At 57.0% G+C, this 230,686-nt stretch carries 192 protein-coding genes, 3 tRNA genes and 9 pseudogenes (2 of these 204 running past the window's edge); 52 read left to right on the top strand and 152 right to left on the bottom strand.

The annotated features are described in order from the left end of the window. From secG to A6070_RS15310, 5 genes and pseudogenes are all read right to left on the bottom strand, one after another. Positions 1-102, bottom strand: partial view of a preprotein translocase subunit SecG gene (gene secG / locus A6070_RS05445; protein ID WP_072287397.1) — the 5' end (the start) only. 252 nt of this gene lie to the left of the window's left edge; 102 of the gene's 354 nt are visible here — the first part of the coding sequence; its start codon is at positions 100-102; its stop codon lies off the left edge, out of view. Between the two features lie 195 nt (positions 103-297). Then, positions 298-1,055: pseudogene (tpiA, locus tag A6070_RS05440) on the bottom strand (triose-phosphate isomerase). A 143-nt stretch (positions 1,056-1,198) separates the two neighbouring features. Then, complete coding sequence (locus tag A6070_RS05435; RefSeq protein ID WP_201257948.1) at positions 1,199-2,389, bottom strand: phosphoglycerate kinase; 1,191 nt, start codon at positions 2,387-2,389, stop codon at positions 1,199-1,201. Positions 2,390-2,485: 96 nt separating this feature from the next. Next, the gene (gene gap, locus A6070_RS05430; RefSeq protein ID WP_072287395.1) at positions 2,486-3,487 is read right to left on the bottom strand and encodes a type I glyceraldehyde-3-phosphate dehydrogenase; all 1,002 of its coding nucleotides are present in this window, start codon (positions 3,485-3,487) and stop codon (positions 2,486-2,488) included. 357 nt (positions 3,488-3,844) lie between these two features. After that, positions 3,845-4,072 (bottom strand): hypothetical protein, encoded by a 228-nt coding sequence (locus A6070_RS15310; RefSeq protein WP_145928194.1) that lies wholly within the window; start codon positions 4,070-4,072, stop codon positions 3,845-3,847. 137 nt (positions 4,073-4,209) lie between these two features. On the opposite strand from A6070_RS15310, the gene A6070_RS05425 reads away from it, so the two are divergent. The 10 genes and pseudogenes from A6070_RS05425 to A6070_RS05380 all read left to right on the top strand — a co-directional run bounded on the left by A6070_RS05425 (position 4,210) and on the right by A6070_RS05380 (position 17,148). Next, on the top strand, positions 4,210-4,980 hold the full coding sequence (locus A6070_RS05425; RefSeq protein ID WP_072287394.1) for an MBL fold metallo-hydrolase: 771 nt from the start codon (positions 4,210-4,212) through the stop codon (positions 4,978-4,980). A gap of 192 nt (positions 4,981-5,172) precedes the next feature. Continuing rightward, a pseudogene (locus tag A6070_RS16685) lies at positions 5,173-8,153 on the top strand (phosphoribosylformylglycinamidine synthase subunit PurS). A 3-nt stretch (positions 8,154-8,156) separates the two neighbouring features. Then, the gene (locus tag A6070_RS05415) at positions 8,157-8,984 is read left to right on the top strand and encodes a phosphoribosylformylglycinamidine synthase subunit PurQ (protein WP_072287393.1); all 828 of its coding nucleotides are present in this window, start codon (positions 8,157-8,159) and stop codon (positions 8,982-8,984) included. A gap of 178 nt (positions 8,985-9,162) precedes the next feature. Then, positions 9,163-10,569 (top strand): amidophosphoribosyltransferase, encoded by a 1,407-nt coding sequence (gene purF / locus A6070_RS05410; protein ID WP_072287392.1) that lies wholly within the window; start codon positions 9,163-9,165, stop codon positions 10,567-10,569. Between the two features lie 45 nt (positions 10,570-10,614). Next, positions 10,615-11,172 (top strand): orotate phosphoribosyltransferase, encoded by a 558-nt coding sequence (gene pyrE / locus A6070_RS05405; RefSeq protein ID WP_072287391.1) that lies wholly within the window; start codon positions 10,615-10,617, stop codon positions 11,170-11,172. Positions 11,173-11,915: 743 nt separating this feature from the next. Then, entirely contained in the window at positions 11,916-13,325 is a 1,410-nt protein-coding gene (locus A6070_RS05400; RefSeq protein ID WP_083558765.1) for an alginate export family protein, read from the top strand. Beyond that, positions 13,326-14,318, top strand: a complete 993-nt coding sequence (modA, locus tag A6070_RS05395; protein ID WP_083558763.1) for a molybdate ABC transporter substrate-binding protein — start codon at positions 13,326-13,328, stop codon at positions 14,316-14,318. 14 nt (positions 14,319-14,332) lie between these two features. After that, entirely contained in the window at positions 14,333-15,139 is an 807-nt protein-coding gene (locus tag A6070_RS05390) for an ABC transporter permease (RefSeq protein ID WP_072287388.1), read from the top strand. After that, the gene (locus A6070_RS05385) at positions 15,129-16,097 is read left to right on the top strand and encodes a molybdate ABC transporter permease subunit (protein ID WP_072502010.1); all 969 of its coding nucleotides are present in this window, start codon (positions 15,129-15,131) and stop codon (positions 16,095-16,097) included. The genes A6070_RS05390 and A6070_RS05385 overlap by 11 nt, the downstream gene beginning before the upstream one ends. Positions 16,098-16,113: 16 nt before the next feature. Next, positions 16,114-17,148: an ABC transporter ATP-binding protein gene (locus A6070_RS05380; RefSeq protein ID WP_072287386.1), complete on the top strand. Its 1,035-nt coding sequence runs from the start codon at positions 16,114-16,116 to the stop codon at positions 17,146-17,148. 92 nt (positions 17,149-17,240) lie between these two features. On the opposite strand, the gene A6070_RS05375 is transcribed toward A6070_RS05380, so the two are convergent. From A6070_RS05375 to nadB, 3 genes and pseudogenes are all read right to left on the bottom strand, one after another. Further along, complete coding sequence (locus A6070_RS05375) at positions 17,241-17,447, bottom strand: hypothetical protein (RefSeq protein ID WP_072287385.1); 207 nt, start codon at positions 17,445-17,447, stop codon at positions 17,241-17,243. 3 nt (positions 17,448-17,450) lie between these two features. Then, on the bottom strand, positions 17,451-17,723 hold the full coding sequence (gene pheA, locus A6070_RS05370) for a chorismate mutase (protein ID WP_072287384.1): 273 nt from the start codon (positions 17,721-17,723) through the stop codon (positions 17,451-17,453). A gap of 114 nt (positions 17,724-17,837) precedes the next feature. Beyond that, positions 17,838-19,435 (bottom strand): annotated as a pseudogene (gene nadB, locus A6070_RS05365) (L-aspartate oxidase). A gap of 246 nt (positions 19,436-19,681) precedes the next feature. On the opposite strand from nadB, the gene A6070_RS05360 reads away from it, so the two are divergent. The 7 genes from A6070_RS05360 to A6070_RS05330 all read left to right on the top strand — a co-directional run bounded on the left by A6070_RS05360 (position 19,682) and on the right by A6070_RS05330 (position 24,888). Beyond that, positions 19,682-20,260: a lytic transglycosylase domain-containing protein gene (locus tag A6070_RS05360; protein ID WP_072287382.1), complete on the top strand. Its 579-nt coding sequence runs from the start codon at positions 19,682-19,684 to the stop codon at positions 20,258-20,260. Between the two features lie 254 nt (positions 20,261-20,514). Further along, positions 20,515-20,589 (top strand) — tRNA-Gly (locus tag A6070_RS05355). Between the two features lie 83 nt (positions 20,590-20,672). Beyond that, a tRNA-Gly gene (locus A6070_RS05350) sits at positions 20,673-20,747 on the top strand. Between the two features lie 292 nt (positions 20,748-21,039). Continuing rightward, on the top strand, positions 21,040-22,338 hold the full coding sequence (locus A6070_RS05345) for a phenylacetate--CoA ligase family protein (RefSeq protein WP_072287381.1): 1,299 nt from the start codon (positions 21,040-21,042) through the stop codon (positions 22,336-22,338). A 9-nt stretch (positions 22,339-22,347) separates the two neighbouring features. Further along, entirely contained in the window at positions 22,348-22,782 is a 435-nt protein-coding gene (locus tag A6070_RS05340; protein ID WP_083558759.1) for an ACT domain-containing protein, read from the top strand. A gap of 58 nt (positions 22,783-22,840) precedes the next feature. Next, the gene (locus tag A6070_RS05335; RefSeq protein WP_072287380.1) at positions 22,841-23,998 is read left to right on the top strand and encodes a glycoside hydrolase family 3 protein; all 1,158 of its coding nucleotides are present in this window, start codon (positions 22,841-22,843) and stop codon (positions 23,996-23,998) included. Between the two features lie 2 nt (positions 23,999-24,000). After that, entirely contained in the window at positions 24,001-24,888 is an 888-nt protein-coding gene (locus A6070_RS05330) for a Rossmann-like and DUF2520 domain-containing protein (protein WP_083558757.1), read from the top strand. Between the two features lie 72 nt (positions 24,889-24,960). Here the strand turns inward: A6070_RS05330 and A6070_RS05325 are convergent, their stop codons facing one another. The 7 genes from A6070_RS05325 to A6070_RS05295 form a co-directional block, all read right to left on the bottom strand. Beyond that, positions 24,961-25,476: a ferritin-like domain-containing protein gene (locus A6070_RS05325; RefSeq protein WP_072287379.1), complete on the bottom strand. Its 516-nt coding sequence runs from the start codon at positions 25,474-25,476 to the stop codon at positions 24,961-24,963. 57 nt (positions 25,477-25,533) lie between these two features. After that, positions 25,534-26,034: a ferritin family protein gene (locus A6070_RS05320; protein WP_072287378.1), complete on the bottom strand. Its 501-nt coding sequence runs from the start codon at positions 26,032-26,034 to the stop codon at positions 25,534-25,536. A gap of 14 nt (positions 26,035-26,048) precedes the next feature. Then, the gene (locus tag A6070_RS05315; RefSeq protein WP_072502008.1) at positions 26,049-26,315 is read right to left on the bottom strand and encodes a hypothetical protein; all 267 of its coding nucleotides are present in this window, start codon (positions 26,313-26,315) and stop codon (positions 26,049-26,051) included. Beyond that, positions 26,300-28,447: an AsmA family protein gene (locus A6070_RS05310; protein WP_072502006.1), complete on the bottom strand. Its 2,148-nt coding sequence runs from the start codon at positions 28,445-28,447 to the stop codon at positions 26,300-26,302. The genes A6070_RS05315 and A6070_RS05310 overlap by 16 nt, the downstream gene beginning before the upstream one ends. Beyond that, complete coding sequence (locus tag A6070_RS05305) at positions 28,444-28,941, bottom strand: EVE domain-containing protein (protein ID WP_072287376.1); 498 nt, start codon at positions 28,939-28,941, stop codon at positions 28,444-28,446. The genes A6070_RS05310 and A6070_RS05305 overlap by 4 nt, the downstream gene beginning before the upstream one ends. A 28-nt stretch (positions 28,942-28,969) precedes the next feature. Further along, a complete protein-coding gene (locus tag A6070_RS05300) occupies positions 28,970-30,391 on the bottom strand; it encodes a phosphoglucomutase/phosphomannomutase family protein (RefSeq protein WP_072287375.1) in 1,422 nt (473 codons plus the stop codon). A 203-nt stretch (positions 30,392-30,594) separates the two neighbouring features. Further along, positions 30,595-30,873: a CxxCxxCC domain-containing protein gene (locus A6070_RS05295; RefSeq protein WP_072287374.1), complete on the bottom strand. Its 279-nt coding sequence runs from the start codon at positions 30,871-30,873 to the stop codon at positions 30,595-30,597. Positions 30,874-31,045: 172 nt separating this feature from the next. Between A6070_RS05295 and A6070_RS05290 the strand changes: the two genes are divergently transcribed. Further along, positions 31,046-31,336: a PxxKW family cysteine-rich protein gene (locus A6070_RS05290; protein WP_072287373.1), complete on the top strand. Its 291-nt coding sequence runs from the start codon at positions 31,046-31,048 to the stop codon at positions 31,334-31,336. Positions 31,337-31,388: 52 nt separating this feature from the next. Here A6070_RS05290 and A6070_RS05285 read toward each other — a convergent pair whose 3' ends face one another. From A6070_RS05285 to rimI, 14 genes and pseudogenes are all read right to left on the bottom strand, one after another. Further along, positions 31,389-32,222, bottom strand: coding sequence for a tetratricopeptide repeat protein (locus A6070_RS05285; protein WP_072287372.1), 834 nt, complete (start codon positions 32,220-32,222; stop codon positions 31,389-31,391). Between the two features lie 241 nt (positions 32,223-32,463). Next, positions 32,464-32,697 carry an RNA chaperone Hfq gene (gene hfq, locus A6070_RS05280; protein WP_072287371.1) on the bottom strand — a complete coding sequence of 78 codons (234 nt, stop codon included), beginning with the start codon at positions 32,695-32,697 and terminating at the stop codon, positions 32,464-32,466. Positions 32,698-32,708: 11 nt separating this feature from the next. Then, entirely contained in the window at positions 32,709-33,653 is a 945-nt protein-coding gene (gene miaA / locus A6070_RS05275; protein ID WP_072287370.1) for a tRNA (adenosine(37)-N6)-dimethylallyltransferase MiaA, read from the bottom strand. Continuing rightward, positions 33,653-35,560 carry a DNA mismatch repair endonuclease MutL gene (gene mutL, locus A6070_RS05270; protein ID WP_072502002.1) on the bottom strand — a complete coding sequence of 636 codons (1,908 nt, stop codon included), beginning with the start codon at positions 35,558-35,560 and terminating at the stop codon, positions 33,653-33,655. The genes miaA and mutL overlap by 1 nt, the downstream gene beginning before the upstream one ends. Before the next feature lie 89 nt (positions 35,561-35,649). Then, positions 35,650-36,570 (bottom strand): ExeA family protein, encoded by a 921-nt coding sequence (locus A6070_RS05265; protein WP_072287369.1) that lies wholly within the window; start codon positions 36,568-36,570, stop codon positions 35,650-35,652. A gap of 118 nt (positions 36,571-36,688) precedes the next feature. After that, the gene (locus A6070_RS05260; protein WP_158514027.1) at positions 36,689-39,115 is read right to left on the bottom strand and encodes a tetratricopeptide repeat protein; all 2,427 of its coding nucleotides are present in this window, start codon (positions 39,113-39,115) and stop codon (positions 36,689-36,691) included. Between the two features lie 191 nt (positions 39,116-39,306). Next, entirely contained in the window at positions 39,307-40,020 is a 714-nt protein-coding gene (locus tag A6070_RS05255; RefSeq protein ID WP_320360985.1) for a pseudouridine synthase, read from the bottom strand. Positions 40,021-40,061: 41 nt separating this feature from the next. Then, on the bottom strand, positions 40,062-40,646 hold the full coding sequence (scpB, locus tag A6070_RS05250; RefSeq protein WP_072287367.1) for an SMC-Scp complex subunit ScpB: 585 nt from the start codon (positions 40,644-40,646) through the stop codon (positions 40,062-40,064). After that, positions 40,633-41,397 (bottom strand): segregation and condensation protein A, encoded by a 765-nt coding sequence (locus A6070_RS05245; protein WP_072287366.1) that lies wholly within the window; start codon positions 41,395-41,397, stop codon positions 40,633-40,635. The genes scpB and A6070_RS05245 overlap by 14 nt, the downstream gene beginning before the upstream one ends. A gap of 3 nt (positions 41,398-41,400) precedes the next feature. Next, positions 41,401-42,084, bottom strand: coding sequence for a site-2 protease family protein (locus A6070_RS05240; protein ID WP_072287365.1), 684 nt, complete (start codon positions 42,082-42,084; stop codon positions 41,401-41,403). 69 nt (positions 42,085-42,153) lie between these two features. Continuing rightward, positions 42,154-44,793 (bottom strand): CBS domain-containing protein, encoded by a 2,640-nt coding sequence (locus A6070_RS05235; protein ID WP_072287364.1) that lies wholly within the window; start codon positions 44,791-44,793, stop codon positions 42,154-42,156. 92 nt (positions 44,794-44,885) lie between these two features. Further along, positions 44,886-45,829, bottom strand: a pseudogene (locus A6070_RS05230) (dihydroorotate dehydrogenase). Further along, positions 45,826-46,686: a dihydroorotate dehydrogenase electron transfer subunit gene (locus tag A6070_RS05225; protein ID WP_072287362.1), complete on the bottom strand. Its 861-nt coding sequence runs from the start codon at positions 46,684-46,686 to the stop codon at positions 45,826-45,828. Before A6070_RS05225 ends, A6070_RS05230 begins: the two are co-directional and overlap by 4 nt. Positions 46,687-46,766: 80 nt before the next feature. Beyond that, the gene (gene rimI / locus A6070_RS05220; protein WP_158514026.1) at positions 46,767-47,231 is read right to left on the bottom strand and encodes a ribosomal protein S18-alanine N-acetyltransferase; all 465 of its coding nucleotides are present in this window, start codon (positions 47,229-47,231) and stop codon (positions 46,767-46,769) included. A gap of 279 nt (positions 47,232-47,510) precedes the next feature. Between rimI and purM the strand changes: the two genes are divergently transcribed. The 4 genes from purM to rpmB all read left to right on the top strand — a co-directional run bounded on the left by purM (position 47,511) and on the right by rpmB (position 50,077). Then, positions 47,511-48,545: a phosphoribosylformylglycinamidine cyclo-ligase gene (gene purM / locus A6070_RS05215; protein ID WP_072288142.1), complete on the top strand. Its 1,035-nt coding sequence runs from the start codon at positions 47,511-47,513 to the stop codon at positions 48,543-48,545. 38 nt (positions 48,546-48,583) lie between these two features. Continuing rightward, complete coding sequence (gene purN, locus A6070_RS05210; protein WP_072287361.1) at positions 48,584-49,240, top strand: phosphoribosylglycinamide formyltransferase; 657 nt, start codon at positions 48,584-48,586, stop codon at positions 49,238-49,240. A 37-nt stretch (positions 49,241-49,277) separates the two neighbouring features. Continuing rightward, positions 49,278-49,730: a 2-thiouracil desulfurase family protein gene (locus A6070_RS05205; RefSeq protein WP_072287360.1), complete on the top strand. Its 453-nt coding sequence runs from the start codon at positions 49,278-49,280 to the stop codon at positions 49,728-49,730. Between the two features lie 155 nt (positions 49,731-49,885). Further along, complete coding sequence (gene rpmB / locus A6070_RS05200) at positions 49,886-50,077, top strand: 50S ribosomal protein L28 (RefSeq protein ID WP_072287359.1); 192 nt, start codon at positions 49,886-49,888, stop codon at positions 50,075-50,077. 94 nt (positions 50,078-50,171) lie between these two features. Here rpmB and A6070_RS05195 read toward each other — a convergent pair whose 3' ends face one another. From A6070_RS05195 to prfB, 41 genes are all read right to left on the bottom strand, one after another. Then, positions 50,172-50,558 (bottom strand): RidA family protein, encoded by a 387-nt coding sequence (locus A6070_RS05195; protein WP_072287358.1) that lies wholly within the window; start codon positions 50,556-50,558, stop codon positions 50,172-50,174. A gap of 23 nt (positions 50,559-50,581) precedes the next feature. After that, complete coding sequence (locus A6070_RS05190) at positions 50,582-52,738, bottom strand: RelA/SpoT family protein (RefSeq protein ID WP_072287357.1); 2,157 nt, start codon at positions 52,736-52,738, stop codon at positions 50,582-50,584. A 245-nt stretch (positions 52,739-52,983) separates the two neighbouring features. Beyond that, entirely contained in the window at positions 52,984-53,190 is a 207-nt protein-coding gene (rpoZ, locus tag A6070_RS05185; RefSeq protein ID WP_072287356.1) for a DNA-directed RNA polymerase subunit omega, read from the bottom strand. Between the two features lie 60 nt (positions 53,191-53,250). Beyond that, entirely contained in the window at positions 53,251-53,874 is a 624-nt protein-coding gene (gmk, locus tag A6070_RS05180; protein ID WP_072287355.1) for a guanylate kinase, read from the bottom strand. Positions 53,875-53,917: 43 nt separating this feature from the next. Then, the gene (locus A6070_RS05175) at positions 53,918-54,796 is read right to left on the bottom strand and encodes a YicC/YloC family endoribonuclease (protein ID WP_072287354.1); all 879 of its coding nucleotides are present in this window, start codon (positions 54,794-54,796) and stop codon (positions 53,918-53,920) included. 24 nt (positions 54,797-54,820) lie between these two features. Continuing rightward, positions 54,821-55,423: a D-glycero-beta-D-manno-heptose 1,7-bisphosphate 7-phosphatase gene (gmhB, locus tag A6070_RS05170; RefSeq protein WP_072287353.1), complete on the bottom strand. Its 603-nt coding sequence runs from the start codon at positions 55,421-55,423 to the stop codon at positions 54,821-54,823. Continuing rightward, positions 55,410-56,882 carry a D-glycero-beta-D-manno-heptose-7-phosphate kinase gene (rfaE1, locus tag A6070_RS05165; RefSeq protein WP_072288141.1) on the bottom strand — a complete coding sequence of 491 codons (1,473 nt, stop codon included), beginning with the start codon at positions 56,880-56,882 and terminating at the stop codon, positions 55,410-55,412. Before rfaE1 ends, gmhB begins: the two co-directional genes overlap by 14 nt. A 257-nt stretch (positions 56,883-57,139) precedes the next feature. Continuing rightward, a complete protein-coding gene (locus A6070_RS05160; protein ID WP_158514025.1) occupies positions 57,140-58,654 on the bottom strand; it encodes a lipopolysaccharide kinase InaA family protein in 1,515 nt (504 codons plus the stop codon). Between the two features lie 44 nt (positions 58,655-58,698). Continuing rightward, a complete protein-coding gene (locus A6070_RS05155; protein WP_158514024.1) occupies positions 58,699-59,772 on the bottom strand; it encodes a lipopolysaccharide kinase InaA family protein in 1,074 nt (357 codons plus the stop codon). 128 nt (positions 59,773-59,900) lie between these two features. Continuing rightward, complete coding sequence (locus tag A6070_RS05150) at positions 59,901-60,692, bottom strand: polysaccharide pyruvyl transferase family protein (protein WP_072287350.1); 792 nt, start codon at positions 60,690-60,692, stop codon at positions 59,901-59,903. A 40-nt stretch (positions 60,693-60,732) separates the two neighbouring features. Further along, entirely contained in the window at positions 60,733-61,554 is an 822-nt protein-coding gene (gene rfaP, locus A6070_RS05145; protein ID WP_072287349.1) for a lipopolysaccharide core heptose(I) kinase RfaP, read from the bottom strand. Further along, on the bottom strand, positions 61,551-62,684 hold the full coding sequence (locus A6070_RS05140; protein WP_072287348.1) for a glycosyltransferase family 4 protein: 1,134 nt from the start codon (positions 62,682-62,684) through the stop codon (positions 61,551-61,553). The genes rfaP and A6070_RS05140 overlap by 4 nt, the downstream gene beginning before the upstream one ends. Before the next feature lie 90 nt (positions 62,685-62,774). Continuing rightward, positions 62,775-63,620, bottom strand: a complete 846-nt coding sequence (locus tag A6070_RS05135) for a sulfotransferase family protein (protein ID WP_158514023.1) — start codon at positions 63,618-63,620, stop codon at positions 62,775-62,777. Positions 63,621-63,807: 187 nt separating this feature from the next. Continuing rightward, a complete protein-coding gene (locus tag A6070_RS05130) occupies positions 63,808-64,944 on the bottom strand; it encodes a glycosyltransferase family 4 protein (protein WP_072287346.1) in 1,137 nt (378 codons plus the stop codon). A 7-nt stretch (positions 64,945-64,951) separates the two neighbouring features. Further along, positions 64,952-65,560, bottom strand: coding sequence for a D-sedoheptulose 7-phosphate isomerase (locus A6070_RS05125; RefSeq protein ID WP_235605411.1), 609 nt, complete (start codon positions 65,558-65,560; stop codon positions 64,952-64,954). Beyond that, the gene (locus tag A6070_RS05120) at positions 65,560-66,294 is read right to left on the bottom strand and encodes a lipopolysaccharide kinase InaA family protein (protein WP_083558746.1); all 735 of its coding nucleotides are present in this window, start codon (positions 66,292-66,294) and stop codon (positions 65,560-65,562) included. Before A6070_RS05120 ends, A6070_RS05125 begins: the two co-directional genes overlap by 1 nt. After that, positions 66,284-67,237 (bottom strand): glycosyltransferase family 2 protein, encoded by a 954-nt coding sequence (locus A6070_RS05115; protein ID WP_072287344.1) that lies wholly within the window; start codon positions 67,235-67,237, stop codon positions 66,284-66,286. Before A6070_RS05115 ends, A6070_RS05120 begins: the two co-directional genes overlap by 11 nt. A gap of 42 nt (positions 67,238-67,279) precedes the next feature. Next, on the bottom strand, positions 67,280-68,542 hold the full coding sequence (locus A6070_RS05110; protein WP_072287343.1) for a polysaccharide pyruvyl transferase family protein: 1,263 nt from the start codon (positions 68,540-68,542) through the stop codon (positions 67,280-67,282). Between the two features lie 30 nt (positions 68,543-68,572). Further along, entirely contained in the window at positions 68,573-69,409 is an 837-nt protein-coding gene (locus tag A6070_RS05105) for a lipopolysaccharide kinase InaA family protein (protein WP_072287342.1), read from the bottom strand. Between the two features lie 260 nt (positions 69,410-69,669). Further along, positions 69,670-70,518 carry a glycosyltransferase family 4 protein gene (locus A6070_RS05100; protein WP_072501985.1) on the bottom strand — a complete coding sequence of 283 codons (849 nt, stop codon included), beginning with the start codon at positions 70,516-70,518 and terminating at the stop codon, positions 69,670-69,672. 292 nt (positions 70,519-70,810) lie between these two features. Next, positions 70,811-71,713 carry a glycosyltransferase gene (locus A6070_RS05095; protein ID WP_072287340.1) on the bottom strand — a complete coding sequence of 301 codons (903 nt, stop codon included), beginning with the start codon at positions 71,711-71,713 and terminating at the stop codon, positions 70,811-70,813. Positions 71,714-71,739: 26 nt separating this feature from the next. Then, positions 71,740-72,753, bottom strand: a complete 1,014-nt coding sequence (locus tag A6070_RS05090) for a glycosyltransferase (RefSeq protein ID WP_072287339.1) — start codon at positions 72,751-72,753, stop codon at positions 71,740-71,742. A gap of 4 nt (positions 72,754-72,757) precedes the next feature. Continuing rightward, positions 72,758-73,729 (bottom strand): glycosyltransferase family 2 protein, encoded by a 972-nt coding sequence (locus A6070_RS05085; RefSeq protein ID WP_158515868.1) that lies wholly within the window; start codon positions 73,727-73,729, stop codon positions 72,758-72,760. 271 nt (positions 73,730-74,000) lie between these two features. Continuing rightward, positions 74,001-75,050, bottom strand: a complete 1,050-nt coding sequence (gene waaC / locus A6070_RS05080) for a lipopolysaccharide heptosyltransferase I (RefSeq protein ID WP_072287337.1) — start codon at positions 75,048-75,050, stop codon at positions 74,001-74,003. Next, positions 75,047-76,078, bottom strand: coding sequence for a lipopolysaccharide heptosyltransferase II (gene waaF / locus A6070_RS05075; protein WP_145926422.1), 1,032 nt, complete (start codon positions 76,076-76,078; stop codon positions 75,047-75,049). Before waaF ends, waaC begins: the two co-directional genes overlap by 4 nt. Positions 76,079-76,140: 62 nt before the next feature. After that, positions 76,141-76,329: a Trm112 family protein gene (locus A6070_RS05070; protein ID WP_072287336.1), complete on the bottom strand. Its 189-nt coding sequence runs from the start codon at positions 76,327-76,329 to the stop codon at positions 76,141-76,143. A 5-nt stretch (positions 76,330-76,334) separates the two neighbouring features. Then, the gene (gene lpxK, locus A6070_RS05065) at positions 76,335-77,408 is read right to left on the bottom strand and encodes a tetraacyldisaccharide 4'-kinase (protein WP_072287335.1); all 1,074 of its coding nucleotides are present in this window, start codon (positions 77,406-77,408) and stop codon (positions 76,335-76,337) included. Position 77,409: 1 nt separating this feature from the next. After that, positions 77,410-78,699, bottom strand: a complete 1,290-nt coding sequence (locus tag A6070_RS05060) for a 3-deoxy-D-manno-octulosonic acid transferase (RefSeq protein WP_072287334.1) — start codon at positions 78,697-78,699, stop codon at positions 77,410-77,412. Positions 78,700-78,722: 23 nt separating this feature from the next. Beyond that, complete coding sequence (locus A6070_RS05055; RefSeq protein ID WP_072287333.1) at positions 78,723-80,462, bottom strand: ABC transporter ATP-binding protein; 1,740 nt, start codon at positions 80,460-80,462, stop codon at positions 78,723-78,725. Further along, positions 80,459-81,637 carry a lipid-A-disaccharide synthase gene (gene lpxB, locus A6070_RS05050; protein ID WP_072287332.1) on the bottom strand — a complete coding sequence of 393 codons (1,179 nt, stop codon included), beginning with the start codon at positions 81,635-81,637 and terminating at the stop codon, positions 80,459-80,461. The genes A6070_RS05055 and lpxB overlap by 4 nt, the downstream gene beginning before the upstream one ends. Positions 81,638-81,648: 11 nt before the next feature. Then, positions 81,649-82,743 (bottom strand): DegT/DnrJ/EryC1/StrS family aminotransferase, encoded by a 1,095-nt coding sequence (locus A6070_RS05045; protein WP_072287331.1) that lies wholly within the window; start codon positions 82,741-82,743, stop codon positions 81,649-81,651. Between the two features lie 106 nt (positions 82,744-82,849). Beyond that, positions 82,850-83,800, bottom strand: coding sequence for a Gfo/Idh/MocA family protein (locus tag A6070_RS05040; RefSeq protein WP_072287330.1), 951 nt, complete (start codon positions 83,798-83,800; stop codon positions 82,850-82,852). Then, on the bottom strand, positions 83,797-84,567 hold the full coding sequence (gene lpxA, locus A6070_RS05035) for an acyl-ACP--UDP-N-acetylglucosamine O-acyltransferase (RefSeq protein WP_072287329.1): 771 nt from the start codon (positions 84,565-84,567) through the stop codon (positions 83,797-83,799). The genes A6070_RS05040 and lpxA overlap by 4 nt, the downstream gene beginning before the upstream one ends. A gap of 4 nt (positions 84,568-84,571) precedes the next feature. Further along, positions 84,572-85,015 (bottom strand): 3-hydroxyacyl-ACP dehydratase FabZ, encoded by a 444-nt coding sequence (fabZ, locus tag A6070_RS05030; protein WP_072287328.1) that lies wholly within the window; start codon positions 85,013-85,015, stop codon positions 84,572-84,574. A gap of 4 nt (positions 85,016-85,019) precedes the next feature. Next, positions 85,020-86,051, bottom strand: a complete 1,032-nt coding sequence (gene lpxD, locus A6070_RS05025; protein WP_072287327.1) for a UDP-3-O-(3-hydroxymyristoyl)glucosamine N-acyltransferase — start codon at positions 86,049-86,051, stop codon at positions 85,020-85,022. A gap of 9 nt (positions 86,052-86,060) precedes the next feature. Further along, complete coding sequence (locus A6070_RS05020) at positions 86,061-86,573, bottom strand: OmpH/Skp family outer membrane protein (protein ID WP_072287326.1); 513 nt, start codon at positions 86,571-86,573, stop codon at positions 86,061-86,063. A gap of 98 nt (positions 86,574-86,671) precedes the next feature. After that, positions 86,672-88,915, bottom strand: coding sequence for an outer membrane protein assembly factor BamA (gene bamA, locus A6070_RS05015; RefSeq protein ID WP_072287325.1), 2,244 nt, complete (start codon positions 88,913-88,915; stop codon positions 86,672-86,674). Positions 88,916-89,059: 144 nt separating this feature from the next. Then, positions 89,060-89,788, bottom strand: coding sequence for an ABC transporter ATP-binding protein (locus tag A6070_RS05010; RefSeq protein WP_072287324.1), 729 nt, complete (start codon positions 89,786-89,788; stop codon positions 89,060-89,062). After that, positions 89,740-90,993 (bottom strand): lipoprotein-releasing ABC transporter permease subunit, encoded by a 1,254-nt coding sequence (locus A6070_RS05005; RefSeq protein WP_072287323.1) that lies wholly within the window; start codon positions 90,991-90,993, stop codon positions 89,740-89,742. Before A6070_RS05005 ends, A6070_RS05010 begins: the two co-directional genes overlap by 49 nt. Before the next feature lie 59 nt (positions 90,994-91,052). Further along, entirely contained in the window at positions 91,053-92,537 is a 1,485-nt protein-coding gene (gene lysS, locus A6070_RS05000; protein WP_072287322.1) for a lysine--tRNA ligase, read from the bottom strand. Positions 92,538-92,670: 133 nt separating this feature from the next. Then, positions 92,671-93,766, bottom strand: a protein-coding gene (gene prfB / locus A6070_RS04995) for a peptide chain release factor 2 (protein WP_145926421.1) whose coding sequence is annotated in 2 segments (ribosomal slippage) — positions 92,671-93,705 and positions 93,707-93,766 — 1,095 coding nt in all. Because the reading frame shifts where the segments join, the coding sequence is not laid out codon by codon here. A 696-nt stretch (positions 93,767-94,462) separates the two neighbouring features. Between prfB and A6070_RS04990 the strand changes: the two genes are divergently transcribed. The 5 genes from A6070_RS04990 to A6070_RS04970 all read left to right on the top strand — a co-directional run bounded on the left by A6070_RS04990 (position 94,463) and on the right by A6070_RS04970 (position 100,668). Then, entirely contained in the window at positions 94,463-95,803 is a 1,341-nt protein-coding gene (locus tag A6070_RS04990) for an aldehyde dehydrogenase family protein (RefSeq protein ID WP_072287321.1), read from the top strand. A 207-nt stretch (positions 95,804-96,010) separates the two neighbouring features. Next, positions 96,011-96,940: a DMT family transporter gene (locus A6070_RS04985; protein WP_072287320.1), complete on the top strand. Its 930-nt coding sequence runs from the start codon at positions 96,011-96,013 to the stop codon at positions 96,938-96,940. A gap of 136 nt (positions 96,941-97,076) precedes the next feature. Then, positions 97,077-98,297 carry a tryptophan synthase subunit beta gene (gene trpB / locus A6070_RS04980; RefSeq protein ID WP_072287319.1) on the top strand — a complete coding sequence of 407 codons (1,221 nt, stop codon included), beginning with the start codon at positions 97,077-97,079 and terminating at the stop codon, positions 98,295-98,297. Positions 98,298-98,382: 85 nt separating this feature from the next. Next, on the top strand, positions 98,383-98,937 hold the full coding sequence (locus A6070_RS04975; RefSeq protein WP_072287318.1) for a helix-turn-helix domain-containing protein: 555 nt from the start codon (positions 98,383-98,385) through the stop codon (positions 98,935-98,937). 57 nt (positions 98,938-98,994) lie between these two features. Beyond that, the gene (locus tag A6070_RS04970; RefSeq protein ID WP_072287317.1) at positions 98,995-100,668 is read left to right on the top strand and encodes an AMP-binding protein; all 1,674 of its coding nucleotides are present in this window, start codon (positions 98,995-98,997) and stop codon (positions 100,666-100,668) included. Between the two features lie 93 nt (positions 100,669-100,761). On the opposite strand, the gene A6070_RS04965 is transcribed toward A6070_RS04970, so the two are convergent. The 19 genes from A6070_RS04965 to wtpA (A6070_RS04870) all read right to left on the bottom strand — a co-directional run bounded on the left by A6070_RS04965 (position 100,762) and on the right by wtpA (A6070_RS04870) (position 123,064). After that, positions 100,762-102,462, bottom strand: coding sequence for a fatty acid CoA ligase family protein (locus tag A6070_RS04965; protein WP_072287316.1), 1,701 nt, complete (start codon positions 102,460-102,462; stop codon positions 100,762-100,764). A gap of 27 nt (positions 102,463-102,489) precedes the next feature. Further along, positions 102,490-103,398, bottom strand: a complete 909-nt coding sequence (locus tag A6070_RS04960; protein ID WP_072287315.1) for a thiamine pyrophosphate-dependent enzyme — start codon at positions 103,396-103,398, stop codon at positions 102,490-102,492. Further along, positions 103,395-104,624 (bottom strand): pyruvate synthase, encoded by a 1,230-nt coding sequence (locus A6070_RS04955; RefSeq protein ID WP_072287314.1) that lies wholly within the window; start codon positions 104,622-104,624, stop codon positions 103,395-103,397. The genes A6070_RS04960 and A6070_RS04955 overlap by 4 nt, the downstream gene beginning before the upstream one ends. Beyond that, complete coding sequence (locus A6070_RS04950) at positions 104,617-105,516, bottom strand: 2-oxoacid:acceptor oxidoreductase family protein (RefSeq protein WP_072287313.1); 900 nt, start codon at positions 105,514-105,516, stop codon at positions 104,617-104,619. Before A6070_RS04950 ends, A6070_RS04955 begins: the two co-directional genes overlap by 8 nt. A 29-nt stretch (positions 105,517-105,545) precedes the next feature. Further along, positions 105,546-106,658 carry a Glu/Leu/Phe/Val family dehydrogenase gene (locus tag A6070_RS04945; RefSeq protein WP_072287312.1) on the bottom strand — a complete coding sequence of 371 codons (1,113 nt, stop codon included), beginning with the start codon at positions 106,656-106,658 and terminating at the stop codon, positions 105,546-105,548. A 236-nt stretch (positions 106,659-106,894) separates the two neighbouring features. Continuing rightward, a complete protein-coding gene (locus tag A6070_RS04940) occupies positions 106,895-108,490 on the bottom strand; it encodes an SLC13 family permease (protein WP_072287311.1) in 1,596 nt (531 codons plus the stop codon). 369 nt (positions 108,491-108,859) lie between these two features. Beyond that, positions 108,860-109,366 carry an FKBP-type peptidyl-prolyl cis-trans isomerase gene (locus A6070_RS04935; protein ID WP_072287310.1) on the bottom strand — a complete coding sequence of 169 codons (507 nt, stop codon included), beginning with the start codon at positions 109,364-109,366 and terminating at the stop codon, positions 108,860-108,862. A gap of 123 nt (positions 109,367-109,489) precedes the next feature. Continuing rightward, complete coding sequence (locus A6070_RS04930; RefSeq protein WP_072287309.1) at positions 109,490-109,948, bottom strand: FKBP-type peptidyl-prolyl cis-trans isomerase; 459 nt, start codon at positions 109,946-109,948, stop codon at positions 109,490-109,492. Positions 109,949-109,954: 6 nt separating this feature from the next. Continuing rightward, the gene (locus A6070_RS04925) at positions 109,955-110,719 is read right to left on the bottom strand and encodes a phosphorylase family protein (protein WP_072287308.1); all 765 of its coding nucleotides are present in this window, start codon (positions 110,717-110,719) and stop codon (positions 109,955-109,957) included. A gap of 44 nt (positions 110,720-110,763) precedes the next feature. Further along, the gene (gene hpnH / locus A6070_RS04920) at positions 110,764-111,774 is read right to left on the bottom strand and encodes an adenosyl-hopene transferase HpnH (protein WP_072287307.1); all 1,011 of its coding nucleotides are present in this window, start codon (positions 111,772-111,774) and stop codon (positions 110,764-110,766) included. 188 nt (positions 111,775-111,962) lie between these two features. Further along, the gene (locus tag A6070_RS04915) at positions 111,963-112,481 is read right to left on the bottom strand and encodes a tetratricopeptide repeat protein (protein WP_236718924.1); all 519 of its coding nucleotides are present in this window, start codon (positions 112,479-112,481) and stop codon (positions 111,963-111,965) included. A 220-nt stretch (positions 112,482-112,701) separates the two neighbouring features. Then, on the bottom strand, positions 112,702-113,511 hold the full coding sequence (locus A6070_RS04905) for a substrate-binding domain-containing protein (RefSeq protein WP_072287305.1): 810 nt from the start codon (positions 113,509-113,511) through the stop codon (positions 112,702-112,704). A gap of 5 nt (positions 113,512-113,516) precedes the next feature. After that, complete coding sequence (locus tag A6070_RS04900) at positions 113,517-116,198, bottom strand: MMPL family transporter (RefSeq protein WP_072287304.1); 2,682 nt, start codon at positions 116,196-116,198, stop codon at positions 113,517-113,519. 2 nt (positions 116,199-116,200) lie between these two features. Beyond that, positions 116,201-117,577 (bottom strand): aspartate aminotransferase family protein, encoded by a 1,377-nt coding sequence (locus A6070_RS04895; RefSeq protein ID WP_072287303.1) that lies wholly within the window; start codon positions 117,575-117,577, stop codon positions 116,201-116,203. Between the two features lie 368 nt (positions 117,578-117,945). After that, positions 117,946-119,022 carry a hypothetical protein gene (locus tag A6070_RS04890; RefSeq protein ID WP_072287302.1) on the bottom strand — a complete coding sequence of 359 codons (1,077 nt, stop codon included), beginning with the start codon at positions 119,020-119,022 and terminating at the stop codon, positions 117,946-117,948. A gap of 109 nt (positions 119,023-119,131) precedes the next feature. Next, on the bottom strand, positions 119,132-120,115 hold the full coding sequence (gene wtpA / locus A6070_RS04885; protein WP_072288138.1) for a tungstate ABC transporter substrate-binding protein WtpA: 984 nt from the start codon (positions 120,113-120,115) through the stop codon (positions 119,132-119,134). A 76-nt stretch (positions 120,116-120,191) separates the two neighbouring features. Beyond that, positions 120,192-121,229, bottom strand: a complete 1,038-nt coding sequence (locus A6070_RS04880; protein ID WP_072287301.1) for an ABC transporter ATP-binding protein — start codon at positions 121,227-121,229, stop codon at positions 120,192-120,194. Further along, entirely contained in the window at positions 121,226-121,942 is a 717-nt protein-coding gene (locus tag A6070_RS04875; protein WP_407058553.1) for an ABC transporter permease, read from the bottom strand. The genes A6070_RS04880 and A6070_RS04875 overlap by 4 nt, the downstream gene beginning before the upstream one ends. A 138-nt stretch (positions 121,943-122,080) precedes the next feature. Continuing rightward, positions 122,081-123,064 (bottom strand): tungstate ABC transporter substrate-binding protein WtpA, encoded by a 984-nt coding sequence (gene wtpA, locus A6070_RS04870; protein WP_072501976.1) that lies wholly within the window; start codon positions 123,062-123,064, stop codon positions 122,081-122,083. Positions 123,065-123,356: 292 nt separating this feature from the next. Between wtpA (A6070_RS04870) and A6070_RS16000 the strand changes: the two genes are divergently transcribed. From A6070_RS16000 to A6070_RS04780, 19 genes and pseudogenes are all read left to right on the top strand, one after another. Continuing rightward, positions 123,357-123,593, top strand: a complete 237-nt coding sequence (locus tag A6070_RS16000) for a response regulator (RefSeq protein ID WP_236718910.1) — start codon at positions 123,357-123,359, stop codon at positions 123,591-123,593. After that, positions 123,569-123,919, top strand: coding sequence for an ANTAR domain-containing response regulator (locus A6070_RS15995; RefSeq protein WP_236718909.1), 351 nt, complete (start codon positions 123,569-123,571; stop codon positions 123,917-123,919). Before A6070_RS16000 ends, A6070_RS15995 begins: the two co-directional genes overlap by 25 nt. Positions 123,920-123,927: 8 nt before the next feature. Next, positions 123,928-124,728, top strand: coding sequence for an NAD(+)--dinitrogen-reductase ADP-D-ribosyltransferase (locus A6070_RS04860; RefSeq protein ID WP_072287298.1), 801 nt, complete (start codon positions 123,928-123,930; stop codon positions 124,726-124,728). Then, positions 124,725-125,639: an ADP-ribosyl-[dinitrogen reductase] hydrolase gene (gene draG / locus A6070_RS04855; protein WP_072287297.1), complete on the top strand. Its 915-nt coding sequence runs from the start codon at positions 124,725-124,727 to the stop codon at positions 125,637-125,639. Before A6070_RS04860 ends, draG begins: the two co-directional genes overlap by 4 nt. A gap of 294 nt (positions 125,640-125,933) precedes the next feature. Further along, positions 125,934-126,488, top strand: a complete 555-nt coding sequence (locus A6070_RS04850; protein ID WP_072287296.1) for a helix-turn-helix domain-containing protein — start codon at positions 125,934-125,936, stop codon at positions 126,486-126,488. A gap of 118 nt (positions 126,489-126,606) precedes the next feature. After that, positions 126,607-127,805 (top strand): annotated as a pseudogene (locus A6070_RS16680) (saccharopine dehydrogenase family protein). Between the two features lie 52 nt (positions 127,806-127,857). Further along, positions 127,858-129,012, top strand: coding sequence for a carboxynorspermidine decarboxylase (nspC, locus tag A6070_RS04840; protein WP_072287294.1), 1,155 nt, complete (start codon positions 127,858-127,860; stop codon positions 129,010-129,012). Positions 129,013-129,284: 272 nt separating this feature from the next. After that, positions 129,285-131,193, top strand: a pseudogene (speA, locus tag A6070_RS04835) (biosynthetic arginine decarboxylase). An 83-nt stretch (positions 131,194-131,276) separates the two neighbouring features. Then, positions 131,277-131,594 carry a hypothetical protein gene (locus tag A6070_RS04830; protein ID WP_145926420.1) on the top strand — a complete coding sequence of 106 codons (318 nt, stop codon included), beginning with the start codon at positions 131,277-131,279 and terminating at the stop codon, positions 131,592-131,594. 71 nt (positions 131,595-131,665) lie between these two features. Further along, positions 131,666-132,528 (top strand): annotated as a pseudogene (gene nifH, locus A6070_RS04825) (nitrogenase iron protein). Positions 132,529-132,606: 78 nt separating this feature from the next. Next, positions 132,607-134,067 carry a nitrogenase molybdenum-iron protein alpha chain gene (gene nifD, locus A6070_RS04820; protein WP_072287291.1) on the top strand — a complete coding sequence of 487 codons (1,461 nt, stop codon included), beginning with the start codon at positions 132,607-132,609 and terminating at the stop codon, positions 134,065-134,067. Positions 134,068-134,369: 302 nt separating this feature from the next. Next, entirely contained in the window at positions 134,370-135,833 is a 1,464-nt protein-coding gene (gene nifK / locus A6070_RS04815) for a nitrogenase molybdenum-iron protein subunit beta (RefSeq protein WP_072287290.1), read from the top strand. An 87-nt stretch (positions 135,834-135,920) separates the two neighbouring features. Then, complete coding sequence (gene nifX, locus A6070_RS04810) at positions 135,921-136,280, top strand: nitrogen fixation protein NifX (RefSeq protein ID WP_072287289.1); 360 nt, start codon at positions 135,921-135,923, stop codon at positions 136,278-136,280. A 70-nt stretch (positions 136,281-136,350) separates the two neighbouring features. Continuing rightward, entirely contained in the window at positions 136,351-136,614 is a 264-nt protein-coding gene (gene fdxB / locus A6070_RS04805) for a ferredoxin III, nif-specific (RefSeq protein WP_072287288.1), read from the top strand. Between the two features lie 220 nt (positions 136,615-136,834). Continuing rightward, positions 136,835-137,776, top strand: a complete 942-nt coding sequence (locus A6070_RS04800) for a radical SAM protein (RefSeq protein WP_083558739.1) — start codon at positions 136,835-136,837, stop codon at positions 137,774-137,776. 196 nt (positions 137,777-137,972) lie between these two features. Beyond that, positions 137,973-139,121, top strand: coding sequence for a homocitrate synthase (gene nifV / locus A6070_RS04795; RefSeq protein ID WP_072288135.1), 1,149 nt, complete (start codon positions 137,973-137,975; stop codon positions 139,119-139,121). 71 nt (positions 139,122-139,192) lie between these two features. After that, entirely contained in the window at positions 139,193-139,702 is a 510-nt protein-coding gene (locus A6070_RS04790; RefSeq protein ID WP_072287287.1) for a ferritin family protein, read from the top strand. 48 nt (positions 139,703-139,750) lie between these two features. Further along, complete coding sequence (locus A6070_RS04785; RefSeq protein ID WP_072287286.1) at positions 139,751-140,593, top strand: GNAT family N-acetyltransferase; 843 nt, start codon at positions 139,751-139,753, stop codon at positions 140,591-140,593. 70 nt (positions 140,594-140,663) lie between these two features. Next, positions 140,664-142,211 (top strand): phospholipase D family protein, encoded by a 1,548-nt coding sequence (locus A6070_RS04780; RefSeq protein WP_072287285.1) that lies wholly within the window; start codon positions 140,664-140,666, stop codon positions 142,209-142,211. A 59-nt stretch (positions 142,212-142,270) separates the two neighbouring features. Here A6070_RS04780 and A6070_RS04775 read toward each other — a convergent pair whose 3' ends face one another. The 3 genes from A6070_RS04775 to A6070_RS04765 form a co-directional block, all read right to left on the bottom strand. Further along, positions 142,271-143,578 (bottom strand): phenylacetate--CoA ligase family protein, encoded by a 1,308-nt coding sequence (locus tag A6070_RS04775; protein WP_072287284.1) that lies wholly within the window; start codon positions 143,576-143,578, stop codon positions 142,271-142,273. Between the two features lie 63 nt (positions 143,579-143,641). Beyond that, positions 143,642-144,154, bottom strand: coding sequence for an indolepyruvate oxidoreductase subunit beta (locus A6070_RS04770; protein WP_072287283.1), 513 nt, complete (start codon positions 144,152-144,154; stop codon positions 143,642-143,644). Next, entirely contained in the window at positions 144,145-145,986 is a 1,842-nt protein-coding gene (locus A6070_RS04765; protein WP_072287282.1) for a thiamine pyrophosphate-dependent enzyme, read from the bottom strand. The genes A6070_RS04770 and A6070_RS04765 overlap by 10 nt, the downstream gene beginning before the upstream one ends. Positions 145,987-146,278: 292 nt before the next feature. On the opposite strand from A6070_RS04765, the gene A6070_RS04755 reads away from it, so the two are divergent. The 3 genes from A6070_RS04755 to A6070_RS04745 all read left to right on the top strand — a co-directional run bounded on the left by A6070_RS04755 (position 146,279) and on the right by A6070_RS04745 (position 149,202). Beyond that, complete coding sequence (locus tag A6070_RS04755) at positions 146,279-146,557, top strand: ACT domain-containing protein (RefSeq protein ID WP_072287280.1); 279 nt, start codon at positions 146,279-146,281, stop codon at positions 146,555-146,557. A gap of 11 nt (positions 146,558-146,568) precedes the next feature. Continuing rightward, entirely contained in the window at positions 146,569-147,930 is a 1,362-nt protein-coding gene (locus A6070_RS04750) for a PFL family protein (protein WP_072287279.1), read from the top strand. 87 nt (positions 147,931-148,017) lie between these two features. Beyond that, positions 148,018-149,202 (top strand): MFS transporter, encoded by a 1,185-nt coding sequence (locus tag A6070_RS04745; RefSeq protein ID WP_072287278.1) that lies wholly within the window; start codon positions 148,018-148,020, stop codon positions 149,200-149,202. Here the strand turns inward: A6070_RS04745 and A6070_RS04740 are convergent. From A6070_RS04740 to A6070_RS04675, 14 genes are all read right to left on the bottom strand, one after another. Next, positions 149,186-152,440: an AAA family ATPase gene (locus tag A6070_RS04740; RefSeq protein WP_072287277.1), complete on the bottom strand. Its 3,255-nt coding sequence runs from the start codon at positions 152,438-152,440 to the stop codon at positions 149,186-149,188. The genes A6070_RS04745 and A6070_RS04740 overlap by 17 nt on opposite strands. Positions 152,441-152,452: 12 nt before the next feature. Continuing rightward, entirely contained in the window at positions 152,453-153,709 is a 1,257-nt protein-coding gene (locus A6070_RS04735; RefSeq protein WP_072287276.1) for an exonuclease SbcCD subunit D C-terminal domain-containing protein, read from the bottom strand. A gap of 343 nt (positions 153,710-154,052) precedes the next feature. Beyond that, entirely contained in the window at positions 154,053-154,970 is a 918-nt protein-coding gene (locus A6070_RS04730; RefSeq protein ID WP_072287275.1) for an NADH-quinone oxidoreductase subunit G, read from the bottom strand. Positions 154,971-155,064: 94 nt separating this feature from the next. After that, positions 155,065-156,918, bottom strand: a complete 1,854-nt coding sequence (gene nuoF / locus A6070_RS04725; RefSeq protein ID WP_072287274.1) for an NADH-quinone oxidoreductase subunit NuoF — start codon at positions 156,916-156,918, stop codon at positions 155,065-155,067. A gap of 16 nt (positions 156,919-156,934) precedes the next feature. Continuing rightward, positions 156,935-157,426: an NADH-quinone oxidoreductase subunit NuoE gene (gene nuoE, locus A6070_RS04720; protein WP_072287273.1), complete on the bottom strand. Its 492-nt coding sequence runs from the start codon at positions 157,424-157,426 to the stop codon at positions 156,935-156,937. A gap of 657 nt (positions 157,427-158,083) precedes the next feature. Next, entirely contained in the window at positions 158,084-158,386 is a 303-nt protein-coding gene (locus A6070_RS04715) for a hypothetical protein (RefSeq protein WP_072287272.1), read from the bottom strand. Between the two features lie 21 nt (positions 158,387-158,407). Next, positions 158,408-159,106, bottom strand: coding sequence for a sulfurtransferase TusA family protein (locus A6070_RS04710; protein ID WP_072287271.1), 699 nt, complete (start codon positions 159,104-159,106; stop codon positions 158,408-158,410). 690 nt (positions 159,107-159,796) lie between these two features. Next, positions 159,797-160,849 (bottom strand): acyl-CoA thioesterase, encoded by a 1,053-nt coding sequence (locus A6070_RS04705; protein WP_072282372.1) that lies wholly within the window; start codon positions 160,847-160,849, stop codon positions 159,797-159,799. A 303-nt stretch (positions 160,850-161,152) separates the two neighbouring features. Next, entirely contained in the window at positions 161,153-161,767 is a 615-nt protein-coding gene (locus tag A6070_RS04700; RefSeq protein ID WP_072282371.1) for a nitroreductase family protein, read from the bottom strand. 419 nt (positions 161,768-162,186) lie between these two features. Further along, positions 162,187-163,374, bottom strand: coding sequence for a M24 family metallopeptidase (locus tag A6070_RS04695; protein WP_083552455.1), 1,188 nt, complete (start codon positions 163,372-163,374; stop codon positions 162,187-162,189). A gap of 50 nt (positions 163,375-163,424) precedes the next feature. Beyond that, positions 163,425-163,871, bottom strand: coding sequence for a hypothetical protein (locus tag A6070_RS04690; protein WP_235605409.1), 447 nt, complete (start codon positions 163,869-163,871; stop codon positions 163,425-163,427). 56 nt (positions 163,872-163,927) lie between these two features. Next, on the bottom strand, positions 163,928-165,103 hold the full coding sequence (locus tag A6070_RS04685) for a SpoIIE family protein phosphatase (RefSeq protein WP_072282369.1): 1,176 nt from the start codon (positions 165,101-165,103) through the stop codon (positions 163,928-163,930). A 27-nt stretch (positions 165,104-165,130) separates the two neighbouring features. Next, positions 165,131-166,885 (bottom strand): [Fe-Fe] hydrogenase large subunit C-terminal domain-containing protein, encoded by a 1,755-nt coding sequence (locus A6070_RS04680; protein ID WP_072282368.1) that lies wholly within the window; start codon positions 166,883-166,885, stop codon positions 165,131-165,133. A 12-nt stretch (positions 166,886-166,897) separates the two neighbouring features. After that, positions 166,898-167,143: a (2Fe-2S) ferredoxin domain-containing protein gene (locus A6070_RS04675; protein ID WP_072282367.1), complete on the bottom strand. Its 246-nt coding sequence runs from the start codon at positions 167,141-167,143 to the stop codon at positions 166,898-166,900. Positions 167,144-168,457: 1,314 nt separating this feature from the next. On the opposite strand from A6070_RS04675, the pseudogene A6070_RS15105 reads away from it, so the two are divergent. Next, positions 168,458-169,527: pseudogene (locus A6070_RS15105) on the top strand (IS3 family transposase). Positions 169,528-170,140: 613 nt separating this feature from the next. Here A6070_RS15105 and A6070_RS04660 read toward each other — a convergent pair. The 4 genes and pseudogenes from A6070_RS04660 to A6070_RS15100 all read right to left on the bottom strand — a co-directional run bounded on the left by A6070_RS04660 (position 170,141) and on the right by A6070_RS15100 (position 177,625). Then, complete coding sequence (locus A6070_RS04660) at positions 170,141-172,333, bottom strand: molybdopterin-dependent oxidoreductase (protein WP_072287270.1); 2,193 nt, start codon at positions 172,331-172,333, stop codon at positions 170,141-170,143. Between the two features lie 166 nt (positions 172,334-172,499). Next, positions 172,500-173,372 (bottom strand): transporter, encoded by an 873-nt coding sequence (locus A6070_RS04655; protein ID WP_072284962.1) that lies wholly within the window; start codon positions 173,370-173,372, stop codon positions 172,500-172,502. A gap of 1,033 nt (positions 173,373-174,405) precedes the next feature. Continuing rightward, positions 174,406-175,641, bottom strand: a complete 1,236-nt coding sequence (ltrA, locus tag A6070_RS04650; protein ID WP_072284961.1) for a group II intron reverse transcriptase/maturase — start codon at positions 175,639-175,641, stop codon at positions 174,406-174,408. A 946-nt stretch (positions 175,642-176,587) separates the two neighbouring features. Continuing rightward, positions 176,588-177,625: pseudogene (locus A6070_RS15100) on the bottom strand (transposase). A gap of 548 nt (positions 177,626-178,173) precedes the next feature. Between A6070_RS15100 and A6070_RS04635 the strand changes: the two are divergent. Then, positions 178,174-178,770 carry a hypothetical protein gene (locus tag A6070_RS04635; protein WP_072284960.1) on the top strand — a complete coding sequence of 199 codons (597 nt, stop codon included), beginning with the start codon at positions 178,174-178,176 and terminating at the stop codon, positions 178,768-178,770. Positions 178,771-180,759: 1,989 nt separating this feature from the next. Further along, positions 180,760-181,872 carry a tyrosine-type recombinase/integrase gene (locus A6070_RS04625; protein ID WP_072287269.1) on the top strand — a complete coding sequence of 371 codons (1,113 nt, stop codon included), beginning with the start codon at positions 180,760-180,762 and terminating at the stop codon, positions 181,870-181,872. A 178-nt stretch (positions 181,873-182,050) separates the two neighbouring features. On the opposite strand, the gene A6070_RS04620 is transcribed toward A6070_RS04625, so the two are convergent. The 42 genes from A6070_RS04620 to A6070_RS04415 all read right to left on the bottom strand — a co-directional run. Then, positions 182,051-182,137 (bottom strand) — tRNA-Leu (locus tag A6070_RS04620). A 59-nt stretch (positions 182,138-182,196) separates the two neighbouring features. Then, complete coding sequence (locus tag A6070_RS04615) at positions 182,197-183,024, bottom strand: menaquinone biosynthesis protein (RefSeq protein WP_072287268.1); 828 nt, start codon at positions 183,022-183,024, stop codon at positions 182,197-182,199. Then, complete coding sequence (locus A6070_RS04610; protein ID WP_072287267.1) at positions 183,021-184,547, bottom strand: TolC family protein; 1,527 nt, start codon at positions 184,545-184,547, stop codon at positions 183,021-183,023. The genes A6070_RS04615 and A6070_RS04610 overlap by 4 nt, the downstream gene beginning before the upstream one ends. 108 nt (positions 184,548-184,655) lie before the next feature. Next, on the bottom strand, positions 184,656-185,993 hold the full coding sequence (gene accC, locus A6070_RS04605) for an acetyl-CoA carboxylase biotin carboxylase subunit (RefSeq protein ID WP_072287266.1): 1,338 nt from the start codon (positions 185,991-185,993) through the stop codon (positions 184,656-184,658). Between the two features lie 152 nt (positions 185,994-186,145). Further along, entirely contained in the window at positions 186,146-186,619 is a 474-nt protein-coding gene (gene accB / locus A6070_RS04600; protein ID WP_072287265.1) for an acetyl-CoA carboxylase biotin carboxyl carrier protein, read from the bottom strand. 59 nt (positions 186,620-186,678) lie between these two features. Beyond that, complete coding sequence (locus tag A6070_RS04595) at positions 186,679-187,770, bottom strand: M24 family metallopeptidase (protein WP_235605408.1); 1,092 nt, start codon at positions 187,768-187,770, stop codon at positions 186,679-186,681. A 218-nt stretch (positions 187,771-187,988) separates the two neighbouring features. Further along, positions 187,989-188,348, bottom strand: coding sequence for a roadblock/LC7 domain-containing protein (locus A6070_RS04590; RefSeq protein WP_072287264.1), 360 nt, complete (start codon positions 188,346-188,348; stop codon positions 187,989-187,991). Next, complete coding sequence (locus A6070_RS04585; RefSeq protein WP_072287263.1) at positions 188,317-189,117, bottom strand: tetratricopeptide repeat protein; 801 nt, start codon at positions 189,115-189,117, stop codon at positions 188,317-188,319. Before A6070_RS04585 ends, A6070_RS04590 begins: the two co-directional genes overlap by 32 nt. 4 nt (positions 189,118-189,121) lie before the next feature. Further along, positions 189,122-190,222: a 3-dehydroquinate synthase gene (aroB, locus tag A6070_RS04580; RefSeq protein ID WP_083558864.1), complete on the bottom strand. Its 1,101-nt coding sequence runs from the start codon at positions 190,220-190,222 to the stop codon at positions 189,122-189,124. Positions 190,223-190,250: 28 nt separating this feature from the next. Beyond that, on the bottom strand, positions 190,251-191,414 hold the full coding sequence (gene aroC / locus A6070_RS04575) for a chorismate synthase (protein ID WP_072287261.1): 1,164 nt from the start codon (positions 191,412-191,414) through the stop codon (positions 190,251-190,253). Between the two features lie 95 nt (positions 191,415-191,509). Next, entirely contained in the window at positions 191,510-194,107 is a 2,598-nt protein-coding gene (gene pilQ / locus A6070_RS04570) for a type IV pilus secretin family protein (RefSeq protein ID WP_072287260.1), read from the bottom strand. 1 nt (position 194,108) lies between these two features. Continuing rightward, complete coding sequence (locus tag A6070_RS04565; RefSeq protein ID WP_072287259.1) at positions 194,109-194,651, bottom strand: pilus assembly protein PilP; 543 nt, start codon at positions 194,649-194,651, stop codon at positions 194,109-194,111. After that, complete coding sequence (locus A6070_RS04560) at positions 194,648-195,256, bottom strand: type IV pilus inner membrane component PilO (protein WP_072287258.1); 609 nt, start codon at positions 195,254-195,256, stop codon at positions 194,648-194,650. The genes A6070_RS04565 and A6070_RS04560 overlap by 4 nt, the downstream gene beginning before the upstream one ends. Positions 195,257-195,268: 12 nt before the next feature. Further along, the gene (locus A6070_RS04555) at positions 195,269-195,829 is read right to left on the bottom strand and encodes a PilN domain-containing protein (protein WP_072287257.1); all 561 of its coding nucleotides are present in this window, start codon (positions 195,827-195,829) and stop codon (positions 195,269-195,271) included. After that, a complete protein-coding gene (gene pilM, locus A6070_RS04550; RefSeq protein WP_072287256.1) occupies positions 195,826-196,881 on the bottom strand; it encodes a type IV pilus assembly protein PilM in 1,056 nt (351 codons plus the stop codon). The genes A6070_RS04555 and pilM overlap by 4 nt, the downstream gene beginning before the upstream one ends. A gap of 752 nt (positions 196,882-197,633) precedes the next feature. Continuing rightward, positions 197,634-198,410 (bottom strand): prepilin peptidase, encoded by a 777-nt coding sequence (locus A6070_RS04545; RefSeq protein ID WP_072287255.1) that lies wholly within the window; start codon positions 198,408-198,410, stop codon positions 197,634-197,636. 218 nt (positions 198,411-198,628) lie between these two features. Continuing rightward, a complete protein-coding gene (locus A6070_RS04540; RefSeq protein ID WP_145926419.1) occupies positions 198,629-199,507 on the bottom strand; it encodes an ABC transporter ATP-binding protein in 879 nt (292 codons plus the stop codon). A 68-nt stretch (positions 199,508-199,575) separates the two neighbouring features. Next, positions 199,576-200,433, bottom strand: a complete 858-nt coding sequence (locus A6070_RS04535; protein ID WP_145926418.1) for a hypothetical protein — start codon at positions 200,431-200,433, stop codon at positions 199,576-199,578. After that, a complete protein-coding gene (locus A6070_RS04530; protein ID WP_072287253.1) occupies positions 200,430-201,221 on the bottom strand; it encodes an ABC transporter permease subunit in 792 nt (263 codons plus the stop codon). Before A6070_RS04530 ends, A6070_RS04535 begins: the two co-directional genes overlap by 4 nt. 95 nt (positions 201,222-201,316) lie before the next feature. Continuing rightward, positions 201,317-201,727, bottom strand: coding sequence for a hypothetical protein (locus tag A6070_RS04525; protein WP_072287252.1), 411 nt, complete (start codon positions 201,725-201,727; stop codon positions 201,317-201,319). Positions 201,728-201,776: 49 nt separating this feature from the next. Continuing rightward, positions 201,777-202,004 carry a type IV pilin protein gene (locus A6070_RS16310; protein WP_072287251.1) on the bottom strand — a complete coding sequence of 76 codons (228 nt, stop codon included), beginning with the start codon at positions 202,002-202,004 and terminating at the stop codon, positions 201,777-201,779. A gap of 211 nt (positions 202,005-202,215) precedes the next feature. After that, a complete protein-coding gene (locus A6070_RS04515; protein ID WP_235605407.1) occupies positions 202,216-203,637 on the bottom strand; it encodes a sigma-54-dependent transcriptional regulator in 1,422 nt (473 codons plus the stop codon). 142 nt (positions 203,638-203,779) lie between these two features. Continuing rightward, on the bottom strand, positions 203,780-205,399 hold the full coding sequence (locus A6070_RS04510; RefSeq protein ID WP_083558733.1) for a two-component system sensor histidine kinase NtrB: 1,620 nt from the start codon (positions 205,397-205,399) through the stop codon (positions 203,780-203,782). 18 nt (positions 205,400-205,417) lie between these two features. Next, positions 205,418-206,635 carry a type II secretion system F family protein gene (locus A6070_RS04505; protein WP_072287249.1) on the bottom strand — a complete coding sequence of 406 codons (1,218 nt, stop codon included), beginning with the start codon at positions 206,633-206,635 and terminating at the stop codon, positions 205,418-205,420. A 139-nt stretch (positions 206,636-206,774) separates the two neighbouring features. Continuing rightward, on the bottom strand, positions 206,775-207,899 hold the full coding sequence (locus A6070_RS04500; protein WP_072501973.1) for a type IV pilus twitching motility protein PilT: 1,125 nt from the start codon (positions 207,897-207,899) through the stop codon (positions 206,775-206,777). 87 nt (positions 207,900-207,986) lie between these two features. After that, positions 207,987-209,687, bottom strand: coding sequence for a type IV-A pilus assembly ATPase PilB (pilB, locus tag A6070_RS04495; protein WP_072287248.1), 1,701 nt, complete (start codon positions 209,685-209,687; stop codon positions 207,987-207,989). A 147-nt stretch (positions 209,688-209,834) separates the two neighbouring features. Further along, positions 209,835-210,683: a shikimate dehydrogenase gene (locus A6070_RS04490; RefSeq protein ID WP_072287247.1), complete on the bottom strand. Its 849-nt coding sequence runs from the start codon at positions 210,681-210,683 to the stop codon at positions 209,835-209,837. After that, on the bottom strand, positions 210,680-211,666 hold the full coding sequence (locus tag A6070_RS04485) for a bifunctional riboflavin kinase/FAD synthetase (protein ID WP_072287246.1): 987 nt from the start codon (positions 211,664-211,666) through the stop codon (positions 210,680-210,682). Before A6070_RS04485 ends, A6070_RS04490 begins: the two co-directional genes overlap by 4 nt. Before the next feature lie 10 nt (positions 211,667-211,676). Beyond that, a complete protein-coding gene (rnr, locus tag A6070_RS04480) occupies positions 211,677-213,839 on the bottom strand; it encodes a ribonuclease R (RefSeq protein WP_072287245.1) in 2,163 nt (720 codons plus the stop codon). Positions 213,840-213,914: 75 nt separating this feature from the next. Continuing rightward, positions 213,915-215,264, bottom strand: a complete 1,350-nt coding sequence (locus tag A6070_RS04475) for a DUF1015 domain-containing protein (RefSeq protein WP_072287244.1) — start codon at positions 215,262-215,264, stop codon at positions 213,915-213,917. A 581-nt stretch (positions 215,265-215,845) separates the two neighbouring features. Further along, entirely contained in the window at positions 215,846-219,745 is a 3,900-nt protein-coding gene (locus tag A6070_RS04470; protein ID WP_072287243.1) for a PilC/PilY family type IV pilus protein, read from the bottom strand. Continuing rightward, positions 219,742-220,383, bottom strand: coding sequence for a pilus assembly PilX family protein (locus tag A6070_RS04465; RefSeq protein ID WP_072501971.1), 642 nt, complete (start codon positions 220,381-220,383; stop codon positions 219,742-219,744). The genes A6070_RS04470 and A6070_RS04465 overlap by 4 nt, the downstream gene beginning before the upstream one ends. Before the next feature lie 27 nt (positions 220,384-220,410). Beyond that, positions 220,411-221,505 carry a PilW family protein gene (locus A6070_RS04460; protein WP_072287241.1) on the bottom strand — a complete coding sequence of 365 codons (1,095 nt, stop codon included), beginning with the start codon at positions 221,503-221,505 and terminating at the stop codon, positions 220,411-220,413. Positions 221,506-221,507: 2 nt separating this feature from the next. Next, the gene (gene pilV / locus A6070_RS04455) at positions 221,508-221,885 is read right to left on the bottom strand and encodes a type IV pilus modification protein PilV (RefSeq protein ID WP_158514021.1); all 378 of its coding nucleotides are present in this window, start codon (positions 221,883-221,885) and stop codon (positions 221,508-221,510) included. A gap of 11 nt (positions 221,886-221,896) precedes the next feature. Then, positions 221,897-222,448, bottom strand: a complete 552-nt coding sequence (locus tag A6070_RS04450; RefSeq protein ID WP_072287239.1) for a GspH/FimT family pseudopilin — start codon at positions 222,446-222,448, stop codon at positions 221,897-221,899. A gap of 419 nt (positions 222,449-222,867) precedes the next feature. Continuing rightward, on the bottom strand, positions 222,868-223,308 hold the full coding sequence (locus tag A6070_RS04445) for a GspH/FimT family pseudopilin (RefSeq protein ID WP_268807484.1): 441 nt from the start codon (positions 223,306-223,308) through the stop codon (positions 222,868-222,870). Next, positions 223,292-223,954, bottom strand: a complete 663-nt coding sequence (locus tag A6070_RS04440; RefSeq protein ID WP_145926417.1) for a hypothetical protein — start codon at positions 223,952-223,954, stop codon at positions 223,292-223,294. The genes A6070_RS04445 and A6070_RS04440 overlap by 17 nt, the downstream gene beginning before the upstream one ends. Beyond that, positions 223,954-227,592, bottom strand: coding sequence for a pilus assembly protein (locus A6070_RS04435; RefSeq protein ID WP_072287236.1), 3,639 nt, complete (start codon positions 227,590-227,592; stop codon positions 223,954-223,956). Before A6070_RS04435 ends, A6070_RS04440 begins: the two co-directional genes overlap by 1 nt. A gap of 1 nt (position 227,593) precedes the next feature. Next, positions 227,594-228,148 (bottom strand): hypothetical protein, encoded by a 555-nt coding sequence (locus A6070_RS04430; protein ID WP_145926416.1) that lies wholly within the window; start codon positions 228,146-228,148, stop codon positions 227,594-227,596. A 20-nt stretch (positions 228,149-228,168) separates the two neighbouring features. Beyond that, positions 228,169-229,104, bottom strand: a complete 936-nt coding sequence (locus A6070_RS04425; protein ID WP_072287234.1) for a PilW family protein — start codon at positions 229,102-229,104, stop codon at positions 228,169-228,171. An 8-nt stretch (positions 229,105-229,112) separates the two neighbouring features. Next, positions 229,113-229,508 (bottom strand): type IV pilus modification PilV family protein, encoded by a 396-nt coding sequence (locus tag A6070_RS04420; RefSeq protein ID WP_072287233.1) that lies wholly within the window; start codon positions 229,506-229,508, stop codon positions 229,113-229,115. A gap of 436 nt (positions 229,509-229,944) precedes the next feature. After that, on the bottom strand, positions 229,945-230,686 hold the 3' portion of the coding sequence (locus A6070_RS04415; protein ID WP_072287232.1) for a sigma-54-dependent transcriptional regulator. 617 nt of this gene lie beyond the right edge of the window; 742 of the gene's 1,359 nt are visible here — the last part of the coding sequence; the start codon falls outside the window, past its right edge — the gene reads right to left on this strand; it ends in the stop codon at positions 229,945-229,947.

Raw genomic sequence — 230,686 nt, 5'->3', positions numbered from 1 at the left:
GAAGGCCGCGCCGACCTCCGCACCTTTGCCACCCTGCAGCAGAACGATAGCGATGAGAGCTATACAAACCAGGACGTGTAAAACGATTAAAAGGGTCACCATCTTCATCAACTCCTGACGAGTAAGTTTTTCGGAAAGGCCGAACTTAGCACATAAACCGGCGAATGAAAAGCCCCTATGCCGGCTGGGTCTCACTTCTACAGGCGAGGCCGCTACGCGAGGCTTTCATGAAGGAAAAACCGGCTCCGGCAAAAAATCGGGGAAAAGCGCTGAGCCATCTGTGCATTTCGCTCTGCCTCAGGAAGGCAGGAAACGGACAATGCGGATAAAATCCTCAGCCTTGAGACTGGCGCCACCAACCAGGGCACCGTCAATATCCTGTTGACTCAGGAGCCCGTCAACATTGTCAGGTTTGACGCTTCCCCCATACACAATGCGGATCCTGCAAGCAAGATCGGCGTCGTACAGCCTGGATAGCAAATCCCGGATAAAGGCATGCGCCTGCTGCGCCTGCGCAGCGCTGGCGGTTTTTCCCGTACCGATCGCCCAGACAGGCTCATACGCCACCACAACCCTTGCCATGGCGTCTCTAAGGAGGTTTTCCAGGCCACCGCGCAACTGCTTTTCAAGAACCTCGAAAGTGCGCCCCTGCTCGCGCTCCTCCAGGGTTTCACCGACACAGAATATCGCTGTCAGCCCCGTATCGACCACCGCCTTGAGTTTGCGATTGATAAAACCGTCCGTCTCGCCAAACAGTTGCCGCCGCTCCGAATGACCGACAATAACATAACGGCACCCGGCATCTTTGAGGAGCAGGGGGAGACTTCCCCGGTATAGGCCCCTTGCATTTCCGGAAAACAGTTCTGGGCGGCTACAGCGATATTGCTATCGCCCAGAGCCGATGACACGGATGTCAGGACCGTAAAAACCGGCGCGACAACAATGTCGCGGTCGGTGACATCGGCCAGTCCGGCCTCGAGGGCTTTCACCAGGGTAACAGCTTCCGCGGTCGTCTTGTGCAGCTTCCAGTTTCCGGCAATAAAGGGTCTGCGCATCTTCTCCCTCTGAACAATGTATGCCATGCTTCGGCGCCGGCCCGGCGCGAAACACACGTTAAGTTTCTTTCACCCGAAAAAGCAGGATGGACGATTGCCATAAACGGGATTTTGAAAAATCCGGCCAGGCAGTGGCAGGCCGGTCACTTGTCGGTCAAGGCAACAATGCCCGGAAGCTCTTTCCCTTCAAGAAACTCCAGCGAAGCGCCGCCGCCCGTGGAAATATGCGTCATCCTGTCCGCCAGTCCGGATTTTTTGGCCGCCGCCGCCGAATCCCCGCCGCCGATGATGGAAACCGCCTTTGAATCGGCCAGAACCTGCGCCACGGCAAAGGTTCCTTTGGCAAAGGCGTCGAATTCGAATACCCCCATGGGGCCGTTCCATACCACGGTACCGGCTTTGCTCAACACCTCGCTGAACCGGGCGACGGTTTTCGGTCCGATATCCAGCCCCATCCAGCCGGCGGGGAAATCATCGTTGCCGCAGATTCTGCTTTCAGCATCGGCCTTGAACTCACTGGCAGCCACGTGATCTTCCGGTAAAAGCAGGGCAACCCCTTTGGTGGCGGCGCGCTGCATCAGCTCGGCGGCCATGCCGAGCCGTTCTTCTTCGATAAGGGAATGACCAAGATCATACCCCTTGGCCTTGAGGAAGGTATAAGCCATGCCGCCGCCAATTATCAGAACATCGACTTTTTCAAGAAGGCTTTCAATGGCCGGCAATTTATCGGACACCTTGGCGCCGCCGAGCACCGCCACCAGAGGACGAACCGGTTCGGCAATCGCCTGACCGAGATAGCGCAGTTCCTTTTCGATCAGGAAACCGGCTACCGCCGGCGATAAGATCCGCGCGACGCCTTCGGTGGAAGCATGGGCTCGGTGGGCGGTACCAAAGGCATCGTTGACATAAACGTCGGCGAGCGCCGCAAGCTGAGCGCTGAAAGCGGCATCGTTGTCGGTTTCCCCTTTATGGAAACGGACGTTTTCCAGCATCAACACCTCGCCTTCCGGCAGATCGGCGACCAGTTTTGCGACCTCGGCACCGACACAATCAGGTGCCATGCCTATCGTTTGACCGAGCAACTGGCCAAGGCGCTCCGCAGCCGGGGCCAGACTGAATTCGGGTTTCGGAGTTCCCTTGGGCCGTCCCAGATGAGAGGCGAGGATGAGCCGCCCTCCTTGTGCGATGATATGTTTGATCGTCGGCAAGGCCGCAACGATACGGGTGTCGTCGGTGATCCGCCCTTCCTTGTCGAGGGGCACATTGAAATCGACGCGGCAGAAAACGCGTTTGCCTTTGCAATCGATATCCCTGACTGTCATTTTATTGAGCATGATATCAACCCCCATCCATTGGTTATAAAAAGCTTTAAAATCAGCGAACAGCACCGCCAGTACGAAACAGCGCGTCCATAAAACTTTAGAACCTTGTCAGCAACTTGCAACATGCCGCACCAGATCGACGACCCGGTTGGAATACCCCCATTCGTTGTCGTACCAGGCGAGAACCTTGACCATGTTGCCACCGAGAACGTTGGTAGACATGGCATCGATCACCGAGGAGGCGGGGTTGCCGTTGAAGTCGACGGAAACCAGCGGTTCCTCGCAATAACCCATGATGCCCTTCAGAGCACCTTCGGCGGCGGTCTGCAACGCATGGTTGACAGCCGCGATATCGGTAGGCTGCCGCGTTTCCGTCACCAGGGATATGAGGGACACGTTTGGCGTGGGAACCCGCACCGCAATGCCGTCCAGACGGCCGGCGAGTTCCGGCAACACCTTGGCGACAGCGCGCGCCGCACCGGTTGTCGTGGGAATCATGGAAAGCGCCGCGGCCCGCGCCCGACGCAGGTCCCTGGCGGGATAGTCGAGGATCTGCTGCCCATTGGTATAGGCATGCACGGTGGTCATCATGCCTTTGACAATGCCGAAACTCTCCATCAGAACCTTGGCCACCGGCGCCAGACAATTGGTGGTACAGGAAGCATTGGATATCACCCGGTGCAACGCCGGATCATATTTTCGATGGTTGATTCCCATGCACAAAGTGATGTCCTCACCAATGCCCGGCGCCGTGATGATTACACGCCCCGCCCCCGCATCGAGATGTTGCGCCGCCTTGGCGCGCTCGGTGAATTTGCCCGTCGCTTCCAGAACGATATCGATGCCCATTTCCCGCCACGGCAGCTCGGCGGGTTGCTGAATTTCACAGACCCTGACCAGGCGACCTCCCACCATCAGCCCGCTGTCGGTAGCCTGCACGGGAGGAGAGAAAATCCCGCGCACGGAGTCATATTTGAGCAAGTGGGCCAGCACTTGCGCGGAATTCAGGTCATTGATCGCCACGATTTCGACATCCGGTGCCGCCCAGGCGGCGCGAAAAATACTGCGCCCGATGCGACCGAAGCCGTTTATTGCTATTTTTACCGCCATTTCTCTGGTGCTCCCGAACTTGGAATAAGGCCCCGAACATCCCTCGAAGCCGAAAACAACACGCAAAACCGAGTATTTGAATAAACAATTCAGAAACCCAGTGTTGATATTTCTGCAAAAAGCGGCAGATTGGACGGCCAGGCAAAAAGTGCCAAATGAAGCGCCTGTAATTGCCAGGCAGTGAGACGTACTCAGGCACGTCGAAACAGTGAGGAAATTACAGCGACGCGGAAGTTGGCGGGTTTTAGCGACGCCATCAAAGTTAGCGATTGATAATAGCCAATAGCCCTTTGGCCGTCAACCGCTTTCCCATCCCCGAGCCAGCGGAATCTTGTACCGGAAAGCGCAATATGTTATTTAGTATCCATCCGGAGTTTCCGGATGGATACCAGCTTCATTCCTTGCCAAACAGAATACAAGCAGAAAGAAAACTCGCTTTTTCTCTACTTCCGCTTCGGCAACTCCAAAACGCCAACATGCAACTGCAGACTTCCATGAAACTGACGCCAGAATAGCGTCCGCAACGACAATACCGTCCTCGATTTTAATCGCCCGCCCCTGCCACCCGGGCAGAAAAGCCGGCACAAAGACATCCCCGGAATTTTAAAATCCCGTGGAAAGATCCTGCAAAATCAACTCGGTGACGGCTTGTTTTATCTTGCGAATGCGGTTATTTTCCGGTATATAAACGGCGCTCCGCCGTTGGGGAACAGGGAGGCATCGTGCAAATCTGTCTGCTGGCCAGCGGCAGCAAAGGCAACGCTATTTATGTCGAAACCGCCGAGAGCCGGTTGCTGATCGACGCAGGCCTTTCAGCCCGCGAAATCGGTAACCGGCTGAACGCTATTGGGAAAAGCCCCGAGCAGCTTGACGCGCTCCTTGTGACGCATGAACATGGCGACCACTGTCGGGGGCTCGGTCCTGTTTCCCGCCGCTGGAAACTGCCCGTACACATTCATCACGCAACACGCGAAGCGCTGCCCCATGCGGGAAAACTGACACAGACCATCGCATTCGACTCCGGCGACACCTTTTGCCTCAGGGACCTGATAGTCCATACCGTTCCCGTTACCCATGATGCCGCGGCTCCAACCGGCTTCATCCTGGAAACGTCATCAGGCAAAATCGGCATCGCAACCGACCTGGGACTCGCTACCCGACTGGTCATCGATCGTTTTCAGGGGTGCCGGGTACTGGTTCTCGAATCGAACCATGACGAAGATCTGCTGCGCGACGGTCCGTATCCGTGGCATTTAAAGCAGCGTATCCGCAGCCGGCACGGACATCTGTCCAACCGGGAGTCCGCCGAACTTTTGCGCAGCCTCGCCTGGCCGGGGCTGGAGGCGGTTTTGCTCGCGCATCTGAGTGAAGCCAACAACACCCCTCAACTGGCGGAAGACTGTGCGCGCAAGGCGCTCAATGATATAAAAGCTTTTTCAACGCAACTGTTCGTCGGCTGCCAGGACAGGCCGAGCATCTGTTTTGGCTGTTAGGGCAGTCGCAGCGCCGGTTCCGGCGGCGGATCGCATTTTTGCCGGCCCGCAATGAATTTTGTTTGAATTTTTGAAAGACGATGTCCCGGAAGTCGGCCGTGCGCATCGCTGCACCGGTGAGTCATGCACGACACCGTGGCGCACCAGATGCCGGGCGACCGTTACCGGTTCACCCTTGCCAAGGAGAGCATAATGGCCTGGAGAATAGAAGTCGGACTGAAAGAAGGCATCCGCGATGCACGCGGCGAACGCGTCAAGCGTGAGATCCGCGAACATCTTGGAATCGAACTGGATCAGGTAAAAACCATCGATGTCTACACCGTCGATGCCGATCTGTCCCGCAAGGAAATCGAAGCTGCCGCGCAAGGCCCCTTTTCCGACCCGGTGATCCAGCACTATGCCATCAACCAGCCTGTGGCCGAAGGTTTCGATGTGCTTGTCGAGGTCGGCTTCCGGCCCGGTGTCACCGACAACGTCGGCCGCACATCGCGGGAAGCCATCCAGTATCTTGTCGGGCGCCGGTTTACCGCCGATGAAGGAGTCTACACCTCCGTACAGTACCTTCTGTCGGGAAAAATCGATGAAGCAGATGCCGAACGCATCGCCGCCGGATTTCTCGGTAACGGTCTGATTCAGCGCTGGACAATCATTCCGGCGGCGAAATTCGACCGGGAAAACGGGGTGCCGGTAACAGTTCCCAAGGTGGTTTCCACCGCCGAACCCAAAGTGCTGGAGATCGACCTGAACGTCTCCGACGAGGAGTTGATGCGCATCAGCCGCGAAGGCGTGCTGGCTCTCAACCTGGAGGAAATGAAAGCCATCCAGGCGTTTGCCAACGATCCGCAAAATCAGGCCGATCGAAAAAAAATGGGACTGACCGCCTGTCTGACCGATGTGGAGCTTGAAGCCCTGGCCCAGACCTGGAGCGAGCACTGCAAGCACAAGATCTTCTCGGCCCGTATCGACTACGAAGATGGCGAAGGCAAATCCGAAACCATCGACTCCCTGTTCAAAACCTTTATCGTCGGCGCCACCCGTGACGTGCGGGCCGCCAAAGGCAAAAGAGACTTCTGCCTGTCGGTGTTCAAGGACAACGCCGGAGTGATCCGTTTCAACGACGACTGGAGCCTGGTTTTCAAGGTCGAAACCCATAATAGCCCCAGCGCCCTCGATCCCTACGGCGGAGCGTTGACCGGCATTGTCGGCGTCAATCGCGACCCCTTCGGTACCGGCATGGGCGCCCGGCTTATCTTCAACACCGACGTCTTCTGCTTCGCCTCGCCTTTTTACAGCGAACCGCTTCCGCCGCGCCTGCTGCATCCGCGCCGCATTTTCGAAGGCGTCGTGGAAGGCGTCGAGCATGGCGGCAATAAAAGCGGCGTGCCAACGGTCAACGGATCCATCATCTTCGATGACCGCTTCGCCGGCAAGCCGCTGGTCTACTGCGGCACCGCCGCCCTGATGCCGGCCGAAATCCACGGCAAGCCGGGACACGTCAAGCAGGCCTTGCCCGGAGACCGCATCATGATGGTTGGCGGACGCATCGGCAAGGACGGCATTCATGGCGCCACCTTCTCTTCGGAGGAGTTGCATGAGGGCTCTCCGGCCACCGCGGTGCAGATCGGCGATCCCATTACCCAGAAGCGCATGTTCGACTTTTTGATCATCGCCCGCGACCGCGGTCTGTACAATTCCATCACCGACAACGGCGCCGGTGGCCTTTCCTCTTCCGTCGGCGAAATGGCTGAAGATACCGGCGGCTTCGAGATGCACCTCGATCGGGCGCCGCTCAAATACTCCGGGCTGCAACCCTGGGAGATTCTCATCTCGGAAGCCCAGGAACGCATGACCGTCGCGGTCCCCCCGACAAAACCGAGGCATTTATCGCCCTGGCCAGAGAAATGGACGTCGAAGCCACCGACCTTGGCAACTTCAACGACTCCGGTTACTACCACTGCCTGTATAACGGTAAAACCGTTACCTACCTGCCCATGGCGTTCCTCCATAGCGGTGTGCCCCAATTGCAACTGCAGGCCCGCTGGGAAAACCGCGACCATAAAGAACCGGAATTCGCCCAGCCCCTCGACGTGGAAGCAACCCTGCGGCACATGCTTGGACGCCTGAACATCTGCTCCAAGGAAAGTGTGGTACGGCGCTACGACCACGAAGTCCAGGCCGGCACCGTGCTCAAACCGCTGGTCGGTATCGCCAACGACGGTCCGGCCGATGCCGCCATGATCCGCCCTCTGCCCGACTCCTTCGAGGGGGTGGTGGTGGCCCATGGCATCACGCCGCGCTACAGCGACATCGATACCTACCACATGATGGCCTGCGCCATCGACGAAGGCCTGCGCAACTACGTGGCCGTCGGCGGCAATATCGAGCATGTCGCCGGTCTCGACAACTTCTGCTGGTGCGATCCCGTACAGAGTGACAAAACCCCGGACGGCACCTACAAGGCCGCCCAACTGGTGCGGGCCAACAAGGCCCTGTACGACTACTGCCTGGCTTTCGGCGTGCCGCTGATTTCCGGCAAGGACTCCATGAAAAACGACTACCAGATCGGCGACACCAAAATCTCCATTCCGCCGACGGTGCTCTTTTCGGTTATCGGCAAGGTCGATGACATCCGCAAAGGCGTGACCATGGATGCCAAACGCCCGGGCGACCTGGTCTATCTGCTCGGCGTCACCCGCAACGAGCTGGGCGGTTCGGAATATTACGACATGCTGGGCCACCTGGGCAAAAATGTCCCCACCGTCGATGCCAACACCGCATTGCGGCGTTACCGCACCCTGAACCGCGCCCAGCAACAGAGCCTGCTGGCCAGCTGCCATGACCTTTCCGATGGCGGACTCGGCGTGGCACTGGCCGAAACGGCTTTCGCCGGCGGCTTCGGCATACAGGTCGATCTGCGCAAGGTCAAGTGCGAGGGCGTGCTGCGGGAGGATGCGGTACTGTTCTCCGAAACGGCCAGCCGCCTGCTGGTCACCATCAAGCCGGATCATAAGGCCGCCTTCGAAAAACTGTTCGCCGGCCAGGACCTCTCCCTGCTCGGCACCGTTACCGAGGGCAGGGAACTGCGCATCGTTGGCCTCGGCGGCGAGATTCTGGTGCGGGCCGATATCAATGATCTCAAAGAGGCGTGGCAGGCGCCGTTAAGGGAGATGTAAATCATGTCGAAACAAGTACGTGCTATCGTCATTGCCGGCAACGGCACCAACTGCGAACGGGAAACGGCCCATGCCTGCCGCCTGGGCGGTGCCGATGTGGTCGATATCGTTCACATCTCCGAACTGCTGAGCGGCCGGGCCCTGCTGCAGGACTACCATTTCCTCAACCTGGCCGGCGGATTTCTCGACGGCGACGACCTCGGCAGCGCCAAGGCCGGCGCCAACCGCCTGCTGCATGCGCCGATCAAGGGCAGCACCGAGCATCTGAGTGAACACCTGCGCAAATTCATCGCCGACGGCAAACTCATCATGGGAGTCTGTAATGGCTTTCAGCTGATGGTCAAGATGGGGCTGCTCCCCGCCTTCGGCGGCGACTTTACCCAGACCGCGACCCTGACCTTCAACGACAACGGCCGTTTCGAAGACCGCTGGGTCTACCTGAAGGCCGATCCCGCATCCCCCTGCGTCTTCACCCGGGGGCTGGACGGCATTACCCTGCCGGTGCGTCATGGCGAAGGCAAACTCGTGGTTGACAGCGAAGCAAACCTGAAAAAGATCGAGGAAAAACATCTGGGCGTGCTCAAATATTGTCTGCCGGATTACAGCGCGACGACCATGGACTACCCGCTCAACCCCAACGGGTCGACAGCGGCAATCGCCGGGCTTTGCGATGAAACGGGGCGTCTGTTCGGCCTGATGCCGCACCCCGAGGCCTATGTGCACCGCACCCATCACCCCCGCTGGACCCGCGAAACGGATCTGCCGGAGGATGGGATGGGATTGTGGCTGTACAAAAATGCCGTTCGGTTCATTCGCGACGAACTGCTTTGACCCGCAGAGCCCATTCGCAAAGACCGAATGGGCTCTTTACCGACCTGCGGACACCACGCAGATGCCGCGTCAGCAGCGAGACACAACCTGCCTTGAGCGTGGTATAGTGAACATTTCGGGCCGTGATGCCATTCAGCGCAGCGGCCATACGGCATAAAACGGGGAGCGTTTCTGACTCATGTTTGACAAATACGAAGATGAATGCGGCGTTTTCGGGATCTTCAATCACCCCGAAGCCGCCAACATGACTTATCTCGGGCTTTACGCCCTGCAGCATCGCGGCCAGGAAAGCTGCGGCATATCGACGGCTGACGGCACGCGCCTGCGAACCCATCTCGGCAGCGGCCTGGTGGCGGACGTCTTCAAAGACGACGAAATTTTCAATAAACTTCCCGGCAAGGCCTCCATCGGTCATGTCCGCTACTCGACGGCGGGTGGCGACAGCATCCGCAACTGCCAGCCCATCGCCGTGGATTACGCCCGCGGCAGCGTGGCGGTGGCTCATAACGGCAATCTGGTCAACGCCCAGGAAATCCGCAACGAACTGGAGGAAAAAGGCTCCATCTTCTCCACCACCGCCGACACCGAGGTTATCATTCACCTGCTGGCGAGGTCCCAGAGCGATGCCCTGCCCGACCGTATTTCCGAAGCCCTGCGCCGGGTTCGGGGCGCCTACAGCCTGGTGTTTCTCACCGAAACACGCATGGTAGCGGTCCGCGACCCCCATGGATTCCGGCCCCTGGTGCTTGGCGAAGTGGACGGAGCCTATGTCGTGGCCTCCGAGACCTGTGCTCTGGATCTTATCGAAGCCAGGTTGCTGCGCGAAATCGAGCCCGGAGAAATGGTCGTGTTCGACAAGAACGGCATGACCTCCTATCATCCCTTCGAGGAACGCACCCCTTCGCCCTGCATCTTTGAATTCGTCTACTTCGCGCGCCCCGACAGCACCGTCTTCGGCCAGCAGGTCTACCGGGTGCGCAAAGGGTTCGGCCATCAGCTGGCGCGCGAGCATCAGGTCGACGCCGACATCGTCATCCCCATACCCGACTCCGGCGTTCCGGCGGCTATCGGGTATGCGGAGGAATCGGGCATTCCCTTTGAAATGGGGTTGATCCGCAACCATTACGTAGGCCGCACCTTCATCGAACCCCAGCAATCCATCCGCCATTTCGGCGTCAAGATCAAACTCAACGCCATCCGCGAGGTCCTGGAAGGCAAAAGGGTCGTGGTGATCGACGATTCGGTGGTACGCGGCACCACCTCCCGGAAAATCATCAAAATGCTCCGCCATGCCGGTGCCAAAGAGATCCACATGCGCGTTTCGTCACCGCCGACGGCCTATCCATGTTTTTACGGCATCGACACGCCGACCCGCAAGGAGCTGATCGCTTCCTCCCATACGACCGAGGAAATCTGCAAATACATTACGGCCGATTCTCTGGGCTACCTTTCCCTGCAGGGAATGCTGGAAATCGCCGGTGCCCCCAGGGGCGCCAACGGCTACTTTTGCGAGGCCTGCTTCAGCGGCAACTATCCGGTAAAATTCCCCCGGCTGAAATCGGACGACCAGCTCGGGCTGTTTTGATGGCCCCGTTGCAGCGCATTGAATATCACGACAGGAGATAAAGTTTTGACCAGCGATCGCGCAGAACTTAAGGAAATCATCCGCAAGCTATCCTACGAAGAACGGGAAGTCACCCTGGCTTCCGGCCGCAAAAGCAATTTCTATTTCGACGGCAAGCAGACCACCCTGCATCCCCGGGGAGCCATGCTGGTCGGCAAGGCCGTACTCGAAGAACTGGCACACTTTCCCGCCCCCATCGAGGGCGTCGGCGGGCTGACCCTGGGCGCCGATCCCATCGCCACCGCCGCCGCGCTGGTCAGCTCCATGGGCGACACGCCGATCCCGGCCTTTATCATCCGCAAGGAACCCAAGGGCCATGGCACCGGTCAATGGCTTGAAGGCCGCAAAAACCTGCGTCCCGGCGCCCGGGTGGTCATTGTGGAAGACGTTCTGACCACCGGCGGATCGGCGCTCAAAGCCGTCGAACGCGCCCGCCAGGAGGGGCTCGAAGTCCTCGGTATCATCACTTTGGTGGATCGTCAGGAAGGTGGCCGTGAAATCGTGGAAGCGGCCGGCTTGCAATTGCGCTCCATTTTCACCAAAAGCCAGATCGTGGCCGACTGACTTTTTGCCATAGATTTTCCTACTCATGAAGAAACAAAAAAGGGAGCCTGACAGGCTCCCTTTTTTGTTTCTTCATCGTAAATCTCCCTACTCCACGGTCTTGTTGCTCTTGCGCTCAACAATTTTTAAAAAAATCGGAAATTTCATTGACAATAGTTTTCGATTTCGTTATGTATCGTAGTACATATCTATTTTATTCAGATAGATGTTAGTTTTATCTATATTGCAATGTAACTACCAGGATTTACCCTACAAGCCCAATACAGCATTTCTTGTTGCTTCGATTTTGCATTCTTGCGGAAATCCGCATGAAATTATCGTGCTTTCAGGATTGGAAACACGAAATTTTGCGTCCTGCCAAAAATCAGGCAGACGTCAAAAAACTGCTTTGATGCCGTATCGAAAAAAGTGATTCGTTAAATAAATCATCAGGTTTTCGTTGAATATTGAGCGGCCACCCGGAAACGGCCCTTATCCGCCGTGGGGCCCTCAATCCGCGGGCTTGCTTGCGACTCAGGCTGTTTCTCCGGAGGCTGTCCACTTTGCTATCCTGCGCGCGATACACGTGTACCGATTTACGCCTCCGCGCAACCCCTTAATTTTTTTGCCACCACGGAAAATTGTGCGTTTTGCGTATGCAAACCACTCGGTATCCATCCAGAGTTTCCGGGTGCACACTATCTTATCTATGTCTATTTTAAATTTTAGCCGAGCTGATCCTGGAGGAAATTTTAATCCAAAACATGGAGGGAAAAATGTCAAAAGGAAAACTTCGTTTTTCAAAAATCTGCTTATTGGCTTTTGTCTTTAACTTCATCATACCCGCAGTTCTCACGTCGCGTAATTTTTGCGTACAGGCCCAGGAAGCCTCCAAACCAAAGCTTACTTTCAGCACTCATGTCAGGGCAAGATACGAATTCCAGAATAGTTTTAACCAGAAATTTTATGGAGACAATCCCGGAGCGGGCAAAGCCAATGACGGTTTTTTGCTGGGAAGGCTGAGAATGGGGCTGGATTGGTATCCTACAAAAAACATCCATGTCGCTCTTTGGGGACAACATGCGGAGGTCTGGGATTATGCCCTATCGGATAATGATTTTTACAACAAGACGTTTGAAAGGATCAACCATCCGCAGAAAGACCGCCTGGAGCTTTACGAGACCTACATCGATGTCAAGGATATCCTGGATTCCGGCCTTGGATTCAAGGCGGGGCGGCAGAAAATTGCCTATGGCGACAACCGGGTTTTTGGCCCTGGCGAATGGGGCAACTCCGGCAGATGGATCTGGGATGCCGCCAAATTGTCCTGGGTCTTCAACCGGGGCTTCGTGGATGTCTTCTACGGCCAGACCATGCTGCATGAAGTCAACAGCTTCAGCCTCAATCATCGGCATGGTTATGAGAGCCTGGCAGTGTATGGCCACTTCGAACTATTGGAAAAGCCGCTTAAACTTGTCTTTGAACCAATGGCATTCACCAAAAAGGACGATCACCCGAATTACGCCGGCGAGGTCAACAAAACGGCAGACAATCTCGATTCGTGGTATGTCGGCGCACACTTGAAAGCCTCGATGAAAGGATGGGATCTGGAGGGAACCTACCTCAAGGAGGAAGGGGATTTTGCCAAAGATGACATTGATGCCTACGGTTATCACGCCATGCTTGCCTACACCTTCCCCACCGCCTGGAAACCCCGCCTGGGCATTTCTTACAGCTATGCCTCGGGGGACAGCAACCCCAAGGACGGTAAAAATGAAACCTTCCATGAAGCTTTCGGAGCCAAGGATAAAATGTACGGGCGCATGAATCTTTTTTCCTGGAGCAACCTGGAAGACCTCGAAGCCAGCCTTACCGTCAAACCGCGCAACTGGCTGACAATCAAAGGGGAAGTGCATCAATTCAGTCTGGCGGATCGCCATGACGGCTGGTCCCTCAATAAAAAGCTGTACCGTGATCCAACAGGCGCCAGTGGCAGTGACGTGGGCAAGGAAATCGACATCCTCGCGACTTTAACTTATTTCAAAAACCACACGCTCATGGCGGGCTTCGGGCATTTCTGGCCTGACGAATTCGCTGAAAACGTTGCATCGCACAAACAGGCGACCTGGGCTTTTTTGCAGTGGGAGTACAAGTTTAAAAGCGTCATCTTTTAAATGCGTTTCAACAACACGGCATCTTGCCGGAAAGGATCAGCAATGAAACGAAATATTTACTGTCTTTTATTTTGTGCCCTTTTATTTACCCCGCTCCACGCCATGGGCGGCAATCAAAAAGAACTTCTGTTCCACGCCGGAGTTGGCCAGAGATCTTCGCTCAATGAAATCAAGCAGGAGTGGGAAAAGAAACACCCCGACCAGAAGGTCAACTTTTCCTACAAAGGTTCAGGCTATTTTATCGCTGACATTACACGTTCCCGCCAGGGCGATTTGTTTATGCCCGGGGAAGAGTTCTATCTGCTGCAGGCAGAGGAGCGAGGATTTGTCGAAAATTACAACCCGAAGACGGACATACCGGCCTACTTTGTAACCGTCATCATCACGCCCAAGGGCAACCCTGCCAATATCACCAAAATTGAGGATTTCGCGCGACCGGGTGTTCGGGTGGGATTGGGCAATCCTAAATCATGCGCCGTAGGTATCTGGCACGAAAAGACTTTTAAAAAAGCCGGTATCTGGAAAGAAGTGCAAAAAAACGCCGTGCTCAGTGCCAAATGTATTCCGGAACTTGGCAACGCGGCGCAGCATCGGGCCATCGACGCCACCATCGTGTGGTCAACAACTGCCGTGCTGTACCTGCGGGATGTGGAAATCATCCCCATCGAGCAAAAATACCGGGGCGTAATCCGCCTGCCTGTTGCCACCCTGAAATTTGCGCGATACAAACACGAAGCGGAGCAGCTCAAAAACTTCATTCTCTCCGATGAGGCCCGTCACATATTTCACAAACATGCCTATTCCGTAGACCCGAATATTGCCGTAGATAAACAGGGTTTCTGCCTGGACAACACAACGGACCAGGACATGAAGCACCTGGTCAATGCCGCCACGGCGGTCAAGGACGAACGGTATCCGGTCAATGCAAAAACCGTTGGAGACCTCATTGGCGAAGTCAAACGCCAGCGCAAAACTGTTCGCTCGGGTTCCTAGGAGGGTCGCCTGCCATGCCAAAAGTATCTGTCATCCGTGGACGATGGTGGCCGGCGCTCACGATTTCCATTACGCTTGTGGCGATAACGTTTTATCTTCTTCTGATCGCCAGCAACTGGATCTATCTGGGATGGAACGACACCATTCATTTCTTTACCCAGGCCAGAATGTGGCAGCGATTCTGGCTGACGGTCTGGACCTCGACGGTTTCGACCTCTGTTGCCCTGTTGATCGGCATCCCGGCCGGCTATGCCTTGTCGAGGTTCTCCTTTCCCTGCCGCAATATTTTTGCGAGCGTTATCGATCTGCCGATAGTCGTTTCGCCGGCCGTCATCGGGGCTTTTCTGTTTGGCATCACCACCAGGTTCCCCTTTGACATGATCAGCGAACATTACAACATCTACATCGGTCGTAATGTCTACGGTGTGCTGCTGGTGCAGTTTACGGTTACCTGCGCTTTCTGCACCAGGCTTATGAAGGCCAGCTTCGACATGATCCCGACCAAGTTCGAATCCGTATCCCGCTCGCTGGGAGCTTCCAACTTCCGTACCTTTTTCAAGGTCGTGATGCCCATGGCAAAAAACGGCATCCTTGCAAGCATGATTGTGGTTTGGGCCCGAGCCGCCGCGGAATGGGAAGGTCTCATGCTTTTTGTGGGCGCGTCGGAGGGAGAGACCGACATTATGCCCTTCGCCATCTACCTGGACTGGAACGGCGGCATGATGGGATGGGTAACATCCATGACCATAGTCTGCATCCTGATGGCGATAACCGCCATGTCCGCCATGAGGCTCATAGGAGGAAAAAGCAGTGTCTGGTGAACCGCAGTCCGCCACAACAACCGACAGCCTCGCGCGGCCTCAAAAAGCGGAGTCCCGTGATCGGCTGATTTTCAAGACATTTTTTTATAGCTTTGCCGGTTTTCTGTTTCTTTTTTCGGCGTATCTGTTTCTGACCAACGTTGATCAATTGTTTGTCACGGAAGCGGCTGTTCAAACCCGGAATCTGACCTCGTGGGGAGAGGATCGCGAGATCCTCAACATGTTTGCGGGGGGGTTCTGGAAAGACCCGTATTTCTGGAAATCGCTGAATCTCACACTGATGATCACCGTAATCACCACCATACTGTCCACCCTGATAGGCATTCCCACCGCTTACGCGCTGAGCCGCTACAAAATTCGGGGAAAAGTCATCATCGATGTGCTGTTTTCCTCGATGCTCGTCATTCCGGCTTCTTCCGTGGGCTTGTGCCTCATCGTCATGTTCAACTACGGACCGTTCTGGGATCTTCAGCAAAAACTGGGCTTTCGTTTTGCCCACAGCATATTCCCGGGCATGATCATCGCGAGTTTCATCTTGTCTTTTGCATTGGGGCTGAGTGCGTGGAAAGCCACCTTCGACAGCATCAATCCCCGCTTCGAACAGGTGGCCAGATCCCTGGGCAGCAGCCGATGGCGAGCTTTCCGGACGGTTACCCTGCCACTGGCCAAAAGTGGTCTGGTGGCCGGCATCATTCTGGCGTGGACCAGAGCGATGGCCGAATTCGGCGCAGTGCTGTTTTTCTGCGGTACCTTCCGGGAATTGCCCCCTGCACGATTCAGTGATCTGGAGCAGGCGTTGCACATCGACCAGGCCGACTGGCTTTCAGTGGCCATCTGGGCCCAGATCGAATATGGCAACGTAGAATACGGCTTTGCCCTGGCCTTTATTCTGGTCATCATCGGCGGCCTTTCCGTTTATGCCATGCATCGCATCGGCGCCAAAGGCTACATCTGGTAAGGAGACAAATTTTCTTATGATAGAAATTCGGAATTTAAGCGGCAATCTGGGAGGATTCTGTCTTAAAGACATCAATCTGACCATAAATGATGGCGAATACATGGTTCTTCTGGGGCCGACCGGAGCAGGAAAAACCGTGCTGATTGAATATCTGGTCGGCATGTACCGGCAAACCGAAGGCAGCATTCTGGTGGATGGCGAAGACATTACACCCCTGTACACGGAGGAACGCAATATCGCGTATGTACCACAGGACTATGCCTTGTTTCCAAACCTGACAGTTGAAAAAAACATCGCTTACGGGCTTGAGGCAAAAGGACTGCCGCAACATGAAATAGTCCAGATCCGCGATGAGATCATCTCATCGCTCGGGATAGAATATATCCGTCAGCGGATGCCGCTGAATCTCAGTGGGGGTGAAAAACAGCGCGTGGCCCTGGGGCGGGCATTGGCCACACAACCAAGCGTGGTGCTGCTGGATGAACCGCTCTCGGCGCTGGACGAAAACCTCAGAGCCACAATGAGCAAGGAACTGCAGGCCCTGCAAAGAAAAACCAACGCTACCTTTGTCCACGTTTGCCACAATTTCGAGGAAGCGGCCTCGGTCGCCGACCGCATCGCAATCATGAACAATGGGCACTTGATTCAGGTGGATACACTGGAAAATTTAAAAACCAGGCCCCTTAACGAGTTCATTGTGCGCTTTCTGAAAACGCAGAATATTTTCCCGGGCGTGTCGGATGGCCTTTCGATAGGGATCAATGAGGTTTCGCTGAAAAAGCCCAGTCCGTTCCAGGGGAATGTCAAAATTGCGATTCGTCCGGAACATGTTTACCTGGGGCCGCCCAACGATGGTGAAAAAGAGAATTCCTTTGCGGGGCGCATTGCGCAGGTATCGTACAAACCGCATCTGGTGGAATACGGCGTGGATATCGGCATGCCGCTGATCGCATTTCATATCGGCAGGGAAAAATACCGTGTTGGCGATCTTGTTACCGTGCACATCCCTCAGGAACACATCATTCTGGTGGAATTGGAATCATCCTGTTGATCAGCGAACAGGGTATTCAAACATGATTCTTTATCGGTTCATAAAACGCCGCCATATGGAACGGGGCCGATAACCGGCCCCGTTCCATGCTTTTACTCTTGCGGAATTTTAAAAACCGCCAGCACACCAGGCAGAGCCTTGAGGGCGTCTATATCAAGCCGGGCCGTATCGCCGATCACGCCGATGATCACCCGGTTGGCTCCGGTCGACTGGTGAAAATCGTAGTCACGCCGTACCAGATATTCCTTGAGTTCACTGAGATCATGCTCCGTAGCGGTTGATTTCATCACCACCAGCATCGTTTACTCTCCCTTCGTCCGGATACGCTCCAACCGCCTGGTCTCATCGATGACACGCTCGAACAACCGGACAATGGCACCATCGTCGAGCGGACCGGGATTGGTCGCCTTCATACGCTCAAAAATCATCTGTTCCCTTTTGGGGTCATAGACCGCCCGCCCTTCGGCTTTTTTGAGCTCGCCGATGGCGAGGGCCAGCCCCGCCCGGCAATTGAATATTTTGAGAAGTTCGTCATCGAGAGCGTCAATCCGCTGCCTGATTTCATCGATTGTCAAAACCGGCTCCCAGCATTTCGTTCGAGTTTACACAATGGATGCTGCCATGCTCCACAACCTCGTTTCCCATATGAAAACCACGCTGTATCCATCCGAAGTTGCGGAGGATACAGCCTATAGTTTCTTCCGTATCAGGGTGTCCTTTTTCCAGTTGACATCATCCCTGTCCGGGTAATCGAGGTTGTAGTGCAGGCCGCGGCTTTCCCGCCGCAATCGCGCGCAGCGCACGATCAACTCGGCAACCGTGGCGATGTTGCGCAGTTCAATAAGGTCGGAGGTTGGATAGAAATCCCAATAATATTCGGTGATTTCATCCTTGATCATCTGAATGCGGCGCAATGCGCGCTTGAGACGCTTGTTGGTGCGCACGATACCGACATAATTCCACATACTGCGCCGGATCTCATCCCAGTTATGGGCGACCACCACCTCCTCGTCGCTGTCGGTGGCTTTGCCGTAATCCCAGGGTTTCACAGCCGGGGCCTCCTCCCGCTTTTCCTTGATCCGCGCCAGGGCACGTTGCGCCACGAGTTCGGCAAACACCACGCCTTCCAGCAAGCTGTTGCTCGCCAGGCGATTCGCCCCATGCAATCCTGTACAGGCCACTTCGCCAATGGCGAACAGGTTGACAAGGTCTGACTCTCCCCACTGATCGACCTTGACTCCGCCACAGATATAGTGGGCCGCCGGTACCACCGGAATCGGTTCGACGGTCATGTCGATGCCGTAACTCAGACAGGTTTCGTAGATATGCGGGAAACGGTTGCGGATGTAATCCGGATCGCGGTGAGTTATATCGAGAAATACGCTCGAATCCCCGTGGATCTTCATCTCGTTATCGATGGCGCGGGCCGTAATGTCGCGTGGCGCAAGGTCGCGCAATTCATGATACTGGCTCATGAACGCCGTACCGTCGCGACGTCGCAGGATTGCGCCCTCCCCGCGAACCGATTCGGAAATCAGAAAGGATTTGGCCTTGGGATGAAAAAGCGTGGTGGGATGAAACTGCATGAACTCCATGTTCGCGATGGTGGCCCCGGCTCTGTAGGCCATGGCGATGCCGTCGCCGGTGGCGACATCGGGGTTGCAGGTATAAAGGTAAACCTTGCCTGCCCCCCGGTGGCAAGTACCGTCACCCGCGCCCCGAAGGTATGCACCCTGCCGCCGTTGATGTCGAGGACATGCGCCCCCAGACAGCGGTTGGGCTGCCGCGCACGATACCCGGCCTTGGCGTCGGTGATCAGATCGATAGCGATATGGTGCTCGTAAATGGTGATATTCGGATGCGCGTGCGCCGCTTCGACCAGCGCCCGTTCGATCTCCTGCCCGGTCATGTCCTTGGCGTGCAGGATGCGGCGGCGACTGTGTCCGCCCTCGCGGGTCAGATCGTAGGTGTCATCATCCTTCTTGCTGAAACGGACCCCCCAGTGGATAAGATCGGCAATGGCCTGGGGCCCCCGCTGCACAACCAGCCTGACAATATCTTCATGGGACAGGTAGGCACCCGCCACCATCGTGTCGCGCACATGGGCGGCAAAGGAATCTTCGGAGGAAAGCACCGAGGCGATGCCGCCCTGAGCGAGATTGGTCGCGGTTTCGGAAATCTCCCGCTTGGTCACAACCGCCACCTGGCCGAACTCGGCGACCTTCAGAGCATAGGACAGACCGGCTATCCCGCTGCCAATAACAAGAAAATCCGTGGTAATATTCACTGCAATGCCTCACTTCCAGAGAGAGCAACTCCGAAGGAAAATCGACCCCTGCCCGGTGGATGCTCCGAAGATGGTTGGCCCAAGACCCGCAATAACACGCAATAACAATGAAACAGCCGATAATTCACAAACTGGCGTCATTATCGGAACCGACCCCCGTATTGTCAAGGTTTTTGCATAAGCAAATGGCTTGAAATACTCGCTGTTTCAGGTTATATTCTGACAGTTTTTCGAAAAGTGGTGACGATGACACGTTTATGGCTGGTTTCAATATTGATGCATGCGGGGCTTCTTTGCCTCGTCACGCCTGCCGTGCAGGCCGATATCTACCGCTACGTCGACAGCAACGGCGTCATGCATTTCACCAACACGCCGACAACCTCCGAATACTCTTTTTATCTCAAGGAATCACCCCCCGCAGGTGTAAAAAAAGGTGCGTTTAACGGCTCTTTCGATGAGATCATCGAAAGGCACGCTAGTGCCAACCGGCTGGAAAAGGCCTTGGTAAAGGCCGTCATCAAGGCGGAAAGCAACTACAATCCCAAGGCCATATCCAATAAGGGCGCCCAGGGAATGATGCAACTGATCCCCGAAACGGCGCGCGAAATGCGTGTTGCCGACCCCTTCGATCCCGAAGACAATATTCGTGGCGGCACCCGCTATCTGCGGAAGCTTCTCGACCTGTTCAACGGCAATCTGGATCTGGCACTGGCGGCCTACAATGCCGGCCCGGGAGCAGTTCGACAGCACGGCGGCATCCCCCCATATACTGAAACCCGGAACTACGTTCAGCGTGTGAAGGGGTTTATCGATGTCTACCGTTAGCACCAGACTCCTCCCTGAAAGGGGATACCCTGATCCGTCATTTGACCATCCGTAAAACCCCTCTTTTGTCACCATGCGCCTGTCGGTCCCAAAATTGGTTTTGTTTTTGTTCCCCGATTCCCCTGCCCCTGCCGCCAGATCGGTGCCGTTGCATGCCTTTCGGGGAAAACAAAAATCCCGGAATTTTTTGTTGACTTGGAAAATGCCATTTGCTATTAATAACCCCGCTCGCAGCACGGAGCATCGAGACAAACGCGGGAATAACTCAGTGGTAGAGTGCAACCTTGCCAAGGTTGAAGTCGCGGGTTCGAATCCCGTTTCCCGCTCCAGCGAACAAAGCCCCGAGCTGTTCGGTTCGGGGCTTTTCAATCCGATGCCAAGCACCGTGCCGCACGACATGCAACTTCGAGTTGCGGGAATAACTCAGTGGTAGAGTGCAACCTTGCCAAGGTTGAAGTCGCGGGTTCGAATCCCGTTTCCCGCTCCAGATGAAAGGCCCCGGACCAATCGGTCCGGGGCCTTTGTCTATTTGACCTGGACAAGGCCAGCTCCTGTCCGTCCGGGTCCCCGCTCCCATCGCCGACTACCGGTTTTTCCGGAAAAAGTCCCTTCCGGGGCGTTGGCGTCTGCGCTTTTCTACCATTTCAGGATAAAATCTGCTATCTTCAGTGCCTGGTCCGAAAGCCCAGCCAAACGGTTTCCGGATGATTCTTGATTCAAAAAACGGCGAGCGAGCACTGCACAGACGCCTATCGTATAATTGAAAGGAATGATCCGCCATGTACTGGAAACCCGAGATTGAAATCCTCCCCCGAGCGCAGTTGCATACTCTGCAGATCCAACGTCTGCAGGAAAGTCTTGCCAGAGCCGCGCAATCCCCCTATTACGGCACGCTGTTCCGTAAACAGGGCATCCGCCCCGAGTCCATACGGACCATCGATGACGTCAGGCGCCTGCCATTCACCACCAAGGACGATCTGCGCAGCAACTTTCCCTACGGATTTTTGACGGTTCCCAAGCAGGGGGCCGTACGTCTGCATTGTTCGAGTGGCACCACCGGCAATCCCACCGTGATTTTTCACGACAATCACGATCTCGCTTCGTGGGCGGACCTGGTGGCACGCTCCCTGTACTGTGCCGGCCTGCGGGACACCGATGTGTTCCAGAATATCTGCGGATACGGCCTGTTTACCGGAGGGCTAGGTTTTCAATACGGCGCGGAGCGCCTCGGCGCGCTGGTCATCCCCGCCGCCGCCGGCAACACCCGACGTCAGATCAAGCTTATGCAGGATTTCGGCACTACCGCCATCCACACCATCCCGAGCTATCTCTTCCGTCTGCACAGCGCCTTTGTGGAACTGGGCCTGGACCCGCAGCGCGACACCAGCCTGCGATTGTTCGTTATCGGTGCCGAACCGCACACCGAGGCCCAGAGACAGCGCATCGAGGCGCTGTTCGGCGTCAGGGCTTTCAATTCCTATGGTCTGTCCGAAATGAACGGCCCGGGAGTGGCTTTTGAATGCGAACACCAGAACGGACTGCACGTATGGGAGGATGCTTTTCTTACCGAAATCATCGACCCCGACACGCTGCAGCCAGTACCGGACGGAGAAGAAGGGGAACTGGTGTTCACGACCCTCGACCGGCATGCCATGCCGCTGATCCGATACCGGACCCGGGACCTGACACGTTTCATTCCCGGGGAATGCCCCTGCGGGCGCACCCACCGCAGGCTGGATCGCATTTCCGGACGCACCGACGATATGTTCATCATCAAGGGATGCAATGTGTTCCCCATGCAGATTGAAAAGGTTCTCATGCGTTTTGCCGAGGTCGGCACGGACTATGTCATCGAACTGGAAACCATCGACGGCAACGACGAGATCACGGTCAAAATCGAACTGCAGAAGGCCTGGTTCACCGGGGATATCGAGGCTCTGGAAAAACTCTCCCGCCGCATCGCCAACGAGGTCCGGGACGAGATCCTGGTTACTCCCGGTGTGCGGCTGGTGGAGCCGGGAAGCCTCCCCAAGAGCGAAGGCAAGGCGGTTCGGGTCATCGATTGTCGAAAATCCTAGGAGGACGCCATGATAGCGCATCAGGTTTCAATTTTTCTGGAAAACAAACCGGGCCGGCTGGAAAAGGTCACCGCGGTGCTCAAATCCGCCGGCATCAACATCCGCGCCATGACCCTGTCGACCAGCTCGGCCGGCTGGGGTATCCTGAATCTGCTGGTGGACCGCCCGGACAGGGCCTGCGAGAAGCTTTCCGGCGCCGGACATCCGGCCGTACTGCGGGAAATCGTGGTGGTCAGCATGGAGGATTCTCCCGGGGCGCTGCATGACATGCTGAGCATTCTGGCCCGCGCCGGACTCAATGTCCAGAATGCCTACGGTACCGTGCTTGGCGACAACAAAACCGCCATCCTGATCATCGATGTGGAGGACACCGAACACGTTCAGCAGATTTTCGATTCAGCAGGGGTGCGAACCTTGTCCGCGCAGCAGGTGTACGGGCTGTAGTCGCCGTCCCCGGCCGCGCTGATCGACCATCGGTGCCCTGCTTATCCACGGAGTTTTTATGTTCAGATCGATACCGGCGAAGTTCAGATACCCGGTCGGCATCCTCATCGGACTGATTCTGCTGATCCTTTCCGTGCAGGCTGTTCCCGCGATTAAAAAACTCGCCGGTCCGGCAGCCGGCGCCGAGCTTCCTCTGGGGCAATTGCTGATGGTCGGATTCGCCGGTTCCGTCCTCGACGAGAACCATCCGATCCTTGAGGATATCCGCAGCCGCCACCTCGGCGGCGTGATCCTTTTCAATTATGGGCCAAGCGCCGATCATCCGGCCGGCAACATCGTTTCTCCGGAGCAGTTACGCTCCCTTACCGCACAACTGCAAAAAGCCGCCGGCACAGTGCCTGTGCTGATCGCCATCGATCAGGAAGGCGGCCGCATCGTGCGACTGAAGGAGGAATTCGGCTTCCCGGCTACCGTGTCAGCGGCAAGTCTCGGCAAAATAAACGATCCCGCCCTCACCCGCAAGCGGTCGGACGCCATCGCCCTCAGCCTGCAACAGGTGGGGATCAATCTCAACCTCGGGCCGGTGGTGGATCTCAACAGCAACCCCGACAACCCTGTCATCGGCAAACTGGAACGGAGTTTCTCCGCTGATCCGGCTGTCGTTGTCATCCATGCCCGCGAATATATCCGTGCCCACCATCGGCGTGGCATTCTGTGCAGCCTGAAACATTTCCCCGGTCATGGCAGCTCAACCGGCGATTCCCATCAGGGTTTCGTCGATGTTACCGCCAGCTGGAGCGCAAAAGAGCTAGATCCCTTCCGCACCCTGATCGATGAAAACCTGGCCGATACCGTGCTGACAGCCCACGTGTTCAACGCCACACTCGATGCCGGGGCACCAGCCACCTTGTCGAAAAAAACCGTGGATGGGTTGTTGCGAAAACACCTCGGGTTTTCGGGAGTGGTTCTTAGCGACGACCTGACGATGGGCGCCATCGCCGACCACTACAGCCTTGAAGAAACGGTGGAAAAAGCCCTCAACGCCGGGGTTGACATGCTGCTGCTCGCCGACAACCATCCGGACACAACCCGCCGCATGCTCTCCATTCTGCACAAGCTGATCGATTCGGGCCGGGTTTCCCGGCAGCGCATTGAACAGTCCCTGCAACGCATTGCCGCCCTCAAAGAGCGATTGCAGGCCCGTCCGACGGAGTGAACATGCCGCCGATTACCCTCAACATCATCGGCTGCGGACGGCTCGGCAAAACCCTGGCCCGACTCTGGCACACCCATGGACTGATAAAAATCCAGGGTATCGTCAACCGCGGCTTACCCAGTGCGCTGCGTGCAACCGACTTTATCGGTGCCGGACGCCCCTGCCGTCTGCAGGAACTGCCACCGGCCGACCTGACCATGATTGCAACGGGCGACGCCGTCATCGGCGACTGTGCCGTACAGCTTGCCGAAGCGGGCATCCTGCGTCCCGGCGATATCGTCTTTCATTGCAGTGGAGCCCTTGATGCGGACATTCTGTCCGTGGTGCGGCAAAACCACGCCCTGCTTGCCAGTTGCCATCCTGTCAAAAGCTTTGCCGATCCGGCGCATGCCGTCGCCAGCTTTGCAGGCACCTATTGCGGCATCGAGGGCGACCCCCAGGCTACCGAACGTCTGGCATCGCTGTTCGAAACGATTGGCGGCGTACCGCTGCCGCTGCGCCCGGGATGCAAGCCCTTGTATCATGCCTCCATGGTCATGGCCGCGAATTACCTCGTCACCTTGATGGCCTGCAGCCTGAGTTGCCTGGAACAATCCGGTCTGCCGTCGGCAACCGCACGCAAAGTGATGGAACCTCTAGTGCGCAGCACACTGGACAACATCTTTGCCCTCGGTCCTGCCGATGCCCTGACCGGGCCTATCGCACGGCGGGACGTTCAAACCGTCGAGCACCACCTCAGGGCCCTGCGCAACTGGCAACCTGACCAGGAGGTGCTCTATCGGCTGCTGGGTGAATTCACCCTGGATCTTGCCCGGAGCCGAACCTGCGCTCCCCCCTTGCAGGAAATGGCCATGGAACATCTGCTGAAAACCGGCAACCGCCTACCATAAAAGAGGGCATTGTCAGGATCACACCTTGTTTTTCGCCTCGCAACGGACCTGGCGCTGCCGCCGTTGCCCTGATCAAAGGTCAACATCTCTTCCGAATGCGTGAAATTCCTCCAGATTGCTGAATTCCGCCCAGGCCAGATATTCATTGGGCGCGTTGACGTAGCGATAGATGTTTTCAACGACGTTGAAATGCTTGCGTTCCTCCTCGGCGATGCGCAGCAGCAGATCCCTCACCCGTGCATCGTTCTCCCGCCGGGCGGCATCTTCGTAAAACCCGACACCATCCGCCTCGAGTTTCATGGCGTAGCGATAGCTTTCAAGATTGTCCTGCATCACGGACACATCGACGGGTTCACGCAACAGGCCGGCAAAAACATTTCTGGCTTCATCCAGCACCGAAGAGGCCTGAACGTCGAAAAAACTGCCGGACGCTTTCAGATCGTGAAAAATCCGGTAGTGCCTTCGCTCTTCTTCCGCCAGATTGGTAAAAATTTTCTTTATCCCGGCAACGGGACTTTTGCCCGCCAGTTTCCGATAAAATGCTTCTGCATCGACTTCCATCTGCATGGCGAAATCAAACACATTCATGGCCGTCTCCTTCCCTGAAAAGGTTTCTGCTTCCAGGCCCGGTTCGCCCCATGTTCCTCACCCGGCTTCCCTGCCAACGACAAGCCGCACCTGTCGTTCCCGCAATGCGCGCGCCTGCCGCTCTTTTGTTTGCGCGAGCCAGTCAAAAACTTCCCGGCCTTCCGCATGAGTCGATTCCCCCGCCGCCCGGGAAAAATAGGCAGCCAGGTAATCCTCGACCTCGATGGCGAGGGCCAGGGCCTGCTGGTCGCTGCTCAGGGTTCCCAACCGTTCCCTGACCGCGTTCGCGGCATGAAAAAGATCATCGGGCAGGCGTTGCAGATAGGGCAGAATCTCTTCTTCATCATCCCAGAAACCCTCGTCGGAAAATTCGCCAAGGCGTGCACGCAATGCGCGATACAACCGAATGGCTTCCTGGGCCATGCCGCTGAAAATTTCCCGCAACGGCTCGCTCCGGGTTTTGCGCGCCAACGTCGCGAAGAAACGATGCTCCCGCTGCGCAATTTCCATCCCCATGCGGATGGTTTCAAATCCGCTGAAATTCGCGGCCCCTCGCATTCATTTATTCCCTTCTATTTTCCGAAAAGCCCCTTCATCACCCCTTCGAGCAATTTTTCTTCCGTCCCGCTCTGGCCGTCTGGCGAGGCATCGTTTTCGTCCTGCGCCGCTGACGGTTCCGATGTTTGCCGTGAGGTGCCGTCATCCTTGAAAGGAAGCAGTTTTTCCTGCAGTTTCTTCTGCAGCTGTTCCCTCACCCCCTGCTGGATGCTGCCCCTGAGCGCCGCCGTATCCAGACCAAAACGCGGCGCCTTGATCGTTCCGGTCAGTCTGACGGGCAAGACCCCCACCCCCGGGAATCGGTGAGAAATCGGCTGAATTTATCTTTTCCGGCCAGATGCGCCGCCAGTTCGGGAGCCAACCGCACCGGCAGACTGACATCGAGGGACCCGTCCATGCCAACGGAGCCGGCTGGCGCAAGCCTTGCCTGCTCGCCCGCAAGATCGCCGTCGACCTGAATGCGGCCGTTTTTTATCACCAAATGCCCCGCAACCTGTGAAAAGCGCAATACCCGCAACTGCTCCAGATCGAGAAACCCGGCCAATCCGGACACCAGACCGGCACCGGTAATTTTGCCGTTGACAATCTTCAGATCCGTCTGCCCGGCAAGATGTTGTTTGAGATCCGCCAGCCTCGTTCCCCGTCCCTGCAAGGTGGCATCCAGACTCATGGCTCCGAAGACCGTCCCGGCCATTCTGGGGGCCAGCACGGATAGCAGGGGATCGGCCTGAATGGCGCTGGTTTTGATGTGCGTCCGGTAAGCCAACCCCGGTTGGCTCAGGTCGATGCGGGCGGTATCGGAGAAACTCCCTTCCGCCGTCTTTCCGGCAAGTTGCTCCAGCGTGAAGATGTTATCCTTGAGACGATAGCGGGCAATAAGCTCCTCGATCAGCAAGCCGCGCCATTGCGCCTGCACAGCGTGCAGGGTACCGACTGCCTCGACGGGAAGGTTGAAAGGTCCTAAAGGTTTTTTCACGGTTCCGCCTGCGGATTTCGTGACCGGGGCAGTTTTTGACCTGTTGCCCGACAAGGCGTCGAGCCGCAGCCGATCGGCTCTGATCGCCGAATTGATGTGTATCGGCTTTCCAAACAGGTTTTCCCCTTTCAGATCCAGCAATGCGCGATCGCCGCCCAGTTGCAGTTCCATTTTTTCACCCTGCAGCCCGTCACCGGACAGAGTGAGGAGACCGCTGAGCTGGGGACGCAGCCCCCCTGCGCTGGCGCTGACGCCTTCCAGGCGGATCTCACCCGATTTAAGCAGGGCTTTGGGCTTGTCAAGAGCACCCTCCAGTTGCAGGCGCAGGTGAGCGATGCCTGAGGGGTTCAATGCCGGAAGTTTTCCCAGCAAAGCTGCTGGCAGCTTTTTGGAGAGACCGGCCAGATCGAGCCTGGTAGCCGCAACACGACCCCTGATAAAAGGTTTTTTTCCAAGCTGCTCGATACGACCCTGCAGGGTAACCGGCAGGCCTCCCAGCATCAGGTCGCCTCGTGCCAGCTCCGCCACGGCGGCTGCCCGGTCCAGCCGCATATCATAATCCAGGCTGATGTCGAGACCGGCAATGTCTTTGCCCTCGGGTTTCGAAGCGCTCAGATGCAATCCCTTCAGCGCAATCCGTCCGGCGCTTTGCAGCTGTTCAAGGGTACCCTCCACCGCCAGATCGCTGTCAATTTTCAAGGCCTTGATCCGCCCGGGTCGCTGCTTTACATAATAGGGTTCAAAATCCGGGAGACTCAGGTCCTGCATCCGAAGCCTGGCTCGCACCCGCCCGGCGCTGGGATCAGCCTCACCTTCCATTGCCAATCGTGCCTGGTTGAGGGCAAGTTCAGCTTCAAAGGGGAACCGACGGGTCAGGGAGATTCCGTCGGCACGGAGGTTGAAATCGGTTAAATTCAGGGTGAAGGCGCTGTCAGGGTCGGGACGATAATCGACGAATTGCACCTGCCCGTCGGACAACCGGATTTTGGAAATCAGCAGGCTGAAAGATCCGTTGGAACGTTGTTTGCGATCCCCTTCCGACTTTTGCCTGTCCAGCAGGTCGCTGAAATTGAACCGCCCGTCCGCGAACCGTACCACCCTCAGCGAAGGCTGTTCGAGAAGAATTTCGTCCACCACCACCCTGAACCGGAGCAGAGGCCAGAAGCGGTAGCGCAACATCGCCCTGCCGGCCTGCAGGAAAGGAACATCTCCCTGCTGATCGCGAATCGTAAGATCATGCAGCACGATGCCGGAAAAAAGACGGATGTCGATATCGCCGAGGGAGATTTCCCTGTCCAGGGCCTTTTCGGCCAAAGGCAGTACGGCGCTTCGCACCTGTTCCGAAGTAATCAGAAACCTGGCCGCCGCCAGCATGACAAGCAGCAGCGCCACAAGTCCCCCGAGAACCAGGCCGGCATAACGTATTGCTTTCTTCATAGATCCTCCAACAGTTCAGGGCGCCCACCCAGGACAAGCACATCGCGCCATTGGGCAGCGCTGACGGGTTGAACAGAGAGGCGGCTGCCCTTTTTCAGCACTTCCATGGCGGAGAGTGCCGGGTGGCGCCTGAGATCCTCGCGAGACAGGGCGTGCGGCAAATGCGCCACATATTGCACATCGACCATGAACCATATGGGTGACGCTTCGGTGGAACGCGGGTCGAAATGCTCCGATCGGGGATCCCTCGCCGTATGATCCGGATAGCCGGATCGCACCACGCGCGCCACACCCACAATGGCCGGTTCCGGTATGTTGCTGTGATAGAATAAAATTCCGTCGCCTGTCCGGATTTCATCCCGCAGGAGATTGCGGGCCTGATAATTGCGCACGCCATCCCAGGAAGAAATGCCTTGCGGACTGTTTTGGAGGTCACTGATGGAGAAACAGCCCGGCTCGGACTTCAGTAACCAGTAACGACGTGTTTGAGACATTCCTTCGCCCCTTTCTTCAGCCGTGCCGCTATGCCGCTATAAAGTTTCGGGCGGCTGCGACCAGATGTTCCAGATCCTTTTCGCTGCGCGCTTCACAGTAGAGGCGCACGACCGGTTCGGTTCCCGATTTGCGCAGTAAAATCCAGGCCTCGTTTTCCAGCATGAATTTCCAGCCATCAACGGTGACCACTTCGGTGACCCGCCAGCCACCGATGGAATCAGGCAAAATCGCCATTTTGTCGGCAAAGGTTTCCTCGACCGCGGCGGACAGGCGGATGTCCTTGCGCCGGGTATGAAAACTGCCGACGCGCTTGTAAAGATCCTGCAGTTGCATACTCAAGGACTTGCCGGTCACGGCCACCATCTCGGCGGCGAGCAGGCAGGCAAGAATACCGTCTTTCTCGGGAACATGGCCGGCGATGGTGAGGCCGGCGCTCTCCTCCCCTCCCAACAGAATCTGCCCGGAACGGATCAGTTCTCCGATATACTTGAAACCTACCGGCGTTTCATGAACCCGGTAGCCATGATAGGCGGCGACAGCGTCGATGAAATGCGATGTGGCCACCGATCTTGCCGCCGCGCCCCGCATACCTCGCACCTGAATCAGGTAATCGTAGAGCAGCGCAAGGAAATAATTGGGCTCGATGAAGGTGCCGTCACCATCGAGAATGCCGAAGCGGTCGGCGTCGCCGTCGGTGGCGAGGCCGATCGTGATGGAATCGTCGCCCTTGACCAGATCGATGAAATCCCCGATATAATTACGCGCCGGTTCCGGAGGAAAACCTCCGAAGTAAGGATCGCGACAGGCATTGATGCACACTACCCGCGCGCCGGCCTCCCGCAGCATCCGGTCGAGGTACCCTCGGGATGTGCCATACAGAGGGTTGACGGCAAACCCCATTCCGGAGCGGCCTATAGCCTGCAGATCCGCCAGTTTGGCAACCGCCTGCTGGTAAGCCGGCCGGGCATCGATTTCCTCGATCAGCCCCTCGCGAAAAGCATCCTCGATCGGCATGGCCCGATAACAGATTTCCCCCAGCATGGCATTGGCGCGACGCTCGATCTCCTCTGTAACTTCGGGCAGAGCCGGCCCGCCCGACGCGGGAGAAAACTTCATGCCGTTGTAATCCGCGGGGTTATGGCTTGCGGTAAAGTTGATCCCTCCTGCCGCCCGGCGGCGTATGATTTCAAAAGCAATGGCGGGCGTTGGCGTATCGCGGTTGCACAAACAGGAGGGAATGCCGTCGCCTGCCAGCACGCACGCCGTTTCACGAGCGAATTTCTCCCCAAGAAAGCGGCTGTCGTGACCGACGACCAGACCTCGTGTCTGCAACCCCCGGGAACGCAGATAGTCGGCAATGGCCTGGGTGACCACCCGGACATTATCGAGGGTAAAATCCTCACAAAAAACTCCTCGCCACCCGGACGTACCGAACCTTATCTTGTGCATGATATCCCTCCTGGTTGCGGGCGCAGCCGACTCCGGAACCGTACCCGGCAGATAATCCCTGGCATCGCTCTTCTCACTTTATTGTAACCTGAATCCTCGCAGGTGACACCATCAGGCCACCAATGCCCGGCGCGGCCCAACGCAAAGCCCGCCTATCCGGCCAGAACACAAAAACACAGCAGGTTTCGCGCAGGTGGGGGTGGTCAATCGCGCGGTTTATCAAGCTTTGTTCCCGCTGAACGCAAAACATGAGCGATATACGGGCAATCGGCGGGCAGTAAACCTTGCCGGACCAGTTCCGGAGTCAGGGCAACACACCCCGGACGGACCATGCAACGCTGGGGGTAGACACGGCAGAGGTGCGTCTTGAGATCCAGGTACTGGCAAGGCTCGTCCGTATAATATATTTCACCTTCGAACTCGATTTTTTCGTAGCAGCAGCGCCCACAGCGCTGGCAGATTTTTTCCCAGTCACGGTCCATATACAAAACTTTCCTTCCGCCCCGCGGCAGACAAGCCATGTGCATCAATGCACACACAGGCATGCCCCGAGGAATTAATCGTTGACAAATTTTACCAAGCTGTTAAATAATGGGCGTCTTTAAGACCGAAATTTTCCTTCGGAAAACGACATAAAGGAGGCATCTGGATCCCATGAAATGTGAAACTATCCAACCCGGTACCGAGTGTACCTTCTGGACCAAAAACGGCTGCATCTTCGAAGGCAATTCCTGCCAGCCCATCGTTGAGGAATGTCAGGGTTGCGAACGCATCGTCGACAGCTCCATTGGCCAGGTCTGTTCGGCCTGCCCTTCCCCCGCGCGGAAGTGGGCACAGGGTTTGTGCAACATCGCCACCCATAAAAAAGTGGAAATTGTCACCGCCAACCAGAAGATCAACCCCCTCAAAGCTTCCAAAAAGGCTTCCGGCGGCAAAAAGAAATAAGCTGCGGTTGTTGAATATGAAGCCAAAGGGCAGCCCGATCGGGCTGCCCTTTTTATTTTCGAGGTTTTTTGCCGGATTTTTGGGAAGTTTGCGCCAGTTCCTCCTCCAGTCCTTCTGCCAATGCAGCGACTTCCTTGCGCAGATTCCCGGACTGCGGGGCTTTTTCCAACTCAAGAAAACGGCGATAATGGCCAAGGGCCTGCCGCGTTTGATCCTGATCGAGCATCAGGTTGCCCAGGGCAAGATGCAGCTCCGGAATGTCTTCCTCTATTTCCAGAGCGCGGCGATACAGTTTTTCGGCACCGCCGCTATCCCCCAGATCGTATCGCAGATCCGCCAGGTTCAACAAAATGTGCGGATCGTCCGGATCTAGACGCAAAGCTTCCTCGAACAAAGGCAATGCTTTGTCCGGTTGCCCGAGAGAAACGTACAGTTCCCCCAATCCGGCTGCGGCAAAGGCAGAGGCCGGATCGGCCTGCCGCGCCTGTTTCATATATTGAAGTGCCCGCTCAAAGTCCTGCCGAGCAGCGTAAACCAAGCCGATCCTCGTCAATGCCTCGGCGGATTCATCCGAACGGGACAGCAGTTTTTCATACCACGCAAGCGCCTGTTGTTCCTGCCCCAGCTCAAAATACAGGTCTCCGAGTGCAAAAAGACCATCTGCATTCTCAGGATCCAGTGCAAGCGCCTCCTGGTAAGCTGCCATCGCGTCTTCGATCCGGCCTCCTTCGGCATAGGCTTCGCCAAGTCCGGCATACAGATCGGCAACGGGTCCGGCGGCAGCAAGGGCTTGCCGGTACAAGCGGACGGCTTCCTGCCATTTTCCGCAGTCGAGCATCGCCGCAGCCTGCATGTCGATGAGCTTCCAGTCCTTATCGTATGTCATGAAGAATGGTCCACAAAAAAACCCTGAACCGATATCGTTTGGCCCGATATCGGCGGTGCCGTTGTGCCCGGAAGGCCCATGCCGTCAAAGACAGCCGCCACCGTCCAGCCATCAGCACCTGATCGCGGCAGACAGGGCGTAATCATACCCTGGGCAGACGGGACAAAAAAGGCCCCGACTGAAAAAAATCACGATATTCAGCAGGAGCCCCTGGAGCGGATCGGCGCCTTTTCAATTACGATTAATCGCGACCACCGTGCAATCGGAACGATCCATCCGCCGAAGTAATCGAGGAAATCGCATGCTTGTACAGCAGCAGATCCCCCTTGCTTTCGATCAGCACACAAAAACTGTCAAAGGACTTGATAAAGCCGTCCAGTTTGTCACCGGACATCATGATAATGTTTACCCGCACACGCTCCTTGCGGGCCTGGTTCAGATACTGATCTTGAATGTTAAACGGCGTCTTGGACATAGCCACTCCTTTTATGCAGCATAAAAAAAACTGTCAATTAACTTCAATACCTTAGCAAACTCTGCAGAGGAATCAAGACAAATTATCGATTTAACCTTTCGAAACCACGTCAGCTGGCGCTTGGCGTATCGTCGCGTATCGCGTTGCATAAGCCGAAGCGCTTCATCCAGAGGCAAAACCCCTTTGAGATACTGAACCATTTCCCGATACCCGATAGTCTGCATGGCCCTGGAATCCTCCGGCAGCCCCGATGCGAGCAGCAGCGCGACTTCCTGTTCCAGGCCAGCATCCAGCATCTGTATAACCCGCTGGTCGATGCGCGCGTACAGATCCTCGCGAGGCAGCGTCACGGCCAGTGTCAACACGCGAAATGGCGATACCTGACCGTCCTGCTCGGCCTGTACCTCTGAAAGCCGGCGGCCGCACAGTGCGTGAACCTCCAGACCCCGCACAATGCGCACCAGATCATGGGGGTCGAGACGCTGGGCCAGAACCGGATCGATGTTCTGCAGCCGCGCATGCAATGTCCCCTTGCCACCCTGCTCCTCCAACTGCAGATAGGACTCCCGCAGGGCGGAATTTCCGCCGGGGACATCGACCAGGCCGTGCAGCAAAGCCTGTATGTACAATCCGGTGCCGCCAACGACCAACGGCAGCCGGCCTCTTTGCAGAATATCGTTCAGCGCCCGGCGTCCCTGACAAACGAAATCGGCAGCGGTAAAACTCTCATCCGGATCCACGACATCTATCAGATGATGGCAAACGGCGGAACGTTCGGCAGCGGATGGCTTGGCCGTTCCAACATCCATCCGGCGGTAAACCTGCCGCGAATCGGCGGATATGATTTCCACCGGCAGATGATCGGCCAGTCGCACGCCCAGAGCCGTTTTACCCGCCGCCGTCGGTCCGCACACAACGACAACCGGCGGACGGGTATCCTGTGTATCCGTCTTCATCAGGCCCTCTTGAAAAGCCGCTCCACATCACTCAGGGACCAGCTTATACAGGTTGGGCGGCCATGAGGACAGTGACTGTTGAACGGGGTTTGATCCAGAAGTTCCAACAATGCCCGCATTTCTTCCTGAGCCAGTTTCTGATTCGCCCGGACCATGCCGTGACAGGCCATTCTGATCAAAACCGTCTCCATTTCGATTTCCACCAGCCGGCTTCGGCCCATAACAGCCAGATCCTCGGCCAGATCGCGCACCAGCTGCTCGATGTCGGACTCTCTCAACAGTTGCGGAATTTCCTTGAGCGCGTAGGCGTTGCCACCGAAATGGTCGAGACAGAAACCGAGACGGGCAAAAGTGTCCTGATGCTCCTTGACGGCCTGGGAGAGACGAAAATCGAATTCGAGCACCTTGGGAAACAGCAGCATTTGCCGTTCGACCCTGCCGCAAAGGTACTGCTGCTTCAGTTGCTCGAAGCCGATGCGCTCATGGGCGGCATGCTGATCGACAAGCACCAGATCCATGCCGGTCTGGCATACCAGATAACTGTTGTGGTACTGCCCGAGGATCCTGAGGCTGGAAAAAAAACCTTCGGATCCAGGGCCATCTACGCGCATCTGCCCTTCCGGCCCGTCAAACAAACCGGCGGCGTTACGGGGAGGATCCTTTGCCGGAGACACACGTTGCTCTGCTGCCACGGTGTAGCGGGGAGGGATCTCCTGCACGCGGGGCTTGTCCTGGGCGGGAAGGTCCGCGCGCTCCCTGTTTGTCCCGGCGGTCCTGCCTGTCGCAACGGGTGCGGGAGGCCGGCTGGCATCGGCAAACCCAGTCAGAACCGGGGCTGGCTGAGGCTCGTCCCCTTGACCAGCAGACCCGCGGGACAGGACGCCCTCGACAGGCAACACTGCTGCGGGTGGCGCCGGTCCGCGCAGACGGCTTCGCAGTGCCTGCACGATAAAGTCATGCACCGCGCTCTGTTCCCGAAAGCGGACTTCATGCTTGGTCGGATGCACATTGACATCAACCTGCGATGGCTCGATATCAAGAAACAGCACGACCACCGGATGCCGGCCCCGGGGCAACAGGTTGCGGTATGCGTCACCGAGGGCATGCTGAACCACCCGGTCGCGTATATATCGGCCGTTGATGAAAGTGTAGACGCCGCCGAGCCCCGCCCGGTTCAGGCCGGGCTGCGAGATAAGCCCGTGTAACCGCAGGCCTTCGGGAGTCTGTTGATCCATATGGATCATGCTGCGCACAGCTTCTCTACCCAGTAGTTCGGCGACCCTTTCAACAAGGGTTTTCTGCCGATTGACGTCCCAAAGCACGCGCCCGTTATGCACGAAACGCAGACACACCTCCGGGCAGGAAAGGGCCAACCGGGTCAGTGTTTCGCCGATGTGTCCCAGTTCCGTTTCATCGCGTCGGAGAAATTTGCGCCGTGCCGGCGTATTGAAAAACAGGTTGCGAATCTCGATACTGGTTCCCGGAGCCCCGCCTGCGGCGGCCGAGTGTTTAATCATCCCGGCCTCTGCCAGAATCTCCCAGCCCTCCATGGCCTCGGCAAGCCGGGTGCGCAGAACCAGCCTTGATACCGCCGCGATGGAAGGCAGCGCTTCGCCACGGAAACCGAGCGTCGTCAAGCGGAACAGGTCCTGTTCCATGCGCAGCTTGCTGGTCGCATGTCTTTCCAGACACAAAAAAGCGTCTTCGCGCGACATGCCACTGCCATTATCCGTTACCCGGATCAGACGCTTCCCGCCATTTTCCACTTCCACCTGGATGCGGTCGGCGCCGGCATCAAGTGAATTTTCCACCAATTCCTTGACCACCGAAGCCGGCCTTTCAACGACCTCTCCGGCGGCAATCTGGTTGCACAGGGATTCTGGCAGTATGTGAATCTTCTGGGACACCTGTCCTCGCTATTTCGGGAAGCAGTACGGATCACCGATTCTTCCACGGAGGGCCAGCCTCCGGATTGAAACGGATAAAAAGGCAGGATTCAGAATTTCCGTTCAAGGGAATCGAGCATCTCGTCAATATCCCCGATGTCGTCGATATCCTCGGAAGGTTCCGCCTGGAGGGTGGTCGAAAAGGATTCGGACCTCTGCCGCGACAAGCCGAGATCGCCGGCAACGGTTTCGACGATCGGCAGCGTAACCCGGTCGTGTTTCTGCAAAAAAGCCTCAAACAGACAATTGTCACAGATGGTGTTGATCAGCCGCGGCACTCCCCCCGCATAGCTGTGAATAAGAGGGATGGTCTCGGGTGCCATGATGTCATCGATGGCTCCGGCAACCTGCAGACGATGGCTGATATACGCCTCGGCGGTGGCATGGGTGTAGGACTGCAATCGGTATTTGACGGAAACCCGCTGGGCAAGGGGTTCATCCAGGCGCAGACAGTCCTCCACCTCCGGAAGACCGAAAAACAGGATGTTGAGCAGTTTCTTTGCAGGAATCTCCAGATTGAGCAAGCCGCGAAATTCTTCCATAAGCTCCCGTGTCTGCAGCATTTGTGCCTCGTCGATCAGCACTACCGCCTTACGTCCGGAAGCCTCGATTTCAATAAGTCGGTCATACAGCTGTTTGAGCAGGGCCATGCGATCCGGGGCCGGTGCGTCAACCCCCAACTGCAAGGCGATGCGGGTCAGAATCCATTCGGGAGTCACTCCGGAATGTACCATGACCAGCAGTGACGCCACGTAGTTTTCTTCATCAAGAAAATCGAGCATGCGTCGCGCCAGGGTCGTTTTCCCCGTACCCACACCCCCGATAACCACCGCCAGGCCCTTGTTTGAATCCACAACATGCATCAAGCGCAACATCGCCTGACGATGCTGCTCGCTGTTGTAGTAAAACCGTGCATCCGGCGCGTTGGAAAAAGGTTCCCGATCCAGCCCGAAATGCTCAAGATAACTCATCCACCCACCCTCAATCGTCCCGCCTGTCGACACTGTTTATCCGGATTTCCGGACAAAAACACCCGGCTGCCGGCAAAAATGCAAGCAACCCGCAAACGCGGCCGGACCCGGAGAACAACTACAAATAGGAAACCCTGCTGCTGCCGGACCCGCCGGAAGCTCCGCCAGACCCGCCGCCATCATCCAGCCCAAGCTCATCACGCAGCCTGCAGATGTGGTCCCCGACTTCGCGATAAGATATATCGGTGTCGGCCACTTGCTGGAAACTGTCCAGAGCATCCAGCGGACGGCCCCAGGCAAGATAAAGCTGTCCGAGTTCAAAATAGAGATTTAATCGATCGCTTTCGGCAAGCCCTTCCTGGTGCAAGCCTTGTTTGAATAGTTCGGCAGCCGCCTCGAACTCTTCCTTGCTGATCAGACAGACCCCTGTGAGTGTCAGCGCATCGATGAAACGGCGCGGATGCCCCATGGCCTTTTTGAATTCTTCCATGGCCTCGTCGAACAGCCCCATTTCCTTGTAAGCGATGCCAAGATCGAAATGGGTTTCGCAATCGTCCTGCGCCACAGCATCCTCGATCCCTTTTCTGAAAGCAGAGATGTTCCCTTGCAGTCTGCTGTGTTCCCTGTTTTCCTGAACCGTTCGCGAAGCCGAGGATGTGCCGCCTGCCTGCGAGCTGCCGGAGCCAGCAACGGGCATGGACGGCTTTTCGGCCAACCGCTGCTCGACTTGCCGCAACATTTCGTCCGCTTCCTTGCAGTGCGGGTGCGTTTCAAGCAAGGCCTGGCATTTTTGCCGGGCATCCTCCAGAAAATCCTGCTGCAGATAAAACTCGGCCTCCTCCAGATCGCTGGTCAGGTCCGGCTCGTCATCATCCTCCAGATCGAAGGAATCCATTTCAAATACGGCACCCAGTTCGCGCTGAAAATCGGCCAGTTCCCCGTCATCGCCGGAAGAGGCTGTTTCGACCTGGCTGTCATCAAACAGGTTGGCATCGGCATCAGCAGCTTCGATGGGGCCACTATCCTCGGCCCCCACCACATCAAACTCCGAACCGTCGCGCTCCGGGCCATCCTGGAGGTCTTGCTCTTGCCCGGATGCCGGAAGCAGCTCCTCTACCAGACTGGCCTCCGGCAAATCCTCTTCGGAAGCGTCATCCGCCGGCAGGTCCAGTTCAAGTTCGAGATCAAATGCGAGTTCGATCCCGGTTTCCTCCTCCCCATCGGGCGAAGCCGCTCCGGAAACATTGTCGGCCATCCCGTCAAGGTCAAGATCGAGGCTATCATCGGCATCCGCCGGCAACGAGGTCATGTCCCCGGTGGGCCAGGTGTCCTGCCCGGGAGCCTGGTCCGTGGAAGAATTCTGCTGCGCCGACTCCGGCACGACTGCCCCGTCGGCCAAAAAATCGTGGCTTTCCCCGGAATCGAGCAGATCGCTGCCAAACCACTCGCCAGGGGCATCCGACTCAGCGCCGTCAGCGTCTGACGGCTCGGACTGAAGCTGATCACCGGAAAGCAGATCGAACAGCTTGGACCCCTCTCCGGTATTTTCATAGATATCGTGCAGGGTCTGTCGCACCCGGTCGTCTTCGCCGCAGGTGCCCTGCAATTGCTCGTAGAACGCCTTCAGGGTGGCCAGGCGTTCCCCTTCAAGAAACCCCGCTTTCCACTCCTCCAGTCGATCGAGAGCCTGACGGTCGTCGCCTGTGGCCAGACAGGCCCTGACAAATCCTTCGCGGTAATCGAGATTCGCCTCCTCCTCTGTCAGCAACCCCTCGTAAATCTGGCGTTCAGCGGCATAATCCTCCAGCGCGCGATAAGCCCGGGCCCGCAACGCCAATACCGCTTTGTGCTGCGGGTGCCCCTCGGTGTTTCGGTCCAGCAACGCCAGCGTTTCTTCCGGCTGGCCACAGGTCAGAAGCACCTGACCCATCTCGATGGCCAGCGGCATATCATCGGGCAGACAGGACCGCACCAGATCCTTGAACCGGAGAGCTGCCGCGGCATTCCCGAGCTTATCAAGCAAAGCCAGTGCTTCCTGCAGTTCGCCCCGGGCCTTGTCCTGAGAACCGTACTGGAAGCAAGCCTGACAGATCCGCAACCGCAAGGCACTGTTTTCCGGATCGAGCTCCTTCATCTTTTCCAGAACTTCGATCAGCTCTTCGCCCTTGTCGGAGGATTCGAACAGTTCGGCCAGCTGCCGATACTCCCCCAGGGCATTTCCGATCAGGCCCTGTTTTTCATTCAACTCGCCAAGCCGACGATAGACCTTCGCCAGGGAGGGATCGATCTTCTGCATCTGCTTGTAAACGGCAATGGCCTTGAGATAAAAGCCATTATCCGCATAGGATTTGGCGACGGTTTCGTAGGCCTCCAGGGATTCATCCCGGCAGCCTGCGCGACCGAGCAATTCAGCGAGCCGCTGGCGGGTGCGGACATCCTTGGGATCGGTTTCCAACACCTTCTGGAAATCCCTGGCAGCCTTGAGCCACTGCCCTTTTTGAATGTTTTTTTGCGCTGCCTGAAGCAGCTTATCCTTTTTGGACAAAGCCATCCACCCGTTGTATGAAGGTTAATTGACAGAGGGTCAATTTAAACCAGTTTCATCCGACCTGTCAAGCACCACAGGAAATCGGAAAACTATGGAAAAATGCTTGTTTTTCAAGATTAAACAGTGGCCGGCAAAGTGGCCGGCAAAACAAGCGTCGAGGTCATGCACCGGTTGCGGCATGAGCCCTTTTACAAGGCCTTCAGACGCGCCACCTCGGCAGGGCTCAATTGCCGGCACTGTCCGGGACGCAACGTCCCAAGGTCGAGAAACGCATAGCGGATGCGCTTCAGCCGGCTCACCGGGCAGCCGACAGCCTCGCACATGCGCCGGACCTGACGGTTGCGCCCCTCGTGAATCGTCAACTCCAGCCAGGTGTGACTGCCCGCCTTGCGAACATTCGACACCTGCGCGGGAGCGGTCGGGCCATCTTCAAGCAAGACCCCCGCCTCCAGTTTTCGGCGCGATTCGTCGGACAGACTCCCCTGCATTCGCACCAGATAGGTTTTACCCACCTCGTGGCGCGGATGGCTGAGCCGCCAGGCCAGGTCTCCGTCATTGGTCAGCAGCAACAAACCTTCGGTATTGAGGTCCAGGCGGCCTACAGGGTACAGGCGAGCGTTGATTTTTCCCAGCAGGTCGGTGACCACCGGGCGCCCCTTGGGATCACGCCGGCTCGTAACGTACCCGATCGGCTTATACAACAACAGGCAGACCGGCGCCTCGGGCCGTGGCAGCGGGCGCCCGTCAACCAGGATGCGGTCCCTGTCCGGATCGGCCTGCTCACCGATTTTGGCAACCGTGCCGTTGACGGTTACGCGCCCCGCGGCAATCCATTCTTCGGCCTTGCGGCGCGAGGCCAGACCGGCAACGGCAATCAGTTTTTGCAATCGCTGTTTCATCATGAATGTTTTTTATCCGTTCTCCGCCAACCCGACGTTTTACGTCACGGTTCTGTCTGGGGTTCCGATGACTCGGCCTCGAAGTCGAGCAGCAGGGTTTCGCTTTCAGCGGTCAGCTCGGTGAACTCCTTCAGGCTGGGCAGATCCTCCAGCGAGCGCAAACCGAAAAACTCCAGAAATTCCCGGCTGGTGCCATACAGCAGGGGACGCCCGGGCATATCCTTTTTGCCCGCGATTCGTACCAGGCGTTTGTCCAGCAGGCTCTTGATCACGCCTCCGGAGTCGACACCGCGCAGGTACTCGATATCGGCCCGGGTCGCGGGTTGCCGGTAGGCAATGATGGCAAGCGTCTCCAGCGCGGCGCGGGAAATACGCGCCGGGCGGCTGACCTGCAGGCGGCGGATATATTCGGCATGCTCGGGACGGCTGCGCAGTTGATACCCATCGGCCAGCTCCGCCAGCACAAACCCTCTTCGGGCGCGGCGGTATTCTTCCCGCAGTTCATCCAGCGCTTTGGCTACCATGCGGGGCTCGACCTCGATCGCCAGCGCGAGCTGCTCGATGCGAACCGGGCCCGGCGCCGTGAAAAGCAAGGCTTCCAGAACAGCTCTGAGGTCAGCAGTATCCAAAGGATTCGTCCTGCAACGGCAACTCCCTTTGACCGTCAACCACACCGGGAAACAGCCAGATGGCGCCGCAACGGCAGTTCTGCATAATGCGCACCAGGCGCAGTTTCACCAATTCGAGCACGGCCAGAAAGGTTACCACCAGTTCTTCCCGGGTGAGTGGACCGGGCAACAGGGTTTCAAACGCCAGACTTTGACAATCCTTCAAAGCCTCAAGCACCATGGCAACCCGCTCGGCGACCGACAATCGTTCCCGCACCACTTGATGAACCGGTTCCGGCGAAACATCCTGCAGCAGCCGTTGTAAAGCCTCCGCCAGTTCAAAGACGCCGACGGGTTGCAGTTCCGCATCGCCGGCCTGCAGTTCGGACGGCACGACGCAGGCGCGGCCGAACACATCCCTGCCCAGCATCGGACTGGCATCGAGAACGGCAGCGGCATCCTTGTAGCGCTGATATTCCAGAAGCCTGCTGACAAGTTCGGCACGGGGATCGATGTCCTCTTCGTCGGGCTCCGGATCAGGCGCCAGAGGCAGCAACATGCGGGACTTGATATGCACCAGCGTCGACGCCATGACCAGAAACTCGCCCGCCACATCAAGATTGAGAGCCCGCATGGCGTCAAGCGCCTGCAGATACTGGGAGGTTATTTCGGCAATGGGGATATCGTAAATATCCATTTCGTGCTTCTTGATCAGATGCAGCAAAAGATCAAGCGGCCCCTTGAACATCTCGAGTTCGATTTCATACGGCATAGGCTAGGACCTGAACAAAATGGCAAAAACCTTCTGCACCAGCACCAGTTGAGGCCCGGTCAGCAGCGCCGTCAGAAAACCGACCGACGGCCACAGCACGCGTTCCGCCAAAGGTGAAAAAAAGAACAGAATGATCACCACGAAAAAACCGAACGGTTCGAGCCGTGCCATGGCCGCGGCAGCCCGTTCGGGCAACAGCCCGGCCAGAACGCGCCCGCCATCCAGCGGTGGCACCGGAACGAGGTTGATGATCATCAGCACCAGATTGATATACACGCTGAAAGCCACCATCAGGGTGAGCGGCTCCAGCAGCATGGCCAGCGCCGACATGCCGGTCCCGTTTGTCGGCATGCGTCCCAGCCCCCTGAGCAACAGTGCGGAAAACAGGGCCAACCCCAGATTGGCGGTCGGACCGCCTAGCGCAACCCAAAGCATGTTGCGTCGAGGATTTGGCAGATTGCCCGGATTGACCGGCACCGGGCGTGCCCATCCGAAGCCAATGAAAAACAGCAGCAAGGTGCCGACAGGATCAAGATGTTTGAAGGGGTTGAGGGTCAACCGGCCAAGCAGGCGGGCGGTCGGATCGCCCAACCGGTCGGCCACCCAGCCATGGGCGACCTCGTGCAGCGTAATAGCCAGCAGGCCAGGCACCAGTATGATTGACAATTTCTGAAAAATTATCTCCATCAATTCTCCGCACCGAACAATAACCCGCTTCGGTGTCTTTTAGCAAAAGGCCCGGGATGGGTCAACAAATTAGCCGGCAAGCAGCCTCCGCACCAACCGCAATTCGTCCTCGCGCGTGGACACCAGGCCATCCAGACGGGCCGCAACCAGCTTGTTGAGAATCTCCCCGTAGCACGGACCGGGCTTCAGTCCCATGGATTGAAGATCCCGCCCCCCTATCAGGCTGACCACCGAGCGCAGATGGGTGACAAAGTGTGACATCAGGCGTCGTGCTTCTTCATGTTCGGTCCGCGCCATGCCGTAGAGCAGGGCTTCGATAGGAAGCTCCCGCAGCATCCGGTAAACTTCGCTATTGGACAAGTTCCGACGTTGGGAGCAGCGCCATTCAAGCTGATGCACAATCCGGTGCACCGTCTCCCGTTCGGGACCGAAAAACTCCGCGTAGCGTGGCGGCATGCCGAGATGCCGCAGCACCTGATTCACTTCCGACTCGTCAAGCCCGGAAAACAGGCACAGGAAAAAAACCTGCCAGCGCTGGCAACCCTCACCGGTATAGAGCAGCTCATACCAGTCCACGGTCCGTTTCGCGGCAGCCAGCAGCCTGTTGATCTCCGACCGGCAGGACATGCGGGGATGGATATAGGCCAGCAGCCCCAACTCGTCAAGGCGGGCGATGGCCGGCAGAGGATCCGGCTCTCGAAGGATGAGCAGCATCTCATTGAACACCCGCGGGCCGCTGACTTTTTCCAGGAATCCCATGCGCACCGCACTTTTGAGCAGATGCTCGGTATGCCTGCCGAGCTGAAACGCCAGCCGCTGTTCGAAACGGATGGCGCGGAACATGCGTGTCGGATCTTCGACAAAGCTGAGGTTGTGCAGTACCCGGATGGCTTTTTCCCGCAGATCGCTCTGACCGCCGAAATAATCGAGCAGTTCCCCGAAATGGGCGCGATTCATGGCGATGGCAAGGGTATTGATGGTAAAATCCCGCCGGTAAAGGTCGAGTTTGATGGAGGCGGTTTCCACCGTCGGCAAGGCGCCCGGCTCCAGGTAGTATTCGGTGCGAGCCGAAGCGACATCGATCTTGAACCCGTCGGGAAAAACCAGCACGGCGGTGGCGAATTTCCGGTGTGCCCGCACCCGGCAGCCATGCCGTCGCCCAAACTCTTCGGCAAAGCCGATGCCGTCCCCTTCGACGACCACATCGATATCGAAATTCTCCTGGCGCAGCAGAAGGTCCCGCACAAAGCCGCCGACAACGAACACGTTTTGTCCCAGAAAATCACCAACCTCGCCGATATGGAACAGGAGTTTCTGCAGCGGTTCGCGCAATTGGTTGCGCAGCAGATGCGCCACCACGCGTCTTTTCAGCGTCAGACCGTTGCCAGGCTCGCCGATCCCCTGGCGCCGGCGCGCCACCGCTCCCGAAACCATATGGTGCAACAGGTCGGTACGCGTCAGGGCGCCGATCAGCTGGCCGTTTTCCACCACCGGCACAAAACGCTGATGCCGCCCGACGATCAGGTCCTGCAGCTCCCGCAGAGAGATTTCCGGCCTGACCGAAGCAAAATCGCTGTTCATGTACTCGGCGACCGGCACACTCTCCAGCAGGTGGTGCGCAGCCTTTTCGGCGACCTGTCGGGTAATGATGCCGACAACCCGTTCTCCGTCGAGAACCGGCAGGGCATTGATGTTGTAGCGGGTCAGAATCTCCCGCACCTGGGCGATGGTATCCGCGACCTGCACGGTTTTCACCGGCGAAAACATGATATGACGCGCTTCCCAGTGCGGATTGACATGGCGCCTCAGCACGGCCGGCAGTTTTTCCAGGACCTGCACCAGCGTCATGTCCCGGACCGTGGCCGAAGCGGCAAATCCGTGTCCGCCGCCGCCAAACTCCTCGAGAATATCCCCGGCCGGCACTTCGGGAATACGCGAACGGCCAACCATGAAGATGCGGTCCCCCATGCGCACCGCCACGAACAGCGCATCCAGGGTCTTCATATCCTTGATTTTGTGCGCCAGTATCGCCAGGTCGCCGACAAAATTATCGATGGAAGCGTGGGCGATATGGATATCCACACTGTTGACGTTGATGGCGGTCAGAGATTGCAGCAATTCGTGCAGCAGGGACACCTGGTCCGACGTCAACTCCTGAACCAGAAAATCGGACACCGTGTTGAGGTTGCCGCCGTGTTCGACCAGATAGGCGGCGGCCTGGTAATCGGCGGCGGAGGTGGCGTGAGAAAGCAGCTTGCTGGTATCCTCGTACAGGCCGAGCAGCATCATGGTGGCTTCATCGGGGGTGGGATGGATGCCGCGCTCCATGAACAGATGGGTCAGAACCGTCACCGTCGAACCGACCGGACGAATCACTTCGACACTGCCATGCAGGGCGTGAGGTTTGTTGGGATGATGATCGTAAATATGAACTTCGACACCTGGACGGGTGGCCACTTCGCCAAAAGGCCCGATGCGCTCGGCCTGACAGACATCGACCAGAATCAGCCGCGTGATGGCATCCAGATCGATATCCCGGATGCGCTTGAACTCGTAGGCATAAAAGGCGCTCTGCATGAAAAACTCGCGCAGACCGCGCTCCTGCGCTCCGGCGAACACCATCGCAGCATCGGGATAGAGGCGCCGGGCGGCAATCATGCCGCCCAGGCAATCGAAATCAGCGTTGATATGCGTGGTTATGACGTCCATACAGGATCACCGGTTGCTATGAAAAAACGATCGGGACAGACCCGCGGGCCCTTTGGACAACCGCAAACAACCGGCACCTGTGCGCGCCATTGTCAGGATACGCGCAGAGAACCGATAACCTCGTTGATATCGTCCACCCCTGGGTGCGGCAATAGTCCTCCAGTCCCGCGACAATTCCGGGCATTGCCCGGGGATCGACAAAATTGGCTGTCCCTACCTGAACGGCGCGAGCTCCGACAATCAGGAACTCGAGCGCATCCTCGGCGCAGGTGATGCCGCCGACGCCAATGACCGGCACCTTCACCGACTGTACCACCTGATAAACCATGCGCACCGCCACCGGACGAATGGCCGGCCCGGACAGCCCACCGGTCAGGTTGGCCAGCCGCGGTGATCGACGGCGGACATCGACCGCCATGCCGGTCAGGGTATTGATGCAGCAGATGGCATCCGCACCGGCCTCTTCGACCGCCCGCGCCATGATCGTGATATCGGTGACATTCGGCGTCAACTTGACGATCAGGGGCTTGTCCATATGGCGGCGGACCAGCGACACGACCTCCGCGGCAGCCAGCGGATCGGTACCGAACACGATACCGCCTTTTTTGACATTGGGGCAGGAGATGTTGAGTTCCGCCGCGGCGACTTCGGGCAAGTCCGACAGGCGCCGGGCCATTTCCCCGTATTCTTCCAGGCTGTTACCAAAGAAATTGACGATCACCGGTGTGCGAAACTGCCGCAGAAACGGCATTTTTTCCCTAATGAAAACATCAACGCCGACATTCTGCAAGCCGATGGCGTTCAGCATGCCGCTGGTCGTTTCAGCGATGCGCGGCGTGGGATTGCCGGCCTTGGGATGCAGGGAAAGCCCCTTGGTCACGATAGCGCCAAGTTCATCAAGGTCGAAAAACGGCGCGTATTCCTGACCATAGCCGAAGGTTCCGGAAGCGGGCATGACGGGGTTTTTAAGCCGCAGGCCGGCAATTTCCACTGCCAGACCGGGCTTCCTGCCGCATACGGGAGCGTTTTCGTTCATGCCCGTTCCTCCTCGCAGCCGCAATCCTCATGCCCCGCTTCGAGCTTGTCCCATTCAAGTTGCTCGGAACGGAATACCGGACCTTCCTTGCAGGTACACAGATAATGGGGATCGGCCTCGCTATGTCCGGCCCCCTTGACCACGCACCCGAGGCAGGCTCCGACGCCGCAGGCCATGAACGCCTCCAGCGAAACCTGCAGCGGAGCTCGATGCGCGCTGCACAGATCGTGCACGGCGCGCAGCATCGGCATCGGACCGCAGGCATAAATCGCGGCGCCGGGAAATTTTTCGAGTTTGCGCCGCAGCACGTCGGTCACCAGGCCTTCCTCGCCCAGCGAACCGTCATCTGTCGATACATAGGTCGCCACGCCCAGCCGTTCAAATTCGGTCACGGCGAGAATGTCGTCCCGGCAACGCCCCCCCATGAGCAGCCGCACCCGGCCGGTTTTGACCAGTTGCCGCGCCAGCATGTACAGGGGCACCAGGCCGATGCCGCCGCCGACCAGGATCTGTTCGGCGGCTGGCTGCATATCAAAACCGTTGCCCAGCGGCCCCAGCAGTTCGACCCTGTCGCCCCGATGCAGGTCCCGAAGCAGTGCCGTACCGCTGCCGACCACCTTGTAGAGGATCTCCACATATTCCTTGTCCGGCAGGCCCTGGCAATCAGCCGGCAAAAAACCGGTGCGGAAAATGCCGAAAGGCCGCCGCAACAGCGGCTCCAGACCGTTACCGATACGAACCATGACGAACTGGCCCGGTTTGGCGGTCGCCACAAAACCGGGAGCCAGAATCCGCATGCGAAAATAACCCGGCGACAACTCCAGGTTGGAAATGATGGATGTATGAAAATTTTGCATAAAACCGTTCCGTCGTTGGAAAAATTGGCTATATTTGTCTTTATTGTGCGGCCTGCGCGGAAGCCCTCGCCTCCAACCTCTCAATCGCCGCGCATCTTCCGTTCCATGAGTATGGCGTCTTCGCCATCGGCGTAATAATTCGCCCGCCGCCCGATAGTTTCGAAACCGCGGGTCCGATACATGTGAATGGCCCCGTGATTGCCGGCCCGCACTTCGAGAAAGGCGCGCTCGCACCCCTTCTGGCAAGCGCGGCGAACCGTGTATTCAAGCAGCATTCCACCCAGGCCGCGGCGGCGGCATGCGGGATCTACGGCAATGTTGAGAATATGCAGTTCATCGCAAACATGCCAGCAGCAGGCATAACCGACGATCCGCCCGGCCATGCACAACAGGTCGATAAAAGCGTGGGGCCTGCAAAGTTCTTCTTCGAAAAGCCGCGCGGACCACGGATTGACATGGCAGCGCCGTTCAAGCTCGACCACCGCCGCAAGATCGTCCACCGCCATGGAACGGATGGAATAGGTCTCCGATGCTGGGCCCGGCACACGACATCCTTTCAGACTTTCACGCGGTTTCGTCAAAAACAGACCGAACGGAAGCCACCCGGTCGGGAAAAACGGCCTGTTCGGCCGCACAGGGTCCGCCGATGGCAAAAGCGTACACATTTCGCAGATGATAAAGCACCGGCGCGGGTCTGTAAAGAGTCAAGCCTTCCCGCCACATGGGACTTTGGCGTTGACAACCTAAAAAGGTTGTTTTACAAATGGGCGTCACACTTTTTGCCATAGAGAAGAAGAGAGGTTCCTTTGAGCGACCCCAAGAAAATGACCTATAAAGACGCCGGCGTCGATATCGATGCCGGCAACCGTTTCGTCCAGCTGATCAAACCCCTGGTGAAAGCTACCTCGCGTCCCGAGGTGCTGACCGATATCGGCGGTTTTGGCGGCCTGTTTTCCCTGCATGCCGACAAATATCAGAAACCGACACTGGTCGCCTCCACCGACGGCGTCGGTACCAAGCTCAAGCTGGCGTTCATGATGGACAAGCATGATACCGTCGGCATCGACCTGGTGGCCATGTGCGTCAACGATATCGTGGTTCAGGGCGCCGAGCCGCTGTTTTTCCTCGACTACCTGGCGACCGGCAAACTCTCTCCGGAAAAAGCCCAGGATATCGTAAAGGGCATCGCCGAGGGCTGCATTCAGGCAGGCTGTGCCCTGATAGGCGGCGAAACGGCTGAAATGCCGGGTTTTTACAGTGAAGGCGAATACGATCTGGCCGGATTCACCGTCGGCATCGTGGACAATAGCAGCATTATCGACGGCTCTACCATTACCGTCGGCGACCGTCTCATCGGCCTGGCCTCCAGCGGCCTGCATTCCAACGGCTATTCCCTGGCGCGCAAGGTGCTGTTCGAACATCTCGGGCTGAGCGTTGACTCCAGGGTGGAAGAACTTGAACGACCGCTCGGCGAGGAACTGCTTACACCGACCCGCATCTACGTCAAAACCATCCTCAATCTGCTGCGCGACTTCCAGATCAAGGGCATGGCTCACATCACCGGCGGCGGCCTGGTGGAAAACGTGCCCCGCATGATGCCGAAAAACTGCCAGGCAATTATCCGCAAGGACAGCTGGCCCAAGCAGCCCATCTTCGAATTGCTGCGCAAAGCCGGCAATATCGACGAAGAGGAGATGTACCGCACCCTCAACTACGGCATCGGCATGGTGCTGGTCGTGCCCGAAGCGGAAGTCGAGGAAATCATGGTGCGCCTCACCGGTCTGAAGGAAAACGCTTTTGTGATCGGCGAGATCGCCAAGAGTGCCGAAGACGGCGAACCGACCGTTGTACTGGTTTGACATGCGGCGCCGGTGTCGATGCGGGACAGGAAAACAGCATGAATAAAAAGCTGCGCCTCGGGGTGCTCGCATCCGGCGGCGGCACCAACCTTCAGGCCATTATCGACCGTTGCCGGGAGGGCAAGCTGGCGGCTGAAGTCGTCCTGGTTCTGAGCAACAAACCGCAGGCCGGCGCTCTGCAGCGTGCACGTAGCTGCGGCATTCCGGCGGTGGTTGTCGACCACCGACACTGCCCTGACCGCGAAGCATTTGACCGGCGGATGGTGGATGCCCTGCGCCAGGCCGAGGTCGACCTGGTGATCCTGGCTGGCTTCATGCGCATCCTGACCCCGGTGTTTCTGAGCGCGTTCCCCCAACGCATCATGAATATCCACCCTGGCCTGCTGCCCGCTTTCCCCGGCATCGACGCGCAGCGGCAGGCGCTTGAATACGGCGTCAAACTCGCCGGATGCACCGTACATTTCGTCGATCCGGGCGTCGATACCGGTCCGATCATCATTCAGGCCGCCGTTCCCGTACTCGACGATGACGATGAATCGAGCCTGGCCCGACGCATTCTCGAGCAGGAACATCGCATCTACCCCCGCGCCATTCAGCTGTATGCCGAAGGGCGGTTGCGCATCGAAGGACGCCGCGTGCGCATCGACCAGAAGGTTGCTGATAAAACGGCGCTGGCCAGTCCAGCCATCCCGTAAGTTCCGCGTCGCCTTTCTATCCGGTCTGCGAGAAACCATGAAGCCACAAGCCATTCTGGTCAGCGCCTGCCTGCTCGGCCTTCCGACCCGCTATGACGGCAGAGCCAAGCATAACCAAAAGGCGCTGGATTACCTGAGACAGTGCGGCATGATTCCCGTGCCGGTGTGCCCGGAGCAACTGGCCGGACTGGCAACCCCGCGGCCCATGACGTTTTTTGCCTGCGGCGACGGCACGGATGTGCTCGACGGTTCGGGAAACCTGATAAACGAAAACCGGATTGAAATGAGCCGGTTGTTTATCCAGGGAGCGACCCGGACTCTGGAAATCGCCCGTCTGGCGGGCTGCCAGCAGGCGCTATTCAAGGACGGTAGCCCTTCCTGCGGCGTTCACCGTATCTGCCGGAACGGCGCTCGGGTCGCCGGCAAAGGGGTGACGAGCGCACTGCTGCAACGCAGCGGCCTGCGTGTTTTCAGCGAGGAAGACCTTTGAGATGAAGCGGCTCGAACCGCGAGCCGGATTACGCATGCAGACGCTGCCCTGCTCTGACCGCGCCTTGCTACGGCCGACGACAGCATAAAAAGAGGTTGCAATACGCGGCCCTACATGGTACATATAGCCGCTCTAAATTTCCAGGAGGTAAGAACATGTCCAGAGTATGCGATATCTGTGGTAAAAAACCGACCACTGGCAATAATGTCAGCCATGCGCAGAACAAGACCCGCAAGGTTTGGTATCCGAATCTCCAGAAAATCCGGGCCCTGCACAAAGGCAAAGTGCAGTCCATCAAGGTCTGCACGCGCTGTTTGCGTTCCGGTGCGGTGACCAAGGCCGTTTAATCCGGACCTTGCGATAATCGGATCTTGAAAGGGGAAGCCGTCCGGCTTCCCCTTTCGCATTCATGCTCAAATCAACATTGGCCTCCCCGGTGGCTTACAGCCCCGCGTAGGCGATCCCCTCGATTTCAATCCGCACCTTTTTCGGCAGAGCCGCCACCTGCACCGTGGACCGAGCCGGCGCCAGATCACCGAAATATCCCGCATAAACCCGATTTATGACTTCGAAATCCGCCATGTCAGCCAAAAACACGGTGGTCTTGACAACTTTGTCAAAACCAAGTCCCGCCGCGGACAATACCGCACCGATATTTTGCAGAACCTGACGGGCCTGCGCTTCCGCATCCTGCCCGACCACCCGTCCGGAGGCGGGGTCGAGGGGGATCTGGCCTGAAAAAAACAGGTAATCACCGGCGCGCACCGCCTGGGAATAGGGTCCTGCGGCGGCCGGTGCCTGGGATGTCGCGATGGCCTGGATGCTCATGGTCATATCTCCTCGCTGAAAGGTCAGTGCCGCAATCGCTCTACCTGATAAACCCCCTTGACCTGATGCAGAGCATTGATCACACGGTTGAGATGTTCGACGTCGACGACTTCAACCGCAAAAACGATCATACTTTTGTGGGTCCTGGTGCGCTGCACGGTGGCGCTGGCAATATTCGCTTCGCAAGCGCTGATGGCATTGCTGACGCTGGCCAGGACCCCCTTGCGGTCTTCGGTTGCAAGACGAATGCGGGCCGTGTGTGGCGCTTTTTTCTTGATATCCCATTCAACCTCGACCCGCCGTTCCGCATCGCTTTCCAGGACGCTGGGGCAATCGACCGTATGCACGGTAATTCCGCGACCACGGGTAATGAAACCGACCACCGGATCGCCGGGAAGCGGGTTGCAGCACTTCGCGAAACGCACCATGATATCGCCAATGCCCTGGATCTTGATGGCGCTCGATGGCTTTTTGGCCGGCGCCCCGGTCTCCGTGGCCGCCCTTGCCTTTTCTTCCGTTTCGGGATGCAGCTTTCCAACGGGAACGACCCGACTGACAATCTGCCCCAAGGGAACCTTGCCGTAGCCTATGCCCGCAAGCAGATCACTGGACGTATGATAGCCAAGATCCTGCAAGCACTGCGCGAACTCCCTGGAGGCCAGGATTTTCTTGAGACTGCAGCCGAATTTGCGCAGTCGTTTTTCCAGAAGCTCCTTGCCGAGCTCGATGCTCTTCTCCCGCTGCTGGGTCTTGACCCAGTGCCGGATCTTGCTGGCCGCCCGCGAGGTGACGACAAACTTAAGCCAATCCTTGCTCGGCGTCTGGTTCGGCGAGGTAACCACCTCCACCACATCGCCGTTGCTCAGCGGCGTCTTCAGCGGCACCAGCTTGCCGTTGACCCTGGCGCCCACGCAACGGTTGCCGACTTCGGTGTGCACGCTGTAGGCAAAATCGATGGGCGTCGCCCCCCGGGGAAACGCCTTGACCTCCCCCCTGGGGGTAAAAACATAGACCTCCTCGGAGAACAGATCGACCTTGACGGAGCCGACAAATTCATGGGAATCGGCGAATTCCTGCTGGGAATCCAGCATCTGCCGCAGCCAGCCGAACTGTCTCTCGTCCTTGGTCACGATACTTTGGCCGCCGCGGCCTTCCTTGTATTTCCAGTGGGCGGCGATACCTTCCTCGGCGACCCGGTGCATGTCCTCGGTGCGAATCTGCACCTCCATGCGCTCTCCGTAGGGACCGATGACCGTAGTGTGCAGGGACTGGTACAAATTCGCCTTGGGCATGGCGATATAGTCCTTGAAGCGGCTGGCGATCGGTTTCCAGGCAGCATGGATCACGCCGAGCATGGCATAGCAATCCCGCACATCCCCGACGATAACGCGAAAGGCGATAAGGTCATAAACCTGCTCGAACTCGATCCCCTGGCGCTGCATCTTGCGCCAGATGGAATACAGGTGCTTCTGGCGGCCGTAACATTCCCCTTCGATGCCATTCTCGCGCATCTTGTCACACAACTGCTTGCGCACTTCCTCGACGTAGCCGGCGCGATCCTTGCGCCGCTGCGTCACTTTGGAGTGCAGATCGCAATACACCTCCGGCAGAACGTAGCGCAGAGACAGGTCCTCGAGTTCGCACTTCATCCAGCTGATACCGAGGCGATTGGCCAGCGGCGCATAGATATCGAGGGTCTCCTGGGCGATACGCCGCTGCTCCTCGGCACTCCTGCCCTCAAGTGTGCGCATGTCGTGCAGACGCTCGGCAAGCTTGACCAGTATCACGCGGATGTCGCTGGCCATCGCCAGCAGCATCTTGCGAAAATTCTCCGCCTGCTGCTCTTCGCTGGTAATAAAAGAGATACGCCCGAGTTTGGTGAGGCTCTGCACCAGTTCTACGACATCCGCACCAAAAACAGCTTGCAGCTCATTGATATCCGCCAGCTCCTGCTGCAGAATATCGTGCAGCAGACCGGTGATAATGGTGGCGACGTCCATCTTGAGACGGGTCAGGATAAAGGCAATTTCGAGGCTGTGGCCCAGATAGGGTTCACCCGAAACGCGGGATTTACCCCGATGCACCTTGGCGCTGTACACATAGGCCTTGCGCAATGCATCGACATCGGCGCGGGGATTGTACGTCAGAACGTTTTCGATGATCTGGTCAAGACGAAGCATGGCGATTCCACCGGCGAAGGCGCCGGCACCCTGGTAAAGAAGGCGCGAGGAAGCTTGAAGAGTATGCGCGAGTAAAAAACAAGGCCGGGCACTGTGCGCCCGGCCTTGTGTCTTGCATGCCGTGGGGCCGGCATCTCACAATCGCAGCCTGCGGGTTTTATCCCTGCCAGGCCAGAAGATCCGGAACATAACCGACCACGGCCCCCAAAGGGTCGGTTCCGCAGTCGTGGCAATTCTGCGGGATGTCAGCCCTTCCGGGTAGGAATTTCGTAATCGACCTTGCCGGCGGCGATTTCGCGCAGGCAAAGAACGATTTTTTTGTTATTGGACTTGTTTTCGATAAGCGGTTGCCCCCCTTTGTATAGCTGCTTGGTGCGCTTGGAGGCAACCATAACCAGCAGAAAACGATTGGGGATCTGCTGGAGGCAATCTTCGACAGTTATTCTCGCCATAAAACTGTTTATCCTTCCATGGTAATATTTCGTGAAAAAACGCCGCCCGGCGGCGATCCGTCAGAATTCCTGCTTGTCGATCCCGAACTGCTGAACCACACTATCCCTGGTTCGCCCGGTGCGGCAGCCCTCGGCCAGAATGATGCCTTTCAGCTCTTCCGAGGCACGCGACAAATCGTCGTTGACGACAAGATAATCATACCAGACCAGTTCCCGCATTTCACGACGGGCATTGGCAAGACGCCTTCCTATCACTTCGGGGGTATCGGTATTGCGGCCGCGCAAGCGTCGCTCCAGCTCCTCGAAGGTCGGCGGCAGGATAAAAATAAAAACGCCGTCCGGGCAGCTGCGTTTCAACTGAGCGGCCCCCTGACAGTCAATATCCAGAAGAACGTCCCGCCCCTGGTCTCGCGCTTCCTGCAAGGTGGCCAGCGCCGTTCCGTAGCAGTTGCCGTGGACCCTGGCCCATTCGGCGAAAGCCCCGTCGGCCACCATGGTATCGAAGCAATCCTGGCTGACGAAATGGTAATCGATACCGTCCGTTTCACCGTCTCGTTTCGGACGGGTGGTGAAGGACACAGAGTGCCGCATATCAGGAAAAATGTCAACAATCCGCCGGCATAAAGAGGTTTTGCCGGCACCGGACGGCGCGGATATGACAAACAGAATGCCACTACGTTTCATGGAACGACTCCACAACCGGGCAAGCAGGGCATGCCCGGGAAGGTTATTCGATATTCTGAACCTGCTCACGGATTTTTTCCAGGTCGGCCTTCATGGCCACAACGACCCGCGTAAGCTGCAGATCATTGGATTTGGATCCCATGGTGTTGGTTTCCCGGTTCATTTCCTGGAGAATGAAATCCATCTGCCGCCCCACGGCCTCCTCGACACTGAACAACCCCCGAAACTGCTCGATATGGCTTGAAAAACGGGCCAGTTCCTCGCTGATATCGCAACGATCGGCAAATACCGCGACCTCCTGGGCAACCCGCTGGGGATCGACGTCAAAACCGTTCTCCAGTCGCGCCAGACGTTCCATAAGCTTTTCCCGCCATTCCAGCGGCACCTGGGGCGCCCGCTCGCGAGCTGTCGCGAGCAGCGCCTCGATATGCGCAAGATGCTCTTCCATATCGTGGCGGGTTGCGGTGCCCTCGGTCTGCCGCATCTGTTCCATGGCCGACAGGGCTTTTGCCAGGGCTTCGCCTACACAGCCGATAACCGCCTCTTCTCCGGGGTCAGCTTCGGCGATGGTAATGACGTCCTTTTGTCCGGCCAGCAGATCGACGGTGATATCCCCTTCGAGATCGAATTCCGCCCGCATCTGCCGGAACAATACCATATAAGCCGCCGCCAGTTCCTTGTTGAGCACGGGCATGCGGGCCGCACAGGCATTGTTATCGACATTGATGAAGACATCGATTTTCCCCCGTTTGAGACGCTCGCCAACCTGCTTTTTTATCTCCGACTCACAACCGAGAAGAAAACGTGGCGCCTTCACGGAAATATCGGCGTAACGATGGTTGACGGATTTGATCTCCACCGTCAGCGCGATACCGTCAGCGGTCGCCTGCCCTTTGCCGTACCCTGTCATGCTTTTTATCATGAACAGTCCTTTCCAAAGATCGAATCAGGCGGTGACCCTGCGCTCACCATCCTGCCGTAAAATGAAATCGACCGCTTCCACCAGACTCGGGAATCGCTGGATGGAAGGAGCCACAAGTTTGTCCGTTTCGGCACCGTAACCGGTCATCACCAGCAATGGAACGCAACCGGCGCGCGTTCCGGCCTCCATATCGGCGGGTTTGTCGCCAACCATGAACGACCCCTCAAGATCGATGTGCAACTGCGCCGCGGCCTTAAACAGCAGGCCGGGCTGCCCCTTGCGGCAATCGCAGTCCCGAGGCAGCGCGCCCTGCCCGTGTTCCGGATGGTGGGGGCAGACATAAAACCCGTCGATATGGGCCCGGACATCCGCCAGTTGCCGCTGCACATAAGCATGCAGGGCCTCGACATCGGATAAATCGAAATAGCCCCGCGCCACCCCCGACTGGTTGGTCACCACCACCACCAGATAGCCGACCTGGTTCAGGCGTGCGATGGCCTGCGGCACACCGGCGATGAAGGCGAAGTCTTCCGGCCGGTACAGGTAGTGCCGCTCTTCATTGATGGTGCCGTCGCGATCGAGGAATACCGCCCTGCGCAGGACCCGTTGACTCTCAGCCCTGCTCATAGCGGTCCAGGATCCGTTCGATGATGTTGGTGGTGGAACGCCCGTCGACCAGATCGATGAGTTCCACCCGCCCGCCGTAACTCTCCACAAGATCCCGGCCGACCACGGTTTCCGGCGTGTAATCTCCCCCCTTGACCAGAATATCGGGGCGCAGCATGCCGATCAGTGCCAGGGGCGTGTCCTCGTCGAATACCACCACATAATCGATGCAGCTCAACGCCGCCAGGATGTGTGCGCGCTCCTGTTCGCTGATAAGGGGGCGGTTGGGGCCTTTCAGTCGCCGGATGGAAGCATCGGAGTTCAGGCCCAGCACCAGCAGGTCACCGAGACGACGCGCCTGCTGCAGATATTTGACGTGGCCAACATGCAGCAGGTCGAAACAGCCATTGGTAAAGACGATGGTCTTGCCGCGCCGGCGTTCAGCCGCGAGGACATCGCGCAACGATTCCCGCAGCCGGATTTTGGTATCGTATTCCAGGGCATTGTGCGCCAGCGCTTCGCGGATTTCCTCGACGTTGACGGTGGAGGTGCCAACCTTGCCCACCACGATCCCCGCGCCGATATTGGCCAGCACCGCCGCTTCGCTGACCGGCAATCCCCCGGCCAGGCCAAGACCGACCAGGGACAGCACCGTATCGCCGGCCCCGGTCACATCATACACTTCCCGCGCCTGCGTCGGCAGGTGCACTTCCTCCTGATTGCGGAAAAAGATGGAGATCCCCTCCTCGCTGCGGGTGACCATCAACGTCTGCAGATCGATGCGTTCCATCAGGGTGCGGGCGGCAAGCCGCAGGCTATCTTCATCGACGATGGCGACACCTGACGCGACCTCGGTTTCCTTGCGATTGGGGGTCAGCAGGGTGGCACCGCGATATTTGCCGTAGTCGTTGCCCTTGGGATCGATGACCACCGGGATGCCTTTTTGCTTGCCGACGGCGATGACCGCCTGCAGCAGACCCTCGGTCAGAACCCCCTTGAGGTAATCGGACACCAGGATGACGTCGAAGCGATCGGCGTTGTCGCGCACGAAGGCCGCCAGAGACGCTTCCTGCTGCGCGTCGATGGGCGCGCGGCTCTCCCGGTCGAAACGCATCATCTGCTGCCCCGAGGCAAGAATTCGGGTCTTGCGGCTGGTGGTGCGCTTGCCGTCGAAAAGCAGCCCCTCGGTGCCGACCCGTTTTTCTTCCAGACGGCGGCGCAAAAGCAGCCCGTCATGCCCTTCCCCCAGCACGCTCGCGACATGTACCTGGCATCCCAGGGTGACAAGGTTGTTGATGACGTTGCCGGCCCCGCCGAGGCGCAGGTCTTCTCGCAGGATGTCCACCACCTGCACCGGCGCCTCGGGAGAAATCCGCTCGGTGCGTCCCCACAGGTACTCATCCAGCATCAGATCGCCGATCACCAGCGCGCGGATGCCGCTCAATCTGCCAAGCAGAGTTTCCATGGCCGATCTATTCATAAAATTATCCAATGTCCCCTGTATCTGTAAGGCAGTTCTCAATTCAGAAAAAATGAAACCGGCCAACGGGGCCGGTATCGTGTCTGCCAATATCCGCCACCAGGATGCAACGGCTGATTGCATCCGGAAACGTTTGTTTTCCGCTTCCGCAACAAACACGTGTCGCGCATCATATCCCAGATTTCTTTCGCGGGCAATATGCGGCTGAAAAACATCGCCTGGTCTGCGTTCCGTTGTGAAAAACCCTGGCCAGACCCTCAGATGCAATCGTCCACCCGGCGACCGGGATTGGCGCGGACAATGCGGGCATGCTCCTCACAGCTCACCCGGCTGCCTGCATCGAGCCAGTTCCGCCAGGTGGAGATGAGCAGGTCCAGATACCCCACCCCGTCGTTACGTTTACGCCGCAGATCCCGTATGAAATGCTCGAGATCGCGATAGGCGCGCGTGTAGTCAAAGGATCGTCTCTGCCTGAAACAGTCCAGATCCACCAGCAGCAATGCGCCATTGGGGCGCACCAGGATATTGTTCCAGTTGGTGTCCCCGTGGAGACATCGGGATCTGTGCACCCGGGCCAGCAATTGCGCACTGCGAATAATGATACGGCGTCTCTCGTGCGGCTTCAACTCCGGCCATACCGTCATCAGCGGCCGCCCGTCGCTGCAGAATTCAGACACCAGGTAGGATTCCTTTAAAATCCGGAAAGTGCGTTTTTCCATCACCATCAGGGGCTGGGCGGTCGGCAGGCTGCGTGCTGCGCACTGCCATCCGGCAAGCCAGGCAGCCAACGCCTTGGAGCGCAAAAACAGATATTTGACCTGGTACCTCAACCCCGGAAGGCGATAACGTTTGACAAAATACTGGTGCCCGCCGACTTCGATTCTGGCGGCCGAGCATCCGGAACCCCTGCCCGCCATGGCCAGGCCAGCCCGGAAAGTGGCGGCGGGTTCCGCAAGCATGCTTTGCTGAAGGCGCAATGCCTCGTCGCACCGCCGTCTCCAGATGCGCCAGTTTTCGTGGCGCAGGACGGCAAACCAAGCATTGTTGCCAAGACTCAAACGTGCCTTGCGACGCCAGTAGCGCCGGGCCGAACAAAGCGCGGCGGCTTCCAGATCCACAAGGAGGTTACGAAACTCGCGCAACCGGCCCTGATCGCCGCACACAGCCCGGAAAAAACGAAACCGCTGGCTGCGGCTGACATGCACCGGCAAGGTGCCAAGCAGATGCTGCAGACAGACAAATCTTTGCCGGTCGGTCAGTGGCTTGTTGTGCCAACGGAAACCATCGATCCCGGCAAGGCGAAACCCGACAGGATCCTGCCCCGCATCGACCCAGAAACGGGTCAGGGTCAGACGGGTCGGCTGAGCGCCCCGCTCGAACATGTCGCGGACAAAATGTCCGAAATCACGCACGATCGCCTGACGGTGTGTCGCCGGCAGAGACGGAAAGTCCTCGGCGAAAAAATCATCCAGATATTTGCCCGGTAGCCAGCCCCGCACTACAAGTACCTGCTGCGGTTTATGGCCGACAACCCTTTCCATGCCCCGCGCCAGAATCTCTGGGCCCGGCAGGCCACGAACGGACAGTTGCCGAAAGCCTTTTTTCCCGGCACCGGCCACAGGAAGCCAATGCAAAAAAGACAAGGCGTCCATCGGCCGGCGCCAGAGCCACAGGCCGGTTTGATCGATGGCGTGTGCATCCCCTGCCGTCGCCGGCAATGTTCGCAGCAAGCTGGCCAGATGCTCACCGCCAGCGGTCCATTGCACATTCACCAACAGCCTTTTGAGGGCGTCTGTGGTTGCTGCAACTGGGCTGATCAGATATTTGTTATCCATTTTTTCCAACTGCGGCGAAACATGCGACCCCACTGTCCGGTCGTGTCTACCTGCTCCAGATCCCGGAGAAACCGCCCGACATCCCGGATGGCCCTGTTCGCCGCCGGTCTTCGCAGAACACGGCTGCCGTCGAGATCGACCAGGGTAATCCGCCAACCTTTTCCGGTTGCGCAAACCAGAATATTGTCCCATTTAAGGTCGCCGTGAAGACAACCAAAGCGGTGCATGCGTCCCAGCAGTTGAGCCAGGACAATAAGAAGGCAACACCGCTGCGCGTCGGAAAGGCCCTGCCAGACGATCTTCAGCCGCTGCCCGCCTTCCGCAAAATCGGTCAATACATAGGACCTCTTCAATATCCGGAAAAAGCGTTCTTCCAGGCACAGCACCGGATCGGCGACGGGAATCCGCCGGTAGCGAAACGCCCACATAACCTTCCAGTTATGCACGGCACGGGACCGACGGAAAAGGTGCCTCACCCTGTACCACCAGCCCCGGTCATTGAACCTTTTCAAAAAACCTTCGCCGCAGCTTAAATAGATTCTGCCTGCATGAGTACGGCTGCCCGGCTTGAATATCTGCCCCTGTTCAAGAATTTTGTCCGGATCGGGCAGCAGTTCCCGCAGGGCAGTGCCGGCCCGCTGCTTGTCGCCGTGATAGCGAAATCCATCGCGGTGCCCGGCACAAAACGCTGCATTGTTACCGAAACAATACCTCCCCTGCCGATGCCAGGCAGCGTAGCTTTTTTCATAGGCACATTTTTCTATAAGTCCCCGGTGCAACTGGCCGATCTCCGGGCCGGATCGAACATAAGCCCGTAAAAAACGCTGCCGCTCGGAGCGGCTGGTGAAATCCCAGCAATCCGACAGCAGACCGCCGAGGGCCTTAATCCGGCGGCGCTTGGACAACGGCCGATGGCTGCCCGGCAAATGGCGGCCTCTTGGCAAAAAATCTGTGTTTGCGGGCATCCGATGCGTCACCACAATATCGTCTGCTTTACACACCTGCGTCCCGGCATCGTGCCATCGGCGAACTGCCTGGCCCAGTTTCACAGCCATTCTTCGCTTTTCCCCGGGGGACAGTCGGGCATAAAAGCGAGGCATAAAATCGGCCAGGGGCTGTCCATCTTGCGGCATCTGCCAAGTGCCCCCGCCATCCGTCAACGACCTTATGCTGTTATCGGGTTTCACGATGATTTCTTGTAAGGGAAAGCTTGATAGAGTCGCGTTTTGATATCTTGCAACCCGGGCCGGCCGTAACCGGCCAGACCCTGTTCGATATCCCGCAGCGAGGTGTGCCGTTCAAGGGGAAACGGCTGTACGTTTTCCAGCCCGAAAACACTAAAATAATCATGAAATTTGAAGTCCTCGCCCCAGACCTTGTCGGACAGGCGAATCCAGGCATTGGGCACGCCGAGTGCGTCGGCTGTTATAAGACCGTGCATGCTGGAGGACAGCACATATTCGCAGGCGGCCACCTGACGGATGAAATCCAGGGTTTCGGAAAAGATATCGATACATCTGGCCCGCGGGATTTGCTCAACGATGCTTCTGATCAGTGTATTTTCCCGGTCGACGTAGTGGGGAATCAGGCCGACGCTGTAATCTTTTCGGACCGCAATGTTCCCCGGCACCAGGATGTCACACAGCAAACCGGGGTCGCCCACCACGGCAATCTGTTGATTGGAAATCGCACGGGCAGTATGCCAACCCCTGACGGCATGAATGCGGTGAGGGCTTTTGAATGGCTTGCAACGGGCAATAAGACCCGATCCCCAGATGTCGATGCGGCGGTTCCAGAAATGATTTTTGGCCTTGCCGAGGATACTGCCAAGCGCCATGAGGTCGCATCGATTGGGCCTTGCATGCACGACCTTCATGCCGGACAGGGCCTCGCAGAGCCGCGGCGAAAGCCAATCGCCGAAATTCCGGTGGCCGTTCTGCAGGCTCGTCGACCAGTAAAGCTTTAAAATATCCATATTCCCATAACGGCAGAGAAGCCGGTTTGATGCGAGGGCATCATGCGTTTTCGCCGGAATTCGAAGGCCTGTGGCCAAAGGTTTTCACGTAAAGTCTGATCGCGCGGCGGACAACATCCTCCCAGAAGCGCGACTCGGTCCGCAGGACCTCACGCAACGAACTTCCGCGGTATATTTTCATGAACCGAAAAAGGTCACGCTGCGTCAGACCGATATCAAGGCTGGAGAAATACAGGCCGGCCACGTCTTTTACCGCCCATCGGCGGGGGATTTTGTCACGGATCTGCACCCGATGCAGATCGATGAGGTAAAGCCGCGGCCAGTCCGGATCGGGGCGAACCGAGGATTTATCCAACAGAAAATGACAGATATACAAATCCCGATGGTTGATGCCGTGATCGTGCAGGGTGCGGGTGATGGTGGCAACCTTCGCCAGCAGCGCCCGCTTGAACGCAACTGACGGCGGCTTTCGTTTCCAAGGCAAGCAGACATCTTCGAGGCTGATGGTGTTGTCCAGCTCCTCGGTGATCAGAAAGGACTGCCGCCTGGCAGGGTTGCGCCCACGGTACCCGAACCCCGCAACCTTCATGGTCGCGACACCGAGTTGTTCCAGGCGACGGATCGCCTCGCGTTCGTTGTCCGCGCCCAGAACCGGGCGTTTGCCCTGCAGCAGGTTCTTGAAAATCTCCTTCCAGCCGATCCCGAAGTGCAGCTTGGCGAAAAAGCCGCGCCCGTCAAGGGTGAAACGCAAGGTTCGACGACCGTCCATTTCGCGATAGACCTGTCCCTGCAATGCCAGAACCCGGTCAAAGCCGTCCGGACCGGAAAAGGCCTCCCGACAGGGGCCATACAATTCCATCATAGGTGGCCCCTTCGTCGTGCGACCTCTTCGATAACATCAGCGGCACGTTCCGGCAGGCTGGAGATATCGTTTCGGGCGACGTAATCCAGGCCATTGCGACGCCACTGAGACAGCTGATCGGAAAACAACATGTGGGCAAACAACTGGTTCATTCTTTCCTGCCGGAAGGGAGATGGAATCAGCAGCCCGGCGCTGGCCTGCTGGATATGAAACGCATAACCGCAAATATCCGTAGCCAGCACCGGCAACCCGGCAGCCATGGCCTCCAGCAAAACCATGCCTGCCGCTTCGGTGTAGGACGGATGCAACAGCATATCCGCCGCAAGCAGAAAATCGGGGACATCATCACGGGGCCCGAGCAGACGCACCCGATCGCCCACCCCCAACCTTTCGGCGAGTTTCAGGAAGGGCCTGGTGTCACCCGCGCCAATCACCACCAGGCGCACCTGGCTCCGAACCTTTTCCGGCAAGGATGCCAGGGCCCGCAAACTCCGGTCCAGCCCCTTGGTGCGAAAGCCGGAGCCGACCATCAGCACCAGTTTTTCGTCAGCGCCGATCCCGAACTCCTGGCGCATCCGGAGTCCTCGTTCAGAAGCGCCGGCAGAGATGATTCGATCGCGGGAAATTCCCGGAGGCAACAGCGTGAAGCGCTCGGCGGGTGTCCGATAATACTTGACATAGCGTTCCTGTTCAAGCCTGGTCAGCATGAGGATGCGCACATTGGCCTGCGGAGAAAACACGGAACGTTCAAGCTCGCGATAGATCCGGTTACGCCGGCTGAAGCGGCACAAAAAAGGTTTGTCCTCATGCAGGCGGGCCGCAAAACAGGGGTCTGCCGCAAAATAGACGTCGAGCCCAGGCATTTTGTTGAAACCGGTAACACAGGCAAAGTCTTCTTTTCCAAGCTTACGGGCGACCTGAGCGGCAAAGTCCCGGCAGCGGGCGGCATTTGTTATCCCCCGCGCGCAAACCACCTCAAGCTCGAGACCTTCCGGAACCTCTCCCTGCCAATCCATGACATACGCGAGGATGCGGTGTCCTCGACGCCGGCATTCCATGGCGACCTTGAGAAAATCACGCTGCAATCCTCCGTAAGGAAAATACCGGAACAGACAAAAACCCAATTTCACCCGCGCAACTCCTGCCCGCAATCCTTCTGCATTCTGCTTCTATCTGCTGTCGCAGAACATAAACACTTTTCGTAATATAAAAATATAAACTTAAATATCCAAGTATCCACAAACAGATTTATACATATCTTTTTCTATATTATTATTATTCTGATAATTAATTATTGTCGATTTCATAAGTTCAATATCTTCATTTGAAAGTTTATTTTTCTTGTATAAAGATTCCTTGGTCACAAAAGGCATAACAAACTTGTTTTTAACATTTAAAAATTCTGAGATTCTTCGCATTTGGTCTTCCCCGGCATTACATAAATCTTCATAATTAACGATTACAAGTCGATCTCCCAGAATCGGCTTCAATTCGCCGAGACGTTTTACATGAGAAATCCAGCGCAGGGCACTTTTTTCTGCAATGCTCATTGTTACATAACGTTCCCTGTCCGCGACACCTATCCCCAGAAACGGATTGGGCAGAGGAAAAGACTCCCACTTGTCAAACCATCCGCTCACCCCCGCATGCTGCGTGGTGGAATAGGCCACGGAAAAAGGATCTCTTATGATCCCGACAAACATTGACCCGGGAATGTTTTCTGCGATCTTGTCGGCCAACCACAGGTTGGGATGGCTTTGGTCAACAAAGATCTTCGGCGAGGCAACCTTCATGAGTTGCTTATACTTTTTCAGAACACGCTGTATCTTCTCCGCATCCCTGCAATTGTTCAATGCCAGGTCAACAACATCTCTGAAAACATAGGGGTTTTCCTTGCCGCCCATAAGGTCGGTAAATTCCGGATGGCTGATCAGGCATTGGGTTAGAAAATGGGTCCCCGACCGGCCGGTGCCTAAAATAAAAAGACCTCTTCCCGAGGAGTTTTTGGCAAGTTGCGCCTTTATATACCACGACAGTTCTCTTTTTAACCTGTTAATGCTTCTCACGTCATCCCCCACATGCTATGCCTTGCAGCCTTACGCGGAAATTGAATTTCGGTGCGCGACTCCTTCAGTGATCCGGCGCGTTTTTTTAAATGTCCCGGGTGGCCACAGAGTACCGCTTGACCCCGGAAAAATCCATTGGCGCATAGTGTTTCTTGGCTCCTGCCCCTTCCGTCAGGCAACCTGTGTTTCACCGGCGATGCCACGGTCTCTCGATTGGCGTCATGGCGGCAAGAACCTCCAACGTCCGGCAGGCATTGAGTTCAATGGTAAACCGCTCGGCGCACAACCTGGCCCGGCTTGCCATGTCGAGGCGCCGTTCCGGTGCCAGACGGCCGAACCGGGCGATGCCGGCCACGATCTGGGGCATCAGCGGACGGAGCGAATCCAGGATATAGCCGGTTTCTCCCTCGGTGAGAATTTCCGAGGCGCCGTTGTTGGTGGTTGTCATGACCGGCAGCCCGCAGGCCAGCGCTTCCAGGCAGACATTCGCAAAAGGGTCGCTCAGGGTAGGCAGCACCAGCAGATCGGCATCGGTGTAGCAGGCCCGGGGATCACTGAGCGCCCCGCAAAACTCCACATCACGCGACACGCCAAGTCTTTCGGCCTTTTTTCGAAAGGGACGCGGATCGTCCTTACCCACCACGCTCAGGTGGCAGCTAATTCCCAGTGTTTTCAGCTCGGCGAGAGCCTCGATCACAAACCCAAGTCCCTTGCGGGTAAAGTCGTGGGAGACGAACAGCAGCTTCAGCGGCGCATCGAACGATCCGTGCGACGGCAGCGGGCGGAACAGGCTGGTATCGACACCGTTGTACACGACCTGAATACGCTCGGCCGGATAATCGCCGCAGGCCAGCAATTCATTGCGCACCCATTGCGAATTGGTGATGATCACGCCGGTCTGCCGGGCATCTCGGATGGCGTTTTCCAGCGCCAATATGGTACGGTGGCGGGGATTGAGCCTTTCCAGTCGGTTGCGAAACCGTCCCGTGTAGCGCACATCCAGCCAGCTGTTGTGCAAAGGATCGCTGACCCGGAAGGCATCGGCGGGATAGGTGCGGCTCAAAGCGTAGACACGATCGACCTTCAGCCGCTCCAGGGCCCGCTGGCTGTTGTGATGAAAAGACAGATTGCGGGCAGCCGAGGTCCGGTTGCTCACCGGAATCGGCACATGGATCAGGTCGGGATGGATATCACGATCGCATTCATGCGCCAGCACCCACACCCGGTGCCCCATTTCAGCCAGACAGCGGCACAGGTTGGCGCAGTAGCGCTCCGCTCCGCCTTTTCTCAAACTGCATTCCTTGCGCACTACCGCAATGTTCATGTTGCCATCATCCCTTGCCCGGCGATGCGGGGCAGGAGGGATCGAAAGGAGCGAACAAGGCCTTTTCCAGCAGATCGCAAATCAGGTGCAGCACAGCGCCATGGGCTGTCTGGATATAGGGCGTGTGGTGTTCCTCAATGGTCAGGTTGAGATCCACGATGGAGGCGATACTGCCGCCGTCGCGCCCCAGAAGGCCGATGGTTTTGCACCCGATCCGGTTGGCGGCGGTCAGGGCATGAAAAACATTGTTGGATCGGCCGCTGGTGCTGATGCCGATCACAACATCCCGGGGCTCCGCGAGGGCCTCGACCTGCCGCTTGAAAATCTCGTCGAAACCGTAATCATTGCCCACCGCGGTCAGAATGGAAGTGTCCGTGGTCAGGGCGATGCAAGGCAAAGCCTTGCGTTCCATCAGAAACCGCCCCACCAGTTCCGCCGCAAAATGCTGGGCATCCGCCGCCGACCCGCCGTTGCCCATGATCAGGATCTTGCCGCCATCGCGCAGGGCTTCGCACAGCGCCTCGATGCTTAGCCAGATTTCCTCGGATTTATCGCGTCCGACCCGATCGATCACATCCCGCAATTGTTGAAAGTACTCCTGCATCGCGGTTATCATTACCGAATGTCTCCTTGGTTGTTGGTCAATGCAACCCGCCAATGGTGGCGAAACAGTTGCATGCATTCCGCGCCTGCCCCGCTGCGTGAAAGGTCGCGAAGAAAATGGCCGATATCCCGTTCCGCCCGGGCCGGCGCAAGGCGCGGGTAGCGCCGGGTGCAATCCAGGTCCACCAGCCAGAAGCGGAGTTCTCCCGGACGGTTTTCACCGACAAGGATATTTCGCCAGTTGCTGTCGCCGTGCACGATATGCGCCCGGTGCAAGCGTCCCATGATCCCGCCCAGGCGTCGCAGATAAAGCCAACGTCCCTCGGCATCGAGTTCGGGCCATACGGCCAGCAGCGGGCGAACGCCCTCCAGAAAGGGGCACAGCAGGTAACTGCGACCAAGCAGACCGGCTTGCCTTTCCTCCAGGCAGGCCAGCGGTTCCGGTGTCGACACGCCGACCGAATGCAGCCATTGGCCTGCCCGCAGCGAACGCAGAGCCCGGGAAGCTCGGAAAACATTCTTGATCCGGTAAAAAGCCCCCTGGCAATCGTAACGTTTGAGCAAATAGGCCCGGCCATTTATCGCCACTTTGGCAAGGTGGCGGGGATTGCCCTCGCGTCCCGAAGAAATGCACTCTCCCCTCTCAAGCAGACGGTCGGGATCCGGCAACAGCGCTGCCCTTAAATCCTTCTGGCTGGGGGCATCGGGAAAATAGCAACGATACGTCCCGTGCCGCTCAGACATCATGGGTTTCGGCAGCGTCCGGCGGATCGGACGCCCCCCCTTCTGATTTCCCGAAACAACGTAAAAACCTGAGAAGGTATCCCGCTTTGAACAGATAGCACGGCGCAGTTTTCAGCATCTGTCCATAATAAGATCGGGCCAGGGCGTAATTGCCATGCAGATAATGGGCGCGAAACAACCGCAGGCAGCGATCGGCCCGATACCGGCTGCGCAACTTCATCTGGGCGGATGTCAAACGCGCCGCATCAAACAGGGCATCGACGCTGCGCAAGCCGGTTTCCTCGATGCGCCCGAGGTTGCCGCGCAGGCTGGCGGGATGACGGATTTTTTCGACCAGGATCCGCGCCACGGGTACCACCTTGCAGCTTGCAACGAGGTGGCCGAAAAAGGCCACATCCTCGTTGATATGAATGCCCTCCGGAAACCTTATATCCCCCAGCGAAGATTTGCGCACCACCACCGCGCCGGTGGTAAGGCTCCTGAGTTCCTTGCGCAGAAACCGCCTGAAATTTTCTGTCCGGCAGACAGCCACCTTGCCGGGCAGCTTATCCGAACCGCGGCCATCCTCGGCCATTGAACGGTAGCCGCCGAAAAACAGCTCTCCCCGCGGATGTTGCCGCACCGTCTGCCGCATCTGCTCTAAAGCCCCGGCCGCCAGCCTGTCGTCGGAATCGAGAAACCAGACAAAATCCCCACGGCTGTCGGCGATACCATGATTGCGGGCCGCGGCCGGCCCCTGGTTGTGCTGGCAGAGGTAGCGCAGTCGCCCGGTGGGCAACTGCCGATAGCGTACGAATGCCTCGACCACGGCCCGGGTGTCGTCCGTGGATCCGTCATCCACAACCACAATCTCGTAATCGTCTCCCGGCTGATCCACAATGGAAGCCAGGCATCTTTCGATGAACCGACCGTAATTATAGGTAGGTATGACAATAGACCATTGCATGGCAGCTGTCCGTGGCAAGTGTTCGGTTCGATCAAGGACGCGTCATCGCGTCGCCGGCAGCAGCGCGCCAACCACCGCCTTCTCCATGGCGCGAGCGCCCGACAGGATGCGTTGATGCACGCTCTGCCGATATTGAGCGTTTTGCAGCAGGGATGTCAACTGTTCAAGACGCTGGCGGCGCAGACGCCGATCTTCGAGTTCTTCGGCGTACACATAATATTCCAACGCGTCATTCATGCCGTAGAACACCTGACGTTTATCACGCCAGGCAAACCTGCTGCCACTGTTGATGTTATCTGCATCCGCGACCAGGGCCTGACCGATGCAGACGGCCGGCACCCCCAGCCGCCAGGCGTTCACGCAGACATGATAGGTATCGGAAATGACCAGCTGGTAGCGTCCCAGCATCCGGTACAGATCGCCAGGGGTCGGCGGCGCGGTGTGGGACAGAACCTCCATGCCGGGAAACCAGAACCGGATTTTTTCACGCATGCGGCCAAACCCTTTAGTCAACCCCCAGGGCAGCCATTGGCCGCGCACTCCCAGCCGGTAGCACAGCTCCCGGGCAAAACGGGCCATAAGCGCCGGGCGGCATTTGTTGCGTCCGAAAAAAATGCCGGCCCGGCCAGCGCCGCTTGCAATGTCCGCGTGCCAGTCGCTGCACGGCAGCGCTTCCAGATCTTCGGGCAGCAGCAGCAGGGAACAGTCGCACCCCAAATAATTCGTGGAATAATCATCACGCAATTCGGATATTTTCGCCGCCGAATATACATCGCGCATGCGCACCGCCGCCGCCTGCCGGAAAAACCTCCGGACTTCGGCGCCATAACCGGCATCCAGATAATGCTCGGGACGGTTGAAAAGCAGATTGCCGCCAAAAGCCATGACTTTGGGCCAGATCTCCGCCGGAGCGTGCCGCAGGAAATAGTGATCCCTTACCCAATCCAGCGCTGCGCCGGCATTGGTGGTTACACCGATTTTGACCAGTCGCCGCGCGGCGGACTGATGATAATCGGCACTGTGCAGAAAATCCCCCCAGAAGACGATTTTGTCACTGTGGAAGATTTCCTGCAGATGTTGACGCAACCCCCTGTAGGCAAAGGGCAGGCTCTGGCGGGCATGGATTTCGGCCTGCAGCGCGCGATCGGCACGGGCGTGCAATTCGTCGGCGGTGTAGAGCTGATAATAAGCCACCCGGTCGGCAAATCCATGGCGGCGGCTCAGAGCATGAAAAGCAAAATCGACGCTCGCCATGCCGGGATTGGGCCGGGGAGCCGGTGCGCAGATGACACTGATTTTTGGCATGGTCCGTTTCCTTTGCCGACGCCTCCGGGATCAGGCTATCTCTCCGCGACGGCGCCGCCGGGCCAGAAGTTTGACATCGTGACGGGCGATGCGTGAAGTTTTGGCCAACACCGCCCGCACCAGTTGTTTTTCCTCGAAGCCCAGGGTAGAACACCCGAAATAGGCATGCAAAAAACGCATTCTGTCGGTGCGGCTGACACCCGGGACACGGCTGGCGGCGTAATTGAGCTGCGCCAGGTCCTTGATACAAAAATGCCGGGCACGCCAGGGACGATGCAGAACACGCTGCAGGTCGATCAGGTGCAAAACATCGCCGGGACCAAGGAAAACGTGGCTCAGATAAAAATCCTGATGATACAGCCCATGGCCATGCAGCCGCCCCGCAAAGGCCCCCAACTGGCGAAAAATGCCGCGTTTGCGAAACCGCGCGGCAGGCGACGGCAAATCAGGCAATTCCTTGCCCAGCACCTGGTCCAGCGGCTGGCACCGGTACAACTCCTCCGTCACGCTGAAAGAGCTGGTTTCAAATCCCCAGAAGGGCCGTTCCCCGAAAGCGATGGGCACCAGGGTCGACACGCCGGATTCCCTCACCCGCGCAATATTGCGCCACTCCCGAAGCGCGCCGCGAACCGGGAACCGCAATCGCACCAGCCCTTTGAGAAATTCAACCCAATGAAAACGGTTGCGCTTAAGATAGAAAGCCCGCTCTCCAATGGCAATGCGCACCGTGGACCGTCCCCTTTTATGGCAGACACGCCGGCCTCCGGCATAATCCATGAAGTCCCTGAAGCTGCGCAGTCCGGCTTGTTCGAGCACGGGGCGGGCGTCCGGGATGATCGTCACCCGTTCTGTTGCTGGCGGCGTCATTGTCCTGTCCTTTAAAAGTACCGGGCGCGACTTAAACGCCCCCGACACTGGTCTTGTACCGCCATGGCTGCCTGGCAGGGCATGGCAGATAAATTCACAAACGCAAAACCCGCGCTGGGTTTCCGAAAAAAATCACCCGTCTTGAAGGAGGGATTCGTACATCCGGACCACAGCGGCGGTATTGTTTGGCTGATTGTAACGCTCCAGAATCCTGGATCTCAGAACGAGGTCGATGTTTCTCCCGCATGCATAAACCCTGGTCATGGCTTCGCACAAAGCTCGGCAATTTTTTTCCTCGACAACAATGGCCGTTGCTTGATCCCCCCCAGAACAACCTCCTGCATACCCCCTGAATCGGTCACAATAACCGGCAGACCGACAGCCACGGCCTCAAGAATGGAAACGCCGAACGATTCCGCCTGCTTCGTTTTATGATCCGTTATGGACGGTTGCACATAAAGGTCATGTTCCTTCAATATCGCCGGTATCGATTCATGCGGCACACTCTCCAGGACGGTAACCTTGTCCTGCAGGCCCAGGTCGTTTATCAGTTGAAGGAGGGCCGGTTTTCTTTCCCCGTATCCGACAAGGGTCAGCGCAACATCACAGTCAACCCGGCCCGAAAATTCCCTGAAGGCTTTTATCAGGTAATCCTGCCCTTTCCATGCGGTAAAACGGGCGATATTTATGATCTTGAAGGAAGAATGCCCGTCATTTTTTCTGACACGGTAAAATCCGTTGAAATCGCACCGAAAACCATTGGGATTGACAACGATTTTATCGGGTTGAATGCCGAAATTCGAGACTGCAAGGTTTTTAAGAAATAAAGTAGGCGTAGTGAATGCGACTTTTTTCTTCAGGGAAGTTCTTTGTATTTGAGACTTATACGACGTGTCCTCAAAAGGTGTTTTTAAAACATCGGTCCCGTGAAAGGCAATGAGCAGCGGAAGGTCGATTTTTAATTTATCGAGAATCGAGGATACATAAAAGCCACTTTTTCCAAAATGGCAATGAATCACATCAGGGGCGAACTTTTGAAGGATTTCCTTCCAGACCTTTGTGGAAAGGGCATATTTGTAGTAGCCGTGCTTTCGAAGAAACCGCTGCATCTCACGATAAAAAAAGGATTTCTTTTCGGATAATTCGAATACGGGAGCAAAAGGCCGCCCTTCGGCATTAACCCTTTTATGTGTTACTACAAAATTCTCAATCCCCCGGATTGAAGATCAATGATCTGATTGTAAACAAAAGTCTCCGAAAGGGGAGAAAACTGCTTGACGTAATGCAGAACCCTCATGGTTTCCCCAGTGTTGTCAAACTCCAGTCAAAATGTGTGTGAATGCAGGATCGCACTATGAAAAACAGTGAGTTTGTTTAAACATTCATATTATTGAAAATAAACTAAACCTTGAGAAGACCAAAGACTTTCTTCCGGTTACGCCAGGTCAAAAGGACCAGAAGTTTTAAAAACCCGGGATTAAAATTATTGGCCTCCAAACATGCAACAATTGCATTTTTACGCTGATGGCACGTCATCAGGCGGGAATGCTTTTTGTAAAACTGTATCACTCCTATTCTTCGGGCTTTTGAGTTGGAAATCCTTTCTCGTTCCGAAGACTTGTCACAATAGTAGGTCTTGGCGGATATCTGCAGGGCTTTTCCGAATTCATCAAGGATTCTAACCCATAAATCATAATCCTGCCGGGCCCGCAATTTGATATCAAATCCGCCTACTGCCATTATTTTTTGTTTGGATACAAGAGCGGAACAGCCAATGTAATTTTTATTCAGAAGATTTGAAAGAGAAATTTTTTTTGTTGTAATCCTATGTTTCGAAACAGCGCCACCCAGCGGTGCACTACTGTATTTTGAACAGATCAGTGAATATTGGTCGTCATAGTGCGCAACAAGAATTTCCAATCTGTTTATAGATATTTGATCATCATCATCAACAAAAGAAATCAAGTCACCTTTTGCTGACATTATCCCAAGGTTTCTGGCGGCACAGGCTCCCTTTGATATATCGTTTCGAATATACTGAATACGATTATCGTTTTTCATCATGTTCATGACAATGACTTCAGTGTCATCCACCGAACCGTCATCAACAACGACCACTTCAAGGTTTTTATACGTCTGGTCAAGCACGGATTTTATAGCATATGGTAAAAGATCGGATCGATTCCGCGTAGGAATTATGATTGAAACAAACGGATTGTTTTTTTCTGAAGACATCATAATCTTGATACATCTGCCTATCGTTGGTGTTTCGGACTGGTTTTTTAAACCAAACAAGCCTTTCAAAAATCGATATTTTCATCAAAAGGGTATTACGTCCTTAACTGAAGAAACTGTTTCAGTTTTTTTTGGGCAGCAGATAAAAGCCCACGCGATTTCCGCGATTTCCCTCCCCGGCAAAACCCCCGATTCACAAGACACGCCAGGCCCGCGGGGTATTGCTCGGCCAGCAATCCGAGGGCGTCGGCAAGCAGTTCTTCGCAATCCCTCAACTGTTCGGCCGATGAAATCCGATAGGCTGAAAAATTCAGTTGCCGTGCATAAAGCTCGGTTATTCCCTCAAGCACTTCAACGCCCTTGTCTTTGTACATATCAACAGCGATGGCATAAGCCTGCATCATCCGACAAAAAGCACTGGATTTATCCAATATCTGGGTGGTACTTCGGGGATGCATGACATATTCGTAAAGAGACTTATCAATCAATCGGATACGTCTGGCGTCAAGAAAACAGCCAATGTTTACGATGGTATCTTCGCCAATATCCTGGCGCCATCGAAATGGCCTGGTAGCGTAGGTTTCAATCAGTTCCCTGCGGTAAAGCTTGTTCCACAGAGCTCCCGTCCCGAAATGTTTTCGGCAAAAACCTGAGAAGATCTGGCTTGTAACGTTTTTGTCTTTTTTAAATTTGACTTTATGGTGGATAAATTTTCCGGAATCGGAAACACAGTCCACCCCGCAAACAGCAATGTCGGCGTTGTGTTGCTTGCAGTTGGAAAACAAAATTTCGAACATATCGGGCTTGGCAAAGTCGTCAGCATCAAAAAATCCGACATACTCACCCCTTGAAATTTTAATGCCTTCCGCTCGGGCTCGATACACACCCGCATTCTTTTCCAGAGACAGCAAACGGACCCGCTGCTCTTTTCGCGCTATGCTTTCGACAACCGTCAGGGAATCATCTGCGGAGGCATCATTGACCACGATAATTTCCAGGTCTTTCAAGGTCTGGTTCAACAGGCATTGTAATGTGGCGGCGACAGTGGCCTGAGCGTTGAAAACAGGCAGGATCACGGACACCGGGGGAACGTGGGCATCGGTTTGCATTTTTTCAGGCCTTTTTCGGCTCGGAGGTCGATTTCAGCCGCGGCATAAGACAGCGCAGAGCGCGTCGACAGCATAAAAAACGCTTATGACCGGAGATTGCCGATGCAAAATAAAAACGGGAGGCGCAAAGGCGCCGGTCTCCACGGCGCAGCGCTTCGGCCATTTCATATTCATAGGCTCCCTTCACAAGCGGAGCCAGTCGCGGCAGAGCCGCCAGGGCGTTCACAAGCGACGCCAGCTCGGCATTGGTTGCCGGCAAGGATTTGCCCGCGGACAGCATTTGCGCTTTTTGCGCGAGATAGGCCTCCGCCAAAGCCGCAAATTCAGGCGTTTTGCGGCTTTCAGATCCCGGCAGGCGTCGATAATAAATCAAGGGTTCTCCCACGTTTACCAGACGTGCCACAGAGGCCATATTCAGGAACATGTCGCAATCCTCGGCACTTCGGAGCCGCGGGTTATAGCCACCTGTCTTTAATAGAAAATCGCGGCGATGAACGGATCCTGGATGCAATATGGCATACTTTCCAGCCATAACCTCAGCTGTGACATCACCTGCCTGCGAACAGTATTTGGCATGTCCCGTTACCAGCCCGTCATGGGTCATGATAACACCGCCCCCGCCTGCCGAACCAATATCCGGATTGCCATCGAGAACCGGAACCACCGATGCCAGCCAGTGCGGCATGGCAATGTCGTCACTGTCCAGGATCCCCACATACTCCGAGGCGGCTTCACGCAGGCCTGCATTCAACGCAGCGGGATAACCGCCGTTTGTTTCAAGGGATACAACGCGAACCAAAGGGAATTCCTTCTCAAGCTCGCGCGCCAGGTCCAGAGACCCGTCCGTGGAACAATCATCGACAAGCAGATGCTGAACCGGCAACAGCTGCTGTTTCGAAACCGATTCCACGGTTTCCCGAAGAAAACGCTCGGCATTATAGACGGCTGTTATGACGGTTACGGGAGCGGTCTTCAAGCAAGCAGACCCTTTCTTATATAAGCTGGTTTTCATCCGGAAACGGCCCTTTTGCGCCGTGGCGGCGTCAATCCGCAGGCTTTCCTGTGCGGCGTACCGATGTACGCCTCCGCGCAACCCCTTGATTTCCTTGCCACAACGAAAAATTGCTCGTTTCCCATATGAAAACTACGCTGTCTCCATCCGCAGTTTCCGGATGGAGACAAGCTGATTTTCACCGGACATTTCCGGATGGACACCAGATAACATTTTGTCGCGCCCGCCGCCGAGATCACATGCTGCGCCGGGACAACAGTGCGCGACTCGCTTCAAGCACCTGGTCGACGCCGATGCTGTGACCGCATTCTGAATCCCGCGGGCAGTCTTTTCGCAGACAGGGCGAGCACTCCAGGGGACTCTGCAAGCGGATGTGCAACGGGCCGCGGGGTCCGTTTCGGCTGGCGTCCGTGACCCGAAAAATCGAAACCGTGGGGGTTTCAAGGGCGGCGGCAATGTGAATCGGCCCGGTGTCCCCGCCCACAACCAGATCCGCCCGCTCCAGCAGGGCAGCCAGTTCCTGCAGGCTGCCTCGCGGCCAGACCAGGGCGCGACCGTCGGTGACGCGCGATATCGCTTCGGCGGCCCGGTGCTCCTCATCGTTGCCCCAGATCAGAACCGGCCGCAGCTGGTCCTCCCGACACATCCGCAGGGCCAGATCCTGCCACGAATCGAGGGGCCACAGCTTGGTTTGCCAGGTGGTGCCGTATTGCAGAACCACCAGGCTTTGGCCGTTCAGACCCAACGCGCAAAGCTGTTTCTCCACAGCGGTACGGGCTGCGGGGGAAACGGACATGGGGCCGGCGAGGGAGCGAACCGTACCAAGAGGAAAGGCGGCACGAGCCAAGGCAAGGGATCGGTCGCTGACGTGGTGATCCGCCGCGGTAAGCTGCACCTTGTGATTGGTCGCCAACAGGTTGGGCCATTCCCGCACGCCGCTGGAGGAGAATCCATAACGCCGGGGAGCTCCACAAAGCAAGGTGAACAGACCGCTTTTGCAGTTACCTTGCAAATCAAGCACCAGGTCGTAACGTTCGCTGCGCAATTCTTTCAGGGTATCCATGACCCCGGCCCAGACCGCGCCAGGACCTTGCCGGCGCCAGCGCTTGAGGCCAAGGCGATGGATCCGGCGCAGAGCCGGATGGCCATCGAGCAACGGCGCAAAGGCCTCTTCCACCAGCCAGTCGATGCTGGTTTCGGGATAGGCGCTTTTGATATGCGTCAATACCGGCAGGGCATGCACCACATCGCCAAGGGCGCTTATTTTGACGATCAGAACCCTCATGCGGTCCCTCCGAGCAAGGCACGGGCCGCTTGCATGACGTCTTCGGCGGTAATGGCACGCATGCAACGGTGATCGGTGGGGCACTGGCGCAGCAGGCAGGGCGCGCAGGCCGTTGCCTTGCGCACGATACGGCTGTTTTTTGACCAGGGCGAAGTGGTGCTGTGATCGGTCGGACCGAACACCGCCACGATCGGGATATCAAAAGCCGCGGCCACGTGCATCGGCCCCGAATCGTTGGTCACCACCAGCCGGCAGGATGCCAGCACGGCCATCATCTGCCGTATCGAAGTTTTGCCAATGAGGTTCAGAACCGGCGCCTGTATGGCCTGTTCGATATCCCTGCCGATTTCCTGCTCCGCGGGGCCGCCGGTCAACACCACGCGCAGGCCGAATTCCCGGTGCAGACTGTCGGCGACCTCGGCAAACCGCTCGGGCAGCCAACGCTTCGCCGAACCGTAGGCGGCGCCGGGATTGATGGCGACCCAGCCGCCGTCACCGAGGGTATGAAGCGCCCACGCGGTTTCTTCGGCATTGCAGGTCAGACGCAGGCGACCATCGCCCTGCGTCGCGATGAATTGCCGCAACATGAAACGATAATACTCCGTGTGATGCAATCGTTTCTGCTCGGGGCCGACCGCCACACCGTGGGTCAGCAGCCAGCCGCGGGCATCGGTCCGATAGCCGACGCGCCTCGGCACACCGGCCAGAAACGCCATGACGGCGGCTTCGATGGCATTCTGCAGCAGAATCGCCAGATCGAAGTTTTCCTCGCGCAACGCACGGGAGAACCGCCAAAGTCCGGCCATTCCGGCATGGGGACCCTTTTTGTCGTAGACCAGCACCCGGTCGCAATCGGGATGGCAGGTGAAAAGCTGTGCGACAAGGGGATTGGCGATGACCACTATTTCGGCTTCGGGAAAGGCGCGACGCACATCGGCCATGGCCGGCGTGGTCATCACCGCGTCCCCAACCCAGTTGGTGGAACGCACCATGATGCGGTGCACCGTTTTCGGATCAATCGGTTTCAATGGCTGTCACTCCGTCAATGCCCCGATTCGGAGCAAGAGGCCCGGATGGGAGAAAAGTGCCGTCATGTGCCGGGGTGTTCGGCGTGAAACGGCAGCGCTTCGTCGACAAGCATCACGGGGATGCCGTCCACTACGGGATAAAGCAGCCGGCAATGGTCGCAGGCCAGCGCTTCGGGCGGCCCTATCGGTCGCAAAGGCCCCTTGCATTGCGGACAGGCCAGTATTTCAAGCAGTTCTCGATCAACAGGCATGGTATTTACCCTTTCGCATCGATGACGGCAAACAGCCGCTTTTCCAATTCTCCCGTTTCGAAAAATTCCACATCCATCGTTACGACATAACAGGGCAGAGGCAGGCGCGCCGCCATCAGCTTGACAGCGTCTTTTTCGGTGGTGATCAGATAATCCGCCTGAACCGACGCGGCCACCAACCGGGAAAGATCCTGTCCATCATACTTTGTGTGGTCCGAAAAACAAAGGGTCTGATGCAGTTTCAGACCGCGCTGTTCAAGACCGTGAAAGAAATTCTGCGGCTCGGCAATGCCCGCGAAAGCCAGGCCACGCAGCTTCGCCAATTGGGCAAAGGACCAGGAATTGCCATTCGGACCGATGGCATGATCCGCCATGACGTGCCGGCAGCGCAGCACGGGTCCGGGCAGCAGTGGAGGATCCGCGCCGGGACCGGAGGCACGGGTCAATAAAAACAGGCTGCCGCGCTTCAAAGCAGAGATCGGTTCCCGCAGGATGCCGGCCGGAAGCACTCTGCCATTACCAAAGGGCCGCGATGCATCGAGCAGCACCAGATCGAAGTCCCTTGCAACCGCAAGATGCTGAAACCCGTCATCAAGCAGCACCAGGTCGGCTCCCAGGCAGTCAACAGCATAACGCACGCCATCGGCGCGGCGCGGCGCGACCACCACGCAGGCGCAAGGATTGCGGCGAGCCAGCAGCCAGGGCTCGTCACCGGCCTGCCGCACATCCAGAACCGGACCCTTGCCCGCCGACACCACGCGCAGTGCCGGTCCGTCCGCACTTCCATAACCACGGCTGACCACCGCCACGCGCCTGCCCCGGGACAAACAGCAACGGATAAGATAGTCGACAACCGGCGTCTTGCCGGTGCCTCCCACGCTCAGATTGCCGACGGATATGACCGGAACTGGCGCACGGTAGACATGCAACCAGCCAATGCGGTACAGAAAAGCCCGCAGACGCATGAGGGCCGCGTACAAAAAGCTTACCGGCAGCAACAGGACATACACCAGCCATTCCAAAAAAGCGTGCGGTCCCGCAACACCAAGGCGGCGGTAAAACAAAACCGGTCTGAACATGCTATGACCTCAACAGGCGCCGCATAACCTCCACCGTGCGCTGCGTGGCGCCGGCATGCTGCCGCAAGAACCGGAATCCGGCCTCGCCCATGGACTGCCTGAGCTGGCGATCGGCCAGCAATGCGCTCATGGCATCGCCCAGATCCTCGGCCTGAACCATCCGGCCGCCGCCGGCCTCGACCAGAAGGTGGGCGATTTCCCGGAAATTTTCCATGTGAGGTCCAAACAAAACCGGTTTTTTGAGTAACGCTGCTTCCAGCACGTTGTGCCCGCCCACAGGCACCAGACTGCCGCCGACAAAAACCACGTCGCCGGCCGCATAAAGATTCAGCAACTCGCCGACCGTATCGACCAGCAGCACCTCGCCGGTTTGCAAGGGAGTCTTGCGGCGGTCAAGGTCGGTGCGAGCCGTCCAGCCAAGCCCGCGGCTCGTCATTAACTGTCCCACCTCCGGACAGCGGCCCGGATGACGTGGCGCAAGCACCAGACAGACGCCGGTGTTTTGCCGCTGTATTTTCTCAAAGGTTTCAAGTATCTGCTCTTCTTCGCCGGGGTGCGTGCTCCCGGCCACCCAGACCAGGGCATCGGCGGGCAATTTGTAAACGGCGCGCATCTCCTGAGAGGAACGGTTGCCGATACCGTCACAGGACATGTCGAATTTGAGATTACCGGACACCTCGACCCGCTCCGGAGACGCGCCGAGCGCCAGGATGCGTTCCCTATCCTGGCGGGTCTGCATGCACAGGAATGCGAACCGGTTCAGTACAGGCCGCAGCAGGGAGCGAATTTTATGATACCGGGGGAAGGACCGGTCCGATATGCGCCCATTGACCAGCACCAGCGGAATCGAGGCGCGATGGGCGCACCGCACCAGATTCGGCCAGATTTCGGTTTCGACAATGACAACCATGGCGGGGCGCAACTGGCGCAAAACCCGCCGCACCGCCAGGGAAATATCAAAGGGAAAAAACAGACACAGGTCGATCTCGGCGATTTCCCGGGCGATGGCGTGGCCGGTTTCGGTAACATTGCTGAGAACCAGCGCGTATTCCGGAAAAGCTTTTTTGAGGGCCCGGATCAGGGAAATGGCGGCTCTGGTTTCTCCCACCGACACGGCATGCAGCCACAGCACCGGGCGATTTTCCAGCGGTGCCAGGCGCCCTCTGGCATACCAGCCCAAGCGCTCGCGCAACCCCTGCCGGTTCTTGCCGCCGCAGTGTCTGCGCAACAGATACCAGGGCACCAGCAACAGGCAACAAAACAGCCAGATCAGATCATACAGCAGGTACACGCCATCCTCCCCTCGCCTGCCGGTCAGACACGGTCGGCAAACTGCATTTCATATAAACGCCGATAAAGCCCCTCGCCGGACAACAGATCCTGGTGCCTGCCGGTTTCGCAGATGCGGCCATTTTCGAGCACGACGATTTTATCGGCATGCATGACCGTTGAAAGCCGGTGGGCGACAACGATGGTCGTGCGATTTTCCATCAGATTGACCAGGGCCTTCTGCACCATGGCTTCGCTCTCCGTATCCAGAGCGCTGGTAGCTTCGTCCAGCAGCAGGATCGGCGCGTCGCGCAGGATGGCGCGGGCGATGCAGATTCGCTGCCGCTGGCCTCCGGACAAACGCACGCCGCGATCGCCGATGACCGTCTCGTATCCCTCCGGCATGACGCTGAGGAACTCGTCCGCGTAGGCAAGAGAGGCCGCCTTTTCCACCTCGCCGTCCGTAGCTTCCGGACGACCGTAGCGGATGTTGTTGCGGATCGTATCGTTGAACAGAAATGTTTCCTGATCGACCAGGGCGATGCTCTGTTTGAGACTTTGCTGAGTGAGTTGCCGGATATCCTGGCCGTCGATCAGAATGCGGCCCTGCTGAGGGTCGTAAAACCGGTTGAGCAGCCCGATAATGGTCGATTTGCCGCTGCCACTCGGGCCTACCAGCGCGACGATCTCGCCGGCCTGGATAGCGAGATTGAAATCGTGCAGGACCGGCTCCTCCCCATAGGAAAAACCGACATGATCAAACCGTATGTGGCCGGCCGGACGGGCGGCCACCAGGGCGTCTTCCCGATCCACGATATCAAGTTTTTCATCCATCAGCTCAAACACACGCTCGGCCGAACCGAGGGCGCGCTGCACGGCGTTGCTGACCTTGGTCAGGCGCTTCAGGGGCGCGTACATCATCAACATGGCGGCCAGAAAGGAGGACAGGTCACCCTGGGTCATCGCGCCCTGGCTGACCCGTTGAATGCCGTACCAGAGCACCGCCCCGATTCCGATGGAAGAAAGGATTTCCACCACCGGCGTCGCCGCCGAATCGTATTTGAGCACCTTGCGAATAAAATAATAAAATCGCTGATTCTCTTTTCGAAAACGTTCGCTCTCGCGGGTTTCGGTACCAAAGGCCTTGATCACCTTGATCCCGGCAAGGCTTTCCTGCAGCACGCGGGTCAGGTTGCCGAGAGCCCCCTGCCCTCTGCGGGTATTGTCCTTGATGCGCCGGCCGATGACACTGGCGGGCACGATGGAGATCGGCATCACCACAAAAGCGATGCTGGCGAGGCGCCAGTCGCTCTGGAAAGCCACCACCGTGAGACCGACAAGGGTGAAACTCTCTCTCAGCCCCTCCACCACCACGTCCGCGGCAGTGCGCTGCAGCGACCCGACATCGTTCAGAATGCGGGACATCACATTGCCAGTGGAACTGCGTGAAAAATAGCCCATGGAAAGGTTCATGGAGTGCCGGTAAAGATCGTTGCGAATATCCTGCACCACCAACTGGCCGGCGGTTTTGATGAAATATTCCTGGATATAGCGGCCGGCGCCCTTGATCAGAGCCAGTCCCAGGACAATGATCGGCACCAGATTGACCAGACCGCTTTTGCTGGCGATCAGCACATCATCGACAAAAGGCTTGACGAGCTTGGCGGTAGCCACATCGGAACCGGACACCAGCAGCGATGCCGCCATCGCCAGCAGTATCCTGAAAAGGTAGGGCTTCGAATAGCGATACAGACGCCTGTAGAGTAGCCGTGGGTTGTATCTCACGCAGAACGCTCCTTGGCTGTGCTTTTGCGGCTCAGTTCCGATACCATGCGGGCTACCCGTGCGGCGCAGCCGCCCTCACCCATGCGATGCTGAATGGCGGCGAGGCCGGCACGCATGGCGTCGTTGTAATCCGGATTCGTGAGAATCGCTTCAATCTCCCGCGCGATTTGATCCGGGGTTGCCTGCTGCTGTATGAACTCCTTGACCACACCACGACCGGCCACGATATTGGCCAGTCCGATAAACGGCACGCGGATCAGGCGCTTGCCGATGGCATAGCTCAACGGCGCCATTTTGTAGACAATGGCCATCGGAGTGCCGACCAGCGCAATCTGCAGGGTAACGGTTCCGGACACGGTAATTATCGCGTCGCAGGCCTTTATGGTGTCGTAGATGCTGCCGTCGGTCAGGGTCACGGGCAGGCCAAAAGGCGCCACCAGATCCTGCATATCCTGCCTGCGGAAACTCGATGCCACCGGCAGAAGAAACTGGGCATCGGGAAAAGATCTGCGCAGAAGAACCGCGGATTGCAGAATCGTTGTCGCAATATATTTCAACTCGTTTTTGCGGCTGCCGGGGAAAAGCCCGATCACGGGCCTGTCGGGGTCAAGTCCCAATGCCCGCAGATAGCTGCAACGTTCGCTGGAAATTTCAAACGCGTCAAGCAGGGGATGTCCGACATATTCGACATCGATGTCCAGGCCCTTGTAAAGCTCGGGCTCAAACGGGAAAATGGCGGCCAGTCGATCGACCACCGCGGCAATACGGCGCACCCTGCCCCGCCGCCACGCCCAGACCTGCGGACTCACATAGTAGACCACGGGCACCCCGGCCTTCTTCGCCTGGGCTGCCAGCAACAGATTGAATTCGGCGAAATCGATCAGCACCAGCACATCGGGTCGCTGTGGTCCATGCAGGATTTTTTTCAGGCGCCGGAAAGCGCGCCAGAGGGCCGGCAGGTGGCCCAGAACCTCCACCAGCCCCATAACCGCCAGTTCCTCACCGGGGATGAGGATTTCGCACCCCGCCCTGGCCATGCAAGGGCCGCCAACGCCGAAAAACTGCAGGCCGGGATCAAGGTGACCCGCGGCTTCGATCAAATGGGCGCCATGCAGATCACCGGAGGCTTCGCCGGTGACGATCATGACACGACCGGTTGTTGGTAACGTGGGCATCTCTTCCGAACCTACAGGGCTGCGAGCAGAGTGCGGCAGACGAGATCGATCTGCGCCTCGGTCAGTTCCGGATACATGGGCAGGCTCAGCACCTCGGCGGCAATCCGTTCCGTAACCGGCAGGCAAACGCCGGCGCAGGCCCCGGCAAAGACCTCCTGCCGATGCAACGGCACAGGATAGTAGATGGCCGAAGCAATACCCTCGGCGGCCAGTGCCGCCTGCACTTTCGCACGATTTTTGAGGCGCACGGTATATTGATGAAAAACATGGGAACCGGCGCCCTCCGCACCAGGAATCAGAACATCGGCATGACGCAAGCGTTCGTTGTAGCGGGCGGCATTCTCGCGACGCAACCGGTTATAACGATCGATATGCTTGAGCTTGGTACGCAGAATGACCGCCTGCAGATCGTCCAGTCGGCTGTTATACCCGATAACCGCATGATGATAGCGCTCGCGACTGCCATGGTTGCGCAGCATGACGATATCCTGCGCCAGACCGTCATCGTCGGTGACAATCATGCCGCCATCGCCATAACATCCCAGATTTTTGCTCGGGAAAAACGAGAAACACCCCAAATCGCCCCAGGCACCGGTCATGCGCCCCTGGTAGACAGCGCCGAAGGACTGGGCACAGTCCTCCACCATACGCAGCCCGTGCTTTTCGCACAAAGCGGCAATCGGCCGCAGATCGGCCGGCAGTCCGAACAGGTGCACGGGAATCACCGCCCGGGTCCTCTCGGTGATGGCATTTTCGATCCCGGCCGGATCGATATTGAAGGTAGCGGGGTCGATATCGACAAACACCGGCGTGGCGCCGACATAGGCAATGGCCTCGGCGGTCGCAATGAAGGTAAACGCCGTGGTGATGACCTCATCGCCCGCGCCGATGCCGGCAGCGCGCAATGCCAGATGCAGGGCATCGGTTCCGGAGGCGACACCAAACGCGTGCCGCACGCCGCAGTAATCGGCGATTTCCCGTTCCAGAGCTTCACCCTGCGGGCCGAGCACAAAGCGGGTGGACTCGAGAACCTCGGACAACCCCCGGCTAATTTCCTCCTTGAGACTTTCGTATTGCCCTTTAAGGTCAACCATGGGAATGGACATATATGTAAGTATCCTTTGTGTTAAAGGTGCCTGCAGTGCCAATAATAAAAGGCGAGGACTGGCAAAGGGGCCTCGCCTTGCGCGCAATCTGTCGGACAGCCGCCTCTCAGCCCGGCAGGATACCCCCCAGACAGCTGCTGATCTGCAAGGCCACGGCAAGCGCGCGACGGCCATCTTCGCCAGCGACAACCGGCGATGTCCCCGTCCTGACGGCTGCGACGAAGGCCGCAATCTCGTCCCGCAGCGCATCGCTTTCCGCAAATCCCTTTTCCTTCATGGTAATACCCGGCAGCCCTGGCAGCGCCATGCCATCACCGCCCTTGCGGCACACGGCGATGCGCCGTTTCTGGTAGTCGATCGAGAAATATCCGTCGGACTGAAATACCCGTACCTTGCGCATTGCATCGCGACTGACGCGACTGGCGGTCACGTTGGCAACGCAGCCGCTGGCAAACTCGAGCCTGGCATTGGCAATGTCGACTTCATGGGACAGCACCGGGACACCGGAGGCGTGAACCGCAACCAGTTCCGATTGCACCATGTTCAGGATGATATCGATATCGTGGATCATCAGATCCAGCACCACATTGACATCGGTCCCTCGCCCTCGAAACGGCGTCAGTCGGTGGGATTCGATGAACATGGGTTTGTGCAACTCGCCGTTCAACGCCACAATCGCCGGATTGAAACGCTCAAGGTGTCCAACCTGCAGCAAGACGCCTTGCTGCCGCGCCACGGCAATCAGTTCATCCGCCTCGTCCACCGTCTCGGTAATCGGCTTTTCCACCAGGACGTGCCGCCCAGCGGCCAGAAACTCCCTGGCCACGGCAAAATGCAGACGGGTCGGCACCACGATGGAAACGACGTCGATCCTGTCGAGAAGTTCACGATAATCCGCATAAGCGGCACAGCCGACTTCGGCGGCGACGCGCTCGGCGGCTTCCCGGTTCACGTCGGCCACACCGACCAGCTCGACATCGGTCAGTGCCGCGTACTTCTGGGCATGAAATCTCCCGAGGTAGCCAACCCCTATGACCGCGGCCCTCAGAGCGCTCACCGTGCCACGCCCCTTTCACTGGCCCGGATGAAGTCGACAAATGCGCGGATCTCGGGCGCATCGGAAATTTCGGCGGTGATGCGCGAAAGCGCTTCTTCCTGCCGCAGGTTGCTGCGAAACATCAGTTTGTAGGCTTGTTTGATGTCACGTACCAGAGCATCGGAAAAATTGCGGCGTTTCAGTCCGACCAGATTGATTCCGGCCGCTTTGGCGCGATCTCCCTGGGCGATGATATAGGGGGCAATATCCTGCGCCACCATGCTGCCGCCGCTGATCATGGCATGACACCCGACACGGGTAAACTGGTGTACCGCTGACAGTCCACCAAGGATCGCCCAGTCGTCCACCTTGACATGACCGCCAAGGGTGGCGCCATTGGCGAGAATGACCCGGTTGCCGATGGCGCAGTCGTGGGCGACGTGGGCGTAGGCCATGAAAAGGTTGTCGCTGCCGACCACCGTCTCACCACCGCCGTCCTGGGTGCCGCGATGCATGGTGACGAATTCCCGGATGGTGTTGCGATCTCCGATGCGCAGGGTGGACTGCTCCCCGTGAAATTTTAGATCCTGCGGCTCGGCGCCGATGCTAGCGAACTGGAAGATGCGGTTGTCCTTGCCGATCCGGGTCCAGCCTTCGACAACGGCATGGGCTCCGATGCGGGTGCCGGCGTCGATGCTTACATGGGAACCGATAACCGCATAGGGTCCTATTTCCACGCTGTCGTGGATGCGCGCGCCGTCTTCAACGATTGCCGTTTTATGAATCATGAGATCAATCCTGCGAACGGGGTGCAAAGACTGCTTTTAATTCCGCCTGCGCCACCAGGTTGCCGTCAACCATGGCTTTGCCATCAAAGACATGCAGGCCGCGCCGGTTGCTGATCATTTCCAGTTGCAGGTGCAGCACATCGCCAGGCCCCACCGGCCGCCGGAAACGGGCCTTGTCGATGCCGGTGAAATAAGGCACCTGATCGGCCTTGTCGCCGGCGGTCAGGGCGGCGACAGCTCCACCGACCTGGGCCATGGCCTCGATGATCAGCACCCCTGGCATGATGGGATGCCCCGGGTAATGTCCCTGGAAAAACGGTTCGTTGATGGTGACGTTTTTAATGCCAACGGCCCGCTTCCCCGGCTCCAGATCCACAATACGGTCGACGAGCAGAAATGGGTACCGATGCGGCAGCAATTTCATGATATCGAGAATTTCGAGGGTCATGCGGTTACCTTTCCCTTACCAGTTTTTCCAGTTCTTCAATGCGTTTCTGCAGACTGCTGACGGTCTTGCGCATGGACGGCAGGTTTTTCACGGCGGCGGAGGCCTTGAGCCATTCCCTGTGGGGCATGCCGGGCGTACCGGAAAAAACCTGACCGGCCGGCAGATCACTCATGATCCCGCTTTGCGCGGCAACCATGGTGTTGTCGCCAATCTTGATATGCCCGGCCAGGCCGGCCTGTCCGCCAATGGTGCAGTGGTTGCCTACCTTGCTGCTGCCGGCAATGCCGACCTGCGCCACCAGAATGGTATCTTCGCCAATGGTCACGTTATGCGCGATCTGCACCAGATTGTCGATCTTGGTACCGCGTTTCACCAGCGTGACCCCCATCGCCGCCCGGTCGATGCAGACATTGGCGCCGACCTCCACATCGTCTTCGAGCACCACGATGCCGACCTGCGGAATTTTATAGTAACCCCTGCCGTCGGGAGCGAACCCGAATCCGTCGGAACCGATAACGGCGCCGGGCTGCACAATCACGCGATGCCCGATGCGGCACCCTTCCCTGACCAGAACCCCGGCATGCACCAGACAGTCTTCCCCGACTTCCACCCCATCATAGAGGACCACCCCGGGATAGAGGATGGTGCCGCGGCCGATACGCACATTTTTGCCGACAACGCAGCCGGGATAAACGGTAATGTCCTCACCAAGCTCGGCGGTCGAATCGACCCAGGCCCCATCCATCACCCCCCGCGGCGCGGGGCGTTGCCCATGCAGCGCCGTGAGAACCTTGGCGAAAGCCAGGTAGGGGTTGTCGCACACCAGCATGGCAAGACCGGGGCATTCAAACCCCGGCTTGATGATAACAGCAGATGCGGTGGTATCCTTGAGCCTGGCCAGATACCTGGGATTGGCGACGAAGGTGATATCGCCGGGTCCGGCGCTGTCGATCGGTGCCATGCGATGGATGACGACAGAACCGTCGCCAACCACCTCGGCGCCGAGCAGGGCCGCCAATTCATTCAGGGTCGGCATGCTATCTCCTTATTTTCCCTTGTGTTTCTTGTCGTAGGCCTTGACAACGGCATCGGTCATGTCAACGGCGGGATTGGTGTACAGCGTGGTGCTTTTTTCAATAATGACGTCGTAACCGCCTTTGGCGCCCAGGTCCTTGACGATTTTGGCCACTTCGTCGAGAATTTTGGAAGTCGCCTGGCGGTCCTCCCGCTGCAGTTCTTCCTGAGCGTCCTTGCCAAACCGCTGAAAATCCTTGATCTTGTTCTGCAGATCACGCTCTTTCTGGGCAGCGGCGTCCTTGGACAGCACCATCTTCTGCTTTTCGAACTCATCGTTGGCTTTTTTCAGAGCAGCCTGCCGGCTCTGCATGGTCTTCTGGAAGGACTCGGCCTTGGTTGCGATGGTCTTCTGCGCCGCCTGGCCAGCGGCCGAGGTACGCAAAACCTTCTGCAGATCGATAACGCCGACTTTTCCGGCGGCGCCGGCCGGTACCGCGGCAAAAAGCATTACAGCTGCCAGAAATCCACAAATCTTCTTCATGTCAGGCTCCTTTAGGGTAAGTGTATCGGCCCAGTTTTCTTATCGCACACACTGTGTGAAGGGCAGTTGTCAGCCGTGACTGCCCGGATCTCGTTCATTTAAAACATTCTGCCAACCGAAAAATCGAAGGCGGTAGGTTCTTCCCATTCCTCCGGGTCCAGATTGTAACCCCAGGCAAACCGCAGCGGCCCCATGGGGCTGTTCCAGCTGATGCCGGCGCCAACGCTGTAACGCATTTCGGAGAACATGGATTCATCGGTATCCCAGGCGTTGCCGGTATCGAAAAACAGCAGGCCCTTCATCTTCATTTCCTTCAGCAGCGGGAAGGTCAGTTCGAAATTGAACACCGCCTCCTTGGCGCCTCCGTAAAAATCGCCCGTCTCGGGGTCCCGCGGGCCGACTTCCCGGGATTCAAAGCCACGCAGGGAGTTCATGCCGCCCAGAAAAAACCGCTCGTCGAGAGGAATCGACTTGTCGCCCATTTCCTGGATATAGCCGAGCTGACCGTGAATGCTGAAGACCATGTTCCAGGGCAGCGGATAAAAGAACCGATGGTCGGCCGTGTACTTGATGAAACGCTCCGTACCTCCCAGACCGGCATATTCAACGGCGATTTCCGTAATGTTGCCGCGGCTCGGATCAGGGCGGAAATCGGTGGTGTTGCGGCTCAGGGATGCGGTGAAGGACGACAGCGTATGCTTGCCTTCCTGTTCCTTGATCATCCAGCTGGCGTCATCATCGACATCGGTAATGTTTTTCTTTTCATAGCGATAGACAAAGAAGGACCGGATATCGTCGGTAATCGGCAGGCCGAGCTTGATGTCACCACCGGTGGTTTCGCGCTCAAAATCGGTCCATTCCCGTTCGGTGTCGTAGAGATCGAAACCGAGGGCCAGATCGCGGTCGAGAAAATAGGGGTCGAGCAGGCCGATGCGGTAAACCGTGCGGCTGCCGCCCAGCGAACCGGACAGATCGAGACGCAAACCACGGCCGAGAAAGTTATCCTGGGACACGGAACCCTGCAGCATCAGGCCGTCGACGGAAGAAAAACCCGCACCGATGCTGAAACTGCCCGTGGCGCGTTCCTTGACATCGATGTCGACATCCATCAGTGACAGATCGTCGCCCTTGCGGGTGGTCAGATTGACTTCGTCGAAATATCCGAGATTGTTGATCTTGCGACGACTGTCCTTGATCAGGGAGGCGCTGTAGACATCCCCTTCCGCCAGCTTGACCTGCCGCCGGATGACCTTGTCGCGGGTACGGGTGTTGCCGGCGACGTTGATGCGGCCGATACGGGCACGGATGCCCTGCTCGACATCGAAGGTAATGTCGACCCTGCGGGTCTCTTCATTCACTTCGGTTTCGGGCGTGACGTTAACGTAGGCGAAGCCGGTATCGGCGTACTGATCATTAAGCTTGAGCATGTCCTCGCGCATGACTTTGCGACTGAAGACATCCCCTTCCTTCATGCTCATGACGCCGAGCAGTTCCTGCTTGTCCTTGAGCAGATCCCCCGACACATCCATTTTCCCGGCAAAAAACTGCGGTCCCTCCTCGATTTCGTAAAGCAGTTCCATCGACTTTTTATCGGCCAGCAGATTGGCCACAGGACCTTTGACGCGTACCTGGATGTAGCCTTCGTTGTAGTACTGGTCGGCAATAATGTCCCGGTCGACCTTGGTCATTTCCTCGTTATAACCACCCCGGCCGGTAATAAAGGACAAAAACCATTTCTCCTTGGACAACATGGCTTTTTTCAGTTGCTTGGCCTTGAAAACCGTATTGCCCTCGAAGCGGATATTGGTTACGTAAACCTTGTCGCCCTCATTGATATTGAAGGTGATGGTGGCTTCCTGGCGCTCGTTGATATCGACCTTCGCATCGATTTCGGTGGCGTAGTAGCCCTGCTGGACGTAGGCGCGTTTGATAATATCGGTGGCGTCACGAACGACCTGCGGACGATAGAATTCTATCTTCTGCGCATTGACCATTTCTCCGAGCTTCTCGGATTTTATCTCCGAGTTGCCGGTAAAGTTGATTTTCCGCAGCAGGGGCCGTTCGCTTACCTTGAATACCAGAGCCTTCTTGCCGTCGCGTTCAACCAGCTCGGCGGAAACATCCTGGAAGCGGCCGGTTTTGAAGATCGCCTCGATGTTACGGTCGATCTCCTCGACTGTAACGGAGGTGCCGGGCGCAACCGTCAGCACCCCTTCGATGTAACCGCGCTCGACGCGGCGGTTGCCGTCGATCAGCACCTGATCCACCTGAACCGGAGAAGCCATCCCGACGACCGGTATCAACCATAGCGATATCAGCCAGATTATCCAACGATTCTTCATGCAGCCATTACTCCGAACAGGCAAGAAAGTGGGTCATTATAGGTAAAGATCGCGAGGGTGTAAACCCCCTCAAACGCCGGCGGCTCCGAGCACCAGGGGTTTTGGCGCATGGCGGAACACCGTGGCGGGCCGTGCCGGCATACATCAGGCGCAATCCGCGATCCGGCCGTCCGCCATATGGACAATGCGATCGAGCCCCGCGGCCAACCGCGCATCGTGGGTCACCACAACCAGGGTAAGTCCGCGGGTGTCATGAAGCCGTGTCAACAGGTTGTAGATGCCGTCCGAAGTGGCGCTGTCGAGGTTGCCGGTCGGTTCGTCGGCAAGCAGAACCCGGGGCGACATGATCAGCGCCCGGGCAATGGCCACCCGCTGCTGTTCTCCCCCGGAGAGTTCGCCAGGCTTATGGCTCAGTCGCGGCTCGAGTCCGACTTCGCAAAGCAGGTCTTTGGCGGCGGCTTCGGCCCTGGAGCGGGACCAGCGGGCGATCAGGGCCGGCATCATGACGTTTTCCAGCGCCGTGAACTCCGGAAGCAGCTGATGAAACTGGAAAACAAAACCGAGGGTGCGGTTGCGGAAAGCATCGAGTTCGGCGCCGCGCAGCCGGAAAATATCCTGACCGTCATACCGCACATCGCCGCTGCTCGGCTGATCCAGCCCGCCGAGAATATGCATCAGGGAGGTTTTGCCCGCGCCCGAGGCGCCGACGACCGCCACCCGTTCCCCCATGGCGATTTCAAGATCGACATGGGACAGGACATCGACCCGACGGCTGCCGCTGACAAAACTTTTGCACAAGCCCTGGACTTCTATCACCCTTCCCCCTACTCGTAGCGCAGAGCTTCGCCCGGATCCATCCGTGAAGCCCGCCATGCCGGATAAATGGTCGCCAGCAGACAGATAACCATGGCCGTCAGCGCCACCGCGATCACATCATCCGCGTTGACAACCGAAGGAAACCGCTCCATGCCATAAACGGCCTGGTCGAAAATCCGCACCTTGAGCAATCTTTCCAGCCCCTTGATGATGGGATCGGCATTGCCGGCCAGGGTCACACCCAGCAGCGTACCCAGCGCGGTGCCGAGGGAACCGACGATCAGACCCTGGAACACGAAGATCTGCAGGATGCTGCGGGAGTTCGCACCCATGGAGCGGAGGATGGCGATATCCTTGTGCTTTTCCATGACAATCATGATCAGGGTGGTGGCGATATTGAACGCCGCCACCAGTACGATGATGCCCAGCACGATAAAAAGACCCAGCTTTTCAAGTTTGAGGGCGGACAGAAAGGAACCGAACAGGTCCTCCCAGGAGCTGACCAGATACGGGTAGGGCAGGCTGTCACGCAGTCTCTGCGTCACCTGCCGCGATTGCTCGAAGGACACCAGCTCGATTTCCACGCCGCTGGCCTGCCCGTTGGCGTCGAGAAACTGTTGGGCCTGACGCAGATCGACGTAGGCGAAGTAGGCATCGAGAAAACCTCCCCGGTGCTGGAAAATACCCGCAACCCGGAAGGGTTTCATCTTGGGGATAAGACCGAACGGCGTAACATTGAATTTCGGCGGAATGACATTGACCGTATCGCCGAGGCCAACCCCGAGGGTCGATGCCGTATCGAGACCCAGCACGATGCCGGGCGGGCCGTCACTGCCGCTGTACAGCGCGGCCTGAACCTGCTCGTCGGTAGACTGAAAAAACGGCTGCCGAAAAACCTTGTTTCCCCGCTCGATCCCCTTGACGTTCACCGCGGCCACATTGCCCCGGGCCAGCAGCATGGCCTCCTTGCTTACAAAGGGGTTTACCGCCACGGCCTCCGGCACCTGTTGCCTGACGGTTTTCACCAGTTGCGGGTAGCCGTCGATGGCACCGCCCTGCTGCTGAATCAGGACATGAGGCACGTTGCCGAGAATCTGCTGGCGCACGCCGTCATGAAAACCGGTCATGACCGCCAGCACCACGATGAGCGCGGCAACCCCGAGGGTTACTCCGGCAATGGAGATGAAGGAAATGACCGAGATAAAGGTCTGCTTGCGTTTGGCCCGCAGATACCGCAGGCTGACAAACCATTCGTAACCCATGGATCTCCCGCAGGTAAAAAGGGGGCGGTGCCAGCAAACAACACCGCCCCACACAAAAATTATCTTGCTTCGGGGCGCAACTGGGGAAACAGGATGACTTCCCGGATCGAGGGCGCATCGGTCAACAGCATCACCAGCCGGTCGATACCGATCCCTTCGCCGGCGGTGGGCGGAAGTCCGTACTCCAGGGCGCGGATATAATCCTCGTCCATGGCATGCGCCTCTTCGTCACCGGCTTCCTTTTCCAGAAGCTGTTTGGCAAAACGCTCTTTCTGGTCGATGGGGTCATTGAGTTCGGAAAAGGCGTTGGCCAGCTCGCGCCCAACCGCGAACAGTTCAAAACGGTCCACGACCTCGGGATTGCTGTCGTTTTTACGTGACAGGGGCGACACTTCCGTCGGGTACTGGGTGACAAAGGTCGGATTCCACAGCTTCGGTTCCGCCACCTCGTCGAAAATTTCGGTCAGCAGCTTGCCATGGCCGATGCCGTCGTCGAAATCGAGACCCAGACTGCGGGCATAAGCCAGGCAGCGGCTTTTGTCCTCAAGCACATGCGGCTCCACGTCCCCGTATTTGAGAATCGCCTCCTTGACGGTGAGACGGTCCCACGGCGCGCTGAGATCCACCTCGCGGCCGCCATAGGAAAACCTGAGGGACCCGACCACCTCTTGCGCCACGTGGCAGACCAGCTTTTCAGTGAAATCCATCAAATCCTCGTAGGTGGCGTAGGCCTGATAAAATTCCATCATGGTGAATTCGGGATTGTGCTGAATGGAAATCCCTTCGTTGCGGAAATTACGATTGATTTCGAATACCCGATCGAAACCGCCCACCACCAGACGTTTGAGGTAGAGTTCCGGCGCGATGCGCAGAAACAGGTCCATCTTCAGGGTATTGTGATGGGTCACAAAAGGCCGCGCGGTGGCGCCGCCGGCAACCGGCTGCATCATGGGAGTCTCGACTTCCAGAAAGTCATTATCCACCATGTAATTGCGGATCAGGCTGATGATCCGGCTGCGCTTACGGAATACCTCCTGAACTTCCGGGTTGACGATCAGATCGAGATAACGCTGCCGGTAGCGCGTCTCCACGTCGGTCAGGCCATGCCATTTTTCGGGCAGGGGCTGCAGCGATTTGGTCAGCAACCGGACCGAATCGGCACGCAGGGACAATTCGTTGGTTTTGGTGCGAAACGGCTTGCCGGTAATGCCGACAATATCACCGATATCCAGCCCGCGAAACGCCTGGAAAGCGTCCTCCCCGACATTGTCGCGGCTCACGAAAACCTGCAGCCGGCCGCTGCGGTCCTGGATCTGTATAAAGGCAGCCTTGCCGAAGTCACGCCGCGCCATCATGCGCCCGGCCAGGGCATACAGAGCGTCGCATCCTTCGAGTGCGGCAGCGTCCTGCTCCCCGTGGGCATCGACCACATCCCCGGAGGTGGCCGTCACCGTAAAATCATTGGCATAAGGGTTGATACCCTGGTTGCGATACTCCTCCAGTTTGGCCCGGCGCTGCAGCAGCAGATCGTTGAGTTCTTCCATTTTTCCCTTTCCTTTTCCTTCCGGTTTGGCAAACAAGGCACCTTAAACAATGCCCCCGGGCAAGTCAAGGAGAAAGCCTGTTTTTACTGGCGGTTCGGAGCCGTCAGGCGGCCCGTTTCACAGCGGCCGGAGACTACTTTTCCGACAGCAGATAAGCCTCGATGAAGCCGTCAAGATCACCATCCAGAACCGCATCGGTGTTGCCGGTTTCGAACCCGGTGCGGTGATCCTTCACCATGCGGTAGGGATGCAGCACGTAGGACCGGATCTGGCTGCCCCAGCCGATCTCCATTTTTTCTCCGGCGATAGCCGACGCTTCCTCTTCCTTTTTACGCAGCTCCAGTTCGTACAGGCGCGCCTTGAGCTGTTTCATGGCCGTGGCCCGGTTTTTGTGCTGCGAGCGCTCGTTCTGGCAGGCTGCCACAATGCCGGTGGGAACATGGGTGATGCGTATCGCCGAGTCGGTCTTGTTGACGTGCTGGCCGCCAGCGCCGCTCGATCTGTAGGTGTCGACCTTGAGGTCCTTTTCATTGATTTCAACCTCAACGTCGTCCGGCAGCTCCGGAAAAACGAACACCGAGCAAAAGGAGGTATGCCGCCGTGCATTGGAATCAAAGGGAGAAATCCTCACCAGGCGATGGATGCCGATTTCCGCCCGCAACCAGCCATAGGCATGATCGCCGCTCACCGTCAGGGTCGCGCCCTTGATGCCCGCGTCTTCACAGGGCTGGTAATCGGTGATTTCCGCCTTGAATCCCTTTTTTTCGAAAAACCGCAGATACATGCGCAGCAGTATGTCGGCCCAATCCTGCGCCTCGGTGCCGCCGGCGCCGGCCGTGATGCTGAAAATGGCGTTACACGCATCGTGCTCGCCGGAGAGCATGCGGGTCAGTTCCATTTTTTGAATGCGGCGTTCCACCTCGGGCAGCAGCCCGCTGATTTCATCCAGGACCGCCTGGTCCTGCCCCTCGGCACCGAGTTCCGACAGAACCCGCAGGTCGTCGATTTCCCGGTGTGCCTCTTCGATTCCGGCTACCTGTTTTTCCAGGCCGGTGCGTTCCCGAAGCAGGTCCTGGGCACGGTCCCCCGCGTCCCAGAAGCCTGGACGGGCCATTTCCGCTTCGAGCTCGGCGATGCGTTCCTTCTTGGCATCGACATCAAAGATACCTCCTCAGCTCGTCGAGCTTGTCCTGGAGGAAATTCAACATGTCATTGACTTCACGATACATATACCTGCCTCTTTCCGGCTTTGCACGGTGTCGACCCCCCAGACGGGCAGAATCGGCCATGCCGAAGTATTAAAGGTAGAATCCATCCGGAAACTCCGGATAAAAACGGGATAGAATGGACCAAGGAAGAGGGCCCGCCCGGGAACCGCTTCACTGTTAGGCGGCGCGATTATATCGGCTTGCCTTGCCGGGGGCAAGGTGTTGTTGCGAACCGGGATACTGTTCATAACCACAGTGCCACGCCCTTTGGGCAATGCACAACCAAGAACCGCCGTACCGGCAGACCGCAAAGCACGCCGCGCAGGCCTCCGGACCCAAAAACCGGGCAGTCATGCACAAACCTTTTTTCAGGGCCGGAATCAACCACTGTTTTTCCCTTGTCTTTCCTGCGGTTGGATGATTTTTCTCGCGAAATATTTTTTTCGATATAAGGTATTTTTTTACCTTTTTGTCTTGACTTTAACCCTGAATCTTCCTAGAAGGTTGCATCCTGAAAGCGCGGAATCAAGGATCCATCGCAATCTACAGACAGAGCAGACAGATTGTGGATTGAAGGGGGTATTCTGCCCGAAAGCCTCGCTTCGGACCGCGTTTTGATCCGACGGTTGAAGATCTCCACGGCCTTGTCCCGATGACCTGGCTGCATTGAAGCACTTTGTTGCAGGTAATTTTCCAACCAAATCTAGGAGGAACACCATGGACGCAAAACAAGTCATTGACCAGATGGTTGAAAAGGCCCAGGTCGCCCTGGCCGAGATGAAAAAGCTCAACCAGGAACAGACCGACGCCATCTGCGAAGCGGTTGCCAAAGCGATCGAGGCAAACAAGGAAGAACTGGCCAAAATGGCTGTTGAGGAAACCCGCCTCGGCAAGTACGAAGATAAAGTGATCAAAAACCACTTCGGCTCCACCGTCATCTGGAACGACATGAAAGGCGTGAAGACCGTCGGCGTCGTCAAGGACGAAAACGACATCATCGAAATCGCCGAGCCTTACGGTGTCATCGCTGGCGTTACTCCGACCACCAACCCCACTTCGACGGTAAGCTTCAAGATCCTTTCGGCCCTCAAAGGCCGCAACGTGATCATCCTCGGCTTCCATCCCCGCGCCCAGAAATGCTCCGCCAAAACCGCGGATCTGGCCCTCGAAGCCGCGATCGCCGCAGGCGCCCCCAAAGACTGCATTCAGTACATCGAGCAGCCTTCCATCGAAGCCACCAACGCCCTGATGACCAACCCTGGCGTTGCCGTTATTCTGGCCACCGGTGGCGGCGCCATGGTCAAGGCCGCTTACAGCTCCGGCAACCCCGCCTACGGCGTCGGCGCCGGCGGCTGCCCTGTGTATGTCGCCAGCGATGCCGACCTCGACCAGGCCATGGCCGACGTGCTGCTGTCCAAAAACTTCGACCATGGTGTTGTCTGCGCATCCGAGCAGAACCTGATCTTCGACAACCCCGCAACCGCCGAAAAAGCCATCGCCAAGCTGAAGGAACTCGGCGCTTATATCTGCAATGACGAAGAAAAAGCCAAGCTGGAAAAACTCTACTTCGGTGACTGCTACGTGGTCTCCGGCAAGGTCGTTGGCTTGCCCGCCGCCAAAATTGCAGAAATGGCCGGCTTCTCCGTGCCCGAAAACACTGAGGCCCTGGTTGTTGGTCCCCTCAAGGGCACCCAGAACGAAGAGCCCATGAGCCGCGAAAAACTCAGCCCCTCCCTTGGCTACATGATCGTCGACGGCCAGGAAGCCGCCATCGAGCGTTGCGTCGAACTGCTGAAAAAAGGCGGCGCCGGCCACACCGCTGGCATCCACTCCGCCAACGACGCCCTGTGCATCGATTTCGCCAGCCGCGTTGACGCCAACCGCGTCGTGTTCAACTCGCCCACCAGCCACGGCGCCATCGGCGGCCTGTTCAACGTCCTGATCCCGTCGCTGACCCTCGGTTGCGGCCCCCAGGGCAACAACATCACTTCCGACCAGGTCAGCTTCCGCAACCTGGTCAACATCAAGCGTGCCGCCCGCCGCGTCGTACAGGGCTGAGACGCCGCACCCTCTTACCAGAGCATTAACCAACCATACCTAATCCTCCGGTAAGCAGCCCCCGCGCAAGCGGGGGGCTTTTTTAATGGCAAGTTGAAACACCCGCGCGCAGCATAACGGGAGCCGTTTCGGAACGAACCTTGTTGCCAAGATTGCGCCAATGGTTCAGGATGGCGCCACGCCCATGTGCTGCAAAGGAGAAAGCCCATGAAGGACCATCGCCTGACGAGCACCCCGTTGCTGGCCGTGACCGCCTGCCTGTTGTGGTCCACCGCCTTCGTCGGCGTCAAAACCGGCCTGCAATATGCCGGCCCGCTGGCCTTTGCCGGCATCCGTTTCATGCTGTCGGGCCTGCTGCTGGTGCCGTTGTGGTGGCCGCACCGGCCGACACTTCGCGACACCTTGCGGCACCTGCGACTGATCGCATGGATAGCATTTTTTCAGACCTTTACCCTTTATGGCCTGTTCTATATCGGCATGACCCTGGTCCCCGGCGCCCTGGCGGCCATGGTCGTTGGCGCATCGCCTTTGGTGGCCGCCGTTCTTGCCCACTTCCTGATGACCGGCGACCGCATGAACCGGGCCAAAACCTGCAGCATCCTGCTGGGATTGGCCGGGGTGGCGATACTGAGCCTGAGCCGCTTGCCATGGCGTTCCGCCACCGGCCTGATGGAACTGGCGGGCATCGCCATCCTGCTGCTTTCCAACACCGCTGGGGCCATGGGCAATATTCTGGTGGCACGTCACACAACCAGCCTGCACCCCCTGTTTCTCAACTCGGCGCAACTGTTCATTGGCGGATTCGCCCTGTGGTGCCTGTCCCGCCCGCTGGAAGGCGCGCTGCCGGCCACCCTGCCCTGGCCCTTCTGGGTATCGCTGGCGTGGCTTGCCTTCCTTTCGGCGGCCGCCTTTTCATTGTGGTTCACCCTGCTGCGCCGACCCGGCGTCAAGGTATCCGAACTCAATCTGTGGAAATTCCTGATTCCGGTCTGCGGCGCCCTGCTCAGCTGGCTGCTGCTGCCCGGAGAATCGCCAGGTTTGTGGCCCGTGGCTGGCATGGCCTGCATCGCCAGCGCCATCATCATGTATAATTTACCGGCATTTCGCCCCCCGTCGCCTTACACAAACCGGCACTGATCCGCCCTCGTTGCCGCCTTCAATCGAGACTCCGGCAACGAATTAGTGATTGATCTTTAAACGCTGTTCCGCTAGCTTTTATGCTTTATTCCGTCATCCTTTCCAACTGTGCAAACCTGTTGCAATGGAGTACATCATGAGCCATACCCTGAAAGACATACCGCTGCCCGACAGTAAAGGCTATTTTGGCGAATATGGCGGCAGCTTCATCCCCGAGCAGCTGCAGAAAGTCATGGATGAGATTACCGAAGCCTATCTGCAGATCCAGCAGGATCCTTCCTTTGTTGAAGAATTGCAGTCTCTTTACCGGCATTATGTGGGAAGACCCAGTCCGCTGTTTTATGCCCGCAACCTGTCCCGCAAGATCGGCGGCGCACGGATTTTCCTGAAACGGGAAGACCTCAACCATACCGGCGCCCACAAAATCAACCATTGTCTCGGCGAAGCCCTGCTGGCCAAGCGCATGGGCAAACAGATCCTTATCGCCGAAACCGGGGCCGGTCAGCACGGAGTGGCCCTGGCCACCGCCGCGGCGCTGGTGGGCCTTGAATGCCATATATACATGGGCGAGGTCGATATCGCCAAGGAGCGGCCCAATGTCACGCGCATGAAAATTCTGGGCGCCAGGGTGGTGCCGGTAACGCGCGGCACCCGCACCCTCAAGGATGCCGTCGATGCGGCCTTCGAGGCCTATCTCGAAGATCCGGTCCGGCAGATTTACGCTATCGGCTCGGTGGTCGGCCCCCACCCTTTTCCGATGATGGTACGGGATTTTCAGGAGATCGTCGGCATCGAAGCCCGCCAGCAGTTTCTGGAACAAACCGGCGCCCTGCCGGACAACCTGGTGGCCTGCGTCGGCGGCGGCTCCAACGCCATCGGCCTGTTCACCGCCTTTCTCGACGACCAGGACGTGGCCATCTTCGGGGTCGAGCCATCCGGCCGAAGCCTGAACGACGGCGACCACGCCGCCACCCTGTCCCTGGGGAAACCCGGCGTCATGCACGGTTTCCGCTCCTATATGCTGCAGGACGAAAACGGCGCACCGCTGCCGGTATACTCCGTGGCCAGCGGTCTGGATTATCCCGGCGTCGGCCCCCAGCACAGCCTCCTCAAGGACCTCAAGCGGGTCAACTACGTAACCGCAGGTGACAAGGACACCATCGACGCGTTTTTCGAGCTTTCCCGGGTGGAGGGCATCATCCCGGCTCTGGAAAGCTGCCACGCCGTGGCGTACGCCATGAAACTCGCCGCCACCCTGCCTTCCGAACAGACCATCCTGGTCAATCTGTCCGGGCGCGGCGACAAGGATATCGATTTCGTAATGGAAAACTACGGCCGCGATTACGGCTGCGAATAACCCCTGATAAAGCGAGAGTCAACCGTTCATGCCAGACTGGCCCATGTGGCCTGTCCCCGGCCGGGCATTCAGAAGGGAGCCGAGCATGCAGCAGAAAATCCGCGAAATTGCCTCGCGCGTGCGGGAGTTGCGCGAATTGTCCGAAATATCCGTCGAGCAGATGGCGGAAAGCCTCAATCTGCCAATTTTAACCTATCAGCGCTACGAAAACGGCAGCGAGGACATCCCCGCCAGCATCCTTTACAAGATCGCCACCGATCTGCAGGTCGACATGGGTTTGCTGCTGACCGGCGACATGCCGCGCATGCATATCTTTACCGTGACCCGCAAGGACAAGGGGGTGGCGGTCGAACGCCGCAGCCAGTACAGCTACCAGAGCCTGGCCGCCAATTTCGTCCACAAAAAGGCCGAACCGTTCCTGGTCAGTGTCGAGCCCCGGCCGGACGGCAGCAAGCCACAAAAAAACACCCATCCCGGCCAGGAATTCAATCTGGTGCTGGAAGGCCGGATCAAGATCCATATCCATCACAACGAAGTCGAACTGGAAGCCGGAGATTCAATTTACTTCGACGCCAATTATGAACACGCCATGGAGGCCCTGGATGGTCGCCCGGCGAAGTTTCTGGCCATCATCCTGTAATTTCGGCGCGCAGTCTTCTGGCCCTGGCCACCAGCCGTGCCGTTCTGAGGAGGAACCATGTCTTGTCTTCTGGACCGGTTCGTCAACCGGACCGAATTTAATTCCTACGAGGATTTCCGGGACCATCTGTCCATCCGCATCCCGGAGAATTTCAACTTCGCCTACGACGTGGTCGACGTCTATGCCGCCGAGCAACCGCACAAACGGGCCCTGGTATGGTGTGACGACCATGGCAATGACCGCACCTTCACCTTCGCCGACCTGAAACACTACAGCGACAAGGCCGCCAATCTGTTCCGCGGTTACGGCATCCAAAAAGGCGACCATGTGATGCTGATCCTCAAGGGCCGCTTCGAGTTCTGGTTCTGTTTGCTGGGGCTGCACAAGATCGGCGCCATCGCCACCCCCGCCACCCACATGCTCACCGCCAAGGACATCAAATACCGCGTGGAGGTGGCCTCCATCCCCATGATCGTGAGCGTCGCCGACGACGGCCTTGTGGAGCATATCGAGGAAGGCCAGCGGCAGACCGGCGGCAGAATCCGGCACAAACTGCTGCTGGGAGAACCGCGGGAAGGCTGGATCGATTTCCAGAACGAACTTGAAAGGGCGCCCTCGGAATTCCGGCGGCCCGAAAAAGAGCTGGATACCTGCAACGAGGATGTTTGCCTGGCCTATTTTTCCTCCGGCACCACCGGCTACCCGAAACTGATCCATCACGACATGGTCTACCCGCTGGCGCATATCCTGACCGCCAGGTACTGGCAGAACAACATGGACGACGGCCTGCATTACACGGTGGCCGACACCGGATGGGCCAAGGTGGTGTGGGGCAAAATCTACGGCCAGTGGCTGTGCGGCAGCGCGGTGTTCGTCTACGACTACGACAGGTTCAACGCCGCATCGATGGCGGCCATGGCCGCCCGCTACGGGGTCACCACCTTTTGCGCGCCGCCGACCATCTACCGCTTCCTCATCAAGGAAGATCTGTCACAGTACGATTTTTCCGGCCTGAAATACTGCGTGGTCGCCGGTGAACCCCTCAATCCGGAAGTCTACGAGCGGTTTCTCAAGTACACCGGGCTCAAGCTCATGGAAGCCTACGGCCAGACAGAGCTGGTGGTCACTATCGCCACCTGGCCCTGGATGGAGCCCAAACCGGGGTCCATGGGCAAACCCTGTCCCCTCTACGATATCGATCTGCTCAGTGCCGACGGCCGCCCCTGCGACGTGGGTGAGGAGGGCGAAATCGTTATCGGCACCAAAGCCGGCAGGCCTCTGGGGCTTTTCCCGGGATACTACCGGGACGAGGCCAAAACCGCCGAGGTCTGGTACGACGGCTACTATCACACCGGCGATATGGCCTGGCGGGACGAGGACGGCTACTACTGGTTTGTCGGCCGCGCCGACGATGTCATCAAAAGCAGCGGCTATCGCATCGGCCCCTTCGAAGTCGAAAGCGCCCTGATGGAACATCCCGCGGTGCTGGAGTGCGCCATTACCGGGGTGCCGGACCCGGACCGGGGCCAGGTGGTCAAGGCGACCATCGTGCTGAGCAAAGGCTACGCGGCCGGCGACGCGCTGATCGAAGAACTGCAGAGCCACGTCAAAAACGTCACCGCGCCCTACAAATACCCGCGCATCATCGAATTCGTCCCGGAGCTGCCCAAAACCATCAGCGGCAAGATCCGTCGGGTCGAAATCCGCGAAAAGGACGACGGCAAAATCTGAAGATTCCCAGAATTCACCCACAAATGCGGCCGGGGCCCTCATGCGTTGAAGGCCCCGGCCCGTCGAATTCAATCCAGCGGATAACCGTGAACATCATCCTTTTTTCAAACGATCCATGGTCATTTCCCGCATACGTGGTTTGTGCAGCTTGCCACTGCCGGTTTTGGGGAATTCATCCACGATCCAGATATGCCGGGGCACCTTGAAATGGGCCAGGCCGGCCTTGCAATAGCTCCTGAGTTCTTCTTCGTCCACCGTCTCGCCGCTTTCCGGTCGCACCCAGGCCATGATCTGCTCTCCATAAAAATCATCGGGGATGCCGAAAACCGCCGTTTCAGCCACTTTGGGATGCGTAAGCAGATGCTGTTCGATCTGCCAGGGGCAGATATTTTCGCCGCCGCGGATGATGATTTCCTTGCGGCGCCCGGTTATCCGCACATAACCGTCGGCATCCATGGTCCCCAGATCGCCCGAACGCAGCCAGCCGGCGGCATCGATCCCCTCGGCCGTTGCCGCCGGATCGGCGTAATACCCCCTGGCGACATGATAGCCGCGAAAACACACCTCACCCACCTCTCCCGTGGCCACGGTGGCGCCGCTCTCCGGATCGATGAGTTTGACCTCCTGATGGGGCAGATTGCGCCCGACGGTTTCCAGACGGTTTGCCAGGGGATCCTCCGGCGCGGTGAGGTGGGTCAGAGGCGAGGCCTCCGTCATGCCATAACCGATGAGAATGCCGGGACAATGCAATTCGTCCATGACCCGTCGCACCAGCGCCGGCGGACAGGGAGCGCCGCCCATGATGCCGGTGCGCAGGCTGCTCAGATCAAAGCAGCTGCGGCCCGGATGTTCCACCTGCGCCAGGAACATGGTGGGCACCCCGTAGAGGGTGGTACAGGCCTCGGCCTCGATGGCCTCCAGGGTGGCCAGTGGATCGAAATATTCTTCCGGCAACACGACACAGGCGCCCACCGCCATGCAAACCAGGTTGGCCAGAACCATGCCGAAACAGTGGTGGAACGGCACCGGCGCACAGAGCCGATCGGCTTCGGTAAAGGCCATGCGCCGGGCGGTAAACCAGGCGTTGTTGAGGATATTGTGGTGGGAAAGAACCGCGGTTTTCGGCGAGCCCATGGAACCGGAGGTGTAAAGCAGCGCGATGGTGTCATCGCGATCGAGGGTGGCGGTGGCCGCTTCTAGGTCTTCTTGTGAGACCTTGTCCGCCGCCGCAAGCACCTCCGACCAGACCGTCATTCCCGGCAGGCCCCGGCGGGTCGATGCGGGATTGCAGGGGTTGAACAGAACAACCCTGCGCAAATGGGGAAAAGCATCCGCTTCCGGAACAAGGCCGCTCTTGTGCAGCCCCGGAAGTATGGAACCGAGCATCCGCACATAATCGCTGGATCGGAAGGACGGCATGACAAAGACACCATGCGCTTCGGAGTGTTGCAAGGCATAGGCGATCTCCTGCTCCTTATACCCCGGGTTGATGGCCACCAGGGCCACGCCGATGCGCGCCATGGCGAGCTGCAGCAACAGCCATTCGATGCTGTTGGTGGCCCACACGCCGATACGGTCGCCGCGTCGGTAGCCCATGCCGAGCAAGCCACGGGCCAGACGATCGGCCTCGGCCGCCAATTGCCCGTAACTCAATCGCCTTTTCTGATGTCTGGAAACAATGGCTTCCCGGGTAGAGAAACGTTTCGCGACGCCGGCAAAATGTTCCGGTATGGTTTCCCCCCTGAGAGGTTCCAAACCGCCGCAATGATAATAACTGCTGCCCGTATTACCCATATGCCATCTCCGTTTCAGGGAATGTTCCTATTTGAGATTCGCCCAGTAATCATCCACCCGATGTTGCAGTCCACTCAGTCTTTCATCTTCCCGCACCGGCTTGAACAAGTGCCGGAAGCGCCCCTGCAGACAGAGGTAATCTTCAAGCGGAACCCTTCGGGAGGGGATATGGGTGTGCCGTATCATTCCGTCCACATACTCCTTCAGGGGCCAACTGCCGGTCTCGACCGCCAGTTTGCCGATATCGACCATGCGCGCCGGTTCGAACCCCCACCCCGTCGGGCAGGGGGCCAGCACCAGCAGCAGACGCGGTCCACGCAAACTCAAGGCTTTCTTGACCTTTTTCGAAAGATCGGCCGGTTCACTGCCGATGGCGGTGGCCACGTAGGCCGGGCGATGGGCACACCAGATGGAAAATAGGTCCTTTTTGATGCCCGCGAAACCGTCCACACGGCTGGTGGCGGTACGCGCCCCGGTTGGCGTCGCCGCCGAGGACTGGTGTCCGGTATTGCCGTAACCCTCGTTATCGTAGCAGATATAGAGAAAATCAAGGCCGCGGTCGATGGCCGCCGAAGTCGCGGAAAGTCCGATGCCGTAAGCCGCACCGTCGCCGGTCAGCACCACCGGTAACAGATCCTGCTTTGTCCTGATTCTCTTTTTGGACAATAAAAGGTCGAGAGCATCCCGAATCCCCTGGGCTCCGGCGGGAGCGCAGGCCATGGCGGTATACAGCCAGGAACCGGGAAACGGCGTATACGGATAGATGGAAAGCAGGGTCATGCACCCGGCGGCGTTGACAAATACGGTCCTGTCGCCGAGCAGATCGTAAATCTGGTGCAATGCCTGCAACCCGCCGCAACCGGCGCACATGGGCGTGCCGGGCGCAAGCGTGCCGGTTTTGGCACTGCCGCACCGTTTGTCTGCGGATTCAGTCATGATGTTTCTCCCGTGCCGGCCGCTATGTCCTGCATATGCCGCACGGCCGCCAGCTCATCTTTGGTGAACAACAACCGCGGCGGCGGCGCCTGCCCCGTCCCCACAGCCCGGCGCACCACATCGTGCATGGCGAAAAATTCGCCGGCGGTAATGTCGCGCCCGCCCAGACCACCGACAAAGCTGACCAGCAGTGGCCTTTTCGACAGGGGATAGAGCGCAGCCGCCAATTCGGTGTGCAGAATGCCACCGGAACCATTGGAAAGATTCTGGTCGACCACTGCCACCCCCGCCTTGCCTTCAAACAGCCGGACCAGGGATGCCACGGGAAAAGGTCGCAACAGACGCGGCCGCACCAGGCCGACCTTCTGCCCCGAGGCGCGCAGGCTGTCGACGGCCGCGCGGGCCTTGCTGGCAAATGAGCCTATCATGACAAACAGAATTTCGGCATCATCGCAGTGATAGTCCTCCACCGCCTCGAAGGAGCGTCCGAACCGCGCTTCGAATTCCTGCGCGATCCGGCCGAAAATCCGTCCGGCTTCAAGGGAGGCCAGATGCGCCTGGTAGCGGAAATAGGAGTAAGGAGTTCCCCCCAGCACCGCCACTGCCTGGCTGACCGGCGTGCCGCCGGCAAATCTGTTGGAGCCAGGGTGGAAAGGCGGCAAAAAGGCGCGTACCTGTTCCGCGGACGGGATCTCCACCGGTTCACGGGTAAAGGACAGATAAAAACCGTCCAGGTTGACCAGCACCGGCAAACGCACCCGCATATCCTCTGCCAGTCGATATCCCAGCAGCACGCTGTCGAGAACCTCCTGACAGGTCGTACAATGCAATTGCAGAAAACCGCAGTCCCGCGCCGCAAGCACGTCGTTGTGATCCGGTTCCAGGGTAATTGGCGCGGACAGGCCGCGGGAAACATTCACCAGCACCAGCGGCACCCGCCAACCGGCCAGATTGTAGAGCATCTCCATGGCATACAGCAGCCCCTGACTGGAGGTCGCGGTAAACACCCGCACCCCCGTGGCCGCCGCCGCACCGGCGGCAGTCACCATGGAATGCTCCGACTCCAGGATTGTCAGTCGCGCATCGATCCGGCCATGATCGATCCATTCGGCCAAAGTTTCGATGATCTCGGTCTGGGGAGTGATGGGGAACACCGGCAGGTAATCCACATCCGCCAGGCGAGCCCCCCAGGCCGCGGCTTTGTTTCCGGTCAGAAGTTCACGCATCCTGCTCCTTTCCGGCCTGCGCCTCCGGGATCACACGAATCGCCTTTAAGGGGCAACTGGCCGCGCACACCAGACACCCCTTGCAATGATCGTAATCGATGACCGGCAGTCCGTCTTCTGCCGCGGTGATGACGTTTTCCGGACACAAGGCGCGGCACTTCAAACAACGGTGGCACTTCTTACTGTCGATAACCGGCCGATGGGTGCGCCACAGCCCAGTTTTGACCAACTGGCTGGTTGGGCCGCCGTGGATCACCGGCGCACCGATGGCGACCGCATCCAGAGGCACCTCGACCCAGTCCGGCGCAGACGTTTGTTCAACCCCCGCCGTAACCACGCCGCGCAGCGAACCGACCGCGTCATAAGCTTTCAGGATGGCATCACGGTTACGCCGCACCACGGCAGGGTCGTGATCACCCAGTTCCTGCTCCACCGCCGCGATCAGCGCCCTCGGAGATACCGTGCCAAGCAGCGCGGCCGCGGCCCCCGCGCAAACCGCTCCCGCGGGCACGCCATTGGTCCACCGGGAAGACTCCAGCACGATCATACGTCCACGGCACGCAAGATGCCGTTCCCACCATGACTGTGGCCTGCCAGACAAGATCAGCACCACGCTGTTTTCGGCGACCCCCTCCAGCACCTGCCCGGTGGAGATTGCCAACAGGGTTTCATCCGCCACCACAAGCAGGTCGGGCTGGTGAATCACTCCCCGCTCATGGATGGGTACCCGATCCGCCCGCACATAGGCGAATATCGGCGCGCCGCGCCGCTCGGCGCCATAGCGAGGAGCATCCTGCACCTCGAACCCTTCGATGAACAGGGCACTGCCGAGGATGCGGCTTGCAGTCTTGATTCCCTGGCCGCCACGGCCATGAAAACGGATTCGATACATCTTCGCCTCGGTTCCTGCCTCGACGGCGCTCAGTAAATCGACCAGCGGCGCGTCGCCATGGCTTTGCGCAGAACGGACAGAGCCATATCGACAGCAATATCGCGCGGCAAACGCCCCTCCTGCCGGACCCGGCGCAGCATCTGCTCGGTGTTGGCGCGAACTTTCTCCGCCACCACGTCGAACACCAGACCCTTCCAGCCGCCGTGATATTCAAGCGCCCCACAGATCACGCCACCGGCATTGGCGATAAAATCGGGCAGACACAGAACGCCGCGCTCATGCAAGGTTTTTTCCGCCGCGGCGGTTACGGGGATATTGGCACCCTGGGCAACGAGTCGGGTGCGCAACCGGTCGACATTGGCTTCGTTGATCACATCGGGGCGTGCCGCCGGGATCCAGACCTCGCACTCGAGGTCGATGACCGCGTCCCGGTCCAGTTTCTGGCCCTTGGGGTAATCGACAACACTCTTGCCCAGATTCTTCAGATCCATCAGGGCACCGACATCGATCCCCTGCGGATCGTACAAGGTCCCCCTGGTATCCGCGGCCCCGACCAGCACGGCGCCCGTCCCACTTAGAAAACGGGCAGCATGCTGTCCCACGGCGCCGAACCCCTGCACCACGACCCGCGCGCCAGACAGATCGAAACCCGCTACCGGCGCCGCGACTTCCACCGCATGCCGCACGCCCCACCCCGTCGCGCCGATCTTGTCAAGGGGGATGCCGCCAAGGGATTCGGGCAAACCCACGGCCCGGCCAATTTCATCCCGGATCCAGCCCATGCAGGTTTCATCGGTGCCCATATCCGGGCCGAAGATATAGTCCTGGCAATCGCGCAAGGCGCAGGCCATGGCACGAATAAGGCATTCCTTGTCCCGCGCCGGCATTTTCGGATCACCATAAAGCACCGACTTGCCGCCACCGTGGGCCAGCCCGGCAGCGGCATTTTTAAGGGTCATGGCCCGTGCCAGACGGAAACATTCTCCGACATTTACATCCGGCGCCATGCGCAGACCGCCAATGGCGGGGCCAACAGCGACATTGTCGATTACCAGCACGCCCTTCAGGGTAATGCGCGGTTCGTGGATGTAGATGATCCTGGCGGGACCGTATGTGTCAGCATAAGTAAAAGCATCCAGCATGGCAGTATCCTCCCTGATCGCCATCAAAGTCTGAAATGGCAGCAACTTTTCCCGTTTTTATCCGTAAAAGGCTTGTTGTCAGAATGCAAAACGCAGCGCATCCATCCGTGGTTTGCAGATGGACACTTTCTAGAATTGTCGCCGTCAGGGACGAAATGTCAAACCGGAGCGGTAAGCCGGCCGGTCGCGTGATGTTCTGAAAAAAAATCAGGAAGGGGTCTGCGGCAACCTGCGAATCACCGCCAGGCAGAGGATGTCCATGCCGGCAGCTGGCCGAAGACAATATCGAACAGCGGCACCGCAAGGCCGTAGGTAAGCAGCGTGATCAGCACGATGCCGATAAGGTTGAGGGCCAAGCCGCTCTTGATCATCTGCGGCATGGTCACGCTGCCCGAGCCGAAAACAATGGCGTTGGGCGGCGTTGCGACCGGCAGCATGAAGGCACAGGATGCCGCCAGGGCGGCGGGCACCAGTAGCAGCAGGGGGTTTTCGCCCAACCCCAAAGCCACGGCGCTGAGCACCGGCATGGACATGGCGGCGGTGGCGGTGTTGGAAGTCAGTTCGGTGAGGAAAATAATCAATACGGTAACGGCCAGCACCAGAATCAGCAGCGGCGCATTGCTGAGCAGTTCGATGCGGCCCGCCAGCCAGCCCGACAGGCCGGTCTTTTCGAACCCGTTGGCCAGGGACAGGCCACCGCCAAACAACAGCAGCATGCCCCATGGCAGACGGCCAGCCCATTCCCAATTCATGGCGAACTCGCCACGCCGGCCTACGGGAATCACAAACAGCAGCAAGCCGCCGGTCATGCCGATCACCGCATCGCTGATCATGGATGGCGCCGGCCAGAAACCGGCCACCGTTTCCCGCAAAATCCAGGCGGCGGCGGTACAGCCGAATACCACGGCGGTGACGATCTCCCCGGCATCCATCGGGCCGAGGCGGCGCAGTTCCGCCTGAATCAGATGGCGGCCGCCGGGAACCTGCTCAAGCCGCATGGGATTGGCAAAACGGGTCAACCAGACCCAGCACACCGCCAGCATCACGATCGACAGGGGCACGCCGACCATCATCCAGCGGGCAAAGGTTATCTCGTAGCCGTAGGCATGCTTCAGGTATCCGGCCAGCACCGTGTTCGGCGGCGTGCCGATCAGGGTGGCGATGCCGCCGATGGAGCAGGCGTAGGCGATGCCGAGCATCAGATTGGCACCGAAAGCGAATTTCCCCGGAGAAAAATCGATCTCCGCATCATTTCCCGTGCGCCGCCCCTCGGCAATCACATGCTGGATGACCGCCATGCCGATGGGCATCATCATCAGCGCCGTTACCGTATTGGAAACAAAGGCGGACAGTCCGGCGCTGGCCACCATGAACCCGAGCACCAGCCGGTCCGGGGCGAACCCGAAGCAGCTCACCACCAGCAGCGCGATGCGCCGGTGCAGATTCCAGCGCTGCATGCTCAGGGCGATCAGAAATCCGCCCATGAACAGAAAAATCAGTTCGCTGGCATAGGGAGCCGCAGCCTCCTTCATCGGCAGCAATCCGCACAGAGGCATGAGCACCAGCGGCAATAGCGCGGTGGCTGGAATCGGAATCGCCTCGCACATCCACCAGGTCGCCATCAGCAGAGCGATAGCCGCCATTTTGCGGGCCTCTGGCGAAAGGCTGACAGTCTCGGGCAGCAGCATCATCAACGCGAACAAAACCGGCCCGCATACCAGACCGAACAGTCGCCGGCCTCCCCAGCGCGCCGTGCCAAAACCGTCAGGCGTATCGCCCTGTGCCGCGGAAGTTTCCCCAGACTGTACCTGAATCGCCTCTTCTTTATCCATCCCGCATCCCTGCCCCATGCGCGCCTGCCATCCATTGCCAACGGCTCATCCGAACGGGTCTCGAAAACATTTATAGCATAACATCCTGAATCAGCCACGGCCACCGGCGACTGCAGGCAGGTCGCCCGCAGGCCAGTTTCAATGCAGCGGCAGGGACATGCCTCTGATGCCGGCGGGACGTCCCGGCTGGATCGTATGGTAGTTATCGAAAAACAATATTTTTTAGGGCGGCCTGCCGTGACACGGCCGGCAAAAACGCAAAATCAAATGACCATGGAATTCATATTTTTCTCCCGCTTGCAGGCATTAAAAAACGGAGCCGGAATATGCCGGCTCCGCAAATATGCTTATCCTGCTTGCGTCCACCACTCAGTGCTGACCGCAACCCCGGCAACCGTTGCTGCCGTCACCACAGTGGGAAGCGGCCTGAGGCGCCTCGGCCTGCAATCCGGTTTCGACCACTTCGATATCAAATATCAGGGTCTTGCCGGCCATCGCATGATTGGCATCCAGCTTCACGGCTTCTTCAGTAATTTCAACAACCACGGCCGGCACCGGACGGCCGCTCTGATCGCGCAGATGAAAGCGCTTGCCGATCTCGATCTCAAGATTCTCGGGAACGTTGGCTTTGGGGACGGCAATGACCAGATCGTCCCGGTATTCGCCGTAGCCGTCCTTGGCCTCGATCGTGACAGTGGTTTTATCGCCTTGTTTAAGCCCCACCACGGCATCGTCAAACCCTTTGATGAGTTGTCCGGAACCGACAGTGAATTTGAGGGGCGCGCGCCCTTCGGAAGAGTCAAACACCTGGCCGTCTTCGAAACGCCCGGTGTAGTTAACGCTGATGGTATCTCCAGTCTGGATGATTTCCGCCATTTTTCCTCGTCTCCTTGGTCTGATGGTCGAGAAATGCCCCCACAGCATGCGGCAGCATTGTATCTCCCATTGCGAAATGCCCGCCTCTTGCGTTTCCGCTCAGAAGCGGCCGGGTAAAACAGGCTACGATGCGAACAGTTCCGTCGGCCTGAGGCCGGTAGCCACGATTTCTATATCGAACGTCAGGGTTTTTCCCGCCAGGGGGTGGTTGCCGTCGAGGCGGATGAGTTCCCTGGTAATTTTGGTGACGGTAGCCGTCATCGCCTTGCCCCCCTGCAGAGGCAGTTTCAACTGCATGCCAGGCACAATATTCAGGCGGGCCGGAACACTGCTACGGGGAATACTGATGACACACTCCTCGTTACGCGCTCCGTAAGCCTGGTCCGGCGCGAGAATTACGCGAGTACGCTCACCGGCTCGCAAACCAAGCACCGCCGCATCGAAACCCCGCATGACGGCGCCGGAACCGACCACATAAGTAAAGGGCCCGCGCCCGTCGGTGGTGTCGAAGACTTCGCCATTCTGGTCGCGGCCGGTATACCGCACCCGGATTACATCACCGTCCTTGATTGGATCAGCCATTTATCATCACTCCTTATCGAAATACGGGGCGTCCGAAGCGCAACATGCCCGCCAGCCACGCCGCAACGCCTTCAGCGCGCGGCCGAAATCCCCCTGCATGCGCAGCAGCTCAGGCAGCAAGGACGGCTGCCGCACCAGGCGAGCCGCAATCCATAACAGCCGGGGACGGCCCTGCTCATCCACCAGATGCAGCAACGCCGGAGGCACCGAGCGCCGTGCATCATCGCAGACCGCTCGCAACACAAAAAACGGTTTACCCGCAACGGTCGCGACATTGGCGACGGCGGCGCTTTCCATATCGACTGCCAGCGCCTCGCTGCGGGCTTGCCAGGAGGCTTTCCGCCGGGTGGTCAGCAGCGGTTCGCTGGTGGTCAGGACAAGTCCGCAACGGGCCTCATTACCGAGGCTGGAAACAAGCCACGCACACAGCTGTCGATCCGCCGGCCATAGACAACCGGCCTCATCGGTAACGCCTCTGGCAGCGATCAGATCGCCGCTGGCCAGCCCGGAGTCCAGTCCGCCGGAAACTCCGGCAATACCAAGACGGGTCACGCCCTGTTCAACCAGAAAAGCGGCGGCGGCGGCGGCCCGCTGGTGACCGATCCCGCAGCACGCCCAGGTGGTCTTCACGGATGACGGTCCGCGGCTTTCATAGATGGCAAAACCACCGCGCCTTATCCACCGCTGCCTGCCGAGAAGGGCTCTGGCCTCGGCGGGCAGAGCCACCACCATGCCGAGATGACGGTCCGCATCAGCGCAACGTGAAGCCACCCATGCCTCCACTCCCGAAAATAACGACGCCCCTCAAAGGGGCATCAATTGCCGGCGCCACGCAGAAAAACCCCCAATGCCTTGAGCGGATGCAGCGCCGCATCCACCACCGCACTTGGCTCGAATCCGCAGTGTACCATACAATCGGCGCAGCGCGCATCCCCTGCCGTTCCGTAGCTTTCCCAGTCGGTATCCTGCATCAGTTCACGGAAACTGCCAACGTAGCCGTCGTTGAGAAGATAACAGGGGCGCTGCCAACCGAAAATGTTGGCGGCAGGCGTTCCCCAGGGGGAACAGGCGTACTGCTGCCCGCCCGCCAGAAAATCGAGGTACAGGCTGCTGTGATTGAAGCGCCAGCCGCGTTTGCGGGCCTGCGGCAGCAGGGCGCGGAACAGCTTGCAGCTGCCCTCGCGACCGAGGAAATTATCCTGTTCCTCGGCACTTTCATAATTGAAAGCCGGCGCCACCGTCATGCCTTCGACGCCCAGGGACATGAGAAAATCAAACAGGGCCGCCGCGCTTTCCGGGGTCTCGTCGCCAAAAAAGGTCGTGTTGGTTGTCACCCGGTAGCCATCGGCGACCAGTCGCCGAATGGCCTGCACCGCCTGATCGAAGACGCCATTGCGATTGACCAGGGTATCGTGTTTGTCCCGCAGACCGTCCAGGTGAACATTGAAGGTGAGGTAGGGCGACGGCTCGAAATCCGCCAGCCGCTTTTCCACCAACAATGCATTGGTGCAAAGATACACAAAACGTTTACGGGCGATCAGTTCCCGGGCGATCAAATGGATGTCCGGATGCATGAGCGGTTCACCCCCGGGCAGGGAAACGATGGGGGCACCGCACTCTTCGGCCCTGGCCACGCACTCCTCAACGGTCATGCGGCGGTTCATGATCTCCGGCGGATGGGAAATTTTTCCGCAGCCTTTGCAGCGCAAATTGCACTGAAACAGCGGCTCAAGCATCAACACCAGGGGAAAACGGCGGTTGCCTTTGGCCAACTGCCTGCAAATATAGCCCCCGATACGGGCTTTCTGGATAAAAGGAACACCCAAAGCAGATCTCCTTGAGACATGAATTCTGGCCGGCGCTCGGCCATCCGGAAATTCGGACGCCGGTGGACCTGGCCCGATGGTCGCGCGGTCGATATCGCGACGGCAAAACACAGCGACGCAGGACATCCCCGTTCCGAGCAACCGGACAGGTATCCTGCGTCAGCCAGAGACACTGAGATTTACATCGATCACTCTTCCTGCAAAGCCTCACACATGCGCCCTTGCAGCTCCAGTCCCCGCTCCCACGGACCGCTGGAGCTTTCGCCTGGAATCAGGCCCTTCCAGAAACGCTGCAACTGACGGCAGGCATCGGCAGGACGCCCCTCCGTGAGCAGTGCGTCGACAAGCCCCAGGCGATTTTCGGACTGATCGGGAGCCAATTCCACGGCCTGTTCGTAGTAGTCGACGGCCAGCGCGGGATCCCCGATGCTCACCGGGAAAGCCGGCGCCTGCAGGTAAAGGTCCCCGAGCATGCGGGCTGGACCGGCCTCGTCAAGCGCCGGGTTGAGCTTCAGGGCGGCCAGCGCCTCCCTCTCGATGACCGGCACCAGCGCCAGGGCCTTCAGGGGATTGCGCTGTGCCTCCAGGCCGGACAGGTAAGCGAGCAGATAATGCGCTTCGGCGCTTTTGGGCAAAGCGTCGACAGCTTGTTGGGCGAGTCGTCGCCCGGCTTCGGCGGTTTTAAGATCTCCCTGCCCCTGCTCCACCAAAAAAGCATGGCAGGCAGCGCCGCTCAGGGCCGCATCGGCATCCCGGGGGCAGCAAGACGCCAGGCTTCGGCGTCCGCCATATCGCAGTCCTGCCAGAGGTCAAAAGCTCCGGGTCGGGCCGCGGACGCATCGATACTCCGTTGCGGCGCTGTGGATGGGCCCGACGCGCAACCGGAAAGCACGCATACTACCCCAAACAGCATCGGAATCACAAGCTTCATAGGCCTTTTCCCTTCAACGTTTTCAGACGCGCATCGGGCGGGCCGAAACCGTCGGTCTGCAACAATTTCAGCAGATCGGCCGCGGCGGGATCCTGTTTCATGGACTGCAATACCTTGTAAAGCCTGGCATGCAGTTTGCCCGGCGGTCCAAAGCTCACCACGGCCGGCGTCGGAAGCGCATCGGAAGCCGCAATGACCTTGAGCCTGGAAGACTGGGGCAGAGCCTGGATTGCATCGAACTGGGGTTTGTCCAGAATCACCCCGGCCCCCTTGCCCCGGGACAGGTTTCGCAGGGAACTCAGCGGGCGAAAGGTCCCCTTGAGAGCGAAGGGCATTCCCCCGACAGGGCGCCGGAACATCAGGCGCGCCGCGACCTGTGGCTGAAACAGCATCGTGCCCTCGACGCTCCCGTTTACGGCACGCCAGTCATCCGGCCCGTCCTGGACCACCATCAACCGCCAGACATCGCTGTCGGCGCCGCCGGGCCTGGTTGCGGCCAGCGGCACCAGGCAACCTGCACCGTGGTAAGTCAGGAAATAGCCCAGAGATACGATCCCCCAGCGTGGCTGGTGCGTGGCGAGAAAAGCCGAAGCCGCCGAGGCTTCGTTGAAGTAGTGCCCCCTGACGGTGACCGAACCGCCAAGCTTGTCCCGCAGGTAGGCGGCCAATGCATCCATGACCGGTTGCGCATCCTGCGACGAACCGGGTTGCCCGGGCTGTATCACCACAAAGTCGAAGGGTTCGGCACCCTGCGCATAACCGACGACGGCGATTACCAACAGCATTGCGATCAGCAATTTTCGCATCGAAATCACGACTCCTTGTCCAGGGACTGCCCGTAGCGGAAAAGCTTGAGCGCCGCCGGCAGAACCAGCAGGCAACTCAGCATCCCGGTCAGCGAACCGAGCACCATGACCCAGCCCAGGCTGGCCAGGCCACGGTGATGGGCGAACAGCAACCCGCCGAAACCGATCATGGTGGTGGTGAAGCTCAGCGCCACCGCCGTCGGCGTCGTGGTGGAAAACAGACAGCCGTTGCGCAATTCCTGCCAGCGTGCAAGACAATGCACCCCGCCGTCAACCCCGACGGCTATCAGAATGGGGATGGCGAAAAAGTTGGCCAGATTGAAATCCAGCCCCAGCCATCCCATCAGCGACAGCAACCAGATCATGCCGACCGACAGCGGCAGGAGGGCCAGCAGCACATAGCGCAGGGAACGACCACTGATCCAGAGCAGCACGCTGACCAGTGCCAGCGTTACAATGGCGGCGGACAGAAATGTCCTTTTCATCAACTGTGCGGATTCATAAACACTGACAGGCACGCCGGTAATCCGCTGGTCGATGCTGCGCAAGTCCCGGATGAAAGTCTTCAGGTTGGCGAACTTCCAGATATCGTGGCGCGGCGTGATCTTGAGTTGCATGCTACCGTCACGACCGATAAACAAGGATCGCAAAAACGCTGGCAGAGTATCGATTGTCACCGGACCCGCCGCCAGCCACGCCTGCAGCTGCCCGATACCGTCCCTGACGTCGGCCTGCAGGCGGGACTGCACCGGCGTCAGCCTGGCGGCAAGGCGGGGATCCGCGGCCAGCTTTTCATAAACCGCATCGAGTTTTTCCATCAGCCGGTCTAGCCGCGCGAGTTCCTCTCCGGCGCCGGCCGCAAACAGTTTCTCCGCCAGGTTGTCGAGGGACGCCGACAAGCTGTCCAGTGCTTCGAGCACCGACTTCGTATCGATGGCAGCGGCCGCCACGACCGGTGGCATCGCGCCGAGATTCGCCGATGCCTGCCTGAACAAGGCCGCCTTGCGTTGCTGGTTACGGGGCAGATAATCGACCAGGCTTTCAATCTTGCCGACACTCGGCAGCGCTTTGAATTTTTCCCCCAGGACATCGAGCTGCGCCGCGCTGTCAGCCACCGACACCGCAAACCAGGTCGATTCGTCGGAATCCTCGATCATGCGCTTTTCATAATCGACCGACTCGAGCCCCCTGGCCTGCAATTCAAGGAGATTGTAATTGAACCCGACCCTGAACAGCCCGGGCAACAAAAGCAGAGTGAACAATGCCAGGATCGACAGCAGCCGTCCCGGCCTTGCGGACAGACGACCCAGAACCGGCAGGCTGGTGACATGCGGCAGGGATTTGGGGAACAGCTGACGACGGCCCGCCATGAGCAGCAGAGCTGGCAGCACGGTGAGCATCACCACCAGCGAGATCAGAATGCCGGTTCCGCCAATCAGACCGAGTTCCGCCAGGCCGGTGAAGTCGGACCACAGCACCGCATAAAAAGCGCAAACCGAGGTAATGGCGCCGACAATGACTCCCGGACCGGTCTGCATCAGGGAAATGCGCACCGCGTCTTCGACGCTTTTACCTTCCTTGCGTTCCTCGATGTAGCGCAAAACGACATGCACACCGAAATCGACCCCGATCCCGACCAGCACCAGGGCGAAAACGATGGACAGCAGATTGAGCACCCCCAGAGTCACCGTGGTGAAGCCGAAGGTCATGGCAATCGCCAGCCCCAGACAGAAAATGACCAGCAGCGGACGCAGCCATCCATGCAGTACCACCATGAACAGCAGCCCCACCAGAATCACCGAAATGATCGAAGCCCGCGTCATATCGCGGTTGGTGGTGGCCATTTCATCGGCCTGCAGCACCGGACGCCCGGTCAGGCCGGCCTGCAGGCCGGGAAACTCCGCGCGGGTCTGGCGCAGGGCGGTGCGCACTGTCGCCAGAGGGCCGGCGATCACGTCCATGGTGCCGTAGTCCTTGGCCGGCAGCAGACGCATGATCAGGAGACGTTGGTTAGCGGTAAAAAAGTAGTGGTTGCCCTGATTGGCCATATCGATCACCGGACCGCCGGGATCCTTGCCATCGAGGGCGGCATTGAGGCGGTCGGCAAAGCCGTCGAGACCGCCAAGCGCTGTCTCGAGCAACGCCGGATCGGCCGCATCGCCATGCCGGACGCCACCGTCGAGCAGACTGCCGACACGGCGGATGAAATCCGCCAGTTCACCGCTGCGCAGCCAGTCCATGGCCACGGGACCAACGGTCGAAGTCATGCCGACCAGGCTCTTTGCCTCCTTCAACGGCGCGTAGTAAAGCGCTTGTGGACCAAGATCGCTGGCGGTGGTGCGGTAGTGAATCTCCTGGATCTGATCGGGAGCTGCTTTTAAACGCGTCGCCAGCGCATCGGCGAAGGCCCTGGCGCGGGTTCTGCCCTGCTCTTCCGCCCCGGCCTGGATCACGACATAGAGATATTCCTGGTCCCCGAAATTCCGCAGCACTTCCAGATAGCGCTGCTGATAGGGCAGGTCCCGGGAGACAAGCTTGTCCTGATCGCTGTCAAGGCGCAAAAACAGCACCGAGACCAGTGTCGATGCCGCGGCCAGAAACACCGCGCACCACACAACGCTGCGCGGCGCGCGGGAAATCAGGTGCCAAAGCCCGGCCAGCAATCTGTTCTGCAGGGTTTCAAACATGATCAGGCGCTCTTCATGGTGCGCATGGCCAGGTCCTTGGTCGTGGCCCAGGCCGAACCGGGGAACCGATGAACGTCCTTGAGAACGGTTTCCATGGCGTCAAGGAACATGTCCGCCTCCTGTTTCCCGATAACCAGCGGCGGCAGAATCTTGACGGTATCGAGACCGTGGCCCGCCACCTGAGTCAGAATGTGATGTTTTTCCATCAGCGGCATGGTAATCATCTGCCCGAAAAGATCCGCATTCATCTTATGCACCAGTTTCCAGCCAGCCTTGAGTGTCAGGGATCTGGGCTCACCGAACTGCATGCCGATCATCAGGCCCTTGCCCCGTATTTCGTGCAGCATCTCGTAGCGCTGAGCTTTTTCGCGCAGACCATCGAGAATGTAGGTCCCGGTTTCGGCGGCCCGTGCCGGGAGATTTTCACTCTGCAGCACTTCGAGGGTCGCCAATCCGGCGGCCATCGCCAGATCGTTCTGGCCAAAGGTGTTGGAGTGGGCGAAACAGCGATCCATGCTGTCAAAAACCCTGGCGTGAACCGAGCGCCGCGTGATCACCGCGCCAACCGGGACGAACCCGCCGGACAGCGCCTTGGAAACCGCCATGACATCCGGCACCACATCCCAGTGATCGACGGCGAACATCTTGCCGGTACGCCCGAAACCGGTCTGCACCTCGTCAGCGATCAACAGCGTTCCGTATTTGTCACAAAGGCGGCGGGCGCCGGGAAGGTAATCGTCATCCGGCACGAACACCCCTTTGCCCTGTATCGGTTCGACGATAAACGCCGCCACATCACCGCCGGACAGGGCGCGCTCCAGGGCCTCCAGATCGTTGAAGGGCACCTGGATACAGCCGGGCAGCAGCGGTTCGTTAAAATCGCGGAACTCACGGTTGCCGTTGACCGAGAGCGCCCCGAGGGTCAGTCCGTGGAAGGCGTGATGGCAGTGCACAACCTTGTGGCGACGTGTCGCCTGGCGAGCAAACTTCAGCGCCCCTTCCACACTTTCAGCTCCGGAGTTGGTAAAAAATACCGCATCCAGATCGCCAGGCGTGATTTTGGCCAGGGCCTCGGCCAGCAGGCCGGAAATGCCTCCCAGATCCATCTGCACCATGTTGGCCGGATCGGAATCGAGCATCTGATGCAGCACCTGAGCCACCAGGGGGTGGTTGCGCCCGATATTGAAGACGCCGAAGCCGGCCAGGAAATCGAGCACCTCGCGCCCGTCGGAATCGATAAGGCGTGCCCCCTTGCCGCTGACGTAGTTGCGATTGAAGCCGATAACCTCCAGCACCCGCACGAACTGAGGGTTGATATATTTTTTGTGCAGATCGTAGGTTTCTGCGTGACGTTCCCTTACTTTCGAAAGAATATCCATGGTTCCGACTCGCTGATGTTATAAGGTTATAGATTGCCATCCGCCCGGCACGGCCATGCTCTTTCCCGCTCAAAAACAGAACCGCCCGAAGGCGGAGTGTGGTCATGGATTGAGTAGGAGAATGAGCGGAAAGGTGCGCAGGAAGATCGCCGCAGTGTGCAAAGCGGTATTTTAAGTCAGCAGCCCCTGCATGTCCACGGCAAAATGATGATCATGAATCGCGCGGCTCCGGCCCGGTCCGCGCCAGACAAAAAGCTCCGGCGCGCGATACTTCCAGCGCGCCGGAGCTTTCACGCAAACCGCTCTCGGCAGAACCCGGGTTAAATCCCCAGACGCGACCGACCTTTCGGAGTCGCGAGTGACACAGATCAGGGCTGCAACTCCTTGATGGGGGTCAGGCCCTTCAGCAAGGCCCTGCGAAGCTGTTTTTTTTCGTTGTTGCCGGCATCGGCATCCTCGAATTTCGGCAGAGTGAGCTTCGAAACAACTTCGGAGTTGTCGGCCACCGCGACCTTGAAGGTATAGCCGGCCTTGCCACCCGGTTCGAGCAGATTTTTTGCCGGATCCAGTCTCGCCAGGGTAACGCCCCCCCAGCTCTTGCCATCCAGCCACAGCATCAGCGTCGCAGCATCCTTGCCCTTGCGGGTATACAGTTCCTGCGGCAAGCTGGCTTCGCCAAGATTTTGCACCTCGACATAGACATGGTCCCCATGAACCTGCAATGCGGTGATGCCGAGATCGCGCGGCAGCAGGAAGTCCTTGTCCACCTGGTGCTGCTTGCCCGGGAAGGAAACCTTCACTTCAAGTTCGGGGGTGAGCTGACTGAAGTTCTCCAGCACCAGAAAATACATCCCCTGGGTCTGTGCAAGTTCGTTGAAATCGATATCGTGGCGCATGCGGCCGGTCGTGACATGATTGTCCGGCGTGTGCGGAAACCTCACGCTTTGGCTGTAACCGTGCAGATAAACCGGCGCCTGCTTCTTCTTTTTCTTGCCAAACACGAAATCGAGTGCCGCCTTGGCGCCTCTGACCATGCCGCGGATCTGGTCGCCGGCAAGATATTCGACCGGGTTGTAGTTGTTGGCTTCCTGCAGCCACTGCTGAAATTTCCCGGGCTCCATCGGTTTTTTCTGGTCAAAAAACCGGGAATCGACCAACGACCAGCGGAACATGAAGGCCTTGCCCCGCTCCTGACGGATTTTTTCCAGGGTCCTTTGGTAACGTTCCTCATCGGGGCGCAGCAGCTTGAATTCGCATTCGACCCTTCCCGGCTGCGTCACCTCGACGGGGAAAACAAGCAGATATGAGTCCTGGGCATCGCCGGTGTAAAGCTTGATCTGCCGATGAAAAAGCCCCTGATTCTCAGCGATTTCCGCATAAACCAACGTACCCGGCAAAAAACCGCACAAAAGCGCGACGATCACGAAACCGACGACCCTCTTCATTGTAAAAAACCTCCCCGGTAAGGTTGAAAAAAATTCCCTTATCCCGCATCGAACGAACCGGCCAGACCTGCACACAGCCGTTCAGGAAAGGAAAAATAGAATTCTATAACTAACGCGTTACAAAAACCAGACTTTTTAATCTCTGCGGAAGTTTGTCATGCATCGCCTTGCTGGAAACAAAAGGTTTGCTGAAGGGCGGCTGGCCGTGTTGATCGAGGATTTTCTGCCCACCCGCCGGATCCAGGAGATAGGCCAGAAAAGCCTCGGCGGCCTCGCGGTTCGGTGCGTCCTTGAGCATGGTGATGCCATAGGCGACAAACCGGCCCTGGCGATCGATATAGGAGCCGGGCCGCTCTCCCGTCACCCGCACGCTGACGGTGCGATAAAATGCATCGTGGGCGATATTGGCCAGATTGATGTGCTCGTCAAGGGTAACGAACTTCATGCGATGCTGCAGGGCGATGGAACGATACGCCCAGGCATAATCCATATCCCCGTTCTGCACCATGGAGGTCAGGCTGACCGACTTGTCCCGCAGGTTTGTTTTTGGACGGTTGGCCAGCAGGCGCTTGTAGAGGCCGGGCCGCTTGTAAAATTTCTCGGCCAGCTGAATGGCCATCAGGCTGCGATAGCCGCCGGGATCGATGTTGGGATCGGAATGCCCCCAGACAACACCGGGCTTCCCCAGAATCTCGAACCAGTTGCCGGAATCGATCACATCGGCGAACTTGCTGCCTTCCGCATAGGTTAAAACCAGTTCGTTACTGGCGAAACGGATATTGAAATCGGCCAGCCCCGGTATCAGGCTGTGATCGATGACCTGAAAATCCGCCGAAGCCATCAAATCGGCCGGCTTGCCAACCTCGGAAATCAGGCGCGCCATGCGGGTGCTGCCACCCGATTCGCGCTGCACGTCGACACCGGGATAACGCGCTTCGAATTCTTTTTCCATGGCCGCGAAAGGCACCGTCAGACTGCCGGCATGAAAAATGATCAGTTTGCCCCTGGGCGCGGCCAGCGCCTCTCCAACCGGCAAAACGCACAGAAGCACCAGCGCGGTTGCCACAAACCTGAAAAACGTTTTTACTGCCATCATATCCAATTCCTCTCCGCAATTTAACACCCCAAGGCCATTGGCAACGAACCAGCGGTAAACGACTTCACTGCCGTCAGAACACCCGTGCCGCGTCCTTGTCAAAGCCCAGAAAAACCGCGTCCCCCTCGCCGTAACCTTGCGAGAGCACGGTTTTTCGGTCTATTACCGTTTTAAACAGGGCCTGCTGACAACGGACACTGACTTCATGCCAGAGCCCGGCCGGGACGATCTGCTCGATCACCCCGGCATAGCGCACAAATCCACCCTCGAATCCGTCCTCGCGCTGCAGCACGATATCCTCGGGACGGATGGCCAGCACCCCTCGCTTGTCGCCGCCAGGCTCCGCCATGGGAAAATTCAGGCCACCGAAAACCGCCTGTTGTCCGGACAAAGCGACTTCGAAGATGTTTTTCATGCCGACAAATTCCGCGACAAAGGGGGTGGCGGGGCGTAAAAACACATCTTCGGTGGTTCCGATCTGCTCCATGCGCCCCTGCCGCATCACACCGATACGGTCGGCCAGATACAAAGCCTCGTTAAAATCGTGCGTCACCATCATGAAGGTGATGCCCAACTCGCCGTGCAGATTTTTCAGCAAACGGCGGATATCTTCACGGAAATTGGGGTCGAGAGCCGACAGCGGCTCATCCAGGAGCAGCACTTCCGGATTGACGCTCAAGGCCCGCGCCAGACACACCCGCTGCTTTTCGCCGCCGCTCAAATGCAACGGCCGCCGGTGCACGATCCCGGCAATGCCCAGCAGGTCGACCAGGTCGCCGATTCGCTGGCGGGCCGCCTTGGTATCCTGATTGAAGTACCGCAGGCCATAACAGATATTGTCCATCACCGTCAGATGGGGAAACAGGGCATAGTCCTGATAGACAATGCCGATGCGTCGCTTTTCGGGCGGCAACCGCGTCATGTCCCGGCCTGCCACCCTTACCTTTCCGGCGGTGATATGCAGCAACCCCGCGATGGATTCCAATACGACCGTCTTGCCCGCCCCTGTCGGACCCAGCAGCGCGAAGAATTCACCAGGAGCCACCTGCAGATTCACGTTCCGCACGGCAAACCCCGGCAGCTTGACACTCAGATTTTCCAGTTTGATCATCGTTCCACCTTGCTCGGCAAAGACACCAGGCGCAGCGCCATAAACAACAGCAGACAGACCAGAATCAGCCACACCCCGACCGGCTGGGAATATTTGAGACCGTAAGCCGTAAACCGCTCGTACATCAGCACCGGTGCGATCATGGGATGATAGGCGACGATCACCACCGCCCCGAATTCGCTCACCGCCCGGGCCGCGCACATGATCACACCGCCAAGCATATGCCGCCAACTGAGGGGAAAGGTGACACGAAAAAAGGTGGCCGCGCGACTGGCACCGAGACTCCGGGAAACATTTTCCAGACGCACCGGCACACTTTCAAACCCCGATTTGGCGGCATTCAGATAAAAAGGCAAACCGACAAAGGTCAGCACCACGATGATGCCGGTGACGCTCCCCATGATGCGCAGCCCGACCTTGGCCATCAACTGCCCCAGGGGATGGCCTCTCCCCAGCAGGCTGAGAATGGCAATACCGACCACCGGATGCGGAATCATGATCGGCAGATCGACGATGCTCTCTACCAGCTTTTTGCCGACAAAATCGTGCCGGGCCAGCAGGTAGGCCAGCGGCGTACCGAAGACAAAAGCGATCGCCGCCGCGATCACCGCCGTGTACACCGACAGCCAGATAGACGACAGCACCTCCGGATCGCGGATGGTCTCGTGCAAGGCTCCGAGAGAGGGTTGGGACACCATCTGGAACAACGGCATGACGATAAACAGCAATACCGCCGTACTGCAGAAAAAGGTTACGTAAAGAAAGGGGCTGCCGAGAGACACCCGCCTTTTACCGGCAGTTTCACCCGCAGCCCCCACCTTGCCATCATCACACTTGACAGCCACTCAGACCTACTTCCTGACCTCGACCAGCGGCCGCAGGGTTGCCGGCAGCTTCGAATGCATTTCGTCGCTCGGCACGCGTGCCGGGATGAATGCCGGCTGCCCCATTTCGTCGAGAATCTTCAATCCGCCTTCAGGGTCCAGCAGGTAGGCCATGAAGGCTTCCGCCGCTTCCGGGTTGGGCGCATCGTTGATCAGGGTCACGCCGTAGGTCACCGACCCTCCGACACGGGTAATGAAAGTACCGGGCTTGTCGCCGGTGACCTGAACGGTGGCCTGCTTGTAAAAATCGTCCAGCTGATAATTGCCGAGATTGATGTGATCGTCGAGGGTTACATATTTAAGACCATGCTGCACAGCTACCGAGCGGTATTCCCAGGCATAATCCATGTCCCCGTTCTGCAGCAGAGTGATCAGTTCCACCGATTTGGGACGCACGTTTTCCTTGGGACGATTGGCCAGAAGCTTGTTGTAAAGTCCGGGAATCTCATGGAATTTTTCCGCCAGCTGCAGAACCATCAGGCTGCGGTAACCACAAGGGTCGAGATTGGGATCGGAATGCCCCCACACCACCCCCTTGCGCTGCAGAATTTTGTACCAGTTGTCGGCATTGATTTCCTTGGCGAATTTGCTCTTGTCCGTATAGCAGAGCACCAGCTGATTGGTGGCGAAGCGAATGTTGACCGCCGCGTTATCGGGAATCAGGGTTTTATCGATAACTGTGTAATCGGCCGACGCCATGATATCGGCGGGCTTGCCGACTTCGGAAATCAAACGCGCCATCTTGGTGCTGCCACCGGCCTCGCGTTGCACATCCACGGCGGGATATTTGGCCTCAAAGGCCTTTTCCATGGCCTGAAAAGGCACCGCCAGGCTGCCAGCATGAAAAACGATGAGCTTGCCCGCGGGCGCGGCAAACGCCGACGACGGCAGCATCGCTGCCGCTGCCAGACAAACCATGACGAAAACGTGACGCACCAGTCCTTTTCCCATTTTACTACCTCCTCATGTCTCCCCTGAAGAATTGTCAGGCGCCTGCGCAGCCAAAAGCGTGCAAAAAACACTTAAGCGAGGCGTCGCTATATCAGATAAAATATAGCGAACTGCGTCACCCAAGTCAAACCCGTTGTCAATATTGACAACCGCTCATCCAATCCCATGCAATGGACCGTTCGCCCCGCCCGTGCAACGCGTGCCAAACCGGCGTGAAACAGGCACCGAATATGCAGAAAGATCCGATGTATCCGATGGTGCCCTATCGCATATCCCCCTGGAGGCCCCCTTCGTGAAAAGCGTTCTGGTTGTAGACGATAAACCCGATATTCGAAGCCGCCTGGCCGAGTCCCTGATGAAGTACGGATTCACCGATATTCTGGAGGCGGAAAACGGCCAACAGGCCATCGACATGACCCAGGCCCATCATCCGCTGCTGATCGTCATGGATTACATCATGCCGGTCATGGACGGCATCACCGCTGCTGAAATAATCAGCAAAAAATGCCCCGCCCCATCGTCCTGCTGACGACCCGGGCAGACCACGCGACCATCGAAAAAGCCCGTCTGGCGGGAATCGCCAATTATGTCGTCGAACCGTTTCGCGAGGACCAGCTGTTCCCGGCCGTTGATCTGGCCATACATCATTTTGTCGAGATCGCGCATCTGCGCCAGGAAGTCGCCAAACTCAAGGAAACCCTGGAATCGCGCAAGTTCATAGAAAAGGCCAAGGGTGTTCTGATGCAGCAAGGACTTTCGGAGCAGGAGGCCTACCGGAAAATTCAGCGCATGGCCATGAACAAGCGGAAAACCCTCACGGAAGTTGCACAAGCCATCCTCTTGACCCAGGAGTAAACCACGCCGTGCAATCCTGCTGCACCAATTACTGCTCCCTGCCTCCCTGGGTCATCGCCTCACGGCACTTCAACCGCTATCCAAAGCCTCTGGAATTGCAGGGCGTACGCCGCGGCCACGCCGGCTTTTTCAGATTGCTCGACGCGGAGACCGATCCAAGGCGGCGTACGGCGATTTTCCATGACTACATGGACGTTACCTTCCAGTTACACCAGTGGCAGCAACAGAAAACCGCCGGTGGCCGCAAAAGCCTGAAAAACAGTTACCTGCGGTTTTTACGCGGCTGGATGTTCGATGCCAACGGCCGTGAGGGCGCCGTGCTCAAAGGCTGGGTCGAAAGCCGCTTCGGACTCGCCCCGACCTACCACGGACAGCCGATTGCCAGCATCCAGTCCGAGGCCTACCAGGCCTACCTCATCGACCGCATGCGCGGCAGCGCCCGCAGCAGCGCCATTCAGGCCCAGTTCGATCTGCTGTTCGAATTCGCCCAGTACGAATTGCAACGCCGCCATGCGGGGCAGACGCTATTCGAGATGTACCGCGGCATCTACGATTTTGCCGAACATCCCGTGCTGGAACAGCAAGCCCCCCACCATTGCGTAGTGCGCCTGAACAATCTCAATTCCTTCACGAGCCATTTCGAACGTGCCTGGGAGTTCGGCTCCAGGGTATTGGCCGCAAAGGTTCCCGCCAGCAAGATCCTGTTTTTCAGCGGCCTGTTTTGTTCGGCATTGCTGCGGGGCGAAGAAGAAAACCTGGTGATCGGCGGCGAATACGAAGTCGAGATCATTACGGGAGGCTTTCGATGACTGTCGATGGAAGCACCCTGGAACATCTCATCCACCGCGCCCGCTCCGCCTTCCTGGGGCTGGCCATCGGCGACGCGCTGGGTGCCACCACCGAATTTCTCACGCCCGCGGAAATCCGCCAGCAGTACAAGGTTCACCGTCGCATCATCGGCGGCGGCTGGCTGCATCTCAAACCGGGCAAAGTCACCGACGATACCGAAATGAGCTTGTGCATCGCCCGCGCCATCGACGAAGCAGGAGGCTGGAGCCTGCGTCGCGTGGCCGACCACTTAGCCGCCTGGCTGCGCAGCAAACCGATCGACGTCGGCGCCACATGCCGGCGCGGCATCAGCGACTACATCCTCACCGGCCGTCTGGAAAAGCCCCCAAGCGACTGGGATGCCGGCAATGGCGCCGCCATGCGTATGTTGCCGGTGGCCCTGTTTACCCTTGGCGATGAGACACTGCTGCAACGCTGCGCCCTGGAACAAGCCAGGCTCACCCACAACCATCCCCTCTCCGATGCCGCCTGTCTGACCGTTGGAAAACTGGTGCAGAGAGCTCTGCTGGGGGCCAATCGGCCGCAACTCCATGCGCTGGTTCGGGAACTGGGCGCCGAACACCCCAAGTTCCACTGCAAAAATTATCGGGGACAAGCCTCGGCTTACATTGTGGAAACCCTGCAAACTGTCTTCCACTACTTTTTCGGCACCGGTAATTTTGAAGAATGCCTCACGGGTGTGGTGAACCAGGGTGGAGACGCCGACACCACCGGTGCCATCGCCGGCATGATCGCTGGCGCCTTCTATGCCGACGATGCTTTCCCCCGCCATTGGGTGAAAAAACTCGACCCGACGGTCAGGGCAGAGACACATGCCCTGACGCAGCGACTGGTGCTGCTTTCGCCGCTTGGGAGCGGAGCAAAAGGCTGAGCTTTTCTTCCTGCCAATGTAAAAAACCATGAAAATCCACTGAAGTTCCACGCGATTGATGCATTTTGTTATACTTCAAAGAAAATCGATAGACGTCCAAAAAAAATAAAAACCCTTGGAAAAATAACCATCTACCCATGATACCGGATTCCAGCGCCCGGGATTCAGGTAAAAATCAGTATTCAAGCGGTTTATAATACCTAAACTTTTGTATTGACAATCCGGTCAAAACCCCTATTATCAGCGCCTGATTTTTCCCTGACCGGCATTTTTGCCCGAACCACGGAGCGCGTTTTGAATATCGGAGAAAAACTCAAGCGGCTCAGGATGATCAACTCGCTCACCCAGGAAGAGCTTGGCAACCGCGCCGACCTGACCAAGGGCTACATCTCCCAACTGGAGAACGATGCCGCCTGTCCGTCCATCGCCACATTGAAGGATATCCTCGATGTGTTCGGTGTAAGCATGCAGGAGTTTTTCACCGATCCCGTCGATGCCGATGTGGTGTTCGGCGCCGGGCACCGTGTACAACCGGCTGGCACCGGCGACGCGGTGAAGGTGGAGCTGCTGGTCCCCGGCGCCCAGAACCGCGAGATGGATCCGGCCCTGGTAACGCTGGAACCCGGCGCCGAGATGGAGGAACAGGATATTCACGAAGGCGAAGAGTTCGGCTTCGTGCTGCTGGGCCGCATTCAGGTGCGCCTCGACGATAAAGCTTACACGGTGAAAAAAAACGAATGCTTCTTCTTCACCTCGGATCGGCGGCATGCGGTCAGAAACATCGGCAAGGGGCCGGCGAAAATTTTATGGGTCGTGACTCCGCCAACCTTTGACTACAAAGGGAAATAACAGAGTCCCGGCTTCCATGGCACACCGGGAGACAGGGCAAGCATCTCGATGACTCCAGGATCTTATACTTTTTACCCGCTGAATGGCTTCAGGCTCTTAAACCAAAAAGGATAAAATCATGAGCAAAGTGCTGATTATCGGTGCAGGTGGTGTCGGACGTGTCGTAACCCACAAATGTGCCCAGGCCAAAAATGTGTTCAGCGCTATCACGCTGGCTTCCCGGACCAGGTCCAAGTGCGATGCCATTGCCGCGGAGATCCCTGATTTCCCCATCAAAACCGCGCAGGTCGATGCGGACAATGTCCCCGAACTGGTGACTCTGATCAAACAGGAGCAGCCGCAGCTGGTTCTCAACGTGGCCCTGCCCTACCAGGACCTGACCATCATGGATGCCTGCCTGGAGACGGGGGTCGATTACCTCGACACCGCCAACTACGAGCCGCTGGAGACCGCCAAATTCGAGTACAGCTGGCAGTGGGCCTACCATGACCGGTTCAGGGAAAAAGGCCTGATGGCGCTGCTCGGCAGCGGCTTCGACCCGGGCGTGACCAACGTCTATACCGCCCTGGCCGCCAGGAAATACCTCGATGAAATCCACGAAATCGACATCATCGACGCCAACGCCGGCAGCCACGGCCAGCCCTTTGCCACCAATTTCAACCCGGAGATCAATATCCGCGAGGTGACCGCCCCTGCCGTCACTGGGAAAACGGCGACTGGGTCGAAACCGCGCCGCTGTCCACCAGGCGCAGCTTCGATTTTCCCGAAGGTATCGGGCCGATGAACATCTACCGCATGTATCATGAGGAGATGGAGTCGCTGGTCAAGCATATCCCGACCATCAAGAAAGCCCAATTCTGGATGACCTTTTCCGACAACTATCTCAAGCACCTGGAGGTGCTGCAGAACGTCGGCATGACCCGCATCGACGAGGTCGAATTCCAGGGACAGAAGATCGTCCCCCTGCAGTTTCTCAAGGCGGTGCTGCCCGACCCCGGCAGCCTCGGCCCGCTGACCAAGGGACGCACCTGCATCGGCGTCATCGCCCGCGGCATCAAGGACGGCAAGCGCAAACAGGTCTATATCTACAACATCTGCGATCATGAAGCCTGCTTCAAAGAAGTCAACTCCCAGGCCATCAGCTACACCACCGGCGTACCGGCCGCCGTCGGCGCCATGATGATGCTGACCGGCAAATGGCGAGGCGAAGGGGTCTTTAACATGGAGCAGTTCGATCCGGAGCCGTTCCTCGAAACCCTCGCCCCCATGGGGCTGCCCACCGTGGTCATCGACGGCGGCGAATGGCCGGAGCTTTAAATCAGTTATCAGCTGTAAGCTGTAAGCTGCAAACTTCTGAAACGAGGCCATTGTGACCGGTATCGACATTCCCAAAATTCTGGAACTGGCACCCTCCCCGGCTTACGTGATCGATCTGGGCCGGCTGCGCCATAACCTGGAGATCCTCGACCGGGTGCAGCGGCGCAGCGGCGCCAAAATCCTGCTGGCCCTCAAGGCCTTTGCACTGTGGAGGGTGTTTCCGCTGATCCGGCAGACCCTGCACGGGGTCTGCGCCAGCTCGCCATGGGAAGCACGACTTGGCCGGGAGGAGTTTGGCCGCGAGGTACACAGTTTCGCCGCCGCTTTCAAGCAAAGCGACGTGGTTGAACTGCTGGGCATCTCCAACCATCTGGTGTTCAATTCCTTTGCCCAGCTGGAGCGGTTCCGCCCGCTGTGGGAAAAACAGAAAGGTCGTGTTTCCATCGGACTGCGCATCAATCCGGAGCACTCCGAGGGTCACACGGCCATCTACGATCCCTGCGCCCCCGGTTCACGTCTCGGCATTCCCCGTGCGGAGTTTGAGGGACGCTCCCTCGCCGGGGTTGAAGGTCTGCACTTCCATACCTTGTGCGAACAGTTGTTCGAGCCGTTGTCCCGCACCGCGGCGGTCGTGGAAGACAAGTTCGGCTGTTTTCTGCCGGGCATGAAATGGTTCAACTTCGGCGGCGGCCATCATATCACCCGCGAGGGCTACGATATCGACGGCCTGGTCGAGCTGATCAGGCACTTCCGGGGCAAATACGGGGTGGAAGTATACCTGGAGCCCGGCGAAGCCATCGCCATCGGCACCGGCCTGCTGGTCAGTGAAGTGCTGGACGTGGTGCACAATCAGGTCTCCACGGCGATCCTCGATGTTTCCGCCACCTGTCACATGCCGGATGTGCTGGAGATGCCCTACCGCCCCGGCATCCACGGCGGCTTCGACGCCGGGGAACAACCCTTTACCTACCGTCTCGGCGGCCCTTCCTGCCTGGCGGGGGACGTGATCGGCGACTGGTCTTTCAACACCCCCCTGGCGCCGGGGCAACGTCTTGCGTTTCTCGACATGGCCCATTACACCATGGTGAAAACCACGACATTCAACGGTATCCAGCATCCGCACATCTGCACCTACGAACCGGAAACGGGCCAGCTCGAGGTGCTGCGCAGTTTTGTTTACGAGGATTTCAAAAACCGTCTGGCCTGAAAAGGGCTTCCCGGTTATCTCGTATCCATCCGGAAACTCCGGATGGATACAGCGTAGTTTTCATATGGGAAACGAGCAATTTTTCGTTGTGGCAAGGAAATCAAGGGGTTGCGCGGAGGCGTACATCGGTACGCCGCACAAGCAAGCCTGCGGATTGACGCCGCCACGGCGGAAAAGGGCCGCTTCCGGATGAAAACTATCTCACGATTTTGGTTTGCCGAGGAAGGGCGATCCTTCCAGTTTTTCCATCAACAACCCGACGGGTGACGCCTATGAAACGCTGGTCGATCAAGGACTCCGCAAAAATCTACAACCTGCCAAACTGGGGGATGATTTTTTTCCATTAACAAAAAGGGGAACATGTGCGTCCACCCTTCGCCGAATTCCAAGTATTCCATCGACTTGCGGGCTCTGGTCGACGATCTGATCAAGCGCAACATCAAACCGCCGATCCTGCTGCGCTTCATGGACGTGCTGCAGGGGCGTATTGCCGCCATCAACCGCGCGTTCAAAAACGCCATCGCCGAATATGAATATCCCGCCGCCTACCAGACCTTTTTCCCCATCAAGGTCAACCAGCAGCGCCAGGTAGTGGAGGCCATCGCCCAGTTCGGCAAGAAACACAACATGGGACTGGAAGTCGGTTCCAAACCGGAACTGGTGGCGGCCATCTCTTTCGCCACCGGGGAAAACATTCCGCTGATCTGCAACGGCTACAAGGACAACGACTTTATCGAAATGGTGCTGTACGCCACCCGCATCGGATACGACGTCACCATCGTGGTCGAGAAGCTGTTCGAACTGGAGCGCATCATCGCCCTGTCCAAGCAGTCGGGCATCGTCCCCAAGCTCGGCATCCGCGTGAAACTCTCCTCCAAGGGAATCGGCAAATGGTCGACCTCGGGCGGCGATGAGGCCAAATTCGGTCTGAAAATCTCGGAACTGCTGGCCGCGGTCGATATTCTCAAGCAGCACGGCATGCTCGATACGGTGAAGCTGCTGCATTTCCACATCGGCAGCCAGATCACCAAAATCGACAAGATCAAGAACGCCCTCATCGAGGGGACCCGCATCTACGTCGAAATGCGCAAGATGGGTGTCGGTCTCGAATACCTCGATATCGGCGGCGGCATGGGGGTCGATTACGACGGTTCCAAGTCGAGCGATTTTTCCAGCGCCAACTATACCATCGACGAATACGCCAACGATGTCGTCTACCAGGTGAAAAATATCTGCGACGAAGCGGGCGTGAAGTGCCCGAACATCATCTCCGAATCGGGGCGGGCCACTGTCGCTCACTATTCGGTGCTGGTAACCAATATTCTCAACACCAACACCCAGAACGCGCTGCCCGACTTCGAGGAAGCGCTGGCCAAGACGGAAAACCTGTCGCCGACGGTCAAAAAGCTGGTGGATATCTACCAGAGCCTCGACCGCCATTCGCTGCGGGTCGATTACCACGACACCATCCAGTTGATCCAGGAAGCCGGCAGCCTGTTCAATCTCGGCTACCTGAACCTGCACGACCGGGCGCTGGCCGAGTGGCTTTGCAGCAAGATTTTCATCAAAATCAGCGGCATCGTGGATCGCCTCAAAAACGTACCGGACGAATTCCAGGAATTCCAGCTGAGCCTGCGTCAGACCTATTTCGCCAATTTTTCGCTGTTCCAGTCCCTTCCGGATTCCTGGGCCATTGACCAGCTGTTCCCGATTGTGCCGATCCAGCGTCTCAGCCAAAAGCCCGAGGTCATGGCCTCCATCGCCGACATCACCTGCGATTCCGACGGCGAGATCACCAGTTTCGTCGGTGAAAACGGCCGCGCCGAGTTTCTGCCGATTCACAAAATCGAGGCCGGCGAGGATTACTATATCGGCTTTTTCCTGATCGGCGCCTACCAGGAGATCCTCGGCGACCTGCACAACCTGTTCGGTGACACCAATGCGGTCCATGTCACCTTCAACCGCAAGACCAACTACAAGATCGACACGGTGATCAGCGGCGACGCCACCTGGGAAAGCCTCAAATACGTTCAGTACAAAGGCCCCGAGATCCTCAAACACGTGCGCGACACCCTGGAAAAAGGCGTCGCCTCGCGCAAGATATCCTTTGAGGAAACCAGCCATTTCCTCGAACTGCTCGACAAGGCGCTGGTATCCTACACCTATCTGGGCAGCATCTGACCGTAACACGCCGCCCGCCTGGATCGCGAAAAAACCCCGCCCGTGCATCAATGGGCGGGGTTTTTTGTCCGGTTTGCGGCCGATTGCCGACCAAGAATCTGCAACTGCCTGCAAACACGGTTTTTTTTTGGGATGTCCGAGCTGCCGATTCTGCACAAGCTTTAACCACCGCCCTTAAAAAGTCGGCAATCTTTCTCCCCGGAACAGTTGAAAAGAGCCGTATTCCGGCACGGCATTCTTGGCACGCCCCCTGCAAAAAGGAAAAGCAAAGCAGACGGCACAACGACGTGTTTTCGGCTTTGCGGCAACGACGCCCCATTCTGGAAGAAGACCTCTTCCGATTGGGGCTTTTTGTTTTTCAGGCTTTTGCGCGGGACGGTCATTCCTTCGTCCGGAGTTGACGCCGGCAGCATTACCCGCCCCGCACCTGCCACAACCCGACCCCAATGGAGGTTTCATCATGACAAAGAAAATCAGACAGCTCGCAATCTACGGCAAGGGCGGCATCGGCAAATCAACCACTACCCAGAATACCGTCGCCGGCCTCGCTTCCCTCGGTAAAAAGGTCATGATTGTCGGCTGCGACCCCAAAGCCGATTCCACCCGCCTGATGCTGCATGCCAAGGCCCAGGAAACGGTCATGGACAAGGTCCGTGAGCTGGGCACCGTCGAGGACCTGGAACTGGACGATGTACTGAGAGCCGGTTACGCAGGCGTTAAGTGCGTCGAATCCGGCGGCCCGGAACCGGGTGTCGGTTGCGCCGGCCGCGGTGTCATCACCGCCATCAACTTCCTGGAAGAGGAAGGGGCCTATACCGAAGACCTCGATTACGTATTTTACGACGTCCTCGGCGACGTTGTCTGCGGCGGCTTCGCCATGCCGATCCGCGAGAACAAGGCCCAGGAAATCTACATCGTGGTCTCCGGCGAAATGATGGCCATGTACGCCGCCAACAACATCTGCAAGGGCATTGTCAAGTATGCCGCCTCCGGCAGCGTACGTCTCGGCGGCCTGATCTGCAACTCCCGCAATACCGACAAGGAAGCCGATCTGATCGAAGCCCTGGCTGCCAGGCTCGGCACCCAGATGATTCACTTCGTGCCCCGCGACAACCAGGTACAACGCGCCGAACTGCGCCGCATGACGGTCATCGAGTATTCCCCGAGCATCCGCAGGCCAACGAATACCGGGAACTGGCCCGCAAGATCGACGAAAACAAAATGCTGGTGGTGCCGACGCCCCTGACCATGGATGAATTGGAAGGACTGCTGATGGAATTCGGCATTATCGAGGAAGAAGACGAAGCCATTATCGGCAAAGCCGAATCGGCCTGACAAACAATAACGGACGGGAAAGGCGGTCCCCGACCGGACCGCCGCCGCCTTTTTCAGACATCAGCACAGGAGTTAATCATGGACAAGGACCATACAGCCGTCAAGGTGCCCCTCGATGGCATCCAAAAGCAGACAACGGAAGAGCTGATCGACCGGACCCTCGAACTCTATCCGGAAAAAGCCCGCAACAAGCGCGCCCCCCACATGGCGGCCAACGATCCCGGCGTCCAAGGCTGCAGCGTCAAATCCAACCGCAAGACCGTGCCCGGCGTAATGAGCGCCCGCGGTTGCGCCTACGCTGGCGCCAAAGGCGTGGTATGGGGACCGATCCGGGATATGACCCATGTTTCCCACGGTCCGGTCGGCTGCGGCTACTACAGCTGGGGCACCCGCCGCAATCTGGTGGACGGTCACCAGGGTGTGGACGTGTTCAGCGCCATGCAGTTCACCTCCGATTTTCAGGAAAAGGACGTTGTCTACGGCGGCGACAAAAAACTCGCGGTCATCTGCAGGGAAATCAGGGAACTGTTCCCCCTGGCCAAAGGTATTTCGGTTCTATCCGAATGCCCCGTCGGCCTGATCGGTGACGACATCAACGCGGTCGCCAAAAAATCCTGCCAGGAACTGAATCTGCCAGTGATTCCATGCAATTGCGAAGGTTTTCGTGGCGTCAGCCAGTCGCTGGGGCACCATATTTCCAATGACAGCATCCGCGACTTCGTCATCGGCACCCGCGAATTCGATGATGAGCCGGGACCTTACGATATCGCCCTGATCGGGGACTACAATATCGGCGGTGACGCCTGGGCCTCCAGAAAGATCCTGGAAGAACTCGGCCTGCGGGTACGGGCCATCTGGACCGGTGACGGGCAGATCGAACATATCGCCGCCACCCATCAGGTGAAACTGAACCTCATCCACTGCTACCGCTCCATGAACTACATGGCCAAGGTCATGGAAGAACGCTACGGCATCCCCTGGATGGAATTCAACTTCTTCGGTCCGACCAAGATCGCCGCCAGCCTGCGCGCCATTGCCGCCCGTTTCGACCGGACGATCCAGGACAACGCTGAAAAGATCATCGAAAAATACACGCCGATGATGCAGGCGATCGTCGACGAGTACCGCCCGCGCCTCGAAGGCAAACGCGCCCTGCTGTTCGTCGGCGGTCTGCGGCCCCGTCACACCATCGGAGCCTATGAAGACCTTGGGCTGGAAATCGTCGGCACCGGCTATGAATTCGCCCACAACGACGACTATGAGCGCACCTACGAAGAGATGGCCCGAGGCACCCTGATTTTCGACGACGCCTCGGAAATCGAGCTGGAAAAATGGGCTAGGGAGTACAAGGTCGATCTGGTGGGCAGCGGCATCAAGGAAAAGTACGTGTTCCAGAAAGCCGGCATCCCCTTCCGGCAGATGCACAGCTGGGATTATTCCGGCCCGTACCACGGCTATGAAGGTTTCCCGGTCTTCGCCCGGGACATCGACATGGCCATCAACAGCCCGACCTGGGGCCTGGTCAAGGCGCCGTTTTAAGAACCGCTCGAAGCAAACGGGATGGCACCTCACGCAGCTCTCGCTACCTCGTTTTCATCCGAAAACTTCGGATGAAAACTACCTCGTATCCATCTGGAAACTCCGGATGGATGCAGCGTAGTTTTCATATGGGAAACGAGCAATTTTTCGTTGTGGCAAGGAAATCAAGGGGTTGCGCGGAGGCGTACATCGGTACGCCGCACAAGCAAGCCTGCGGATTGACGCCGCCACGGCGGAAAAGGGCCGTTTCCGGATGAAAACTACCTCGCTGCTCACTTCAACACAGGACAGGAGTATTCACCATGAGCGAAACTTGCGCCGTTAAAAAAGTAACCGAAAACACACCGGAAGAGGTGGCTCGGGTTGAAGAATGGATCAATTCGGAAGACTACCGGGAAAAAAACTTCGCCCGCGAAGCCGTCGTCATCAATCCGGTCCATGCCTGCCAGCCCCTCGGCGCCCAACTGGTCGCCCACGGTTTTGAAGGCACCCTGCCTTACGTGCACGGTTCCCAGGGGTGCGCGTCCTACTACCGCAGTGCCCTGACCCGCCACTTCCGCGAGCCGGCGGCCGCGGTATCGAGCGCCATGACCGAGGACGGCGCGGTGTTCGGCGGTCAGAACAACCTGCACGAAGGCCTGGAAAACGCCCTGAAACTGTATGCGCCGAAGATGATTGCCATTTTCACCTCCTGCATGCCGGAAATCATCGGCGACGACCTGAACGCCTTTATCACCAATGCGCGCAACGCCGGGATCGTCGCCAGGGATTACCCTCTGCCCTACGCCAACACGCCGAGCTTCAACGGCACCCACATCCACGGCTACGACGCGATGCTCAAATCGGTCCTGTCGTGTCTGTCCGCCGACAAAAAGGTGGAAGGCAAGGACAATGGGAAACTCAATCTGATCCCCGGGTTCGACTGCAACACCGGCAATTATCGGGAATACAAGCGTATCTGTCAGGAAATGGGCATCGAGGTTACCGTGCTGGCCGACATCAGCGAATCCTTCGACTCGCCCCTGGACGGCACCTACCGCCCCTACCCCGGCGGCACGCCCCTGGACGAGGCCGCCGATGCGCTGAACGCCCACGCCACCCTTTCACTGCAGAAGCATGCCACCACGGAAACCATCAAGTGGTTCAAGGAGCAGACCGATGCCCCGGTGGAAGTAATGCCATCGCCCATCGGCATCGCCAATACCGACGCCTTTCTGATGAACCTCGCCGAACGGTTCGGCAAGCCCGTAGCGCCGACCCTCAAGGCCGAACGGGGCCGTGCGGTGGATGCCATGACCGACGCCCACCAGTATCTGCACAACAAAAAATTCGCCCTCTGGGGCGATCCGGATTTTTTGGCGGGCATGATCGCCTTTCTGCTCGAAATGGGGGCACGGCCCTACCACGTCGTCTGCAGTCGTGGCAGCAAGAAGGTCGGCAAATACCTGCAGGCGCTGCTCGACAAATCCCCTTACGGCCAAGGTTGCAAGCTCTGGATGAACAAGGATCTGTGGCACCTGCGCAGTCTGGTGATGACCGATCCCGTCGATGCCCTGATCGGCTGCACGCACGGCAAATTCATTACCCGCGATGCCGGCATTCCCCTGATCCGCGTCGGCTTCCCGATTCTGGACCGGGTCAACCTGCACCGTGTGCCGTATATCGGCTACCAGGGTGCCATCAACCTGCTGACCGCTATCGCCAACAGCTTTCTGGACGAGGTCGACCGCAACTGCGAAGACAAGCATTTTGAAATGATGCGCTAACAGGGTGTTCTTCACTAATCCGCCAAACAAAGTCCTGCCGGCGGATGTTGCGGCACTATCGCCGCTGTGAAGCAGAGAGGGATCGTCATGAAAATCGCGTTCGCCACGTCGGACAACCAAAGCATCGACCAGCATTTTGGCTGGTCCACACAATTTGCCATCTGGGAAGTCGGCGCCGATGAGTCACGTTTTTTGAGCATGGTCGACATTGAACCCGCTTCGGACCATGAAGACGACAAAATCGATGCCCGGCTGAAACGACTCGCTGATTGCACCATTGTCTATGTAACCGAGATTGGCGGGCCCGCCGCCGCACGCTTGGTGGCCAACAGAATCCATCCGGTCAAAAGCAGGGGGCACGAAACGATTCGGGAAGTTATCGGCCGGATTCAGGCGGTTCTGGCCAACAACCCTCCCCCCTGGCTGCGACGGGCGATGCAGAAATAATGCTATGCCGCGATGCCCTCGCAACGTCTTTGCGCCTGATCCGGAAAAAACCCTTGGAGGAGAACCACTCATGGCTCATTACACCGGAAAAACCCGAGACGGCAGTCCCTGGACTCCGACCTTCGTGGAAAAGATCGACGATGAAAAATGTCTCGGCTGCGGCCGCTGCTACAAGGCCTGCTCGCGCAATGTGCTTGGCTTCCACGAAGTCGATGAAGAGGATTCCGCCCGCATGTTCATGTACGTGGACAATCCCGGCAACTGCATCGGGTGCGCCGCCTGCGGCGTGACCTGTCCCAAAAAGGCTTTTTCTTTCAAACCACTGGAGCTCTGATCGCGCAGTTGCCAAAAAAAAACCGGGAGGGGCTACCAATAGCCTGATGTCCATTCCCAACCCCTGATGGACATCGAACAGTTCGCATCGGCAGGCGGCGCCAGGATGTGCCCGGCTGCATAACGGCAACGAGGCCCGGCGGCATTGTCCGCCCGGGCCTTCATCCAGCAGTTTTCGACGGTTTGCCGGCAATCCCGGCGAGCCTGAAAGGAGAAACACCATGTCCGCCAAGACCTGCTCCGAAAAAGATCGTCATGCCGCCGGTCACCCCTGCTTCGGTGCCGGACATCAGAACAACGCCCGTATCCATCTGCCCGTGGCGCCGGGATGCAATATCCGCTGCGGATTCTGCGAACGCCGCTTCGATTGCGCCAACGAAAACCGCCCCGGTGTCACCAGCCGCGTCCTCTCGCCGCAGCAGGCCCTTGACCGGGTCCGCGCTTTACTGGGCCATCCCGAAGTCGGCGCCAGGCTGAAGGTTGTAGGCATCACCGGCCCCGGTGACCCGCTGGCGAACGAAAATACCTTCGAAACCTTCCGCCTGGTCAAAGCGGCGTATCCCCATCTGCAACTGTGTCTTTCCACCAACGGCCTGCTGCTGGCCGAACGCCTGGATGCCCTGCGCAGCCTTGGCGTCGGCAGCGTCACCGTCACCATGAACGCCATCACCCCGGCGACCGGTGCCAGAATCTACCAGAGCGTCAGACTGGACGGCATCGTGCTGCACGGCGAGGCAGGCGCATCGACCCTGCTCGATGCCCAGATCAACGGCATCCAGGCCGCCTCCCGGGCCGGCATGCTGGTCAAGGTCAACAGTGTCTACATCCCAGGCGTCAACGATCACGAGACCCTGCCGTTGGCCCGCACCGCCAAACGCTGCGGTGCCGACATGATGAACATTCTGCCGCTTATTCCCCAGGGGATTTTCCGTGAATGTCCGGCACCAACTCCGACCCGCATGGCCCTGGTGCGCGACCAGGCCGAGCATATCCTGCCGCAGGCGCGACATTGCAGGCAATGCCGTGCCGATGCGGCAGGCATGCTGGGTGGGGATATCGACCTGTCGTATCTCGAAGAGACGCCCCGGCGCCATGCCGTGGTTTCCGAGAGCGGCGACAGCCAAACGCATAATCATCCGGGATTTTTAACCATGCCACAATAATCGGCTTGCAAAGCCACCAACGCCCAATTTATCGGCAAGCACGGAAAACACAAAAAACTTTTATCCTGTTTTCAATAAGTTACCCATGGCATACCGATTGCAAAATCATTTGCTAGCTTCCAGCAACGGTGCCGTAACAGGCACTGCGGCCCGCGGCCTGGATGTTGGAACCCCTCATCTGACCAAACGAGGCGCCATGCAAACCTGCCCCCTTCCCGACATCATTATCGACGACACAACCCTGCGCGATGGCGAACAGACGGCGGGAGTGGTTTTTTCACTGGAAGAGAAAAGAACCATCGCCCGCCTGCTGGATGACATCGGTGTGCACGAGATCGAATGCGGCATCCCGGCCATGGGGCGGCACGAACAGCATTGCGTCAGGGCGCTGCTCGGCCTTGGCCTGAAGGCCCGGCTGATCACCTGGAACCGGGCGCTGGTGGAAGATATCCGTGCCTCGCTGGCATGCGGAGCGACGGCGGTCGATATTTCCCTGCCGGTTTCGGACCTGCATATCCTTCACAAGCTGCGCAAGGACCGCAACTGGGTACGCGAACAGCTCAAACGGGCGCTTGGCTTCGCCAAGCAACACAATCTGTACGTTAGCGTCGGAGCCGAAGACGCCAGTCGTGCGGATTTGGACTATCTGGTTGAACTGATGCAGCTGGCCCGCGGCATGGGCGCGGATCGTTTCCGTTTCTGCGACACCCTTGGTTTGCTCGACCCCTTCGGCACTTTCGAAAAAATCCGTTACCTGCGCCAGCGCGTGGAGATCGACATTGAAGTGCATACGCACAACGATCTCGGCATGGCCACCGCCAATGCCATCGCCGGGGCCCGGGCTGGCGCCCGATTTATCAACACGACCGTCAACGGCCTCGGAGAACGGGCCGGCAACGCCGCCCTGGAAGAAGTGGTGATGGGGCTCAAGCATGCCTGCGGCCTGCCGTGCACCATCGATACCAGCCGCTTCGTGGAGATATCCCGCTACGTCGCTGCGGCCAGCCGGCATCCGCTGCCGGCCTGGAAACCGATCGTAGGGGAAAACGCCTTCGCCCACGAATCGGGTCTGCACGTGGACGGCGTGCTGAAGGATCCAGGCACTTACGAACCCTTTGAGCCGGGCGAGGTCGGTTCGAGCCGCCGCTTGATTCTGGGCAAACACACCGGCCGGCACGGGCTGGCGGCGCACATGCGGGGGCTGGGACTCGACCCGTCCGCGGTCTGCCTTGCAACGCTTCTGCTTCGGGTGCGCGCCGTATCCCAACGGTGCAAACGCCCCGTGGAAGACCCGGAACTTGAAGCTCTGTATTGCGCTCTGGCCGGGCAGACCGGCGGGAAGTGAAGCCTGTCAGGACTTGTTATGTGATACGGCGGAGGGCAGCAGTTCAAACCACTATCGGCAAGGAGCAAACCATGAATGCGTTGAGTGTCGCGAAAAAACTGGAAAAAGATGCGTCCGAGCTTTACGGCCGACTCGCCCGCAAAACCGGGGCCGCCAGCCTGCGAGCGCTGATCGCCGACCTGGCTGCGGACCATGAGATGCGCTACCGCACCCTCGAAACCCAGACCGGCAACGGCGCCTGCGACGGTGATATATCCCGAAACCTGAGCCGTCTCGCAAAACACCTGACAGGTCGGCTTCTGGCCCTGCAATGCGATGAAAACCGACGCGATGCCGAAACCTCCATCCGAGCCATTATGGAACTGGAATCGATGAACACCGAGTTCTATCGCGAGTTGTGCAATACGGCCCCGGGCAGCGCCATGCAGGATCTGTTGCGGCAGTTATTCAACCATGAACAGCATGATTGCTTCATGATCGAGGCGTTTTACGAGTTCATCAACGCCCCCAACGAATATCTGGCGGATGCCGAATTCAGCAACTTCGATGAATTTCACCAGTTCGGCCGCCAGATCGGCTGATCATTCAACAATCTCCGGCACGTTTCGCGGCGGAGAGGGAGCGCACAGGTGGCCGATACGCAGCAGCAGGACGAGCTGGCTCTGATCCGTCCGGAAATACGTGATTGGGGCGCCTTTTTTTTCTGGGCGCAGGCCGAATACTGGCAGGTTCTGCCAGCGGAGGCGGCGCTGTTTCGAGGCCCCCTGGCCGACTGGGCATTCGCGCTGAGATCCCGGGATCAGACCTGCGGCTTCGCCACCGCCGTGCCCTATGCGGATTTTGCCTGGATCGGCAACCTGATCATTGCCCCGGAAAAACGTGGCATGGGCCTTGGCCGCCACCTGTTTGACCAGGTATGCGACAAACTCCGTCGCAGCGGCATCCAGAGCCTGTGGCTGACGGCATCGGAGCAGGGACGCCCCCTGTACGCATCGCGGGGATTTCGGCCATGTGACCGCATCGAGCGCTGGCAGATGTTCATACCGCCCCTCCAACACTGCAGCGCCCCTGTGCTGCCAACGGATCTGGAGCACCTGTACAGGATGGACCGCCGCGTCTGGGGTACGGACCGCCGCCTGATCCTTCAGTATCTGGCCACCGGCGGCCGCATCATCCGTACCGGGAACAGCATCGCCCTGCTCCAGAACTACGGATCGCTCAAAGTACTCGGGCCCTGGCTGTCCAGGGAACATTCGCCCCGCGAGCATGCCGCCGTCATCCGCACCGCCATCCGCGCCGCAGGCGGCGGCACCCTTCACATCGACGTGCTCGCTTCGACGGGAGCCGCCGCCCTGCTGGCAGAGTGCGGCTTTATCCGCAGCGGCTGCGGCACCCTGATGGTGGCCTGCGACGGCGCCGCCTGCCCCCCCAAACAGGCCGTGGCGCTTGCCAGCCTCGGCAGCCTCGGCTGAAAAACGCCTCGTTGTTCCCACCCTGCGAAAGCGACCTGCAAAGTGCCGGCACTGCGCTATACTGTTGGCCATGAATCCGTTTCTGACCTGTCTTGCAATCCTGTGTCTGGGGGGCTGCGCCGCCATTGATCTTGCCGCGGTGGAACGCTCCGCAAGCCGGGCTTTGCCGCCGTCCGACAGCACCGCACTGGCAAGGCAGTACAGCTCCTCTTTGGTACAGCACCCTGATCATTCAGCGTTTCAACTGGTTGACAACGGCCTGCAGGCCCTCGCCATGCGCCTGCAGCTTGCCGAGCGGGCCGAACAAACCCTCGATCTGCAATACTACATCCTGCGCAGCGACCTCAGCGGCCTGCTGCTGCTGGATCAGCTTCTGCAGGCAGCCGATCGCGGGGTTCGCATCCGTCTGCTGCTTGACGATCTGCACTTCGACCAGAGCGCCCTTCACCTTGCCGCCCTTGATACCCACCCCGGGGTGGAGGTGCGGGTCATCAACCCCTTTGTGTTCCGCCACACCCCGGTTTTAGGCCGTCTGGTCGATGCGCTGTACGATTTCAGCCGCGTGCAGAGGCGCATGCACAACAAGGTCTTTATCGCCGACAATACGGTGGCCATTGTCGGCGGCCGCAACCTGGGCGACGAGTACTTCGAGGCTCATCCCCGCATCGACCTGCGCGACATCGACCTGTGGACCCTCGGTCCGGTAGTGCCGCGACTTTCCGCCAGTTTCGACGCCTACTGGAATTTCGACAAATCGGTGCCAGTGACGGCCCTCGGTATCCATCCCACCGGCAATACCCCCTTGCAGGATCTGCGGATGCAGCTCGACGATCACCGCCGGCGGCCTGCTGTCGTCGCCTATCTCGAAGAACTTGCCGCCACGCCTCCCCACGTACCGGTCATCTGGGCCCAGGGCCAGGTTCTGGCCGATTTCCCCTGCAAACTCTCACCCGGTCAACCCGATTGCGCCAGTCTGCATTTCGACCGTTTTCATGCCCTGTTCCGGGAAACCGAATCGGAACTGCTGATCATCTCGCCCTATTTTATTCCCGGCAAGGACGGCATCGCCCTGTTTCGGCAACTGAAGCAGCAGGGGGTTGAAGTGAGGGTTCTGACCAATTCCTACGCAGCCACGGATTTGAAAATCGTACAGGCGGGATACAATCGTTACCGTCGGCCCCTGCTGGAGGAACAGATTGCATTGTTCGAATTCAAGAGGACCTTTCCGCCCCCGGAGACACGCAAGGATCGGCTGGCACTGACAGGTTCGTCCCAGGCCTGCATGCACGCCAAGGCCTACGTCATGGACCGTCGGCGCGTCTTCATCGGTTCCTTCAATCATGATCCGCGTTCAGCGGCATTGAATACGGAAGTGGGCATTCTGGTGGACAGTCCCGAACTCGCCAGCCGGGTCGCTGCCCTGTTCGCGCATTATACAATGCCGCACAACAGCTACCGGCTGCAGCTGATCCCCGGTAAAAAGGGCGGGAAAAACCTGGTCTGGCATACCGTGGATAACGGGCAGGCGAGAGCTTATCATCAGGAACCGCTCACCACCTGGTGGCAACACCTGAAAAATGCCCTGTTGTCCGTGTTTGCCCCCGAAGATCTGCTGTAGATGAGGCCGGGCACGAAAACCACACCGGCAGAACCCTGACGGATAAGCAAATGCCGTGCTCAGATGATGGAATCGGTGATCCGCGCGTCGAATACGCGCTGGCTTTTTCTTTCCGAACGGGGCAGGCTGCCGTAGGCGACCAGTTCGACTTCCGGCGTGACCAGCAACTGCCGCTTGAACTGATGCAGCAACTCCCCGATCAGCGCCCGATCCCCTGCATCGGATACACCCTGCCCCCGTTCCACGACCAGTTTCAGTGAATCGCGGCCACGCTCTTCATCCCGGGAAAGATGGATCTGATATTCAGAGCCGAGGCCGCCAATCGTGGAAAGAATGCTGTCGATGCTGGAGGGGTAAATATTGACGCCGCGAAAGATAAAGGTATCGTCCGTACGCCCCAGAATGCGTGAATGGCGCGGCATCAGGCTGCCGCAGGAACAGCGGCCAGGAAGGATGCGAGTTACATCCCGGGTGCGGTAGCGGATCAGGGGCGCGGCCTGTTTGCACAGGGTGGTGACCACCATTTCACCCCATTCACCGGGGGGCACGGGCCGCAGTGTCTCGGGGTCGACGATTTCGACGATATAGTAATCGCCCCAGTAATGGATGCAGTCATGATGGGAGCATTCGATGCCGGTTCCAGGACCGTACAGTTCCGTCAGGCCGGTGATATCGAACAGTTCCGCGCCGCCGAACAGCTGGGAAATCTTCTGACGCATGGACACCGAGGAACGTTCCGAACCGTAGATAATCTTTTTGACGTTGATCTTGTCGGCGATGCCTCGATGGTGAATCTCCTCGGCCATCAGCAGCGCCATGGAAGCGGTACAACAGAATACGGTCGGCTGGAAATCGATCAGAAACTGGCACTGCAGATCGACGTTGCCAGGACCGATGGGCACCGCCAGTGCGCCAATCTTTTCACAGCCGGACTGAAACCCCATGCCCGCCGTCCAGACCCCGTACCCGACCGCGATCTGCACCCGGTCTTCGGCCGTCACGCCAGCCATCTGGTAGCAGCGCGCAAAAAAGTGACACCAGTCATCCAGATCCTGCTGGGTATAACACAGAACCTTGCGCTTGCCGGTGGTGCCGCTGCTGGCATGCACCCGCACGATCTGCTCGAAAGGCACGCTCCGCAAGGGGAAAGGATAGCCGTCGCGCAAATCGTCGGCAGTGGTAAAAGGCAGTCGCTCCAGGTCCGCGAGACTGTGAATGTCGTCAGGGCGAATGCCGGCCCTGTCCAGCCGCGCGCGGTAAAATTCCGATCCCTGCCAGGCATGCCGGATGGTCCATTGCAGCCCTTTGAGCTGGTGGGAGAGCAGTTGTTGTTCGTTCTGAAAATCCGGCATGAAGTTTTGATTCATGGCATATCCGATCTTTTCTTGCAGCTGGGAATGAAAACTGCCTGGCGTGCCAGAACGGCAGTTTCAATATCCGAAGTCGAAACCAAGCCGAAATGCGGCCAGATTAGCCGCCGCGAATGGTCCCCGGGACAGGTTCCGGATGACCCGTTCCATCGCTTCCGGGGAACAGAACCATGGCGTGCGGCGCACCGCATGCCCAAGCAGAATGAGATTGGCCAGTACCGGGTTGCCCTGGCGCCGCGCCAGAGCCGAGGCATCGATGGCCGCATCGATGTCCGCGGCCGGGCTGTTCACCACCATCCGGCCGCCTGGCTTGAGCAGGCAGCGGTGCACCTCAAGGTTGCCGGCATGCAGAAACAGGCCGACATCCGCCTGACCACGACGCAGCAACGGGCTGCGGAAATCCCCGATCTTGATCATGGAGATGACGGTGCCGCCACGCTGCGCCATGCCGTGGGTTTCCGAGGTCAATACCTGCAGGTGCGCCTCCACCGCCGCCTGGGCGATGACCCGGGTCGCAAACAGCACCCCCTGCCCACCCATGCCGCTGACAAACAGCTGCCGGTTCATGCACATGGCTCCTCCTTGCGGATGGCTTGACGGGGGCAGACCTTCTGACAGACACCGCAACCGACACACAGATCCTGATCGATATCCACCCTGCCGCAAGCTTCATCGAAAAACAGCGCCGGGCACTCGAAAGCCTGGAGACAATACCGGCAGCCATTGCAATCGTCCCCCACCGACATGCAAAAGCGGGGCTGGTCGTGCCGCGCCTGTTTGTCCATGAGACAGGGGTGGCGGGCGATAATCACCGCCGGACCGCCGTCTTCACCGCGGCAGAAAGCATCGGCCTGTTTCAGCTGCCCGGCCAGCATGTCGGTATCATAAGGGTCGCACACCTCCAGGAACCGCACGCCGCAGGCCCGTACCAGATCTTCGATAAGGACGCGGGGAGTGGCACGGCCATCGGCCCGCAGCCCCAGATGAGGGCTGGGCTGGTGACCGGTCATGGCGGTGGTGGCGTTATCCAGCACCACGACGATGATGCGCGCCTGCTGGATGACCGTATTGATCAGCGCCGGGATGCCGGCATGAAAAAAAGTCGAATCGCCAATGGTGGCGACAATGGCCGGAACCTCCCCGCCGTCCTGCGCATAGGCCTGATAAAAACCGGCGGCCTGGCTGATGCAGGCTCCCATGCAATGCACCGTATCGACGGCGCCAAGGTTCAGGCCCAGGGTATAGCAGCCGATATCGCTGGGGAAGATGCCCCCGGGAAACACCTTCTTGATGACATGGAAGGCGGCCCGGTGCCCGCAACCGGCGCACAGGGCCGGCCGTTTGTCGCGTCCGGCCGGTGCGGCGTCCCCGGCGGATGACGGCTGCAGGCCGAAAAAATCTTCCAGCGCCGGCAGCATGGCGTCGGGCAGCAGTTCGCCATGCGCCGGCAGCAGCCGGGAACCGCGGCCGACGGCGCCGGGATGGGCCAACTGCTGCTGAATGACGGGATAGGTCTCCTCCAGGATCAGAACTGTGTCGTAGCGGTCGCGCAGAGCATCGATAAATGGCCGGTGCAGCGGATAAGGCAGCAATACCTGATAAACATCGACCTTGCCCAGAAGCTGCATGTCGGCGAGCAGATCACAGGCGTTGGCAAAAGCGATCCCGGACGCGACCACACAGCGCCCGGCGAAGGAGCCGTCGCCGGCGAGCAGCCGTGGAGCGACTTGTGGATCCCGGGCGATGCGATCGATCTTGTCGTTGAGCTGCTGATGCAGGGCCGGCAGGAACGCCGGGGTCGCCGCCCAGCGCGATGGATCGCGGACGAAATCCGCCCGGCGACCGAGCGCAAGGGGTTCGGCCTGCCCGACATTCTGACGGGCGTGACAGATGCGCGTGGTAGGGCGCAGCATGACCGGCAGCCGATAGCGTTCGGACAAGGCATACCCCAGGGCCACCATGTCGCGGGCTTCGGCGGGACTGGAAGGATCCAGCACCGGCACCCGGGCAAAATGGGCGAAGAAGCGCGAATCCTGCTCGTTCTGGGAGCTGTGCGGCCCGGGGTCGTCGGCCACCACCAGCAGCAGTCCGCCCACCACGCCCAGGTAAGCGGCGCGCATGAAGGGGTCGGCGGCCACGTTCAGGCCTACCTGTTTCATGATCGCCGCCGCACGCTTGCCGGTATAGCTGGCCGCCAGGGCAACCTCGAAAGCGATTTTTTCGTTAAGCGACCATTCCACATGCAACGCCGCCCCGAGTTGCGGCTGCAGGCGGACAAGGGCGGTCATGGTTTCGGTGGAAGGCGTGCCCGGATAGGCCGCGGCCACCGCGCAACCGGCCTCCACAAGGCCGCGGGCAATGGCCTCGTTGCCCATCAACAGAGTCTGTTTGCTGGATTCGGTCATAGGATTCCCGGCTGGAAATTTGTATTCGCCACGGTTAAGCCAACAAATCCGTGGCAGCATAACCCGGCGCGGGCCGGTTTGAAAAGAGCAAAAATTTGTTCGCAAGGATCCCGACCTTGACCTGCGAAGGCTTTGGCGCGATACTTAACGCCTTTGTGAATAACCGCCTTTGGTGCAGCGGCATACACCGGGCACCGGGTCAGGATGACGGGTTGAATCCCCACATCCGAAAATCCTTAGAGGCGGGGACCTTTTATTTATCCATAACGAGCAACGAACCCAAGGAAAACCCATGTCATCAAGTCGCTTCGTCATTACCGTCATCGGTCTGGACCGTGTTGGCATCGTCGCCGGCATCACCCGCGTCATGGCCGAATACAGTGTCAATATCGCCGATATCCGGCAGACCATCATGAACGATCTTTTCACCATGCTGATGCTGGCGGAAGTAAAATCGGACAATTTCGATCTGACGGCCTTTCAGGAAGCGATGTCGGCCATCGGCAAGGAACTGGGCGTACAGGTCATCGTCCAGCACGAAGACGCCTTCCGTTTCATGCACAGGATCTGAGGAGGCCGCCGATGCTCATCCATCCGCAAGAAATTCTCGAAACCATCAACATGGTGACCCACGAGCACCTCGACATCCGCACCGTCACCATGGGCATCAACCTGCGCGGCTGCTGCCATCCCGACATCGCCACCTTCAATCAACAGATCTACGACCGGATCATGCGGTGTGCCGAAAAACTGGTGCGTACCACCCAGGACGTTCAGAATCTGTACGGCATCCCCATCATCAACAAGCGGATTTCCGTCACCCCCATCGCCATCGTCGCCGAAGCCTGCCAATGCGAGGATCTGAGTTCCGTGGCTCAAACCCTGGACCGCGCGGCCGAGGAGATCGGCGTCGATTTTGTCGGCGGTTTCAGCGCCCTGGTGCAAAAAGGCATGACCCCCGGCGATCGTCGTCTTATCGAGTCCATCCCCCAGGCGCTGGCATCGACCCGAAAAGTCTGCTCCTCGATCAACGTGGCATCCACCAAGGCCGGCATCAACATGGACGCGGTGGCGAAAATGGGGCGCATCATCAAACAGACCGCCGAACTTACCGGCGATGCCGGCGGACTGGGCTGCGCCAAGCTGGTGGTGTTCGCCAACGCACCGGAGGACAATCCCTTCATGGCCGGCGCCTTTCACGGCGTGGGCGAACCGGACTGCGTGATCAATGTCGGTGTCAGCGGGCCGGGAGTGGTCAACGCGGCGGTGCGGGCCCTGCAGAACCCTTCGCTGGGCGACATTGCGGAATGCATCAAGAAAACCGCCTTCAAGATCACCCGCATGGGCGAGATGGTCGGCAAGGAAGTGGCGCGCCGCATCGGCGCCGAGTTCGGCGTGCTGGACCTGTCCCTGGCACCGACGCCGGCGGTGGGGGACAGCGTCGCCGCCATCCTCGAAGCCATGGGGCTGGAAAGCTGCGGCACCCACGGCACCACCGCGGCTCTGGCGCTGCTCAACGACGCGGTCAAAAAAGGCGGGTCCATGGCATCGTCCTCTGTCGGCGGCCTCAGCGGCGCCTTCATCCCGGTCAGCGAGGACGAAGGCATGATCCGCGCGGTGCGTCGCGGCTCCCTGAGCCTCGACAAGCTTGAAGCCATGACCTGCGTCTGCTCCGTCGGCCTGGACATGATCGCGGTGCCCGGTGACACGCCGGCCTCCACCATTTCGGCCATCATCGCCGATGAAATGGCCATCGGCATGATCAACAAAAAGACCACCGCGGTGCGCATCATCGCCGCGCCGGGCACCCGGGTCGGCGACACCGTCGAATTCGGCGGCCTGCTGGGCAGCGCGCCGGTCATGCCGGTGCACAGGTTCAGTTCCGAGATCTTCATCGCCCGCGGCGGCAGGATTCCGGCACCGATCCAGTCCCTTACCAACTAAGTTTTCGGATGAAAACTACGCTGTATCCATATGACATGGCACAATTTTTATTGAGGCGGGGATAGGCAAACAGAAACGGAGGGCAGCATGCGTGACGAGGAGAAACAAGCCTGGATTATTCTGGTACTGGGGATCATGGCCTTTTTAGCCAATGGGGATAACTACGCGGTGGCTCCCCTGATTCTCGATATGTCGAAAGAGCTGAATCTGAGCATTTCCGAGACCGCCTTTTCCGTCACCTCCTACATGATCTGTTTCGGGTTTTTTACCATCTTCGTCGGCCCCCTGGCGGACCGCTACGGCAAAACCCGGATCATCAACATCGCTGCCTTCGGCACCGCCATTTTCAGCATCCTGAGCGCCTTTTCCTACAACCTCACCAGCCTGATCGTGTTGCGCGCCTTCAACGGCGCCTTCGGGTCGGGGATTTTTCCGGTCTGCGTCGCCCATATCGGCGAAAGTTCGACGGACGCCCACCGGCAGCGCTCCATCGGCAAATTCTTCGGCATGATGTTTCTGGGCGGTGCGTCGGCCACGGCCATCGGCGGTCTCATCGCCCACTTCGGCTCCTGGCGAACCGTCTACTTTCTGTACGGCTTTTTTGAACTGGTCATCGCCTTCATCATGCTCAAGAGCATCGAGAAACAGCCGGGCGTTATCGAACATCTGAACTTCCGCAAGATCTACAGAAAGACCGCGCAGAACAAAGAGCTGATCAAGGTGGTTTCAACCATCTTTCTGACTGGCTTCAGCGTCTTTGGCACCTTCACCTACTCGGGGAAATTTGTCCAGGGCAATACCGGCTATGGCATTCTCGGGGTGGGCATGATCCTGTCGCTGTTCGGTATTGCAACCGTCATCGGAGCCCGCAGCGTAACCCCCCTGAGACGGCATTTCAACAACCGCTTCGTACCTTATTCGGCCCTGCTCGGCAGCTTGTGCCTGGCCACCCTGCCCGTTCTGCATTCTCCGATACTCATTGGCCTGGCCCTGTTCGGATTTGGTTTTGCCTTCATATCGGTGCATTCCACCCTGGTCACCACCGCCCAGAACCTCATGCCGTCCATGCGGGGCACGGTCATGTCCCTGGTATCCTTCAATCTCTTCGTCGGCGGCGCCGCCGGCACCTGGGCCAACGGATGGATCATGGACCATGTCGGCATGCCCATGGTGTTTTACGGCGCGGCTTTTCTGATGCTGCTTATTCTGATGATCTCTTCACGTTGGATCGATCTGGGCCTCCGGCCGGTCAAAATCATCCAGAGTATCTGACCGCCCGGCACCCCGGTCCGGCTACACGGCTTCGTCCGCCCGCCCGGGGGATAACCTCGATGCGGGCGCTGATCCGCTCCTTGAGCGCCGCGACATGGGAGATCAGGCCGATCAGCTTGCCATCCTGCTGCAAACCGGTCAGGGTCTCGAGTGCGGTGTCCAGAGCCTCTTCATCCAGCGTGCCGAAGCCTTCGTCCAGAAACAGGGAATCGACCCGGACATTCCGGCTCGCCATCTGCGACAGCCCCAGCGCCAGCGCCAGGCTGACCAGAAAACTCTCGCCACCGGACAGGTTTTTGGTGGAGCGGACTTCGCCTGCCTGATAGTTATCGATCACATTGAGTTCCAGCGGACGGCCCTCATCCCGCACCAGCAGGTAACGGTCGCTCATTTTTTGCAGTTGCCGGTTGGCGTGACCGATCATCATTTCAAAGGTCAGCCCCTGGGCAAAATTGCGGTACTTCCGGCCGTCTGCTGAACCGATCAACTGGTGCAGGTTATCCCATCGGCGGCACTCTGCCTGCTGAGCCTCGATAGCCGCCTGTCTGGCCTTTATGCGCTCTCTGGCGGCACGGTTTTCACTCAGCCTGTGGCTGAGGCCGGCGACGGTGCCCCGCAGCTCCTTCAGCGCATTCTGATACTCTGTGCACTGCCGTTCGAGCTGATCCACGGATTTGTCGGTAAGTTTCCTGGCCATCTCCGCAGCCAGGCGCGTTTCCCGATCTTTTTGTCTGGCCTGCAGCTCAATCTGGCGGTCATCCAGCTGCCTGGCTTTTGCGGACAAGGCATCCCTCTGCCCGGCGGACAGCCGGGCCGCGAGAAACTGTTCTTCATCCAGAAACCCCGCGGCTGCCAGCGCTGATGAAAAAACGGCTTCCGCATGGCGCACCTCCGGGGTTCTCCGGTAGATGCGCCTTTGCAGCGATTCAACATGGGCCTTTGCGGTGCTCCACTGCTGCCGCAGTTCAATGTACCGATCCCGGGCCTGTTTTTCGGCACTTTCCGCAGCTAAAACCGCCTTGTTGAGGCGCAGTTCCTCATCCTCGGGACATTTGTCGCCATACAGGGCTCTGCGCTCGTCACTTCCGGCGGCATACCGGGTTTTCAGGCTTTTGAGACCTTCCCGTTTTTCGGCCAGAGCCGTGGCATGGGTCTCAATGACCGCATCCAGACGCTGCATCTCACTGTCAAGAGCCGCAATCCTTTTCTCGATTTCGGCCTTTTTTCTGACCTGCGTCTGCCATGTTTGCGCTCGAGCCTGCAGATTCCGGATTGCGGATTCGGGATTGCAAAAATCGAAGGCAAAGCCAAGCAGCTGGAGTTTGTCTGCTATCGACTGCCTGCGCTCGGTAAAATCTGCACAAAGTTTTTCCAGGCCGTTCGTGACCTCCACCAGCGCTTTGCTGGCAGACTTCTCTTCATGTGCCGCGGCGGCCTCCTGTTTTTCTGCTTCCACCAGATTTTTGCCGGCCGATGCTTCCGCCTCTTCACATTTTCTGATAGCAGCTTCCTGGTCTTCGGCCCGGCGAATCATCCTGGCAAGCGCTTCGATCCTCTGTTCGGTTTCATCGGCAGCGGGAACATTGCCTTGAGCGAAGGGGTGCTCCGTCGCCCCGCACAGCGGACAGGGCCTGCCGTCTTCCAGTTTGGACCGGTGCTCTTCAAGCTCCGCTATTTTCACCAGAAAGGCCATTTCGCGAAGCAGGGTTTCCTTCTCGGTCCGGTATTCGCGCAACAGCCGCCCTCCCAGCAGCCGGTTCAGCGCATCCCTGGCTTGCTGAAGCCTGTTTGAGGCGTCGTCCAGCTGCCGGCGTCGGGCGGCGCCTTGTTTCTGGCGATCGTCGAGATGCCGCCTCGCCCGTTCCAGAGCCATCGCCGCCTGTTGCTGATCGGCCTGCCGTTGCGCGATTTCTGTCTGCCTGGACAGCAGGGCACCCAACTGTTCTTCAACACCGGCCAGTCCGCTGACCAGCCATTCATCCGGTGCGTGTTCCCGCAGATAAGCGTCAATGCCCTCCAGTGTATGCTGGGCCTCAAAGCGTTTTTGCCGTTCCCTGAGTCTCGCCTGTTTATCCGCATCGCTTTTTGCCGCAGCATTTTGGCAGTTCTCTTCTGCTTCCCGAACAGCTTTTTCCTGATCGGCCAGCTTCTGATCGAGGGAGCGCACCTTCTGGATAAGGGGCTGAGAGGCTCGCAGCGCCTGTTTGACTTCAGCGGTCCGATGCTCGGCCAGCTTCTGCGATTGTTCCTGTCTTTTGGCAGAGTCTTCCAGGGCAGGAAGGTTGCCTTGCTCCCCTGTCAGCGCTTTCTGGTCATCCGCCTGTTGTTTTCGGATGGCGGTGAGGGTGGCGTGTGCACCATCCAGCGACGCGGCGCGCAAAGCCGTGACGAGCTTGTCTCGCTCCGGCCTGAACCCATCGATGACGCTTTGCAGCCTGTTCGCTTCCTCTGCCAGGCTGACGATTTCCTGCTTCATGGCCTCCACCGCGAGCAGCCAGGCCATGGCCCTGCCAGCCTCCTCGGAGCTGGCAACAAGGTCACTTTCTTGTTTCTGTCTGGCTTCCAGTTCCTGCAGAATCTGTTTTTCCTGCTCCGGCTCCAGCAAGGCAATGCCTGCCGTTTCGACCTGGAGGGTATCCAGCTTGACCCGCTCTTCACGCTGGCGCTCATGAACACGGATGGATATACGGCTGTAAATCTCGGTGCCCGTTATCTGCTCCAGGATCGGGGCTCGCTCATCCGGTGCCGCCTGCAGGAATGCGGCGAAACCGCCCTGCGCCAGCAGCATGGATCGAGTGAACCGGTCAAAATCCATGCCGGTGGCCGCCTCGATCTGCTCGGCGACACCTCTGATTCTGGACTCAAAAATCGCGCCGGAATCGGCATCGGCGATTTCATGCTTAGGCGCCTGAAGTTCGCCATCCGGCTTCCTGCGCGCCCGGTGCTGACTCCAGTGACAGCGAAATCGCCCTGCCTCCGTCTCGAAAGTCACTTCGGCAAAGCACTCGCCGGTCTGACGGGACATGATCTCGTTGCCAGCCCTGGTGACCTTGTTGAGGCGGGGCGTCCGCCCGTAAAGGGCAAGGCAGACCGCGTCGAGGATGGTACTCTTTCCCGCGCCGGTGGGCCCGGTGATGGCGAAAATGCCGTCAGAAGCGAAAGCCGGATGCGCCAGGTCTATCTCCCATTCGCCGGCCAGGGAATTCAGATTTTTGAAACGTATCTGCAATATTCTCATCAGCAGCCCCCTCTATTCCGCCCGCACATCGTCTTGATAGAGAGACGCGAGCGTTTCCTGGTAGGCACGAAACAGCTCCGGCCGTTGCTCTTCAGGCACGTCATGCATGGCGAGGCAGCGTTCGAACACATCGTCAAGGTTCAGGTCGTCGAGGGTTTCCTCTTCGTGAATCTGCCCCAGCACCCGATCGACGATGCGGTTGTTTTTGACACGCAGAATTTCCATTCCGGTTCCGCTGATGGCGGCATCCAGACGCTGGCGCAAATCACCGATGACCTCCGTGCCATCGTAGATGATTTCGAGCCACACCGGGGACCCTGCCGCGGCCAGTTCGATAATGCGGCTTGCGATGCCTTCCCAGTCCCCCCTGACACGCTCCAGTTTCTGGAACACCGGAACGGGAAAAAGTTCGATGCCCGGTTGGGAAGTTTTGTCGGCGGGGTTGGCCGTCCTGCTTTTAAAATCGACCAGCACCACATATTTCTGCTGTTGCGCCTCCCCGAATCCCATGGGCAGCGGCGAACCGCTGTAACGCATGGTTTCGAGGCCGCTCACCATCTGTGGAACATGCAGGTGCCCCAGTGCCAGGTAATCAAAACAATCCGGAAAAATGCCGGAATTCACATGCGCCAGGGAGCCCACATAGAGTTCGCGCACGCCATCGCCGTCAACGGTCTGAGCGCCCGCGGCAAACAGATGCCCCGTGGCGACGATGGGCACCTCCGCGTATAATTCGGCGCGCCTGCCTTCGGCCCGTGCCGCGACTTCGGCGTAGTGCCGCCTTATGCCGTCGACCAGACTGCGCTCCTTGTCCTCGATGCTCTCGCCGGCTTGCGCCACGCGAATATCCCGGTCGCGAAGATAAGGCACGGCGCAGACGATCAGTTCAGGCCTGCCCTGCTTGTCGCGAAGCACAAGCACCTCGTCCTGCGGATCTTCGCCAGGGCTTCCCACCACATGCACATCGAGGGCTTTGAGCAGTTCTTTAGGGGCGGAGAGAAACGAAGGCGAATCGTGGTTGCCCGCCACAATCACCACATGGCGACAACAGGACGCCGCCACCCGGCAGAGCAGGCGATAATACAGCTGTTGGGCGCGGTTACTCGGAGCACTGGTATCAAACACGTCACCCGCCACCAGCAGCGCATCGATTCGATGCTGCTGAATCACCCGGACCAGCCAGTCCAGGAATGCTTCGAACTCCTCGTAACGCTTTCTGCCGTACAGGGTGCGCCCGATGTGCCAATCCGATGTATGAAGAAGTTTCACGAGGTTCCTCGACAATCGTCTGTGTAAAGGGGATTCAAAGCCGACCGCGGACAGAACTCGTCAAACGCGGACATCACGACAACCGGTATATTTTGCGGCGACAGGACGTTGGAATACAACAGGTATTTAATATTTGGCCAGGCGATATTGCGCGGATAGAGGCGGGGCAGTCCGAAAAACTGCAAATGAATCAATCAACAGGGTGCACTTCGTTGCGGGTCAGACCAGGTCGCATCGACATCAAGCACAAGATGGAGCGAAGCACCATGTACGCCACTCTGAAGATGCAGCTGACGATGGCGGAGCGTTTCCCCACGAGGAGGAAACGCTCCGTTTTACGCCTTTATTTCAGTTTGGAAACAATCTCTTCAAGACCCAGTGCCTCGGTCCAGGAGACCTCGACAAACTGATCGTCCTTCTTGAGCATCGGCTTGAGCGGCTCATCGTTGTAGCGCAGTTCCAGACCGAGGCGGCCCTTAAGGCACAAGGGGCGTCCCTCGGAGGGGTTTTTGGCTGCAACACCGATGGCTTTGCCGTCCTTGCGCACCAGGTCGAACTGGCAACCGGCGTCGCACCAGGTACAGGTTACCTGCTCTTTTTCCACTTCCCACATACGGGCCTTGCCGGAGAAGGAGCGGTAGGTCAGGGCGCCTACCGGGCACACGGACACGCAGCGCCCGCAGGACACGCAGAGGGATTCAGCGAGTTTGGCGTCCAGCGCCGTCGCGACCTTGGTTTTGAAGCCGCGATAGGCCAGATCGATGACGGCCCGGTCTGTCACGGCTTTGCAGGTCCGGACACACCTGGCGCACAGGATACATTTGTTCATATCCCGGTTGATGTAGGGATTGCTATCGTCGAATTCGTGGTCTTTCCTCTCGCCGCCAAAGTTGGGCTGCTTCACATCGTAACGGAAAGCATAGTCCTGCAGACGGCAATTGCCGGCCTTGTCGCAGGTCAGGCAATCCGCAGGATGATTGGCCAGCATCAGTTCGAGGATGGTCTTCCGGGCTTCGACGACAGCCGGCGACTCGGTCTCGACGACCATGCCGTTGGCGGCCTCGGCGCAACACGAGGCGACCAGAGCGCGGGCGCCCTTGACTTCGACCACGCAAATGCGGCAGCCACCGTAGTTGGGGCTGTTTTCATCGTGACACAAGGTCGGAATAAAGAAGCCGGCTCCCAACGCCGCATCCAGCAACTTGGTACCCTTGGGTACCGTGACCTCAAGGCCATTTATGGTTAAAGAAACAGTAGACAATTGTTATCTCCTTCTATCCACGCAAGATTCGATATTCTCTTCACGTTTGAGAAAATCGGCACGCTACCAGCAATACGTGCCGAATGCCGATCTTTTACGCTTTCACGATAGCGTCGAACTTGCACTTGGCCACGCAGGCACCGCACTTGACGCAGGTCTTCGGATCGATGACGTGGGCCTTTTTCTTCTCGCCGCTGATGGCGCCCACCGGACAGGCCTTGATGCACACACCGCAACCCACACACTTGTCCTCCAGGATGGTGTAGGTCAGCAGCGCCGGGCACACCCCTGCCGGACAACGCTTTTCGTTGATGTGCGCTTCGTACTCGTCGCGGAAATACTTCAGGGTGGTCAGCACCGGGTTCGGTGCCGTCTGACCCAGGGCGCACAGAGCCGAAGTCTTGATGACCCGGGCCAGGCGTTCCAGGTTGTCGATGTCTTCCGGCACGCCGTTGCCTTCGCAAATGCGTTCCAGAATCTCCAGCATGCGCTTGGTGCCTTCCCGGCAGGGGGTGCACTTGCCGCAGGATTCCATCTGGGTGAAATTGAGGAAGTACTTGGCGATGTCCAGCATGCAGCTGGTCTCGTCCATGAACACCAGACCGCCGGAACCCATGATCGCCCCGGCCTGGCCAAGGTTCTCGTAGTCGATGGACAGATCCAGCTTCTCGGTCGGCAGGCAGCCGCCGGAGGGACCGCCGCTTTGCACCGCCTTGAATTTCTTGCCGTCCTTGATGCCGCCGGCAATGTTGTACACCAGATCGCGCAAGGTAATGCCCATGGGCACTTCGCACAACCCGGTGTTGTTGATCTTGCCGGTGATACAGAACACCTTGCTGCCCTTGCTCTTTTCGGTGCCCATGCTGGCAAACCAGTCGCCACCGTTGCGGATGATATTCGGTACGTTGGCGAAGGTTTCCACGTTGTTCAGGCAGGTCGGTTTCTGCCACAGACCCTTGTGGGCCGGGAACGGCGGACGCACCCGCGGCATGCCGCGCTGGCCTTCGATGGAGTTGAGCAGCGCGGTTTCCTCGCCGCACACGAACGCTCCGGCCCCGGCCTTGATGCGCACCTTGAAGTTGAAGCCGCTGCCCATGATGTTTTCACCCATGATGCCCATCTCTTCCGCCACCTTGATGGCCATATTGAGACGGCGGATGGCCAGCGGATACTCGGCACGGCAGTAGATCACGCCTTCATTGGCACCGATGGCGTAAGCGGCGATCATCATCCCTTCCAGCACCGCGTGCGGGTCGCCTTCCAGAACGCTGCGGTCCATGAACGCCCCGGGATCGCCCTCGTCGGCGTTGCAGACGATGAATTTCTTGTCGCCCACGGCGTCATGCACGAACTGCCACTTGGTGCCGGTAGGAAAACCGCCGCCGCCGCGGCCGCGCAGTCCGGATTTCTTGATCTCGTCGATAACCGCCAGGCGCTCCATGCTCAGGGCTTTTTCAATGCCCGCGTAGCCGCCCGTGGCGATGTAGTCCTCGATGCGCTCGGGGTTGGTGCGACCCAGCCGCGAAGTGACCGAACGCACCTGCTGCGCGTAATACCCGGACTTTTCCATGACAGGAATATCCGCGTAGGGCTTGGCGCCGCCCAGGATCTGAATCTGGGCCATGTCGAGCATCGGGGTCTCGTCCACCAGGTGGCTCTTCATGAGCTGCACCACATTGTCCGGAGATACTCCGCCGTATACCACGCTGGCCTTGCCAGGCGACATCATCTCCACCACGGGCTCGGCGAAGCACATGCCGATGCAGCTGGTGAAATCGACATCCACGTCCATGCCGGTCTTTTCCACTTCGGCCTTGATGGCGTTCATGACCTTGCCCGCGCCGGCGGCAATACCGCAGGTACCCATGCCGACCACGATCCGGGCACGGTCCTGTTTCGATTTGTACTGCTCCTCGATTCCGGAGCGCATTTCCTGTAATTTGCTCATCGTACGCCGTCCCCCCTTACTGATACTGTTCCAGAATTTCTTCAAGACCGCCCGGTACCAGACGACCATGGGTATCATCGTTGATCATGATACAAGGCGCCAGGCCGCAGGCCCCGATGCAGGCCACGGACTCCAGTGTGTAGCGCAGATCTTCCGTGGTTCCGCCATTCTCGACGCCGAGAATTTCCTGCAGCCTGTCGAAAATCTTGCCGCCGCCGAGCACGTGGCAGGCGGTGCCCAGACAGACGCGGATGATGTTGCGGCCACGGGGCTTGAGGTGAAACTGGGCGTAAAAGGTCACTACGCCGAAAACCTCGCTGAAGGGAATGTTCAACTCTTTCGAAATCGTTTCGAGGACCTCCGCAGGCAGATACCCGTAGATATCCTGCGCACCCTGCAACACCGGAATCAACGCACCATCGTAATCCCGATAGTGATCCAGCAGCTCCTTCAACTTCAGATCTTGCGGCGAATCAACATGCTCGCCGGTACACTTGCAAACCGCCATGTTCTTCTCCTCTCCTGTTTTTAATTTTCCTTCAACCCAACGGCACGCAGCGTACCGTCAACCTTTCAGGCGATAGGCATTATTTCTCTCAGGACATAACGATGACACAGCAAAGAGCGGGCACCATGGCGCCCAGGCGCACAAACCCGAAAATGGCGACAATCCCTGTTGCCAACCCGGATGAGTCCGCGGTTTTTTAAATTTTTGTAGGAATTTGCGAGATCAGGGAACAAGTAATTACACTTAATTTCAGTGCCGCCAAAAAACGGCGCATGATCATTAACACAATTCATATAAATCGTCAACTACTTTGCGTTTGGCTGAGTGTCCGAAATATTAACAAGGAAGTAACCGCAAGGGTCATGGGATAATAAAGAGGTGGAGGCGTTTAAAATTAGTACGTTCCGGCAAGGCACCAGTATACGGTATGATTATCAAACAACTTCTTCACATATTTTTGTTCACGAAGTTTTAAACGTGCTTAACTGCATATACGGTGGGGATAGTGCAACGGTGAAAAAGGTCCGTTGCCGGATAAAAACCAACTCGCAGGTTATTCCCATCAGTTATACAGGTAGCCGCCGCAGCCTACAATTACGGGAGCGACGCGAAACGGCCGGGATTTACCCCGCGCCATGCCGCGCCGCTCCAGTGGCATCAATGTCGGGATTCCTGATTTTTGCGCAAAGAATAGGACAGCCAGTCGGAACCCGGCACACCCGTGGGAATGAAGGCAACCCGATCCCCCGGCATAATGATTCGATCCGGCGGATAGGCGGTATGATTGATGAACACGCCCTCGATCTTGTCGACCGGCAACCGGACTTCCCTGGCGATGTCAAGGCAATGTCGCCCCTCGGGCGGGATAAAAACCCTGGCCGTCGGTGGAAGACCCGATTGGCGCCGCAAAGTATACAGCACGCCGAACATGCGAATGGTCGTGTTTGGATCCGGGTTCATGATGTGGGACCTCCCTGTTCGTTATGTGAGCACGTCCACTTCCGGGTTTTTTTCGCCGAATTTTTCCATCAGGCGCATCATCACCTCTTGCCGCGCCAGGCCCTTGCCTTCCAGCGTTTTGATGGTCTGATAGGCTCCGAACAAAGGCGAGGGCCCGATCTCGGAGGCGAAGGTGCCGATTCCACCATTCCAGACAAGCAGGGAAAAAAGCTCATCCAGTTCGGCCACGGTAATACCAAGCGAATAGACTTTTATCAGCTCGCGCGTCGCCTGACGGAATCTCCCCGCCCCCACGCCGTTGGCCAGCGACAGCAGCAATTTCGTCTTGAGATCGATGGCCGGGGCCTCCTTGCCCCAGGTCAGGGTCCAGAAATTGACCGCGATATCCGCCAGGGTGTTATCTATTTTTTTAAAATTGAGCAGTGCCGTCGGTTTTAGAGGAACATCGCCCGTTTGAGGAAAAGGCGCTTCCCTGTTTTCCTTCCGGTAAAAATAGGCCCGATATTCCTCCCTGGAAACCTTGTCGGTAACGTGCTCGAAACCCAGGGATGCCATCGCGGAATACAAAGGAACCGGATCGAAAGTCTGCACCACGCATATCCCGTCGCCCACTTCGACCTGCCCGGCCCTTTTAAGAAATCCCGGCAAAAAGTTTCCGGTCAACTTCCTCACGTCCACAATCTCAAATTGCTCTTTTCTCTGTTCCCAGTCCTTTTGCATATGCGCTCCTTTTGTATCAGGCCCGAATCAAAACGCTGTTCAGGATCATCCGTTCCTTTCTGCCCAAGGACGATCCGCCATGTGGTTCCATCTTATCGAATCCGATGCTCATGGAAATTGACTGAACTCAATTTTTGTCAGGAAAGATAAAAAACAGGTGGGAAGGATCCGGGAACCGCCTCTTGCGGCAGTACGAAAAAGTGACCCGGAATTAATCGTGGGAAGGAAAATCCCCGGCAAAACGAAGACAGTATCCGGGCCGGACAACTACTCCACAACGCGGGTTTGTTGTACCGGCTTGTGACCGCATGACAAAAAAACGGCGCAACCTGAAACTTCAACGTTTCGAAACGACAAAGGGTTAGCCAAGAAACGGCTAACCCTTTGTTTTTTCTAGTGGTGCCCGGGACGGGGGTCGAACCCGTACAGCCATACGGCCGAGGGATTTTAAGTCCTACCCGCGCCTTTTCACTCCCCACAAACCACAATAAAAGACAACAATCCAAAAAACATTTCAACAAGTAATTTCAACACCTTGTCTCGCTTATAGTTAGGTGACGTTTTTGTGGTGTTTTGTCGTTAATAGTCATTTAACGCCAAAGTTTGTTCCAACATGGCACAGATTCGGCACAAAACCATACCCTCTTCTTTCGAACCAAAGCCAAGACAATAGACCAAAATTCCTGCCAATCAGCTCAGATCGTTTGCCCCCTCCGCGATTAGGGTCTGGCTGCTGCGATGGGCCATAAGGTAGCGGGCATCTTCGCCGTAGTTGGTGGGATAGACCTGGGGTACCGGTTGTTGCTGCAGGTCATCATCGACATTGACAAAGGTGAACAGACAGGAGTTTGACAGAGCCTTGGTGGTCTTGTCTCGACTGATGCGCTCGATGTTCGCTTCGACACAGATAAAGCTGCCTTTGGTATAGACCACACGGGTGGTGTAGTGCAGGGTGTCGCCCATGCGTACCGGGTGAAAAAAGTTGATGCGGTTGACCGCCGCGGCAATAGGGCGATTGGGGGCTATCTGCTCGGAGCAGATGGACGACAGTTCGTAGGCGCGACGGATCAGGTATCCACCGAAAATCTTTTTCGGCACGTTTTCCTGTTCCGGGTACATGCGTTCCCAGGCGTCGGCGGTCAATTTTCCCGCTAGCAGACCTTTGAAACCAGGGTCATCCTGGGCCGCATGCAGGTCGGTGAGCATCTGGAATTCCTCACGACTGGGCGGCTCGTTCAGACGCGCCTGCTGCTGCTTGTATTCCTTGCGCCGTTGTAGAGCCTTGTCGGCCCGCTGTTGCTCGATATCCTCACCATAGTCCAGGCCGGGCAGGGCAACGCTCACCGCTCCTTCGCCCATTCCCGAACGAGCGACCATGGTGAAGTAACAGGAAGCAATATGACGCACCGGGACGCCGGGTTGCTCGACACGAATGCCGATTTCCAGGGAGGAGCGGCCGACGTGGTTGATACGCGCCTTGAAGTGCACGTCCCGTGACATGTCGGTGACATGACGGATAATGATATTGTCGATAGCCGCCGTGACTACTCGAGCATCCGGGAAAAATTGGTTGACGTAGTTGAGTGCGGCCTCTTCCGCCACCTTGTCGAGAACCTCCAGCAGCAGGCCGAAGCGCATGTTGGCCTGAATCGGTACATCCAAAACCATGAAGCGCCGCTTCAAAGCCTCATCGCTGGTAAGGGAAAGAACCTTGGTGAAAGATGTTTGCAATGGACTGAGCATTATATTTTCTCCTGAAAAAGCAAGGAAGATTTGTTACCGGCAGCGCCGTACAAATCTTCCCGGAAATAGATGATGTTGAGCGGTGAGCTGGTTTCTTTCCTGATTCGGGCTAGATAATCCTCTCTTCTCTGGCCACCACCTCTTCCATGTGGTTGTTTATCTCTAAATTACCGAAAATCCTCTATAGTGGGTTTTCCCTTGGGCGATATTTTCAGCACTTTCATTTCCGGCTTGGTCAAGTCATGGGTGGGGCACATGCAAATTGAATCTGACCATTAGTATTTCACGTAGTTTAACTACACGTTATTCCAACCACTTCACCATCATGTCAAAATTGATTTTTTTTGGTTCCTTGACATCCTTGGCCGCATACCCCAAGGGGACTACCGCCATGAACTCTCCTTCCTGCTCCCCCATAAGACGTAGCACCTCATCTTTTATTAGAAACAAAATCCCAAGCCATACCGTCGCCAAACCAAGGGAGGCGGCCGCAACCAGCAGATTTTGGATCGCCGCCGCCGAACTTTGTATCTCCATTGTTTTGAAAAAATCCAGCGCCTGATCCTTTTCGACCTGGAACAGTTCGGTGCCATGTCCAATCAATTTTCCGGTATTGGCCACGACAATAACCACTGGTGCTGAATTGATGCTTCTGGCTGCCATGCGCAACAAAACTGCTGCCGCTCTTGGAAACTCTCCAGCTTTGGCGCCTACCAGGCCGACAAGTTCGTTTTTGCGCTTACCGCGAATAACGATAAATTTCCAGGACTGCTGATTGTGAGCCGAAGGCGCCTGATTGGCTGCACGCAAAATGGTCATCAGATGCTCGTCGGGAACAAGTTTATCCGTAAAAGAACGAATACTGCGACGCTGCTCAATATTCACCAATGTACTGTTCTGACCATGTGAAATACACATTAGATACTGTCTCCGGAAAAGGTATCATTATCTATTTTGATATTAATAAGGTGGGCGCATGCCTTCTCAGCCTGAGATTGAATTATCTCATCAAGCTCCAACCATATTTAAAATATTTGTAAAATAATGTTGTAATGGTTGCGCACGCCTCTAGTATAGCCCTAGCAGATTTATCTATTTAATCATTGATACTAGCATCGCTATCATCAATCTATTCTAAAGTTTCTAAATTTAATTGCCCTATCAGAAGAAGAAAGAAAGCTTAAAGTGAGGCTTTTCGTATTCTTAAAATAATTGTCCCCCTTACTTCTGAACAAAAAGGAAGGCCTTCTTTGTTTGCCAACAATCGTTTCCACCTAACGTTAAAGCCTTCGGCCTTATGGTTCCTCGCAAGCGTCACGTAAAGCTTGGCTAGAGGGTCAATATACTTTCAGCAATCCGGGATGTGTGCCTGTGATACAGCGCCCCCCTTCAGCAGTAACAATGAAAGTATTTTCGACACCGACCATACCTATCCCTTCGATGCCCTTTTTAGGTTCCAGAGCAAGCACCATCCCTTCCTGCAACGGCTCATCGAATCCCTTGGCGATGACCGGAGTCTCGTCTATTTGCAGACCGATGCCGTGGCCGAGAAAACGGGCCGGGCGGGCGCCATATCCCATGAAATTCTGAAGGAACTCGTCGCTCAGGCTGTCCATGACCTGCTTATAGATCGCCGAGGGGATGGCCCCGGGTCGAAGCTGTTCGGTGATCCGGTTCTGAATCGCCACACATTCGCGGTGAGCGGCAATCGCCTCGTCGGCAATCGGCCCGCCAAACATGTAGGTTTGGGTCTTGTCGGTATGATAACCGTCCACACCGCAGCAAATATCGACAAAAACCAAATCGCCTTTGCCCAGTTTGTGGGTGCGACTGCCAAGCAGCGGCACCGCCGGGTGTAGACCGTAACTGCCACCCGGGCCGTCGAAGTAGTTGGGATAGATCGAACTTTCGCCAAAACAAATATTGCCCAGGGCCATTTCGGTCTGGAACATACCGAACCGAGCCACACCGTGATGGCCCTCTTCGACCATCACCGGATAGAGCGCTGCTGCAAACTCCGCTTCACTCATGCCCTCCCTGAGCATGGCCGGCACCCGCTCCTCAAGAATGCGGCGATGTATCTCCCCGGAACGCTCCATAAGGTTCAGCTCGTAGTCGCTTTTGACCGCCCGTACGGCTGCCATGGCCCCATCAATGGACCGGATATCGCTAACGGGAATGTATTTCTGGAAGCGGCGCAGCATAGCCAGAGGCACCAGCTCGCACTCAAGGTGCAGGCGGGCGGGCATATTTCCGACTGTCGCAGCGACATCACGAAAGCTGTTCATGGGCTCGATGCGGGGAAACAGCGATTCATCCCTGGCCCGTTCGATACTCTTGCGTACCCAGTAGATTGCCTCGTCGCCGCGCGGAATCCATAACAGGCCGTCCTGCATGGTGCCGGTGAAATAATACTGATTAACCTTGCCGAAAATGACCGCTGCCTGCCAGTCGGGCTCGGTGCTATCCATCTGGCTTCGGAAACAGTTCAGCCGCTGCTGCAATTCGCTTAACGGAACCTGCATGATTTCTCCACTTATTATGAATGATTGCACCAGAGTCTGGTGTAACATGTTCAGATCAATTCTTGTGGCACCTGGACCTCGCAAGGAACCTTGATCTGGCACAGACCGCAGGGTGTAGCGCCGGTGCCGTAGGTTTTTGTGGCGTAAGGCGCGGTTGTCTCCAGGATGTAGCTGCAACAATCCTGCTTGTCGTGTCCCCCTCTTGTCGTGATGGCGTCGGCCGGGCAGCGATTGGCGCAGGCGCCGCAGGTCCCCTTGGCATACCAGAGGCACCAGGCGTGATGATCATCCCCGTAGACTCGCTCGGTAACCGGCAGATCGATGCGCGATACCACTGAGCCCAAGCGCACCGCTTGCCACCAGCGGGTGATCAGTGCATCGGAGAGGCTGAAGGGACCGTGCCAAGCAACGAAGGTAGCGTGTTGTTCCGACCTGTTAGTTACCAGACCAAAGTACTCCGACTGCTGGTAGCCGACATCAGGTAAACGCTCGGGCAACGCCTCAGATCGAGTATGATTGTAGACTCAACCAAGCAAATTCCTTGCAGAGCCCCTCAAATATACTGTAGTGATATTTCTTTGAGATATTTCTCCTGCAACACCTTGGCCACGCGCTTGACGATGTTACGCCGGATCTCCAGTTCCGCCGGGTGACTCGGATCCTGATGCGCTTCATTGATCTTGGTTCCGACCAGAAACGAAATGGCATCGCTGTCGCGCAACATCTGGGCCAGCCGGGCGGCGCCGTGGCCTTCTTGAGGGATGTCCCCCTGCTCCAAAAATTGCGCTACCCGGGTCAAGGTCAAAATCCCCTCCGTAATCAAATCAACCCCCTCCATGTGCGATACTGGCGGGATGCCGCAGCCATGGCTACCCAGATCCGTATGAATCTCCCGACCCAATTCGCGAGCCACAATATCGGCCGAAGTGCCTCCGCAAATCACCTTGCGCCCGGCAAATGAATCAAGGTAATTGGCATAAACGACATCGCGCTCCTGGGAAAACGGCGGGCCGGTAAGCAAAATTGTCCGCCGCGGCACCCGGAAATAGACCACCCCCACCGTGATGTCGTCCCCGGCCTGCTGGCCGGGTTCTTTCTGCAGGGCCGCTTCGAGGATCTCTTGCGAGAGGTCGCGAGCGGAAATGGCCGGATCGTCGCGCAGCATATCGAGTACAAAATCGGCGCAGCCGGACAGTCGCCAGCCGAGCTTGTACTGCTGTGAACCGAGGCCGGCCTGGGTAATGCCATCCGATATGAAAACCAGACGGTCCTGGGAACGAGGTTCAATGTGGGAAATACGCAGCTTGCGTTTCTGGTGCCGGGGTGAACAGACTTCTTTGTAGTCCGTACTCAATACTTCATCTTCGCGGATGTGCAAAAATGGCGGGTTGTCCATCTCAATGATCCGTGCGCTGCCACTTTCCCGGTAATCAAAAATGGAGAAGGTCGCATAGCTGATCTTGCGCCTCTGGCAAACCGGCAGGGCATCCATCATGATTTCCGCCGAGCGGCCGATTTCCAGGTCGCTGGCGATGAATTTCAGGGCCATGGAGGAGGTCATGGTCGACAGGATTCCGGCCTTGACCCCGTGTCCCAATCCGTCGGAGAGCACGGCGATCCTGCGGTTCTGGTCTTCGACCTTCTGCATCAGAAAAGAGTCGCCGCAGACATCCTCGCCGTGGTAGTTGCATTGACTGAATTCAATCTCGACAAACAGGTCCTGTGCCATCTTCAGTAGCCCCCTTCACTTTACTCCTTATTTTTCTTCGACTGACGGAACCAATTTGTGTGCGGTGGCATCTTCCGGAGCGAACCCTTCCACCAACGAACGTAACAGGATTTCCGTTTCCGCCATGTTTTCGCCTAACAGGCAAGCAACCTCCTGTACGGTCTTGAGGTTCTTGTGAATGACCTCCTGTGCTCGCTGGGCTATCAGTTCCCGTGGAAGTTCCGAATCGGTGACGTCGGTGATGACCCCGCCGACTACCAGACCCGGATCGATCGGAAAGATGGTCAGGTCGAAAATACGATTGTCCACATGCAGCGATTCGCGGCGCAGAGACTCTCCGCTTTTCAGCACCTCTTCGAACAGTTCGCCAAAAGGCAGTATTCTCCGCAGCGAAGCACCGGCTAGCCCCGGACAGACTTCATAAACTTCAAGCAACGACTCATCGAACAAGGTTGCAAAGCTACAGTTGCAATCGAGAATTTTCAGCTCATTGTCGGCCAGCACGATGGCGGAGGGGATGCAGTGCAACAAAGCATTGGCCTTTTTCTGCGCCTGTTCCCGCAAAAAGGATAGACACATTGATGATTCGGCATGGCCCGACAGAATAGCTTTGGCGAATTCCCCGCAGGTTTCATAACCACAGCCGCCGCAATTCAGTTCGTCGTCGCGACTTTCTTTGCCGACGCGACGTAGAGCCTGACGGATTTCCTGTTCACCATAGCTCCGAGCCGGCAGTGGCAGATCACAAATATTCTCATCGATATTGGATAAGGGCTGGCGAAGAACAGGCTCGGCCGGGATATTGGCCCGAGAGATCACTTCCTGCCATTGCTTCAGTCCGGCCTGTCCTGGAGTGGCACAGGGACCGTTGATGCAACCGCCGCGACAAGCCAGCAATTCGAGGAAGGTCGGCAGAGTCACATTCTCCGGCCGCAAATCACCCAGTACGTGCTCGATGCCGCGAAGGCCACCCACAGTGCCGTAATGGACCCGATCGCTACCACCCTGCATGCGCAAGGTGTCAATCATACCGCCTTCAATCGGGTACAAAGCGCCTTCTTGAGCACTTTCAGGCACAAAACGATCCTCCTCCCCTATCACCAGGGCAGCCGGGTTGATACGGGTTTCGCCCAACCAAGCCCTAAGGTCAGTAAAGGTGATGACCGCATCCATCAATTCCGGATGACGGTCCCCTTCGTTTTTCTTGGCCCCGCAGGGTCCGATGAAAACGACCGCGACATCAGAACCGTAATGCTGTTGGAGCATGGTACAGTGGGCCAGCAGGGGGGAAAAAACAGAAGCGATCGAATGGGCAAATTCCGGCAGATATTTTTGAACGTAGGTAACCGCCGCCGGGCAGGCGGAGGACAGAATCAATTTTTGCCGGCCCTCATTAAGCTCCCTGACCACCTTGGCAGAAACTTCCTGGGCTCCCAAAGCGGTTTCGCTGACCCCGGCAAACCCCAGTCGCCGAAGGGCGGCAATTATGTTCGCCGTGGGTATACCTGGAAACTCGCTGACATAAGAAGGAGCGAGGGAGGCAAAAACCTTCTTCGATTGCTGCAGTAGCTGCTTGACATCCGTCAGGTCATCACGCACCCGCTTGGCTCCAGCAGGACACACCCGAACACAAGTTCCGCAGGCCACACATTTCTCAGGCACGATTCTGGCTTGGCCGTCAGCTACCTTGATTGCTTTGACCGGGCAATGCCGAACGCATTTCGAACAATCCTGGCACTCATTTTCCGCCGTAAAAATCGGTGAACATTGGTAATACCCCATGACACACTCCCGTCAATACAAGCCCAGTTGCTGGTCGAGCAACTGCTCGATGGTCTCGGCTTTGACTCCACCGAACAATCGGCCGTTAATCTCGATGTTCGGCCCTTCAAAACAGCGTCCTTCACAACGGCTGCCGCGCAGGTCGATGGCGCAGTTGACCTGACGATAGTTCAGGTAGCGTTCGATGCGCTCCAGGTTCTCCTGATTGCCGCGGCTATAGCAGGAACTGCCCATGCAAATCTTGATACGATGTTCCATATTTAACCTCTATACCAAGCAAAAAGGTAACAACTCAGCCCCATTGCTGCTTACAAACTCGCTTGCCGGATGACTCGCTGACCATGACGCCAACCACAGGCTTTGCCCCCTGAAACGACTTAAGCCCGGAAACCGCTAGTGCGGTTCCGGGCTTAAGCCAGGCTGTCACCTGCAAAACAGCCACCTGCGTCACAGGCTCTCGGCCCGGCCCGAAGCCCCGTGACGGCTAACAAAAAAATGTAATTATCAGAACGTCACAATCACCGCAAAAATCAAACAGCTATACCGCGCTTCATTTATTAACGAGCCCCATTTGCCTGAAGGCTTCGTTCATGGCGGCGTTCCAGATGTTTACGTCAAATTTTTCTGACAGCGGCACAAGAAAGTGACTAGCGTTATTATTAATTATGTAAGACACGAGATCAGAGAACGACATTTGCAGTACCTGTGAATTTGAAGGCCAAGTCCTTGCTAAAAACTCTCTGGAAAGTCCAATGTTTGGATGCAAAATATCTCCAAGTAGGAGAGGAAAGGGAGGAGTAACCCCCCCACTTGGAATTACATAGGTAGGATAAAACTAGACTAGCTTTTACGTGTGTGGGGGTTACTCAACTATTTGAGCAGTTGTAAATGCCATATCTAGGGAAAACAAAAAAGTTTCTATCTACACCGCAACTTCTTGACCAACAAACTATTCAATACATGATTCAATATTCCTACAAAAAACAAACTCAACAATTTACTGTTAGAGCATTTTGCCTTCGCTATGAACAACCATGTAACTTGAAAGCTCATGACTCGACCTGCACACCTCTAGAAAAAGTTAAAACAAACTTTCTAAAGCCTTAACCGCTAGTCAAAAAAGATCCAAGTGGGGAGAGAGGAGGTCCCCCCACTTGGGATTCCAAGGAGGTAAAGACTAGCTTTTCATGTGCGGAGGCTACTCAACTACTTGATAATTCTAAAAGCTATATCTAGGTCGAACAAAACGGTTCTTGCTGCACTGCAACTACTTGGTTTACAAACTATTCAATACAGAACCAAATACCTTCGCAAACAACAAACTTAAAACAAATTTGGTTGGTTGACCAACACACTATCAGGCCCTGCTTTCCCGAGTCAACCTATTTTTTCAATCGGCATGCAAAAATGTCCCTTTTTGACCTTATTTGTTAATTGCCATCCAAAACCTCCCCACCTTCGAGGGCAATCATCGACCCAAATTGATCCACCTCAGCACTTGTTACCTTCTCCCAGCAAATCGGTCCATTTTTGTGTTAAGTCCCAAGACCGGATTTGACAAGGAGGAAGAACATGGCGAAGAAACGTTACCGTCCCAAAGAGATCATTTCCAAACTGCGTGAAGAAGACATTTTGATCGGTCAAGGTCAGACCGTGGCTCAAGCAATCAAAGCAATCGGAGTGAGTGAAGTGCCTTATTACCGCTGGCGCAAAGAGTATGGCGGGATGAGCACTTTGATACTGCAGGAAGCAGCCAAGGGAAACTTCTAAGTCCTGAGCGTCGCCGGGCCTGCGTGAATGCCGTTCAGGAAAGATTACGTATCTCGGAGCGGCGGGCATGTCGCGTCTTAGGCCAACAACCGATCCGTACAGAGACGACCACCCCAGCCACGAGAAGACGAAGGCTCGCTGACAGCAGCCATTATTGAATTGGCCAGTCAATATGGCAGCTATGGCTATCGGCGTATTACCGCCCTCATTCAACATGGCGGATAGACGGTCAACCACAAGCGGGTAGAACGGATCTGGCGACGGGAGGGACTAAAGGTCCCACAGAAACAACCAAAACGAGGCCGACTCTGGCTCAATGACGGGTCCTGTATTCGCAAGCGACCCGAATATCGAAATCATGTCTGGGCCTATGACTTTGTCCAGGATCGAACGCACGATGGCAAAGTCTTCCGGATGCTGACCGTGATTGACGAATACAGCCGGGAGTACCTGGCCATGCGGGTTGATCAAAACTTAACTCGAACGATGTGGTGGAGACAGTGTCTGACCTGTTTCTGCATCAAGGGACGCCTGGCTACATCCGGCCTGATAATGGCGCAGAATTTACGGCAAAGCTGGTCAGGGGCTGGTTGGAGCGTCTCGGGGCCAAGACGTTATTCATTGAGCCAGGCAGCCCTTGGGAGAACGGTTACAATGAATCCTTCAACGGTAAACTGAGGGATGAGTTGCTCAATGGGGAGATTTTCTATACCCTCAAGGAGGACAAGATTCTGATTGAACAGTGGCGATGACATTACAACACAATCCGTCCACACAGTTCGCTCGGCTACCGTCCACCAGTACCCGAAACAATAATGCCGCTGCCTATTCAAGCAGCGGCATTGGAAACCGACAGGGTTGCGCTACACTAACATTCGAAGTAGACCTATCAGGTGGGGCAGGTCACTCCATAACTTGGAGGACCCGTTTAAAAAGGGAAATGCCTTCGATTTTTAGGAATGCCCTATCGGTTCCCATACGACGGTTCTATCCGCCAACGAGGATAATGCCGGTTATTAATGACGAATTCCCTTTTATCGCAGCATCCTCCCAAACATGAAACCCTACGGGACGTTAGAAATCTATGCGTTGTTTACTGTCGAAAAGATTGGCAAAAAAAGAAAATGGAACTTTTCCATAAACAGGTCAGGAATCATGCGGGACCTGACACGTAAGCACTAATTTTGCCAATAGGGTGATCACTCATCTGCCTCAACAAAGTAAGGGTAGTGACCATGCCTCCCCCAAACACAAAGTATCCTTTCTGAAGGAGAAGGCATGGCCACCGAAGTGGGGTGGTTTCCAAGAAATCCGATTTACCAGAACATCCTGTAACTCAAAGAATGAGAACCAATCCTGCAAGCCGGCGGTCTACCTCCGGCAGAAAATCTGCACAATCCGCCTCACTCATCAAACGCTCGGCACGTAAAATCGATCGACTGGCAGCCTGCTGCAATACCCCACCTACCTATCCACAAGCCTTTTTCAGCATTTATATGCCTTCGCAAGAATACCGCCTCTAAGATTTGGCAAACCCTGCTCCGGATCGAGATTCCAGTCATCATCACTTAATACCATGGCATCATTATGCAGCATGGCTCCACTAAATCCAGTCTCAGGCCCCCCTTCCTGTTCAGGGCACCACCGTCCATGGGGTATTCTTATCGTACCTTCCGGCTGCGCACCATCATGCTTGAGGAGCAACTTCAACCTCCCATGAGTTGTCTCAACCCAGATCCATTCGCCGGAGGGAAGTCCAAGGGACTGCGCAGTTTTTGGATGAAGCAAGGCAACAGGATCGGGCTCTGCGTCTCTAAGTATCCCAGGCTGGTGATAACACGATTGAAAGTTTGAATCTTCACGCAGACCAGCAAAAAGGATTAAAGGATATTCCTTCGCAAGTTCCGGATCACTTATTTCAGTCTGCAGCGGCTCATGGTAGTACGGCAATGGATCATAACCAAGCTTTTCAAATACACTTGAATACAGCTCAACTTTTCCTGATGGAGTCGCTACGCCTACCCCCTCCGGTCCAAAGTAATCAGGCAGCTTAGACATATAGGTGTATTGTTTCTGGTACTCTTCCCACTCCATACCAGTCGGGCTTATCCTATAGTTGATCAATTCAAGCCGGTCCTTCCATGGGAAATGCTCTTCAAGGCCCATCCTGACGGCCAGCTCTCGGATGAAGTAATACTCATCCTTGGCTTCGCCAGCCGGTTCGACAACTTGCTGGGAAGTATTGCCGAAAGGAATGCCCTCCCAATTCGGCTGGACAACAGGCCTCTCCAGCCAGTGGTCACCAGGGAGAACATAATCGGCAAGCTGCGCTGTAGGCGTCATGAACTGATCATAACAAACAACCAAATCCTGATTCATGAGGCCCTTAAGTGCGTTTTGCTGATTTGCATAGCCCATCAGCGCATTGCTGGCGAGCGCAAAAAAGGCCTTTACAGGATACGGTTTTTCGGTAGCCATAGCCGTAAAAAGAGCAGTCGGGTTGGCCATAAACGCGCCCATATTATGGAAATATTTCACCCCATACACTCTTTCTGACGGCTCTTCCAACGCGCTCATCCCCGTGTATGTAAGGAACGGGTACGTCTCTGTACCGAGCTGAAGTTTTTTCTTTTCTTCAGGCAGTGCTTCGTGCATCTGAATTTTGGAAATGGGCACCAGATCCGAATGAGGGGCCCCCAAAATCTCCGCTCCATTCACAAAGCTGCCGACAATTGCCCTTAAAATACATTGGGCGCGGATCGCCGAACAACTATTTTTCTGCATATCAGTTGAAACAGCCCAAGGTATGGATGCGGGACTCTCAGTTGCGAACATAACAGCCGCTTTCCTGATTTCTCCAGCATCGCATCCGGTTATTTCCGCAACTTTGTCTAAAGGATATTCCTGAACCCGTTCTTTAAGCTCTTCAAACCCAACACACCAGTTTTCAACAAACTCTTTGTCGTACAACTGTTCATTGATGATAACGTTAATCATCCCGAGAAATAGAGCTGCATCTGTTCCATACCGAAGAGGAAGCCAAATATCCGCCATCTCTGCGACCTTGGTTCTGCGCGGATCAAGCACAATAAGCTTGCAGCCTCTTTTTAAAGCAGCCTTAAGGTCATTGAACTGGGAGACCCAATTATGATTACTGAGATTTTTACCAATGAACAAAAGGCAATTAGAGTCGGCAAAACTCGCAAAAGAGTAACTTCCATGAGTTACTCTATGAACTCCGGCTGTATTCCCGATACACATATACATGGCGGCAGTCCAGTTCGGGCTACCCAAGAGATTCATGAATCTCCGGAGCGTTCCATATTCGCTTTGCTGATTAATCTCAGTCTGGCTTACACCAAGGGACTCCGGACCGTATTTCGCTATAATCTTTTTCAACTTTTCGGCAATTTCATCCAATGCCTGGTCCCAACTGATTCGCTCCCACCTTTGCTCTCCCCTCTTACTACCCACGTTTTTCAGAGGATAGAGCACACGATCCTTATGAGTCCTGATCGTGTCCGCATTCACCGACTTCATACAAATACTATTGGGGGGAGTTGTCGGGTGAGGCTCTGAGATACTCTTTGTTTGGATCTTACCGTCAGCCTTCACTTCAGCCTCTACAACACAATTAATGTCGCAGGACTGACAGACAACGTGCTTCTTGCTAGCCATTTTGTACCTCCTAGTGCTTAGCGGGTCAACAGGACTACCCTCCGACCCAAGTACCTTTTTGTTGAGTTAAAAAAATAATTGACTTCTCTTCCCAAGAGCCCAAGAACGACAGTCTAACGACAGCAGACTCCCGCCCGGACTCAACGTTACGCTGCCTAAACAAACGTTAGAAAACCCAGATAAAGCGAGCCCAACCGGCATTTGTTTTAGTCGTATTTCTTCCCGAAACGCCTTTTTCATACGACAGCGCAAGAGTCAGTCTGTCGCTTAACGTGAAGTGGTTACCAATCCCCACAGCAAGCTCATCCTGGCTGGAAATAGAATCGCCGGTATTCTTATTCTTTCCAGACTCGGTTGTCTGGTAATCAACCTTAATGTAAGGCTCTATGAGGTCCTGAAACTTGTAAGCAAAAACAGTATTAACGTAAAAGGTGTCTCCTTGCTCAATGTGAGTACCGCCTACCTTGCTGTCCCCCTTAAGCTGGTAACCTACGGAACCGTCAAAAGTGAAAGCACCTACGTGGTAGTTTGTCAGATAGGTAAGGCTGTGGTTCCAGGAATTCGAAGACAGCTCATCGCTACCGGTAGGCATGAACAGAAAGTATTCAAGGACGCTTGTCCAGTTACCCGTTCTATACGCAGCGGCACCACCGACCATTGTATCCAGCAGCCCAGTTTCGCTATTATCGTCTTTAGTCAGCACCCTTCCGAGACCAACTACACCCTCGGTAAGAAAGCTCCAGTTATCCAATCCTTCGACCGTCCATACGTGTATGTAGCGGTTAAGGTTTAGAAACACGCTCCGAGTACCACTGTCACCATCCCAAGCTTTTCCCTCTTCCCTATAGGTGTTATAGGAAACATACAAATCGAGGCCACCAGCCGGAACTTCCTTCCCTATCGGAAGCTGAAAATCGTGAGGTTGAATGAAACTATAGGGAATCAGTCCAGCACGAGCAGTGTCCACATTACCGACAAGACTTAGACCGCACAGCGCCACTACTACAAACAGAAAGCTTTTCAAAGTTTTCACAGCCATTTGATAACCCACTCCATTTCTTGAATTGACCTTCCATCAATTACCAACCAGACAAACAAGAAAGTTTCATATCCTTCTAAGCACTCCAGAAACCCTCCGGCAGCCTGTCAGCGACAACCAGTTCTGCCATCCCTTTATCTTCTCGCCGCCACCTCCTTCCTTCCGCATCCGCCGCGAACCAGCCAAACCCACAAAATTGCCCGCTTTCAGCAGGCGCGCTTTCTTGTTATTTATCGGGACACAACCTCTAGGCTTAGCTGGCCAACCGTTTGGTTGGATAACCAACTTTGGTTGGATAACTAACAAACTATCAGGTGTTACTTTTCCGTGTCAACCTTTATCTGCAACACTGTTTGACGTGAGACCTTATGGGACAAAAAATGGCGACAGCAGATCAATGGGGCGAGCATGGCGTTCGTTCCCTTGGATTTTGCGCCGGAAGAGGGGTTTCAATTCGACTGGAGCTATGAACCGGTCGAGCTGAGAGGTGGAAAGGTCCAGATCAAGGTCGCCAGTTCCGCTGTTGTCATAGTCGCAAGTTTTTTGCCTAGCTTATTTGTGTGAGAGATTGGGGATGGTTCTAGATGCCCACGTTCAGGCTTTCTCGTTCTACAGAAGGGCTTGCTGCAAGAGGGCCTAGGACAAACTAAAAACGGTGGTGAGCAAGGTGCTAATAGTTAAAGAGCGTATCTTCAAACGGTGTTCTCTGACCCCGGCCTCCCACTTCCTGTTCAAGCCGACCACCAGCACCCCGACCGCTGGTTAGGGAAAAGGTAGGCTGAACAAACGCCAAGAACTTTACAAGTTAGCCCCGCAAAGGAACTCTGGTAGCTGGCCCTGTCAAACTCGCAACTGGGGAACAATCGGAACTGTACGGTTACCCCCTTAACCAAAAAGGCCACCCGAAGGCGACCTTTGCAATAAGACTGCGTAATCAACAGGAGGTCGAGTAGCCCGAAGGAACCTCCCCCTCAGGCCCTCACAGAACCGGACGTGAAACTCTCGCTTCATCCGGCTCTTCTTATCCATCGCCTTATGAGAACAAATATTCCCAATGTACAAACAACCGCGGGGAAGACTTTCTGCAGCGCTTGAGCCATGCCCATGAGCGCTGCTTTCTCCTTCGCAAGGTCTTGTACTTCTTCCTTGCCCAGCGTCCTAGTCTCAGATCCAGTCTAACCAGAAACCGTCGCAGCGGTTCTGGGTAGAAGGTTCCATAGTATCCCACCCATCCTCGTACCATTGGATTGAGGAGGGCAGCCAACTCTTGAAGAGTTAAGCTCGTTCTACGGTGGATTTTGAGGTCTCGGACTGCTTGGTTCATCCGTTTCAGTGCCTTTCGGCTCACTGCTGGATTGAAACCCGTAAAAAGGTTCCCGCGCCTGTCCTGTACGGTTCGTCCATGAAAGCTGAATCCGAGGAAATCAAAGCGGGTATGGGCATACTTTGCCCTTCGCTTCCCATCCTTGCAGTAGACCAGTTTCGTCTTTGCCGGGTGTAGCTCCAGCCTGCAATCGGACAGTCTTTCTCGTAGCGCTTCTAAGAGCGCCTCAGCCTCCTTCTGACTTCGACAGTGGCAGAGCACATCATCCGCGTACCGCTCAAACGGTATGGCCGGATGATTCCGCTGCATCCAGTGATCAAAGGCATAGTGCAGGTAGAGATTCGCCAGCAGTGGGCTGATGACACCACCCTGCGGAGTTCCGCAGTTCCGTGTTCCTATCGTTCCATCTGCCAGCTCAACTTCACTCTCCAACCAGCGTTGGATGTAGAGTTGGATCCATTTCTCCGGTACGTGCTTTTCTACCGCACGCATCATCAGTTCATGGTCAATGGTGTCAAAGAAGGCCCTGATATCCAAGTCGATCGCCCAGTCATGGTTCCAGCAGTTACGACGCGCTTGCGCGACCGCCTGCTTTGCACTTCGCTTTGGACGATAACCATAGGATGAGGGGTGAAATACTCGCTCCAACCTCGGTTCGAGTATCATCTTGACGACCATCTGAGCGGTCCGATCGGCCACAGTCGGTATGCCCAGGGGGCGGAAATTTCCTTCCCCTTTGGGTATTAAGACCTGCCGTACCGGTTGAGGATAATAACTCCCCGAACTCATCCGATTCCACAAGGTATAGAGATTATCGCCCAAGCAGCTCCGGTAAGCCTCTATGCTCTTCTCATCCACGCCCGGTGCGCCTTTATTGGCGGCCACGCGTTTCCAAGCTTCCCAGACAACCCGCTTGGGTATCTCAAAGGGTTTGGCTTTGGGCAAAGGATCCTCCCGCTTCACGATTGTCGCATCCCCAAAAACCGGATAAGGTCATGCCTTTGCTCCACAGTCATTACAACTCCTTCATCGCTACTACGCATGACTCCGCCACTGTGCTCCGCATTGGTACTCAGGCTCTTGCGGGTTCTCCGCTTGAACCGCTCCCTTAGCATCGGAACGACAGCTTCCCAAGTTCCACTCCAGTGCCTGAAATAAGGTCACGCCACCTCTATGCTGATGCCGCCAGACCAAAACTCAGGTCGCCGTCTGACTTGTCCTGGGGTGTTGTCGAGACCCCGGTTTTGACATCGTTTACAATTATCGACACTTCCTGGATGGTTCACTTGCGTTCGTCTCCGTATTTCATACCTGACAGTTTTTTTCCTCCTGCCTTTTCCCATGACGCTCACCACGGTCGCTCTTTAGGCCGCAGCTCAGGGTGGTTTGGTGTCTCCTCCTGATAGACGACACCGAGGGGCCTATCCCTCATCACTGGTGCAGCATGGCTAAGCCAAATCCTGCGGCTTCACCTTCTTGGCACACCAACAACTACCTTGACAACACCGCTCAATTTTTCAAAAAAGGCTTAAACAAAAACTGGGAATAATTTGGTGTCTAATTTTCCATACCGAAAAAATCACCCAAGATACCCCTCGTCGAGTCTAAAAACTGCCTTGTTAACAAAAAGAAGTAACGTCGTGTCTCAGAAGCCTTTTTACCGAAGTAACTAAAAACTGCTACTTAGACGTCTAATGTCTACCCTTTTAGACCTGTTCCTTCGGTCTAAAAACTTCCTTTTTAGCTCCCCCCTCTATCAGTAAAGCCACCTCGCGCATAAAAGATTTCCCTCACGCCCTAAAGAAACAAACTCCTCCCTATGAAACGTGGAGTATGTCAGGCTGCAAAGCTCTCTCTTTTAAGGCCACCGATAAATAGAGAGCTCCGGCGGTTATTTTGCTTCTAGACATTTTTTTGGCGCCAATTTTCCCAACGAATCGTGAGGTCTGATTTCGTTATATTCTATGATCCAGTTGTCGGCTCCTTCTCGCCCCCCTTATGGTCGATGAAAGACATATGAATCGGGGGCATCGTTACGACAGGTCCGATAATCGGTTTGATAAATGAATCTTGAGTCACTGGCCGGGCATAAAGAACCCTAGTTCGACATCGTAATCTTCGGCCTAGATGGCAAGTTTCAGCTAAATAAACTCCGACGCAACTTTGCCGGACAACCTCGCCAGACAGCTATCCGGTCCAGCGTGCGGATAACGCGTTGGGCAGGATAATTTAAATCTATATCAATAGTAGGTGCCTCGCGATTGAAGTCATCCAGCACGTTGAATGTTCTGAATCGCTGGCCACACCAAAGAACATCGCTCATAAAGTCGATGTACCAGCACTGGATAACCGAGGCTAGTACCGGCAAGGGTTCCGGGTTGCGGTTCGTCAACCTCTTTATGCCCATGCGGAAAAATTCAGTTCCAAATGGCAATAAACACTGTAGACACGCTTGTGGTTCCAGCTATTGCCACGCCAACGGGTGAGTTCAAAGAGTTTATTGAAGATATAGCGAGGATATTTTTCGGCAAGTTCCTGTAGCAGGTAAATCACAGGCTGGTCCTTTTTGGGGCCGGTCGATAAACATAAACAGATCGACTCAAGGAAAGCGCCCGACAAGCTGCTCGTTAGCTTAAAGCGCGTTCCTAACGAAGGTAAATGATCAGGAAGCGTTTTTCTATCGGCGTTAAAGTTTTTTTCCGATGACATAATTGAACGTACTGGTTTCGAGGCTGAGAGCGACAAACATCTGCCTTAGTTTGTGATTCTCCTCCCCAGGACCTTTGAGGCGCCTGATGTTGGAGGCCTCCATGTCGCCATATTTTAATTTCCAGTTGTAGTAGGTAGCATCCGAGATGCCATGTTCGCGGCAAATACCTTTGACAATACGCCCGACTTTGATCTCTTTGAGCATTTCAAGGATCTGCATTTGTCTAAATCAAGATTTCCGCACCTATAAGCCCTCCCTTAAATCGTTGAGTATGCGGGAAAACTCTATAAATTGATGGCCCTACCTTAGGGGATGGTTACAGAATCACCTAAACAACAAGTCAATCCAAAATACTTGTCCAGACCTCAATCTTCCAGCCATAAATTCACCAATGTCAACGACAACTGAGACGTAGTTTATATATGTTTTGAATAATATTGTTATCACGATAGGTTTCGGTGTTTTTTTATTATCCACTTGCTTGACTAGTATAACAACCTACTACTCAACAAATAGGTGCGTCAGGACTAACGAGATGGAATATACATGAACTATTCACAAAATCTTTTCCACAGCAACCGGACTACTTGCTTTGTTTTCGGACTGACCATATGACAATTTCTAGGCCTAGAGACTTCGATTTGGCCTTAAGCACAAAGCACTCATCTATAATTTAAATATTATTCTGTACGGCCTAAACTATTTATTCTTACCTTCTGAAAAGTAGGATATATGAGTTTTACAATAAAAATAGTGGAGGTGACAAAATGAACTGTTGTCCAAGTCTTAGCGATGAGAAGTATTTAGAGGCAATAGAATCGATACAAAAGCAGGGATTAAGCGTTACAGCAGCGGCAATTAAAAACTACTTGGCGGGGGACACAAAAAGAATCAACCACTTCCTTAAGGAGCGGGACCGATTATCTCACCTTCTGGAGATCGCAACGTTAAAGGATGAAGTGAACGCGGCACGGGCGGAAGTACAAAGACTACAGGAAGAGCTAAACCGTAAGCGGAGGCCACTTGCTTTAAGGAAGGACATCAGGCCGATCGAACAAGGCTTGGTTCGGTGTCTAATAGAGGCCGCCAGACAATTTTCAGCCAATCAGGCCAAAGACCTTTCTCAAGTGCGCCAACAACCGCTGCCGCACCAATTGCTAATTTTCTTGCAGCAGGTCCTGCAGCAACTACAAGAAGAGCAATCCAATGATGTGCAAGGGCACAACCGACAGACTACAGGCACAGAAAAACATAGGCCAATACCTCCACAGGTTAAAGATTCAAAATCGCTGTCTCAAGGAAAACCTGCAAAACGAAACAAGAGCCAAAGGAAGCGAAAAAAGCGTCGAAAAAACAAAAAGTAAACTGTAAACACCTTATAGCTTGCGCTTCCAACGCAGAATCTGTGGGTGGGTGGTGGTGAAAATTAAAGCAGTGCCTTTCCTGGATAGATACGATGCTTTTTGCGAAAACTATCAAATCCAAACGGGAGAAAGACAATGCAGATCAAGACTCTACCGAACAAAATCGAACGGTTTAAGTTGTTCGTTTATGTAATCAACTGTATCCCGTTGGTTGCCTGGGTGAAAGCAGTGATTATCGATATTGGGCCGCATCGCAATAGTCGGATGGTTGAATTCATACCCTTTAGCAAATCGGGATGAATGTGGACTTTTGTTTACAGAACGCCTTGAGCAATTTGCGCTTTCTTGCAGGGAGCAATGATCGTCATTCCGAGGGGGGGGGACATATGATTTTTGGATCATTGAGTTATCTTCGCTTTTATGGACACCCCGCATATCCTAACGAGAACGTGAGGTATATTTCTGAGCAATCATCTAAAATACGAACCAGACATTATACTCGAGGCTGTTCGTCAGGTTATTGAAGATGGTCTCGGCCTTCGTCAGGCTGAATGAAACCCAAGGATTACCTACAGGGCTTTGAAGGGCTAAATTTAGAAGCAACAGGTCCAACAAGATGCTGCCTTTACTGGCCGAACTAATCCACCGTCGCCCGAAGCAGTGTCAAAGTTGTTGAATGAACGCCTTCAGCGGGAGCGCGTCATTCTTAAAAAACCTTTGGCCATCTTCTCTACGGACCCTCATCGATATTCGGGATCATAACCGAGCACCGCTCCCAATTTGCAGTGAAGGAAAAATCCCGTGTGCCTGAAGGGTCTCGCTGCGGATTGATATATAACTGCTTTTTTTGAAAGGGATCGAACCGACGGCGCGGGATGCATCGGCCATGGTTTTGCGAGCAAGAACCCATGTGAGGGAACCATTCGTCCAATGGCTACAAAGCCCAGACGACTGAAGAGGGGCAATTTTTCAAAAAGACCGCTTAGGTAATGGTCAATGTCCGCTATTGTGAAGTCGAGACATGATTTTCCATCAAACACCTCATGATTTAAACTCCAATTTAAACCATCAAAAATATTTGATGATGCTGAACTTGTAAGGTCCTGCATTTACACTGTTTTTTTAAATTAGAAAAATATTTTTTCTAAAACGAAAATTTTTTTGTATGAATCGAGATAATATTTCAACTTCCTTTCAAAATATTCTCCACCGTAGGCCAAACTCCCGCCTTGCCCCCACCATTCATGAAAAACCCAAAAAGACCGGAAAATAAATAATCTTTATTTCGCAGGGACTTACAAGACCACAACTGAAACACAAACAATATCTACGAATGTTGGCACCGGTATTGCTATTCACGTTGTTCATATTAACAATCATACGAACATATAGTTTTCGTAAGTTCCACAAGATACTTATTTCTATCATTCATATACTAGGTTTTTATTGATTTAATTTTGTTTTTTGGCACCATTATATAAACAGAGTTTTCGATGTGCATAAACGGTATTCGCACATAACTTAATCACTAAGGCAACAAGGAGATATTTTATGAACTTGTCAAATAACTCGGTCGGCACAAACACTAGACTCATACCTGTTACAAAGTGGAATGATTATCATCCTTGGCCTCCGATCGGTGGACTTCGTCATTTAATTTTCAATGAGAAGGAGAATGGCTTTTCGAATTGTGTTTCAAGGGTTGGAAGAACGGTATTAATCGATGAGGATCGGTTTTTTGAATGGGTGAGAAAACAACAAGAACCATCCACTCCGGAAAAACTGTGATCATGAGGCACTATTCTATCAGGGGAGTGCAAGTCACACCTGCTATCCATCTTCGTAAAGTTGCGTAAGGTTTTCTACCAGAATCATGGTCTAAACTTATGTTCTGACTTACGACTATAACGACAGCACAAAAAATACAAATATCTAAGAAGAAAGACTCGACAAACATCTTGCCGAGTCTTTCTTCTTAACGGAGGAAAAATGGCTCAAATTCGCATGAACAACGGTAAAAAGGGAAACACCTTTACGGCCCGTGTCAGAATTAAAAACAAGGAGATAACCAGGACCTTTAAAAGGAAAACCGACGCTAAAAAATGGGCCCAAAAACAGGAGGACCAGTTCGATCTTGGACGTTTCCCGAACAATGAAGCGCAAAAACGTTCCGTAGCTGACTTATTCAAGCACTACCTCAAGTCTATGGAAAGAGAGAAACCTAAAGGCTATAAAAAGCTTAAAGAACATTTGAACTGGTGGCAGACTCACTTAGGAACACTCAAACTCTTTGAGGTGGAAGCCGTCAATATATGTCTTGCAAGGGAAGAGTTGCTTAACGAAACAACATATCGTGGGAAACTACGATCTCCCTCAACAGCGAACAGATATATGTCCTCACTGCGAATGGCATTTCAATTCGGGGTACAACGCCTAGGCTGGCTACCATTTAATATTGTTAAACAGATAGCACAACTCGCAGAACCAGATACACCAGGCAGATTTCTGGACAGAAAAGTTGAATTGCCGTTGTTAGCGGAGGCCTGTGGAAAAAGCCGCAATAAGCGTCTACTCCCCCTGTTCATGCTCGCCATTGGATTAGGGTTGCGAAGGAATTCTCTAGTGGGGCTCCATGAAAGCGAAGTCAACCTCAGCGAACGAACAGTTCAAATCCCTCGCTCGCGGATGAAAAGGGATAACATGATTACCTTGACCGTGTCTGATGAACTGTTCCCCTACTTGGAATGGTTGTATGAGCATAGAAACCTATCCACAGGATTGTTATTCCCGGGATCAAAAAATCCCTCAAAGCCTATGGACTTCGAAAATGCTTGGAAAAATGCGTTAAAAAGAGCAGGGATTGAGAATTATAGATTTCATGACAACCGCCATTCCGCGGGGTCTTACTTCACCGAAAGCGGATGTACCCTTGCCGAAGTTGCGGCACTCCTTGGGCAGAAGACACTTGTAATGGCTCTCAGATATTCCCATATCAGTGACGAACATAAAGCAAAAAAGGCCCCAGAAATGTCCAAAGCTTGTCTCGCGAAGACTGCGGCGGCAGTTAGATCTCACTTGAAGCCACTCCAATCTGACTCTTAGCAGGGGGGATTTTCTCAATCACCGCGGTAAGTTTTTAGTGCTCGAGTAAACAAACTTGCTGTGATTTGTTGTAAAGAGTTGTAGCTGAATGGCACAGAATAGGCACAAAACTTAAATTTAACAATTTAAAGACAAGCAAGGGGTTAGCCAATCATTGGCTAACCCCTTGCTTTTATTATGGTACCCGGGACGAGAATCGAACTCGTACAGGATTACTCCCGAGGGATTTTAAGTCCCTTGCGTCTGCCAGTTCCGCCACCCGGGCATGGAAAACGCAGCCATACTAGTGGATTCACCTGTCAGCGTCAACTCAAAAGGCGCTCTCTATAAAACGGACGCAACGAAGTTAAATTGCGGCATTTCCGGCAGCAGGCGATGTTTGACGGCCAGATGAAAATAGCGTTCAAGGCCCTGCCGGTGCCAGTCGGTAAATTCGTAGGACATGGCTTGCCAGTAGTTTGCAAGTTGCGCGATGCCGAGCCAGGAGGACTCTGCGCTTTGGCGTGAGAGATGATGAAGGTCGGACAGGGCGCGGTCCAGGGAAACATGTAACTGCCGCTGGAACTGCCTTAATTCCAAAGCTTTGCGCCGCATGGCATCGCGATGTACGATCCACAGGGCGAACACGAAAGGCAGACCGGTGTGACGCCACCAGAGTTCACCGAGGTCGTGGACATAAGCAGCGCCGGACCGCATGGCGGCCTTGAGAGCCCGATCCCCGATGAGAAGTCCCGAGCCTCCGGCGGCAATAATTTCCTCCACCGGCTGTCGGCAGTCGGTCATCTCACGCAATGGAAACCCGTAAAATTCCAGGCAGAGCAGTCTCAGAAGATTGATGGAGGTGGCCGATTCGCCGGTCAGGGCAACGGGAACTCCGGCGAGTTTGTCAAAAGGGCTGGAAGAAAAAAGCAGCACACTGCGCACCGGCCCGCAGGCGCTGATGGAGAGATCCGGCAAAAGGCCGTAGCGGCGCCAGTGCCTTCCGTACTCGAAGGAGGACGAGGGGCTCAGATCGATGCGGCCATCGGCCAGCAGGGCATTGAGTTGCGCCGGCACCCCGGGGCGAATGACCCCCTGAAAGCCGGCAGCCTCCAGATGGTGGAAAAAGGGGACGCAGTTGGCATAGGCAATGTGCCCGACGCGCAGACTCATGGCCGGCCGCTATCGAGCAGCGAGGCCGCTTCATTGTGGAAGGTGTCGACGAAACGCACGCCCTCCCGTTCAAGCAGTTGGCCGGTAACCTTGTAATAACCTGTTACGGCCTTGTGCAGATCGGTCATGGCGGCCGCCTGCTCGGTCTGGGCCAGGGCATGGTCCTCCTCCCCTTCCAGAACCTGGCGCGTGGTCGCCAGCCCCACCTCCCTGCGCTTGAGCAGGGTACGCAGCTTTTCCTCGGCGAATGCCAGCTGGCTGCTTGTGACATCGATTTTCTTGCGGCTCACCTCCAGCAGGCGGATGGCGGCCCGGACCTCGGTGCGGACACGGTTTTTCAGCTGTGTGAGCTGCGCCTGGCGGCCCTTGCGTTCAAACTCACTGCGCCGGTATTCGTGACGGGCTTCGCGGTTGCCAAGGGGATAGGAAAGGGTCAAGCCTATTTCCCAGTTGCGAAAATCGTCCGAGCCGATATCCCGGAGATTGTCGCTGTAATCCTGCCCGAGCCCCCGGTGCCCATAGGCGGCCGCCAGATCGAGCGCGGGCAGCACCGCGTTGCCAGCGATGCGGCTTTGCAGCTCCAGCCGTTCGATATCGCGCATCCGCCGCTGCACATCCGGACGTTTGGCCAGAGCCTGAGCGACCCCCTGCTGCACATCCGCAACGGCATCCGGGATCCCTGGCGGCACATCGGGCAGGGCGATTTCGTCCTGGATGTCGAGCAGCAACGCCAGCGCGTCCAATCCGTCCAGATATTCCCGATCGGCGTCAAGCAGATCCCGCTGTCGCTGCTTGAGGCCGAATTCGGCCTCCAGTTCGTCGACCCGGGGCAACACCCCGGCTTTAACCCTGGCCCGGTTTTCCCGCAGCAGACTGTCGGCCAGAGCCACGGAGGCCTGCCGGTAACCCACATTGTCGCGCAGCCGCAGTGCCTCGAAAAAAGCATCGCGCGTATCGGCAACCACGCGAAAGGCGCTCTCACGCAAATCCTCGATAGCCATATCGCGGCCCTTGACAGCAAACAGGATATTCTGCTCGGTAACCGTGCCGCCGAATCCCTTGAGCAGCGGCTGCACGAGACTCAGGGTGACGGCACCCTCGTAGTAGGGATTCAGGCCGGGAGCAGGCTGCTGGTCGGCCCGCTGATTGGTAAAATCAAGATACAGATCGCCGCCGGTGGGGATTTTCTGCCGGAGGCCGAGATTGAACCGCCGGTATCTTTCGCTGGATTGGGCGCTGTAAAACTGGAGGTTAAGGCGCTGCCGGCTCTCGCCCTCGGCATATTCAAGACCGAGAACCGGATCATACAGACCGTAGGCCTTGCTGATTTCGGCATCGCTGGCCCTGGTCTCGTACTGCTGCGCCTTGAGGTCGAGGTTGCGTTCCAGGGCCAGGCGCAAAACATCGCGCAACGTCAGTACCGATGCGCCCCCCTCTGGCCAAGGCCCCATATCGGGGGATTGGGCCGCGGCACAGCAGAAGGTCAGCGGCACCAGAATCAATGTGAGCCAGACACACCTCATGACATACCTCCATGGTGCGGTAGCGCGCCGAAAAACGCAGGCCGGGCTAAGCGCCCGGCCCGTGCCAGTCCATCCTGGTGGTACCGATGATCGTCAAACCACGGTGCGTCAGAACACCAACCGATCCATGAACCCCGTATTGACGGCCCCTTCCTTGAATTCCTTGTTCTGCATGATGCGCTTGTGCAGCTGAATGGTGGTGCGGATGCCACCGATGATGTATTCGTCAAGAGCCCGGGCCATGCGGCGGATGGCTTCCTCGCGGGTATCGGCATGCACGATCAGCTTGGCCACCAGCGAATCGTAATGGGGCAGGACCTTGTACTGATCGTAAACAGCGCTGTCGACCCGCACGCCGAGTCCGCCCGGGGTGTGATATCCTTCGATCCTGCCCGGCGAGGGGGTGAATTTAAAGGGGTGCTCGGCATTGATACGACACTCGATGGCATGACCCTTGATATGGATATCGGATTGTTTGTAGGCCAGAGGCAGACCGGCGGCGCTGCGGATCTGTTCCTTGATGATATCCACGCCGGTCACCATTTCGGTGACGGGGTGCTCGACCTGCACGCGGGTATTCATTTCCATGAAGTAAAAATCCCCCTTGCCGTCGAGCAGAAACTCCATGGTGCCGACGCTGGAATAGTTGACCGACCGGGCGGCGGCCACAGCGCATTCACCCATGCGCCGGCGCTGCTCCTCGGTCAGGACCGGACAGGGGGCCTCTTCCAGAAGTTTCTGATGCCGGCGCTGGATGGAACAATCGCGCTCGCCCAGATGAATGACATTGCCATGCTTATCGGCCAGGATCTGCACTTCCACATGCCGGGGATTTTCGCAGTATTTCTCGATATAAACCTCGGGATTGCCAAAACCGGCCTGGGCTTCGGAACGGGCGGCGGCAAAAGCATTGGCGAGCGAGGCGGGAGAATGCACAACCTTCATGCCGCGTCCGCCGCCGCCAGCGGTTGCCTTGATGATCACGGGATAACCGATCCCGTCAGCAACCTGGCGGGCCTGCTCGATGGTGGCGACGCCTTCAGTGGTTCCGGGCAGGATCGGTACCCCCGCCTTGGTGACGGTTTGCCGGGCCCGGATTTTATCCCCCATCAGGCGCATGTTTTCCGGTGTGGGCCCGATAAAGGTGATGCCGCATTCTTCACAGATCTCGGCGAACTCACTGTTTTCCGCCAGAAACCCGTAGCCGGGGTGAATGGCTTCGGCGTCGGTCACCTCGGCGGCGCTGATGATCGCCTTGATGTTCAGATAGCTGGCGCTGCTCGGCGCCGGACCGATGCAGATGCTTTCATCGGCCAGCTTGACATGCAGCGACTCGCCGTCCACGTCGGAGTGCACGGCGACGGTCTTGATGCCCAGTTCCTTGCAGGCGCGGATGATGCGCAGGGCGATTTCGCCACGATTGGCAATAAGTATCTTATGAAACATGGGAATAGAAACTCCTGATGCAACCCGCCCTGACGGGGGATTGCCCTGGGGGCGCAACGTCGGATATCCATCGACCTGAAGTGCGGGCGGCCATTCGCGCCGTATTCAGCAGTTTTGGCTGCCCTTCGCGGACAACGCAGCGTCGACCGTGACTAAAGGGGCTCGACCAGAAACAGGGGTTCCCCATATTCGACGGGTTGCGCATTTTCCTTGAGGATTTTCACGATGCGGCACTTGAACTCGGATTCGATCTCGTTCATGAGCTTCATGGCTTCGACAATACACAGGGTCTGCCCTTTTTCAATAACGCTGCCGACCTCCACATACGGATCGGAATCCGGCGAAGGTGCCCGGTAAAAGGTGCCCACGATGGGCGACTCGATGGTTTCAAAGCCCTCTTCCTCTTCAGCGGCCGGGGCAGGCGTCACGGCTACGGCAGCGCCCGGGGCAGGTGCGACCGGTACGGCCGCAGCGCTCATGACCATGGAAGGCGCCGCTGCCTGCATGCCGCCGGCAACCTGGCCACGCTTGATAACGATGCGTTCTTCCCCCTGCTCCCATTCAAATTCCGTGATATCGGTGTTCGTCACCATCTTCAGCAGATTTCTCAGATCTTTGATATCCATAAGGACTTGCCTCCTTGCACTTGAACTTAAAAATAAGTTGTCGCTACGTTTGGATCGTCTTACACCATAACGGCGGAGTAATCCTTGCCGATGGTGGTCAGCAGCTCATACCCACACGTGGTGACAAGCACCGTTTCCTCCAGTCGCACGCCCCCCAGTCCGGGAACGTATACTCCCGGCTCGACCGTAAACACCATTCCCTCCGCAGCGACATCGGTCGAACGCGGCGATACGACAGGATACTCATGCACCTCGAGGCCGACTCCGTGCCCAAGCCCATGGCCGAAAAACGCTCCGTAACCCCGCTCGCCGATATACGCCCTTGCCGTACCATCGATTTCGGCCAGCGACACACCGGGCCGGATGGCGGCCAACGCCCGCTGCTGTGCCTCGAATACGATATCGTAGATTTCCCGCAACCGGACATCCGCTGTTCCCAGAGCCAGCGTCACCGTTTCATCGGAACAGTATCCCTGCCAGATGGCGCCAAAATCGAAGGTTACCAGCTCTCCGTCCCGCAGGCGGCGTTCGGACGCCACGCCATGCGGCAGAGCCCCACGCTCCCCGGAGGCGACAATAAAAGGAAAGGAGCGATCCTGTGCGCCCCGACGCCGCATGGCGAATTCGAGGGCAAGGGCCAGTTCCTGTTCCATGGCACCGGGACGGACCAGCGGGCGGATTTCCTCGAAAGCCTCGGCGGCAACACGGGCCGCCTGCTTCATCAGCGCGATTTCCGTCTGGTCCTTGATGCCGCGCAGCGCCTTGAATTCCCTGGGCAAGGATTGCCAGTTGCATTCACCTGGACACTTGCTCCGCAGTTCCTCGAACAGGGCGCAGCTGAGATTGTCAGCGTCAAACCCTAAAGAAGTTATGAGCAATTCGCCAAGAAGATCGGCGATCCCCCCGGTTTTGCTCTGATATTCAACCATGCGATCAGCCGTCACCTGCTGCCGGGCCTGGCTCGTATATCGGGAATCGGTCAGAAAGACCGACGTTTTCCCGTTGACCAGCAAAGCGCCGTCGGTTCCGGTGAAGCCGCTGTAATAGCGCAGATTCGCCGGCCCGGTGAGCAGTGCGGCATCAAGCTCGAAGCGTTGCAGCAGCTGCCGCAACTTCTGCGTTCTGTTTTTTACCACAAAGTCGCTTTGCACTCAATCTCTCCGCTCGTTCGGAATCATCGCCTGCCACCGGCACAATCGACCACCGTCAGGGCATGGCCGCCCGACCGTTATTGTCATATATCACGGAAAAAAGAAAAAACCGAAGAGAAGCACCTGCACAGTGCCGCGAAATCTGACAGGGAATCGAGCCGCAAGGCCAGATCCCGAAAGGAAAAATGATCGGTATTGCAACCATGGCATCGGCGTCGTTACGCCAATGCCTCGCGCAAACGGGCCGATTCCCTGGCCAGCAGATAGCGGGCCTTGCCGAAATTGCCATCGCGCTTCAGGGTCAGTGTCACGAAATAATCGTCATTGAGGGCGCGAATCAGCACGGTAAAACGCCCGGTGCGGATCACCACCTCTTCCATTTCCCCGGTTTCGAGAATTTCCACCGTTTTCCTGACTTCCTTGAGCACATTCGCATATTCAACGGCGACCAGTTGCAAATCGATCCCTTCACAGGGTTTTTCATACTGATCGATAGCGATGCCGTCGTACCCCATCAGGGCCGAACCGATAGCGCCGCCGGCTTGCTCAACAATGTCCCGCAGAATGCTTCTGAACATGCTCCCTCCTTGCCTTGATGGCCAACAACCATTTCTGCAATGTGGCAACAACAGCGTGCGGCGCATCGTCGTCCGACGCTGAAGATTCGGTCCCGGCGGAATGCGAGGTCGATTCGGCGGCCGTGTCTAGGGCTTCGGCCCCCAGCAGGGACGCGACATGCGCAAGGCGCTCGCGAATGGCTTCATCGGCAGGGTTGGCCTGATGCAAGTTCTGATAGATGGCATGCGCCTTCTCCAGGTGACCCTGACGAAGACAGAGTTCGGCTACCGTGGCCGTGGCAAACACCGGTTCCTGCTGCTCCGGTTCAGCGGCGTCAGTCTCGCAGGTGGCATGGCAGGCCATTTCGGCAGCCGGCTGCAAGGATGCCTTCAGATTGGCCAGCACCGGATCCTCCGGAGCAAGTTCCGCGGCACGTTCGTACAATTCAAGAGCCCGGGCCCGCTGGCCACGAAAAACACACAGCTTGGCCATGTTTTTCAGGGCGGTCACACTGCCCGGGTCGATTTGAAGGGCTCTTTCAAAGGAACAGGCGGCACTCTCGAGCGCGCCGCACTGCATCTGCGCACGACCAAGCACCACATAGCCGGGACTGAAAAAAGGCAGCGCCTCGATGCCCTGGCGCGCTATGGCCAAGGCCTCGTCGAGCATGCCAAGGTTCCGGTAGGCGTCGCTTAACGGCACAAAGGTCGTGGAATGCGGATCCTTCCGGAGAATTTCCAGATACCCCGCGATTGTTCCCAGCAATTGCGTTGCCTGTTCTTTTGTCATCGTTTCACCTTGATGGTTTGAGCTCTTTCAGGGCATCGGCAAACAGCGGAGCGGGATCGGCAATCTCCCGCACCAGGCAATCACCCACCCCCTTGTTCAGGACCAATCGCAAAACACCTCTTTGTACCTTCTTGTCATGCTTCATGGCATCGAGCCAGGCATCCAGGGGATAATCGGGCGGATCAACCGGAAGATCGAAAGCCCGTAAAAGATCACGTATGGTGTCGATGTCATCGGCTGAACAGAGCCCCAGCTGACACGAGATACGGGCTGCAACCACCATCCCGATGGCAACGGCCTCGCCGTGCCGGTACACACGGTATTCGGACAGGCTCTCAACCGCATGGCCGAAGGTGTGTCCGAAATTGAGGATGGCCCTTAAAGCGCTCTCTTTTTCGTCAATTTCTACAATATTGGCCTTGATTTGACAAGCCCTCTTTACCGCCTCCACCAGGGCCTGATCTTTCCGTTTCCGCAGGTCTTTCCGATGGTTATGCAGCCAGTCGAAAAAACTTCGGTCGCGGATGACGCCGTATTTGATGACCTCCGCCATGCCTGCGGCAAACTCCCTGGCATCGAGGCTCTGCAGGGTATGAACATCGATATGCACATGGCGAGGCTGGTAAAATGCGCCGATGAGATTTTTCCCCCGAGGATGATTGATGGCGGTTTTACCTCCGACGGAACTGTCCACCTGCGCCAGCAGGGTTGTCGGCACCTGAATATAGGGGATGCCGCGTAAAAAGGTGGCGGCGGCAAAGCCGCTGATATCGCCGGTCACGCCCCCACCCAGAGCGATCAGTCCGCAATGGCGGTCGAAATCGAGAGCGATAAGGGCATCATAAATGGTCTGCAGCGTGGACCAGTTCTTGTAATGCTCACCGTCGGCTATGGTGATGTAATGATATTCGCGGTCGCAGGCGCACAGGGCGTCGGCAAGCGCTCCGCCATACAGGGCTTGAACGCGGGGATTGGCCACAACAGCGACTTTGCGGGGGAATTTCACTTCCTCCAAAGCCTGCGACAGATCGGACAGGATGCCGCCGCCGATCCAGATCGAATAACTGCGCTCGCCAAGCCCCAATTTCAATCGTTCCAATTTCAAGCTTTCGCACCCCATGCAATCAATACCGTCAAACCCCCTTGACATAGTCACGGTAGGCTTGAAGATTCTGTTGAACTTCCTCCACGGCGTCGCCGCCGAACTTTTCCAGCAGGGCCTGGGCCATTTCAATGGCCACCACCGCCTCGGCAACCACCGCGGCCGCCGGCACGGCGCACACATCGGAGCGTTCCACCACCGCCGCAAAGGCCTCCTTGGACCGGAAATCGACTGTCTGCAGCGGCCGGTAAAGCGTGGGGATGGGTTTCATGGCGCCACGCACCACGATCGGCGCGCCGTTGCTCATTCCCCCCTCCAGGCCGCCGGCCCGGTTGGTGTTGCGGATAAAGGCATCTGCCTGGTAGTAAATTTCGTCATGAACCTGCGATCCGGGACGCCTGGCCGCCTCGAATCCGAGGCCTATCTCCACCCCTTTAAAAGCCTGAATGCTCATCATCGCCCAGGCCAGCCGCCCGTCAAGGCGCCTGTCCCACTGAACGTAACTGCCAAGCCCGACCGGCGCTCCCAGTACCGCGACTTCTACCACGCCACCAAGGGAATCCCCCTGCTCCCGGGCCCGATCGATGGCCTCGATCATGCGCTGCTCGGCCTGTCCATCGAAAGTGCGACAGGGCGATTCCTCGCTCAGGGCAAAGCGCTCCCGGTAATCTTCCGGAACGCTGTCGGCGACCACACCGCCAATTTCGGTCACGTAACCAAGAACCGAAACCCCCAGCTCGGCGAGAAGTTTCTTGCACAGCGCTCCGACCGCCACCCTGGCGGCGGTTTCCCTGGCACTGGAGCGCTCCAGAATATTACGGGCATCCTGCTGGCGGTATTTGATCACCCCGCTGAGGTCGGCATGACCGGGCCGGGGGTGGGTAATGGCGATGCCCTCGACAAAATCGTCGGCCGCCGGGGACATTTTCCTTCCCCAGTTTTCCCAGTCGCGATTGCGGATGGAAAGCGTTACAGGGGAACCAAGCGTCCTGCCCCAGCGCACCCCGGAAAGGATACGTGCCTGGTCTGTTTCTATCTGCATGCGGCCGCCGCGACCATAACCCTGCTGCCGGCGCGCCAGGTCCCGATTGATTTCATGCTCTTCCAGAGCCAGATTAGCCGGCAACCCTTCGACAATGGCGGTGAGCTCGGGACCGTGAGATTCACCTGCGGTCAGATAACGCAACCTGTTCATTGATCCATCCTGTCTCCACGATAAAAAAGGACAGGCTAAACACCTGTCCTTTAGTTTTTTACGATGGAGAGAATAGCGAATTAGAGCGTTTTTGGCTAGTCTAAAATGCGCGGCGTGATAAACACCAGCAGTTCGCGGCGCTCTTCGCTGACCGACCTGGACTTGAACAGATGCCCGAGAATGGGAACGCTTCTGAGAAACGGCACACCATCCTCGCTTTCCTGTTTGTCCTGAATGAAAATGCCGCCAATGACCGTTGTTTCGCCGTCCTTGACCAGAACCGTCGTTTCCGCCTTTTTGGTATCGATGGCAATGGCAGATCCGGAACCGGTAACGACCGCAGCGCCACGCGAGTCGTTTTTGGCCTCGATCTCCAGAATCACGCTGCCATCGGGATTGATCTCGGGCGTCACCTTGAGACTCAACTCGGCTTTTTTAAACTCGGTCTTGGCCATGCCGTCACTGCCAAGGGACTGGTAGGGGATCTCGGTGCCTTGCGATATTTCGGCTTCCTCGCCATTGATGGTGGTGACACGAGGCGTGGAAATGATGCGTCCCTGTCCGGAGCTTTCCAGAGCGGAAATACGCAGATCGAGAACCGCTTTGTCCAATCCCACCCGGCCAAAGGTCAAACCACTGGCAAGCCCTGCGGCGGAAGCTACATCACCGACGGTAGGCGGGGCCAGCAGGTAACTGCCTCCGAGGCCTATGCTGCCGTCATTGCCGGCGACGCTGGGATCGTTGGAGTAGGAGGCGCCCCACTTGACGCCAAGATCCCGGGCAAAGGTGGCGCTGGCTTCAACGATACGCGCTTCGATAAGCACCTGTTTTACGGGAACATCGAGCAAGGCGACCAGGTTCCTGATTTCCGCAACCACCGAGGGGATATCCGTGACGATAATCCTCTTGTTGCGCGTATCCTCGATGATCTTGCCACGGTCCGTCTTGCGTTTGGCCAGTTGCTCGGCCACGGTTTTGATGTCACTGTAACTGACTATCATGGTTTCCGTGACCAGATCCTCCAGTTCCTCCTTGGTGCGGGCCGCCTTGAACCGCTCTTCCTGCATCTGCCGGATTTTTTCACGGGGCATCACCCGCACGACATTGCCCTCGCGCAACATGCCGAGGTCCTTGATGTCCATGATGAGGTCCAGGGCCTGATCCCAGGGAACTTCGACCAACCGCAGGGTAATGGTCCCCTTGACATCGTCACTGGCAATGATGTTGAGATTGCTTACCTCCGCGATCAACTGAAGAATGTTCCTGATATTGGCGTCATCAAAGGCTAGACTTACCTTCTGACCGGTATAGCGGGGCTTGCCCGCCGGAGCAGCCAGGCTGACAACGGAGCGGGGCAAATAACCCGGGGCAATTTCCGAATCAAAGGCATCGTTCTCGATCGTCGGGATTTCAACCCCAACCTGCGGCGCGGGCAGGGGACCGGCGGAAACAACGGGAATGACCTGTTTATCCAAAGACCTGGGTGCGGCCTCCGCATACGGCCCATCATCAACCACAAACAGCAGACGATTGCCATCCTGCCGCAAAGCGTAAGGCACCTGCCCCTTGAATTCCACGGCGAACCAGACATCCTGCCGGTTATCTTTGCGCGTAAGATAAGGAGTCACCAACCGCACCGCGCTCGGAAAAGCGGAAGCATCAATGGAGCGCCGCAGCGAGCGACTGATGGTTGCGTTCCCGACGCCGAACCGGACAATTTCGCCATGTCTTTCAGGGGCATAAATTTTGGCCGGTCCTGAAAGAGCGACGGTCAGAATCGATTGCCCCTGGTTGCTGCGGAATTCAACAGCGCTGATCTCGACCCGCTTGAGAGGTGCGGGCGCCTCCGCCACAGGTTTGACTGGGGGCGCGTCGGTGGGCGCGTTGCCCCACTGGATCTGCACCACGTTGCCCTGGTTGAGAAGCCTGGCTTCCGGGCGAACGCCTTTATCCGCATCAAAAACAAAACGCAGCTTGTCTTTTTCAACCCCAACGCGAAGTTTGGAAAATCCACCCGAAAGAGCGTAGGCACGTTGATCGAACCCGGGCCTGATCTGATGGACATCCACAACAAAACGCGTCGGATTGGTGAGGTAAAAATGTTTGATATTGGTAATTTCGCCGTCAGCGACCAGAGCTACCCTGCCATCGGAAACCTGCACGGCGCCAATCACCGATGCTGGAGCCAGCACTTCGGGAACTTCCACGACGGGATCATCAGCAGCGGCCGCCGGGCTGTCACCACTTGCATCCAGAGGCATATTGCTGCCTGGGTCGGAGACGGCCTTGGCACCACGGAAACGCAACCGCAGACCGTTGTTCAAGGATTCGACATCGTACTCCGCAGCTTGCGCGAGCAGAATTTCGATGCGCCCCATCCGCCCGGAACTCAAATCGAAGGACGAAGCACGAAACGAACGAACGAAGGGGTGAGAATCCGGCAGGGGCGGGAAAGCGGAATTTTCGATCGCCACTTTGGAGAAATCGATGACGATCCGCGTCGGATCGACTGAATCGTAAACGGCATACTCCCCATCGACCGGCAACATGGTTTCGATAACCACGTCATTGCCATCCAGCACCACATTCTGAACCCTGTTAGGCTGGGCGGCGACAGCCAGGCCGGCAAAACACAATCCGAACAATGCCAGCCACACTCCTGTAATGATTAAATTTTCCGCGCGTGCGTACATATCATTCGACTCCTGACCGCTTGGGAAGTGGGATCTGCTGAACGTTTTCCCGGATGTCTCCGGCAAAATCATAAAACCTCTCTCTTACCAGAACCCCTTGTTCATTTATAGCGATGACGGTTCCATGATTCTTGCCGACCTTATCCCCCTTTTTGACGATGTAGGACTTTCCTCCCGGCACCATAACCATGGCGATCGGCCTGGCATGTCCGACCACGACTCCGGCGAGCCTCAGTTGTCCCACTTCAAAGGTCTGCAGAGGCGTCAAGGGCCCTTCGTCAACAGGAATAGCTTTTTTGACCTCGAGCAAGGCAATAAAGGGATCCCGGCGCCCGGCTGGACTGTAAACATAAGGCTCCTGCGCGGATCCCTCCGATGGCATTTTTTCGCCAGGCCTGGCGATGTCATTCCTGGCCACCTTTTTTTTGACGGCCTGTTTCGCAACGGGCTTGTCAACCGTCTGTTCCTTCGACTGGCAGCCAAAAGCGAGAACCAACCAGGCACAGCAAAGCAGCCCTACTGACAAAAACCGGCGGAAACTCATTTTCTTTTCTTTCCTTTCCGATTACCAGGCTCCGGAGCGTTCTCTACAAACCTGAAAGTGGTCGCAAGACATTTGATGGAAAGGACATTGCGCCCTGCCGCCATTCTGGCCTTGTCCATGTAAAGGTTGTTGATGTTGACGATACGCGCAAGGTTGCCTATTTTGTAAAAGAACATGGCAACTTCATGATAGGCTCCCTGCAGTTCCAGATCCACGGGCACCTCGGCGTAAAAACCCTTGACCTGCTCCGCCTTGGGCTTGAAACTCAAAACCTCCAGGCCTTCCTCGCGGGCGAGACCGGCTATGCTGGTCAGCAGCGATGGGATCTCCTTCTGATTGGGCAGTTCGGCCAGAGCTTCATTGAGTTGCGCCTGCAGCTTTTCAAATTCCGCCCGAAAAGCAGGAAGGTTGCTGGCGATTCGTTGATCTTCCAGCAGTTTGGATTCCACTCGGGCATATTCATTGTCAAGGTCCTTCAGTTCCTGCAGCATAGGGCGATAAACGCCGAAAACAAACGCCGCGGCAACCAGCAGGACAATGACACCCAAAACAATCAGTTGCTGATAGAGTTTCAGCTTGGATATTTTTTCCAACCCCAGGGCCATTATCTCATTCCCCTATTTCGTTTCGAGTCTTGGTGGCGTCTCAACCTGACAGGATATGGAAAACTGCTGAAGCTTGAGATCCTTCTTTTTGGTCTGTTTGGTCACCTTCAGTTCAACATTTCTGTAATAGGGTGACGCCTCCAGATCCCGCAGGAAAGTGGCAACCATCTCCTCATTCAGCCCCACGCCATCGATGCTGATCTTGCCTCCGGACTCCTTGAAGGACTCGATCCACAATTTGGAGGGCAGCACTTTGCTGAGATCGTCAAGCAGATGCACCGGACCACTTTTCTTTGCCTTCAGATCGTTCAGCACATCCAGCTTGCCCTGCAGCTCGGCCTGCTTCTTTTTGAAGTCAGCGACTTCGCCAATCGCCTTCTTCAGGCGATTGATCTCCTGCTGCGCGGTCCGGATATCCTCCTTTTTATGGGAGATCTGGGCCGCCTTGGCAAAATAGAGACCGGCGCACGCCAGCACGGTCACGGCAAGGACAGCGATGCCGACTGCCAGCTGGGTAAAAATTCTGGCGCGCTTCTGTGCCTCTCTGACCGGCAATAAATTAATGCGGATCATTTATCGCCCAACCTCCTTGTGGCCAGCCCCACCCCCAACGCAAAGAAAGGACTGACAGCATGAATGAATTCCATGTCAAAATGTTTTTCGTCAACATGAATCTGGCGAAAAGGATCCAGCAACTCGACGTCAACTCCCAGGCGCTGCTGAAGACTTTCGACACACCCCGCAGTTTTCGCCACCCCGCCGGAGAGATATACCCTCTGAATCCTGTCGTCGGACGATGTGGCGGAATAAAAATCAAGAGACCTCTGAATCTCCTGCGAAAGATGATCCATGGTCTCCTTCAAAACGTTATCGATATCGGCTGAATCGACATCCGGCAAGGAGGCGCCCAGTTTTACTTTCTCCGCCTCGAGACCGGTGAGACCCAGTTTTTTCTGAATTTCCTGGTTAAAGGTATTGCCCCCTATCTGAATATCGCGGGTAAACACCGAGGTGCCGTTCTTCAATATATTGATGTTCATGGACGAAGCCCCCACATTCACCAGGGCCACCACCTCCTCGTCCTGATCATAATTGGCCTGGTAGGCATTTTCCAACGCAAAACAGTCAATATCCATAATCAGTGGCGAAAAACCGGCCTCATCGAAGACCGCTACGTATTCATTGACGAAATCTTTCTTGGCGGCCACCAGCACCACATCCATATTGGAGGGATCCTGGGAATCCGGCCCGAGGATCTGAAAATCGAGATTCACTTCCGCAATTTCAAAAGGGATATACTGCTCCGCCTCCCACTCGATGGCGGCTTCGGCCTCGACCTCCGTCATGGTGGGCATTTTGATCTTTCTTATAATGACGGAATTTCCCGAAACAGCCGAAGCGACATTTTTTGTCTTGAGGCCTTGGCTTTCCGCCAGATTCCGTAGACACTCCACCACCGCGCCGGAATCCATAATGGTATTGTCGACAATGGTTTCGGGCGGCAGTTGGGCCATGCCGAGATTGACCAGATGCCAACCGCTTTTCTCCCTGCGCAATTGCACCAGTTTAATGGAGTGAGACCCGATATCCACGCCAACAATATCTTTTTTATTCAAGAAGAACATCGATCGACCTCAACTCAAAAGTTTAAATTTCAAGCAATCGAGTGACTGTTTGAGCAACAAATGTGCCACATGATGAAGGGAAAAACCTTGACGCACCGGAAACCGGGTAATCGAGACAATTAATCAGCCCCGGATCAGCAGAAAAATTGAACCTCATCCGGCAACTCCGTCTTTGTCATCAGCAGAAACGCATCAGGATACCTTGCGTGATTGTAAAAGGAACGACCTGCCAGTCAATAAAAATTAATAAAATTAATTACAAGTGCACCCAATTATATGGAACATTAAAAAATAGTCAACAAAAGAAACAACTTTATAACCATTTAAATTCAAACAGTTAGGATAAACACTAGATGGTGTGCAAAATACCCGGAATTCACCCAAGATTTTGGACGAAGCATTTGAAACAGCGCAGTTCAAAGGACAGCGCAGTTTTCAGATGAGAAACGAGCCGTTTTTCGATGTGGCATAAAAACCAGGGCGTTGCGCGGAGACGTACATCGGTAGGCCGCGCAAACAAGCCCGCAGTTCGATGCCGCCACCGATGGCAAGGGAGGGGCCAAACGAAAACTATCTTGTATCCATCCGGAAACTCCGGATGGATACAAGATAGTTTTCATATGGGAAACGAGCAATTTTTCGTTGTGGCAAGGAAATCAAGGGGTTGCGCGGAGGCGTACATCGGTACGCCGCACAAGCAAGCCTGCGGATTGACGCCGCCACGGCGGAAAAGGGCCGTTTCCGGATGAAAACTATCTTGGCAAAAAAGACAGGTACCAGTTTATGAGATCCGCCCCCCACAACAGGAAGACGATGGCCCCCAGGGACAAAAAAGGGCCGAAGGGAATCGCCAATTTACCATCGGCACGCTTGATGAGCATCAGCGGTACACCGACAAGAGAGCCGATCACGGAACCAATGAAAATAATCGGCAAAATAGCCTTCCATCCCATAAAGGCGCCGAGCATTGCCAGCAGCTTGACATCCCCCATGCCCATGCCCTCGTTCCGGGTCACAAGATAATAGATCCACGCCACGCAGGCCAGACTTCCTCCACCGATCAGAATCCCCAGCAAAGAATCCTTCCAGGACAGCCACGGCACCAGAAACGTCAGCAGAAAACCGGCCGGGACCCCGGGCAGACTGATAACATCGGGGATGATCTGATGATCGAGGTCGATGAAGGAGATGGCGACCAGCGCCGCAACCAGCACCCAGTACACCGGCGTAGCCCACATCATGCCGAAACTTCTGAAAACCAGCAGGAACAGCAGCCCGGTCAGCGCCTCGACAAGGGGATAGCGCCAGGAAATGCTGTGTTGGCATCGGGCACAGCGCCCACCCAGCACCAGATAGCTGAGAATGGGGATGTTCTGATACCAGCGGATGGGAGACTCGCAGACAGGGCAGCGGGATGCCGGCTTTACGATGGAAACACCGGCCGGGATGCGAAAGATGCAGACGTTGAGGAAGGAACCGATGACCGCACCGAAGATAAAAATGACCGTATTGAGAAAAGTGATCGACATTGCAGGCCTTTTGTCAGTTGTCAGTTGTCAGTTGTACGAGACACATCGACTTTGACGGCAGGAATGTTAGTGATGATGTTGCTGGCCGTTGTCACATAGATCTCTTCAAAATAAGTAGGCGCGAGAGCACTGATATGAAAACGAGTACCTATCACCGTCAGACCAAAAGGCGATGGCACAGGGGGAGTCCTAAATTTTTTAGCGATTTTTGACTCTAATCATGGCGCCTCGACTTGCTGAACAACACTCAGGAAATAGCTTTCCATATCAGGGCGAATGGGTTCGATGCGTTCTATACGCGAGCCTTCACTCCAAAAACGATTCAATTCCTTTTGAAGGTCATCCTTCCCAACCTCCGCTATCGAGACAGCGCCTCCGTCTGTGATGACTTCAACAACGTAGCCTTGTAGCCCCCTGGTCAGAATTTTATTTACATCGGTGACTACCCGCAAATGCCCACCAACAAGTATTCCAACCCGGTCGCATACCGCCTCGACATCGGCAGTGATATGAGTACTGAAAAATACAGTTTTGCCTAACTGGCGCAATTCCCTAATTACGCTTTTGACAAGGGCTCGTCCTAAAGGATCAAGCCCACTCATAGGCTCATCAAAAATCAAGAGATCCGGATCGTGAAGCAGGGCTTGAGCAATACCGAGGCGCTGAACCATACCCTTGCTGTAGGTTCGAATGGCTCTTTTTCGGACATCCCAAAGACCCAACTGTTTTAATACTTCTCCCTTACGCGCAGCCATTATAGAACGATCCAGACGAAAAGCACTGCCAACGAAGGACAAATACTCTTCAGCTGAAAGATAGTCGTAAAATGATGGATTCTCAGGAAGATAGCCAATCCTCTGCCGAGTAGCGGGGTCGCGCGAATCGGCACCGAACAGACGACATACCCCGGAGGTTGGACGAATGAGGTCCAGAAGCAATTTTATGGTGGTGCTTTTGCCTGCACCGTTAGGCCCCAGAAAGCCAAAAACCTGTCCGACTTCGACCTGCAGATTCAAATCAGCCAGGGCAGTAACACGCTTACCCCGTTTTCCGCGATAAGTTTTGCACAGATTTTGAATTGCTATAGCCCCTTGCACATCGCCTCCCTCTCCCTGAACATAAAAGCAGCCACCCAATGTATGACCGCCTAGGTCTCATAGACCACCTATTGCCGAGACCGCTTATGCGTGGCTAAATTGCTGGTAGTACGTACCCTTCCCTTTTCATCCAGAAAAAAACGCCCCCCATAAGGGTCATCAGGCAAACTTGAAAGCAGTCCAGATGACACAAGGTCATCAAGATCGCCTGGAACCAGCTCCGCGCCGTGCACTTTTTGATATTGCTTCAATGCACTCTCAATGCAATCAATGGCCTGCAATGCCTCAAGGCGGCGCTGACTACTCTGGCGTAACGCCTCATTCGTAAGCTGAGGCAACAGGGTCTGTAGATATATGATCGCCAACTTTGTTTGACCGTTTTCATACAAAAAGCGGCTGGTCAAACTGGTCATCAGGGATGAACCGGATATTTTCGCGCCACGATTATAGTAGTGAGCAGCTAACTTATAATCCTCAAGAAAATAAGAATAATTGAAGCCTGCGGAGAAAGGTAAAAAGGGATCCCAGGTGCGATGTCTCATACCATATTCAAGAATTGAATTTGCAAGCTTGATCTCCCTAAGATCCCAAACCAAAATGGCCTGGGAAAAATAATAGGCATCCATATTGTAAGGATCCAGCCGCAAAGCGGCTTCAATGGCCTGATAAATGCCAAGATAGTCAATCTTATCGGGAGATCCGGCAAGGGTCTGCCCACCGAAATAATTAAGCGCCTTGAGCATGTAATACGCGCCGACCAAAGGTCGGTGATCCAGAGCTGCATAGCGCAGCACTTGGTAGTGGGGCACACTGCCAATACGAGAGGACGACGGCCGTTGGGCCATGTATCGGGACATGGGCGGCGTCAAAAGCAGAAGGATCAGCAATCCGCTAATGGGTAGCAGAAAACCGCGCACACACATCACAAAAATTCCCGGCGGTTGAACGCCACCAATGCCAGTCCCAACACCACGGAAATGTAGCCAATAAAATAACCCATCACCATTACCCCTTCAAATGGGGTGAAAGCCAATCCATAAATAGCATTCAGTTTGAGATCAAAAGCCTTCAGATTAGGTAGAAAATAGTACAAAAAACGGACTATATGTCCTACTGCGGGCGTAACGGTCTCGGCCAGGGGCCCCGAAAGATATTCGTAAACATCCTGCGTGGCGGTGCCAACCAGGTATAGAATCACCGTGCCGAAGATAGGCAAAAATAAGTTGGTACTGACGGAAGAGAACAACACACCAATAGCGGCCAAAAGAATGTATTTGAGCGTATCAAAAACCATGGCTGCAACAAAAAGACCCCAAACCACAGGTCGATCGGGCGGATAAATGGAGGTTGCAAACAGGATGCAGCCAGCACTGACTAGGGCCAGTGCCAGCGCGACACCAGCCAAAAACAAGGCGACGCCGAGAAACTTGCCTAGCAAAACCTGCCAGCGCCGCACAGGGAGGGTCAAAACGCTTTGCGCATAGCGCCTTTCAAAATCACGCCACAGCACGGTTGTGCCGCCAAATACAGCCAGCAGCAACAGCAACAGAGAAGACAAGGAAAGACACAGAGTCATAGTCAACTCCGTAACCTGCCGCATGGAAAGCATGCCAACTACCGGGGCCAGCGACAGGGCGACCGATAAGGCCAGCAGACCAAGAAACAAGCGGTCGCGCCAAAAACCAAGCATTGTAGTCCACGCAAAACGCCCCATATGTCCTCTCCCAAAAAACAAGCAAAAGGGCTGACCCAAGCCAACCCTTTCGCAAACTACGCATACCAGCCTAACACTGTCGAAGTAAATTAATGCTAACCTTCATCGCCAGTGCCATCGCCAGTGCCATCGCCAGTGCCACCTTCCTCGTCACCAACTGTTCCTTCAAGATCAGCAAATAAACCACCAATCGTAGTCGCGTCCGTTGGTGTTACCAGGTCACTGAAATCACCTTTTGTTTTAGCTACTTGCATGATAGTGTTGCGACGACTGGAGGACCCATATTGCGTGTCGCCCTGAAGATGCCCGGAAACAACCGCATAGTCCGAGGAAGATGCATTAATATTAAGTTGAACGTTACTGGAGAGACGGAAAGCTTCAGTGCCGATATTAAACGCTTGAACAGCGGTATCACCAGTGCCACCGCGAATTACAGCATCCGCATGTGCAAAACCAGCAAACGACACCAATGACGCCGATAACAGCGCAACAAAGAGTTTCTTCATCTTTTTTCTCCTTTATACGGTAAGATAATCGTCCCTTTTAATCATCGGATTAAATTTCAGTGAAGGTCTCTTCATATGCTTGCTCATCCGAGAAATTCGCTTCCATGGAAGTCTTGAAGTTGCGCAGATCACTCTGCGCGGCACTATTAAACGCTCGGGTTCGATACGCGGCGAACTGCGGAATCGCAATCGCGGCCAGAATACCAATGATCGCGACGACGATCAGCAGTTCGATCAGGGTGAAACCCTTTTGTGATTTACGGAACTTCTCCAACATACCTATTCTCCTTTCGGGGTTAGAATGCAGCCTTGAGACTGCGCGAGATGTCATGGTCATATTGCAAAGCACACAACATGCCAAAACAATTTGTTCTTTATATTCAATAGATTTCAAAATAGTAAGCGGGTATCACACCTTTTCACGACATTTTTTGTCACCCCGATATAACATAATTTGCCCTGGCCGGCCATGAAAAACCTTGTGCGGGCTAATCGTCGCCTTCGACTTCGATACCGAACTTGGCCAGCCGGTAGCGGATGGAGCGAAAGGTGATGCCCAGCAGCTCGGCGGCCCGCTTGCGGATGCCGCCGGTGCGTTCGAGGGCCTGCAGCAGGATTTCCTTTTCGATGGCGCCAAGATGGGCGTCCAGATCGAATCCCCCATCCGGCAACAGGAACCGGGTCTCGGAGAAGCCCTCGCTACTGCCGGCAATATGCGCGGGAAGGCAGCTTTCGCAGATCGACCCGCCCCTGCCGAGAACCAGGCATCGCTCGATGGTGTTTTCTAGTTCCCGGATATTGCCGGGCCAGTTGTAATCCAGCAACCGGCGCATGACGCCATCCGGAACCTGCATGGTTTCGGCTTTACACAGTTTTTCCAGAAAATGCTCGACCAGCAGCGGGATATCCTCGCGCCGCTCGCGCAATGGTGGCAAGCCGATCTGGATGACATTGAGCCGGTAAAACAAATCTTCCCGGAAACTTCCGCCCGACACCGCGTCGCCCAGGTTCTTGTTGGTAGCCGCCACCAGCCGCACATCCACTTTCAGGTTGCGGGTGCCCCCGACCCGGCGAAATTCGTGCTCCTGCAGCACGCGCAGCAGCTTGACCTGCATCATCGGCGGCAGTTCGGCGATTTCATCGAGGAACAAGGTACCGCCATCGGCGACTTCGAACAGGCCCTGCTTTTGCTGAACCGCGCCGGTAAAAGCGCCCTTTTCGTACCCGAACAGTTCGCTCTCCAGCAGGTTTTCCGGGATAGCGCCGCAATTGATGGCGATGAAAGGCTGATCGCGCCGTTCGCTGTTGTAGTGGATGGCCTTGGCCACCAGCTCCTTGCCGGTGCCGCTTTCCCCGGTGATCAGGACGTTGACCTTGCTGGCGGCAACCTTTTCGATCAGGGAATAGACTTCCTGCATCAGCTTGCTTTTGCCGATGATATTGGAGAAGGAGAACCTGGTGCCCAGCGCTTTTTTGAGATGCTGATTTTCGCGGCGCAGATCGATGCGCTCCAGCGCGTTTTCGACAATCAGGCGGATCTCTTCGTTTTTAAAGGGCTTGGTGATGTAGTCGTAGGCGCCCTTTTTCATGGCGTCGACCGCCTGCTCCGTGGTGGAAAAGGCGGTAATCATGATGATGGCGGTGCCGGGGCAGCGCTCGTTGACATAGTCGAGAACGCCGAAACCGTCAAGTCTCGGCATTTTGATATCGCTGATGATCAGATCGTAAGCCTGGTCCTTGAGCTGCGTGACAGCCTGTTGGCCGTCGGACGCGACTTCAACCTGATAACCATCCCGCCGCAGCAGAATTGCAAGGTAATCACGCATGCCCTCTTCGTCGTCGACGACGAGAATGCGATGCCGATTTTTCTGCCCAGTGTCCATGGTTGTTTTGTCCAAAGGGGATGCCATCCTTTTCTCCGATGGAGGCTGCCATCAGCAAACGCCATTTTACGTCAAGGCCGGTCACAGATTAACGCAGACTACGCCATAAAAAAAGCCCTTTGTTGCCTTCGGGCGCCGGCATGCCCCGCCTGCCGAAAACACCGCTTTTTCAAACCGGCAGGCTGATCAGGAATGTGGCGCCACCATCGATGCCGGGCTGATGCTCGAGGGTGCCGCCATGCGCTTCGACGATGCTGTGCACGGTGGCCAGCCCCAGACCGGTGCCGTGATCCTTGGTTGTAAAGAAGGGGTCGTATATTTTCTGGCGCAACGCTTCGGAAACCCCCGGACCGGAATCGGTAACCACCAGCTGCCGCGTCAGCGGCCGATAGGCCAGCTCCAGGCGCCCGCCTTCGGGCATCGCTTCGGCGGCATTGATGAGAAGGTTCCATACCGCCTGCTGCAACTGGTTCCTGTCGCCGTAAATCATGGCGCCGGGGGGGCTGTTCTGCTGGATTTCCAGCGCGGCAAAACGCCCGTCCGCAGTACACAGGTCGGCAAGCTCGCCAATCAGTGTGCTGGCCTTGAACCAGATCTGATGCGGTGGCGAAGGCCGCGCGAACAGGAGGAATTCCTTCAGCAGGCCGTTAAGCCGGTCGGCCTCGCGCACCACGATATTCATCAGGTGGCGGTCTTCCGGACTCAGCGCTTCATTTTCACGAAGCAGCTGCACGGAACCGCTGATGGAAGCGAGGGGATTGCGTATCTCATGAGCCAGGCCGGCGGCAAGCTGACCCACCGCGGCCAGGCGATCGGTGCGTTTGAGGCGCTCCTCCATCTCCTTCAGATTGGTCAGGTCCTGAAAGGTGATCAGCAAGCCGTCAACAGCCTGTGCGGGATCGGTCAGCACCGAGGTATTGAAGCCGATCGGGCGCCGGTTGCCCATGCCGTCGACAAGCCACCCCTCGCCCCGGGACACGACCTGAAACTGCCCATCCTGCAACAGCGTCACATCAGGAAAATAACGGGACAACTGTGTGTGATAGGCATGTTCGAAGACCACGCAAAGCATATCCTCGGCAGCGGCATTCATGGAACGTATGCAAAGTTGGCGGTCGACGATGATCAGACCGCTGGTCATATTCGCCAGAATCGCCCGGTTGAGCCTTTCGAGTTCCTCGTAATCGATGGTGATTTTCTGGCGGTCATGTTCGCTGAGCCGCAGGCGGCTGACCAGCAGGCCGCCGAGAAGCCCTACCAGCAAAAAGGCGCTGATGTTGATAAACAGCTTGTACAGGGTTTCCACCCCGCTGATTTCCAGGGGCAGCGCCAATCCCGGAACCGGCGGGATAAACCGGTAATACTGCAGGTTGATCAGCCCCCCGTACAGGATGGCGGCGGCCGAGGCGACAATCAGAACGTCCCGGCGGGATAGCAGCAACACCCCGCTGAGAATTATGAGGATGTAAAAAGAAGCGAAAAAGCTTTCGATGCCGCCGGTAATGTGAATCAGCGCCGTGGCAAACAGCAGATCCAGTCCGATCTGCAGCTGCGCCAGCCACCGCGCCGGACCGAACATCCTGACCAGCAGCAGGGACACGAGGGTCTGCGCATAAGCCGCCGCCACCAACAGATAAAGGCAGCGCAACTCTACCCAAAGATAGCCAGTGCTGCCTTTGTGCTGAAACACTATGGCGCCGCCCAGAAACAGGCCGATGACCAGCACGCGCACGCCGAGAAACCAGTGCATCAGCCTCGGCGTCATTCGGGAAACGGCTTGTGGTGACATGCGGAACAAGTATCCCTGTCAGCCGCCGACGGTACCGGCGATTTTGAAGATCGGCAGGTACATGGCGATAACCAGGCCACCGACCGTGGTGCCCAGAAACAACATGAGCATCGGCTCCATCATGGCGGTGAGATTGCCGACTGCGTCATCGACTTCATCATCGTAAAAATCGGCGATCTTGTTAAGCATGCTGTCGATCGAACCGGACTGCTCGCCGACCGCGATCATCTGGCACACCATGGGCGGAAACACCCCGGTCTTTTCCAGAGGTTCGGCAATGGTCTTGCCCTCGCTGATGCTTCTGCGCACCTTGTAGATGGCCTCCTCGACGGTTTTGTTGCCGGCCGTTTTGGCGACGATATCGAGGCCGTCCAGGATCGGCACGCCGCTGGATATCATGGTGCCCAGCGTCCGCGAGAACTTGGCCACCGCGACTTTGCGAATCAGGGTGCCGAAAACCGGCACCTTGAGGGCGTACGCATCGACCAGCGCGCGGCCCTTGGGGGTCGCGTAAAAGCGTTTGAACAGAAAAATGAACAGCATGACGGCGCCGATGATGGCAAAAATCCAGCTCCGTATGAAGTTGCTCAGATTGATGACCACCTGGGTGGGCGCCGGCAGCGCGCTGCCGAAATCGGCGAACATTTTTTCAAAGGAAGGGATGACAAACACCATGATGACGCCGATGACGATGACGGCGATGCCGACGACCGTGGCCGGATAGGTCATGGCGCTTTTGACTTTTTTCTTGAGTTTGTGCGCTTTTTCCAGATAGGCGGCGAGACGGTTGAGGATGGTATCGAGAATGCCGCCGACCTCCCCCGCCGCCACCAGGTTGGCGAACAGCTCATCGAAGACTTTGGGGTGCTTTTTCAGGGCATCGGCAAAGGTGGATCCCGACTCGACACTTTCCTTGACGTCGATCAGCACCTTTTTCATCACTTTGTTTTCCTGCTGACGCCCCAGAATATCCAGGCATTGAACAAGGGCCAGGCCGGCATCGATCATGGTCGCGAACTGGCGGGTGAAGACCACCAGATCCTTGGTGCTTACCTTGCCACCCATGCCGGGGATCTTTATTTCGACATCAAGCCCCTTGCCTCGTTGCCTGATCTTGCTGGGCATGATGCCCTGACGCCGCAACTGGGAACCGACGGCCGCCTCGCTGGGCGCTTCCATCTCCCCCTTCTGGACTTCGCCGCCGCGGGTTTTTCCTTCCCACGCAAACTTGGCCACGGTTACCTCCCTGGAATGATCTGACGTGAAGCACTGATCGCCTCGAACCGGTCCGGTAGCGGACACCATAACGCTGGAACAAGGTGGAAGACAGCGGTCACATCATCATCGAAAAAACATCGTATTACGCGAAAAACAATTATTGGCCGACCCGCACCTGCCGCTTGAGGACCGCTGCCGGGTTGGCCATCATCTGTTTGAGTTCGTCCGGCTCGGGCGAGCGCAACAGCGCCGTCTCGACGGATATCATCTTGCGATGCGCCAGCATGAACAAGGACTGGTTCATGGTCTGCATGCCGTAGCGGTCCTGCCCCATCTGCATCTGCGAGTAGATCTGGTGAATCTTGTCGTCGCGGATCAAGGCCCGGATGGCGGTGTTGGGCACCATGACCTCCAGCGCCAGCGCCCGGCCGGGCCCTCCCAGTCGCGGCAGCAGGTTCTGCGACAGAACGCCTTCCAGCACGAAGGACAGCTGGGTGCGCACCTGGGACTGCTGGTTGGTCGGGAACACGTCGACAATACGGTTGATGGTCTGCACGCAGGAGTTGGTATGCAGCGTGGCAAAGCACAGATGGCCGGTTTCGGCGATGGTCAGGGCGGCCTCGATGGTCTCCAGGTCGCGCAGCTCGCCGAGCAGCACCACGTCGGGATCCTGACGCAGGATGTATTTCAGGGCCTTTTTGAAGGAATGGGTATCGGATCCCACCTCGCGCTGGTTGACCAGGCAGTTTTTATGCGGATGAATATATTCGATGGGATCTTCGATGGTGATAATGTGCTCGCGACGTTCCTCGTTGATAGCGTCGATGATGGACGCCAGGGTGGTCGATTTGCCGCTGCCGGTCGGGCCGGTCACCAGAATGAGGCCGCGGGGCTTGCGCGACAGATCTTTTACCACCGGCGGCAGGCCGAGTTCCTCGAAACTGCGGAACTTGTAGGGGATCATCCGGAAAGCCGCGGCCAGCGCTCCGCGCTGCAGGAATATGTTGCCACGGAAGCGGGCCAGCCCCTTGACCCCGAAAGACAGGTCGAGTTCGTTTTCCTCCTCGAATTTGCGCTTCTGCGCATCGGTGAGAATGCTGTAGCACAACTGCTTGGTTTCGGCCGGCTGCAGGGGGGGAAACTTCAACCCCGTGACCTGTCCGTCAACCCGAACCTGGGGGGGTGCGCCGGTGGTGATATGAAGGTCGGAAGCCCCCATCTCGACCATGGTCTTCAACAGCTCACGAACCCCGACTTTGACTTGCTGTTCCGATTCCTGCATATCTGAAACCAACCTCCCCTGTCGTCATAATGCAATACGCAAGCAAAAAACATTCCTCCGGAAACAACGCCCCCTCAGCGCTCAGCGCTAATCATCCGACACGGTGCAGCGCAGCACCTCCTCGAAGGAGGTGACGCCTTCCTTGAGCTTGAGCAGAGCCGATTGGCGCATGGTCTTGACGCCGAGGCGCATCGACTCGCGCTTGATCTCGGCGGTGTTGGCCCCCGCCAGGATCAGCTCCCGGATTTCCTCGAACATGGGCATAACCTGATAAATGCCGACGCGGCCCTTGTAGCCGGTGTTGTTGCAGACACCGCAGCCCACGCCGCGGTAACAGATGTAGTCGTCGACCTCGTCTGGCGCCACGCCTGCGTCGATGAGGGCCTGTTTCGGGACCTCCTCGATCTCCTTGCATTCCTTGCAGACACGGCGTCCCAGGCGCTGGGCGGTAATCAGGTTGACGGCGGAAGCCACCAGGAACGGTTCGATCCCCATGTTCAGCAGGCGGCTGATGGTGCTGGGCGCGTCGTTGGTATGCAGCGTCGAGAGCACCATGTGGCCGGTGAGAGCGGCCTTGATGCCGATCTCGGCGGTTTCGAAGTCGCGAATCTCGCCGATCATGATGATATCCGGATCCTGGCGCAGAAAGGAGCGCAGGGCGGAGGCGAAGTTAAGACCGATCTCCTCGTGCATGTGCACCTGGTTGATGCCGGCGAAGTTGAATTCGACCGGGTCCTCCGCGGTGGAAATATTGAGAGTGCTGTCGTTGAGCTCGGCAAGAGCCGAATAAAGCGATACCGTCTTGCCCGAACCGGTCGGCCCGGTGACCAGGACCATGCCGAAAGGCTTGTGAATGGCTTCCTTGAACCATTCCAGCGGCTGTTCGTCATAGCCCAGTTTGGTCATGTCCAGCTGCAGATTGGATTTGTCCAGCAAGCGGCAGACGATTTTCTCGCCGAACAGGGTCGGCAGGCAGCTGACCCGGTAGTCCATGTCCTTGCCGCCGGGCAGCTTGATCTTGATGCGGCCATCCTGCGGCAGGCGGCGCTCGGCGATATCCATTTCGGCCATGATCTTGATGCGCGAGGTAATCGCGGCGCGCAGTTTCATGGGCGGTTTCATAACCTCGTACAGCACCCCGTCGATGCGATAGCGCACCCGAAAGGATTTTTCGTAGGGTTCGATATGGATATCGGAGGCTTTTTTCTTGATGGCATCGGTCAGGATGAGATTGACCAGTTTGACGACCGGCGCGTCCTCCGTGGCTTTTTCAAGGGCATGGACATCGACGCTGTCGTCCTCGTCGACGACCTCGATGTCGATGTCCTCCAGGTCGTCCATGACATCGGCAAAGGTGGCGCTCTGGTCGTAATATTTGTCGATCGCCGCCTTGATCGCCGACTCGGTGGCGACCACCACCTCGATGTTGAAGCCGGTCATGAACTTCAGATCGTCGATGGCGAACAGGTTGGACGGATCGTTCATGGCGACGATCAGGGTCGAACCCGCCCGGTTTACCGGAACGATCTGGTATTTCTGGGCAATATCGGCGGGGACATGCCGGATGACATCCGCCTCGATCTCGAAATCGTTGAGGTTGATGGAAGGGACGCCGTACTGCTTGGACAAAAACGCGGAGAGTTCTTCCTCCTTGACGAAACCGAGGCGCACCAGACAGGTACCGAGCCGGCCCCCGTTGAGCTTCTGGTCGTCCAATGCCTGGTTCAATTGCTGGGCATTTATCAGATCGTTGCGAACCAGCAATTCGCCAAGACGGTTACTTGTCATGAAAAAATCCTCTGATCAGACTTTCAAACAGCCGATGAATCTGGATATTTACAGGTGGAGAAATCGGGAAAATTACAGAACAGCAATAATCGTCCCGCAGGTTAGATGAAGGGCGACAACAAGTCAAGAACACATTAAAAAATTGTTTTACCGGGCCAGCGCCTGCCGCATCACCCCGGCGGGAGGCTCCTGCCCGGTCCAGATGCGAAACGCGGCCTCCCCCTGGGCGATGAGCATGCCCAGACCGCCGGTGGCGCGGTGCCCTCGCGAACGGGCCGTCATCACCAGCGGCGTGTCGGGGCTGCGGTAAACAATATCGCACACCACCGCCGCGCGATTGAGCTGCTGCCAGGGCAGCGCATCGAAAACCTCGCCCTTGAGTCCGATGGACGTGCCGTTCAGCAACAGGTTGACCGAGGGGCAGACGGCCGCCAGTGCCGAAGCGGCAAGATCCAGCACAGCAAAATCCGTTCCCGGAAAATGATCCCTGAATTCGGCGACGAGATTCTCGGCTTTGGGGCGGGTGCGGTTGGCGACGCCGATCCATGCCGCGCCGGTTTCAGCCAGAGCGACCAGAGCGGCGCGGCTCGCACCGCCGGCCCCGAGCAGCAGCACGCGCTTGCCCGCGGGATCGAATGCCAGGTCGGCGGCCAGTGACCTTATAAGACCTGTCCCGTCGGTGTTATAACCGACAAGATACCCGTCCCGGTTATGCACGGTATTGACGGCGCCGATCAGGCGCGCCGCGGCATCCACCTCATCGAGATAGGCAAGGACCGTTTCCTTGTGTGGAATGGTGACGTTCACACCCGCTATGCGCAGGGCCCGCAGGGCGGCCACCGCTTCCCCCAGCCGGACCGGCGCAACGGCAAACGGCACGTACACGGCATCCATGCCCAGGGCGCGAAAAGCTGCATTGTGCATCAGCGGCGACAGGGAATGGTCCACCGGATGGCCGAATATGCCGAACACCCGGGTGGTTCCGCGGATCATCATGCCTGTTCCTCCCCTGCCCGCTTACCGCAATCGAGATATTCCTGGTATTCGACGATTTTCGATGCCGACAGAATCTGGCGGGCCTTGCGGATATCCTCCTGAATAGCCTCCCTCAGAGCCTGTGGCCCGGCGAAGCGTTTTTCCTCCCGCAGCCTTTCCACGAAATAGACCCGAAGATCGTTGCCGTAAAGATCCCCGCTAAAATCGAGAATATGCGCTTCGATGAAGTAACCGGCGGCCCCGAAGGTCGGATTCTGTCCCAGATTCATGACTCCGTCGTAGAGGCGGTCACCACGCTTGACCTTGACGGCGTAGACACCGGCGGGCGGCATCAGCTCCTTGTCGGTCTTGAGGTTGGCGGTGGGAAAGCCCAGTTGGGAACCGCGGCCGAAACCATGCACCACCCTGCCTTCGAAGGTGTAGTGGCGGCCGAGGACCTGGACCACTTCGGCAACGCTGCCCTGCCGGATCATTTCCCGCACCCGGGTCGAGCTGTAAACCTCTCCGCCGGTGGCGATGGGTTCGAGGACCTCCACGGAAAATCCGAGATACTCCCCCATGCGCCGCAGCAGGTGGATATCGCCGGACCGGCCTTTGCCGAACAGATAATCGTAGCCGACCACCAGATGCGTGACACCGACCTTGTCCACCAGAAGTTCCCGGACGAAACGATGGGCGGGCAAGTCGGCCAATTCGCGGGTGAAGGGTGCGCAAATCAGCACATCGATGCAGGATGCCTCGATCAGGAGCTCTTTTTCGGCGTAGGTATTGATCAGAGCCGGGGCACGGTCCGGAGCCAGTATCTTCAACGGATGCGGCACAAAGGTATACACAACGGACGTCCCGCCGGTCTGACGGCTGCGGGATACGACACGCCGGAAAATTTCCCGATGCCCCAGATGAATGCCATCGAAGTTGCCGATCGTGACAACGGCATTTTTGATCGGGCTCCTCAATTCATCAATATCGCGTACAATTTTCATAAATTTGGTTTCAATGCCTGGCCTTGCCGTCACGCCTGCGCGCCCGGCCCGGAGGCGGTGCGGACATCGGCTCGTCCAGTTCGAAATCGAGTTCCCTGCGATCCAGGTCGGCTTTTACAAGCTTTACCGTCACGGCATCGCCAATGCGGAAAATCCGGCGACGGCGCTGCCCCACCAGACGGTGAAGCTCTTCATCGAATTCGTAAAAATCGTCGCTCAAGGTGGCGACATGCACCAGACCTTCGACGAAAACATCCTGCAGTTCCACAAAAATACCAAAAGGCTGCACATCCGCCACCCAGGCTTCGAAAATCTCTCCGACCCGGTCCTGCATGAACTGACAGCGCTTCAGGGCCACCATCTCCCGCTCGGCGTCCATGGCGCGGCGTTCCCTGAAAGAAGTTGCTTCGCCCAGCTTTTCAAGCACGGAAACCTTCAACGGGGCCTTGCCCGCGGACAGCACCCTGCGCAGTATGCGGTGAACCACCAGGTCGGGGTAACGGCGGATGGGCGAGGTGAAATGACAATAACAGTCGGAGGCAAGACCGAAATGGCCGAGATTGGCGGCATCGTAACGCGCCTGCTTCATGCTGCGAAGCAAATACTGGTTGACCATGCGCTCTTCGGGACGATCGCGAACCGCATCGAGCGCCCCCTGCAGCGCCGCGGGAGACACGGTTTCTTCCGACAGATCGAGCCCGATGTTGAAATGGGCAAGGAAGGTCTGGAACGCCAGCAGCTTTTCCATATCGGGCGGTTCATGCACCCGGTAAAGCAGCGGAATGTGGTGCTCCGAGAGAAACGTCGCGACGGCTTCATTGGCGGCCAGCATGAATTCTTCGATCAGGCGGTGCGCCAGGGTGCGCTCGGCACGCAGGATCTGGTCGGGACGCCCTTGCAGGTCCAGCACGATCTCGGGTTCTGGCAGATCGAAATCGAGACTGCCGCGCCGAAAACGCATCTGCTGCAACCGCAGCGCCAGCTCGGCCATAAGCCTCAGATCCTCCAGCGGCGTCTTTGGCGGCAAGGAATCATGGCTTGACGTTTCGTCCAGAACTTGCGCCACCTGGTGATAGGTCAAACGGGCCCGGCTGTGCATCACTGCGGGATAAAAGCGGCTTGACACCCTGGCCCCGCGCCTGTCGAACAGCATTTCCGCCGTCAGCACCAGGCGGTCGACGCCGGGATTCAGCGAACAGATGCCGTTGCTCAGGGCCTCGGGCAGCATGGGCAGGCAGATGCCGGGAAAGTAGACGCTGGTGCCACGGTCCAGGGCATCCTTGTCGATGGGACTGTCCGGATAGACATAGTGGGCCACGTCGGCGATGGCAACCCATAAGCGGATGGCGCCATCCGCCTCCCAGCACACCGCCACCGCATCGTCAAAGTCCTTGGCCGTCTCGCCGTCGATGGTGACAAACGGCACCGAACGCAGATCCTCGCGGCCGGCAAGGTCGCCCTCTGCGACTTCCATGGGCACGGACCGGGCCTGGTCGAGGGCGGCGGGGGAAAACTCCCGGGGCAGATCGTACTTGTGGGCAAGGGCCAGGACTTCAACCCGGGGATCGGAGGGATCGCCGAGAACCTCGACAATGCGTCCCTGCGGATACTGCCGGCGGGTGGGATAACGCTCTATGGCGGCGATTACCAGATCTCCCGCATTGACCGGCAAGGCACAGGGGGCAAGGAGCAGAACCGGTTGCGACAGGGCCGGATCGCTGGGCAATACCATGCCATGCCCCGAGTCCGGCCGGAACACGCCGACAATGCTGTGATGCGCCCGCGCCAGCACCCGCACGACGCGCCCCTCGAAACCTCCTCTCGGGGCACGCTGCAGCCGCACCGCGACACGGTCCCCATCCATGATATCCCGCATGAACCGGGCGGGAACAAACACGTCGGGGCGGCCGGGCTCTTCAGGCACGACAAAACCGTAGCCCTGGCGATGCACGGCGATCTTGCCGATCACCAGCTCCGTCGATTTCGGCAGGGAATACAGCCCCTTGCGGGCGCGGCGCACCAGCCCCTCGTCCGCCAGTGTCTCCAGCAGACGCAGAGCAGCCTGGCGTTCATCGCGGGAAAGATCAAAACCGGCCAGCAGCTGTCTTCCCGAAAGGGGCTTGCCCCGGTTCTGAAGCAACAGATTCAGCAGATCGTCGGGCGAGAGACTCATAAATCGGCGAAGCCTTCCAAAACGGCCCATGCGAAATGGGCACGGCATACCCGGGCCGCTGCCGCCGGGCCAACGTCAGTCTTCAACCGTTTCGCCGCAAACGATGGGGTTGATGACCAGACCGCTGAGCAGCTTGGGATAAAAATAGGTCGATTTCTGCGGCATTTTTTCACCGGCGTTGGCAACATCCCTGACCTGCACCATGCGGGTGGAATTCATCAGGAACGCCATCTGGCACTGCCCCGATTGCACCATGGAGAACGGCTCGTCAAAATTCTTGACATAACCAAGATGGGTCTGCTGCTCCTGTGCCTCCGAAGTGATATGGAGCATCTTTTCCAGCACCAGGCGATGCAGGATCGAGACATCGAGGGTGCGCAGCGCCTTGGAGGTTTTTTCGTCGAAAAAGGCATCCATGCTTGCCGCGTCCTTGAGAGTCAGCACATAAAGGGTCCGCCCGCCGGCAAACAACCCGATGGCCGGCTTGTTTTCGCCCTTGTTCCGGAGGATATCGCGGGCCTGGCGCCGGGAATCGGCATCGTCCGGATCCACGGTGTGTGCCTCCACCTCGAAATAAACGCCCAGTTCGGTCAAAAACGGCTCCAGGCGAAACGCCTCCAACCCGTGCACCACGCGATGGGTTGGAAAGATAAGCATACCCTGATCTTCCATATTGGCAAAATACATCAGAACATAATTGAACAACTCCTTGCCGCTGAACCCTTCGCTCTGCGCCCTGCGAAAATCGCGATAATTCAGGGCCGTCTCATAGCGGTGATGGCCGTCGGCGATGAACAGCGGCTTGTTCTCCAGAAGGCCGCAGATCCTGCCGATCACGGTCCGGTCGGTGACTTGCCAGAGGCGGTGGACAACACCGTCATCGTCGGTCACCTCGAAATCGGGGGTGCGCTTTTTCAGCTCCCAGGTCAGGGCTTCCTGCACACAGCAGGGGTCGGAATAGAGCCCGAAAATGGGGCTGAAATTGGCCTCGCAGGCTTTGGTCAGCTGCAAGCGGTCAGCTTTGGGGCCGCTCAGGGTCTTTTCATGCGGCTTGACCATGCCGGTGGCAAAATCCTCCAGCCGCGCCAGGGCGATGAAGCCCTTGCGTACCACGGTCCCCATGCCTTCAGCCTGGTACTCTTCATCGTACAGGTAGATGGAAGGCTCCCTGTCCCGGACCAGAATGCCGTCGTCCTGCCACTGGCGAAAAAATCCCGCCGCCCGGGTATAGCGGTTGTTGGCCGCATCATCGTCCGGCTCGATTTTGCCTAGAATCAGGCGAACCAGGTTGAAGGGGCTGCGGCGGTACAGATCGTCCTGCAACGCAGGCGAAATGACATCGTAGGGCGGCGCCGTTACGCTGACGGGGTCCTGAATCTTTTCGAGATTATAACGGACAGCTCTGAACGGAGCGATCTTTGCCATACGTCTGAACTCCCTTGCGGTACGTGTTGGCGAGCGGAACAAAGATTCAACCAGTATCCAGCCGGAAACTCCGGCTGGATACTGCGTAGTTTTCACATGGAAACAAGCAATTTTTCGCTGTGGCCAGGCAATCAAGGGGTTGCGCGGAGGCGGCCATCGGTACACCGCACAAGCAAGCCCGCGTGTTGACGCCGCCACGGCGCAAAAGAGCCGTTTCCGGATGAAAGCTAACCTAGTCTCCATCCGGAAACTCCGGATGGAGACAGCGTAGTTTTCATATGGGAAACGAGCCATTTTTCGTTGTGGCAAGGAAATCAAGGGGTTGCGCGGAGGCGTACATCGGTACGCCGCACAAGCAAGCCTGCGGATTGACGCCGCCACGGCGGAAAAGGGCCGTTTCCGGATGAAAACTAACTATACGCAATGGTTTACGGAAGGCGCAAGGGAAAAACGGGAAAAACGGGAAGCGGCAAGACGTCTGGAACACGGGCTGCGCCTGCCAGGTCAGGCGCGAAATGGGCAAAAGAGGCAAGCCCATCGGACCGTCTTGCCTCTTTTGCCCTGTCGGTTTTTCTATCCTCTCAGAATACTTCTCGCCAGCTCCGCACCCGGGAGTAAGGCAGCCCCCCGGTTCGGGTCGGATTGTTGTACTGATTGGAACCCAGGGACTTAAGCCCATCAGGGGTTTTGAAATACAAGTGCTGATCCTCGACCAACGGTGCCGTTATGATATCACCGACCTCCAGCCCCTGCTGGCCCGCGGAATCGCTCAGCAACGAAAGCCCTGAATAGGAGAAGGCGTAGATGCGGCCCTCGTTGGGTCCGCCGCAGGGATCTTCGGTGTCGGAGGTGGCGGTGCCGAAATAAACACTGCCGGCCGCTGCGTAAGCTGAAGCGAAAATCCGATGCCCGGCCGGAAGGGCTTCAAACCAGGCCAGTTCGACATCAGAGGCCTCTGTCGATCCTTTCGCGGCATGATCGGCATAGGCAAAAAAATGGTAGCTTGTATTGCCTGTGTCGATATCCTCATCGACATAGGGGCTGTCGCCGCTACCGAAGAAAATGCGCACGTTATGCACCAGTGCGCCACTGCTGTTGAGGCTGTTGTCGACGACGACCGTTGGCGACGCGTAGATGGAATGATACCTCTGATTTTCCGGAACCGTCATGGTTGTGGAAACATCGTCGGCGGTATCTTCCGTGCCCTGATCGTTCACCCTGACATAATCGAAATCCGTGTTGATCACGCACTGGCTGATCGGATAGGCGACGCTGCCCGGGAGATCCGGGAGGTTGACTTTGTACATATACCCTTTGTCGGTGCCGATATATAGTCGATCGATGTAACCGTTCCCGTCACTGTCAACGATGGCGGGTTGACCGGAAGGCACCCCGCCGACACCCGCTGGCTCGCAGTTGAGAAAAATCCGTTCGATGACACTGCCATCGGCAATATCGATGATATACACCGAGGGGAACAGCGTACCGTCATTGGTTTTGCCGCTGACAAAAAATGCCGCCCATCTGGCCTTTCCGCCGGCCACGATCTTCCCGAGCACCGCCACCGCAGGCGAGGAACGGCTGCGAAACAGATCCGGGTCGGCAAACTCCCACATGAAGGTGGGATGACGGGTATCGGTGATATCCAGAGCAAACACCGAGTCGCCGCCATTGCCCTCGGCGCAAAGCACCACGGTTTTCCAGGCGCCACCTATATGAACATCGGCGACCGCCGGAGAGGCGTCGACAAAGGCGCGGTCCTCGCCTTTGAGATAATTGTTTTTCAGCCGGGACAGCAGATTGGCCGGAATAAATGCCCACAGCTCCTGGCCATCGCCATAATCAGGTGCCTTGCTACCCCTGGTCTGCCAGGTGAAAAAGGGTGGGGAGGTTTCCGGGCTGGTATCCGGATAGCCGGACAGAAAGCTGCTCCACCAGGAAGTCACGCTGCTGTCGTCATCCCAGAGATAATAGCCGCGCAATTCCCGCTGGGGGGTTTCCGTATTGTCTCCCCAGCGAAACTGTCCGGCATTGAAAGCGTGCAGCATACCGCTGCGCGATCCGACCAGCACAACGGTATCCCGTTGGGAATGAGTCGTCACAAAAGCATCAAAACTGTCACGCTCGGTTTCCGTAACGGCGGCTCCATAATACCAGGCTGGCCGGCTTGGCGGCGTAACCACGGCGGGGACGGAGTGGTCGAGGGGATCCAGGACCCAGGTTTTTTTAACGCTGCCGCCATCGGCATACCCGCGCACCCAGTTCACCAGCCAGGCGCCATCCGCCTGCGTAAAGGCGTTGTCCTTATTGAAATCATAGCGATATCCTGCTCCGACAACGTAGGTATTATCCAGCCCCAGCATGCTGTTGTCGATATTGGTCGCCGTAAAAGGAACCAGAATGGAAGAGGTCGCATACCATTTGTAGGACGCCTTGATGGGTATGCCGTTTCCGACCACGGCATGAGGCGTTATTTGCCACTCCCCGGTAAACCGGTTGATCGTTCCGGTTCCCCCCATACTGCCGACGAGTTTGTCGGTATGACGATCGGTGAAGGTTTCCGTACCGGCGGCAATAACAACGCTCTCCCCGACCACCGGTGCATGGGCAAGCGTGCCGCCGAACCCCTCCGTCACGCCATCTGCGGTCGCGAGCTCTTCATCGACAACGCTGTCAAGAGAAATGGTCGGGTAATAGATAGTCCTCGAACTGGGGGCGCGGGCGCTCAGAACAGCTCCGGCATCCCACAATTCCACGTTATCGGTGCCATAGGCACTCAGGGCATCATAGGTGCGCATTGCGCGCAAATGACCGCGCAGCTCCTTTTCCGCCCAATCGACGGCGGGTGTTTCGTAGCTTCCGGAATAAAGGACATTGGCCACGGCCACCGGTGATGAGCGGGAAATCTCGCCGTGTGTCGCGACGGTTCCGGTCAGGTTGACATCCAGAATTTCCGCCGCACAGGCCTCGTCTTCGCTGGAAAGAACCGCCTTCCAGATCAGTTGCCTGCCCGTAATGCCCTGCCCTGCAAAATCTATCCGCCGCGTCCGACAGGTATAGCGCGGTGTTCCCGGGGTCCACGAAGCCACGACACTTCCGAGCTGTTTCAGCCCGTTGCCATCGACGGTAAAGCTGCGCACCGTGTCCCAGGTGCTCACTTCAACCCAGTTGACGCCGTTGTCAATCGACACGTAATAATCGATGGCGGACTGCCCGGAACAGGGCATGCTGTCCCAGACTTCGATCTCGACAGCGGTGTAAAAAGCGCCCTCCTCATCCGGCTCGATCGCTTCGCTGGATTTCAGCTGGGCCACGCCGCCGGTGCGGCGTTCGACAATAAACACCATGTCGTTATGATCGGTATCGCCACCTCGCCACAAATCTTCCCAGCCCAATATCCACTCGTTGGGTTTGTTGCCGGGGGCACCGACGATAACATGCGGGTATTTTTCGCCACCGATGATCTCCATACTCTGGGTGTCCGCGGTGGAAAACTGCAGATCGAACAGATTTTTGGCACGCGTCAATGCCTCGTTATCCAGCCAGCCGGTCGTTTGACAGGTATCCGTGGAAGCGTTGCGGGCAATGCCAAGATTGAATATCTTCGTTCCGTTGGAACAATCTCCGCCATACGTATCGGGATTCCAGGCCATCTTGGTAAAATAGGTCGGCTTGCGTGAATCGTTGTCCACCTTGAGATAAAAAACCAGCTCTGTACCCGCGGCAAAAGTCCCGAGAGACACACGGTTATCAAAAGCATTGACCAAACCATCGCCATTGGCATCAATGCCTTCGCGATCATCGAGAACGCCGTTGGCGTTATTGTCATTGACATCGGTATAAACCTCGTGGCGTGTGCCACCGCTCCCCTCGCTTGCCAGCATCCAGCCAAAATCACTCTCATCGTAACCGGCCCCCTCATGCAAAAAGGTCACGGCGACCTCCTGTTCGAAGGGGACAATGATGCTGTTCGGGTCAATCGCATCATTGCCGGTTTCCAGGTGCAGATAACCATCTTCCGTAACGGTGACATTGTTCAGGGAAAAATCCTGTGCCGCAAAACCACTGGCGTAATCGGTATAGGTGCTGGAACCGCATCCGGGCACGGCAGCGTCGGCGGCAAGGCCAAAATCGGCCGTAAAGCTTTCAGCCTGGGACAATGCCATGGAAAAGCTCTTCTCCGAACCCGTATGTCCACCGGACCAGCCAAAAAACTCCGATCCGACACTGGCGTTGGCGTAGAGCGTAATGCGTTCTCCCTGCGCAAAAGTGCAACTGCCATCGGAAGCCAGGGTACAGGCACCGCCCAGCGATCCCTTGAGAGTAACCTTGCCGTTGCCGTCGCCGTCGAACGATACACTGACCAGGATCTCGTCCTGGGCAAAGGCCGGCATCGGATCATGGCAAGCCACTCCCTGGATGGCAGCCAGCAACCCCAGGCACATGGTGATTCGTAAAAAACTTTTTTTGCACATATTCATGGTTTGTCTCCCGGCTGAACTTTAATCGATCTGTAAACTGAAATCGGAAACAGCCCCCGCATCGTTGGAATTGTAGTTTTTCCCGGCACCGCCGCCTTCCTGCCCACCGTATCCCGCCAGGGCTTCTCCCCCGAGGTCCCGCCAAACAGACTGATTTCAACACTCGCGGCAGCACCGTGGGGTCCGCGGGCATCGGCGCGCATAAAAATAACCGAATCGGTGTCGTCGGTAGGCCCGCCGCCATCGTCGTTGTTCCATACCGTCACGGTATAGCGATAAGAGGCACCGAGTTCGGCATCGATGATCCACTTTGCGCCACCCTCGTAGCGGGTATCGGTGGCCGCCGCAACGTCTGGCTGTGAACCGTTCAGCACAAAATCCCAGTCCGGATCGATGCCGGCGGCAATATGGCTGGAATTTTTGTCCATAAACAGGGTTTTGAAATTCCTGCGCAAATGCTCGATGCCGGCCTCCGCCGTATATAGCGCTTCGGTATGGGTGCGATCCGAAGCGGAAATCATCGTCTCCAAAATGGAAGTATTGGTTGCCGCTAGACCTATCACGGTCAGCAACGTCAGAATAACCATTGCTGTGATCAGTGCGGCACCGCGCTGACCACGGCCGATTTTGGCTGGCATATGACTGTCCTTTTCCTTTGAGTTTTATCAAAGCCCCAGATTTCTGGTTCGAATCGTAACGGAGAGCCGGCGCCGCCGGAAGTGGTCGGTGCTGCCTGCGGCATGATCTTCCAGAGCCGGACGCTGCCCGCGGAAATCTCTCTGATCATGGGCGGACCGCGCGACAAGGCCAAGCCGCACAACCCGCACCCGGGGCTTCTGAAGGTCGGTTAAATCCGCATCGTTGATCGTGGTATCCACAACGCCGTCATCATCCGTGTCGAGTTCAAAGGCAAGCTGTAAATCCTCGATGTATTCGGCAATCACCTGTCCTCCATGGCCTGTGTCCCGCATAAGGCAGGGAATGCCCCCGCGATTTTCCAGATAGTAGAGCGCGTCGTAAATACCATCGGGATGGAAGAAGCTGATGAGGCTGCCGGCGGGAAAGGTGTTCAAAAGCTTGTTCAAATAGGTTTTGCCCTGAAATGTGAAATTGGGATGGCTGCCGATCCTGTCCGAATTCGGCAAGGTTTCGGTATGAAACAGGACCGCCGACCGGGAACCGTCCGGATGGGTAATGATGAACGGCATGCCAGGAGAAGGCTGAATGAATTGCGTTCCGGCGCAATAACAACTGCCATCCCAACCAATGCCGGCCTGAATGTCCTCGTTGACATCCGCCACCGTAGCTGACGGCGGCATTTCGCCCGCCAGGGTCAACTGCGGCAGCATATCGCAGGGTGGCAGTGATCCTCCGGGATCGGCACCGCAACTGCCAACGCCAAAATTCTGATACCGGACGCGAACCAGATCCGAGCCGACAACAATATTTGGCAGGGTAGCGGCCGTGCCGGATGTGCCGTCAACATTGTTTTCAAACTCGATGGGGAAAAGAATCTCTCCGCCAAAGGAAAAATCCGGGATTCCCGCGCCGGCCATACGCAGATCCCGCTCAAGAAAAAGCTTGGCGGTTCGTACATTCTGCTGAGCCTCCGCCACCCCTTCCTGCACCACGTAGGAACGCTGGCTGTTATCAAAGACACTGAAAACGGCGGCCACCACCACCAGCGAAATGGTCATGGCAACCAGCAACTCCACCAGTGTAAACCCCGATCGGGGACATGCTTTGACTGTCCGGTTCATTTTTATCCCTCATTCGACTTCAAGGATCGCAGCACGACCCGATGTTGACGGGACGACAACCATTCCACCGTCACGGTAATACGTTTAAGGTCATTGACAGGCACATTCTCCTCAATCACCGTGGATCGGTTGAAAATGGTGCCATCCACGCCTTTTTCCAGGGTTGGAAAATTTATATCGTTTACCCTCGCGTAATCTGTTACCTGAATCCGTTCGATGACATTTTGCGCCAGCGCCGTGGCCTGCGATATGGTACCGCCGTGCATATTGCCATGGATGGCCGTGGCCTGAAGGCCGGCAACCCCGAGCAGGCCAATCGCCAGCACGACCATTGCGATCAACACTTCGAGCAGGGTAAACCCCTTTTCCTGTTTACTCATCGATCCCCCCTTCATTCCACCCAGCCTGAACCGTAGTTTCTCCAGACTTTGATCCGCCCGGTTGTCGAAAGGCTGCCGACCGCCATGGTCGCACCATCAGACACGGAAAAATAAACCGTACCGGACTGGCTTGTGCCGTTGGGATTGAACACCACCCTGTCCGCCAGAAAGCTGATGCCGTTCACCGGAAGACTGGTCGCATCCGGTCGCTTGCCCTGCCTGCTGCCATAGGAAACGGGATCGGCCAGATATACGGTCCTGTAAATTGTCTCATCCCCGTCGGTCCAGTCATCGTTTCCCGCACTCTCACCGGAATGGCTGTATACCAGATACCGCTTATTGGTGGCATCGAACCGGATGGCCCACGGCCTGGAATCCCGGATGGCGCCGGCTCGGGCAAGCTTCATGTAACCGGCCAGCTCTCGAAGATTGCTTTTCATCTGCGCCCGGGCTCCCCGGTTTCCCAGATAAAAACCGGCAATACCAATGGAAATCGCCAATATGCCCACAACGACAAGCAACTCCAGCAGGGTGGTCCCCCGGTTGCCAAGGATTACCTTCATATTTAAAATCTCCCCTGCCTCCCTGTAAGGATATTGAGAGAGGCCAAACCCACTGAAAACCACGGCCCTGCACGACAGGAAATCAGCCAGACCGTCGCGCCGCAAAACAATAAGTGAAAATGGCTTAAGGTGTAAATGTTTATCAGGAAATTTTCATTGCAAAAATAGAGCCATTTAATTTCAATACGTCAATGGGTAAAATACCGACGTTTTCACAGGAATGGGCGTCAAGCACGCAATATTTGCGCATGCGTAACGCAAAAATAATCCAGGCCTCTGTTGACGGCCTGAATGCAGAGATGATTTCAGCCGATTATGCTGGGATAAAAAAAGTGGGCATGCAACAAACGGTGGGTGTGCCTGGAAGGGTATGGAAGGGTTGTTTCCTGGAGAGAATCCTGGTCCCCAAAGGGCAGGCTCTACATATGAGCCAACCCCGTAGCTTTTGAATCCACCATGATAACCAGATCGGAATCCTGATTCACTCTGATAAATATGGTTTTATTGGCATTTCCCTGCGGACGGAAACTGATGGAATAGATACCGGAACCGGACCAGGCCTCGGCTGCCGTGTCTTTGGACTCTATTTTAATGTGGTCCGGAAAGAAGGTTACGTCACCATCAGCGGTATATTTACCGTCATCGAGATTTATGGAAAACGATACACTCCGGTTTTCATGTATGGCTACACTGCGGGCTCGGCGCAGCGTGGATAAAATCTCCCGCGAGGCTGCCTTGTATTGTGCGCCTTTTCGCCAGTGACCCGTCAGAGGAATGGACAGGGCGAAAAGAACCGACAGCACCGCCACCACGGTAAGCATTTCCAGCAAGGTTGTCCCTTTGTTATTCCCTGACCGCACCCTGTCCCCCTGTTTGAGATAAATTCAATTCAAAATCCTGACGGTCCTGGCCGCCATATCCGTCATCCGCCAACACGCCTACCGCGAAAACGCCCTGGGCCCCGGGAGGCACGCGCCAGGTCAAGGTTGATCCGCTGGCATCCAGCCGCATGCCTTCAGGCGCCTTGACCAGGGCAATGCTCACATCATCGCCATCGGCGTCCTCTACTTCAACCCGGTATTCGAAAATACCCTGTTCGAATGTCTCCGGAGGGAGGGAGGTGATCTCGGGAGGGGCGTTGCCCGCTGCAATCTCGCCGCTTCGTACCGCCCTGCCACGGAAGCTACCCTGCAAAGCCGTGACTTCAACCGAGAGGCTGTCCCCGCGAGCAAAAAAATCACCCGGCAAAAAGGTCCCCGACTCCCCGGGGATTTCACGACCCTCCACGAACCAGCGGCACTGAAAACGGGTATTTGCGCCCGACTTACGCAACAGTCGGGGTTTTACCCGAATGCCGGTCCCCGCATGAAAGGGCATGGGTTCGTAGGCGAGGTCGAGAATCTGCGGCGCATCGGCGGCAACCAGGCTGCACGGAACGCAGCAGAACATGAGCGCCACACCGGCCCTTGCCACAACACGCCTGAGCCTGAAGAGTAAGGAATTCATCACCAGGTCATCCAATAAAGGGGATAAAGGGTTTCGATGTCATCGAGAGCGACATTCGGAAACGCCCCGCCCGAACCGACAAGAATGGAAGCACTGCCATCCTTGCCGATAACCATGACCAGCCCGGAAGGAATGCCTTGCCCGATAGCCAGCGAACGATCGGCGCGCCGCAGGACATCGGAACTGTCCGCATCCCCCGATTTGGCCCGGTCTGTGATCGCGGATGACTGACTTTCCCCGAAACGATCGGTGCCACTGCCTGTGAGCCAATTGAACACAGCTTCTCCGGTACGCGAATTAACCGCGTAAAGTCTGGAAATCCCGAGATTGCCCCCGGAGCAGGGATCCTGGGAAATACTCGCGTCCGAGTTGGGCGTATAGGTGGTAAAAAAGGCGACGTTGGCAAACACCGTGGGCGAGGCAAGCACCTTTTCCCCTTCGTGGCCGGATTCGTTCAGCTTGATAAACCACCCGTAATAAACCGACCGGGGCTGCCCATCCGCGTCTGCCGGTTCATAGTTATACAGCTTGTCCAGCAAAGCATCGGCTTCAGCGTTGGTCGTATCATCGCGCTGCAAGGCATTATCGGTAACATCGACCAGGTGCGATTCCGTCAGCACCGATGGCGCGCTGGGGTTGTCATCGGCTTCGCGATCCCGCACCATGTAGATGCGGTCCATGACGGCCCCCCCTGTGGTCCCCGGATTCAGGTAATTCAAAGGGTGCTCACGATCCCCGCTGCCAAAATACACAAAGGTATCCGGATACTTGTAGGTTATGGTCGGTTTATAGAAAACCTTGCGGCCGACATCGGAGGTCCCGGTATTGGCCTGAAAAATCCGTTTTACACTCCAGTTTGCCGTGGACGCGTCCCCTACCGTAAAGCGCCACAGCTGGCCGCCGGTATCGACAGCATAAAACCTGTCGGCGTTGCCGTCGAGATCCCGGTCGTAAACCAGGATATCGGACGGAATCGAATAGGTCATGCTCGACCGGTCGGTATGAGTGGCGTCATAAGTTGCGCTCCAGATCAGGGATCCCGACTGGGAAAAATCGGGAACATAGCCGGCTTCGGTCGCGCTGAGCCGCGCAAGCTCGATCACGTACAGGCCCCGCCCGCGGGGTCGGAACTGCCAGCTGCCACCAGCGCTGGCCCCACTGCTGAAGCCGTCGGGAGCAGAAGAGACATCGGTCGTGGCACCCGTGCCGTCCGGAAATTTCTGATTGCTGCCAAAACGCAAATCTTCATTGTTGTCATATCCCGCACCGAAAACCGCAACAATTTTGGTGACCCCGCCAATGTTCATTTTGGCCAGGCGCGGCTGGCTCCAGGTTTGCCCAAGCTCGCCAAATCCGGCCGTATCGCTGTTGAGGTGCCAGAGATATTTGGGTTGCTGCGGGTTGGTTACATCCAGCGCATAGTAGGAGCCGCGCGAAGAGGTTCCAAGGGTATTGCCGCCACCGCCACGCCGCAGACCGAAAAGCAGGATGACCCTGTCGCCGTCCTCGATGGTGCCGTCGCCATCGGCATCGTGCGCATAGGCCAGCGGAGAGTTGTCGACAAAGTAATAGTGACTGCTGATGTCCTTCAGGTAGCGGAGATCATCAAGCAGTTCCGGCGGAATAAAGGCCCAGGCCTCCTCGCCGTTATGATCGTACACCGCGTGCAGCATGCCATCGTTGGCACCGAAAAACACCATGCTCTTATTCTTGGTGGCGTCGGCTTCATTGCTCTCCGTAAAAGCATAGTTGGCATAATTGACGATCAGGGGCTTGGAGTGGAGAATGTCTCCCAGAAGCCAGTCGCGCTTGGTCGTGCCGTCATCCAGATAGCCATGCACAAAATGGATCAGACTGTTTTTGGCGGCATCATCGGCAACACCCAGAATCGCGGCCGTCAGGCGTGTATTGGCCGTGGTAAAGGCATGCACGCTGTTGTACAGATCGGTTGTCACTCCGGAGCCGGGCAGATAGGTATAGATATTTCTGGCGGAGGTGCGTGCTTTCAGACGGCCGCCAACGCCGCCAGCGTTGACCATGCCGCCGTCGTAGGTGCCGGTGGGCGTCCAGAAGGAGCGGTGAACCGGCGTGGGCGGATCGGTGGAATCATCCGTCAGAAAATAGCCGTCGTCATCGGTGGCGTTGACAAGTTCCCCGGAAGAATTGAAGGCGACAATTTCGTTGTCGGCGCTCAACCCGAATTTCTTGAGATTTCCCTTCCAGGGCTCATCGTTCATCGGCTTGAAAAAGCCAAGATAAATACGCTGGCCGCTGTAGGTCCGGTTTTCCGGACTGGCCGGCACCACGGGAGCGACAAAGGATGTGTCCTCCTCGAGGATGGACATGATGATATCCGCCAGAGCGGCGTAGATTTCACTGGAATTGCTGACGTTGACATAACTGCCGTGGCCATAACTCGCGGCATCGACAAGTTGCTGAATCACGGGCGTCATCAACTGGATGATGTGGGTATGAACGCGCGACTGGGTGTCATCGACCTCGTAATCAAGGCTGTTGTAAAGATAATGGGCCGCTTCGGGCGTGTAGTAGTCATCGCTGTGGCCTGCCCCCAGCTCGGCATTTTTATCCATGAGTGCAACCGGATTGCTGGTGCCGAGATTGTCCTTGGTGGCGCCGGTGGCAAGCACGACCATATGGTTGTTCTGGCACCAGTACTGAATGGGGGAATCGTCGTAGGCTGCATTGTCGTTCGAGGTGCTGTTGGCATGCGACGAACCGGTGGGGTCGCCGACCCAGTAGAGCCAGGCATCCCACAGGGCACCGCCCAGGGGCTGGGCATTGGCCGTCTGGGTAATGGGAACAATTTTATCCGTCATCTTGCTGGCGAGGCTAGCTGCCGTGTTGCCCGCCACGGGAAGAACGATCGCACCGCCCTGATCGTTGCTGTTGTATTCCATCAGGCCGATGTTGGCCAGAGGTGCCAGATAAGGGAAAATATTGTTGTTGAGTTCATGCTCCAGGACCTTGATCAGGGGCGCCTGCGGCTGCCAGCTGACCGTGCCATCGGTGTAGGTGACGGAGATATCGACCGCATCGGACGCAGGAAAAGGGTCGCTGCCACCGGAAGTCCCGGCGACAACACACTTGTATTTCTGGCTGGTTGATGGGGCACCGGCCTTGTACACCAGGTCGCCGACAGCGTAGCCGGTTGCGCTGCTCCATTCACTGGCAGTGTTCGCCGCCTCCTTCCAGTTCAGATAGTCGCCCGTGTAATAATCCGTGGTCTTGTTGGTGCACCGCTCTCCCTTGTTATCGATGCAACCGATAAAATTGCCGTTGTTGTAAAGGGCGGAATGGGCTGCGGGATAGCCGCTCTGGACCTCCGTCATATCGGTGTTGGAGACCACCTGATAGGTCGCGTTGCTCTTGTAATAAATGGCACCTGGCGTGCGGCTGCCCGGCCAGGCGGTGGCCTTGCGCTCGTAGGTGCCGGCGGTGCCGGCCTCGCTCATCTGCTTGGAGGTATCGATAAAAAACAGGATATTCGGCTTCACCGACGAGGTTTGTCCACCTACGTAAATGGAGCTGTCACCGTGGTAATAATCCGGCCTTGCAAAGGCTCCCTGAACCGAAAAAAGCAGGGAAGCGATTACAAAGGCTGTTTGCAGTTTTTTCATTCTAGCCCCCCGAGGTGGTGACAAATACGGAATCATCGCTTTTCTTGAAAATGCGGACTTTGGATGTTTCTATTCTGGATCGCGAATCGTTGCGGGCCTGAGCCTCGATATTGATGCGGTAAAAATTTCCGGCAAATTCATCACCGAACTTGCTCCGCAGGGCCGCCGGCAGATCGCTGGGACCAAGGTTTTTGACCACGTTGATATCTTCATCATCGGACTTCACGAGTTCGGTCCCGGTGGCCGTGTCCTGCAGGTCGGCAAACCGGTCGGCAACCGTGGCACCCGCAACGGTTTCATCCGTATCGGTGACAAAATCATCGGTTCCCTCCTGCACCAGCGCCAGGTGGGTATCATCGGTTTCAAACAGGATGTCCGGGCTGGACGCATACTCCACGGCACGTTCAGCAGCGACAAAGGCATCGGCGGAGGAGCGGTAGTTGGTCGTAATCGCCAGATCGGTATTGGTCGCACTGAGGACGAGAATCCCCAGGATCGACAGGATGATGAGCATCGACATGGTCAGAACCAGGGCGAAGCCTCTTTCCGACCCCAATGATTTCTTTCCCGAAAAAATCATAATACGACCCCGTTATGAATTTTGACCGTCGTGGACAAGGTTCGCGTCTTGACGCCTGAAAAATTTTCCCGCCCGGTTCCCGTGGCATCGGTCTGCCCCGTGATGGTGATCTGCACGGCGACGATATCGTCCAGGGCGGAGGTGGCGTTGCCTCTGTTATCCAGGAACGCCAGGGCAATCCCCGATATATTGGTGGCAACAAGCTGAAAATCCTCGATGACGTTGCCATCCATGTCGCGCACGCGCCGTCGCAATTCGTTCATAGCGGGATCGCCGGAGGCACTGTCCACAACTTGATAGTCGATCTGAAGGGGAAAATCGTCATTTGCGGCGCCGTCAGGAATGCGAACCAGCAGGTCACCCGAACGGATCGTGCCGGCCACATACCCTCCCCCGGAGATGTCCAGGACCACCTCGTCGCCCGAGGGGGTTCCCGTTACCGGATAAATATCGGTAACAGGACTCAGATCGACAGCACGAAAAACCCGCACGGCGTCTCCATCGCCAAACTGCTGCATGGTTGTGGCAGAGACATCCAGTTCCAGATGAACGCCATTCACCGTTGCTTCCTCAATCCGGGCATATCCGTGAACGGAAGTTGCGCTGACCAGGGACAGCAACGGACGGCTGTCGCCGGCATCGTCATAATCCCCGTCGTTATTGGCATCCACCAGCATCTGATCCGGAGCGTTGATCAATGCCGACCGATCATCTGGCGTCAGGAACTCGGCCATGCGAATGTCCCGGGCCATGAAATCCAGCCCGGCCCGCAGGTTCTGTTGAACCTCGATGACATCTTCCTGGGTGTAGGCCTGACGCTGGGTCGCTATGAAGGTTGCATAGACGGCGGCCACAACAACCCCCATGATGGCCATCGCAACCAGTACCTCGATCAACGAGAATCCCCGCATATCTTTTTGACGATAACCCACAACGCCTCCTAACGCGTCCTTTTCATGGTCGTTCTGGAAACCACCCGTCCGCCGAAGGCATTGTCCGCAACGGACACTGTAATCCGGGAAATACCGGCGACCGGGGTGTTCACGGCGACAGCGTAGGTAGCGGAAAATCCATTTACCGGCAAGGTTTCGGGCCAGGCGGCAGCAGGATCCACGGTACTCGCGAAGATGGCGTCACCGGCATCGCGAGCCAGAAGATTTTGAACGATGCCATCCGCCAGCGCAACGGCGGCTGTCACCCGCTGCGAGGTGGAACCGCCGGTTATGGCGGTAATCTGCATGCCGGCCAAGGCCAGCAAGCCTATAGCGAAAATCGTGATAGCCACCAGAATTTCGACAAGCGTGAATCCGGACTCCTTTTTCCGAAACATCACCATGGGGATCGTCCTCATCAAAGTAAATTTTATTCGAGCCTGAAGGCCGAAGATCACTGCCGAAACGGTATCCGTTCGGGCATCTATCCGAAAAGGCCTCGCTCCCTGCGGCGGGATTGCCGCAGCATCTGCAGAAAACAGCCCGCTGCGGTGCCGATAAAGGATAAAGCAAAACCCGATCCAAAATACATTTTTTAACCATAATGAAAAAACATATGCAAAAACAAGAGATTAAACAAAAATTACAATCATGGCAACGCAAATTTTACCTGTCCGGGGACGCAAATTTTGCACACCCCTTCCGGTAATTGTCCGCCAGTTTGTATGCTTCCGGAAGCTCCGGAAGAACGCGGCGGAGGTTTTACCCGGGAGGCGCGTGATTATTCAGTTATGGCCGGAATCAGGGGGTTGCGCAGAGGTGCACACCCACAAAAGGAACTCAGGATTCGATGCGGTATTCCTTGATTTTGTACAGAAGCTTCCGCAAACTTATTTCCAGCAGCCGTGCAGCCTGGGTGCGGTTGCCGGCCGTAACGGCCAGGGCTTTGCGGATATACTCCTTCTCCAGACGGACAGATGCCTTTTTAAGCGAAAAATCTTTGCCATTTTTACGATTTTCGAACCGTCTGTCCAACGGCATCCCATCGATTTCCAGGGTGTCACCGCGGCTGAATATCATGGCGCGTTCTATGAAATTGGCCAATTCGCGAACATTGCCGTCCCAGTTCTGCCGACGCAGGACATCCAGCGCCAAGGGAGTCAGACATGGAGCGGAGCGTCCTTCGCGATCGGCTATGACACCGATGAAATGCTTTGCCAGAACAGGGATATCCTCCCGGCGCTCCCGCAGCGGAGGGATATTGATTTCCACCACCGCCAGGCGGAAATACAGGTCATCGCGAAACCTGCTTTTGGCCACCGCCTCGCGCAGATCCAGAGCGGTCGCCGCCAGGACCCTGACATCGACCTTCCTGGGGAGGTTTTCCCCGACGCGACGGATTTCTCCTTCCTGGAGCACCCGGAGCAGTTTGGGCTGCAACTCCAGCGGCAGCTCTCCGATTTCATCCAGGAACAGGGTACCGCCATCAGCTTCTTCGATGAGGCCGGGTTTCTGTTGCAATGCTCCTGTAAAAGCTCCACGGGAATGTCCAAAAAGTTCACTTTCGATCAGACCCGAGGCA

It is taken from the genome of Syntrophotalea acetylenica (genome assembly GCF_001888165.1).
Lineage (GTDB): Bacteria > Desulfobacterota > Desulfuromonadia > Desulfuromonadales > Syntrophotaleaceae > Syntrophotalea > Syntrophotalea acetylenica.
The sequence above is the reverse complement of the archived record's forward strand: the minus strand, read 5'-3'. Positions and strand labels throughout refer to the sequence as shown.

Coding starts and splice junctions, on each gene's coding strand:
- A6070_RS05435 (WP_201257948.1), bottom strand. CDS start 2,389: ATGCTCAATAAAATGACAGTCAGGGATATCGATTGCAAAGGCAAACGC.
- gap (WP_072287395.1), bottom strand. CDS start 3,487: ATGGCGGTAAAAATAGCAATAAACGGCTTCGGTCGCATCGGGCGCAGT.
- A6070_RS05415 (WP_072287393.1), top strand. CDS start 8,157: ATGTCGAAACAAGTACGTGCTATCGTCATTGCCGGCAACGGCACCAAC.
- purF (WP_072287392.1), top strand. CDS start 9,163: ATGTTTGACAAATACGAAGATGAATGCGGCGTTTTCGGGATCTTCAAT.
- A6070_RS05400 (WP_083558765.1), top strand. CDS start 11,916: ATGGAGGGAAAAATGTCAAAAGGAAAACTTCGTTTTTCAAAAATCTGC.
- modA (WP_083558763.1), top strand. CDS start 13,326: ATGCGTTTCAACAACACGGCATCTTGCCGGAAAGGATCAGCAATGAAA.
- A6070_RS05390 (WP_072287388.1), top strand. CDS start 14,333: ATGCCAAAAGTATCTGTCATCCGTGGACGATGGTGGCCGGCGCTCACG.
- A6070_RS05380 (WP_072287386.1), top strand. CDS start 16,114: ATGATAGAAATTCGGAATTTAAGCGGCAATCTGGGAGGATTCTGTCTT.
- A6070_RS05375 (WP_072287385.1), bottom strand. CDS start 17,447: ATGCTGGTGGTGATGAAATCAACCGCTACGGAGCATGATCTCAGTGAA.
- A6070_RS05360 (WP_072287382.1), top strand. CDS start 19,682: ATGACACGTTTATGGCTGGTTTCAATATTGATGCATGCGGGGCTTCTT.
- A6070_RS05345 (WP_072287381.1), top strand. CDS start 21,040: ATGTACTGGAAACCCGAGATTGAAATCCTCCCCCGAGCGCAGTTGCAT.
- A6070_RS05340 (WP_083558759.1), top strand. CDS start 22,348: ATGATAGCGCATCAGGTTTCAATTTTTCTGGAAAACAAACCGGGCCGG.
- A6070_RS05335 (WP_072287380.1), top strand. CDS start 22,841: ATGTTCAGATCGATACCGGCGAAGTTCAGATACCCGGTCGGCATCCTC.
- A6070_RS05330 (WP_083558757.1), top strand. CDS start 24,001: ATGCCGCCGATTACCCTCAACATCATCGGCTGCGGACGGCTCGGCAAA.
- A6070_RS05325 (WP_072287379.1), bottom strand. CDS start 25,476: ATGAATGTGTTTGATTTCGCCATGCAGATGGAAGTCGATGCAGAAGCA.
- A6070_RS05320 (WP_072287378.1), bottom strand. CDS start 26,034: ATGCGAGGGGCCGCGAATTTCAGCGGATTTGAAACCATCCGCATGGGG.
- A6070_RS05310 (WP_072502006.1), bottom strand. CDS start 28,447: ATGAAGAAAGCAATACGTTATGCCGGCCTGGTTCTCGGGGGACTTGTG.
- A6070_RS05305 (WP_072287376.1), bottom strand. CDS start 28,941: ATGTCTCAAACACGTCGTTACTGGTTACTGAAGTCCGAGCCGGGCTGT.
- A6070_RS05300 (WP_072287375.1), bottom strand. CDS start 30,391: ATGCACAAGATAAGGTTCGGTACGTCCGGGTGGCGAGGAGTTTTTTGT.
- A6070_RS05295 (WP_072287374.1), bottom strand. CDS start 30,873: ATGGACCGTGACTGGGAAAAAATCTGCCAGCGCTGTGGGCGCTGCTGC.
- A6070_RS05290 (WP_072287373.1), top strand. CDS start 31,046: ATGAAATGTGAAACTATCCAACCCGGTACCGAGTGTACCTTCTGGACC.
- A6070_RS05285 (WP_072287372.1), bottom strand. CDS start 32,222: ATGACATACGATAAGGACTGGAAGCTCATCGACATGCAGGCTGCGGCG.
- hfq (WP_072287371.1), bottom strand. CDS start 32,697: ATGTCCAAGACGCCGTTTAACATTCAAGATCAGTATCTGAACCAGGCC.
- miaA (WP_072287370.1), bottom strand. CDS start 33,653: ATGAAGACGGATACACAGGATACCCGTCCGCCGGTTGTCGTTGTGTGC.
- A6070_RS05265 (WP_072287369.1), bottom strand. CDS start 36,570: ATGAGTTATCTTGAGCATTTCGGGCTGGATCGGGAACCTTTTTCCAAC.
- A6070_RS05255 (WP_320360985.1), bottom strand. CDS start 40,020: ATGATGAAACAGCGATTGCAAAAACTGATTGCCGTTGCCGGTCTGGCC.
- A6070_RS05245 (WP_072287366.1), bottom strand. CDS start 41,397: ATGCCGTATGAAATCGAACTCGAGATGTTCAAGGGGCCGCTTGATCTT.
- A6070_RS05240 (WP_072287365.1), bottom strand. CDS start 42,084: ATGGAGATAATTTTTCAGAAATTGTCAATCATACTGGTGCCTGGCCTG.
- A6070_RS05235 (WP_072287364.1), bottom strand. CDS start 44,793: ATGGACGTCATAACCACGCATATCAACGCTGATTTCGATTGCCTGGGC.
- A6070_RS05225 (WP_072287362.1), bottom strand. CDS start 46,686: ATGCAAAATTTTCATACATCCATCATTTCCAACCTGGAGTTGTCGCCG.
- purM (WP_072288142.1), top strand. CDS start 47,511: ATGACCTATAAAGACGCCGGCGTCGATATCGATGCCGGCAACCGTTTC.
- purN (WP_072287361.1), top strand. CDS start 48,584: ATGAATAAAAAGCTGCGCCTCGGGGTGCTCGCATCCGGCGGCGGCACC.
- A6070_RS05205 (WP_072287360.1), top strand. CDS start 49,278: ATGAAGCCACAAGCCATTCTGGTCAGCGCCTGCCTGCTCGGCCTTCCG.
- rpmB (WP_072287359.1), top strand. CDS start 49,886: ATGTCCAGAGTATGCGATATCTGTGGTAAAAAACCGACCACTGGCAAT.
- A6070_RS05195 (WP_072287358.1), bottom strand. CDS start 50,558: ATGAGCATCCAGGCCATCGCGACATCCCAGGCACCGGCCGCCGCAGGA.
- A6070_RS05190 (WP_072287357.1), bottom strand. CDS start 52,738: ATGCTTCGTCTTGACCAGATCATCGAAAACGTTCTGACGTACAATCCC.
- rpoZ (WP_072287356.1), bottom strand. CDS start 53,190: ATGGCGAGAATAACTGTCGAAGATTGCCTCCAGCAGATCCCCAATCGT.
- gmk (WP_072287355.1), bottom strand. CDS start 53,874: ATGAAACGTAGTGGCATTCTGTTTGTCATATCCGCGCCGTCCGGTGCC.
- A6070_RS05175 (WP_072287354.1), bottom strand. CDS start 54,796: ATGATAAAAAGCATGACAGGGTACGGCAAAGGGCAGGCGACCGCTGAC.
- gmhB (WP_072287353.1), bottom strand. CDS start 55,423: ATGAGCAGGGCTGAGAGTCAACGGGTCCTGCGCAGGGCGGTATTCCTC.
- rfaE1 (WP_072288141.1), bottom strand. CDS start 56,882: ATGAATAGATCGGCCATGGAAACTCTGCTTGGCAGATTGAGCGGCATC.
- A6070_RS05155 (WP_158514024.1), bottom strand. CDS start 59,772: ATGGCTGTGAAACTGGGCCAGGCAGTTCGCCGATGGCACGATGCCGGG.
- A6070_RS05150 (WP_072287350.1), bottom strand. CDS start 60,692: ATGGATATTTTAAAGCTTTACTGGTCGACGAGCCTGCAGAACGGCCAC.
- rfaP (WP_072287349.1), bottom strand. CDS start 61,554: ATGATGGAATTGTATGGCCCCTGTCGGGAGGCCTTTTCCGGTCCGGAC.
- A6070_RS05130 (WP_072287346.1), bottom strand. CDS start 64,944: ATGAACATTGCGGTAGTGCGCAAGGAATGCAGTTTGAGAAAAGGCGGA.
- A6070_RS05125 (WP_235605411.1), bottom strand. CDS start 65,560: ATGATAACCGCGATGCAGGAGTACTTTCAACAATTGCGGGATGTGATC.
- A6070_RS05120 (WP_083558746.1), bottom strand. CDS start 66,294: ATGATGTCTGAGCGGCACGGGACGTATCGTTGCTATTTTCCCGATGCC.
- A6070_RS05115 (WP_072287344.1), bottom strand. CDS start 67,237: ATGCAATGGTCTATTGTCATACCTACCTATAATTACGGTCGGTTCATC.
- A6070_RS05110 (WP_072287343.1), bottom strand. CDS start 68,542: ATGCCAAAAATCAGTGTCATCTGCGCACCGGCTCCCCGGCCCAATCCC.
- A6070_RS05105 (WP_072287342.1), bottom strand. CDS start 69,409: ATGACGCCGCCAGCAACAGAACGGGTGACGATCATCCCGGACGCCCGC.
- A6070_RS05100 (WP_072501985.1), bottom strand. CDS start 70,518: ATGCAGCGGTTTCTTCGAAAGCACGGCTACTACAAATATGCCCTTTCC.
- A6070_RS05090 (WP_072287339.1), bottom strand. CDS start 72,753: ATGCAAACCGATGCCCACGTTCCCCCGGTGTCCGTGATCCTGCCTGTT.
- waaC (WP_072287337.1), bottom strand. CDS start 75,050: ATGAGGGTTCTGATCGTCAAAATAAGCGCCCTTGGCGATGTGGTGCAT.
- A6070_RS05070 (WP_072287336.1), bottom strand. CDS start 76,329: ATGCCTGTTGATCGAGAACTGCTTGAAATACTGGCCTGTCCGCAATGC.
- lpxK (WP_072287335.1), bottom strand. CDS start 77,408: ATGTTCAGACCGGTTTTGTTTTACCGCCGCCTTGGTGTTGCGGGACCG.
- lpxB (WP_072287332.1), bottom strand. CDS start 81,637: ATGCCCACGTTACCAACAACCGGTCGTGTCATGATCGTCACCGGCGAA.
- A6070_RS05045 (WP_072287331.1), bottom strand. CDS start 82,743: ATGTCCATTCCCATGGTTGACCTTAAAGGGCAATACGAAAGTCTCAAG.
- lpxA (WP_072287329.1), bottom strand. CDS start 84,567: ATGATTCATAAAACGGCAATCGTTGAAGACGGCGCGCGCATCCACGAC.
- fabZ (WP_072287328.1), bottom strand. CDS start 85,015: ATGACCCTCGAAATTCTCGATATCATGAAATTGCTGCCGCATCGGTAC.
- lpxD (WP_072287327.1), bottom strand. CDS start 86,051: ATGCCGACCCTGAATGAATTGGCGGCCCTGCTCGGCGCCGAGGTGGTT.
- A6070_RS05020 (WP_072287326.1), bottom strand. CDS start 86,573: ATGAAGAAGATTTGTGGATTTCTGGCAGCTGTAATGCTTTTTGCCGCG.
- bamA (WP_072287325.1), bottom strand. CDS start 88,915: ATGAAGAATCGTTGGATAATCTGGCTGATATCGCTATGGTTGATACCG.
- A6070_RS05010 (WP_072287324.1), bottom strand. CDS start 89,788: ATGGCGGGCTTCACGGATGGATCCGGGCGAAGCTCTGCGCTACGAGTA.
- A6070_RS05005 (WP_072287323.1), bottom strand. CDS start 90,993: ATGGGTTACGAATGGTTTGTCAGCCTGCGGTATCTGCGGGCCAAACGC.
- lysS (WP_072287322.1), bottom strand. CDS start 92,537: ATGGAAGAACTCAACGATCTGCTGCTGCAGCGCCGGGCCAAACTGGAG.
- A6070_RS04990 (WP_072287321.1), top strand. CDS start 94,463: ATGGACGCAAAACAAGTCATTGACCAGATGGTTGAAAAGGCCCAGGTC.
- A6070_RS04985 (WP_072287320.1), top strand. CDS start 96,011: ATGAAGGACCATCGCCTGACGAGCACCCCGTTGCTGGCCGTGACCGCC.
- trpB (WP_072287319.1), top strand. CDS start 97,077: ATGAGCCATACCCTGAAAGACATACCGCTGCCCGACAGTAAAGGCTAT.
- A6070_RS04975 (WP_072287318.1), top strand. CDS start 98,383: ATGCAGCAGAAAATCCGCGAAATTGCCTCGCGCGTGCGGGAGTTGCGC.
- A6070_RS04970 (WP_072287317.1), top strand. CDS start 98,995: ATGTCTTGTCTTCTGGACCGGTTCGTCAACCGGACCGAATTTAATTCC.
- A6070_RS04965 (WP_072287316.1), bottom strand. CDS start 102,462: ATGGGTAATACGGGCAGCAGTTATTATCATTGCGGCGGTTTGGAACCT.
- A6070_RS04960 (WP_072287315.1), bottom strand. CDS start 103,398: ATGACTGAATCCGCAGACAAACGGTGCGGCAGTGCCAAAACCGGCACG.
- A6070_RS04955 (WP_072287314.1), bottom strand. CDS start 104,624: ATGCGTGAACTTCTGACCGGAAACAAAGCCGCGGCCTGGGGGGCTCGC.
- A6070_RS04950 (WP_072287313.1), bottom strand. CDS start 105,516: ATGTATCGAATCCGTTTTCATGGCCGTGGCGGCCAGGGAATCAAGACT.
- A6070_RS04945 (WP_072287312.1), bottom strand. CDS start 106,658: ATGCTGGATGCTTTTACTTATGCTGACACATACGGTCCCGCCAGGATC.
- A6070_RS04940 (WP_072287311.1), bottom strand. CDS start 108,490: ATGGATAAAGAAGAGGCGATTCAGGTACAGTCTGGGGAAACTTCCGCG.
- A6070_RS04935 (WP_072287310.1), bottom strand. CDS start 109,366: ATGGCGGAAATCATCCAGACTGGAGATACCATCAGCGTTAACTACACC.
- A6070_RS04930 (WP_072287309.1), bottom strand. CDS start 109,948: ATGGCTGATCCAATCAAGGACGGTGATGTAATCCGGGTGCGGTATACC.
- A6070_RS04905 (WP_072287305.1), bottom strand. CDS start 113,511: ATGCGAAAATTGCTGATCGCAATGCTGTTGGTAATCGCCGTCGTCGGT.
- A6070_RS04900 (WP_072287304.1), bottom strand. CDS start 116,198: ATGTTTGAAACCCTGCAGAACAGATTGCTGGCCGGGCTTTGGCACCTG.
- A6070_RS04895 (WP_072287303.1), bottom strand. CDS start 117,577: ATGGATATTCTTTCGAAAGTAAGGGAACGTCACGCAGAAACCTACGAT.
- A6070_RS04890 (WP_072287302.1), bottom strand. CDS start 119,022: ATGAAGAGGGTCGTCGGTTTCGTGATCGTCGCGCTTTTGTGCGGTTTT.
- wtpA (WP_072288138.1), bottom strand. CDS start 120,115: ATGGCAGTAAAAACGTTTTTCAGGTTTGTGGCAACCGCGCTGGTGCTT.
- A6070_RS04880 (WP_072287301.1), bottom strand. CDS start 121,229: ATGATCAAACTGGAAAATCTGAGTGTCAAGCTGCCGGGGTTTGCCGTG.
- A6070_RS04875 (WP_407058553.1), bottom strand. CDS start 121,942: ATGCCGTTGTTCCAGATGGTGTCCCAACCCTCTCTCGGAGCCTTGCAC.
- wtpA (WP_072501976.1), bottom strand. CDS start 123,064: ATGGGAAAAGGACTGGTGCGTCACGTTTTCGTCATGGTTTGTCTGGCA.
- A6070_RS15995 (WP_236718909.1), top strand. CDS start 123,569: ATGCCCCGCCCCATCGTCCTGCTGACGACCCGGGCAGACCACGCGACC.
- draG (WP_072287297.1), top strand. CDS start 124,725: ATGACTGTCGATGGAAGCACCCTGGAACATCTCATCCACCGCGCCCGC.
- nifD (WP_072287291.1), top strand. CDS start 132,607: ATGGACAAGGACCATACAGCCGTCAAGGTGCCCCTCGATGGCATCCAA.
- nifK (WP_072287290.1), top strand. CDS start 134,370: ATGAGCGAAACTTGCGCCGTTAAAAAAGTAACCGAAAACACACCGGAA.
- nifX (WP_072287289.1), top strand. CDS start 135,921: ATGAAAATCGCGTTCGCCACGTCGGACAACCAAAGCATCGACCAGCAT.
- fdxB (WP_072287288.1), top strand. CDS start 136,351: ATGGCTCATTACACCGGAAAAACCCGAGACGGCAGTCCCTGGACTCCG.
- A6070_RS04800 (WP_083558739.1), top strand. CDS start 136,835: ATGTCCGCCAAGACCTGCTCCGAAAAAGATCGTCATGCCGCCGGTCAC.
- nifV (WP_072288135.1), top strand. CDS start 137,973: ATGCAAACCTGCCCCCTTCCCGACATCATTATCGACGACACAACCCTG.
- A6070_RS04790 (WP_072287287.1), top strand. CDS start 139,193: ATGAATGCGTTGAGTGTCGCGAAAAAACTGGAAAAAGATGCGTCCGAG.
- A6070_RS04780 (WP_072287285.1), top strand. CDS start 140,664: ATGAATCCGTTTCTGACCTGTCTTGCAATCCTGTGTCTGGGGGGCTGC.
- A6070_RS04775 (WP_072287284.1), bottom strand. CDS start 143,578: ATGAATCAAAACTTCATGCCGGATTTTCAGAACGAACAACAACTGCTC.
- A6070_RS04770 (WP_072287283.1), bottom strand. CDS start 144,154: ATGTGCATGAACCGGCAGCTGTTTGTCAGCGGCATGGGTGGGCAGGGG.
- A6070_RS04765 (WP_072287282.1), bottom strand. CDS start 145,986: ATGACCGAATCCAGCAAACAGACTCTGTTGATGGGCAACGAGGCCATT.
- A6070_RS04755 (WP_072287280.1), top strand. CDS start 146,279: ATGTCATCAAGTCGCTTCGTCATTACCGTCATCGGTCTGGACCGTGTT.
- A6070_RS04750 (WP_072287279.1), top strand. CDS start 146,569: ATGCTCATCCATCCGCAAGAAATTCTCGAAACCATCAACATGGTGACC.
- A6070_RS04745 (WP_072287278.1), top strand. CDS start 148,018: ATGCGTGACGAGGAGAAACAAGCCTGGATTATTCTGGTACTGGGGATC.
- A6070_RS04740 (WP_072287277.1), bottom strand. CDS start 152,440: ATGAGAATATTGCAGATACGTTTCAAAAATCTGAATTCCCTGGCCGGC.
- nuoF (WP_072287274.1), bottom strand. CDS start 156,918: ATGAGCAAATTACAGGAAATGCGCTCCGGAATCGAGGAGCAGTACAAA.
- nuoE (WP_072287273.1), bottom strand. CDS start 157,426: ATGGCGGTTTGCAAGTGTACCGGCGAGCATGTTGATTCGCCGCAAGAT.
- A6070_RS04715 (WP_072287272.1), bottom strand. CDS start 158,386: ATGAACCCGGATCCAAACACGACCATTCGCATGTTCGGCGTGCTGTAT.
- A6070_RS04710 (WP_072287271.1), bottom strand. CDS start 159,106: ATGCAAAAGGACTGGGAACAGAGAAAAGAGCAATTTGAGATTGTGGAC.
- A6070_RS04705 (WP_072282372.1), bottom strand. CDS start 160,849: ATGCTCAGTCCATTGCAAACATCTTTCACCAAGGTTCTTTCCCTTACC.
- A6070_RS04700 (WP_072282371.1), bottom strand. CDS start 161,767: ATGTGTATTTCACATGGTCAGAACAGTACATTGGTGAATATTGAGCAG.
- A6070_RS04695 (WP_083552455.1), bottom strand. CDS start 163,374: ATGCAGGTTCCGTTAAGCGAATTGCAGCAGCGGCTGAACTGTTTCCGA.
- A6070_RS04685 (WP_072282369.1), bottom strand. CDS start 165,103: ATGGCACAGGACCTGTTTGTCGAGATTGAATTCAGTCAATGCAACTAC.
- A6070_RS04680 (WP_072282368.1), bottom strand. CDS start 166,885: ATGGGGTATTACCAATGTTCACCGATTTTTACGGCGGAAAATGAGTGC.
- A6070_RS04675 (WP_072282367.1), bottom strand. CDS start 167,143: ATGGAACATCGTATCAAGATTTGCATGGGCAGTTCCTGCTATAGCCGC.
- A6070_RS04660 (WP_072287270.1), bottom strand. CDS start 172,333: ATGGCTAGCAAGAAGCACGTTGTCTGTCAGTCCTGCGACATTAATTGT.
- A6070_RS04655 (WP_072284962.1), bottom strand. CDS start 173,372: ATGGCTGTGAAAACTTTGAAAAGCTTTCTGTTTGTAGTAGTGGCGCTG.
- A6070_RS04635 (WP_072284960.1), top strand. CDS start 178,174: ATGAACTGTTGTCCAAGTCTTAGCGATGAGAAGTATTTAGAGGCAATA.
- A6070_RS04625 (WP_072287269.1), top strand. CDS start 180,760: ATGGCTCAAATTCGCATGAACAACGGTAAAAAGGGAAACACCTTTACG.
- A6070_RS04615 (WP_072287268.1), bottom strand. CDS start 183,024: ATGAGTCTGCGCGTCGGGCACATTGCCTATGCCAACTGCGTCCCCTTT.
- A6070_RS04610 (WP_072287267.1), bottom strand. CDS start 184,547: ATGAGGTGTGTCTGGCTCACATTGATTCTGGTGCCGCTGACCTTCTGC.
- accC (WP_072287266.1), bottom strand. CDS start 185,993: ATGTTTCATAAGATACTTATTGCCAATCGTGGCGAAATCGCCCTGCGC.
- accB (WP_072287265.1), bottom strand. CDS start 186,619: ATGGATATCAAAGATCTGAGAAATCTGCTGAAGATGGTGACGAACACC.
- A6070_RS04590 (WP_072287264.1), bottom strand. CDS start 188,348: ATGTTCAGAAGCATTCTGCGGGACATTGTTGAGCAAGCCGGCGGCGCT.
- A6070_RS04585 (WP_072287263.1), bottom strand. CDS start 189,117: ATGACAAAAGAACAGGCAACGCAATTGCTGGGAACAATCGCGGGGTAT.
- aroC (WP_072287261.1), bottom strand. CDS start 191,414: ATGAACAGGTTGCGTTATCTGACCGCAGGTGAATCTCACGGTCCCGAG.
- pilQ (WP_072287260.1), bottom strand. CDS start 194,107: ATGTACGCACGCGCGGAAAATTTAATCATTACAGGAGTGTGGCTGGCA.
- A6070_RS04565 (WP_072287259.1), bottom strand. CDS start 194,651: ATGAGTTTCCGCCGGTTTTTGTCAGTAGGGCTGCTTTGCTGTGCCTGG.
- A6070_RS04560 (WP_072287258.1), bottom strand. CDS start 195,256: ATGGCCCTGGGGTTGGAAAAAATATCCAAGCTGAAACTCTATCAGCAA.
- A6070_RS04555 (WP_072287257.1), bottom strand. CDS start 195,829: ATGATCCGCATTAATTTATTGCCGGTCAGAGAGGCACAGAAGCGCGCC.
- pilM (WP_072287256.1), bottom strand. CDS start 196,881: ATGTTCTTCTTGAATAAAAAAGATATTGTTGGCGTGGATATCGGGTCT.
- A6070_RS04545 (WP_072287255.1), bottom strand. CDS start 198,410: ATGTCGATCACTTTTCTCAATACGGTCATTTTTATCTTCGGTGCGGTC.
- A6070_RS04530 (WP_072287253.1), bottom strand. CDS start 201,221: ATGGGGCGTTTTGCGTGGACTACAATGCTTGGTTTTTGGCGCGACCGC.
- A6070_RS04525 (WP_072287252.1), bottom strand. CDS start 201,727: ATGAAGAAACTCTTTGTTGCGCTGTTATCGGCGTCATTGGTGTCGTTT.
- A6070_RS16310 (WP_072287251.1), bottom strand. CDS start 202,004: ATGTTGGAGAAGTTCCGTAAATCACAAAAGGGTTTCACCCTGATCGAA.
- A6070_RS04515 (WP_235605407.1), bottom strand. CDS start 203,637: ATGGCATCCCCTTTGGACAAAACAACCATGGACACTGGGCAGAAAAAT.
- A6070_RS04510 (WP_083558733.1), bottom strand. CDS start 205,399: ATGTCACCACAAGCCGTTTCCCGAATGACGCCGAGGCTGATGCACTGG.
- A6070_RS04500 (WP_072501973.1), bottom strand. CDS start 207,899: ATGCAGGAATCGGAACAGCAAGTCAAAGTCGGGGTTCGTGAGCTGTTG.
- pilB (WP_072287248.1), bottom strand. CDS start 209,687: ATGACAAGTAACCGTCTTGGCGAATTGCTGGTTCGCAACGATCTGATA.
- A6070_RS04490 (WP_072287247.1), bottom strand. CDS start 210,683: ATGATGATCCGCGGAACCACCCGGGTGTTCGGCATATTCGGCCATCCG.
- A6070_RS04485 (WP_072287246.1), bottom strand. CDS start 211,666: ATGAAAATTGTACGCGATATTGATGAATTGAGGAGCCCGATCAAAAAT.
- rnr (WP_072287245.1), bottom strand. CDS start 213,839: ATGAGTCTCTCGCCCGACGATCTGCTGAATCTGTTGCTTCAGAACCGG.
- A6070_RS04475 (WP_072287244.1), bottom strand. CDS start 215,264: ATGGCAAAGATCGCTCCGTTCAGAGCTGTCCGTTATAATCTCGAAAAG.
- A6070_RS04470 (WP_072287243.1), bottom strand. CDS start 219,745: ATGAATATGTGCAAAAAAAGTTTTTTACGAATCACCATGTGCCTGGGG.
- A6070_RS04465 (WP_072501971.1), bottom strand. CDS start 220,383: ATGCCAGCCAAAATCGGCCGTGGTCAGCGCGGTGCCGCACTGATCACA.
- A6070_RS04460 (WP_072287241.1), bottom strand. CDS start 221,505: ATGAACCGGACAGTCAAAGCATGTCCCCGATCGGGGTTTACACTGGTG.
- pilV (WP_158514021.1), bottom strand. CDS start 221,885: ATGAGTAAACAGGAAAAGGGGTTTACCCTGCTCGAAGTGTTGATCGCA.
- A6070_RS04450 (WP_072287239.1), bottom strand. CDS start 222,448: ATGAAGGTAATCCTTGGCAACCGGGGGACCACCCTGCTGGAGTTGCTT.
- A6070_RS04440 (WP_145926417.1), bottom strand. CDS start 223,954: ATGAATTCCTTACTCTTCAGGCTCAGGCGTGTTGTGGCAAGGGCCGGT.
- A6070_RS04435 (WP_072287236.1), bottom strand. CDS start 227,592: ATGAAAAAACTGCAAACAGCCTTTGTAATCGCTTCCCTGCTTTTTTCG.
- A6070_RS04420 (WP_072287233.1), bottom strand. CDS start 229,508: ATGGTGATGTTTCGGAAAAAGGAGTCCGGATTCACGCTTGTCGAAATT.